Below are 230686 nucleotides of genomic sequence, written 5' to 3' on the forward strand. Positions count from 1 at the left end.
GAAGGGAATAATTATTTCTTAGCTACCAATTTAACAGCTAATTCGAAGTTATCATCAATTGCTTTGTCGCCAATGCTATCGAAGAATGATTTCGAACCATATTTAATATCATATTTAGTTCTGTCAACAACAATTTTACCAGCTAAAGCTGAAGCTGTACCATCTGCATTAACAGTTACAGTTGCAGGGAAGCTTAATGGCTTAGTAATGCCTTTGATGGTTAAATTACCAGTTACAGTTACGTTAGCACCTGAACCAGCAACTTTAGTGATTACGAAAGTTGAAGTAGGGAATTTAGTTGTACCGAAGAAATCGTCTGCTTTTAAGTGACCTTCTAATTTAGCACTGCCATCAGCATCTTTAATTGAAGTCATGTCGATAACGAAAGTACCGCCAGTTACACTTTTACCATTAACAGCTAAAGTACCTGACTGTAATGCGATTGTTCCGTTATGAGAACCTGTTACTTTTTTACCAACCCAAGTAATGGTAGATTTTGCTGCATCTACAGTAAAAGTTACTGGTTTAGTAGGGTTTTTAAAAGCTGACAATGCTACTACTGCCACTAATAAAAAAATTGAGCTAATTTTTAATTTCATTTTCTGGTTTTTTAAAATTTGATACAAATATAGATTAAAGCACGATCCCTTGTTATTGACCTATGTTAAGTTTTTCAAATTAATCGGATTTATTTAAAATCATTCTATTGACTGCATGATTACAGGAAAGGTTTAATTTGCTTGAAAAAAGAATGATAGAAAGGTAGATTTGTTTTATTGCCGATAGGAATCTGATTAAATGATAATTACCCAGGCATCATAATTAACAGAAAAAAAATATTCTATATTTAGTAAAAATCTTAGAACGCTCATGAAAAATAAATTTTACATTCCATATTACCTGTTATTGCTTCTATTTTCTTTAACGGGTTGCAATTTTAACAGCACCTACATAAACCGTGAAGAAGATAAAAAAGATGCCGAAAAGGTATCCGATCAATTTTACACCTTGCTTGAGCAAAAAGATTTTAACAAACTATCCCCATTACTCAGCAATCAATTTAAAGCGGTAACCAGCACAAAAAAATTAAATGAATATTTAACAGGCACAGCAATTAAGTTAGGCGAAATAAAAAGCAAAAAGCTAGATCACTGGGAAACAAAAGTGATCAAAGGTTCCAATTCATCTGCAAAATATGTACTCTATTATCTTGTAGAAAGAACAAAATTTCAAGCAAAAGAAACAGTCACCTTAGTTGCAGAAAACGATCAGATAAAAATATTAGGTTATAATGTTAATTCTGAAGGTTTGTTGTCAAGCAAAAACTTACCCGATCATTTAAAAAATGGCATTGAAGCACTTTCGGGCCATTCTATGGACGATGTTAAGGTTCATTATAATTCTGCTAAACCTGCGCAGTTAAATGCACAAGCCTATGCTCAAGGTACAGACATTCATTTAGCATCGGGCCAAGAGGAAAATTTACCACACGAAGCATGGCACGTTGTGCAACAAAAACAAGGCAGGGTTAAAGCAAGCACTCAGATCAAAGTTAATGCAGTTGTTAATGAATGACGCTAACTTAAAAAAAGAAGCTGACGAAATGGGCAAAATGAGCAGATCTTTAAGGATAGAATTGAATATTGATTCGCTCTCTCCACCTATTACTTTACACTCCAAACCCTTCCATTCTTAAACCTGAAAGGAGCGGAAATCCTTTTTGTTGGCATTTACAATAAAAGATTGCTTCGCAGTTCCTCCTCAGCAATGACGATATAACGAGAGCAGAAACCAAAAAAAGATAAAGCGAATGGCATGGCTACAGCTTCCGATGGAAAACTGCCAATATATTTCCAAAAAAAAATCTGCAAGCCTTATAAATGAATTATAAAACTTGCAGATGATTTATCTAAATAGATTCCCGCGTAGTTCCTCCTCACAATGACGAAAAGAGAAATTAAGACGATGAAAAGAAAACCTTAAACGCTCTACCTTCCCGCCTGCTACCTTGCTAAGGAACGATTTCTTCTAAATAACTCTCAACCGGAGGACATGCACAGATCAATGATCTATCGCCATGGCTATCATTTACACGACCAACTGATGGCCAGAACTTACGCTCCAACACATAAGGAAGTGGGAATGCAGCAGTTTGACGGCTATAGGCATGATCCCAGTCGTTTGCAGTGATTACTGATACGGTATGTGGTGCATTTTTTAAGGGATTATCAACTTTATCTAAAGTACCATTTTCTACTTCGCTAATTTCATTTTTAATCGCGATTAAAGCATCACAGAAACGGTCTAACTCATGTTTAGGCTCTGATTCTGTCGGCTCAACCATTAAAGTACCCGCAACCGGAAATGAAACCGTTGGTGCATGGAAACCATAATCCATTAAACGTTTTGCAATATCAGTTACTTCGATACCAAAAGCTTTAAATGAACGGCAATCCAAAATCATCTCATGTGCGCAACGCCCCTGAGCACCTGAATAAAGTACCGGGTAATGCTGCTCTAAACGGGCTTTCATATAATTTGCGTTTAAAATAGCATATTTAGTTGCGTTGGTTAAACCTTCAGCACCCATCATTGCAATATAAGCATGAGAGATAATTAAGATCGAAGCCGAGCCCCAAGGTGCAGATGATACTGCTGAAATTGACTTTCCTTTATCGATATCTACAACAGCATGACCCGGAACATAAGGAACCAAATGTTTTGCAACACCGATTGGGCCCATACCCGGCCCACCACCACCGTGAGGGATACAGAATGTTTTGTGTAAGTTTAAGTGGCAAACATCGGCACCAATATTGGCCGGACTGGTTAATCCAACCTGCGCATTCATGTTTGCACCATCCATATAAACCTGGCCACCATTAGCATGAATGGTTTCGCAGATTTCGATAATGCTTTCTTCGAAAACACCGTGTGTAGATGGATAAGTTACCATTAAACACGATAAATTATCTTTATGTAATTCTGCTTTAGCTTTTAAATCTTCAACATCGATATTACCGTTTTCTAAAGATTTAACCACAACAATTTTCATATCGGCCATTGCCGCAGAAGCGGGGTTTGTTCCGTGCGCTGAAGCTGGAATTAAAGCTACATTTCGGTGGAAATCACCTCTATCGTGGTGATAAGCACGGATAACCATTAAACCTGCGTATTCGCCTTGTGCACCAGCATTTGGTTGTAAGCTCATTGCCGCAAAACCGGTAATTTCACTTAACCATTTATCCAACTCATTAAAAACTGAGTAATAACCCAATACCTGATCGGCAGGGGCAAACGGGTGGATGCGACCGAAGTGAGACCAGGTAACCGGAATCATTTCTGCAGTAGCATTTAATTTCATGGTACAACTACCCAAGGCAATCATAGAGTGGCAAAGTGATAAATCTTTAGCCTCTAATGATTTGATATAACGCAACATTTCATGCTCCGAATGATGCGAATTAAAAACTGGGTGGGATAAATAAGTAGAAGTACGTTGTAACGTAGCCGGAATAACCGTTTCTACATTTTCTTCAACCTCAACCTGATCAGCTGCAATTGCTTTAACTTTAGCAAATATTTTAGCAATTAAGGCTACATCTTCGAAAGTGCTGGTTTCATCGAAAGATATGGTTGCAACATTACCAACATAATTTAAATTGATCTCGTTATCAATACAACCAGAATGAATACCGCCTTTTAAATCGCCTAAATCGAAACGGATGGTATCGAAATAAACTGAATTTAACTGCTCAAAACCCAAGCCTTTTAAAGTAGCAGCTAAGCTGATGGCCAAACCGTGCGTACGTTCTGCAATGGCTTTTAATCCTTTCGGACCATGGTAAGCTGCATAAAAACCAGCCATAATGGCTAGCAATGCCTGCGCAGTACAGATATTTGAAGTTGCTTTATCTCTACGGATGTGTTGCTCGCGGGTTTGCAAGGCCATACGTAAAGCATAATCGCCATGGCTATCAATGGTTACACCAATAATACGACCCGGGATATTACGTTTGTATTCTTCTTTTGTGGCAAAAAAAGCAGCGTGTGGCCCGCCAAAACCCATTGGAATACCTAAACGTTGTGTAGTACCAACTACCACATCTGCTCCCCACTCGCCTGGAGGCGTTAATAAGGTTAAGCTTAAAATATCAGCAACTACCGTTAATTTAATATTGAGATTGTGCAATTCAGCTGCAAAGTTTTTATAGTCGAAAACCTCACCATTTCCTGCCGGATACTGAACAATAGCACCAAAGAAATCTTCAGTGGCTACGAAATCTAAATGATTTCCGATAACCAGTTCTATACCGTAAGGGTTAGCACGGGTTTTTAAAATATCAATCGTTTGAGGGAAAACCAGTTCGGATACGAAGAACTTTTTAGCCGCCTGGTTTTTACGCAAGCTGTATTGCATAAACATTGCTTCGGCAGCAGCAGTACCTTCATCCAGTAAAGATGCATTGGCAATTTCCATTCCGGTTAAATCGATAACCATCGTTTGAAAATTCAGCAATGCCTGTAAACGGCCTTGCGCAATTTCTGCCTGATAGGGCGTATATTGAGTATACCATCCTGGGTTTTCGAATACGTTACGTAAAATTACACCTGGCGTAATCGTATCATAATAACCCTGACCGATAAAGCTTTTAAAAACTTTATTTAACAATGAAGTTTGTTTTAAAGCACCAAGATATTCAGTTTCTGATTTCGCTGCCGGCAAATTTAAAGGCTGTTTCAACCTAATTGCTGTTGGTACAGTTTGATCAATCAGCTCATCAATAGAATTTACGCCAACAGTTTGCAACATTTCGGCTGTATCTGCCTCATTTGGTGCGATATGGCGATTTTGAAAATCTTCCTTGTAGTGGATATTTAAGCTCATGCGGTATGAATAATAAATTTGCGTGCAAATGTAGCAAAAATGGCGTTGTATTCCACTATCAATCAGTGTAAAAAAGGTGTCTTATTTATGCTTAAAAGCGACAAAATAGGTAGATTTTATTCATTTACAGAAAGACAAACGTTTGTTCATTTTCGTTTAAGAATCCTATTATTTGGAAAGCAATATGTATGCTGAAATTTAAATCTGTTTAGGCTGCTATTATCAGTGTTTTTTAAACCTGCTTACGCTTAACTGATGCGGCCTGAAGTGTAAAATTGAAGCCAATTAAGGCAAGTAAAAAAATCCATTTTCTTACCTTTGAGCAACATTTATCTAAATGTGTTTATATTTATGCAAACAGCTAAAAATAAGGTTGCTCTTCTCGTTCATGCCTGCGATCGTTATGAATTTCTTTATAAAGGCTTTAATTTTACATTTACAGAAAACTGGGATTTTAATATTCCATGCAACTATTATTTTGCAACCGAGGTAAACAACGCAGCTATAAATGGCTTTACCAATATTAAATCGGGCAATGGCGAATGGGCCGACCGTTTAGCAACGCTATTAAACAATATGGAGGAGGAATATGTACTTTACTTCCAGGAGGATATGTGGCTAACTAAACCGGTAAATGCAAAGTTTTTTACCACACTCTTTGAGGAGGCAATTCAAAACAACTGGCGCCAGGTTAAACTGCACAGCATGAATGTTTACAAAACACGAGCAAGCAATAACGATATTGAAGGCTTTAATGTTGCTGAAATCGATAATGAAGCATCGCAATATTTAATGTCGCACCAAGTTACCCTTTGGAAAAAAGACTTTCTGCTCGCTCAACTTCATAAAAAAGAACATCCATGGAGAAATGAACGTAAAGGCACTAAAAGATTAAAAAAATTAAACCCTTTGATTCTTCATGCTGATTATTTTGCAGAGAACGGCGCAGCAGAAATAAACAATAATAAAAACCCATTATTAAGAAGCGAGTATTATGCCGTTTCATTTAACAGCACCTTAAATAATAACATTCTCCGCTTCATTGAATGGCTTAAAACGGGCAGTGCCGCTCAAAAAGAATATGCTGCAGAATTACAAAACCACTACGATAATAATTTAACCCACGATGGTAATGAGCGGCCTAAAAAAGTGGATATATTCAAAAAAATTAAAAATTTTATTCAGAAAAGAGCTGACAACTAATTTTTGCTTATAATTTGAATTTATTTCTGAACTTTCCAGCCTTCATCCTTACTCAGCTTTAATTTATACGTTTTTGTAATAAAACTGCTGTTTTTGTCTGCATCTTTATCAAACGGTTCAAAATCTGTAGTCGTCATTTTAAGTGATACCGTAACTTTTGCCGTGCTTGAGTTTACCTGTGCAAAATCTACTGGTTTCTCATCCGATAATACATACTCTACAACTTTAACGGTAGCTCTATCACCATCCTGCTTTAAAACCAACGGACTAGCCTTGTCAGTTAAAGTGATCTGATAAATGTAGCTGCTATCTTTTGAAAGGAACTTCTTTTTGGCTTCTTTTAAACTTAACGTAACTAATCCTTTACTGGCCAAAGATTTATATTTGCCCAATTCGAACATATCGTTTGTACTGTTAAATTTCATCTCCCCAAATTTAAAGCGGGTTGTTTTATATTCAGGATTAGCTTTTAAATAATCAATAATTACCTCTGATGCTTCATCCTGATTAATAGTTGTTTTGGTTTTACAAGCTGCTAGCCCAATAATAATAAATGAAAGAATATAGATAGTAAGTTTTTTCATGTGTGTATGCTTTATACTTTTTAAAGATATTTATTTTTAGTTTAACCGCAAAGCGCGCGAAGTTTATTAGTCTTTACGGTTGTAACCACAAAGGCGCAGAAAAACACGAAGAATATATTCAAGTCATGATATGAATGTATAAACCCTCCTTTGCACCCTCTGCGTTTTCACTTTGTGGGCTTTGCGGTAAAAGCAGACCTAAGTCCGTTTTAGGTATTTTAAATTCGGTAAAATCATCGCCGATAGAATCACCACAACACCAACCCATCTTAAAAATGATACCTGCTCTTGAAGCACAAAACCAGCCATCATAACGGCCACAGGCAATTCTGCCGCACTTAATATTGAGCTAATGACTGTCCCGATTCTAGGCACACCTTCTGCATAAAATAAAGGCGGAATTACTGTTCCAAAAACTGAAATTATTAATCCCCACTTCAATAGGCTCCCGCCCAAAGCGCCATTAAACAAAAACGCTGGTGGAAAAATAATGAAAATCAAAATGCAAGCTCCGGTAATCATTAAAGCACTTTTATGAAGCGCAGGATATTCATTTCCAATTCTTCCGCTAAGCAATAAAAAACCTGCGTAACATATTGCGGCCAACAAACCGAAGCCAATCCCCTTAATGTTCATACTCCCGATACTGCTTTCTACCATTCCGCTCGCTAAAACTGTTCCACCCAAAACCAAAACAATGGCCAAAAGCTGTAATGCTGTGGGTTTCTTTTTAAAAATGAGGAATTCCATTAAAATACTCATCCAGATAAACTGCATCAATAAGATAATGGCTACTGAATTTGGCACAAGTTTTACGCATTGGTAATAAAAAATACTGACTAAACCGGTGCACGTTCCTGCCAGCAACATTTTCCACCAGGGTGTTTTATTTGTAATTATTTTCGTTTTGTAACCAGCTGTTCTGCTTTGAAAAAAAAACAAGATCCATAAAATTACCGTTCCAAAAAAAGCCTGGGCACCAGTAACATCACCCAGCGTATAACCTTCATGATAAGCCAGTTTTACGAAAGTAGAGAGGATACCAAAGCTACAGGCACCAAAAAAAACAAGGAGAATTCCTTTTAACATAAATTATATATTTAACCGCAAAGGACAATAAGATTTTAGCGAAGCATCAGAAAGATTAATTAAATCGATATACCAGGCTTCGCGTTCTTTGCGCCCCTTTTCTTTGCAGTATTGCGGTTAAAAACTAAACCAATTGTTGTAAATATTTCTGAATGGTAGGTTCTAAACCTAGATATAGTGCATCGCTAATTAAAGCATGACCGATAGAAACTTCCAATAATCCGGGGATGCTTTGCGCAAAATAATGCAGATTATGTAAATCCAGATCATGACCAGCGTTAATACCCAAACCTAAAGTATTGGCATGATGCGCTGCAGCAATGTAATTTACAACTGCCTTTTCGCGGTCTGCATAATAATTGTGCGCATAAGCTTCGGTGTACAATTCAATACGATCTGTGCCGGTTTCTACTGCTCCTTCAACCATCTCTACCAAGGGATCTACAAAAATAGAAACGCGGATGCCTTCTTTTTGAAAAACAGCAACCATTTCTTTAAGGTAATCTTTATGTTTAATGGTATCCCAACCATGATTTGAAGTAATCTGACCTTCGGCGTCAGGCACCAAGGTAACCTGAGCAGGTTTATTGGCCAAAACCAAATCAACAAATTTATCCTCTTTACAATTGCCTTCAATATTAAATTCTGTAGCAATAACAGCTTTTAAATCGTAAACATCCTGATAACGGATATGGCGTTCATCAGGTCGTGGATGTACAGTAATTCCCTGTGCACCAAAACGCTCACAATCCAACGCAACTTTAACTAAATCAGGATTATTACCTCCGCGACTATTGCGAAGTGTAGCAATTTTATTGATATTAACCGATAACTTTGTCATAAAGCAAAGATAAGGCTTTGCCCTTGTTAATCTTAAACCTTAAAAAAATTTGACTTTTTTTTGCTCATATTTGCTTCTTGCAAATGAACATAAAAGATACAACGCTATATAAACTTCTGATCGTTTTACTCGCAATTGCAAGTATTCCGGCACTTTTTGGTGGCGTAATGGAACCCGATGGAGCATTATATGCTTCTATGTCAAAAAACATCATCTTATATAAAGATTGGCTTAACCTTTATGGCCGTGGTGCAGATTGGCTGGATAAACCTCACCTCACCTTTTGGATTTCAGCCGCGTTTTTTAAAATTTTTGGGATTTCGTCATTTGCTTATAAATTGCCTTCATTTTTATTCGGTTTACTTGGCGCAGGGTATTTATACCGGTTAGCTAAAGATATATATGATGAAAAAACAGGATTAATCAGCGCGTTGATTTTTATGAGTGCCTTACACATCATCACTTCTACTTTTGATGTAAGGGCCGAAATTTACATTACCACTTTTACCTTAGCTTCAATTTATCATTATTATAAAGCACACCAAAACTCTTTTTGGCACATTGTAGCAGGTTCATTTTTCGCAGCCTGCGCAATACTGATTAAAGGTATTTTTGTGCTGATTCCGGTTTTTGCAGGCTTTATAATTTACTGGCTTTTTACCAAACAATACAAGCAACTTATAAAACCGAAATGGTATATCGCCATCTTGCTGATTCTTGTTTTCATTACGCCAGAGCTATATTCGCTTTACACACAATTTGACCTTCATCCTGAAAAAGTTGTTTTTGAAAGAACTGGCGTTTCAGGTTTAAAATTCTTTTTCTGGGATAGTCAGTTTGGGCGTTTTTTTAACAATGGGCCAATTAAAGGAAAAGGAGATATTTCATTTTTTCTACACACTACGCTTTGGGCGTTTCTGCCCTGGTCTGTATTATTTTATACTGCTGTTGTAAATCTCTTCAATAAGAAGAACAGAATTGCCTTGGCTCCGGAAAGCATTATAATTTGGGCAAGTGCAGCAGTAACCTTCCTTATTTTTTCGTTATCCAAATTTCAACTGCCCCATTATATTCTGATCATTTTCCCACAATTTTCAATAATAACAGCACTTTACTTAAGGAAGCTTAGCAGCAAAGGCTTAAAAACCTTCTTCATTATCCAGAACATTATTTTTATTTTGGTTATTGCTTTGCTTTCTGCGCTGACATATATTTTTGGTTTCGAAAGTCCGTATTTAATCATAGGGATTCTGATTGTTATTTTAGCCTTGGCATTTTTGTTATTTAAAGGCGTACTATTAGAAACAATAATCGCCAGAAGTGCTTTTTTATCAGTTGGCTTAATGATCTTTCTGTTTGTTTTTTTCTATCCTGCGTTGTTAAAGTATCAATCGGGTATGCAGGCCGGCAATTGGTTAAAACAAAACTATCCTACCGCTAAGCCTGCAGTATTAAATTATATAGATGCATTTTCTTTTGATTTTTACGCACCCGGAGAAGTAAAGTATCTGCACAATTACAATGATCTCGACCAATCAAAGCACTTGAAAGATTTAGTGATATACATTTCAGAACAAGAATTGCCAAAGCTTAAAAAAGAGTACAATGCTGAAGTGCTTAAATCGTTTGAATACTTTCATACGACCAAACTGACGGGGAGATTTTTAAATAATAAAACCCGTTATGAGGTTTTAGAGCACTTTTATTTGGTTAAAATACATTAAAAATGGATTTATTCTTCCGGATCTTAAAATTTGGCCTGACAGGTTTCCTGGGAATGGCAATCGATTTCGGTGCCACCTGGTTATGCAAGGAGAAGATTAAAATAAATAAATACATTGCAAATGCAATAGGTTTCTCGCTCGCGGTAACCAATAATTACCTTATTAACCGGGTTTGGACATTCGAGAGCACCAATATCCACTGGGCAACTGAATTTAGTAAGTTTTTGGTAGTGAGTTTAATCGGTTTAGGATTAAATACTTTTATCATTTATCTTTTTCACCAGCGTAAAAACGGAACCAACTTTTATGTTGCCAAATTTTTCGCAATTGTGATTGTTTTCGTGTGGAATTTTTTAGCAAATATGCTCTTTACTTTTAAGTAACAGATTTTGAATTGACTATTCATGCTGACAATTTCAGAATGGCGACTTAATTTTAAAACTCGGACGGCTAAATGAGTCAATGACTAATAATCAAAGAACTATTTAAGTGACGTTTTTGCCGATAAAATAGAATACAACAAGCCATATTAATCCTTTAATCAGGAAAAAAAGAAACCCGACCAGGCCTACCCTTTTAAACCATAATTTTACTTTCTCTTTGTTCATGGGATACTTGTAAAGATAAATGATTTGCATTAAATTAGAAAGATTTTAAATAAGGAATTATGAAATTATCTAAATCACTGCTGCTCATCATCATATCAATTTGTTTTTTCGAGGTTAAAATTTTTGCACAAAACTTTAATCATATAAAACGCTATAAAGTAAATTTTGCTCTCGCCAACAGTGGTACAGAAAAACTGATCACATTCAGAAGCTTTACTGCAAACAGTCAAAAATATTTATTACTGGTAAATCCTGAAACTTTAGATACCAAAGTAGATCTGGCTAGTAATTACACCACAAACAGTTTGCAATACTCAAATGTGCTGGCAATTTTTAAAAATACAGCTTACATAAAGGCTATAGAAGCCGCTGCTGCCAAGGATATACAACTTCAAAATGCGGGAATTGATCATGCCATCCCAAACGAAAAAGGAATTACCTTAACCATCGACCTTTGTCCATCACATAAAGCGCTAGACAGAATCATTTTTCAATCTATTTTTGATGAATTTAAAAAGACCGAGCAACCTGCTCCCTTAGCTGTTTCAGTTTCTGGCAAGTGGATGTTAAAACACCAGGATGACCTGAACTGGTTAAAAAGCCTGGTAGAGAAAAAGGAACTTAACATTACCTGGGTAAACCATACCTATAATCATGAAGTGAATAAACTGCCTTTGGCCGAAAACTTTTTATTGGCACCAGGAACAAATTTAGATGTAGAGGTATTGGAGAATGAAAAACTGATGCTAAAAAATGGTTTGATACCCTCTGTTTTTTTTCGTTTCCCTGGCTTGGTGTCGGATAAAACAATTGTAGAAAAAATTGAAGCTTATGGTTTAATTCCTGTAGGAAGCGATGCCTGGCTTGCAAAAGGACAACAGCCTAATGCTGGTATTATTGTATTGATTCATGGCAATGGCAATGAAGAAATTGGCGTAAAAGATTTTATTCAGTTATTGAAAACCAAACAGGCTGATGTGAAAAGCAAACAATGGCTGCTTTTCGATTTGAGGCAGGGACTGGAAAAGGAATTTGAATAATTTATCGAATTTTTAACCGCAAAGGGCGCTAAGAAAGGCGCAGAGTTCACAAAGATAGCACAATAAATTGACCACAAACGCACAAAGAACACAAGGTTGGGTTCAGACCGTTTTTAAATCAGACTTAGCGGCTCTTTGCGAAAAACTTTGATTTCTTTGCGGTAAAACTACCTCTTAACCGGCAATAACTTTATTTCTTTTGCTTTAAATCGGTTATTCACAATTTCGCCGGAAACTTCTGCTTTACTTACGGCATTGCAAAAACCATGTTCACCATGTGCATCGCCAAAATCATCAATACCTTTACCATCAACAAAATAAGGTTTACCATCTATTTTCACGGCCAATTCACAATCTTTACCTTTCATTTTAAACTGGCATTCGCCACAGGCAATATCAACCACCTTTTTGGTTACCACTTTTGCAGTCGCAGCTTTTTGAGGATTGGTTTGGGCATTCGCAGAAAATGCAGATACAACAAGCACTAAAACAAACATTAACTTTTTCATTATAAATTCTTTTTTCAAATGTAAGTTTTCAACAGCAAAAGAACCAGATACCTGTGTAAAATAAACCTGATGGAAACGGACATCCCGATTCTTCCATCGGGATAAAGTGGACAGCAGGACTGAAACCCTCCGAAGAGAACAGGAACCAACCTTTTCTAATTTTCAATAAAAATCACTTGCCACATTAGAATACGCTGTCGTTCCAATACCCCTCTATGAGAAAGCAATAAAAAAAAGGGATATGCTATTTGCATATCCCTCTTATGTTATCAATCTTCAGTTAACTGCTAACTAAAAACTGTAAACTGAATTAGTACCTGTATGTATCTGCTTTGAAAGGACCTTCAACCGGTACGCCGATATAATCAGCCTGATGTTGATCTAAAACATCTAACTCTACACCAATTTTTTCTAAGTGCAAACGGGCAACTTTTTCATCTAAGTGTTTAGGTAAAGTATACACTTTGTTTTCGTAAGCTGCAGTGTTCGTCCAAAGTTCCAATTGAGCTAAAGTTTGGTTAGTGAATGAGTTACTCATTACGAAACTTGGGTGACCAGTTGCGCAACCTAAGTTTACCAAACGACCTTCAGCAAGCACAATTACATCTTTACCGTCGATAGTATATTTATCAACTTGTGGTTTAATTTCCACTTTGGTATCGCCATAATTGCCATTTAACCAAGCCATATCAATTTCATTATCAAAGTGACCGATGTTACAAACAATAGCTTTATCTTTTAATGCACGGAAATGTTTTTCGCGAACAATATCACAGTTACCCGTAGTTGTTACCACGATATCAGCTTCTTTAATTGCAGTATCTAAACGTTTAACTTCGTAACCTTCCATTGCAGCCTGCAAAGCACAGATTGGATCAATTTCGGTTACAATTACACGTACACCTTGTGAGCTTAATGATTCTGCAGATCCTTTACCCACATCACCATAACCACAAACAACAGCAACTTTACCAGCCATCATAACATCGGTAGCACGACGGATCGCATCAACCAATGATTCGCGACAGCCATATTTGTTATCGAATTTTGATTTAGTAACTGAATCGTTAACGTTAATTGCAGGCACGTGCAAGGTTCCGTTTTTCATTCTTTCGTACAAACGGTGAACACCAGTTGTAGTTTCTTCTGATAAACCTTTAATTGCTGCAATTAGCTCAGGATATTTATCAAAAACCATATTGGTTAAATCGCCACCATCATCTAAAATCATATTTAATGGCTGTTGCTCCGGACCGAAGTGTAAAGTTTGCTCAATACACCAGTCGAATTCTTCTTCGTTTAAGCCTTTCCAGGCGTAAACCTGAATACCAGCAGCAGCAATTGCAGCAGCAGCATGATCTTGTGTTGAAAAAATATTGCAAGATGACCAGGTAACCTCAGCACCTAGTGCAGTTAATGTTTCGATTAATACAGCCGTTTGGATGGTCATGTGCAGACAACCTGCAATGCGCGCACCTTTAAGCGGTTGTGTTGGACCGAATTCTTTACGTAAACTCATTAAACCTGGCATTTCTGCTTCGGCTAATTCGATTTCTTTACGGCCCCATTCTGCCAGTGAAATGTCCTTAACTTTGTAAGGGATATAAGTTGTCTCTACTGATGACATAATTATTTGTTTTTAAATGTAATGCAAAGTTACGGCATAGCTTTGTGAAAGCCAAATAATTAAAAGAGCAAGCGGGTTTACAGATTGTAAAATAGTAATTCTATTTTCTCTGCACAAGCTTCAAAACCTCATATCTTAGCTATTTTTTGAAAAGAAAATCCTGCTGTTGTGAGTTCTGCTCTGGTCCTGCCACACATTCTAGTTCCGATGAATCCCAATGTAAAATCGGGGCTGAGGCTGTAATTCTCGTTCCTTAGGTTTGTATGTACTTAAAAATATATGAGCTTTGAATATATAAAACCTTAATAGCAGTGCTGCACTATTACTCTGTTCCTTAGGTTTAGATTATAAAACTGTGCGTTGTTTGTAATGCTGAAAATAACCTAAAACAAAAATTGATTTACAACTAATTATGACAAATGGCAATCTAAAAAGAATCGGAAGAATCGATAATGAATTCCTAGTCAGCTTTGGATTAGCTAGTAATTTATGACTAATTTTGGTAGTGAAAAAAATAATAACGCCCCTCTTAGTTGCAGTTTCTCTATTCGGCTGCAAAAAATATCCGTACGAATCAAGTTATGTAACTATAGCTTACGAAGTTCAAGTTGGATACCTTGATGGACAAAACAACTGGGTACAACCAACAGCACTGCCTGAAAATTTCGAAGCTGAAATAAGTTTTACCAAACCAGACGGAACAACTCAAACCGAGAAAATTTCTGGTAGCGATCTTGGTGTTGGGGAACAATTAGATTTCGACAAAAATGGGTCTGTCAAAGATTTGAAGCTTACTTGGACCTCTAATTTTACAGCTTCAAGATTAAGATTTAATTGTGTTATCAGGAGAGCTTTCTCAGTTGGTAAAATTACAACAGGACTTCTAGCTTCAGCCAAGAATTCGTCCAACGGTTCTCTGCAAACTACTATAGATGCAAAACCACTTAAAAATTGATAAGTATTTATTATTAGTTGGATAAAATGTAATTTGAAAAGCAAGACCAGCAGCACTGATAGGGCTGTCCATCCATTATAACACCGATCAGGAAACGGAAGCTACCAATTTTGTAGGTTGAGATTAATCCGGTTCTACCGTATATGCCTCAAAGAAGTCAAGTTGACATGGCAAGGTGTACATCAAAAACTTGACTTCTTTTTAAGTCTCCAAAACATCAAAATAAAACTTTGATTTACAGGTAATTATTTCTTAAATTGTTATAACCAAAATAACTGTTATGAAGAGCGTAAAACATTTATTGGATACCAAACAGGTAAGGATTATCTCGGTATCAGAAAATATATCCGTTTTGGATGCTTTAAAAGTAATGACTGAAAAGAATATCAGTGCCGTATTGGTAATGAAAAATGACTTGCTTAAGGGCATTTTTACAGAACGCGATTATGCCAGAAAAATCATTCTTCAGGGCAAATCATCAAAAGATACATTGATTAAAGAAGCCATGACGGCCAGTCCGATTACCATAAATTTAAGCGATACAATTGATTATTGCATGGAGCTGATGACCGATAAACACATCCGTCATTTACCAGTAGTAGAAAATAACGAGGTAAAAGGAATGGTTTCAATCGGCGATGTGGTTAAATTCATCATCGCCGATCAAAAGCAAACCATTTCGCAATTGGAAAGCTATATTAGCGGATAGCACTGGTTGGTGAGATACCTGGTTTACTCAATCTTCTACTACTACTCTCCGCTACCGATGAAGTGTAATGAGCTTCAGTCGAAACGACGACTCTAGAATTATTTCCGTCATTTCGAGTGCAGCGCAGCGAAGTCGAGAAATCTTTTAAGGCAGTTCTCACAAAAATTTCTCCCCGAAGGAGTTCCTTTGGAACACCACGGTCGAAATGACGAATTATTTTATACCAATGAAGACTATAATCTGTGCATCTATCCCTAGGCTATTTCCATCTCCACTCACCGGCGATGGTTAAAGGTTCTTTAAGGTTTTGAGATTCTAAAAAAGTCTTCAATTCTTCTTCGCCCTGAACACCAACAGGAATTTTTGATGTATTGGCTAAAGCATATGTTAACATCGCACTATAACGCACCGTATTTTTAAGTTCCTGCTCATCAACCAGCTTAAAACTATCACCATCTGAATGGTAAAATGGGCCAGAATTGTTTGGCAATTTACCACCAAAACCACCACCTGTAGGAATGCCTTCCAACATAAATGGTTGATGATCGCTATGTAATCCTGCACCTGCATTAAACATGTTTTTAAAACCCGTATCAATTTTTACAATATCAGCACCCCAGGCGGTAAACAAATCTTTCATTTCTGCTCTTGAGGTAGAAAAACCCTTCGGGTCGTTAGTCATATCATAATTCAGCATAAATTTCACCTGATTTAAGGTTTTATCCTTTTTAGCCTGATCGATATACGCTTTAGAACCTAATAAACCCTGCTCCTCGCCCATAAAAAGAACGAATTCTACAGTACGCTTTGTTTTTAAATTCAGTTTTTTAAACGTACGTGCCATATCCATAATGGCAAAAGAACCGATTCCATTGTCAATTGCACCAGTTGCCAAGTCCCAGCTATCTAAATGCCCGCCAACTACAATTTTATCTTTGGGCAACTCGGTTCCCTTAAAAGTAGCCACTACGTTTCTCGCTTTAATTAAACCAGAGAAATTAGTCATGGCGATATGCGCAATCTGATTTTGTGATTTAATTTTCGTTTTCAACGCCATACCATCTTCCAAACCAATACAAATAGCCGGAATAGGAATTAATTTACCCGTTACAGAAGCGGTTCCTGTTAACAGTACTCCATCTTTTACAGTGTTAATTATAATAACTCCTATTGCACCATATTTAGTTGCAATGGCAGTTTTTTCTGAGCGATGCAGTGTTTTTGTTCCTGCCGGAGAACCTGGCAAAACACCAAGATAAATTAACGCAATTTTACCTTTAAACTTATCTGGATTGGCTTGATAATCTGCCTCTAATCCATTACCAGCATCAACAATTTCGCCAGTAACATCTGCACTCACTGGCGAATGCGCAAGTGTAACGGCTTTAACCTTAGTCAGATTATTTTTATCTGTACCAATTTCTACACTAATGGCTTTTCTAGCCCAGCTTTCCACTTCAAAAGGTTGAAACTTTACTTCACAGCCGTATGATTTTAATAAATCGAAAGCATATTGCTCAGCCTTTGCCCCATTTGTAGAGCCAGTTAAACGGTGGCCAATCGTTTCGGTTTCATATTTAAGCGTTTCGTAGGCTTTTGAATGCTGTTGTACATCTGTATTGATCTTGGCAAAAACATCGCCGAATTTATCCTGGGCATTTGCAACAAAAGCGGCACAAAGAAGTGCAGTGGAGAAAAAATATTTCATTAAGAATAGTAGTTTAGTTGCTGAAAGTACAAATTTTAGCCAGAGATTGCTAGCTGTAACGTATATTTTGCTTTGGATAAGGTGTTACGCTAATGGTTCGTTGTTTCGAAGTATCAATCCACTATTTTAAAGTATTACAGGTTTTAAAAGACACTGGAATAATTTCAAGGGGACGATAAAGACTGAATCATCCAATGCAAAAGATTATTTTGCAATATCTGCCTTTTTCTTAGGGAAAACCAATGAAGCCACAATACTGATTACGAGTATGCTTAAAATCACTATAAGTGAGTGTTCGGTAGTAAAACCCCATTTCTCCAAATACACGTGACCCAACATTTTAACGCCGATAAATGCCAGTAAAATAGCCAAACCAGTTTTTAAATAATGAAATTTATGAATAATATTCACCAGCAGGAAAAACATAGACCGCAAACCCATGATAGCGAAAATATTAGAGAAAAATACGATATAAGGATCTTTTGTTACTGCAAAAATAGCCGGAATGGAATCCACAGCGAATAGAAGATCGGTAAACTCGACAATCAACAACACTAAAAATAGTGGTGTAACCAATGTTTTATGGTCAATTTTTACAAAAAACTTCTTTCCTTCGTACTTAGGGTGAATTGAAAATATTTTTGATGCCCATTTTACAACAGGATGATTTTCAGGATCTATTTTATCATCTTCCTGCTTGCTGAAAAACATTTTAACACCAGTAAATACCAGAAAAGCACCGAAAATATAAAGTATCCAGGCAAATTTTGTAATCAGTGCTGCACCAACAAAAATAAAGATAAAGCGCATTACAATTGCACCCAAAATACCCCAGAATAATACACGATGATAATATTTTTCTTCTACAGCAAAAGCAGAAAAAACGAGAACAATTACAAAAATATTATCGACCGAGAGTGCATATTCAATTACATAACCGGTTAAAAACTCCAAACCAAGATTTTGTTTGTAAACGGCTAAACTGCCATCAAAATCGCCTGGGATTAATTTAATATGATGCTGATGTTTGGTTACAATTTCCTGAAGGTGTGCAAAATCTTTGATTCCGTGCAGTTGGTGCCCCTCAGTTAAAAGGATAAAGTAAAAGCCAATGGCCAGGGCCACCATAATCAAACTCATTACTCCAGCTTGTTTTAAACTTACTACATGCTCTTTCCTGCTAAAAAGACCAAGGTCTAAAGCAAGAACAAGTACAATAAATAGTAGAAAACCTAAGCTAAAAAGTAATTCGTTACCCATTATTTTTTACGTTCAGTGGTGTACAATACAAGCTGTTCTAAACCAGTGCGTGCCTCGCCTGCTTCAAAACTGTGCAAAATATCAAATGCATCTTTCTGGTATTCCAGCATTTTTTGATTGGCATAAAATACACCTTCATTAGCATTTACAAAATCAATAATCTGTTGAATTTTAACCGGGTCATCCTGATGGTTTTTCACCAGGTTGATGATCCGTTTCCGTTCTGTTTTATCAGATTTGTTTAATGCATATATTAAAGGCAATGTTACTTTTTTTTCTTTAATATCAATCCCCAAAGGCTTACCCACATCATCCGTTCCGAAATCGAAAGTATCATCTTTAATTTGAAAGGCAATTCCTACTTTTTCACCAAAAAGGCGCATTTTCTCAATTGTTTCATCATCAGCACCTGCCGAAGCGGCCCCTGCAGCACAACAGGAAGCAATTAAAGAAGCTGTTTTCTGCCGGATTACATCAAAGTATAAATCCTCCGAAATATCCATCCTTCGCACTTTTTCCACCTGCAACAATTCTCCCTCACTCATTTGTTTAACTGCTTCTGATACAATTTGTAACAATCTGTGCTCGTTATTGTTTACTGAAAGTAATAATCCTTTGGCCAGCAAATAATCGCCAACTAAAACTGCAATCTTATTTTTCCATAAGGCGTTAATGGAGAAAAAGCCACGACGCTCGTACGCATTGTCTACCACATCATCATGCACCAAGGTTGCCGTATGTAAAAGCTCTACCAAGGCTGCGCCACGATGCGTCGATTCTGTTATTCCACCGCATAGTTTAGCCGCAAAAAACACGAACATCGGTCGCATTTGCTTGCCTTTTTGCTTCACTATATAATGGGTAATCCTATCCAGCAACGGTGCGTCGCTATGCATAGACTCTTTAAAGGTTTTTTCAAACGCTTTAATATCAGCAGCAATAGGTGTTTTTATCTGTTCGATTCCCGGCATTAAGTCGAAAAATTTTGATTGCAAACTTAAGCTAATTTCCCATAAAAAGGTAATCTGGAAACTTAATATTAAGGATTTGAAGCGTCGAGACTACAATCTCTATAATCTTTTCGCTTCTGCTATTCCTTATTATATCAAAACTTAAGCTCCGGTTTTAGACGATCTGATGCATTAAGGATTGTCAGGCGAGATAAAAGCGGTTATAAAAATGAGCTTTATCACAATAAATCAATTAAAACATTAGCTTTATTTAATTTCAAATTTTACATTTAAACCAATATTAGCTGTGCTAAATGAAAAAACGCTACAAAGTAATTATCGGTCTTTCGGCATTAATTGTTGCAGGCTATTTGTTGGGGCCTAAGCCTAAAAAGCCCATTTACAATGAGGAATTAACTGAAATTCCAGAATTGGAAGATTTAGATAATTTTGTGGCGAGTTTGGAATCCATGCATAAAATAAAACCAGGTAATGAGGCAGAAATTATCTGGGCAGATAGCATCCACAAGCAAACCGAATATGCCATTGTTTACCTACATGGCTTTTCAGCATCGAAAACTGAAGGCAATCCGGTTTACCTCAACCTGGCAAAAGAGTTAAATGCCAATTTATATTTAGCTCGTTTGGCTGATCATGGGATCGATACCCTGGCCCCAATGCAATATTTTACCGCCGATCGCCTTTGGGAAACCAGCAAGCAGGCTTATGCCATAGGTAAAAAGTTAGGTAAAAAAGTAATCCTGGTAGGCACTTCTACCGGTGGAACTGTAGCATTAAAATTAGCGGCAACCTACCCAGAAATTAACAGTTTGATTTTATTATCGCCCAATGTGGCCATTAATGATAAAAATGCATGGTTGTTGAATAATCCATGGGGCTTGCAGATTGCCAGAAAAGTGGTTGGGGGCGATGAACGAAAAGTAGACGACCGCACCGATGAGTATAAAAAATACTGGTATACGAATTATCGCCTAGAATCGCTGGTAGAACTGGAAGAGTTTATAGAAAGCAGTATGGTAAAAACTACTTTCCAGAAAGTAAAACAGCCTGTTTTAATGCTTTATTATTATAAAAACGAACTGGAGCAAGATCCTGTGGTGCGGGTAGATGCCATGCTGAAAATGTTCGCTGAACTAGGTACACCAATTAACTTAAAAAGAAAGGTGGCAATACCAAATGCAGGCAACCATGTAATGGGATCGTACATTACCTCTAAAGATTTGTCAGGTGTTGAAACGGCTATAGGTAATTTTGTAGATAGTACGCTTAAGGTTCCTGTTAATTAGTTAATTTTATTAATCACTAGTCGTCACCCTGAATTTATTTCAGGGCCTACCTTGCAAGACTGATGCTGAAATAAATCTAACAGCTATCGGATCAGCAGGACGAGTAATGCTAATCTAAATCTCTCTCATCATGAAAAACCCTAAACCTATATTGATCGAAATAGCATGGCTTTTGGGCTGTACAATATTGTCATATTATATGTTCATTATATTATTGGGAACTTCAGGCCTGGACATAAATCTTCATGATACTTATTTTGTCGTTAAAACAGAACATGCATGGATATCTTTTTTTGTAATTATTTCCTTTTTTGTTTATTATTTTAAAGAATTAAAATATTCATACAACAGAAAAATTCAGCGTTCATTTATTTTCTTTTTGGGTTTTATTTTAATCCTTCTTGCATCATTAGCGTTGCAGATTTTACCTTTCTTAAATCCATACCGCAATAACAACGGATGGACAGTTTACCCCACGTTATCCATCCATCCGAAAATCGATCCATTTGAGCAAAACATCACTATATTGGCAATCGTATCTAAAGCTGTTCTCATATTTCAAATTATAGTCGTTTCTATGCTACTAGTTTTAGCCTATAAATGCGGAAAATCAAAAAATAAATGATGAAATTTTACTTCTTAGCGGCCTTTATACTTATTTTAACCACAGAATCTTTTTCTCAGACAAAACACGATTCTAAACCGTTTATTTTAGGGGAAACTCTGGAAATTAATTCCAATGAACTTAAAGAAATCCGGAAATTAAATATCTATTTACCAGAAGGTTATGCTGCAGATTCTGCTACCAAGTATCCGGTAATTTATTTGCTCGATGGATCTGCAAACGAAGATTATATTCACATTGTAGGCCTGGTTCAATTTTTAACTATGATTGAAAAAATGCCAAAAGCAATAGTTGTTGGCATCGCCAATGTAGACAGGAGACGAGATTTCACCTTCCCCACAACCATTAAACAAGATTTAATTGATTATCCAACAACTGGTAAATCGGAAGAGTTTATATCGTTTATCGAAAGAGAATTGCAGCCGTTTATCACAAAGAATTTTAAAACAAATGGTTCTAAAACCATTATTGGTCAATCTTTAGGTGGCTTATTGGCTACTGAAATTTTATTAAAAAAACCTCAATTGTTCGATAATTATATCATTATTAGTCCAAGTTTATGGTGGAACAATGAATCGCTTTTAACTGATGCTACCAAATTTATTCCTAACATTAAAACTGAAGCTAAAATCTATATTTCTGTTGGTAAGGAAGGAGAAAAAATGATAGCAGATGCCACAAAACTAGCTGAACTTGCTCAGGCAAATAAAAAACTAAACACAACATTTGTTCCGCTTATGCAGGAGAATCACCTTACTATTTTACACAATAGTGCGTATAAGGGCTTAGAAATTGTGTTTTCCAAAAAGAAATAATTTAATACCTTATTAAGGTTAAGGCACAAACTTTGCCGAAATTTAGCTAAGTATATTTTTAACAATAATTTCAGCATGTACCCTCGAATTTTCGATAAATAGCTTGTGGGTATCCAATCCGCCACAAACCACACCGGCCAGATATAAACCTTTTACATTGGTTTCCATGGTTTCTTCGTTATAGGCCGGGCAAAGTGTTTCTGGTAATTCGATGCCAAATTTTCTTAACATTCCGAAATCAGGCTGATAGCCCGTCATTGCAATTACGAAATCGTTCGGTATAGTTTGTATGCCTTCGGGTGTTTTTATATCAACCTCTCCTGCGCGGATTTCGACCAATTCAGAATTAAAATGCGCCTTAATTTCACCTTCTTTAATCCTGTTTTGTATATCTGGCCGCACCCAATATTTCACATGTGGACCAAGATCGCCGCTTCGAACCACCATAGTTACATTTGCGCCCTTTCGGTAGGTTTCTAAGGCCGCATCTACCCCAGAGTTGTTTGCACCAACCACTACTACATTTTGAAAAGCATATAAATGTGGATCTTTGTAATAATGGGTCACTTTTGGCAAATCTTCACCCGGTACATTCATCAATAAAGGAACATCATAAAAACCGGTAGCCACAACTACATTCTTTGCCGTGTAATTTGTTTTGGAAGTACTAATTTCAAAAACCTGATCTTCGTTTTTTACAACTTGTTTTACGCTTTCGAAAAGATGAATGTTTAAATCAAATTTTTCTGCTACCCGGCGGTAATATTCAACAGCTTCATTGCGATTAGGTTTTGGACTGATGGTTACAAAAGGCACACCCCCTATTTCTAACTTTTGAGAAGTAGAAAAGAAAGTCATAAATACCGGGTAGTTGAACAAACTGTTCACCAAAGCACCTTTTTCTACAACTAGGTAGCTTAAGTTTGCTTTTTTTGCTTCAATTGCGCAAGCCATCCCTATTGGTCCGGCACCGATAATTAATATGTCGTAATGATTTTGATTTGCCAAATGCTTTATATCTTATGTTGTCATTCTGAGCCTGTCGAAGAACCTCCAATGCATTTCGACAAGCTCAATGTGACATTTGCGCTTAATTATACTTTCATTGCTTTACTTGGGCATGCAAAATCGGTTCTTTTTAAACCGGTATTTTTAATTGCAGCGTAGCCCCCGGCAACATCGATTACATTTTCTACTCCACGCGATTTTAAAATTGAAGCGGCTATCATTGAGCGGTAACCACCAGCACAGTGGATGTAATATGTAGATTTTGGATCGATCTCACCCGTCCATTCGTTAATAAAATCCAATGGGCGGCTAAGTGTAAATTCCAGATGCTCTGATTCATATTCACCAGGTTTACGCACATCAAGCGCTGTAATTTCACCATTGGTATTTGCTTCTTCAAATGCTTCAGCTGAGATCGAATCGATAGTATCGATTTCCTTACCGGCATCCGTCCATCTTTCGAAACCACCATCTAAATAGCCAATCGTACTATCGTATCCCACCCGGGTTAGGCGCGTAATGGTTTCTTCCTCTTTGCCCTCATCTGTGATCAATAAAATCGGTTGCTGTAAATCGCTAATCAAAGCTCCGACCCAAGGTGCAAACTGCCCGTTTAGGCCAATATTGATCGAATTGGGGATAAAACCCTTGGCAAAAACCTGAGGATCGCGGGTATCAAGCATAATGGCACCCGTTTGGTTAGCGGTATCTTCAAATTGCTGAGGCGTTAAGGCGTTTAATCCTTTTTCATAAACCTCGTCAATACTTTCTACACCACCTTTATTAATCGCTGCATTTTTAGCAAAATATTGTGGTGGTGGCATAATGCCATCCGTTACTTCGGTTATAAACTGTTCTTTAGTTTGCGCTTTTAAGGCATAATTAACCTCTTTCTGGTGGCCTAAAGTATCAAATGTTTCTTTGCTCATGCTTTTACCACAGGCCGAACCAGCACCATGTGCAGGGTAAACAATTACATCATCAGCCAATGGCTTAATTTTCTCATTTAACGAATCGTAAAGCATACCTGCCAGGTCTTCCATCGTTAAATGCCCCTTTTGCGCTAAATCCGGGCGACCTACATCACCAATAAACAAGGTATCGCCACTAAAAATGCAGTGATCTTTCCCGTTTTCATCAGTTAACAAATAAGTGGTAGATTCTAACGTATGGCCAGGTGTATGTAACGCAGTTATGGTTACTCTGCCTACTTTAAACTGCTCACCATCTTGAGCAATATGTGCTTTAAATTCAGTTTTAGCAGTTGGTCCGTAAATAATTTCTGCACCAGATTTTTCAGCCAAATCTACATGTCCGGAAACAAAATCAGCATGAAAATGCGTTTCGAAAATATATTTGATGGTTGCTCCTGCTTTTTCAGCTTTCTTTAAATATGTTCCAACTTCTCTCAGTGGATCAATAATAGCAGCTTCACCATCACTTTCTATGTAATAGGCGGCTTCAGCGAGGCATCCTGTATATATCTGTTCTATTTTCATGTTTTTTTCACTACGTCAAACTGAATTTATTTCAGTTGCTTACTAAAAGATGCTGATCGCAAAGATTCGGGACAGCATGACGGATCTATAAAAGCAAAAATAGGGCTAAATACTTATAATCGAAATGATGTGGGTCATAATTGCAGAAGTTTTACTTAGCGGGGGCATAAAAACTGCAAACGGTGAACCAATTAGTTGTAAAACTGCCAACTATAAACCGTAAACTGCCAACTAATCTGGGCGTTACCAATCCCGATGAAAAATCGGGAAAGGGGCGGGCTTTGCAGGGCTGAGCTACGCTCCGGTACCGATGAAGGATCGTTACTGAACCCTTACAATCCCTAACGCGGTATTTATCACAATATCTATCCCGAAGTTAAAATTTGTAGCCATAAGCACCAGAATTGTTAAATAAACCTGATAAAACGGAAAGCCCGGAGCGAAGAATGAGTGAGGACTTGGAGAGATAGCAGGGCTTTCTTAACCTAAAAGAATTGTTAAATAAACCTGATAAAACGGAAAGCCCGGAGCGAAGAATGAGTGAGGACTTGGAGAGATAGCAGGGCTTTCTTAACCTAAAAGCACCGAACCCCGCTTTTCAAAATAATTCGTATATGGTTTTTCCAGGTTGTACTGCAAATTAAAAACTGCAAACGGTGAACCAATTAGCTGTAAAACTGCCAACTATAAACTGTAAACTGCCAACTAATCTGGGCGTTACCAATCCCGATGAAAAAATCGGGAAAGGGGCGGGCTTTGCAGGGCTGCGCTGCGCTCCGGTACCGATGAAGGATCGGCACTGAACCCTTACAATCCCTAACGCGGTATTTATCACAATATCTATCCCGGGGTTAAAATTTGTAGCCAAAAGCACCAGAATTGTTAAATAAACCTGATAAAACGGAAAGCCCGGAGCGAAGAATGAGTGAGGACTTGGAGAGATAGCAGGGCTTTCTTAACCTAAAANAAGCACCAGAATTGTTAAATAAACCTGATAAAACGGAAAGCCCGGAGCGAAGAATGAGTGAGGACTTGGAGAGATAGCAGGGCTTTCTTAACCTAAAAGCACCGAACTCCGCTTTTTAAATAATTTGTATATGTTTTTTTAGAAGGTTGTACTGCAAATTAAAAACTGTAAACGGTGAACCAATTAGCTGCTATTAATGGCATTACAAATCAAAGCTGGCAATTAATCTTTGCTCAACTCCCCTCTTAACGGTTCTTCCATCAACTTACGGCTTTCTTCAACTGATAAACCAAGGCCCATTACAAACATGAGTTTTGTAACAGTTGCCTCAAAAGTTAAATCGTAACCACTTAAAACGCCCATTTTTAGCAATTCTCTACTGGTTTCGTATCTGCCTAGCTGAACCGAACCTTTTTTACATTGAGAAATGTCGATAATGATTTTTCCATTCAAAATGGCCTGTCGTAAACTGTCTAAAAACCATTGGGCAGTTGTGGTATTGCCCGAGCCAAATGCTTCGAGTATTATGGCATCTACTTTTGAGTCTGTTATTGCCTGAACGGCTTGTGGCGTTATGCCCGGATACAATTTAAGTACCCCAATGTTCGCATTAAAATTGGTATGTAATTTCAGTTTGCCTTCTGGTGCTTTTAGAATATAATTCCGGTAAAATTGCAGGTGTACCCCTGCTTCGGCAAGTGTAGGATAATTTGGTGAGCGGAATGCCTCAAACTTTTCGCTATTGTATTTTATAGAGCGGTTACCCCTGAATAATTGCGCATCAAAATAAATGCAAACCTCAGGGAACAGTGCTTTCCCATCTTCTTTCGTAGCTGCAATCTCTAAAGCTGTAATTAAATTTTCTTTGGCATCCGTTCTAATTTCGCCAATAGGTAACTGCGATCCGGTTAAAACTACTGGTTTATCCAGGTTTTCGAGCATAAAGCTCAATGCCGATGCCGTAAAAGCCATGGTATCCGATCCATGGAGGATCACAAAACCATCATACTGATCATATTTATGGTAAACGAGTTCGGCTAATGTTTTCCATATCTCAGGATCCATGTTTGACGAATCCAAAACCGGATTAAAGGAGTGTACATCCAAATCATAATCTAAACGACTTAATTCTGGAACGTTTTCTTTTATCTGCTCGAAATTAAATGGAACTAACATCCCATTTATAGGATCGTTAACCATACCAATGGTACCACCGGTATAAATTATTAATATTTTGGTCATTTGGTTTAGTGAAGGTTGCTCAACGCAAAGAAACTAAAAAATTACAAATGATTGAGTGATATTTTCAAATTAGCAATAAAAAGAGATATTTCAACTCTAATATTACGAATTTCATAATTTAAATTGTAAATAATTATTAAATTAACAATTCAATTTATAACGTAGTCTCAAATCAATTATTGAATCCTACAAAACAGATTTCACTATCATGTTACACTTCGGTCGAAATGACAACCGGCTCAACCGGATTAACAACTTCAGACGGTGGACTTCGAACTCAATCCTAAACCCCGAAAATTTTCTTCGAATTCTCTGTGGTAACATCTGCAATTTCTTCAATAGAAACACTATAAATCTCAGCCAGTTTCTGAGCGATATAAATCAGATAACTACTTTCATTGGGTTTACCACGAAAAGGAACTGGTGCCAAATATGGCGAATCGGTTTCCAAAACAAGGTTTTGTAGAGCGATTTCAGATAATACCAAATCCAAACCTGCTTTTTTATAGGTAACCACACCTCCAATACCCAAATAAAAATTTAAATCGATAGCTTGTTTTGCCTGCGCTACATTGCCCGTAAAACAATGGAAAATGCCACGTAAATTTTCATCACGTTCGCTTTCTAAGACTTCGAAAACTTCATCGAAAGCTTCGCGACAATGAATTACAATTGGCAAACGCAGATCTTTTGCCCAGCCAATTTGTTTGCGGAAGGCATCTTGCTGAATGGCCAAAGTTGTTTTATCCCAATACAGATCGATGCCAATTTCACCTATGGCATAAATTTTCCGCCCAGAAATACTCTTGTAAATTTCGTCGAGCTGAGCAAGATAATCGTCCTTAACATCACAAGGATGTAAACCCGCCATAGCAAAACAATTTGCAGGGTATTTTGCCACCAAATCATTAATCATCGCTATTGACTTAACATCAACATTTGGCAAAAACAATCGGTTAACGTCGTTTTCAAAGCAACGATCAATCAACTGCGCTTGTTTCTCGGCATCTTGCTCGTAATATAAATGGGTATGGGTATCGGTGAAAATCATGTTTATAGGTGAAATGAATGATGAGTTAGGTTTTGAGTTAATAATTATGTCATGTTGACAAATCTATTTTTCAATTTTTGTCTTTCTGACCTCCGACCTGTGACTATTTTTTATTTCCAGCTTTGCTTTTCTTCAATACTTTGACTTTAGGCTCCGGACTTTCGACTTCAGACTTTCCGTTCTGCGGATTCCATTCCATTTCCTTTTTCAAAAATTTCCCTGTCAAACTAATCGGATTCTGGATTAAACCTTCTGGCGTACCTTCAAATAAAATTCTTCCGCCGCCAGCTCCTCCTTCTTCTCCAAGATCGATCACCCAATCGGCCACTTTAACCACATCCAAATTATGTTCAATTACCAAAATGGTATTTCCTTTATCAACCAACTCTTGCAAAACGCCTAAAAGCACATTAATATCTTCAAAATGGAGTCCGGTTGTAGGTTCATCTAAAATGTAAAAGGTTTTTCCGGTATCCTTTTTAGAAAGTTCTGTTGCCAGTTTAACCCGTTGCGCTTCTCCTCCGGATAGGGTTACGGATGATTGCCCTAAGGTGATATAACCCAACCCTACATCTTTCAGGGTTTTGATTTTTCTATAAATAATCGGAATATTTTCGAAGAAATTGCAAGCATCTTCAATACTCATATCCAATACATCACTGATCGATTTTCCACGGAAACGTACTTCCAAAGTTTCCCGGTTGTATCTTCTTCCGCCACACTCTTCACAAGGCACCTGAACGTCCGGAAGGAAATTCATTTCAATTACTTTTAAACCTGCACCCTGACAGGTTTCGCAACGGCCACCTTTAACATTAAAAGAAAAACGGCCAGGTTTATACCCACGGATTTTGGCTTCTGGCAGCTGAACGAAAAGATTTCTGATATCAGAAAAAACCCCGGTATAAGTTGAAGGATTTGAACGTGGCGTTCTGCCAATAGGTGCCTGGTCGATTTCAATTACCTTATCAATTTCCTTTAATCCGTTAATTTTTTCGTAAGGAAGCGGTATTTTTTTCGCCCTAAAGAAATGATGGTTTAAAATCGGGTATAAAGTTTCGGTAATCAAGCTGGATTTACCGCTACCAGAAACGCCGGTTACGGCAATAAATTTACCCAAAGGAAAATCTACCGATACTTCTTTTAGGTTATGCCCGGTTGCTTTTATGATTGATAATTTATGGCCATTTCCTTTCCTGCGGATTTTTGGCGTTTCAATCTGCTTTTTACCATTCAGGTAATCGGCAGTTAAGGTTTTCGATTTAAGAATTTGTGCCGCTGTTCCTTCAGCAACCACAGTACCGCCATGAATCCCTGCACCCGGGCCTACGTCGATTACCCAATCGGCCTCAAGTATCATATCTTTATCATGCTCTACCACCAAAACGGTATTGCCAAGATCACGGAGATTTTTAAGCGCATTGATTAAACGCTCATTATCGCGCTGATGCAAACCAATACTTGGCTCATCAAGAATATACATTACGTTCATTAACTGCGAACCAATCTGCGTAGCCAAACGGATCCGTTGCGCCTCGCCACCAGAAAGTGTACGGGCTGTACGATCTAAAGTTAAATACGTTAAACCAACATCTGTTAAAAATCCGATCCTGGCTTTAATTTCCTTTAAAATTTCTTTCGCTATAATATTCTGACGGTCGGTAAGGCGTTCATCAACTTTTTCGAACCATTGATGAAGGTTGTTAATGTCCATCGAAGAAAGTTCGAAAATATTTTTACCATCAACTTTAAAGTGCAGGCTCTCTTTTTTCAAACGGGCACCATGGCACTCCGGACAGGTTTTCAGTTTCCTGAATTCATCCATATCATCAGATGCAGATTCACTTCTTTTTTCGTTCTGCTCTTCAAGCATCTTAATAATACCGTCGAAAGTAATATTGTAATTCTGAACATTCCACTTATTATATTCTACCTCAACTTTAATCAGATCAGGTGAGCCGTTTAAAATGATGTTGATAATTTCGTCGCTTAACTTTTCAACAGGTGTAGAAAGGGAAAAGCTGTACTTTTTTGCCAGGGCTTTAAGCACCTGAAACATCCAGATATCCCTGTATTCTCCAAGCGGAGCCAGCGCACCGTTCAAAATGCTCAGTTTTTGGTTTGGAATCACCGATTCTTTATCCACCACAAAGATATACCCCAAACCATCGCAACGCTCGCAGGCACCATAAGGCGAATTGAACGAAAAACTGTTGGGTTGTCGTTCATCATAAGAAATACCGGTGGTTGGGCACATTAAAAACTTACTAAAATGCGCAACATTATTGTCTTTATCGCTTATCTTGATTACCCCTTTACCCATTTTCATTGCAATCTGCAATGAATCGAGCAGGCGTTTTTTATCTTTCACATCAATAATCAAGCGATCAATCACTACTTCAATATCGTGGATTTTATATCGATCTACCTGCATTTTTGCAGAAATATCTTTTATTTCGCCATCCACACGCACTTTTACATAGCCCTGCTTACGGATTTGCTCAAAAAGTTCGCGATAGTGTCCTTTTCTACCTTTAACAACGGGTGCAAGAATATTTACTGCAACGCCATCAAATTTATTGAAGATATTCTGCAAGATCTGATCTTCGCTCATGCGCTCCATCTTTTCGCCTGTATTGTACGAAAAGGCATCGGCAACACGTGCATAAAGCAAACGCATAAAATCGTAAATTTCGGTAATGGTACCTACTGTAGAGCGTGGGTTTTTGCTTGTGGTTTTTTGCTCAATGGCAATAACAGGACTTAACCCCGAAACTTTATCAACATCAGGCCGCTCCATCCCACCCATAAACTGGCGGCTGTAGGCACTAAATGTTTCCATATAGCGGCGCTGCCCTTCGGCATAAATGGTATCAAAAGCCAGCGATGATTTACCGCTTCCACTTAAACCTGTTATTACAACAAGTTGGTTGCGCGGAAAACTAACATCTATATTCTTTAAATTATGTACCCTCGCACCATATACTTCTACATCTTTTTGCTCACCGAGGTCGATAGATTTATTGCTCATATTTTATTTAAAGTTGGGGGAAAATCAAGCCATAAAAAAGACTGAATTTCAATCCGCAAAAATGCTAAAAATTTTATCAAAAAGAAAGTCGAAACCAATCTGTATTACCGATTAATTGTCATAATGTCGACTTCTATTTCGTAGGAAACCAGATGATAAGCCCAAGCGCACATAACCATAATGATCCTGAAAATAAATGTTGTAATTATCTTCTCCATAGTAACCTACTGCAGCCATCAAAAACACGTTATGCATAAAAGGGAAGCTATAATTAAAATTAATTTCAGCATTTAGCCTTTTCTGAATATCCATCAGATTTTTTGAAGGAATTTTATTCACTGCATAAGATAACTCGGTATTTAAACGCCAGGTTTCTTTTTCAGTTTTTGTTTTCGACTTGTTTTTTGCATTTTTTTCAATTTCATCATATTTGCGCCACGAGAAACCATATAATATGCGCGTAAAGCCGAAGCCTTCATTCAAAGCCGGCTCATACCTAAAAAACTTGTACCATTGTAAGCCTACCCGATGATTTAGCGAATAATAACTTTCGTTAACATTGGTTGGTGTAAGCTGCCCGAATCGATAAGAAAGTGTTAAATAATTGGCATTAAAATTTCCTGTGCGTGTGTTTATGGTACCATCTGGATTAAGCGCATCCTGATCTTGCCCGTTCGAATGGTGGGTAAAAGCCAGTTCACCATATTTATAATTATCAGGAGTGGTATTTAACCTTGCATAGGCAGCAAAACCTAAACGGTAGCTGGGGGTACGCACCGCTGCCGAAAACTCGTTGCGCACTCTAACGGTAAAATCGGGAATAATGGCAAATGCAACCGGCGATTTGTAACTACCTAAAAGCATGTATGTAGTGGTAAGCCGCCCATTAATTACATATTTTGCAGGTGCCCCCAGTTCTCCACCTGGTGCAGTATAGGCTAAATCAGCATTTTCTTTGTAGAGATGAATGTATTCCCTATTGGCAAATTCTCTTTTTACAGCAATAGAATCTTGAGCGGATGATTGTAAGTAGAAGAGGCAGATTATCATTGTAAAAAAAGATCTGATCATACCAGATAAACGCTGATAATGAAGCAACGGTTTTGTAATTGTAAAGAACTTTTGCAGTTTGTGAACTGTTTCTTCTTAACGCCATACTCCGCTCGAGTTCACAATACAAACAAATCACCAATGAACTATTTAACAAATGAACTAACTCACCACTCTATTGTAGTTCCGTTTTCAGTTGGATGCCCGGTACAAACCAAAACCCTGCCCCTTTCAATTTCATCATCGGTAAGCACTTCATTGTAATCCATCCGCACCCCGCCTTTGGTACAATTTGCTACGCAGGTACTACATACACCTCCGCGGCAACTATAAGGCAGCTTGATCTTATTTTCGAGTGCAACATCTAAGATCCGCTTTGGCCAGGGCACTTCGAGATTGTACAGTTTGCCTTGAAAATTTAAAATCACAGAATAGGTATTCTTGTCGACAACTTTTTCGGAGCTATCATCTTCATCCACCTCATCTTCAGGCAGCACAAAGGTTTCTCTCTTGATCTGTTTAATATCGAAACCCATGCCCAACAAGGTTATCCGGCATAAATCCATGTAAATTATCGGTCCGCAGCTATAAAACAGTGCATTATTACGGTTGAAATGTAAATGCTCTTTGAGCAATCTTTCAATATAAAATTTGTTTAACCTGGCCGTCATCAGGTTTTTGCTGTTGCTAAAAATCCAAATTATTTTTAACCTATCGGGATATTTTTGTTGCCATTCATTAAGTTCATTGTAAAAGAGCGCGTCTTCTTGTGACTTGTTGCTATATACCAATGTAATCAATGATTTTTTTTCACGCACCAAGGCTGTTTTCATAATCGAATACAAAGGTGTAATGCCAACCCCTGCCGCAAAAAGAAAAAGATCGCGTTCCAGGTTTTCTTCTGGCATATAACTGAACAATCCTTGCGGCTCTTGGGCGAACAGAATATCATTTACAGCTGTTTTATGATGAAGAAATCTTGAAATTTCTCCATTTTCTACCCTTTTCACCGTAATTGCCAAAGGCTCATCTACATCAGGCGAACTATTAAATGAATACGACCTTCTTACTTCTTTATGCTTCCCCTGAAAAACCAACGACAAAAACTGCCCAGCCAGGTATTTTGGATAGTGTTCATCCACTTCTTCAAACTGAAATGTAATGTTATCCCCCAGTTGATTGATTATTTTATTTATGCGCAGCTTAAACATAATGCAAAGTAAGGGTTTTGAGCGTAAAGCGAAAAGCGTTTGGCGTAAATTCAACGATCCTTTGTCGGTAAATCGGCTACTGTCCTAATTGATTAATTGATCACTAGTTTAGTCAGTAATTTACTACGCACATTCCATCGTCAACCTGATCCGCCGATAGCTATCGGATCAGGTTGACGGAACGGACGAAGATTTTCTAGGACCAAAAGCTCATTAATCCGCTAGTCATTGGTTCATTGCCTGTATGAGATATAAATTATTCCGTGTAAATCCGTTTCTCCGCGACTAACAACTTCCTTTCATTGATTAGCAGGGTGCAAAAGAATGTCAGTTTTTATCCGTGTAATCACCTCCAAAAAAAAAACGTCCTGATTTAAAATCAGGACGCCTTACCAAATGCTTGTCTTTATCTTAATTATACTATTCGGCGTTATAAGCCAATAATACCCTCGGTTTTTCGTAACCGTAACGTTTTGGATGTTCCATAATCTGTTTCATAGAAATCACCTTATAAACATAGCCTCCGGTTTCGCGGTTGAGCTTCATTTTGTAGTAATTGTCTTGATTTTGATTATCGATCTGCTTGCGTAAGCGTCCATCGCCAACATTGTAAGCCGCAGCTACCAATGTCCAGCTTTCCAAACCCTTATACATTTCCTTAATGTATTTGCAGGCCGCAATGGTAGATTTACGCAAATTGTAGCGCTCATCAACATTTCCGTTTACTCTTAATCCGTAGGTACGCGCTGTGCCGGGCATAAACTGCCAGATACCGGCTGCACCTTTTGGAGAAACTCCTTCAGCCATTCCAGATTCGACCAGGGCCAAATACTTAAAATCATTAGGGATTTTGTACGCGGCAAGAATAGGCTCAATTACAGGAAACCATTTTGCTGCTTTTGCATGCAGGCGGTTCGTTTGTGTGTTGCCATAACGATGTGCTGCAAGAATTTTTTTCATTTTGCGTTCTACTTTTTTATCGCCCAAAGGCAAAGTTTCTTTTGCAAAATTTAACTGTGCCATTAAAGATAGAGGGCTTTCCTCTTTTTCCACTTTAAGGCTATCAGATTTTGGTATTGTAGTGTTTAATTTTTCTTCTTTTAAAAGACTTTTTTGTGCTAAGGGCATTTGGTAAGCGAACACTTTTGCCAAGATAAATAGTGTTGCCACTACCGCAAATGGTACGATGTGTTTCTTTAACATTTTCCTCCTTTTTTTGGTGAACTTATATAAAAACGTTGGCAAAGCTAAAAAATAATAAGCACATTATCAAATAGTTACGAAATTAAGCCCCAAAATCAGCCCTTAAAGTGCTTTAAACGTGGATTTTAAATTTTGATTTTCAACTGATTTTTCCTATTTTAGAGGCTATTTTTTTAGCTAATTTTTCCGCTCTTAAAATTGTTATGTTCATCATTTTTTCATAAATTTGCAACCCGCATTTTTAATGTGGTTAAAAGCGTATCATGATAAATAAAAACAACAGGAACAGTCGGGATGACAAGTCCAAACCAGGCAGTCGGAAAACAGAAGGCAGGAGCAGTTCGGCCGGGTCTGACAGAAGAAGATCAGACGACAAAGACAGCAAATTCAAAAAATCATCCGATTCAAAAGACGGCTTCAAACCCAGAAGCTCAGACGGTAAAGATTTCAAATCAAAATCTTTCGGAGACAAAAAAGACTTCAGACCAAGAACAGGAGACCGCGATTTTAAATCAAAAGACGGAGAATCAAAGGGATTTAAATTTGGCGACCGTGAATTTAAATCAAAAGATAGCAATTCAAAATCAGAAGACCGTAGTTTTAAACCTAGAGAAGGCGGATCGAGAGATTATAAGCCAAGAACAGGCGATCGTGATTTCAAATCGAGAGAGGGCGGATCAAGAGATTACAAACCAAGAACAGGAGACAGGGATTTTAAACCAAGAGAAGGTGGTGCAAGAGATTATAAGCCAAGAACAGGAGAACGTGATTTCAAATCTAAGGATGGAGATTCGAGAGATTTTAAACCGAGAACTGGCGACCGCGACTTCAAGCCTAGAGAAGGCGGATCAAGAGATTACAAACCAAGAGAAGGTGGCTACAAAGATTTTAAATCAAGAGGCAAATCAGACGATTTTAAGCCAAGTGCTGGAAGTTCAAGAGATGTAAAACCTAGGGAACCAAAAGAAGGTGACACCCGTCCGTTTAGAAAACGCGAGGATGCGCAGCCTAGAGATACAGAATTTAACCGCCCGGAGCGTACTGTAATTGCTCAGGGCCGCAGAACTACGAATGAAGATAAAGGCTTAATCCGCCTGAACAGATATATTTCAAATGCAGGCATCTGCTCTCGTCGTAAAGCTGATGAGTTAATTGCTGCCGGCATTATTACCGTAAACGGTGAAGCCATTACCGAATTAGGGCATAAAGTTGATCCGGCTAAAGATTTGGTACGCTATAACGGCGAACTTTTAAAACGTGAGAAAAAAGTTTACGTGTTATTGAACAAACCAAAAGATTACATCACCACAACTGACGATCCACAGGAACGCCGTACAGTGATGCAACTGGTTGATAAAGCAAGCCGCGAGCGTATTTACCCGGTTGGCCGTTTAGATCGTAATACTACCGGTTTATTATTAATGACAAATGATGGTGATTTAGCGGATAAATTATCTCATCCTAAAAACGGAATTACCAAAATTTACAATGTTGAACTGGATAAATCTTTATCACAAGGTGATTTAAACAAAATTGCTTTTGGTTTAGAATTAGAAGATGGATTGATAAAACCGGATAACATTTCTTATGTTGCAGGTGGAACCAAAAAGGAAATCGGCATTCAGATTCACAGCGGTAAAAACAGAATTGTTCGTCGTATTTTCGAGCACCTGGGTTACAGCGTAGAAAAATTAGACCGTGTGGTTTATGGCAATTTAACCAAAAAAGATCTGCCCCGCGGTAGATGGCGTTATCTAGAAGATCATGAATTGATTCAGATTAAGCATTTAATTAAATAATACATGAGGCAGCCAATGGTTGCCTTTTTTTATACTGCTATTTTTTACCACAAAGCACACAGAGAAAGCACAGCGTTCACAGAGCTGGAGTCTATATCCAATCGCCCACGTTAGTAAGAGGATGCAAAAGAAAAACGATTATATCGTTAAATAGTAATAGTAAAGTGCATTACAAATGCAGCAGTCAATCAGCGTCATTACAAACACAGAAGAAAATGAGGAAACATCTTCCGTATTTTCTGTGCCTCCGTGGCCAACTTTATTTATATTTGTTAAAATCAAGATCATTCTACATGAAAAAATTCAGTTCATTATTTATACTTACCATATTGTCTACATTAACCTTTGCCCAAAAAAGCAGTTACAATCTTCTCGTTGGAACCTATACTGCACCGGGAAAGAGTGAAGGAATTTACACTTACGATTTTAATACTTTAACCGCTGTTACCAAGATAAAAAGCATTACCAAAAATACCGCTAATCCGAGTTACCTCGCCATATCTCCCGACCAAAAATTTATTTATGTGGTTAATGAAACCGGCACCACAAGTACTGTAAGTGCTTTTAAATACAATGCAAAAACTGGTGATTTAACGTTTTTAAACAAAGTTGATAGTCATGGTGCCGATCCTTGTTTTATTACCGTTGATACAAAAAATGTAATAGTTGCAAATTATAGCGGCGGCAGTTTAGCAGTATTTGCAAGAAAGGCCAATGGAGCTTTAACCGAAGCTTTGCAGATTATTAAGCATACGGGAAAGAGCATCGACCCAAAAGGCAGACAGGAAAGTGCCCATGTGCACATGACGGTATTCACGCCAGACCACAAATATTTAATAGTGAACGACTTGGGCGAAGATCAAACCTATATTTATACATACAAGCCTACAGCAAAAGAAAGCATACTAACGGTTAAATCGGTAATTAAAACCAATGCAGGTACCGGCCCCCGACATATAACTTTTAGTCCGAATGGAAAGTTTGCCTACCTGGCGCACGAATTTAACGGCACCATTACAGCTTTTGCTTATTCTGATGGAAGATTAACTAAAATACAGGAGATTGGCACTGCGCCAAAAGATTTTGCAGGCAAGATTGATGGTGCAGATATTCACGTCTCACCAGACGGAAAATTTCTTTATGAAACGAACCGTGGCGATGCCAATAGCATTTCTACTTTCTCAATCCTTTCAACGGGAAAACTTAAATTTATCGAAACCGTAAGCACCCTGGGTAAAGGCCCAAGGAATTTTGCCATCAATCCAACTGGAAAATTTTTACTTGTTGGACACCAGTATACCAACAACATCGTGATTTTTAACCGCAACAAAACAACCGGCAAATTGACCGATAGCGGGAAAAGAATTGATGTTGGCGCTCCTGTATGTTTGGTATTTAATTAAGATCTAAAACCAAACCAATGGAAAATTTCGATTGGACAAAATTTACCATCAGGATAGCGATTAAGGTTAATATGGCAGACCTATACAACGCGTGGACAAAACCAAGTGAAATTGAAAAGTGGTTTTTAAGCGAAGCAACGTTTTATGATGAGAATGATGTATTACTGAGCAAAACGCAAAATGCGCTAAAAGGCGATCGCTACAAATGGATCTGGTATTTGTATGATGATATCGAAAATGGAACCATAACCGAAGCGAACGGTAAAGATTATTTTCAGTTTACTTTTGCAGGCGATTGCTTGGTAGATATCAAACTGAGGGAAGAATTCGAATACATTGTTGTAGAACTTACGCAAAAAAATATTCCACTTGATGATAATTCCAAAAGGAATATCCGTTTAGGCTGCCATAACGGCTGGAGTTTTTATCTTTTGAATTTAAAATCAATTTATGAAGGTGGTTTGGATTTAAGAAATAAGGATAACCGTTTCAAACCCATGTTAAATAATTAAAGCTGCTATAATAGATGCTGAAATAAATTCAGCAGGACGCATGTTTAATACGCTTGCGTAAATTTAATTTATAGTACGATCTTCACCCTGGATTTATAATACGCTTATAACAGTCGACGATAGTTTTAACCACCTCATCTCGAAGGATCAACGCAAAAAAAATGGCCCCGATTTTCATCGCGACCATTCTTAACTATTTTAATTTTAGTAATTATGCTGGTTCTGCAACCCTTGCAACGTTACGGTATGGAAATTCATTAAAAATATGCCTGCGGGCGAAACGACCAGGAGAATCCGCATTCACCAATTTCACATAAATTGCTTTTGGCACATCGAAATATTCGTAAGCACTCCCATCAAAAAACTGGATATTTAAAACCTGTTGTTTGTATTCGAAATCCTGAATATTTGATAATGTTGTGGTTTGTGTATACGTTTCAATATTCTGCTCGCGTGTTTCTGGCGCAATACTTACCAGGAAATGGTAAGCTTCGATAATTTCTTTACTTCTTGCTTCTGCATCTAATTTCTCTTCTTCCTGCTGAAATTTATCAGGGTGACAATCTTTCATCAATGTACGGTACACCGATTTAAGCTCTTTTAACTCAGCATTTTTGTCTACGCTCAAAAGCTTTCTGTAATCAACTATTTTCTTCATGGGAACTAACCTCTTTTATAATTTTGCCGAAACGTTTTTTAATCACTAAAGCGTTTCAAGCCGCAAAGATACGATTTATAATCATTTGATTTTGAGAAAGTTTACTTTTTTCAAATATTGCCGATAGTAATGGTAAATTGTGCATTTAGAAGTATTTTAATACCCATTCAATACCTCAAAACTAAAAAAGTTTTGCTGCGTAAAAACGGCAAAACTTTGAATGAGTTAAATAAATAACTTGTAGTTAATATTTGGGCTGTAACGAATTCTCAATCACTTCCTTGTAATAATCGATATATATAGGCAAGATCTTTTTCAGATCGAAATCCTGAGCCCTTTTAAAAGCATTTTCTTTAAAACGGTTTAATGTTTCATCATCTTTCAAAATTTCGATTGCATGAGCTGCCATTGCATCAACATCGCCAACATTGCTCATATAACCACAAAATCCATCAACATTAAGCTCTGGCAAGCCACCAGCATTTGTAGTAATTGCAGGCACTTTACAAGCCATTGCTTCTAAAGCAGCCAAACCAAAACTTTCAGATTCTGAAGGCATCAGAAAAAGATCCGAAACCGATAAAATTTCTTCTACCGCATCTTGTTTGCCTAAAAACCTTACACTTTCGCAAATATTTAACGATCTGCAAAGTTGTTCATCATAAGCACGCTCAGGTCCATCGCCAACCATTAACAGCTTCGAAGGAATAACCGCCTGCACCTTTTCGAAAATCCGGATAACGTCTGAAGTGCGTTTCACTTTCCTGAAGTTGCTGGTATGAATTAAAATCCGTTCGTTATTTGGGGCAATTGCTTTTTTGAAATGGTCTTTAGCCTGTAAACTGAATCGCGAAAAATCGATAAAATTCGGAATTACCTTAATTTCTTTAGTTATTTCAAAGTGGTTATAGGTATCTTCTTTTAAATCTTCCGAAACTGTAGTTACACCATCACTCTGGTTGATTGAAAAAGTAACCACTGGTTTATATGTTGGATCTTTACCTACCAAAGTAATATCTGTACCGTGCAAAGTAGTTACCACTGGTATATGAATGCCATAACTCGCTAAAATCTGTTTCGCCATGAAAGCAGCGGAAGCATGTGGAATAGCATAATGAACATGCAATACATCCAATTGTTCGAAACGGACAACATCTACCAGTTTACTCGCCAATGCGGATTCGTATGGCGCATAATCAAAAAGTGGATAGTCTCTAACCGACACCTCATGATAAAACAGATTGGCAGAGAAGAAATCGAGCCTGGCCGGCTGACTATATGTGATAAAGTGAACCTGATGACCCTCGTTAGCAAGCGCTTTACCAAGTTCTGTTGCAACTACTCCACTACCGCCAAAAGTGGGGTAGCAAACAATTCCTATCTTCATTGTATGTGTATTGTTGTTACCGCAAATGTACCCGATTTTAATGTATAATGCGTGTCGGTCTATTGCAATAAAAAAGACGAGAAATTGAGTAGAGATTTTCTCAAGAAAATCGAAAAAAAATTAGAAGATTAGGATTTGAGGTTTCTCATTTCATCCTTAATTACCAGGAAGAGTTCATTTGGACGCTGCGTGCCGATAAAATATTCTAATCCATCACGATCGGTTAGCACAACCGCATCTTTACCTGATGAATAAAAACGAATTGTTCCTTTTGTGTGGAGGTTATATACCGGATTATTGAAAAAATAACGGCTGTAAGTAGCTTTACGCACATCAACAATGCTATTTAAATCTATTTTAACCCGTTTGGTTGTCCAAAGGCCATCCAAAATCATACTGCCATTATCTACAACAATTTTGTATTGGATCAAAAACAGCAAAAGCATGGAAACACCTATAATTCCAAATCCTACAACAAGGAACAAATCTTGGGTATTGTCGCGATCGCGCTCATAAACATATGCTGCAAAACAGAATGCAGCCATAATAAGCCTAATGAAAATGCGAACATAATCACGGCCGATGTACTGTTTTTCGATATAGGCGTATCTGCTTTCCACTTATTTAATTTTGAGTTCGAATATAGCAACTTTTTTTGTTGTGCCCGTTAATTTATATCGGTTATCCTGTCGCATGCCTGCAATCCAAACAATTTCACCATTTCCGTTTACTAATATCGGTGTAGTGTTTTTTAAATGAATGGGAACCTTTTCATCGATAAAGTAATCACTTACTTTTTTAGGGCTGCGCATGCCCAACGGAATGAATTTATCTCCGTTTTGCCAATTTCTCAGTACTAATGGAAAAATCAGTTTATCTGCATTTACAAAAGCCTTATTTACATTAATTTCGAATTTAATGTCATCGGTAAATTGCAATGAGATTTCCTCACTGGCAAAAGCAATACTTTCGGTTGTTGGGTGGATAAATTGATTGGATACCACAACAGTATCTTTTTCAACAATTACCAAATCACCCCTATTGATAATGGCCTGATGAGATGCACTAAAAAAATGTGTTCCACTTAGTGCCTTTAAACTATCTAAAATTTCCTGAACTAAATTTTCGCCAAAACCAAAAGGTTTAAGTAATTCATATAGCAGTAATTTTTGTGGATTTAGTTTAGCAATCTCATCCAAAGGAATATAAATCCCATCATTTTTCTTATTTAAAATCTTATTTTCAAGTTTGTAGACCTGTAGATTTAAAAAAGTTTCTAATTCTGCAAATCTTGCTATATTCTCTGCAAAGGTTTTTTCCAGGTTTGGATTAATCTCTTGAAGGTGAGGAACAATTTGTAACCTGATTTTATTCCGGGTATAATTTGTACTTGCGTTCGAGCTGTCTTCTACGAAATTAATATTGTTAGCAATTACAATATCGTCAATTTGCTGGCGGTTTAAGAAGAGTATCGGCCTGATTAGCCTTTCGCGTTTGGGCAAAATACCATGTAAACCACTTATTCCGGTTCCGCGGGTTAAGTTAATAAGCACGGTTTCAACAGCATCGTTCTGGTGTTGTGCCAATGCAATGTAATCGTATCTTTCTTTAATCCGTATTTCTTCAAACCAGTTGTAACGGAGATCGCGGGCTGCCATCTGAGTAGAAATTTTATTTTCTGTGGCATATTTTTTGGTATCAAAATGCGTTACATAGAAAGGTAACTCTAAATTTTTAGCCAGAAGCGCAACAAAACTTTCATCACGTTGTGCCTCATCGGCTCTTAGATTAAAATTACAATGTGCCACACCAACATCAACGCCTATTGCTTTAAACAAGTGCAACATTAATACCGAATCTTTGCCTCCGCTTACGGCCAAAAGAATCCTGTTACCCCGAACAAACAGCTGTTGCTGTTCAATAAAATCCTGAAATTGCTTAAGAGGTAACATCAATCAAAAATATTTAATTTTAACTGGTATTCCGAACGTTCGGAACAAAAAACTAACTTTGTAGTGTGCAAAAACTATTTGTCTTTTTATTTCTTCTAATCAGTCCAGTATTTTTATTCGGTCAGCAACCTGCTTCGAAGATTAAAATCGTTTCATTTGCAAAGATAACCGGAGATACCAAGAAAAAAATAAGTTACCTCCGTAACCCTGTTTTCCAGCAGGATAATGCAACATTAACTTGTGATAGTGCCATTTTTTACAGCGAGCGGAATTACTTTGAGGCTTTTAAGAATGTGCACATCAACCAGCTTACCACCGATATTTATTCTGATCAATTGGAGTATGATGGAAATAAAAAACATGCCCATTTGACCGGTAATGTAAAAATGATCGATCCCACATCGATCTTAACCACCAATATTTTAGATTATAATACACTCAGTAAAATTGGCACATATACCAGTGGCGGTAAAATTGTTAATAAGGAAGTAACGCTGACAAGTAAAAACGGCTATTATTTTAGCAATTCGAACGATGCCTATTTTAGATATGATGTAGTGGTAGTTACGCCGCAATCGGTTATCAAATCGGATACGATGAGTTACAATACGCAAAGCAAGTGGACTTTTTTCTATGGCCCGACCAACATCAAAGGAAAAGACGATAACCTGTATACTGAAAACGGACAGTACAATACACTGAGCGAAGATGCCTTTTTCGGAAAGAAAAATTTATACACTCAGGGTACCAGATCGTTAAAAGGAGATAGTTTATATTATTACGGCAAAAAAGGAATTGGCAAAGCTGTAAAGAATATTGTTTTTTCTGATACAAAAGATAAAATGAAAATGTTTGGCGATTTGGGTTATTATTATAAACTGGATCAGCGGACATTGGTTACCCGAAATGCCTACCTGGGGATAGGAACCGAAGATTCTATCATGGTGAAGAACAAAAAAAGGCCTGATAGTTTATGGATGGGTGCGGATACCTTGGAAACTCAAATGGTATTGCAAAAAACGTTAAAACTGATTCCTAAAATTTCTATAAAAGCCGACAATCAGGTTGGTGAAGATGATGAAGACACTGGAGAAAAGAAAGCAAAAGGTGAGGCAAAATATAAACCTGAGGCTGAATCTAGTCAAAAAGAAGATAAAAATAAGCGTAAAAACAGTAAAGCAGATAAAAAGAAAAAGAATAAAGACGACGAAAAAGATGATCCGCTTAACCTGAAAGATAAAAATATCGACAGTTTAAAATCAAAAATAGATTCGCTCGGAAAAGGATTGCCGAAAATTGCGCTGGATAGCCTACAAAAAAACAATGTTTTAAAAAACAAGGCAGATTCTATTGTTAAAAACTTACCGAAACTAAAAATAGATAGCCTGCAGAAAAAATTAACGGATAAAATTGGTCCGGCTATAAAAGTTATTTCAAAAACAAAGGTAGATAGTTTACAGAAAAAACTGACTGATAAAGCTACACCAATCGTTAAAGATTTATCGAAAACAAAAATTGATAGTCTGCAAAAAAAGGCAATTAAAACTGGTGTTAAAGATAGTTTGACAAAAGTTATAGCGAATTTGAAAACAGGCAAGCCAAACGATACTGCAAAATTTAATCCGGCAGATACCGTTCAAACCCGTATTATTAAGGCTTATCATGGTGTTAAAATTTTTAAAACTAACATACAAGCTAAAACTGATAGCCTTTTTTATACCAGTGCCGATTCTACTTTGCGCTGCTATAGTAACCCAATTATATGGTCGGAAGGCTCGCAACAGGTGGGTGATACCATTTTTGTTCAGTTTAAGAACAAAAAGCTGAATAATTTACAAGCCTTCAGAAATGCATTTTTAGTGAATACGCCAAAAGATTCATTAAGGTTTAACCAGATAAAAGGGAGGTTAATGACTGGTTTCTTTTATAATGGAAAACTTAAAAATCTATATGTTGATGGCAATGCTGAAAGTATATATTATACACAGGATGATAGCACGAAAGTGTATAAAGAGATGAACCAAACGCTGAGCAGCAGGATAAAATTCATTTTTAAGGATAAAGAAAATGCAATTGAAGACATTGTTTACATAAAAGGTGTAGAGGGAGCTTTAAATCCAGAAAATACCATTGCAAAAGACCATGTTTTAAAAGGATTTTCATGGAAACCAACAGAACGCCCAAAATCCAAAAAGGACGCGGTTGGCTCATCAGGAAAGGCTAAGCCCAAAGCAAAGGCTAAAACCGTTTCAGGTAAGCCTGCAGTAGCTATAAAGGCGACAAAGCCAGTCAAAACTGCACCAACTACTGTTGTTAAACCAAAAATTACCACAGGAAAAGACAGTTTAAATCTGGATAAAAAACTGCCTCAAACCAAACCGGCAGACACCAGTAATTTTGGTATCAAACCTATTTTGCCAAAAAGGGACTCTATGCAAACGAAAAAAGATTCAATACAGGTAAAAAAGGTAGCGGGCAAGATGTAGTTTTTTGCTATTCATTAAATTAATGGTTAAATTTATTTATGGATTTACAATCAGAAAAACTAAGTGTACTTCAACAGATTATTAATTCGGATGATGAAAGTTTAATCAGGGATATTAAATCATTAATTATTGCAAGGGATATTGATTGGTTTGATGAATTGAACGATAGTCAGAAAAATGATATTTTTGAAGGAATAAGCCAATTAGATCGTGGTGAAAGTTTTAGCCATGAAGAGGCGAAAAAAAGGTTTAGTATTTAATGACTATTATTTGGTCTGAAAAAGCAGGCGAGACCTTTCAAAAAAATATTGATTAACTAAAGGAAAACTGGACTGAAGTTGAAGTAAAAAAATTCATTATCACGGTATTTACATATCTTGAAACACTATCTGAAGAACCACTAATTTCTAGAAAAACCTATAAGACAAAAAATACGCACATAGGTTTTATCATCCCTCACATATCAGTTGTTTACCGAATTAAACCCAAAAAAGATATCTTAGAGATTGTAACTTTTATAGACAATCGACAAAGTGGCAAAAGGAAGAAAAGATTCTTATAATTGCCCTTTCAAAAACTCCATCATCTTTCTAAGTGCAATCGCCCTATGACTGATTTTATTTTTTTCCGCCAGATCCATTTCGGCAAAAGTTGATTCATAACCATCTGGCTCGAAAATCGGATCATATCCAAAGCCGTTTGAACCAGATAGCGTTGTCCGGATTGTGCCTTCAATTGTGCCTTCAAAAATATGATTTTCACCATTTTGCATTAAGGAAATTACGGTTTTAAACCGTGCTTTTCTATTGGCAATGCCTTCAAGTTTTTTTAAAACCAGCTGAATATTTTCTATATTATCACGGCTTCCTGAATACCTGGCAGAGTAAACCCCGGGCTCATTATTTAATGCCTCAATTTCCAAACCACTATCATCAGCAAAACAATCCAGGTTAAAATGCGCTACTACATAACTGCTTTTTAGGGTTGCGTTTCCTTCAAAAGTATCAGCCGTTTCAGGAATATCAACCAGGCAGCCAATATCTTCCAAATTCAGAATTTCATACTTACCTTCAAGTGCAGCACGTATTTCTTCAGTTTTATGTTGGTTATTTGTAGCAAAAACAAGTTTTTTCATTGAAATATTGGGCGTTTTTAAATTGGAATGTTTAGAAATTTTTGAGGTTGCTACAAAAATATTAATGCCTCCTCATTATTTACCATTATACAGGCTTATTTGATTTTCTGAAGATGCCCCCACAGCAATTTTTTTGCGGTTATATCACTTTCAAGATGATGAAGATTAGGGGCGAAAATTATTCTGGTGCTTTCGTGAACGATAATTTCATTTTGCCAGCTAAGGTTTAATTTAAGTTCGGCAACTTCCACTCCAAACGATAACATAATAAGGGGTTTAAAAAACCTGTGCAAAGTTTGATAATCAGTGCCGGTGTAATTTGCATAGTTTAAAATGGCAAAGTCTGGCGTACCCAAATCTACTGCTTTGACTATTTTCCTCAGCAGTTCCCTTCCCTGTTCGCTACTAACATCGTTCTGATTGTCGTTCACTAAAATCAATACCGATTTTTTATTTCCGCCTAAAAATTTAAACGTTTTTTCGGTAAGCGGTTCTGCCACAATCTGCGGAATTTCAGGTTCTTGCGTATTAACTTTCGGTATATTTGTAGCATTAATCTGAGGAATTTGCGCTATTTCCGGTTTTAAAACAGATTCTTTTACTTCGGTAACTGAAACATTTTCGTCAGCAAAAACTGGCTCAGGATTACCTAAAGGCAGAATTTCTACGCTTTCATCCTTAACCAAAAAAACCTCTTCAGTAAAAAATAAGCGTAAAGCATTCGCATTGTTGGTAACCTGGTTTTCCATTCGTATTTTTGTTGAATAATAATATCTGTTAAAATTAGTTAAATATCTTATAATAGCGCCGCTAATTGTTACTTTTATCCCTTAAAATTTATAGAGTGCTCTGCGTGAGGAAAGCTTATTGCCTATTTATTTTCAGCCTTATTTACAGCATTTCGTTTGCACAAAACGTTGCTGTGGTAAACGGTAAATCGATAAGTGCCAAGGAGTTTATGTGGGCCTACAAAAAAAGCCATAATGGCAACATTAGTGCGGCTTATGATACCTTACAAACGTATTTAAACTTGTATATAAATTTTAAACTTAAAGTTTTGGATGCCCGTGATATGGGTTTGGATAAAAATGCCAGTTATCAGGAAGAAATTAAAACTTATGAGGACGCATTAACCACGCATAAGAAAGTTGGGGGAAGTAATAAAGACCGCGATTTTTTATTGAACGAATATCGCGAGGGCGTTTTAATGTTCAATGTTTCGGAACAAAAAATTTGGAATAAGGCTCAGGAAGATGAACAGGCGATACTTGATTTTTACACTACGAACCAACAAAATTACAATAAACCTTTAAGTGAAGTTAGAGGAGAGGTGATTGCCGATTACCAGCTTAGCTTAGAAGATAAATGGCTTAAAAGCCTTAAACAAAAATATCAGGTCAAGATTAACGAAAACGAGCTTAAAAAACTCGCCAAATTGTAACCGATCTGATTTTAAAACCATTAGTATTAAATTTGCAAAATATAATAAATAGAATGAAGAAAGTTTTTTTAGTAGCAACCGCTTTAATTTGCCTGTTCTTAAACAGTTTCGCGCAAAAGCATACCGTTGATAAAGTTGCTGCTGTTGTAGGAAACAATATTATCCTGCTATCAGATTTAAACCAACAATACACACAATATCTTTACCAGGGAAACCAACCAAATAATGATATTAAATGCAAAATTTTACAACAAACCTTAACCCAAAAACTACTTAAACAACAAGCTGAAATCGATTCGGTAATGGTTGAAGATGGTGCAGTTGATGATGAGGTTAACAAACGCATGCGTTACAGTATGCAACGTGCCGGTGGACAGGAGCGTTTAGAGCAATTTTTAAACAAATCGGTTCTTCAGTATAAAGATGAGATCAGACCATCCGTAAAAGATGAGTTGATTGCGCAGAAAATGCAGCAAAAAATCACAGAAAACATCAATGTTACCCCAATGGAGGTTGAAAAATATTTCAAAACGCTGGGAGATAGCATTCCTGAATTTAATACAGAGGTAGAAGTTGGTGAGGTGGTTTTGAATCCTCAGTTAACAAGAGCAGAAAAACAAAAATTCCGCGATAAAATTGAAGCCCTTCGTTTAAGGGTTAAAAGCGGCGAAGATATGGGCGTTTTGGCTAAAACCTATTCTGAAGATCCAGGTTCTGCCGCCGATGGTGGTGATTATGGTTTTATCGACAGAAATACCATGGTTAAAGAATTTACAGCATGGGCTTTTAAATTAAAGGCCGGAGAAATTTCACCAGTGTTTGAAACTGATTATGGCTTCCACTTTTTGCAGGTGTTAGAGCGTAGAGGTGAACAAGTACACGTTAGGCATATTTTAATCATGCCTAAAACCACGCCAGAAAGTTTAACCCGTTTAAAACTGCATGCAGATAGTATTTACAACAATATTATTGGCAAAAAATTGAGCTTTGCAGCAGCAGCAAACCTTTATTCTGACAATAAAGAAAGTAAATATAATGGCGGTATGATGCTTAATGCGGAAAATGTACAGGCTAGAAGTACTTTTATCCCGGTTGATAAATTAGATCCAACAATATTTTTGGTAATTGACACAATGAAAATCGGTGGCATTTCTAAGCCAGATTTATTTACCGCAGCAGATGGAAAACAAGGTTACCGTATTTTATACTTAAAATCTAAAATACCTCCTCACAAAGCAAATCTTGCGCAAGATTTTCCAAAAATCAGAGATGCCGCACAAAGTGATAAAATTAATCGTACTTTAAGCGAATGGTTTGAAAAACGTCGCGAAAGTACTTACATTAAAATTGACGACGAATTTAATACCTGTGATGAATTAAAAATTTGGACTAAAACCACAGCCGCAAAATAACACCAATGCAGTATAAGAACGAAGTAGAAGCTGTTGATGCACTTCATCAATCTTTCAACAATATTAAAGCCGAAATAAGCAAGGTAGTAGTTGGACAGGATGACATCATAAAATCTGTTTTAATCGCCATTTTTAGCAACGGACATTGTTTGTTGGTTGGCGTACCGGGATTAGCCAAAACTTTACTTGTACAAACTGTAGCTTCTGTTTTAGATCTCGATTTCAATCGAATTCAGTTTACACCGGATTTAATGCCAAGCGACATTATTGGCGCAGAGATTTTAGGAGAAGACAGGCACTTTAAGTTTATAAAAGGGCCTGTTTTTTCTAATATTATCCTCGCTGATGAGATAAACCGTACCCCTCCAAAAACACAGGCCGCCTTGTTAGAAGCCATGCAAGAGAAATCGGTTACCGCAGCTGGGCAAACACATATTTTACCGAAACCTTTTTTCGTTTTGGCCACACAAAACCCAATTGAGCAGGAAGGAACTTATCCCCTACCCGAAGCGCAACTAGATCGTTTCATGTTCAATATTCAGTTAAACTATCCTGCTTTTGCTGATGAATTGAATATTGTTAAAAACACCACCAGTAATAAAACCATTCAACTGCAAAAAATTATTCATGCAGACGATATTCAATATTTTCAGAAACTGATCCGCGATATTCCCATTACAGATAATGTTTTGGAATATGCTGTAAAATTAGCTTCCAAAACCCGCCCGAACAGCGAATTTGCTACAGATGCGGTTAATAAATATATCAGCTGGGGTGCTGGCCCTCGTGCCTCTCAGTTTTTAGTACTGGGTGCAAAATGCCATGCCGCAGTAACTGGAAAATATTCTCCCGACATCGAAGATGTTAAAGCCGTTGCTGAACCTATTTTGCGCCACCGTATTGTGCGTAATTATCGCGCTGAAGCCGAAGGTTTGTCTATCGAAAAAATAATTAAAGACTTGTTGTAATCAGCGAAATTTATAATTCTTGCACTAAAGGATTATAAATCAACATTAAAGTAGTTAGTGGTTCCAAATGGTGACCAACTAAATTATTATATTTGTTTAAGATGGATACCAACAACCTCACCGGTGCAATTGCCGCACTAATGGACGAATATAAAAAGGCAGTTGATGAACTGATAATAGTTATCAGACCAATCAACCCGCAGCAACTGCTTAAAACCATTGAGCCAGTTAGTTCAAATACAGATTGCATTTCCATCCAAACCATTTTAACGCATGTAGCGGCTTCAATGTTCAGTTACGCAATATATATCGAAAACTCAGTCGGATTGCATACCATTAGACCAGAACGGCAAGAATTTGATGAAGTACTACCCTATATTTCCCTTATCCAGGAAGCACTTAACTATAATGAGGACTTTTTCAACCGAAATCCTAATATTACAATGGAAGAGCTAAATCCAGCCAGGAAAATAAATACACGATGGGGACAGCAGTATGACGTAGAACAAATGCTTGAGCATGCCATTGTTCATATATTACGGCACAGGCGGCAAATTAAGAATGCTTTAGCTCAATTTAATTCATAAAACGAATTGTTAACAGCACAATTATTAAAATTATATCTCTTGTCTTTTAATTTCTTGCGCTACCTAAAATACAATTGGTCAAATTACGCTTATTTTAATTTTGTTAGTATCTTTACCACTTAATTACAAAGCATAAATCTTTAAATCAAAAATATTCGATATGTCAGCTCACGATTCACACGCACCGGTTCATCAAACTAAAGGCATTTGGGCATTACCATTAACGGCTTGGATTATTGTTTTAATCCTTCTTTTAGCTTTTACAAGACCAATTTTCCACCATGAAAAAGAAACTTCTTCTCACGAGAAAACTGAGGTAAACCATACAGAAGCTCCTGAATCACACCACTAGGCATAGCTCAAGAGAAAAATAAAAAAAGCGCTGAAACCAGCGCTTTTTTTATTTTTATATATTTTGTTTACTCGTTCTTACCCCAACAACAGTTTATGTTTCATTGAAATCATTATCATGACCTTATAAACTACGATTTACTTCAGCTACTTAATTTGCCCCTTAATATTAGGAAAATCAGTAATTACCCCATCTACACCTAAATCCATAAAATATTTAAGCTCCTTAACAGTATTTACCGTCCACGGAATAATTTTAATACCCATATCGTGGCACCGATCTACCAAACCTTTACCAACCAGCACTGAATATGGACTATAAATGGTTGGTTTAAATCCTAATTTCTCTATATAATCTTCAAAAGGTTCTTTTTCATCAATCAACAACGAAGTTTGTATTTTAGGATATTTTTCGTGCAGGTATTGTAGGGTACGCATATCAAACGATTCGATAATTACCCTTTTGGCAATCTTTTTTTCATTGATCACTCCCATAATCAGCTCTACAAATTCTGCAGGCTCCGGATGAAATTCGTTATCACCGTTTTTAATGGTTTTTGTTTCAATGCTATAAACTGGTTTAGCCAATTTGTGTGCTTTAACATAATCCTCAACCGCATCTATTGTTTCAGAAAGTAAGGGTTTATATGCTTTAAATTTCATTTGACCAGGAAAACGACTATGAACTTTACTGCCTACATCAAACTTCTTTACCTCTTCATAATCCATCTTATAAATGTTGTATTTCTTCTGATCTTTCAAAGAAATCGCTTTTCCGTTAGGCTGAAGTGAGATTTCATTGTTAAAATAAGGCTCTTGAGAAAGTACAACCTGTTTATCTTTAGAAATCACAGCGTCCATTTCTAACGTGTTAACACCCAAATCCAAAGCTTTTAACATTCCTTCAATGGTATTTTCTGGCATAATGCCCCTTGCGCCCGCTTTACCCTGCAAATCGAACTTTCTTTTTTGTGCCGATACGTTTAAAAAAAGTAATAAGAGCGTGGAGAGTAGAAGTAATTTTTTATTCATGAATTTTAAACGTAAAATGAACATTTTTATTTGTGATAATCTTCCCTAAAGCGTAAAAATGCTGCATTTAGTTATATTATCGCGTTGCTGGATGGATATCGCTTCATCAAATTGTAATTCAACTGTGGCTAAACTTTAGCAAAGTTGCAGGAAGCAATAATTTAAGAAATAAAAAAAGGGCTTCTTTTTATGGATAGCCCTCTTTTAATTCACATTGTTATTTTATCTTTCTGCAGGTACGAATGCCTGTACAATTAAGTTCCAGCTCGCATCTGCTGCTTTTTCATAAACAAAAACATAGTTAAAGCTTTCACGCAGGTCGGCTTTATAATCGATGGTGGCAACACCGTAAGTGTAAGCCAAATCGCTACCTATTGCTTTATCTACACCTGTAGTTTTTAAATTGATCTTGCTGATCATGCTATTATAAAAAGCAACAATTTTTCCTTTTCCATCAATGGCTTCATTACCAGGGAAAAGCAAACGTGCATCATTGGTTAAAAAACCTCCAAAAGCAGCAATTCCATGTGTTTTTAATAAAGTATTAAGGGTTTTCTCAGTGGTTAAAATGATTTCTTTTCCGGCTTTAATTTCTCTTTCATTCAAAAATTTAGGTGCAACGTGGTCTTTAGGTTCAACAAACGAAGGTGTAAATTTAGTTAGCGGTTTGTTGCTCTCTGTCCCTAAATCAATCGCTAATTTCCATTTGCCATTTTCTGGTTTCCAGATAGAAAGGTACTGACCGTATTTTTTTTCTGAAGTTCCGATTTCATAAGGGCCGGTAGTAAAACCTAAATCACCACTACGCGATACTTTCGCCAAATTTGGTGTCCATGTTACATCATTTTCAGCATTAGCTTTACCAGCATAAAAAGTTTTAGCATTAACAGGGTTTGGTCTGAATACCAAAGTACTGGTAGATGAATAATCTATGTAAGCTTCTTTATCTCCATTTTTGGCAATCGACTTAGCGAAATCCTTTTCAGCATTTACTAAAGATTTGGTTGTTCCGTCACTTTTTTGTGCAAAAGCACTAAGGGCTAAAAGCGAAGCTATTGCGGTTGAAAATAATTGTTTCATTATTAATTAAGATAATATGTTTGGCGAATATAAAATTTTCTTTGATGGATGATTTCAAAAGTAATTAACAATTACACATTAAAGGGTTATTTTTCGCGATATATGGTAATAATGTATATCATTTCCACCCTTCAGCTGCCTCCAAGGGTATACAAACTAATGGGCGAGCTTAAAATGCATAAAATTTCCTTGCGCTTAACTCATCCCCCTTTGAAAGGCGCAGGGGATGGCAATGTAAACCGATATAATCTATTGTTGATACCCAGCTAATGCCCCCTACTAAACCAATTTTTCTCATCGTTTAAAACTATCGGCTCTTTACTCCAAACGCCCAACTCCAAACTCGTTAAGCCTTACTCCAGGTTGTTCCTTCTTTGCCATCTTTAAGCTGAATACCTAATTCCTGCAGCCCGATGCGGATACGATCAGAAGTTGCGTAATCTTTATTTGCTTTAGCCTCAGTTCTTAAATTTATTACCATATCCAAAACGCCGTTTAAGTCATTTCCTCCCGCATCCTCATCTTTAAGGCCTAAAATATCGAAAACAAAATCGTTAATCAGTTGCTTTAATTTTTCTAACGCTTCGGCAGAGATTTTCCCTTTACCATCATAAACGGTATTGATAATTCTTACTGCTTCAAAGAGTTCTGCAATTAAAATCGGACTGTTAAAATCGTCATTCATTGCATGGATACATTTTTCTTTTAAGGCATCAATGTCAAAATCATTCTGTTCTGCAACCTGAAGTTTATCCAACAAACCAACCGCCGACATTAAACGGCGAAAGCCTTTTTCTGAAGCATCCAGGGCATCATTAGAAAAATCCAAAGTACTACGGTAATGTGCCTGCAACATAAAAAACTTAACCGTCATCGGGCTGTAGCCTTTCTTCAGTAAGGGATGATCGCCCGTAAACAACTCTAACGGAAGGAAACCGTTCCCCGCCGATTTAGACATCCGCGTACCGTTTACCGTAAGCATATTGGTATGCATCCAATAACGGGCAGGTTGTTTATGGCTGCAAGCCTCAGATTGCGCAATTTCGTTGGTATGGTGCGTGGCCGCTAAATCCATTCCACCTCCGTGAATATCAAATTCGGCCCCCAGATATTTAGCACTCATTGCTGAACATTCGATATGCCAGCCCGGAAAACCCATGCCCCAGGGCGATTGCCATTGCATTAACGTTTCTGGCTTTGCTTTTATCCAAAGGGCAAAATCCAACCTCCCGTGTTTCTCATCCTGACCACCCAATTCGCGGGTATTGTTCAGCATATCTTCCAGGTTACGGTTGGTTAAAATCGTGTAATTGTATTCTTTGCTATATTTTTCTACATCGAAATACACATTGCCATCCACTTCGTAACCATAACCATTGGCTATAATTACTTTAATCATTTCAATTTGCTCAATAATGTGTCCGGTAGCAGTAGGCTCGATACTTGGCGGCAGTGTATTAAACATCCGCAATACATCATGGAAACCTAGAGTATACTTCTGTACAATTTCCATTGGCTCAAGCTGTTCTAATTTTGCACGTTTTGCAAATTTATCATCACCTTCATCCCTATCGCCCTCTAAATGGCCAGCATCGGTAATATTACGTACATAACGCACTTTATAACCCGCATATTTAAGGTACCTAAAAATTAAATCGAATGATATAAATGTGCGGCAATTGCCCAGGTGCACATCACTATAAACGGTAGGACCGCAAACATACATCCCAACATTAGGTGCATTTAAGGGTTGAAAAAGTTCTTTTTTGCGCGAAAGCGTATTATAAAGCTGTAAGCCAGTATTCATACTGCAAATGTAAGATTTAGTTAGAAAGTAAAAACGTTTAAAGTTGCAATGTTTAGGTTATGATTTTAAGCTAACATTTGAAAAGGCAATATCGGTCATCACTTGCAAATAGCAAATGCTCACAAATATTTTAATTATTATTTGGAAAGGTACTTTAGTGCTTATGAGTAATGGTAGTCCCTCTTTCCGCTATAGCTTTGCCGAAGGGGCTCAGGCTGCCGCTTCAATTGGGTTTTTGTGGCAGGGTTTGATGATTTTATGATCGTAAAATTACGAAGTTAGCCAGCGCTGGCCTCTGTGAGGAATGTCATTAAATTAAGGTTTTTAACCACAGATCCACACAGATAAACACTGATTTTTATATCTGTGTTCATCCTTTTTATCTGTGGTTAAATTATTTTCACCTGTGCCAATGGCTTAACTTACTAACATTATACCGATTAGCCAGCATCAGGTATCCGTTCCGTCAGATGTTACCATCTGACGTTAGAACAATTTTTTAATCTTAATTTAGTTTAACATAATAACCCTTTTAACAATGGTCGAAATTAGAGCGATAACCGAAAAAGATGCAGATATTGTAGCCAAGCTTTCTACACAATTGGGTTACAAAAGTGATGTAAAACAAACAACAGCCCGGATTAAACTCATCAATAACAGCATCGAAAATTGCGCATTTGTCGCATTAATTAATGGCAAAATAGTAGGCTGGATTCATGCATTTTACACTTTAAGAATAGAATCTGATGCTTTTGTAGAAATTGGAGGTTTGATTGTTGACGAAACTTACCGGAATCATCAAATTGGAAAACAATTGATTGAAAATATAACACTTTGGGCAAAAAAGCAAGAGCTCAAAAAATTAAAGGTTAGGTGCAATATAGTACGTATTGAAAGTCATAAATTTTATAAGCGAATTGGCTTCAAAGAGAATAAAACACAAATTGCATTTGAAAAGGATATAATTTAACCATTGCTATTCTTGCGAAGTCGATGGGCACCCGCTCAGCAGATTTTGCAAGTTGCCCTTACATTATTACAACCTACAAACATTTCATTATTGTAACATTTCAATCCTATTCGTTAACTTTGTAGCATGATTGATTTACCGGTAGTACCTGCTGTGACTGAAGTTAAACGTAAACCCGATTGGTTACGTGTAAAATTACCTGTTGGTAAGGAATATGCCCAAGTTCGCAGTTTAGTAGATACGCACAAGCTCCACACCATCTGCGAAAGTGGTAATTGCCCTAATATGGGCGAATGCTGGGGTGCAGGCACGGCAACTTTCATGATTTTAGGTAACATTTGTACCCGTAGCTGCTCTTTTTGTGCCGTTGCAACAGGCCGTCCTTTGGCTGTTGATGTAGATGAACCTAACCGCATAGCCGATTCTGTAAGGTTAATGGGCGTTAAACATTGCGTAATTACTTCGGTAGATCGTGATGACTTAAAGGATGGTGGTTCAATCATCTGGGCAGAAACATTACAAGCCATCCGCCGAGAAAGCCCTATTACCACTTTAGAAACATTAATTCCTGATTTTAAAGGACAGTGGGATAATTTATACCGCGTTTTAGAAGAAAGACCAGAAGTGGTTTCGCACAATATGGAAACAGTTAAGCGTTTAACCAAACAAGTGCGTATCCAGGCAAAATACGATAGAAGTTTAGAGGCCTTAAAAAGGATTTCAGAATTTGGTTTAAGAACTAAAACGGGCATTATGCTGGGTTTAGGTGAAACTGAAGAAGATATTTTTGAGGCAATGGACGATTTAGTTGCCAATGGTGTTCATATATTAACTTTAGGCCAATATTTACAACCTACACGTAATCACCATCCTGTGGTTGATTGGATCCATCCAGATACATTTGCTATGTATAAAGAGGCTGGTTTAGCAAAAGGTTTAAAATATGTAGAAAGCGGTCCTTTGGTTCGTTCATCTTACCATGCCGAAAAACACCTTTTTCCGATTGAAGGAATTGCCTAAATCTATTATTATAAGCGATTTAACCTCTTTTATTAAATCGCACTCCTTAAAGGAATGAATTTATAAAACATTTTTTTGGTTTTAATGTTCTGTATTGTATCTTAGTGACCGATAGTGACTGCATTAAAAAAATTAACTCTAACCGAGCCTGAACTTGTTCAAGCACTGCAATCGAAAGATCCAGCGGTACTAAAAACACTGTACAGCATGTATTCCTCAGCGCTTTACGGCGTTATTTCACGCATTATTACCCATACTGAACTTGCAGAAGATGTTTTACAAGAAACTTTCGTAAAAATCTGGCAGTCTGCTACACACTATGATCATACTAAAGGACGTTTGTTTACGTGGATGATGAATATTGCCCGCAATTTATCGATCGACAAACTTCGTTCTAAAGATTTTAAGAATTCACTCAAAAACCAAGATATAGAAAATAACGTAAGTTTCGTTGATGAACAAAACAAGGTTACGTTTAATCCGGATGTTCTTGGAGTTAAGCAACTTGTAGAAAACCTTAAACCGGATTTACAAGCAGTTCTTGATTTAGTTTATTACAAGGGTTTCACACATGTGGAAGCCGCAGAAAAGTTAGATCTGCCATTAGGTACGGTGAAAACCCGGATCCGGTTGGCTATTATTGAATTGAGAAGGAATTTTAATTGAGCGTGGAAAATTTAAAAGCATATATCGAATCTGGAGTACTTGAGCTGTACGTTTTAGGTGATTTATCACCTGAAGAAGCGTTGCAGGTTGAGGAAATGGCATCTCAAAACCTAGAGGTTAGAGATGAAATAGCTGCCATTGAGCAAGCTATGGAGCAATATGCTATGCAAAATGCTGTAGAGCCATCTGCAGATGTAGAAACAAGATTATTCGAGAAGTTGGGGTTAAGTGAAGTTGAAGAGAATGTGAATGTTCAACCCGAACCAGTTTATACAGAAGAACCAAGAATTATACGTTTGGATGGAAGTAGTGCAAAAGTGAGAACTTTGCGTTATGCCTTAGTTGCTTGTATAGCTTTATTGGTAGTAAGTACTGCAGCACTATTTATTACTTATAATAAACTTAATGCTGCGCACGACCAAATTGCAAGTTTAAACCTCGACAAACAGAAATTTGCCGGAGTAGTTAGTAAGCTTGAATTTGAAAACCAAGGTTTAGATAACATGGCTACTATGGCCGATAGTAAAGAATGGGCAACCATTCGTATGGCAGGACAGGCTTTTAGTCCATCTTCTAAAATGAAGGTTTATTGGAACAAAAAAGATAAAAGCGTGCTGATTAACTATGTGGCAATGGATTTACCTAAAACAGATGCCGAACATGAATATCAATTATGGGCACTTGTAAATGGAAAACCAGTAAGTTTAGGTGTATTCGGAAAAACCGATTCTACCAGTAACGAAGCCTTAGTAAAAATGCAGACTATCCAGGAAGCACAAGCTTTTGCCGTTACATTAGAGCCAACTGGTGGCAGTGTTAATCCAACAATGGATAAACTTACCGTTATGGGTGGTGTTTAAATAGAAATTATTTAATTAATATATTAAATCCCGACATTAAAAAGTGTCGGGATTTTTGTTTTATAACATTTTGATCGATGTTTCTTACCATTAATCGACATTGGGGGCAGGAAACTTACTTGATCAAATAAGAAAGGCAGGGAGGCATCTTTTTTGAAATAGATCTCTCCGCTGCGACCTGGTTGACGATTAAGATTTCGCCGCGTACTTCACTTCTTCATATGGTTGTACCAATACCCATCCTTCACCAAAAAACTCCAATTGGAATGATTCGCCACTTCCTCTTCCAATAAATGAGCCGAAAGTTAGATTTGTTTTAATGTTGGGTGTTAAATTTTCAGACCACGCCACTGTAGCATTTGGATCGGTATAAACTGGTTGGTTGCCTGTAACCCTTAACAAAATTGGTTCTCCATGTGTGGTAATGGCAATGTATCCGCTTCCCGAAAGTTTAACCTGAAATAAGCCTCCACTCATCATCCCGGCAATGCTTTTAAGCATTTTTATCTCATTTTTAATATTTTCTTCCAGCGCAAGTACGTCGTTGCCATTTACAAAAACTGATTCGTTTTGAAGTTTGATGATCTTTACTTTCTTGCCTTCATCTGCCAGATATAATTTACCTGTGCCAGTGGCATGCATTAGCGAAGTACCTTCACCTGATATCGCTTTTTTTAACAAACCACCTAAACCTTTACTCAATAAACCTTCTCTTTTAAAATCGATATTACCGATGTAAGCCACCATAGAACCTGCTTTAGCCAAAATCTTTTGATTTTTAAGGTTTACTTCCAGCATGGCTGGTTTTTCCAATTCAAAAAAGTCGTTCTCATTTGGGTTTTCAGCTGATTCCTGAATTAATTCATTCAGCGTGTATTCTTTTTGTGCCATAATAATTTGTTTTCCGTTTTTAGGTTTCTGATTTCTAAATATTCCCTTAAGCTATAGATTTTTAAACTAGAACCATAGTAGATTCAATTCATTTTTTTTCCACATAAGATTCTATTAACTAATTGGCCATGCAGATTTTAATTTCTTTAGAAATTCTGGCAGCAACCTGAGATGCGGTAACCACAAAACTTTCGCTTGCTAAATGATCTCCAGCTTTGCCATGTAAGTAACAGGCTAAAACAGCGGCATCACTGGCTGAATATTGCTGTGCAACTAAACCAGCAATAATACCTGTAAGAACATCGCCCATTCCTCCTTGTGCCATAGCTGGATTACCGGTTGAATTAATTAAAACGCGACCTGTTGGCAAGCAGATAAAAGTATATTGATTTTTAAGCACGATTACGATTTTGAGCTTTTCTGCTAGTTTTTTTGCAGTTCCTACCCGCTCCCACCAACTATCATGGTCGCCAAATAACCGATCAAACTCTTTCATATGGGGAGTAATGATGGTGTTAGGCGCCAGTTTTTTGATCAGATCTGGTCTTTTTCCAAGAATATTTAAAGCATCGGCATCGATAATTAAAGCCTGATTATTCAAAATTAAGTCTTCGAGCAGTTTTTCGTTGTTTTCATCAGTACCCAAGCCTGGGCCTATAGCTATCGCCTGGTACCTTTTCGGATCTTTAATCGTAACATCATCCGCTCTTGGCAGAGCCATAACTTCTGGCAAAGCAGTATTTAGTGCATTTAAACCGCTTGTTGGAATACATGCCGTTGTTAATCCCGCTCCGGCATGCAAACAGGCCATAGATGATAGTAATGCTGCTCCCATTGTATTTGCATCACCGGCAATAACAAGGGCATGACCATAAGTACCTTTATGACTAAATAATTTTCGCGGCTTTAGGATTTTATCTATATCACTTTTTTCTACAAGACAGAAATCAGCCTGTTGTTTTTGGATGAAGGCTTCATCCAGGCCAATATCAACCACCTCATACTTTTCAGTAGCCAGAACAGATTCCGGAAAGAAAAAATTGATTTTAGGTCTTTGAAAACAGATCGTTTTATATGCTTTTATACCATTATAATCTCTAGGCAATCTACCTTCCGCAAAAAAACCTGTGGGAACATCAACTGCATACACTTTTTTATTTAGCTTGTTAATTCCATAAGCGAGTTCCTCAAATGGTCCGCTTAAGGGTTTGTTTAATCCAGATCCTAAGATGGCGTCGATAATCAGGTCTGCTTTGATATTTTTTAAATCGGCAAGTTGATTAATGATGATTTTTTTACACCGCGTTTCTTCAATCCGTTGCAAATTGATTGCAAAATCGCCGCTTTGTTTATCGCTAAAATTTATGATGTAAACTTTTATATTTTCGTAACCATTCGCAATAAGCAAATGGGCTATTGCCAGTCCATCGCCGCCGTTGTTCCCCTTTCCACAAAATATGGCCACACTTTTATTGGTGTCAAATTCAGTTCTTAAAAAACTTTGAACGAAAGCGCGCGCAGCTTTTTCCATCAGATCGATCGATGCTATCGGTTTATTGGCAATGGTAAACTGATCGGCACTGCGCATTTGGGCAGAAGTAAGCAATATTTGCATATAACTAAGGTAATATTATACAGCTATAATGCAAAAGATAGGATTTTGTTTGATTTTTCCTTTATCAATGCAATTGAATAAGTTGATGAGTTTTAACCTCCAATGTAAAAAGATAAATACGGATTTTACTTCTATAAGCTTGTTTATCAAAATTGCTTGGTAAACTTATTATTTTCCAAAAATCTTATCAGGTTGTGCTGATATGAGTTTACTCATGCATAATGGCTTAAATCATCACATTCCCTTAGTAGCTCAGATTCCTTAAATAATTTAAAATACTATCTTTTAATTTTATACCTTTTGCGAATCTTTAGCGTTGACTATTGAATTAAATTAAATCTCAAAACAATGAATCAAAAACCATCAAATGCATTCGTGGCAGCTGCCTGGATGGCATTAGGTATCGGAATGATCGGCTTTATTGTAGGGCTATGGCGTTCTGATATGCTTCTTAATGAAAAAGGATATTATTTTACCGTATTGATGTTTGGCCTTTTCGCCGTAATCTCTTTACAAAAGGCTGTTCGCGATAAGCTGGAGGGTATTCCGGTTACTGAAATTTATTATGGCATCAGTTGGTTTTCTACGCTTTTAACCATCACCTTATTGGTAATCGGTTTGTGGAATGCAACTTTACTGCCCAGTGAAAAAGGATTTTATGCCTTTGCATTTTTACTCTCGCTTTTTGGTGCCATTACGGTGCAGAAAAACACTAGGGACAGTCAGATTGTAAATAAAAACCGTGATTTGGAATAGATTATTGGGTGCAGCAAGGATATACTGAATAATTGCATTGCCTTACTCATTAGTTTAGCCAATATTTCACAACGAGCAATCTAAATTAAATTATCTGCAGGTTTTACGAATTAATTTCATAAAACCTGCAGATTTTTTTTTTGCAGCAAACCTTTTAATCAACCTGTTACCAAGCCATTTACTTTGCCTACATCGGCAACTTCTAAATCTGCCTGAAAATCCAGTAACTTTTTTTTCGCTTTAAAACCCGCACCATTAGTAATTTTACTAAACAAATTAATACATTCAAAAAGATCATCCACCTGATCATCGAAATAACTACCGCCAGCAAAATATTTATAATTGGCTGCTATAAATTTTTCTATTTTATCTCTATCCTCAACTGATACTTCATCAGTATAAATAGGATCGGTAAGCAAAAATTTAAGCTGCTCTTTAAAAATCACTTCTTCATCTTTTACTAAAAACATTTTTTGCGATATTGTTTCAAAAGCAGTGCTGACGCGCATAAATGAAGTAATCTCTATAATTTTATTTAGTAAGGCCTGCTGGTTTTGCAGCAGAACGTTGATCTCTTTATTGCTATCATAAAGACATTTAAGATCGTTAACCATATTCTGCTTAAAAGCGACTGACAAAAAATATTCAAAGATCTGTTTATCCAATTGCTTTAATTTGCTTTCCAGTTCTTCATATTCAGCATTCAGCCGCACAATAAGCTCGGTACAATCTGTTTTAATATGGCGCTGTCCATCGTAATCAAAAGTATCAACGCTAAAAACTTCATCCTCAATTTGCTTTAGTGTATTTAAATCAGTCTTAATACCATCTTGCAGATAGATTAAACTTAAATTTTCATCATTAAACAAGTCGCCTATCTGGCCTTGTATAATTGGCAATCGCTTTTCGAAAGCATCTTCATTAAAGTCAATTAATGGATCTCTAAAATCAAAATATCCATTATACATATTATTAAGAGAATACTGTTTTTGATTTTCCCAAAAATCAAGTTCAAATTTGCCGGGATCTGATATAATTGGAGAATTGCCATAATCAATTGCATCAAAGAGCTTTTTAGTAATCTCCTCCAAAACCAGGTGTTTGTTTGTCAGTAAATCTGTTGCAATTCCTACACCATAACTTTTAAGTGGATAATCTAATTTTCTTAAATGCGCTACCCTATCTTTAGTGCTTGGGTGCGATGACCATTGATCTTTAAGCACAAGTTTACTTTTATTAAATTTATTATAGTGTTCTTCAGATACAATAGGTAAGTTATTTTCAACGGTGATATCTTGTAGATTAGCATAAAAATCCAAGACGAATTTTTGCTGAGGGAAAATATTAATGGTTTTCTCCTTCTCAATAATTTTAGCGTTATAATAATTAAACACGTTATTTAATGAATAATCAGCCAGTTGCAGGCGATGAAGTGCGGTAATTAATGCATCAGAACCCGCAACACTAGCAGCAACTGCATCGGCATGAAACTCCATTTCTCTTGATAAGGCCAAATGATTCAAATTAACTGAATCATAATTTTTCTTTAAAATAAATTGTATACCTGCAATGATTTTATTTGCCAAAACCACAAAAATCGCTAAATAATTACTGATACCAGCTAATTTTTGAGTGAAATTTCCATACCCATCATTATCATATAGGGTATTATAAATTACTTGGTTAACGTTATAAACATAACTCCCTGTACGCATACTTTTTTGGGAAAAATGGCCAAATTCGTGTGCGAGAATAGCTTTTAGTTCATTAATGGATATTGTATTCATTAGGCCCAAACCAATATGCAGATTCTTCTTTACTGGAAAAAACATACTCCAAAAACTAGAATCATAGAATACAGAAGCGTTAACCTCGGAGGATAAGTATACTTTTTTAGGTAAATCTGTCCCTACCTCTTCAACAATTTCATCAATCATTTTAAAAAGATCAGGGTGTTCGGCTTTTGTTATCCTGGTTAAATGAGAGCGGTCAACTTTATTAACCTTAAATATAAATTTCACTAAAAAAACCAATATTAAAACACCAAAACAGACCAACCCACCACCCAACATGAAGGTAAAAAACATCGGTTTAAGAGCAATTAGCATCAAACCTGCATATGCACAAAGGACAGTTAAGCATACAGCACCGAGAATTAATATAAGGTAGGTTACTATGAATAATAAAATTGCTTGAATAGATTTTCGTGCCATCTTCTTAAAATTTTCAGATGGCTGGAGAGCATTTTTGTTCATAAAATAATGTTTGGTAATGCAAGATAATAAAACACACAGGCAGGTTAAAGAACTTTTAAAAAAAACAGTAAATTATTATAACAAAACTTTTTATTAGTTAAATCACTGAAAAATAATTACTACTTTAACCATCAGATACCGAAGCCAATAATGATCATTTTCGAGCAGATTATATAAACTTATTTCAATCTTATACATCCTATCCATGGAACAAAAAGATGGCTTAAAAAAAACGCTTACTCCTTTTATGCTTTGGGGGCTCGGTGTTGGGTATGTAATTTCCGGAATGTATTTCGGCTGGAATTTAGGCCTGGAGAAGGGCGGTACGCTAGGTATGGCCATTGCCACAGTTGCCATTATGGTAATGTATGTTACCTTTAGTTTCAGCTATGCCGAACTGGCCTGCGCAATACCAAAGGCTGGTGGTGTTTTTGATTATGCAAATACCGCACTGGGCAAAAACATAGGTTTTATAGCAGGCATTGCACAAATGGTCGAATTTATATTTGCACCTCCAGCAATTGCGTTTGCCATAGGTGCTTATTTTAATGCTTTTTTTCCGCAGGTACCCGTTCTTACCAGTGCAATTGCAGTGTACTTTATATTTACAGCACTTAACGTTTATGGCGTAAAAGCGGCGGCATCATTCGAGGTAATAATTACCGTTTTAGCCGTTGGTGAGCTGTTGTTATTCTCTGGAATCACATTGCCTAAATTCCGATCCGAAAATCTGATTCAAAATAATTTTCCGAACGGCTGGAGTGGTGTTTTTGCCGCCATACCCTTTGCCATCTGGTTTTTCCTGGGTATAGAGGGTGTTGCCAATGTAGCAGAAGAAACTAAAAACCCACAGCGTGATATCAGCAAAGGTTTTGGATGGGGTATTTTTACGTTGGTTGTTTTATGTGTACTTGTTTTTATCGCTACCATTGGCATTGGCGGCTGGGAAGCCATTGTATACAAAAACGGAAAATCAGGAGAAACTTCTGATTCGCCATTACCGCTTGCCTTATCGATGATTACCGGCGATAACCACCTGATGTATCATGTACTCATCACCGTGGGGTTGTTTGGATTAATCGCCTCTTTCCATGGTTTGGTTTTGGCTGCTGGTCGCTCCACTTACGAAATGGGGCGTGTAAAAAGTATTCCGGCTATCCTTGGGGAAATTTCACCCAAATTTCAAACACCAGCAAATGCGCTAATTGGCAATATGGTAATCGGCATCATTGCGCTGTTATCGGGTAAAACCGCTGAAATTATTATTATTTCAGTATTCGGGGCCTTAACGTTATATATTATTTCAATGATTTCGGTAATGGTGCTGCGGAAAAGTCGGCCTGAGATGGCTAGGCCTTTCAAAACTCCGGTTTACCCACTGTTTCCCATCATTGCTTTAATTATTTCGTGCGTTTCTTTCATCGCAATGCTGATTTATAATCTTAAATTGGGTTTAATTTATTCGGGTATCGTTTTAGGCATATTTCTTTTATATAAAATATTCAAAAAGGCAGATTGATGAGTACAAGCAAAGAAATTCTGGATTACGTTAAAAATCATCCTTCTGGTAAAGTCAAATTGGCTGTTGCTGATATTGATGGTATTTTAAGGGGAAAATATGTTGCAGCCGAAAAGTTTGCTTCGCTGGTTGAAGGTCGTTTAGGCTTTTGTGATGTTACCTTTGGTTGGGATGCAGCTGATCTGGCTTACGAAAACGGAAAATACACTGGCTGGCATACCGGTTATCCGGATGCGCAGGTTAAAATTGATATTGATACTTTCCGGAAAATCCCTTGGGAAAATGAAGTTCCTTTCTTTTTAGGCGATTTCATTGATGATCAGGACCATGCAAATTTTGTTTGTCCAAGGCAGCTTTTAAAAAAAATAATTACTGAATGCGAGAATGAAGGTTTTTCGCCCCTTTTTGCACAAGAATTTGAGTGGTTTAATTTTTCGGAAACACCAGAAAGCATTTATGAGAAAGGTTTTGCCAACTTAAAACCCTTAAGTCCGGGTATGTTTGGTTATTCCATTTTAAGGAGTACTTATAGGAATGAATTTATGAGCGACCTGTTCGAACTGCTCAATAAATTTGATATTCCCATTGAGGGTTTGCATACCGAAACAGGGCCAGGGGTATACGAAGCGGCCATTAAATATGCACCAGCTTTACAAGCGGCCGACCAAGCCATTTTATTTAAAACCGCTGTTAAAGAAATTGCTTACAAACACGGTATAATGGCCACATTTATGGCAAAAGTAAGTGAAAACCTTCCAGGATGCAGCGGCCATGTGCATCAAAGTTTGTGGGATACAGATAAAAAAACAAACCATTTTTACGATGAAAAGGATCCGGCTAAAATGAGTGAAATAATGAAAAGTTATATCGCTGGTCAACTATACTGCCTGCCAGAGCTATTGCCGATGGTTGCTCCAACTATAAACAGTTACAAACGTTTGGTAGAAGGTGCATGGGCACCAACCACGATAACCTGGGGAATTGATAACCGCACAACCGCATTACGTGCATTGCCAGGAAGCAAAAAAGCATCGCGTTTGGAAACCCGGATTGTTGGTGCTGATACTAACCCATACCTGGCACTTTCGGCTTGTTTAGCTGCAGGAATGTATGGTGTTAAAAATAATTTAAAGCTCAATCAACCGGCTACAAAAGGGAATGGCTATACCGATTTATCAAATGGTATACTATCGCGTAATTTATTTGAAGCTACACAAAAGATGAAAAATTCTGATTTGGCCAAAACACTATTGAGCGAAGATTTCGTTGATCATTTTACCATGACCCGCGAGTGGGAATGTAAGCAATATGCCAAAGTGGTAACCGATTGGGAACTGAAAAGGTATTTAGAAATTATTTAATCTAAAGTCTCCATGCTGAAAAATCAAATTTTTAGAAAAAAAAAGGATTAAAGAAGAGAGAATACAGGTTATCGTCATTCCAAACCCAATAGCTATCGGGTTGATTGGGAATTTTAAGACTAGGGCAGGGTTTGTGAGCTGCATTAAGATTAGCGCCAGCGCGAGAATGACGACAATTTTTTAGAATCTGTGATTCGTAACTTGATTCAGAATCTTTTATAGATTAAATGCTGAAAAATTCAGCATAACACAAACTTAAGAAACACAAAAGGAACAAAAAACAATTGCCATGATATTTGATAAGATCCATCAGTTTAATTTCCCTACAACCATCCGTTTTGGTGCTGGTGCAGTAAAAGAATTACCCTTCTATTTAACCAAGCACAATTTAAAAGCACCATTAATTGTTACCGATGCCACCATTGCGCAACTTCCATTTTTTAAAAACATTGTAGAAGATTTGAGGGCAAAAAGTATTTCTGTCGAAGTTTTTAGCGATATCCATAAAAACCCGGTTAAAAGTGATGTTTACAAAGGTACTGACGTTTGGGATGCCACTAATCGTGATAGCATTATTGGTATTGGTGGTGGTGCGGCTCTTGATGTTGCCAGAGCAATTGTGCTCAGGGTGAATCACCGGGAAGACTTATTTAAATACGACGATTTAATTGGTGGTGATATTTATGTCACCAATGATGTTCCTCATTTTATTACCATTCCAACCACATCAGGTACCGGAAGTGAGGTTGGCCGTAGCGCAATTATTGCGGATGATGAAACCCACCAGAAAAAAATTCTGTTCTCCCCCAAATTAATGGCGCAGATAGTATTTGCAGATCCTCAGCTTACTATGGATTTACCACCATTTATTACTGCTGCAACAGGTATGGATGCACTTACACACAATATGGAAGCCTACCTGGCCAAAAATTTCCACCCGATGTGTGATGGTATTGCGCTTGAAGGCATTTCTTTGATAAAAGATTCGCTGGAAAGGGCAACCAACAATCCGGATTTAGAAAGCCGCAGTAAGATGTTAATGGCATCAATGATGGGTGCAATCGCCTTTCAAAAAGGTTTAGGTGTTGTACATTCGTTGGCGCATCCGCTATCTTCATTATTGGATACCCACCATGGTTTGGCCAACGCCGTTAATATTCCTTACGGTATGCAGTTCAATATTGCAGGTTTTGAAGATCGTTTTAAAAAAATTGCCCGTACTTTAGCACTTAAAGATGAAAATGGTGAGGCTGTTGTAAAATACTTGTTTGATTTAAACACAAAAGTGAATATTCCGCATAAATTGAGTGATATTGGTGTTAAAAATGAACATATCGAAACCCTTGCCGATTTAGCTTTTGCCGATTTTGCACATCCAAACAATCCAAAACCGGTAAGCAGAGCAGATTTTAAACAGCTATATTTAAATGCACTTTAAAGCAGTTATTAACCACAAATAAAGAGGATGAACACAGATAAAAGGCTGTATAAATTAAATAAAAAATTGCAGTCCAAATCTGTGTTCATCTGTAAAAATCTGTGCCAAAAACATAAAGGACTATGTCTGATAAAATAATTATTGGCGTTACCGATTGCAGCAAATACGCCATTTACCGGGATTGGGTATTATCTTACAATAAAAGTGTTGAGGTTATCCAGCTTGGCTATAAACTAAACAACTTTGATGAAATAAATAAATGCGACGGTATTGTTTTAACCGGTGGTGAAGATGTTCATCCCCGTTTTTATAACCAGCCCGAATACTATCATTATTGCTATGATGATGACATTGATGAAGAACGGGATAACTTTGAGTTTAAGGTTTTAACCTATACAGAAGCAAACTCAATTCCGGTTTTGGGTATTTGTCGTGGCATGCAAGTGGGCAATGTATTTTTTGGCGGTACTTTAATTCCTGATATTCCAACCTGGGGAAAGTTCGATCACGGTAAAATGCCAGATAAATCAGACCGTTACCACGAAATCATTGTAAATCCTTCCTCATGGTTAAATCAAATTGTAAATACAGATAAAGGCTTGGTTAACAGCAATCACCACCAAAGTACCGATAAAACCGGAAAAGGCCTTGTGGTAAGTGCAGTATCTCCTGATGGCGTTACTGAGGCAATGGAGCGGATGAAACCTGAAGGAAAACCTTTTTTGCTATTTGTACAATGGCATCCTGAACGGTTAAAAGATCAGCAGGGTCCTTTTAGCAAAAATATACACGAGGCTTTTATTCATGCGATAAACTCAAATATTAACCACAGATAAAAAGGATAAACACAGATCCTAATGATTATTACATTTTAAAATCTGTATTCATCTGTGAAAATCTGTGGTAAAAACAAAGAACATGCAAATCATCAACCCAGCAACAGAAGAAGTTATTGCGAATTTAGCGGAGGATACTCCATCTACGCTTCAAGCTAAATTTGAGACTTTAAAAGAATCGCAGCCGCTATGGGCAGGTAAAACACTTGGCGAAAGGATTAAGGTTATTACCCAGTTCAGTGATTTACTGGAAGCTAATATAGAAGAACTGGCTGCAGTGCTAACATCAGAAGTAGGCAAACCCTTACAACAATCGCGTAATGAAATTAACGGCGCAAGGGCACGCATTAAATGGATGCTCAATAATGCTGAAAAATATTTAAGTGATGAGGTAATGGTTGAGGAACCAGGTTTGAAAGAGGTTATTAAATATGAACCGTTGGGTGTGGTCTGCAACATTTCGGCATGGAACTATCCTTACCTGGTTGGCGTAAATGTTTTTATTCCTGCATTATTGAGTGGCAATGCGGTAATGTACAAACCATCAGAGTATGCAACTTTAACAGGAATTGAAATTGCAAAACTGTTAAAAAAAGCAGGGGTGCCTGATGAGGTGTTCCATATTGCTATAGGAGCAAAAGAAACAGGAAGTGCACTATTAGAAATAGGCTTTGATGGTTATTTCTTCACAGGGTCATACAAAACAGGAAAATTTATTTACGAAAAAGTAGCCCCTAAAATGGTTCCTTGTCAATTAGAATTAGGTGGAAAAGATCCTTTGTACATCGCCGATGACGTTACAGATGTAACGGCAGCTGCAATTGGTACAGCTGATGGTGCTTTTTACAATAACGGACAAAGCTGCTGTTCTGTAGAGCGCATTTATGTGCACGAAAAAAAATATGATGAATACTTAAATGCTTTTATTACTGAGGTTCGAAGCTGGAAAACAGGTCTTCCTACTGTTGATGGTATTTACATTAGTGCATTAACGCGGAAAGAACAGATTGCCGTGCTTGAAAACCAGGTAAATGATGCTTTAAGTAAAGGTGCAAAATTATTGACTGGCGGCAAGGCTGTTGATGGAAAAGGTTATTACTTTGAACCTACAGTGCTAACTGATGTAAGCAACGATATGCTAGTGATGCAGGAAGAAAGTTTCGGACCAATTATCGGCATTATGAAAGTAAAAGATGATATTGAAGCCGTTAATATGATGCAAGATACCGATTACGGGTTAACCGCTTCTGTTTATACAGCAGATCAGGCAAGGGCTGAAAAAATATTGTCTCAGCTTGACTCGGGTTCGGGTTATTGGAACTGTTGCGACAGGGTGAGTGCAGCCCTGCCCTGGAGCGGTAGAAAATATTCTGGCATCGGTGCTACTCTATCACACCAGGGCTTAAGGGCGTTTACCAAACCGAAGGGCTATCATTTAAGGGGATAATAAAATGGAAAACGACAGAGATAATCACATGATTGAAGGCGAAATTGCCGATTATTTATTAACCGACGATGGGATATTAATTTCTTATAGTAAAAGTATTTTACGTACGGTAGAAAATATTTCGGCTAATGTTAAATTGGTTAAGGAAATTACAAATCACAAGAAAGTTCCGTTGTTAATCTATTTAAAAAATTCTCCGGTTCCGGATAAAGAAACCCGCAAGTTTTCGACTGAGCAGTTGCCCCAAATTTATACGGCCATGGCGATGGTTTCGAAACCGGGTTTGGCGCAATTGATTATGAAAATTCTTTTTAAGTTTCAAATTCCTCCAATTCCCATGAAATCATTTACGGATGATGAAAAGGCGAGAGAATGGTTGACGAAGTTTTTGTAGTTTACGAGAAATCATCATTGCTGAGAAGGCTTTTTTTAAGCCGAAGAAGCAATCTTACAACGATCGCTACCAGCTTTAAGATTATTCATTTTTGCGTATGTTTTTAAAGGCATTCATGAACTCGCTTGGTTCGGTTATCTTCGTGTCTCACCAATGACGAGCGTTTTTTTTATCCGTCATTGGTAATGAAATGAAGTATCCGGAGTAGACGGATTTAGCAATTAAGTTTTCGACTACGCTCAGACTGACAAATCTTTAATAATAAAATAGATTAACTTTAACGTGAGTTTTGGGTCTTAATTTCGTCATAGCAAACCGAAGAAGGCGTTTTGCGTAGGCGTAAAGCAATCTTTTTAATAATAAATTAGATGATAGATTGCTTCGGCTCGCTCATATCCAGCCTCGCAATGACGAAATATTTTATAAAAAAATGATAATCAGACAAATAAACCAAATAATTCACGTCAACTTTATAAGTTTTTTTCAGCTCCAAACGCTATACGCTCAACGTTTTGCTCATTTCTCACTGCTCAAATTAAATCTTTTTTAATAAATTGCGAATTATACTTATCCGGATAACCCGTTTTAATTATTTTAATGAAAAAAATATTCCTTATTATCTCATGCTGTTTTTTTACAGCCAATATTTTCGCTCAATCTATCATTACAGAAACTGAAACCGGCGATGCCGAAAGTGCAGTTGTACAAACACCGATTGCCATTATTCCCGAACCGGTATCTTTAATGAAAAAGGCAGGAACTTTCATCTTACCCGAAAATATAACCATACAGGCCGTCAAAAGTGGAGAGTTAAAACAATCTATTGCATACCTTACTAACCGCATTACTACCGCCACAGGCAAATTTGTGAGTACAGTAAACGCATCAAACCATCCTACCATCAAACTGATTCTAAATGCACAAGAAGATGCACAGTTAGGTAAAGAAGGTTATAAATTAAATGTAAACCCAACTCAGGTTGTCATCACCGCAAATCAACCAGCGGGTATTTTTTATGGTGTTCAATCGTTGCTTCAGCTTTTTCCTGCCGAAATAGAGAGTAAAGAACTGGTAAACAATATCAAATGGAAAGCACCTTGTGTTGATGTGGTCGATTATCCTAAATTAGGTTGGAGAGGCCTTATGTTTGATGTTGCCCGTCATTTTTTCACCAAGCAGGAAGTAAAGCAGTTTATTGATGATATGGTGCGCTATAAATTTAATTTGTTGCACTTGCACCTTGCAGATGATGAAGGCTGGAGAATTGAAATTAAGGGTTTGCCGAAATTAACTGAAATTGGTGCATGGAGTGTTAAAAAAACCGGCACTTTTGGTGATTTTGTTCCTCCAACGGCTGATGAACCACGTACTTATGGTGGTTTTTATACGCAAGAAGATATTAAGGAACTGGTTCAATATGCACAAGAACGCTTTGTAAATATTTTACCAGAAATAGATGTTCCTGGCCATAGTTTGGCTATTATTGCTTCCTATCCCGAATTATCATGCACACCCGATGCCGTGAATTACAAAGTGCGTTCAGGCGAAAAAATTATGGATTGGAGTCGTGGTGCCCCTCCTATCGCTTTAGTAGATAATACGCTCTGCCCTGCTAATGAGAAAGTTTATGGCTTTTTAGATACAGTACTTACACAGGTTGCGCAGCTTTTTCCGTTCGAATATATCCATATGGGTGGCGATGAAGCTTCGCACAATTTCTGGGAGAAAAACGATCAGGTTAAAGCTTTAATGCAACGCGAAGGATTAAAAACGATTCCTCAGGTACAAGCCTATTTCGAAAAACGGGTAGAACAGATCGTAATTTCAAAAGGTAAAAAATTTATGGGCTGGGATGAAATTCTAGAAGGTGGGGTTTCACCTACGGCTGCGGTAATGAGCTGGCGTGGAATGAAATATGGCATTCAGGCAGCAAATGACAAACATAATGTGGTGATGAGTCCTACTGATTACGCTTATTTAGATTACATGCAGGCTGATCCCATCACCGAGCCTAAAGTATATGCCTCATTGAGGTTAAATAAAGTTTATCAGTTTAATCCGTTGCCTGCGGGCGTAAACCCACAATATGTAATTGGTGGACAGGCAAACTTGTGGACGGAGCAGGTTTTTACTTTCCGCCAGGTAGAATATATGCTTTGGCCGCGTGCTTTTGCCATTTCAGAGTCGATTTGGAGTCCGATTGAAAAGAAGAACTGGACAAATTTTGTTGACCGTACGGAACAGCATTTCAAACGTTTGGATTTGGCCGAAATCAAATATTCTCCTGCCATTTATGATCCGATTTTTACTGTAAAACGCAGTGCCGACAAACAGTTGATTATTGAATTAACACCTGAAATTGATGGTTTGGATATTTATTACAGTTTCGATAACTCTACTCCCGATCGCTTTTACCCTAAATACACAACTGCATTGCAGGTTCCGAAAGATGCCAGTATGTTGCGTGTAATTACTTATCGTGGCAAACAACCTATCGGAAGGCTGATTAGCATGCCAATAGCAGATTTGCAAAAAAGAGCGAGGTAATGGGAAAAGAAATAGAACGCAAATTTTTAGTCGATCAACAGAAGTGGAATAACCTTAATAAACCAAAGGGAAACCTATTTAGGCAAGGTTATTTGTTAACTGATAAAGACAAAACCATACGGGTAAGAGCAACAGAAACCAAAGGTTTTTTAACCATAAAAGGACAAACAATTGGCGCTACACGAATGGAATATGAATATGAAATTCCTGTAGCTGAAGCCGTAGAATTGTTAGATAACTTCTCAAAATCCGAGCTTTCTAAAATTCGTTACGAAATTCCTTTTAAAAATAAATTATGGGAAGTAGACGTGTTTTCGGGCGATAACAAAGGATTAACCGTTGCAGAAATTGAACTGGAAACCGAAGATGATTTTTTTGATATACCCGATTGGGTAAGTATTGAAGTTACAGAAGAAGAAAAGTATTATAATTCCAATTTAACAATAAATCCATTTAAGGATTGGGTTTAGCGATTATTTCCAGGAAATTGTATCATAATAGCATTTTTTTTGAAAAACATCCTATTAGAAAGATCGTCTTTTCTACCGAAACACCGCGTGAGATCTTTGAACCGGTTTAAGGATTTCTCTATCAAAAAAATTTCTGCCCAATAGATTGACCGTGAAAATTTTATAATTACGACACAGCACTTTTCCTCAAATAAGCTGATGCTCATGGGCAAAATTTAGCAAACCCACTATCGATTTTACACCAGTTTTACGCCAAATATTTTTACGGTGGGTTTCTACAGTATGCTCGGAAATGAAAAGCATTCTTCCAATATCTGCTGAGGTATGTTCTTTGGCAATCAACCGGATCACTTCAATTTCTCTTGCTGATAAAATATTAAGTTCCTCAATGTGATTTTCTCGTTGGTAACCATTTATAAACTTTGCGGTTATGGAATGTTGTATATAGGTTTGGCCTTGTAATACTTTATTTATTGCTTTATGCAATTCATGATATTTTACATTTTTTAAAAGATAACCCGTAGCACCAGATTTGATCATTGCTGAAATATCTGTAAAATCATCCTCCCAAGAAAGTACAATAATTTTAATCTTTTGAAACGCTCTTTTAAGTGTTTTAATTAAATCAGTACTACTTTTTGTACATAAACTGGCATCTACAATAACAACATCCGGTAATTTTTGTCGAATCAATTGAATTGCAACCAAACCAGAACTGGCTTTCCCTACAATGATAACACCTTCAATAGCACTCAGCATCAATTCAACACCGCCGAGCAGCTCATCAGGATCATTAAGTAAAAACACCTTAATCGTTTCCATAAGTTTAGTTTTAACGTTAAGCATTCTACCAGATTACGGGAAAAACAAAGCAGCCGATTGGAATAAGCTACGCTGAGAAACCTATATCGGGCATATTATTAAAAGCCAGAAAATTTATGTTTTTAACGAAGATAGATAGTATAGGGATTTCGAAAATTTGTAATCGGCTGATAATTAACTGATCAATGGGATAACCTTGGATAAATTTTGTAGCTACTGGGCATAACTGCGGAAAAGGCAGGATGAAAAACATGCCATTTAGCAAACTTTTAATACCCGGAAATGAAACGGTAAAGCTTGAGCGCATAATGACAATAAGGATAAAAGAATGTTTTGTTGATCTAATTTAAACAAATATTTGACTTACCAGCAATTTATTCCATCCTTATTGCCAAAAAAGCGCAAAAACCAGCAATCAATGCTGTTCTTTGCGCTTTTTTTTATACTGGTCTTAATTATTTTGCTAACGGAGAGCCTTCGCCCGGTTTAATGATCTTTTTCAGTTCCACATCAAAAACCAATGGCGTAAATGGATTAATTGGTCCACCACCGTTTTCGCCAAAACCAAGTTTAGATGGCAAAATCATTTTAATCTTACCGCCAACACCGATTAATTGAATGCCTTGGATAACACCTTGAGGCAATTGCCCTAATGGCAAACTACGCGGCGCGTATTGTACATTTTCAGAATATATACCAGCTTCTTTAGCCACTTTTGCATCTGAAGTATCAAAAACATTTAATGCTCCACTCGATTTTTTATTGGTAAACTGACCGGTATAATCCATCACCACCGTATCGGTTAAAGTTGCTCTTTCTGAATTTCCGGGAGAAGTAATTACATATTGCAGGCCCGATGGTGCGGTGGTTACCTTTAGCTTATTCTCTTCAACATATTTAGCTATTTTAGTAGGCTCTACAATCTTATTTTTCTCATTTAACGCTTTATATTCTGCTTCGAAGAACAATCTTTTCTTGGCATCAAAAATAGAATCAGGATCTTTTCCTTTATGCAATACTTTCTCTATTTTAATTGTAAAGGAAGCAATATTTGATTTTAAACCTTTTGGCTTCGGCTGACCGGAATATTTCTCCATCGAATCTAGATTCAATTTGAAAACCGCACTATCACCCTCACCAAGCAACTTTAACCCAGATGCCAAATCGCCCTTAAACATGGATTTACTAATGGCAAAAAAGGCAGGTCGCTCATTATCGTAAGTATTAACCATTACCGAATCAGGATTGGTATTGGTTTCGACTGTTTGAACTCCGTTTAGCTTTACATAATCGCCATCCTGAATTTTTGGCTTACCATCACTTTTATAGATCTTGTAAGTCATATCTCCTTCACCCTTTTCAAACTTGTTACAGGCAGATAGTCCTAATGCTGCCGCTAAGAGCATAATAATTGCTTTTTTCATTTAATTTTATTTATTAAAAACCACTTCAATTCCTCATAAAGAAGATTTAAGTTATTTTATTACATCACTACAAAGATAGACTATATTAAGTTTTTATAAATCTTTAGGATATTATATTTCTTGGCTCAGCGTCAAAAAAAAAGGCAAAAAAAATCCTGCTTAAATGAATAAGCAGGATTTGTATATCAGTTATCTGATTATTTTTTAACTACCGGAGCAGGGATTGTTACCGGAGCCGCTGCAGCTGGTTTTCCTTTGATAATATCTTTGATTTCTAAATCGAAAGCAATCGGACTGAAAGGCATGATACCAACTTGTGGTGCACCTTGCTCGCCATAACCTAAATTAGAAGGGATAATCACTTTGATTTTACCACCTTTACCAATCATTTGTAAAGCTTCAGTAAATCCAGGGATTGTACCGCCAACTGGCATTTTTTGAGGACCATATGGTTTACCTGGTTTAAGTTCATTTTCTGCTTTAGCAAGTTTCTCATCACTTGTATCGAAGATTTTGTATTTACCATCTTTACCTTTTTTAGTTACTCTACCTGTATAATCAATTAGTACGGTATCACCTAAAGCTGGTTTTTCAGCACTACCTGGTGCTTCAATAATGTAATGTAAACCACTTGCAGTAGTTTTGGTAGCCAATTTAGTATCGTCTAAATAAGCTTTTAATTTAGCAGGTTCAGCAGCTTTCTTTTTCTCTGAAGAAGCTTTGTAATCAGCCTGGAAAAATTCTGTTGCTCTTTTATTGAAAGTAGAATCAGCTTCGCCAGTTTTTTTCTTGAATACTTTTTCAATTTTAACAGTAAAAGTGATGTATTTATCATTTTTAAACTGCTCTGGTTTTGGTTGTTTGCTATGGAAAGCCATAGTATCCAAATTCACCTTAAAAGTTGCGCTATCGCCTTCTCCAAACAATGTTAAAACATCATTCATATCACCAGCATACATTTTTTTCTGTGCAGGAAATACTGCAGGGGTTTCGCTATCGAAAGTGCTTGATAAAACTGAATCTTTATCGTTTTTTTGAATAAAATTCATTTTAACGATATCACCTTCTTTAATTTTTTCGTTACCTGCCGAGTGGTGAATGGTATATAATAAGCCACCAGCTCCTTTTTTTTCTTGTTTACATGCCGCTAAGCCTAAAGTAGCTGCTGCTAGAATAATAATTCCCTTTTTCATTTATTAATTTGACTTTTTTAAGTTTTGTGTTTATTTATTGCCCTTAGGCGATTAATTGTTCTTTGTATTCTGCTAATATCGATTTAAATTCGTTAACCACATCAGCTAATGGTTTTTCTGCCGCTCCACCAGCTGCATTTCTATGTCCGCCACCGTTGAAATATTTTTTGCAGATTTCATTTGCGGGAAAATCACCTGTAGATCGAACAGATAATTTCACTTTATCGCTACGCTCAACAATTAAGGCGGCCAAGCGGATACCGTTAATCGATAATGCATAGTTTACTACACCTTCTGTATCGCCTGTGGCACTATGGTATTCTGCAAGTTCATCTTTTGTAACCGAAATGATGGCTGTATTGTATTCTCTTAATACTTCCAGTTTATTTGATAAACAATAACCTAAAAAGCGCAAACGGTTTTCACTGGCATTATCGTATACGAGTTGATGGATTTTCCAATGCTCTGCACCCAAATCTATTAAATTTGCTGCTATGCGATAAACTTCTGAGGTGGCAGATTGAAACCGGAAAGAACCTGAGTCGGTCATAATACCTGTATATAAACAGGCTGCCACATCTTTATTGATGCCCGCTTTATCTTCCAGCTGATTTACGATAAAATCGTAAACCAATTGTGCAGCAGCACAGGCATTGATATCCCAATGGCGGTAATCATCAAAATCTTCAGGTTCCAAATGGTGATCGATCATGATTTTTTTAGCACCTGCAACCCTAACCAATTCGCCGAGTTCGTTAATACGGCTTAAGGTATTAAAATCAAGGCAGAAAATGATCGTAGCTTCATCCACTAACTTCGCGGCTTCTTCTTGCTGCTCGGTAAAAATAATTACATCACCATTGTTTGGCATCCAATGTAAAAAAGTAGGATAATCAGTTGGAGTGATTACCTTAACGTGGTGGCCTTTTTGAATTAAATATCCATATAAACCTAAAGATGAACCCATCGCATCGCCATCAGGTTTGTGATGCGTAGTGATCACAATTCGTTGTGGCGTAGCCAATAATGTTTTTAATTCAGTTAATGTAAGCATATATTTTTTGCGCTGCAAAGCTAAGTATTTTTAATATAGAAATGCAGTTTAAAGTAACAATATCAGTCGCATTATAGCCAAAGCCTCTCCTAAACATGAACAATGGCTGTTGATTATTCATCAATTAAAACGTATTTTTGCAGAAAATTGATATCAAAAGCACAATGAGCACTAACAGAACTTTTACCATGATTAAGCCTGATGCAGTAGCAAACGGCCACATCGGATCGATCATTAACGACATTACCAATGCAGGTTTCAAAATCATTGCATTAAAATATACCAAACTTACAGATGAAACTGCCGGTCAGTTTTACGCTGTACATGCTGAGCGTCCTTTTTACAAAGATTTAGTAAGCTTTATGTCTTCAGGACCAATTGTTGCTGCTATTTTAGAAAAAGACAACGCAATTGAAGATTTCAGAAAATTGATCGGTGCTACCAACCCCGCTGAGGCTGCAGAAGGTACAATCCGTAAGAAATATGCTAAATCAATCGATGCTAATGCAGTTCACGGTTCAGATTCTGATGAGAATGCAGAAATTGAAGGTAACTTCTTTTTTAAAGCAGACGAACGTTTCTAGTTCGCTACACAAAAAATTTACAATAAAAGCCCGAATATTCGGGCTTTTATTGTTTTATCTATTTTGTATCTTTCGCCCATAAAATAATCCACAATAAACCTGTTGGAATTAGTTACAAATAAATAATCAATGAAGAGAATTTTTCTGGCGGTATGTTTATCAGGTATCGCCTTTGCATCTTATGCACAAACCAAAACAGCAGCAAAAAAGCCTGCCGCAAAGAAACCTACTACAGCAAGTAAAACTTCAACATTTACCGTGTTAAAATCTTCATTAGATTCTACCAGTTATGCTTTCGGTACTTCGATTGGTGCAGGCTTAAAAACTACCGGCCTATCTACCTTAAATTACGAAGTATTATTAAAGGGTTTGAAAGATGCATTTAGTGGCGGCAAGGTAGTACTTACGCAACAACAGGCTCAGCAGTGTATAAATGAGGCGATTTCTAAAGCCTCTGCAGTAAAAAACAAAGCAGAAACAGAAGCAAATAAAATTAAATACGCACCAATTATGAAAGAAGGACAGGATTTTTTAGAACAAAACAAAAAACGTGCAGGCGTGCAAACAACTGCAAGCGGTTTACAATATGAAGTTTTAACTCCAGGAACAGGAGTTAAACCGGTAGCAACAGATTCGGTATTGGTTCATTACAAAGGAACCCTATTAAACGGAAAACAGTTCGACAGCTCTTATGACAGAGGTGAGCCGATTTCTTTCCCACTTAACCGTGTAATACCGGGGTGGACAGAAGGTGTACAGTTAATGCCTGCTGGCTCTAAATACAAATTCTTTATTCCTTATAACCTGGCTTACGGCGAACGTGGCGCAGGTGCAGATATTCCGCCTTATAGCACTTTGATCTTCGAGGTTGAGTTGTTAAAAGTGAACGGAAAATAATTTTAAGGCAATTTAAGAACGGACATTTGCAGTTAACCGTCATAAATGGCTAAGAACCTGAAGGTTCACCGAAGTTAAATTTATTATTTGCGGTCAGATGTTCACATCTGGCCGTTTTTTATTTTAAATAATTTGTACTTGGAATTGCATGTTGCATTACTTTACCGGGTGGTTACATCCAACATCACTGATAAGCAATTGGAGGCAAATAAGTCATTTACTAAAACTTTCTTCAGCCTTCGATGTTAGCTATTACAAATTAACTGATATGAAAAAAGCATTTCCTTTAGTACTGATCGCATTTTTATGCACCACCTTAAGTAGTTGTGAACTGGTAGAAGGTATATTTAAAGCCGGCGTTTGGGTAGGCGTTATTGTGGTTGTGGTTGTTGTTGCAATCGTAATCTGGATTTTATCAAAGATTTTTGGCGGAGGCAGAAGTTAGTCTCTAGTGCACAGTCTTTATTCGGGAGCTTTATCTCCACTAAAATAAAAGGGCATAAATTTAAAACTAATGCCCTTTTATTTTTGCTTACAAAAAAACCATGTCATTGATGACCTCACTACCGGCATGTTCGTTAAGTTTCTGGATAATGCCCTGACGAACCATAACCAGTTCGTTTTTAATAACGGATGATTCTATCCGGAGAAAAAGTTTTTTATCGTGAATGTAGATCTGTTTGGTTCTATTTGCAATGGCAGTTCCCATTATCTCAGGCCAGATCGATAAAATTGAAGTTTCGTCAAACTTACGGCGTAAACGGTATACATCGAGCATTTTGCTAATCGCATCCTTTACTGTAACATCATTGGGTTTACGCATTTTGTATATTTCCGTTATCAACTTCAAACAAAGTTACATCAACTTCTATTTCTTCAAAAATTGATTTCACTCTTTCCCTTCCTGTATCTGTTATAAATATTTGCCCAAAATCATGGTGGGAAACCATTTGCATTAATTTTTGAACACGGTTATCATCCAGCTTATCAAAAATATCATCCAGCAAAAGCAAAGGTTTAAAACCCTTATTTTTGGCTAGGTAAGCGTATTGTGCCAGTTTTAAAGCAATTAAAAATGATTTTTGCTGACCTTGGGAACCAAACTTTTTTAAAGGCATACCGCTAATTACAAAAGCCAGTTCATCTTTATGTATGCCTGTGGTGGTACGCTCAAGGATGCGATCTTTCTCAACTGATTTTTTTAAAAGTTCTTCAAATGTTGTCTCATTCAATTGCGATTGATAGTTGAGCTCAACCGTTTCCTTGTTTTCGGTAAGGTAAGTATAATACTGGTTAAAAAGCGGAATAAACTCATCCATAAAGGCTTTACGGATGGCAAAGATTTTATTGCCGGCAAAAACCAATTGCTCATCTAAAATTTCGAGTAACGTTGGGTCGTATTTCCGGGTAATGGCAATCTGTTTTAACAGCGCATTCCGATTTAACAAGATGCGGTTATAGGTAATCAGCTGATCGAGATAATGGGCATCTGTTTGCGAAATCACATTATCGATAAATTTTCTCCGCTCCTCACTTCCTTCCATAATCAGGTTTACATCATAAGGAGAAACCATTACCACAGGAAACAGGCCTATATGATCGGCCAGTTTATCGTATTCTTTTTTATTGCGCTTAAACTGTTTTTTTTGATTCCGTTTAACGCCGCAAGAAATTTTTTCGTTTTTTGTACTGCGGTCGAAATCACCCTGAATCATGAACACTTCTTCACCGGTTTTAATCTGCTGACTATCGATTGGATTGAAGTAACTTTTGCACAAACACAGATAATGAATGGCATCGAGCATATTGGTTTTACCAGAGCCGTTATTACCCGTAAAAACGTTTACAGTTTCTGAGAAATGAAGATCTGCATCCGTATAGTTTTTGAAATTTAGAAGGGTAATTTTTTTTAACCACATAAATATGTCACAAATTTACCGTTTTTTAACCTCTTAACATTCATTGTTTAAAATAAACGTTAATAACATTTAAAAAAACTGTACTTTCATAGCAAGTAAAATTACATGGTTGCACAAAAAATGTTAGAGGGAAACGTTCTATGGTCTTACGATCATGAACTGACCAATGAAAAAAGTTCAAGCTGGATTAAAAAAATCGCTGGTTTATTTTCGTTTTTAAAGCCGATCCATAATCATGAAGGAAATATTCTATTGGCCTCCAACGGACTTTTTATTACCGGAGACGAGCAGCTGGAACTTCCATTATCACATATTGAAGAAGTTTATATGGGTTTCGATGATGTATTTCCTGCCTCATCAGCCAAAAATTTCGGAGCATTTTGGCAACCCATCCGAATTAAATCAACCATAAGCCGCTCAGAAAGCCAAACCGTATACCTGGTGATAAACCATACGGGCATTTTTAGCGATAACCAAACCTGGTTTAACACGCTAATTAGGTTATTGCGGTAATTGAGCTGTGCATTTTACAGTTCTGCATGCCTAAATAACTAATGTTTAATCAAATACTTCAAAATAAAGATTGATACTTTGATTGAAAAATGTATTTTTGCAATCTTAAATTTTTTAAACAAACATGTCTACAACAGATAACCAGACAATTCAACCATCTAAAAAAGGTTCATTTTTACAAGAGAATAACAAAAGCTTACTGTTTATTGCAGGTGCTGTAGTTTTATTAGTTTTAATATATCTTTGGTATCAAGGCGTGTATTTAAAAGGCCGTGCAGAAGAAGCTGCCAGCAAAATGTACAAAGCAGAACAATATGTTGGTGTAGATTCATTATCCAACAAAGCTGTTAAAGGTGAAGGTGGTTACCCGGGCCTGGAGCAAATTGCAAAAGAATATGACAACACAAAATCGGCAAATTTAGCAAATCTTTACTTAGGTGGCATTTATTTACGTAAAGGCGAATATAAACAAGCTATCGAATCGTTAAGCAAATACAGTGCTACTGGCAGCCCGGTTGCAGATCCATTGGCTTTAGGTTTATTAGGAGATGCTTACAGTGAGTTGAAAGACTACAAACAAGCCGCCACTTATTATAAAAAAGCAGCTGATAAAGCAAGCAAATTTACTTCACCAATGTTTTTAAAGAAATTAGGTTTGGTAAATGAAAATCAAAATGATTTTAAAGGTGCTGTTGATGCCTATACTAAGGTAAAAACGCAATATCCTGAAAGTGCTGAAGCGCAATTAATTGATGCTTATATTGCAAGAGCTCAAGAAAAAGTTAAATAATCATTAACTAAAAATATATTCATTAAAAAGATCATCGAAAGATGGTCTTTTTTTGTTTGAAAGTAGTCCTGATAAAGATTTAAATTCATGCAGAATAGTCTGTGAGGACACAGACCATGGATACGTAGAGGGAATCTATATAAAATTATGCTATTCAGCCCCTAATAGCATTAAAGACTTTGCTTTATAGACCTGATTGACGCGGTAGCTCCCGATTCCCTTCTAATCGGGACTACAAGCATAAAGCAGGGCGAACATTCAAAAGAGCTTCTGCAATTGCGCTTCAAATGATTTTTCTCCCCTACGAGTTAATTAAAAAATCCCATTAGCATCTTCATCAATTATGGCTCAACGAAATAGAGATATTCACTTCTGTATACTACCATATAAGGCATTTAAGGGACTTACAAGTTAAAATTATTATCTGTAGAAGGTTGAATATACTTTCTAACAAAAGATCCTCTGCTATGCTCAGGATGACAGCATGCATAGTTAAGCGATTTAAACAGTTACCGGATTAACCTCAAAATTTACTTATTAAAAGCTGTCATGGTGTGAGCAGGCCCAATGGTAACAAAACTTTTAATCAGTTCAACACTTTTATCAATCAATGCAGGGAGTTCTAATTGTTCATTTTTATCAAACAAGCCCAAAACAAAATCAATCTGTCTACCCTTTGGATAATCGCTGCCAATGCCAAAACGCAAGCGTGCATAGTTTTGTCCGCCACACATTTCTTCAATGCTTTTTAAACCATTATGGCCTGCACTGGAGCCTTGCAGCTTAAGTCTTAACTTTCCTAGAGGTAATGCCAGATCGTCAACTACAACCAAAACATTTTCAGGAGCTATTTTTAACTCCTTCATCCAATAGTTTACTGCCTTACCGCTAAGGTTCATAAAAGTAGTTGGCTTTATAACATGTAGTTTTTTGCCTTTATAGCTTACTTCCGAATAATAGGCCAAACGAATATTATCGAAACTACCTCCTAGGCCTTTAACCAGTTCATCGGCAATATCAAAGCCAATGTTGTGCCTGGTGTGTGCATAATCCGGTCCGATATTTCCTAAGCCAACGATGAGATACTTCATGGCGCAAAGATAATAAAAAGGTTGAGGGCGGGAAAGCTGGATGGTGGAAGATGAAAAAAGTTCGGAGTAGGAAGTTCGGAGTCTTTACCTTTGCAAGAGCATGGTATTTAGCGTATGAGGGTTATCTCACGTAAATAGAAAAAGCGGTACAAAATTGCTTTTGCACCGCTTTTAAAAACTGTGTAATCACATTATGTGATATCAGTGTACTATTTTTTACCTTTAGCAGCTTCAGTTTCTGCTTGTTTTAATGCTCTAGACATTGCAACAGAAACGATAGTATCTTCAGGAGTGTTAGTAATTACGTAGCTCTCGCCTTTAAGGTCGCGAACACGGAATAAACTTCCAACTTCTAATTTTTCTAAGCTTACTTCTACGTTTTGAGGCATGTTAGCTGGTAACGCTTTAACACGAAGTTTACGTAATTTCTGGATTAATTTACCTCCCATTTTTACACCTGGAGAAGTTCCTGTTAATTTAACCGGGATCTCCATAACAATTTCTTTCTCGTCGAATAACTGAAGAAAATCGATGTGCATTAATACGTCGGTAAGTGGGTGAAATTGAGTGTCTTTTACGATAGCTTTAGTTTTAGTACCGTTAACATCAATCTCCACAAAGTTTACATCCGGGGTATAAATAACATCTCTTAAATCTGCAATAACCACTGCGAAGTGTTGTTGCTCTTTTCCACCATACAATACCGCCGGAACTTTACCTTCGTAACGAAGTTCCTTGGCATCGCGTTTCCCTACGTTCTCTCTTGGAGAACCGCTAATTGCGATTGTTTTCATTTTTATATTTATTATTTAATTAAACTCTTTTTTATGGTTTCACGTTCTGCGGCTGGCGTTTTTAGCACTCTTCGCAATACGTTAAACATTTTGCATTATACTCTAAACAGATCGCTAATTGAGCCATGTTCGTTTACATTGGCAATTGCCCTTGCAAATAAACTTGCTGTACTTAGCACCCTAATTTTCGGACTTTCCTGTCTTAACGGAATGGTATCCGTAACAATCAGTTCGGTTAATACCGAATTTTCTACCGTTTCTATGGCTTTGCCCGATAATACTGCATGTGTACAAACTGCTCTTACACTTGCTGCTCCGTTTTCCATAATTAAAGCTGCTGCTTTAGAAAGGGTTCCGGCAGTATCGCAGATATCGTCAATCAATACTACATCTTGTCCGGTAACATCACCAATAATCGACATTGATTCGATTTCATTGGCGCGTTTACGGCGTTTATCGCAAATAATTACCTCAGCGTTAAAGAACTTTGCAAAAGTACGTGCCCTATATGAACCGCCCATATCCGGCGATGCAATAGTTAAGTTTTTTAAGCCCAAGCTTTTGATATATGGTACAAAAATTACCGATCCATCTAAGTGATCAACCGGAATATCAAAGAAACCCTGTATCTGTGCAGCATGCAAATCCATCGTCATGATGCGGTGAATACCTGCTGATTTTAATAAGTTTGCCACCAATTTGGCACCGATTGCTACACGGGGCTTGTCTTTTCTATCCTGACGGGCCAAACCATAATAAGGAACTACTGCAGTAATATAATGTGCCGATGCTCTTTTAGCAGCATCAACCATTAGCAAAAGTTCCATTAAATTATCGCTGGGCTGATAAGTAGACTGGATTAGAAAAACATCACTACCACGAATTGATTCATCAAAGGAAGGTTGAAACTCGCCATCGCTGAATTTGTGGATGGTTACGCTACCAAGCGGCTTACCGTAATGTTCGGCAATCTTAAGTGATAATCCCTTAGAACCTGTTCCGGAAAAAAGCTTTACCGGGTTAAACTGCAATGGCATGGGTTCGTGTAGTTTACGGTTAAAAAAAATCGGATCATGTCTATTTAAAACATGATCCGACATTAAATTTTAGTTGTCCGACCTGGATTCGAACCAAGACAAACGGTACCAAAAACCGTTGTACTACCCTTATACTATCGGACAAAAACTTCTCAAGGATATTCTCCTCGAAAGGGAATGCAAATGTAGGAACCTTATTTTAAATATGCAAGAGTGATTTTAAAATATTTTTAATTTCTTTCCTGCTGTTCCTGTTTGCGTTGCAAAGATAAAAAAATCATCATATCTGGTGCAACATTTTATTTTTTTCTACGACTTTTTTTACTGCGAACCACTTAAATCATTTATTATCAAAGACTAAAATTAAACTATGAATTACTCAAGGATCAACACCATTGGAGGCTGGCTCTGTTTTTTCGTTGCCACGCTCACGTACATCTTAACTTTAGATCAATCTGTAAGTTTTTGGGATTGCGGCGAATTTATTTCTGCAGCCTTCCGCATGGAGGTGGTACACCAGCCCGGCGCTCCTATTGTATCAATGATCCAGCGGTTATTTTCTGCGTTGGCTTTTGGCGATAAAACCAAAGTGGCTTATTTTGTGAATTTAGCATCGGCCCTTGCCAGTGCCGGAACTATACTTTTTTTATTCTGGACGATTACCGCACTGGCAAAAAAAACGGTAATTAAAAAAGGCGAAGAAATTACAAATCAGAAAATCATCAGCATTATGGGCGCAGGTCTAGTTGGTGCCCTGGCTTATGCTTTTTCTGATAGTTTTTGGTTTTCGGCAGTTGAGGCAGAAGTTTATGCCATGTCGTCGCTTTGTAGTGCCGTTGTGTTTTGGGGAATACTAAAATGGGAATCACTGGCCGATGAACCAAAATCAGACCGATGGCTGCTACTTGTAGCTTATATTATGGGGCTATCCATTGGCGTACACATTTTAAATTTACTTACCATCCCCGCGCTAATATTTGTTTATTATTTTAAAAAATATCCCTCACCTACCTGGCAAAGTATTTTAAAAGTATTTTTAATTTCAATTCTGGCATTAGCGGTGGTTCAATTTGGTATCATCCAGTATATCATATCTATTGCGGCAGGTTTCGATTACTTTTTTGTAAACACCATGGGGCTGGGCTTTGGATCGGGAATATTGTTCTTTGCTGTTCTTTTAGTCTCTGGTTTGGTTTATGGCATCCGCTACTCCATCCTAAAAAACAAAAGGGCCTTAAACCTCATCATGCTATTTACTGTGCTATTATTATTTGGCTATAGCTCTTATGCTTTACTGGTAATCAGGGCGCAAGCTAAACCGAATTTGAACAATTATAATGTAGATAACGTTTTTTCACTTTCGAGGTATCTGGGTCGCGATCAATATGGCGACAGACCTCTGCTTTATGGTGAGAATTACAATTCGCAAAAAACAGACATTAAAGAAACTGGTAAAGTTATCCGTAAGGGCGAGAAGAAATATGAACCTGCCGGAACTAAATCTGCTTATGTTTTTGCCGATGAAACATTATTGCCGCGCATGTACAGCGACAAACCCGAACACACCAGGTTTTATAAAAGTTATATGGGTTTTAACGACGAGCATAAACCAACCTTTATGGATAACCTAACGTACTTATTTTCCTTTCAGGCGGGGCAAATGTACATGCGTTATTTTATGTGGAATTTTGTTGGCAGGCAGGATAACGAGGATGGACAGTTTGGAGGAAAAGATGGCAACTGGCTTAGCGGCATTAAACCCCTGGATGCGATTAGGCTTGGTAACCAGAAAAACCTTCCACCTTCAATTGTAGAGAACAAAGCATATAACCGATTTTTCTTTTTACCGTTAATTATCGGACTGATTGGTGCGGTATGGCATTTTAAACGCAACCAAAAAGATGCCGGCATTATTGGTTTACTTTTTGTTTTTACCGGCATTGCCATTGTATTTTACCTAAATTCTGTACCAATTGAGCCTCGCGAGCGGGATTACGCTTATGTGGGTTCATTTTATGCTTTTGCCATATGGATCGGTTTAGGTGTATTTGGTTTAAAAGATTATGTTTTTCAAAAATTAACGCCAACAAGGGCAAGTATATTTGCATCACTTATAGCACTGTTTGGCGCTCCGGTTATAATGGCCAATCAAGGCTGGGATGATCACGACCGTTCGGATATCCATGTGGCGAGAGATATGTCGGTAAATTACCTAAAATCGTGCGCACCAAATGCCATCCTCTTCACCTATGGCGATAATGATACCTATCCCGTTTGGTATGCCCAGGAGGTTGAAAACATCCGTCCGGATGTGCGCATTGTAAACCTAAGTTTATTTACTGCTGATTGGTACATTGATGGGATGCGCAGAAAGCAAAATGAATCTGCTCCATTGCCAATTACGCTAAAACCTGAACAATACGTTGAGGGTACAAGGGATATTATGTATTACCAGGATTATAAAATAGCCCAGCATATCGAGTTAAAGCAGATTTTAGACGTGCTCCTATCCGACAGTGATGAAGATAAGGTAACCATGAATGATGGCACAAAGTATAATGTATTGCCAACCAAAAACCTTAAACTGGCAGTAAACCCGCAACAGGTTCTGGATACCGGAACCGTGCCTAAAGAAGATGCAGGTAAAATTGCCAGCAGCATGGAATGGACTTTTGGTTCGGAATATGTAACAAAAGGCACCCTTGCTTTATTTGATATTTTAACACATAACAACTGGGAAAGACCCATTTATTTTAGTGGCGCAATGCCGAATGAACAGTATTTGGGGCTAAACAAATACCTTTACTCGGAAGGGTTAAACAAAAGATTGCTGCCTTTAAAACCAGATACTGCAATAACCGAAGATTATGAACGTGTAAACTTAAAACCTTTATACAACAACCTGATGAATGTTTACGCTTTTGGCAATATTAAATACGCCAACCATTTAGACAGACAATCTGCTGATGATGTAACCATGTTAGCCAACATGTTTAACGGCCTTTTAAATGGTTTGATCAATGAAGGTAAAGTTGCTGAAAGTAAAAAAGTGGCCAACAAATACCTGGAAGTAATTCCTACTAAATTTTACAGCATGCGCCAGGTAATGAGCACCTACTATTTTACGGAAAGCCTATACCGATTAAACGATATAAACCATGCAAATGCAATGATCATAAAATCTGCTGATTATGTAGGTAAAGAGCTTACCCACCTGGCTGATGTTTCGGAAAGTAAAAATCAATTGTCATCAGAGCAGGATGTTCGTTTTTACCTAGGCTATTTAGGACAGATGGTAAAATTAACGGAGGTTTTTAAGCAGGATGCACTGAGTAAAAGTTTAGAAAAACAGTATAACGATCTGATTGTAAGATTTACTCCTTTTGCGGCAGGTTAACCAAAAACATTCTAAATTTTAACCGATAGGCAGATTTTACATTTCTGCTTATCGGTTTTTAATTTGTAAATAGATTAAAATCCTTTAAGATAATAGACTTAAGCCGTTAAAAATTGTTAAATCAATCCAAAAATTTACCTGTTTTATCGACTAGAATAGTTAATTTCGGCAGCATTTTTATGTGAAAACAATTTTTAATATCATTAAACAAACCAATGAATTATTCAAAAGTTAATAATATAGTAGGCTGGATCTGCTTTTTAATTGCTACACTAACTTACGTTTTAACCTTAGAACCATCTGCAAGCTTTTGGGATTGCGGTGAATTTATCGCATCAGCATTTAGAATGCAGGTTGTTCACCAACCGGGTGCGCCTTTATTCTTAATGATCCAACGTTTCTTCTCCATTTTTGCTACAGGCGATTTAACTAAAATTGCTTACTGGATGAACGTAGGTTCGGCTGTTTCAAGCGGGGCAACTATCTTATTCTTATTTTGGACAATTACCGCACTGGCTAAAAAAACAGTGCTAAAAGCTGGCGAAGAGCTTACAACAGGCAAACTGATCAGCATTATGGGTGCAGGAGCCGTTGGTGCACTGGCTTATACTTTTTCTGATAGTTTTTGGTTTTCTGCTGTAGAATCAGAAGTTTACGCGCAATCGTCGCTATTTACTGCGATTGTATTCTGGGCTATCCTTAAATGGGAAGCACATGCCGATGAGCCAAGGGCTGATAGGTGGTTATTGTTTATTGCATACATCATGGGTTTATCTATCGGTATTCACTTGTTAAACTTATTAACCATCCCAGCGCTAGCTTTTATTTATTACTTTAAAAGAACGGATAAGGCAACAACATCAGGAATTATCAAAACCCTTATTGTCGGTATCTTAATCCTTGCGGTAATCCAGTATGGTATTATCCAGTACCTGGTTTCATTCGGTGCATATTTCGATCTGTTTTTTGTAAATACATTGGGAATGGGCTTCGGAACAGGTGTTTTATTCTTTGCCGTTTTATTAATCGGTGCGTTGGTTTGGGGTATCCGTTATTCTATTCAGCACCAAAAGAAATTGTTAAACTTAGGTTTAATTTCTACCGTTTTAATCATTTTCGGCTATGCTTCTTTCTCGATGATCATCATCAGGGCCAAAGCAGACCCGAATTTAAATAACAGTGCACCAAAAGATGCTTTCTCTTTCTTAAGTTACTTAAACCGTGAACAATACGGCGATAGGCCGTTGGGTTACGGACCTAATTATAACTCTGAAAGAACAGGTGTTACTGAAGGAAAAACAATCTGGAGAAAAGGCAAAGACAAATATGAAGTAGCAGGTAAAAAAACCGACTATGAGTATAGCAACAACACTTTATTGCCACGTATGTATAGTGATGATCCTAAACATGCTGCTTTTTACAAAGAGTGGATGCATTTGGATGATTCTAAAAATCCTAATCTGGTTGATAACGTTGGCTTTTTAGCCAGTTACCAAATTGGTTATATGTATATGCGTTACTTTTTCTGGAATTTTGTTGGCCGCCAGAACGATGAACAAGGTCAGGGAAGTGGTTTTGAAGGCGAATGGATTAGCGGTATCAAACCAATTGATGCCATGCTGAGAGGCGATCAAAGCCATTTACCGCCATCAACAGTTGATAATAAAGCGTATAACCGTTTCTTCTTTTTACCTCTAATTTTAGGTATAATTGGCGCACTTTGGCATTTTAAACGCAACCAAAAAGATGCTGGTGTTGTGGGTTTATTATTCTTTTTTACCGGTATTGCAATTGTATTGTATCTAAATCAAAAACCTTTAGAGCCACGCGAAAGAGATTACGCCTATGTAGGGTCGTTTTATGCCTTTGCCATATGGATAGGGCTCGGGGCGCTCGCCATTAAAGAATGGGTATTTAAAAAAGTAAGTCCTACCGCTGGTGCTATTGGGGCAACTGTAATTGGTTTATTGGCTGCTCCGGTAATTATGGCTGAGCAGGGATGGGATGATCACGATCGTTCTACCAAATTGGTTCCTCACGATATTGCTTTGGATTACCTTCAATCCTGCGCACCAAATGCCATCTTATTTACCTATGGTGATAATGATACCTACCCGCTTTGGTATATTCAGGAGGTTGAAAATGTTCGTCCGGATGTGCGTATTGTAAACTTAAGTTTATTCGATACGGATTGGTATATTAATGGTTTAAGGCAAAAACAAAATGAATCGGCACCATTGCCAATCTCGATGAAACCTGAGCAATATGTGCAGGGTGAAAGAGATGTAATGCCATACGATGATTACAAAATTGCCGGTAGCGTTGAGCTTAAAAACGTTGTAGATTTATTATTATCGAATGATGAAAGCGATAAAGTACCAATGCAGGATGGAACAAAATCTAATTTCTTACCAACAAAAAACCTAAAAATTACAATCGATCCTAAACAGGTGGTGAGTACCGGTACTGTGCCTGCCGCTGATGCCGCGAAAATTGCCTCAGAAATGGACTGGAAATTTAACAAAGGTTATGTTACCAAAGGAACTTTAGCCATGTTTGATATTCTTGCGCACAACAATTGGAAGCGTCCTATTTATTTTGCTTCTACAGTACCTTCTGAGCAATATAACGGACTAGATAAGTATTTATACAGCGAAGGTTTAGCTTTGCGTTTATTGCCACTTAAGGCTGATACAACAGCATCTGAAGACAGACCTGAGCAGTTAAACACACCTGTTCTATATAACAACGTGATGAACAAATTTAAGTGGGGAAATATGAAAACCGCTAAATATTTGGATCCACAATCATCTGATGATACATTTATCTTCACCAACATCTTCAGCAGCCTAACAGGAAGCTTAATTAAAGATGGTAAAATTGATGAGGCTAAAAAAGTAATTGATAAATATTACGCTGTAATGCCTGATAAATTTTTCGGCATACGCACCGTGGTTGTAAAGTTCTACATGGCCGAAAACTTATACAAGCTTGGCGAAACAGCAAGAGCAAACGATATTTTAGATAAATCTGGCGATTACATCAACAAGGAACTAAACTACCTTGCAGATATTTCACAATCGAAAGGTTTAACGGGATCGCAGAATATTCAAACTGGTTTATATTATCTGGATAGAATGATTAAAACCAGTAAAGCTGCTGGCCAGGATAAATTGAGTGATAAATTACAGAAAACATTCAATAGCCTGGAAAGCCGTTTGTCAATGTTCTTCCCTCAGCAAGGTCCGCAGCAATAAGCGGATGCTTAAAACGGTTTACGAAGCAGCTACATTAATTTGTAGCTGCTTTTTTGTTTATTAGCTAATACAAAAGGGGTATTCGGTATTGTAACATCCTTCACCCTGAATTTATTTCAGGGTCTTTTTTCTATAGCATGATAGATGTTGAAACAAATTCAGCAGGACGAATCTCCATTGAGCATTGCCAAATAGGAAATAAATATCGTAACATACATCACCCTGAATTTATCTCAGGGTCTTTTATCTATAGCATGATAGATGCTGAAATAAATTCAGCAGGACGAATCTCCATATATCTTGTGTCTATCTTCACTGTTTAAAATAAAAAATCCTGTTCAGCATTGCCAAACAGGATTCAGATTATTTTATTATGTTATAATTATTCGTTAACTACTCCCATTGCACAGAATTTCTCAATTCGTTGTTCAATAAGTTTATCAGTTTTTAATTTGCCTAATGCAGCTAAATCTTTAATGATGTAATCTTTCAAAGTTTTTCCCATTAACTCCGGATCCTGGTGTGCACCACCAAGCGGCTCAGGAATTATTCCATCAATAAGCTTGTTGCCAAACATATCATCGGATGTCAGTTTTAAACATTCGGCAGCTTTTTCTTTAAAATCCCAGCTTCTCCACAAAATAGATGAGCAGGATTCAGGTGAAATTACCGAATACCAGGTATGCTCCAACATATACACTTTATCGCCAATACCAATACCTAAAGCACCTCCCGATGCACCTTCACCAACAACAACACAGATAATCGGCACCCGAAGAATAGACATTTCCAACAAATTTCTGGCAATTGCTTCACCCTGCCCGCGTTCCTCTGCCTCCAAACCAGGGTAAGCCCCCATGGTATCGATAAAAGAAATTACAGGTTTGTTAAATTTTTCGGCCAAGCGCATTAAACGTAAAGCTTTCCGGTAACCCTCAGGATTGGCCATACCGAAATTACGGAACTGACGCTCTTTAGTGTTTTTACCTTTCTGGTGACCGATAACCATTACGGTTTGACCATTTATAGTAGCAAAACCACCAATAATAGCCTTATCATCTTTAACCGTTCTATCGCCGTGCATTTCAATAAAATCATCGCAGATCATACTGATGTAATCGAGCGTTTGCGGACGATCAGGGTGGCGGCTCATTTGAACCTTGTTCCAACCGGTTAAATTTTTATATAAGTTGTTGGTAGTTTCATCTAATTTACCATCAAGCTCGTCTAAAGTGGCAGACATATCTACCTTGGTTTTATCGGCAACTTGCTTAACCTTTTCTATCTGCTGAACTAAATCGGCAATAGGTTTTTCAAAATCGAATGATGTTTTTATTTGCTGCATAATTGAACCACAAAAATAAGTAATTATTTTTAGTTTGAAGCGAACAGTTTTTTGTTTGCGTTTTTGGAGCGGAAAAATCGCTTAAAAAAGCTGGAAACTTTAATAGCAAGTAATAAAGCTAAAAGAGTTGACAACTTTAATGGCAGGGTGCATAAGAAAGTTATCAACTCTAAAAAATAAAGCTAAAAGAGTTGACAACTTTAATGGCAGGGTGCATAAGAAAGTTGTCAACTCTAAATCTCTAATTTAAAATTTATCGACGCTGTATTATCAGTTTTATAATTTGAAAAGCAATTGCAGTAATTCTTTTTTTAAAGCAGTCCTGCCATTTACTTTAGCCCAGATGAAAAATCTGGGGCTGTCGCGGCTGTCAGGTTTAGCTAACACGGGCTGTACTACTATGAGGGGTTTCCGTAACACCGCCTTAAACTAGCTAGTCATGATGAAAAGAGTTGACAACTTTAATAGCAAGGTGCATAAGAAAGTTGTCAACTCTAAAAAAATAAAGCTAAAAGAGTTGACAACTTTAATAGCAGGGTGCATAAGAAAGTTGTCAACTCTAATTTTAAAACTTAGCCGCCTCTCCTGCCTTTGGCAATGCTTTTTTGATAAACTCCCTGATATGGTTATTAGCGGTTTTAAGGTCATCTTTGCGCAGGTACATCATGTGCCCACTGCGGTAACCTTCCCAACTCATGCGATCTTGCAGTTTACCGGCGGCATCCAATTGCCACATGCTGTATTTAGCGTTAAAATAATCGCAGGCACCATCATAATAACCCGATTGCACCAACAAATGAAGATATGGATTTTGCGCCATCGCCTGGCGGAGGTTATCACCCGTTTGGTCGCCGGTTTTATCCCAAGGGTAAACCGAACCGAACATATTGTATTTTAAATCGGTTTTATAATTAAGTTCATTGCGGATGTACATGTTAATGGCTGGCGTAAAAGAGTGCAGCCATGAGGTTAATTCGGCATTATAATCAGGTCCTTCACCAGCACTCATTTTATCGATACCACGATAGCGCGAATCCAATCTGCCAACGGTAAAACCTTTATCTCTCAACAATTCTTTCCAAAAGAAATCGGTGGGCACGTTTAGGTTATAATCTAAAATCACCTTTTCCGAAAGGCCCGAATAACGCGCCATTTTAGCTGCGATTGCTTTTTTCTTATCTGCACCAAGAATTCCGCCTTGCGAAATTGCCGGAATTAATTCGTTGATGGTGAAATTTTCTACTTCGGGTAACATTGCCGTTAAATCTTTGCTTTGTAAATCGGCTGCCAGAGCTTTATGGTACCATGCAGTAGCAGCAAAATACGGTAAACGTAAAGCTGCATCAACAGGGCCGCTCCGCTCTATACCAAGCTCGGTAGGCGATACCAATACCACGCCATTTAAATACATCCACTGGCTATTCTGTAACTCTAAGGCAAGCCCCGAAACGCGGGTGGTGCCATAACTTTCGCCTATTAAAAACTTGGGTGATGCCCAGCGGTTATTGCGGGTTACAAAAGTATTAATCCACTCGGCCAGGTATTTTATATCAGCACGTACACCAAAAAATTTATTTGTCGGAATATCTTTACTTACTGCCCTTGAGTAACCTGTATTAACGGGATCGATGTAAACAATATCGGCAACATCTAAAATAGAATAAGGGTTTTCTTTATACCCGTAAGGCTGAACAGGGTAACCTTCATCATCGATATTTAGCACCACCGGACCAGTATAGGCAATGTGCATCCAAACTGAAGCAGAGCCCGGCCCACCATTGAAAGAAATTACCAGCGGTCTTTTATCGCGGTTTTGCACATCGCTGCGTTCGTAATAGGTATAAAACAAGCCGGCAATGGGTTTTCCTTCTTCATCCCAAACCGGAAGCGTACCTGTAGTGGCTTTATAGGGAACAGCTTTTCCATCGATGTTTACCGAATGGTTGGTAACCACAGCACTTTCTACTTTAATGGTTCTTTCGTTTGTTAGCGATTTTGGTTCGTCTTTTACGGTAACCTGTGTGGTGGTTACGGTTTCTTTTGACTGATTTTTTCTTGGTCCTTGTGCCTGCACATAAATGGCTGCACACAGTAATGTGGTGAGTAAAAATTTAAATTTCATCGAAAGTTTGGTTTGGTTGTTAAATATCAAACTAATGCAGCGTTAATCAAAAATCGCATTGGAAATGTTACCATAAAAGCGCCAAGCATATTTATTACTGCTGCTTTATGCCTTTAATTCCTCAATCATTGATTTTGCCGCAGCCTGCTCAAATTCTAAAGTTTTAATTTTGAGAGAAATTTTTGCCTGCTTATCAAGGCCGCATTTAGCTGTTTCTTCCAAACAGTCTATTTCCAAATTTCTAGATATGCCAATAATGGTAGGTTTTCAGGCATTTTTAATTTTAAATGAACCAAAACAGACCATAAATTCTTTGTTTTAAGATTAGTATCCTGCAATAACTGTAGCTTTCTTTTTAGCTTTAAAGATGCATAAGCAGCCCGATCAATCTGCTTATTTAATTTGGTTATAATCGCGCTTTTTGCATGGTCAGTTTTTGTATTGATTTCACTATGGATTATTTCAGGTACATTGTTGTTTAAAAATATCTCTATTTCTGAAAGCAGTAGCAGATTTTTTGTGGCTATACTTCGTGAACCATTTTCATACATTGCTGCCGAACTTCTGTTTATTCCAAGTAGGCCACTCATTTGATCTTGTGTAAGGCCTAGCTTCTCTCTGATGTTTTTCATTTACTATTCCTGTTACGGTAACCTTGTGACAATTTTTTCTGTCACATAAAATTCTGTCACACTTTTTAAAAATTTATTTTGCACAGCTATCGGATAATTGCAAAGTAAGCTAGCAATAAAAAGCCGACATTACATTTAGTAACGCCGGCGCTGCAAAAAACTACTTCAAAGAAGTGGTAAAATTTTTGTAAAGAATTTAGTTACTAAAACAGATTGCCACTTGATAAACAACAAAACTTAAATAAGCAACGTATAATTGAAGTTATTACTTTTACAAAAAGCTATTTGATCAATTACCGCACAAACGTTTGATTAATTTTGCATTCCGAAGCATAACGCATGTATAAGCAATACTTATATAATGATCACGTTGGCTTGTTATTGATTTTACAGCATCCGTTTATTTTAGTACCGAAATTTCTTCATCAGACAATACCTTATTCCAAATTTGCAGTTCATCTAACTTTCCTTTAAATCCACCGATAGTGTGCAAAGGAAAAAACAGTGTTTCAGATTTACGCATTTTTGTTTTGTCTTTATCTGTAAACTCGATCCAGTTATCGTACAATTTCTTTTGCAGCTTACCATTTACATAAAGGCTGGTACCCTTATTCGTACCTGTTATCACTACATGCGTCCAGTTATTTTCTGGCAAGCGATATCCAAAATCAATATTATAACCTTCTCTCGAAAAACCCAGATTACCCGTACCCGCCTGTTTTAGTTTTACCACGGCGTTAGGAGATTTAAACAGTATCGCATTATCTGCATTGTTACTAGCAGGGTTTACCCAAAATGAAACTGTGTAATTGTATCCAATTTCGGCATAAGGCAATTCGGCCAAACTATTTTCACCTGAAAATGCTAAGGCTTTTTTTAAATATCCTGGGGTGTATAGTGTATTTTGAAGTTTAACCTGATTATTCTTTTCATCAAAACTATAATGTGCTGTAAATGGTGCTTCCTTTTTGGATAACTTTCCACTAATATTTAGCGATGGTCCTTCTCCTATTTGTTTACTCAAAACGCTAAAATCATCGAATGTTAAAGGCGTATTGCTGCCACCCCACATTTTTTGCGCCAGTACCTGCATCGCCGGAAACACCCTATCGTGCACATCCTTTTCGGTAATGCCATTGCCTGCAATATCATTCCATACGGCGAAAGATCCTCCTAATATGGTAGGATCACCGGCAGGAAACTGAACATCACCGATCATAGAGGGAGTCCACTTACTGTAAAGGTTTTTTATATTCAGGTAATCGAAATAATAGCCCGCAGCGGGCACAATATAAAGCCATCCATCTGGCGTACTGATCTGTTTGTAGCCCAGTTTTTTCATCTCAACAGGATTTGCATATCCGTTGTACCAGGTATTCATCACTACATTTTCTATTTTAACAGGGGTAATGCCCTTGGCATGTGTTAATGCGCCCCAAAGCCTTACCTCTTTTCCAAAACCTTCAACATACCTGATCATATGATCGGTAAAAGCCCTAAAAACTTCTGCATCTTTTTTGGCGTATTCATCCGTGCCAATATGAACCGCTTTACCCATAAACACGGGGTTGCTTCCTGAAATGTATTCTTTAAACACATTTTCCATAAAAGTATAGGTTAATGGGTTATGGAGATCGAGGTGATCCATACCATATGCCTTACTACCAATTTCGGGAACCACTTTGGTAAAAGCCAGTGCATGGGCCGGGGCATCAATTTCAGGGATGATACGCACGGCATAATCATTTGCCAGCTGTTGCAAGGCGATAGATTCTTTTTTGGTATAAGAACCATCTTTTGCCGTTAAGCCAGGGTAGCTTGTATTTTCTAAACGGAAAGCAGAGTAGGTTTCAGACCAGTTATCGTTGAAATATTTTTTAAAACCGTTATCATTTAAATGAATCTGAAAATCGTTCAGTTTATAGTAAGACATAAATTTCACATAATCCCTCAAAAATTGGAGGCTAAAAAATTTACGGCCAACATCGAGTACAAAGCCGCGGACTTTAAACTCAGGGTAATCTCTGGCCAGGCCTTTTGGAATACTATTTTTCTGTTCCAGTAATTGCAACAAAGTTCTCGTTCCCCAAAATAATCCCTGGTATTTTTCGGCACTAATGGTTACATGCTCGTCAATATTAAAGTAATAACCCTCCTCTCCAATGCTTTTATCATTGGTATTTAAGGTTAAGAAAACGTCTCCTTTTTTAGGTTTTCCTTTTACAATCAACAGCATAAAACCCAGCTGATCTTTCAATTCCTGTTTTAAAATCCCGGCAGCATTTTTCAACGCTGATTCATCATTTGCATTTAAAACTATCCTGCTGGTTTTTGTGAGTATGAAATTACCTTTATCTCCATGCCATTCGCGTAAAGCCGGAATAACGAAGGGTTGTGGATTAACACCAGTGTCGGCATATTTTCCGGGAACAGTAATTTCTTTTGAAACATCGTACTTTATCGAATCAGTTGTTTGATTAATCAATTGAAAGTAGAGTTTCACTTTTGTTGCAACCAGTGGTGTGGTAATTTTGCCTGATGGATTTATAATGGGCTCGTGGTTGCTTCCTTTAAATACGAGGGAATATCCTCTCGGACTTTCAGGAAAGACGATTTTCTGGTCGCCTGCTTTTATTTCTTTTACATCAGCTACCGATTTTACAATTGTACTATCGGTTTGACCGAATAAAAACCCCGTGGTAATGATGATTAAACCAACGGTAATTAGCATATTTTTCATGTAGTGAATTGTATTTGGCGTTTAGTGGTAATTTCCCTTTGCTGAAGCCTTGACATTACAAACAGGCCCATTTAGTTTAAAGATATATTAAACTTTTTCCATATGCTTAAGCAAGTATTGCGCAAACGTTTGATGCCATGCTCATGCGAAGTATTAAATGCATTGAAACGCCATTCAAATACCCAAAAATAAAAAAGCCGACACTGCGCAATGCAATGTCGGCCAGTATAAAAACCGTGAAGCCTTGTTATTTATCCCACCAAACTTTTCCTACCAACTTATCGCCACCAGGTACGGCGGCTGATGCAGCTTTATAATTTACTGCATTGGTAACGCCTTCAAAAAGCGGATAAGGAAAACGGCGTGGAATTGTTCCATTGGTTGCGTTACCACTATAAATTACTGGAGTTAAAACAGGCATGCCTGTTCTCCGCCAGTTAGACCATGTTTCGTAAAAATCTAACATGGTAATGGTATGTGCCCAATATTGGGTAGCAATCATATCCAAACCATTTGCCGGTACATAAGGATGTGCCACCAGATATGCAGCAGCATCAGTAGCATTAACAGTCATTGATGGGTCGTACTGCGATAAATACGTCATTGCCGAAGTTACGCCTGCATTGTAATGTGTAGCTGCGCTACCACCAATATTGTAACGCTGTGCAGCCTCTGCCCAAAGCAGCTCTGTTTCTGCATAAGTTAAAATAAAGGTATTACCATCCTTTTTCAACATACCGGGATTGGGTGAGGAATAATCGGTAAAATCTGTATAAGAAGGATCCTGACGTACATCCCTGGCTGCAATACCGCTTAAATCTTTACCGTTTGGCATGCCCTTTTGTACTGCAGCAGTTGTAATGAAAGCAGGATTTTGATCCTTAGTTCCATCGGTTAGATATAGCTTGGTTACAGCAACCTTACCTAGACGCGGGTCGTTATTGGTTTTTAAATAATTGATAAAGGTGCTGCTCCAGCGGGTATAAAAATTCTCTTGACCACCATCTCCCAAAAGCACCTGCGAATTTCTGTTTTTAGTTACACGGTCACCATTGGCATCATGTTTAAAAAATGCATTATCAGCGTCGCTGGTCATGGTTTTGCCTACCGCTTTGTTAATATAGTTTTGTGCCAATGTTGCATCGGCTTTGGTTAGCCTCATGGCCATACGCAACATCAAACTATTGCCAAAGCGTTTCCATTTGGCAATGTCACCAGCGAAAATAAGGTCGCCTGTAACTTTATCACCGCTTGCATTTAATGCTATGCTGGCTTCATCAACCTCTTTTAACAGATCGGCATATATAGCCTGTTGTGCGTCATATTTAGGATACAAATTTGCGGTGTAATAACCTCTACCTGCATCAAAATAAGGTATATCGCCATATAAATCGGTTAATCTTTCAAAAATGAGTGCTTTCCAGATTCTACCCATTTGGTAAACGTTGTTATATTGAGGCTTTCCTTTGGTAAATTCAACCAGATCGGCAGCATATTTAACCTGATCGGGATAAGCTTTTTCCCAATAAGCCGCGGTGTAACCTTCGTTAAGCAAGTATTTATCTCCTGCCCAATAACTAATAACAGACGACATGCCCTGCATCATCGTAGAAGCATAAATTAAGTTGCCCCTCCAGGTTTCGTAAGCAAAATCGATGCTTCCTGTATAATTTAACTGAGCCGTAGATAATAGGAAGTTTGGATTATATTGCTCCTGACTGATAGCTGTTGGATCTGTATTAATTTTTTCAAAGTCTTTTGTACAACCAGTTATCATGGCTAATCCAGATAATAAAAGTGGTACGTATAATTTTATGATCGTTTTCATTTCAATTTTTTTTAAAGGATTATAACTTAACACTTAAATTTAAACCGTAGGTACGTACTGGTGGCACACCACCTAACTCCATACCAGGAATGGTTGCATTATAGCTCGATTCGGGATCAATGTTGTCTGTTTTCTTCATCAGAATGAATAAGTTACGACCAACAAAGCTTACGTTTAAACCTTTAATTTTATTATTGAACATTTTTGCAGGAAAATTATAGCCTAAAATCACCTGTCTGAACTTTATAAAGCTCGCATCCTGCACAAACTGTTTTGATACGTTATTAGCAAAATTGGTGTAATAAGTTGCCGCATTTGGTTTGGTAGGGTCAGCAGCAGCGGCAGCATCCAATGCATCACGGTTTTCGAGTGTTGACTGATGCAAACCAAACACATAACCATAATAATCAGTAGCTGAGAAAATTTTGCCACCCCATTTACCGTCGATTAAGAATGAAAGATTAATTCCTTTGTAAGTAAATTCGTTATTCCATCCGGCAGTCCATTTATTGTATGCCGAACCATAAGGTTTCAATTCTCCTCTTTCCGGAATCCCGTCGGCACCTTTAACAATATTGCCATTTGCATCATACTTATAATCGTAAGCCATAACCTGCGCAATAGCCAATCCTTCTAAATTTTGCAAAAAGCCTACATTACTTCTTGAGGTTGCTAATGGTTGCGAGGCGGTACCAGGTGCAAGGGTTAATACTTTATTATCATTGTATGAACCGTTTATGCTTGATGTCCAGTTAAAATCCTTATTCTTTAAAACAACTCCAGATACCAAGCCTTCTATCCCTTTGTTTTGCAAACGGCCAATATTTAAAATGGCAGCGTTATAACCTGTTGTGGTAGAAGCAGGAACAGCCAGGATTTCATCTTTCGATTTTTTATTGTACCAGGTTAAATCGAAGCTCAAACGATCGCCAAAGAACTTCATCTCCGTACCAATCTCTAATTCTGTAGCACTTGACGCTTTTAACGTAGCATTTGGAATTGCTGGATTAACAATATTACCCAATGAGCTTCCATTAACGGTTTCGCTACGTAAATTATAGTATAGTTGGGTTTGGAACGGATCTGTAGCCTGTCCAACCATTGCATAACCTGCCCTAAGTTTACCAAAACTTAAAAAAGATGGTTTCCATAACTCTGAGAAAACAAATGAACCGCTTACAGAGGGATAGATGCTATTGAGTTTATTATCTTTCCCTGGGGTTGCCAGTGTAGAAAACCAGTCATTGCGTAAACTTCCTGTTAAATATAAAATATCCTTATAGGCTAATTCCAAAGTACCATATACCGATTGAGTTTCTTGATCTGTTTGATAAATACCAACAGCTTTACCGCCGGTATTGGCTAAATTATACACGCCAAAAATCTGGAACGAACCACCTGTATTTGTGGTTCCGGCCCCTTTGGTACGACGATAACTGGCACCAAAATTCGGTGTGATTGAAAAATCATCAATTTTAAAAGATTTACCAATTAATGCATCAACGTTAAGGTCAGAAAATTTACTGATCTGCTCTGTATACCCCCCATCAGCATCGTAAGCTGTACCTGAAGGAGTAATACCTAAATAATTATCGTTGTACGAGTCTCTACCCGCACGTAATTGTAAAAACAGTCCGTTATCGAAAGTATATTTTGCGTTGATAGAACTCAATAAACGCTCTCTTTTGGTATTGTGGATAAAATTGTAAGCGGCAAACCAAGGGTTAGTAGCATAGGTATTGCCAGTGTTATACGAAAGCTCAGATCCATCGGGTTTTGTACCCGGCTTAAGTGTTTCAATATTTACGCTGGTTGGTAAAAACGCTGCGTTGTAATTGGCATTACCTGCACCATCTGAAACCATAGGGCGGTTATTTGCTTGTTCTAAAATGTAGTTGAAGCGTGCATCAATTACCAAATTTTTAATGGGATCGAAAGTACCTGATAGGGTAAAGTTTTGTCTGTTTAAGCCAGAGTTTGGCACAACAGAACGGTTAGTTAAATCACTTGCCGATAGGCGCATTACGCCACCGGTAAATGATTTGTTTAATGCCAGGGTATTGGTAAAGGTTCCCCCTGTTCTATAAAAATCCTCAATATTATTTTCCTGGGCCGAATAAGGTCTGCTCACCCCATCAAACTGAACTACGTTTGATCCATCTAATTTTGCTCCCCAGCTCGAACCGCCTACCTGGGCGGCTGCGGTTGCATCAGCAGGTTTTACCCCATTGGCACCCTGGCCGTAAACATATTGCCAATTGGTTCTATCCATTACCTGTTCGGCTACATAGTTACTGCTAAATTCGATGCTGTTCCCTTTTCCACTTTTGGTGGTTATTAAAATTACCCCAGCTTTTGCTCTGTTGCCATATAAAGCTGAAGCGGCAGCACCTTTTAAAACGGAAATGCTTTCAATATCATCGGGATTTAAATTGCTAATCGCATCGCCCAGATCGGGAGCGTTATCGTATTGACCGCCGTTGTTTCCAATACCTATTGTACTTCCAAAACCAACAGGGGCACTTTCCATCGGAATACCATTTACCACATATAGTGGTTGTTTTGATGGGCCCATGCTCGATACCCCACGAATGGTAACGTTGGTTGCTGCACCGGCACCGCCTGATGTGCCTGCAATATCCAAACCTGCTACCTTACCCACCAATGAGTTGGTAACGTTATTTTCGCGTGCCTGTGTTAAGGTTTCGCCACCAATTTGCGTAACTGAATAACCTAAAGCTCTTCTTTCTTTTTTGATGCCCAAAGCCGTAACCACTACATCGGTAAGCTGTTTGGTATCTTCTGAAAGCACTATATCGATACTGGTTTGAGCACCGATTGAAATTTCCTTTGTTTGAAAACCTGCAAATGAAACCACCAAAACCGCATTTTCTGGCGCATTTAAAGAAAATTTACCATTTACATCTGTTGAGGTACCAATACCTGTTCCTTTTACCCGAACAGTTGCTCCGGGTAGTGCACCTCCAAGTGCATCTTTAACCGTTCCGCCGATTGGTACTTCCTTATTTTTGCTAATTACAATTAAGCCACCTTCAGAGACAGAATATTTCAGGTTCGTTCTGTTTAAAATGGCTGCCAACACATCAGTAACCAAAGTATTGGTAACAGTAATACTTACATCCTTATTAACAGGAACATAAGAAGAACTGTAAACAAAATGGTAACTGCTTTGCTGTTCAATAATCTGTAATACCCTGGCCAGTTTTGTTTTCTTAACATCTAAAGAAATTTTTTCCTGAGAAAAAACCGATGCCGAAACATTAAGACAGGTAATGAAAACCATAATACAGGTTAGTTTCATTAGCATAATGAATTTTAAGAGCGCTTTATATTTTGGGCGCCCTTGCAGTAAGTAATAATAAATCATATTTTTGTTTTTTTGGTTGCATAAGTTCTTGGCAGCAATCTGTTTGCGCATAAACTGCCATTAATTAATCAAAAGAGAAATATTTAAGGGCGGTGCTCCAACACCGTCCTTTTTTTCTTCCTATTTTGAGATGATTACCTGTTTTCCCTTTATCTCATATTTAAAATTATTTTCAGTTGCTTTTAAGGCATTCAAAACCTGTTCAATAGTCTCATTTGTAATGGTTGCCGTAAAACGGTATTTTTCTATGGCGGGGTCTGTAAATTTGATTTCTACATTATACCATTTCTCTAAAACATTCTTAATTTCATCAAAATCCTGGTCGTAAATCTCAATCCGGTTTTGCGTCCACGCGGTTTCTACAATCGTGCTATCCTTAATTTTAGTGTAATGATTAATGGTAATTTCGGGCTGGGGAGCAGTTGGCTTTACCAGTTTGCTTTTTAATTGAGGAGCAACATTTTTATAAAAAGTAACTTTCTGACTTGGTTTAAGGGTAATGGTACCTCCATTTCCATTTACAGCTTCCATTGTAATTAACCCACGGATTAAGGTTGCCTCTGAAGTAATTTCATCAGGATAGGCTTTTACATTAAAAGCCGTGCCCAGCACATTGATATTAAAATCAGTAGTATGCACTTTAAACGGCTTATTTTTATTGTGTGCAACATCGAAAAAAGCCTCTCCGGTTAAGGTTACTTCCCTGGTTTGATCGTTAAAACCTTTGTTAACGGATAAAGAACTTTTCGCATTCAATAACACAGCGGTACCATCCTGAAGCCTGATTTTTTTGCGCTCGCCGTTTTTTGTAGTGAACGTATTCATCACCTGCGCAGCGTTTTTAACACTATTGTAATGATTATAGTTGTTATAAATAAGTACCGAACCAATAATGAAAATGATTGCCGCAGCAATTTTAAGCCATAAATAACGGTTAATCTTTACAACCTTTCCTACCGGGAATACACTTTCTTTAAATGTTTCTACTTGTTTGTTTAACGGACGTTTGTTACCGCTCAATATCACATACAGTTTTTTCGCCTCTGCAATTACCTCCGCCTGTTCTTGATGGGCATTAATATACTTCTCCCAATATCCAATGCAAAGCTTATCTGTTCCAGCGCAATATTGCTGGAAAGTGCTGTCGACTAAAAAGTCTTCTGCATTAAATTTACTTCTATCAACCATTATTGTTTGCCTTTTATATAGCAGTGCCTAAAAGCTTTACTTTTTCCTAAGGAAATTTTAACTTTTTTTTAACATTACCGAATATATGCATTGAATAGCGACAGAAGAAGGAAATTTAATTTGTAAAATCAAATTTAGACGGGTAAAAAAGAATTTTAACGGATAAAAGATCTGGTGATTTTTTCAATATAGGTTATGCCGTGATTTTTTTGGGCGTTTTAACACGCTATCCGCTGTATCTTTTGGTTATCCCTTCGCTTATTAAGCTTCAGGTATACCAAAAGGATGCCGCTGCTATCGTTAACGCAATTCAAGACCTTTTTTACTAAGCCTAGAAAAAATGATTTACGCGTTAAATTCCTTTCTCAGGATTTTAAGTGCATCGTAAATGGTATTGTAAGCAGTTTTAATGGTTTGATTGCTTTGTTCGGCAATTTGTTCGTAAGTTAATCCATCAAAAAATTTCAGATGGATGAGTTGTTTCTGCCTAAATGTCAACTTTTCCAACGCATTTTTGAGCTGATGTTTTACCAGCTCATCACTTTGTACTTTAACAATAAATTCTTCGTAACTCATTTCCATCCAATCGCCATCGGCTCCGGCATTAAAAAGGGCATCGTTAATTTTGCGTTTTCGTTCGAGAATTCTTAGTAATTTCCTCTTAAGGAAAGTACGCAGGTAAGCTTCAACATTATCAACGCGGGTTAAACTTTCATGTTTTTCCCATATAGTGGTAAAAACTAGGTCGGTAGCTTCGCTGGCCGTATCGGCATCGGCACAAACCCTGATTCCGAAATTTACCAATGGATAATAAAGCGCAGCATAGAGATCAAAAAACGCATCTTTATCACCAGTTCGTAATCGTTCCCATAATAAGTGATGCGCTAATTTGTTGTCCATTAATTTGTTAGTTGTTATCGCAATATTAACTAAAAACAACAAGATTATTACGTCCGGATTTTGATCAAAGTGAAAAAACTAAAACTCCACTATCCAAAACTTATCAGTTTATTTTACTTTAAAGCCGTTTTACTAAAAATATGGTATTCTCCTGGTGCCAATGTTTGTGTGTAAATGTTGCTGGCCAGGTTAATATTGCTCCCGAAAGCATCTGTCCAATTGCCTGCTGTACCAAAATCAATATTGGCTGTTTGGTTCACCACATCAAAGTTTCCAACCACTACAACGGTATTGTTTCCTTCAATTAACTTAATATATTTAATTCCGCCCGCTAAACTATACGTAGAATTTGCTGAATTAAAAATGCTGTTGTTTTTCTTTAGCCTGATCAATTTGGCATAAGCATCGTACAAAGCCTTACGGTTTGGATCGCTGTAATAATCCCACTTAATTGGTTTTTCACCTGTCCTGTTGTTATAATCAATGCTAATATCGTAACCCAATTCTCCAAACTGCCACACCATTTTTGGCCCCGGAATACTAAATAAAAATGCTGCGGCCAATTCTTCTCTTTTTAATGCTATTGCCAAATTCCCTTTAATTGTATAACTACCTGACCCGTTACCGTAACTGATGTTTTTAAAATTCAGCCTTTCTTCATCATGACTTTCGCCATAGGTAACCAGTCCATCCGATTTGGCAAAACCATGGTTACCATAAAAACCCCATTGAAAATTCGAGTTTCCCAGCCAGCCCATAGTGGCTTCGTTCATGTTTACATTTAGGTTGTTCCACAACATCATTCCATCATCAGCCAGCACCTTTTCTTCAGATTCTTCTGCAAAATGTTCTAAAATCACATAAAAATTATTGCCATCAACGCTTTTTATAAATGCATTATAATCTTTCCAAATGGCAATACGACTTGCGTCGAACAGCCTGAATTGTGCATCATCTGTTGATGTTTTCTGGGTAAATCCTTTAGAAAGATCGAAGCGGAAACCATCAATTTTATACTGCTGCATCCAAAACTTCATTACATCTTTGGAGAATTTTTTCGTTGCCTGGCTCTCATGGTTAAAATCGTAACCCACATTAAAAGGATGCTTGGCATCAACATTAAACCATGGGCTGGCAGTTGTTGGTTTTGAGCCATCGAAATACAATTGTACCATTGGCGATTGCCCAAATGAATGATTCAAAACCATATCCATAATTACGGCAATGCCACGGCCATGGCACTCATCAATAAAATTCTGCAAAGCCGTTTTGGTACCGTAATATTTATCGGGTGCAAAATAAAACGATGGATTATAACCCCAGCTTAAATTCCCTTCGAACTCATTTACGGGCATCAGTTCAATTGCATTTATACCCAAACCTACCAAATAATCGAGTTTGGTCAAGGTTGAAGCATAATTATGATCGGATGTAAAATCGCGGACGAGTAATTCGTAAATCACGAGGTTATCTTTTGCAGGGCGTGTAAAACTGGCATTTCTCCAGGTATAGTTTGGCTGATTGGCCTGCATTGTACTTACAATACCCGTGGTTTTACCCGTTGGATATGCTTTTAAATTTGGATAGGTTGCAGCAGTGATGTATTGATCGTTATCAGGATCGAGTACTTTTTCGCAATAAGGATCGGCAACTTTTAAATTCCCATCTACATAAAATTGATAAGCATATTCTGAATTCGGATTTAAATTATCGAGCTGAATCCACCAGTAATTTCCATCTGGTGTATTTTTCATCGGTGCAGCAGTTACCAACCAATTGTTAAATTCGCCAATCAATGAAACTGATTTTTTACCCGGGGCATAAAGTGTTACAATGGCTGATGTGCCATTATTGATAAATACTACTCCATCTTTTGCTCCAGAAGGTAAATCTGCCTTTTGATTGGTTGGCGTTAGCTCTATACCTCCGTCATTTGATGCTTTTTTACATCCGCTATTAAATACAGTTATCAATAAAAATAGATAAAGGATGTTTTTTTTCATTTGGTTAGGATTTTATTTTACTTCAATTCAGTGCACGAAATTGGTGGCCTGTGGGGACACAGGCCACGGAATAGCTTTCATTTTTATGCTCTGGTTCATGTATTCACGAACCTTAATTTATTTCCTTATGTAATCTCGAATAATGGCAGTGAATCCTATCGGGTTGTATGCCTACAAAATAAATGCTGTTAGTGGTCGGTGAGCACACATACCACGGGATCATTGATCATCTCCTCGGTCTGTGTCCTTGTGCCCTGATTCATGTCCCCGTGAACCAAACTTTATTTCCTTGTTTAATCTCAAATAATGGCAGTGAATCCTATCGGGTTGTATGCCTACAAATAAATGCTGTTAGTGGTCTGTGGGGACACAGACCACGGAATCTTTATACTGATCTTGCTCATCTCCCCGGTCTGTGTCCTCACAGACCGAATATAAATAATGGCAATTTATGCCCTATTTACATCGATCTATTTTCTTCTACTTCCAGTTTGGAAGTCAAAACTTCATCTGTTTTCTTTGGTTCACGAATAAATAAATAACAGATTATTGCCGCTAAAATCATCAATCCACCGCCTAGTTGTACCGCTAAAAGTCTATCATTATTCAGAACATTACGCATCAGCCAGCCAAAACCTAATGAGGCAATAATCTCTGGCAAAACAATAAAAAAGTTAAAAATCCCCATGTAGATCCCTATTTTATCTTTTGGTAACGATCCGCTTAACATGGCATAAGGCATAGAAAGGATACTGGCCCAGGCAATACCAACGCCTGTCATACATAAATACAACATATTTTTATCGTGCACCCAGGCTACACTGATTAAGCCAATGGCCCCGCAAATTAAACAGAGCGCGTGCGTGGTTTTTCTACCCAATGCATCGGCAATTTTTGGCAGCACCAATGCAAAAAGAAAAGTGATTACGCTATAATAGGCAAGTGTTAAGCTTCCAAAATCTGCACCTTGGGCATAAACCGGATCTGCGGCATCTTTCCCGCCAAAAACATTCACAGCAACAGCCGTGGTGTAATAAAACCACATTAAAAATAAGCCTGGCCAGGTAAAAAACTGCACCAAAGAAACAATCTGCATCCTTTTGGGCATATTTTTTAATGCACCAAAAATTTCGCGGGCACCACCACCAAAACCTTTGTTGCTTTCTTTAACTTTTTCTTTAAAATCCACTTCTTGTGGCGGGTATTCTTTAGTTGTAAAAACCGTCCATAATACAGCGGCTAAAAAGAAAAATGCGCCGATATAAAAAGAAAATTTAACATTTTCAGGAATATTGCCTTTTTCTGCTGTGTTGGTTAAATGAAAAACATTGTTCATAATCCATGGTAAAGCAGATGCCACACTCCCACCCAATCCAATCATCATGCTTTGCATAATAAAACCACGGTTAACCTGGCTATCAGGCAATTTATCGGTAACAAAAGCGCGGAAAGGTTCCATGGCAATGTTTCCAAAAACATCTAAAACCCAAAGCAGGCCGGCTGCCATCCACAATACGCTGCTATGTGGCATAAAAATTAAAGCGATACTGCTTACAATGGCACCAACCATAAAATATGGTCTTCTTCTGCCCCATTTTGGATGCCAGGTACGATCGCTCAGGTAACCAATAATCGGTTGTACCAATAAGCCTGTTAAAGGTGCTGCCAAAAACAATAACGGAACCTGATCGGGATTGGCCCCCAGGTTTTCGTAAATACGCCCCATGTTGGCACGCTGTAAATCCCAACCGAACTGGATGCCAAAAAAACCTACACTCATGTTAATGATTTGAACAAGTGTTAATTTTGGGTTTTCAAATATTGTTTTTAAGCTCATTTTGGTTTGTTTAAGCGCTTAGCGCGGGGCGCAGGGCGTTATATTGGTTATAAATAATGTTCAATCGCTACCCGAGTTACACTTAATGCATTGCTAATGATTAAAATTCTATCACCTGTGCGCTAACGGGTGTAACGGTTACGGGTATACTAGTTCCTGCCGGGATGTTTAATTTCCTTTCGGTTAACAAATCTGTAACCGGGGATGAATGTTTAACTTTTAAAATCTGATCTGGAATTTCGATATTGGCGTTTAAAGTTTGTGTTCTGTCGAAATTGGCCACAACCAATAAACGTTGTTTACCGGAGTACCGGATAAAAGCATACATGCGGTTATTCATATTCCCAGTAACAGGAACTTCATATATCTCTCCATTTACTACCGCATCGCTGGTTGTGGTAACTTTTAGCAAGTGTGTGTAATACGCTCGCAGGCTTTGTTGCGCCGCACTTAGTTTCTGACCATCGAATAAACCTCCGTTCATCCATTTCTGGTGATCGGGAACGCCCCAATAATCGAATATTGTTGTGCGGTTATCATCGCCCCCGAAACCTTCTTGTCCTTTGCCTTGCTCGCCAACTTCCTGCCCGGAATAAAGCATTACCGGACCTGAACCCAGGGTAGCCGAAATAACCATTGCAGGCAAAGCCAGTTCGGCTTTTCCTGCAAATCCTGCTGATGCAATGCGTTCTTCATCGTGATTTTCTAAAAAGCGCAACATATGTTTGCCAAAACCAGCACTTTCTACCTGCCACACCTGCTTAATTGCTGCTACATCTGCAGTTGGTTCATTTTTGATCAGTATTTTAAGGCCATCATATAAACCCACTTTATCATATAGGTAATCGAATTTACCCTCATCCAAATACTGCTTGTAAACTGTTGGATTGTAGGCCTCACCCAAGAAAATAAGATCGGGGTTAACTTGTTTTACTTGTGGTATAACCCAATTCCAAAAGGCAATGGGTACCATTTCGGCCATATCACACCTAAAGCCATCTACGCCTTTTTTAGTCCAGTATATTAAAATATCCCGCATTTTAAGCCAAACAGGTGGAATGGGATCGAAATATTGTCTTTCTCCATTCAGGTAGTCTACTCCATAATTTAATTTAATGGTTTCGTACCAATCATCATATTTGGGTTGGGCAGAAAATACGTTATTACCAGTTGCCTTTGCTGGGTTTTCTTCAAATTTCCCATCTTGCAAGGCGGAGATCGGGGTAGATTTTGATCCTGATGTGGGCACTGAAAATGGTTGCCCAGGGGTATAGTAAAAATCGTTGGTGGTACTAAAAGCTTTTGTAACATCGTCTTTTTCCCCAAAGTCGGTTACTCCACTTGGTTTTGTATAAGAATGATAGCTTCTGGCAACGTGATTGGGCACAAAATCGATAAGCATTTTCAGGTTATGATCATGTGTTCTCTTTACCAAAGCCTCAAATTCTTTCATCCGGTTTTTAACGTCAACAGCTAAATCAGGGTCAACATCATAATAATCTCGGATAGCGTACGGAGAACCTGCTCTGCCCTTTACTACATCGGCATCGTCTACTTTAATTCCGTAAGCACTATAATCAGTTAAACTTGCATGGGCCAGTACGCCGGTATACCAAACATAATTTACGTGGAGTTCTTTTATGCCTGCTAAAGCCTTATCGCTGATATCATTAAACTTACCAGAACCGTTCTGTTCAATGGTTCCGTAAGGGATATTGGTTGTATTTTTATTCCCAAATAAGCGGGGCAATAACTGGTAAATAACGATTTGTTTATCGTTCATTTTTGTACGCTTTTTTTGTGCAAAGGATGATAATGTAAGAATGGCAAAAGTAAAAAAAAGTGTTATGTACCTACCTTTACCTCCTCCAAAAGGGAACAGAGATAGGACTGAAAAGGTTTTTCTATTTACGGAAGATTGAAATTTTAACCCGCTATCCACAACCTTTAAACCCTTTACATTCCTCATACCAACGCTGCATTATTTACTTCGATTTCGGTATTTCCAGCTAATTTATAAACCTGGTTTCTAATGCCGATTTCTAAATCGATTGCTGCATTATTTTTTATACTGATACCGTTTTCGGTAATGTTAATTTTTAAGGTTGCGCCTCTAAAACCAATGGTAAAAGAAAATGATTTCCATTTATCAGGTAAGAAGGGATTAAATTGAAGTTTACCGTTTCTAACCCGCATACCCGCAAAACCTTCTACCACACTCATCCAGGTACCTGCCATTGAGGTAATGTGCAGGCCATCTTCGGTATCGTTGTTATAATCATCAAGATCTAAACGTGCCGTGCGCAGGTAAAATTCGTAAGCACGCGCTTCATCATTTAATTTTGCAGCCAATATACTGTGTACGCAAGGCGATAAAGAGCTTTCATGTACGGTGCGCGGCTCGTAAAAGTCGAAGTTTCGTTTTAAAGTATCGAGATCGTAGTCTTCTTCAAAAAAGTACAATCCTTGTAAAACATCGGCCTGTTTAATAAAGCACGACCTCAAAATCCTGTCCCAACTCCATTTCTGGTTAATTGGTCGTTCACTTGCAGGGAGATCACTAACCAAAGTCTGTTCTTTATCCAAATAACCATCCTGTTGTAAGAAAATGCCAAGTTTTTCATCATGAGGGTAATACATTTTCTCAATAATGTCGGCCCAATCAGCAAACTCTTGCTGATTAAAATTTATGCTTTTTAGTAAGCTGTTGTATTTTTCTGGTTGTTGTGTTTTTACAATTTCAGCGGCTTCGGTTGCATATTTCATGCACCATGTAGCTAAAATATTGGTGTACCAGTTATTGTTTACGTTGTTTTCGTATTCATTTGGCCCGGTTACGCCAAGCATTACATATTGTTGTTTATCGTTGCTCCAGTTAACACGTTGTTTCCAGAAACGGGCAATACCGATTAATACTTCTAAACCAAAATCTGATAAATAACTATCGTCGCCCGTATAACGGATGTAATTGAAAATGGCAAAGGCAATGGCACCGTTACGGTGAATTTCTTCAAAAGTAATTTCCCACTCGTTGTGGCATTCTTCGCCATTCATGGTAACCATTGGATATAATGCAGCACCATCTTTAAAACCTAATTTTGCTGCATTTTCAATTGCTTTACCCAATTGTTTATGGCGGTACACCAACAAGTTTTTGCTTACTTCCTGTGGGGCTGTAGCCAGGTAAAATGGTACACAATAAGCTTCAGTATCCCAATAGGTAGAGCCGCCGTATTTTTCGCCTGTAAAACCTTTCGGACCGATATTCAATCGATCATCTTTGCCGGTATACGTTTGGAAAAGCTGAAAAATATTGAAACGAATGGCTTGCTGGGCCGAAACATCTCCTTCAATTATGATATCACTTTCTTCCCATTTGGTTGCCCAGGTTTCGGTTTGTTCTTTTAATAAAGTATCAAATCCTTTAGCAGATGCTTTGGCAATAACTGCTTTTGTTTCTTTTAAAAGAGATTCTTTAGCATAATTCTCTGAAGATAAATTAGCAGCAATTTTAACCAGGGTAATCTCCTCGTTTGCTTTAACATCTAGAGAAAAAGTTTGTGCAACGAATTTTTCTTTACGTACCGCCTCTGGATTAATGTTTAGTTTTTCGGCGTTTTTATACAGTTCGATATTGCTACCGGTACAAACCTCAAACTCAGTTTTCTTTGTTCTTAATTTGATATAGGCTTCGGTTCCTGAAATTTCATCAGTTACCTTATCCCAAAATTTTTCATCGTAGTTACTGTCCTGGTTTTTAACATCGCCATCAATAAAAGGCGTTAAGGTTAATTTACTATCAAAATTTAAGGGTATAATGGTGTATTTAATGGCACCAACTTCATCATCGGCTATGCTGCAAAAACGGGTAGCTTTTACTTTCAGGGCTTTTCCGCTCTTTAATTTTGCGGTAAAAGTCCGCTCCAGGTAGCCGGCATGCATATTCAATACACGCTTGAAATCTTGTACTTCTGCTGTTGCCAGATCAAGAATTTCATCATCAAGCTTTACTTCAATACCAACCCAGTTTGCAGCATTTAATACTTTGGCAAAATATTCAGGATAGCCATTTTTCCACCATCCCACACGGGTTTTATCTGGATAATATACCCCTGCAACATAGTTACCAGATAGGGTTTCGCCGCTGTAAGTTTCTTCAAAATTTGCACGCTGCCCCATGCGACCATTGCCCAGGCTGAAAATACTCTCCGAAATTTTATTCAAATGTGGATCAAAGCCTTCTTCGATAATATTCCACTCATCTGCCTTAATGTAATTTTTCATAATTGAAAATTGAGTAGTGAGATGCAAAGATTGGAGGGCATCCCTCTAAACCTTGTACCGCACACTAAACTATAAATTCTCTAAATCTGTAACTGTTAATTTGTCTAATCCGCTTACTACTACATCGGCCTGCGTAAGCACACTTTTTTCGCCGATTCCGATTGCTTTCATCCCTCCTCTTTTTGCGGCTTCTACGCCTGCAACGGCATCTTCAAAAACCACACATTCTTCGGGTTTAAAGCCCAAAAGTTCGGCACCTTTTAAAAAAACCTCAGGGTCGGGTTTTGATTTTGTAACCATATTGCCATCTACAATCTCATCGAAGAAGTGGGCCAGGTGCGTTTTCTCCAAAATGATGCCTGAGTTTTTACTTGCCGAGCCTAAGGCCAATTTATAACCGGCTTTGTGAATGGCGGTTAAAAAATCAACTGTACCGGGTAATACTTCTGCCGGCGTCATCTTCGTGATCATATCTACATACCAGCTGTTTTTTAAACTGGCAAGTTCTTCCTTTTCACGATCAGTTTTTTCTACACCACCCCAGCTTAAAATTTTATTTAAACTTTCTACCCGGCTAACGCCTTTCAACTGCTCATTCTGCGCTTCGGTAAAATCAAAACCCATGGTATTGGCCAAACGTTTCCACGCTTTATAATGGTAAACCGCAGTATCAACCAGTACACCATCTAAATCGAAAAGGCAAGCCTTTATTGAGGCAGAAGGCTTAAGGTTGAGGTTAGAAGGTTCTATATGACTATTATTTTGCATCTTTATTTTATATTTTTTAATAAGTATCAGGTTTCAAGGCATAGCATTTATTTGGCAATAGGCAATTACCTTCCGCCTTAAACCCTCAACCTTCTACCTTAATTCGAGCACTAAAGTTGTTTTAGCGGGTACTTTGATGTTTTTAAATTCGACGTTTTCTCCGGTAATTACATTTTTTGCAGTGGTAATTCCTTTTGTTCTTTCGGCAAAACGATCGGTATTTAAAGTTTTTTCTTTTTCTGTATTGTTTACAATAACCATTACCGAGCCTTTTAGTTCGTTGGTATAACGGAAATAAACATAAATATCATCCTGAGGCACAAATTGCATCAACTTTCCGGTTTGTAAAGCTGCACTGGTTTTTCGGAAATTTGCCAATGTTTTAACAAAGTTGAAAGCTTCATTTTCTTTGTTTGTACGACCATCAGCAATGAATTTATCCTTTTTATCATTCTTCCAACCCCCAGGAAAATCAGAGCGGATTAACCCATCTGGATTGGAAAAATTTTTCATTAAAATTTCAGTACCATAATACATTTCAGGGATACCACGCATGGTAAGTAAAATGCTCATGCCCATTTTATATTTGTCGAAATCTTCGCCAACCATCGAATAGAAGCGGCTCATATCGTGGTTATCTAAAAAGATGCAATTGGTATTTGGGTTTTTATAAAGAAAATCGTGTGCCAGGGTGGCATATAAACGGTTAATTCCATCTACCCAGCCGTTTTTACCATTAATTCCTTCGTAAATGGCATCTTTTAAAGTGGCATCGGTTATGCCTTGCAAGTGGGTATCAAAACCGCGGTTAACCGTATTGCCACCTGTAAAAAAGGCCTGATTGGCTACAGCAGTTACCAATGTTTCGCCAAAAACGGACAAATGAGGAAATTCTGCCTGCACTTTAAGTGCCCAGTCTGCCATGTAAGCCGGATCGTTATAGCCATAAGTATCTAAACGCAAACCATCAATACCTGCATACTCAATCCACCAGATGTGGTTTTGGGTTAAGTAATTTTGTACATAAGGGTTAGTTTGGTTTAAATCGGGCATTGAAGGTACAAACCAGCCATCGAGCATTTGTTTCCGATCTGCCGCAGAGGCGTGTATATCCATTACAGTTTGATCGCGGTAACTGGTTTGCGTATATGTTGGCCACTGGTTCAGCCAGCTTTTCATTGGTAAATCCTTATAAAACCAATGTTGGGTACCAATGTGGTTGTGTACAATATCTTTAATTACTTTTAATCCTTTGGCATGGGCCAACTCTACATATTTTTTGTAAAGTGCATTTGTTCCATAACGGGGATCTATTTTGTAATGATCGGTTACCGCATAACCATGGTATGAAGCGTGTGGCATGTCGTTTTCTACCTCAGGGGTCATCCAAACAGTGGTTACGCCTAAATCTTTAAGGTAATCGAGGTGGTTCATTACCCCCTGGATATCTCCGCCATGGCGGTAATACATGCTATCGCGGTTGAGTGCGGTTTCTGTTAAACCCTGCACAATGTCGTTGCTTTCATCTCCGTTCGAAAAACGATCGGGCATAAGCAGGTAAATAAAATCTTTATTGGTTACGCCCTGAATTCTGCCCGCACTTTTATCGCGGCTTTTAAATTCGTAGGCATAACTGAATATCTTTTTGCCATTTACCGAAAAATTAATTGGAAAGCTTCCTGGTTTTACGGTTTGGGCAATATTTAAATCGAGAAAGAGGTAATTAGGGTTTTCAACTTTGTTTACTTTCACCAGTTTTACGCCCGGGTAAGTAAGGCTTACTGTAGCATTGGCAATGTTATCGCCATGCACAAGTAATTGTAATTTAGGGTTGTGCATGCCTGTAAACCAGAACATAGGTTCTACACGCTCCAGCTTTTGCGCAAACAGATTGTTTGTTAGCAAAACAACCAATAGGGTAAAAATGGATGTTACCCATTTAAAAAAAGAAGTATTAGTATGATTATGAATTGGAAACGGATAATTTGGATGGGTATGAGATCTGTTCATGCTAAAACTTTAAAGATTTTAAAAAAAGCCCTGCAGCATGTAACTGCAGGGCAGATAATAAGGATTAGTTTTTAACCATTGTAGCTTTTTTAGCGGCTACATCTAAAGTAATGGTATAAGTTCCGGGAACGGTTACGGCAATGTTATCGCCTCCATTGGTTAAAGCAGTTATGCTACCACCGAGATTAACTGTCCAATCATGTTTGAATCTGAATTTCAATGCACCAGTGGTTAAAGTGGTTTTAACGGAGTAATTATTTGACTTTCCATCATTTACCACTTTCATGTCGGTATCATTGTTCCAGCCACCCAAAGTTGCATCTCCAATAATCGACCATTCGTTCGGTGTTGTAAAAGCTATGGTTTTGGCATTTAAATCAACAGTTACCTGTTTCACTATGGCATCTGGTGATTTTAAGTTATCTCCTACGCTACTGCTGATTTTACCCGCACCTGCATCGCCATAGGCTACATCCCATTTTTTAGCAGGTGTAATTTTAAATTCCAGATTTCCTGCGGTATAAGCAATCATTCCGGTATAAATACCATTGCTTGATAGCGAAATTAAACTGTCTGCAGTAGTAGGATCCCAGCCCTGATAAGCTCCGGGAGCGTAAATCCATGCTGAAGCCAAATAAGGGGTTGCAGTAATCGTTATTACATTAGAATAGGTTATGGCATTTGCTGCAGCACCCGATTTTAATCTTACTTCTAATTGAGTTGGAGTATCAATTTTGCCACCCAAAGCCAACATCATATTATTAAAATCGTTTACAGTTGGCGAATATGAGGTGTTGCTGATTACATATTCTTTCGGCGCTGCGAAGTTTTTCCCTTTAAGATCGAACTGCAATGTAGAAGTTACCGGAATAGTATAACCTGTTACTGTTGGTGCCGGAAAAGTTAGCGTTAATGCAGGTTTTGCCCCATTTGCCTGTACCAGACTTAAAGTAGTTGCCGAAGCTGTAAGTGTGCCTGCCGCACTTACATTGGAAACGGTTTGCGTTTCTTCTTTTTTACAAGACAATAGCGATAAGGTTATCAGACTTAAAGCAAGGGATTTTAAAAATATTGTTTTCATCTCTTATAAATTTTAAGATTAATAACCTGGGTTTTGAACCAAATTCGGATTAACGATAATATCTGCCGATGGAATTGGATATAAATTGCGGTATGCAGGAACACTGGTTCCTGATTTTACACCACCTTTAAATGGCCATAAATAGGTGGCACCTGTAAATTTACCATAACGTACCAAATCTGTACGGCGGTGACCTTCCCAGTATAACTCGCGGCCACGCTCATCCAAATAGAAATCAACTGTAAGTGAAGCTGTGGTTAAATTCCCGTTATTATTTCCATAAGCTCTTTGACGTAATGCATTTACGTATGTTAAAGCCAGTGCAGCACTACCTCCTGAACCTCCACGGGCTACTGCTTCTCCATAAATTAAATATTGTTCAGCTAAGCGGAACAAAGCAAAATCAAGTGAGCTAAATGTTCCATTTAACGATGCAGGTGTAGAACCTGTTGAAGTAACATTCTTGAATTTTGTTACCCTTAAACCATCGGTAAAAGTTCCAATTTCATCAACCGTACTTTTTGCACCAAAGAAAACACCACGTTTATCCTGTGTTCCGTTTGGATCTGGAAATAGCGCAGGCAAATTCTGGCGGGTTCTGTTACCGCCCCAACCGCCGTTTGGCACACCGTAAGAAGCTGTACCCATATCGGCATTAATACCTGCATTAATCAAAAATGTTGTACCACCATAGTTGGTTCCGGTTACGCCATCGTAATTGATGGTTAAAATATTTTCGGTATTGTTAATGTTGTTATCAGCTTTGAAAAGATCCATATAATTGGCTTTTAAAGTGTAACCTGCATTAATTACCTTGCTTGAATAGGTAATGGCTTCTGTATATTTTGCAGTACCAGTATATACTTGTGCATTTAAATATAATCTTGCCAATAATGCCCAATCGGCACCTTTATCTGCACGGCCATATTCATTTGTACGAGCTTCAGCCAAATCGCCTTCTATAGCTTTCAATTCTGATTCTATATAAGTAAACAAAGCTGCTCTACTGGTTTGTTTAGGTGCAACTTTACCAATCTGATCATCTTCGGTAACAAATGGAGGATTACCAAAGGCATCCATTAACACCCAATATTGATAAGCACGTAAGAAACGGGCTTCTGCACGGTATCTCTGAATTGCAGTTACATCAGCACCTGTTATGTTGCGCGAGGCCAATTTATCCGGTGTGCTTTCGCGAAGAAATTCGTTACAAACAGTAATCTGTAAAATACTTCTTGAGTATAAGCCACGTAAAAACTGGTTATCAACAGCCCAGGTTGAATTGTCTAGTTCTGGAATACCGGTATCTCCCCAGGCGCAGATAGCTTCATCAGTGGTTAATTCCTGCGAAGTCCAGAATAACCTTAAAAAATCTGCAAAGCCAGAGTTTAAGCCACCCACATCACTGTTATCAGATCCGGTAGAACTGGTAAGTGCATAGGTTGCATACAATTTAACCAAACTTTGTTTGTAACCTGCCGGTGTTGCATAAACGGAAGCAGAAGTTACATCGTTTGTAGGCAATACATTTAAATTGTCCTTTTTGCATGAATTTAATGACAGCAGTAATACGCCTGATGCCAATATTATTTTAAATGAATTTTTCATTCTTTATCTCTTTATTAAAACCCTACGTTAAACCCTAATGTGTATGTACGTGGCCTTGGATATAAGTTATAATCAATACCGCTGCTCAGTTCAGGATCGATACCTCCGTAATTGGTTACGGTAAAAACATTCTGGCAGTTTGCCGAAATCCTTAAAGTAGCTGTTCCGTTTTTAGAAAGCTTACCTGCATTAAAAGCAATACCTGCATTGTCCATTTTTAAAAATGAAGCATTTTTAACATAGTAATCGCTTAAAAACTGGTTGTTCTGGAAATTTGTGTTTAAAAAATCGCTTGATGCATTGTTGATCACACCAGCCGAGCTTAAAATATTAGCCCTGATACCGAAATTTGAAGAAACGTTATCGTAAACATAATTGCCAAGATTAGCCCTTAATGTTGTGGTAAAACTCCATTTTTTATAGTTAAAAGTGGTGTTAAATCCGAAAGTAACATTAGGATCGGCAGATTTATAAAAGTATTGGTCGCTGGTGTTTACCACGCCATCACCGTTTAAATCTTCATACACACCTTCCAATGGTTTTCCTGATGGATCGTAAACCTGTTTGTAAACAAAATATGATCCTGGAATCTGGTTAACGGCGTTGTATTTTAAGTGGATACCCGTACCGCCGGTAATGTCTCCCGCATCAACCTTGAATCCCGAATTTGGGTTTAAAGTTAAATTGGTAACTTTTCTTTTGTTGTAAGCAACGTTCACACCAAAATCCCAACTGATGTTTTCGGTTTTAATGGCGGCAAAATTAATGCTGGCTTCGGCACCTCTAACATCCATATTACCAACATTGGTTGTTAATTCGTTATTGAAGTTGGTACCTACAGGGATATTGATTTTACTCAACAGATCAGAAGTTTTTTTGTAATACACATCAATACTTCCATATAAACGGCCTTTCATAAAACCATAATCCAAACCTGCGTTATAGGTGGTTGTGGTTTCCCATTTCAAATCCGGATCGTAAGCTGCCGGAGTATAATAGTTGTAATAAGTATTCCCAATCTGGTACTGGCCGGTATTGCTGTTGGCATAATATTTTGATAAATAATCGTAATAGCCGATACCATCTTTATTTCCCGTTTCACCATAACTTAAACGGAGCTTTAAGTCGGAAACAGATTGACTGTCTTTTAAGAAATTCTCACCCGAAATTCTCCAGGTAAACGCTGCTGAAGGGAAATAACCCCAACGGTTCTGCTCAGAAAATTTAGAAGAAGCATCTGCCCTTAATGTTCCTGATAAGATATATTTATCAGCCAGGGTGTATATAAACCTTCCGTAGTACGACAATAATTTATCGCGATCTGTAGAAAAAGGGAAAACCGGAACTACCAATTCTTCACCCGTTCCTTTGTATGAAGTAAAATTGAAACCCGTTTTCGAGTTATCGTAATAACCATAACCAGCAGTTACATCAAAACGGCTTCTGATGCTTGCCACAGTGTGCGCATAGTTTAAATAAAACTCCGAAAGTTTATTGGTTTCGGTATTTAATGAGCGTGTGTAAGAACCTGAAGTAGAAATACTTTGTGCTGCATAAACCGGAACACTAACCGATCCGTAACCTTTGGATAAATCGTAACCTAAATTTAAGTTGGCATGCAACTCAGGCAAAAAGTGAAAAGAATAATCGAAACGGGCATTACCGAAACTTCTTTCAGCATTACCATTGTTATCGTTTAATCTGATTAACCCTACCGGGTTACGTGGTGCATTTGGATTAACAGAACCATCGCTTCTTAACCATTCGAAATAATTTCCGAATTTGTTATTGGCCGTTACCTGTTGCGTTGGATCGAATTGAATGGCAGAACCTACAGCACCTGCATTGGCAAAATGCGATTCGGTTAATGCACCTTTTAAATTCAGATCGATTTTTAAGTGATCTTGAAATAAGCGTGGAGAAATGCTGATTGCCCCGGTACCGCGAGAAAATTTATCGGTAATTAACAAACCCTGCTGATCTAAATAGCCAGCAGAAACACGATAAGGAACACCCTTAAATGAACCTGCAATGCTTAAACTGTTATCTGTAGAAAATGCATTCTGGTAAATTTCATCCTGCCAGTCGGTATTTGCATTGCCCAATAATGCAGTATACTTTTTACCATCATCGTATGATGCATTGGGATTGGCGTTTACAAAATCGCGGATTTGGCCAGAAGATAAAATATTAACTTTTTTAGCTACGGTAGCGATTGAGTTGTTGGTACTGAAATTAAAAACCGGAGCACCTGATGCACCTTTTTTAGTGGTGATTAAAATTACCCCGTTAGATGCTCTTGATCCATAAATGGCCGTTGCATTGGCATCTTTTAACACAGTAAAGGTTTCAATATCATTAGGGTTTACCAATGATAACGGACTTGGCGCATTACCAATAGAGTTGCCACTGAATGGCACCCCATCAATTACGATAAGCGGATCGTTACTTGCATTTAAAGATGCACCACCACGGATACGGATGGTACTACCAACACCTGGTTGCCCGCTGTTTGAGATAATGTTTACCCCTGCTACCTTACCCTGAATTAATTGCTCGGGTGTAGTAATGGTACCTTTTTGAAAATCTTTCGAATTTACCGTAGTGATAGATCCCGTTAGGTTTTTCTTTTCGGCAGTACCATAACCGATTACCACAACTTCGTTCAGTTTTTGTGCATCTGGCACCAATTTAAAATCAACAGTTGCATTTGCCGAAACGCTAACTGCTTTATCAAGGGTTTGATAACCGATAAAACTTGCAGATAGGGTTACCGAGCCGCTCGATAGGCCTGCAAGTTTAAAATTACCGTTTCCATCAGTTGATGTACTTCTTGTTGTACCTTTTACAACTACAGAAGCACCGGGTAGTGGAAGGCCGGTTTCATCAAGCACCTTACCAGATACTGATCCGGTTTGTGCTTTTACCATTAATGCTGAAAAAACCAACAGCACCAAAAGCCCCTGTTTTAACAGGTAAAATACTCTCATATTTGAAGCTCGTTTAAGTATAAAAATTTGGTTAAATATTATAGTGATTTACACATAGGACTAATTTACAGCTGTTATGGAGATTTCAAAATTTATTTAAAAAATATATTTGGCGCAACAAAAGCTTAATAAAAACTAGTTCAAAAATCTGTTTTTTTGTACCCATAATAAGTCACATTAAATAATTGTTAAATATTTAATCATTTATAAATCAATTACTTATAAATGTTAAATTTTAAATTAAAGTGTAAATTCTACACTAAGCCATTTTTGAGGCTTTTTTCGGGAACGTTCCCGAAAAAATTAGATCAAAATTTAGTCATCTTTCGGGAACGTTCCCGAAAATCGGTCAGAATTCTGCGTATTTTACACTAAGTGAAGAAATTTTTTGAGAAATTGGGGTTCAAAACAGCCCCGTTTTTAAGGCCCTTTTTTAATCTTTTTTTGTCGAATTCCGCTTGATGATTTTCGACTCTAAAACCACCTCATTTGATTCGTTTTTATCAGCATGATCATCTAAAATGGTAAACAGTAATTTTGCGGCCTGCTCCCCTATTTCAGCTGCCGGCTGAGTGATGGTGGTAAGCGAAGGATTTAACAGCGGCGCAATTTCCAGACTGGAAAAGCTGATTACCTTTAAATCTTTGGGAATATTAAGGTTAAGGTCGTAACAGGCATAATATGTAGCAAAGGCCAAACGCTCTACCGAAGTGAAAATGCCATCTGGTTTTAATTGTGTTAAGGCATTTTTTATGATAGTGCTGTTTTCCTCATAACTATTGCTGCAATCTACAATCAGGTTTTCTTCAAAAGGAACCTGATGTTTCGCCAATGCATCAATATAACCCTGCATACGTGTTTTACCGATTGATAAACTTTTATTCACAACCAGGTAGGCAACACGTTTACAGCCCTGCTCTATCAAATGCTCGGTAGCCAAAAAACTGCTGTTATAATCGTTGGTAATTACCCTCGGCGTATCAATATCTTCGTAAATCCTATCGAAAAATACCAGGGGCAATCTTTTAGCACCAAATTTATTCAGGTAATTGTGGTCGTTTGCTTCACCAGAAACCGACATTACAATACCATCTGCTCTACCATTGTGTAAATGGCGTATAAAGTTGACTTCTTTTTTGTAATCATCATCCGTTACATAAATCAGAATGTGGTAGCCATTTTCACGCGCTACGCGCTCTATACCGTGAATAGCCTGCGAGAAATAATTATTGGCCAGTTCGGGCACAATAACCGCAATAGTTTTACTTTTCTGCTCCCTTAAATTACTGGCGTAATGGTTGGGCTGGTAGTTTAATTCTTTCGCTTTAGATAATATGCGTGCTTTGGTAACATCATTAATGTCACTATTATCTCTAAAAGCCCTCGAAATTGTAGAAGTAGATAAATTTAAAGCTTCTGCTAACTTCTTAATATTAATACTATCCATTTTTGGCTATTTAACTCAATTAATTTGAATTAATGCTGTAAATATAAACTATAAATGCACGAAATATTTGTTAAGAATCACAATTTATCAATTTATAGCTATTGCCCAATTGCAAGCAATGCCAACATTAAAAAAGTGACGACCGCCAAACCAATAAATTATTCAAATAAATATTCATTTTTTTTAAAACAAAAAGCATCTTTTCAGCTTTAATAGTAATACTATTAAACATTTTCGCACCTACCTACGCTAAACGAAACTGAATGAAAATAAAATTACAAAATGGCAAATAAAAAAATACTCATCGCAGATGATGATGAGGGCATTGTTGACGCTGTTACTATGATTTTGGAAGTGATGGGTTATGACGTAGAATATACGTATGATGGTGGTGCGGTAATTGATGCTGTAAAAAACAGACCAGATTTAATCCTACTTGATATTTGGATGAGTGGCCACGATGGCAGGGATATATGCAAGCAACTTAAAAACGACCCCGAATTTATGGCGATTCCCATTTTAATGATTTCGGCCAGCAGAGATATCAGGCAATCGGCAATGGACGCCGGCGCAAACGATTTTATGGAAAAACCATTCGAAATGGATTCATTGCTGAATAAAGTAGATATGTTGCTGAATTAGACTGATATCGTCTTAAAATTCTCATCCTTAATTCATTACAAAGGCAAAAATCGTTATTAATTGAATGTTGTCTAAAACTTAACAATAATTATCCCTTATAATTAACAAGGCAATAGAACCTAGATCATTACCTTAATTTCTTAATGGTCAAACTTAGTTTCTTGAGTACATCTTAGCAAAATACCTCGCTTTAACGCCTGCTTCTATATTTATAAATCTTCATATCTGATTGATTCATTGATCAGCCGTTTCTATCATTCACATTCCTGGTTTTCATTTGTGTAAAACGATTGCAACACGCCATATTGTGTAAAGAAAAAAATCTTATATTAAAATACTAAAAAAATAGCGAAATTTAGCTATTCTACATGCCCGATGAAACCTCAATAGCGTTAAGAAAGATAATCCACATTGATATGGATGCTTTTTATGCATCTGTAGAGCAGCGCGATTTCCCCGAATACCGAGGTAAACCACTCGTAGTTGGCGGTAAACCCGATAGTAGAGGAGTGGTATCTACAGCCAGTTATGAAGCCCGCCAATACGGAATCCGTTCAGCAATGCCATCAAGCAAGGCTTATCAGCTCTGTCCATCGGCCATTTTTGTATATCCGCGGTTTGATGCATATACTACTGCCTCTAAAGCCATTAGAGAAATTTTTAGTCGTTATACAGATCTTATCGAACCTTTATCACTAGATGAGGCCTACCTCGATGTTACCGTAGATAAATTGGGAATTGGCTCTGCAATCGACATTGCACAATCGATTAAAGATGCAATTAAAAATGAGTTAAATTTAACAGCTTCGGCAGGGGTATCTACCAATAAATTTGTGGCTAAAGTAGCGTCTGACATGAATAAACCCGATGGCTTAACGTTTATTGGTCCTTCGAAAATTAAGGCTTTTATGGAGAAACTCCCCGTTGAAAAGTTTTTCGGAGTAGGCAAGGTTACGGCAGCAAAAATGAAAGCCATGCAGATTAATACTGGAGCGGATTTAAAAAAATTAACGGAATCGCAACTGGTTGCTCAATTCGGAAAATCAGGGCGGTTTTATTATAAAATAGTGCGTGGCATTGATGAACGCCCGGTTAGGGCAAACCGCGAAGCCAAATCTGTAGGTGCCGAAGATACCTTTTCGGAAGATACCAACGAAGATTCGGTAATGCACGACCTATTGAAGCAAATTAGCGAAACGGTGGCCACCCGACTAGAAAAACACCAGCTGAGTGGCAAAACAGTTACCTTAAAAATTAAATTTGCTGATTTTAAGCTCATTACTCGCAGTCGCTCTTTTGCTACCCCAATAAATAAAGCAGAAGTGATTTACGCCGAAGCCATTAAACTTTTAGATGAAGCGGCAATTGGCACAACACAGGTAAGGCTTTTAGGAATAACTTTATCAAGGTTTTATGATGATGTAGTGATCGAAAAACCTGAAGATAATCAGCTGGAGTTTGAGTTTTAAAAATACTTTTTGCCATTGTATATCGGTGAGACACCAACCGATAGGTCAATCGAAAAACAGTGTCACCTTGAGCGTAGTAGAAGGGCATAGCCAAATGGACAGGAATAATTACACAATCTTTATTTTTTGGAGCGCAAGGCGTGTACATAATAATACGTTTCCTCCCGTTTTGCGCTTTTACGCTTCGCTGCCTCGTACCTCGTTGCTGCAGGGTAACGCTTCAACCGGGGCTAAATGGCCAGAATAGCATTCCATTTTGAGGGTTGCAGGGAGTAAAGCTATTGTTTAGCTTGGTTATTTCGGTCGGTGAGACACCGACCGATAGGTCAAATAATAAATATCTCCTGCTTTATACAACAACATTAATTTCGGAAGATGAGACTCCAAACAAGAGTATAGCCCAGCATTAATATATAGAATTATCTATGCGGTCTGTGGGGACACAGACCATGGGAACAAAAACAAAAAGGTTCTACAAATTAATGCAGAACCTTTGATTGTTAATTTATAGGTAATCTTATTTGCCAGCTAATTTATCGGCAAGCATTTTCATATAAAAACCGCCTACAACACTACGGGCTTTAAAATTATCACGTATACCGGTATTTGAATCATAAAAATCATTAAGCGGCACTCTCGAATCGGTTTCAATGGCATGTTTGTAAACTGGATGTACCAAGGCTTCGAATTCTTTTTGTGTTGGGGCGAAAGTAGCTGTCCACAAAATCCAATCGTTTTTTGTATATGCTTTTCTGCTATCCAACGGAATGCCATACCTGTTTTGTTTGGTTAGGTAATATTTGGTTTCGGTATCGTAGATTTTCTGAGGAAACAGATTTAAATTTAAAACCTTATCCCAAACCAGGTTATATTTTTGGCTCCAGGTATCTTTATTGTCGAAAGTTAAAGCATAGTGATCGCCTGCATCAGCCATATCAATCCATTTTGGCACCATACTTTCAGCAATTGCACGGTATTTTTTAGCCACATCATCATAACCCAATGTTTTAGCCATTTGTGCATAACAGGCAATACCCACAATCGCTTTTACCGATAAATTGGCATTACGGGCAAGGTGACCGGCAAAATCATCGGTACAAAGCTGCGTTTTCGGATCTAAACCTTCTTTTGTTAAATAATCAACCCAGGTGGTTAATGTTTTCCAGTGCGCTTTTGCATAATTAGCATTTCCTTGCGCTTTTGCAATGGCGGCAGTTAAAATAATCATGTTACCCGATTCTTCCACAGGCATTGGCTCGCCATAAGTTTGTCCGTTTGCCAATGGATATGTACCTAAATCATGAGCTGCCCATGGATGAGGATATTTCCCGCTTTCGCTGAAATAAAAAATTCCGTTCAACATGCCCTGTAACAATTCTGGCTTATATATCAGGTATAATGGTGCTGATGGGTAAGTTACATCAACAGTATTGATAAAACCACCACTGTTGTTTTCTTTTGATAACCATAAAATTTCACCTTGCTGACTTTTAACCAAAGTATGTGCTGCAATGCTCTGGCGATAGCCTAAAACACATAAATCTGCATATTCTTTGCCACCTGATTTTAATGCATCGGCATATAAAGTTTTGTTAAAAGCTTCGCATTTCTGAATCACATTTTTGTATTCATCTGCTGCAGCAGTTAATTGTGCTTCTATGGTTTCTTTACCTGAGGTGTTCCACCATGGCCTTAAATTTTTATTAAAATACTGAACTGAATAAATTTCATCGTAGCCCAATTCTACATATTTTTCTACAGGGGCCTTGCCTACCGCACCGAAAGGAACAATTGTATTTAGAGCCAGCATTTTGCCCTGCTTAGCTGTTGAAGCAGAATTGCCTTTTCTAAAAGCATCTGATGCATCTTTTTCTGCGGTTACAAATTGTATTGCATTACTTGCTTTTGGTGCAGCTACATAAAAGTAACCCCAATCAATACGCATATCATCACTTGCTTTTTGTAGAATCGGCTGTTCTACTGTACCTGTTTTTAGCACCGATAACTTGGCGGTACTGTATTTGCTTGCGGTAACTTCTTGCGTAGGACGGTAAACGGCAATATTTGATGATGCACTTAGCAAAACTTTTACCTGGTGCGTTTTACCATCATTGGCTTTTACCTGGTAAGAAACATAAGAAACCGGACGGGCAAACAAGCCCAAATCTTGCATTAATAATGGCGAAGTAAAGGTTAATTTAAGATCTATTTTACCACAAGTAAAGTTATAAATGGTTTGTGTAGCGTTAATATCGACACTTTTTTGCTTTGCAACCTGCACCTTTTCGGCATTATCTTTCAGTTTTTCAACCAAGCCAAAATCAAGAAAACGGCCTCCAGCGGTATTTAATAAGTGGATGGCGATTACGTTTGAACCTGCTTTTAATGTGCTTTTATCACCATTGCTTAAAGCGATATATTGGAAACTGTTTGTCCACCCTTCTTTGTTATAAATTTTTTTCCCGTTTAAGTAAACTTCAATGTTATCATCGTGGTTTATTTTTAGAAAAAGTTCATTTATAGATGCTGGATTGGCAACATTAAAGGTTCTTCGTACCCAGATATCATGAGATTTCCACAGGGTTTTAACATTCTTTGCATCATCGCCAATGGGTGCTGCACCGGTTTGCCAGTTGCTTGCAGTATATTGCTCAGCTTTCCAATCGCCCTGAGGTTCTGTTTCAGTATATTTTACTTCATATCCTTTTTCATCAGAAGCGGGTACAACAGTTTTGTAAGTAGTGGTTTCTTTACCTAAAAAACGATAAATATTACCATCAACGTTAATCATACCCAATAGAGAATGATCGGCACCTGTCCAGTGTTGCGTAGCAGATTCATTTAATTTTTCGGTGGTAGACCAGATACTGAAATAGGTATTGTGCGTGATTAAGGGATAAGCCGGGGCTTTTCGCTCCTGTGCCTTAAGCAAACTGCCAATAAACATGCAGCCCAGTATGCCTATGCGTTTAAAAGTGTTGATTTTGTTCATAATTTGTGTGTGTATTGAAATCTGATATTATATTCCGGTTAGATTTTAACTATAGTTAAACGTTTTACTAAAGTATAAAATATAATTAACTTTTGAGCGTAAACTGAAATTTTTAATTGTCACTTAGACAATTAAAAATAAACTTCAAAAAAATACATGAAGTTTTTAAGCTCCATGTATCTTTCAAATTGTGTATAAGTGCTAAAATGAATTAGGGTTGTTTTTTATTGATTGTCCACTCAGATAGTTGGAAAACTCTACTTCCTCTGTTGGCTTTAATGTATAAACGATAGAATTTATAGGCTACAAAATTGTCGAAATAATATCTTTTGGTTACATTTCTTTCGCCTTGATTTGGCCAAGGACAAGTGGTTACCGTATGTAAATCGGTATATTGGATGCCATCTAACGATCCTTGCAAAATCCAATACCTTGGGTCTCTATCTTCGGCATCATTTCCTGAAGTTAGCGTATAAGCACCAACAACCTGTGGCGTTGCGAGTTCGAAAGTACACCTCTGGGTACCATCAAAACCTGCTTGCAAAAATTTGGTTTTAATATCATTATCAACCAGTTTTTTCGATCCCTCATTAGAATCGGCACCTGCACCTGCTTCAAGGTTGACAGAATATTTACCGCCAATAGTTTGCATATAATTTTCGCCAATTTTGGTTGGATCGAAATTAGGATCTACAATATTTAACAAGACCTCTTTAGAAGCTGAATAACCTTGTCCGTTTCTGGTGGTTAAAGTAACCTTATATTTGCCTGGAAAACGATAAACATGTTTTGGATTAACTGCTACTGATGTACTATCATCGCCAAATTGCCAAAGCAATGTTTTATAATTGGTAGAGCTTCCGGTAAACTGATATTCTAAAAACTTGGTTGGGCTTGCTACCGCGTAATCAAAACCTGCTGTAGGTTTAGGTTCATCCACTACCGGGATCACCTCTTCTGCATCCTTCTTACACTTTACTGTTGTAATTACAATAAGTATTAAAAGAGATAGAATACTGAATAATCTTTTTGTGTTATTTTTCATATCTTATTAATATTTAAGGTGTTGGAAATAATTGAGATTTTGGTATTACTCTTTTCGACAAGATATCCGGTACTTCAATTTCTAAATAAGCTTGCTGCCCACCTACATTTTCACGGTGATGTGCCTCAATTGTATACCGTTTGCCGCGCTCTAAAAATATGGTGCCCTTACGTGTATCTTTATCCCATTGGGTGGTATAATCATTTACTAAGGCAACTCCGTTTACATATAATCTTGATCCATCATCCCAACGGGTTTGATAGAAGGTGTAAGTGCCACGTACCGGAGCCAAAAATTCACCTTTCCACCTGGTTGCAAAATTATCTCTGCTTAACTGCGTTCCGCTGGTATTTTTGACATTATCCGGCCATCCATCACCACTAAAGTTAATGGTTTCATCAACCCTTGTTACAAATGGTGCACGCCCGTCATCCGGATCCAATTGTGTATTGGTATAATATTTTGCAGTTAAACCAGTCCCGTTTCCGGTGATATAAGAATTGTTATCCAAATTTACATTCGGATCTATCACCACAATTAACTTGCTTTTTGTTGGATGAATTACGTGGTTTGTTGCATCGCTGATATTTAAAGCAAATGCAAATTTTTTATTTGCAACAATATTCGCATCAAATACAGGCCATGGGATCTGAAGCCTTACGGTTGCACTTGTTGCTCCTGTAGCAAATCGAACTAAAGTATCAAGTAAATAATCTTTCGCTGCCAGATGGATTGCATCCGCAGGTAAAGTTCCTCTTCCCACCAAAGTGGCAATGGTATCTATGTTCTCTTTGATTTTAACATTGAATGCTGTAGACGGCTGGTTTTCCAAACTTATTGTAAGCGGTATGGTTACTCCTGCCGGACCTATAATGTACTTGCCTTGATAAACCACGGTATAAGTACCACCCCCATTTAAGCTTAAATAATGGATATCAGTTGGTTTTAACAACTCGGCAGTATTAATTATCACTACAATAGTAGATTTACCCGCTGCAATTTTATTTCCTTTGCCCGGGGCCGAAAGTTTTAAGGCAAAAACAACCTTTTTACCATAATTACGTTCCAATACTGACCTGCGTACAATGGCAATACCCTCGCTGTTATCTGTTCCAAAGGCTACGTTGATTACGTTCGGATATTCTACTCCGGCTGATGGCATAAGTATGCCATTCGTAATTGAACCATTTTTTATTAACTGGGTAACGGTATCGTTATTTAAAGTTAAACCAACCTGAAATGCTTCTTCTGCAATTCCTGTTAGGGAAATCTTGAAAGGGACTTTAACAAATTCATTGTCGATAGAAACATTTCCGGCTACAATGCCATCTCCTGTAATACTCCTGGTATTGGGATCGGGGAGTTTCAAATCCTCTACCTGTGATTTGCGGCAAGAATAAACACCAATGATGCTTAGGCTTACCAATGCGATGTATATAATTTTTTTCATTTTATGATATGTTAATTATCGAATAATCCTTACTGATCTAACCAAACTCGGCCATCTAACCTCCAAGATTGCTTATTGGCAATTTTTAACCAGTTTATAACCTGTGCTGGTATATCTGAAGTTTGCGGAACAAATATGGCCAGTGTTTCTGGTGCTGGCGGGCAGATTAAATCGTTAAAATTTTCCCAGGTATAAATTCCCTGAAATTTGAAATCATGTGCCTGAGAACTCAAGTCGGCCATAATGTTACCGTTACCATCAGTTGCAGGCCAGTATCCTACCAAGAAATTAAAGTATGGATGGCTCTGATCAATAGAGGTTTGACAGGCATAATTACTGATCATTCCATCTGGAACAGAAAATTTAAAGAAACGGATATCACTTACATATACATCAGGCTCTCCATGGCCATTGCCGTTTAAATAACCTAATTTTAGGGAATTTGAGTTTGCTAATGAACCTGATCCGGTAATTTCTTCTTCATTATTAAAGCTACCGTTGGTATAGGTACGAACAAATCTTTGGCCATTACGCACCTCGATTTTAGCGGTTAAATTTGTCCATTTTCCTTTGCTAAAACTGCCTCCCCTACATTGATGGTAATCTCCATCCTTGGTACCTCTCCATTCGAAATACCAATAATCTTCTTCCAGATAAATTACCCAACCCACACTTGGGTGACCGCTAGACCACTCGTTACGTTTACCCAAAACACTTGGCCAGAAAAATTTTTCTTCATTCTTTTTAACCTTAAGCTCTATGGTTACTTTTGTGGTATCGTCTATATTGTAAACAGTCGCATCAACGCTATCAATTTGCGCCCTAACATCTTTCCCTTTAAAGCGGATTGTTTTACCTAGGTACCGGTTTCCGGTAAATGGCTTGGTAAGAATCCGTTTGCTATATGTTGGCGTATAATAAATAACAAATGAGTTGGCTTTAGGCTGGCTAAAAATGGTTTGATCATCGGCATTTGGGGGCAAGGTAAACTGGCCGCCTGCACTTGATGCAATAACAACCAACCATTGTTCATTATTGTAATTTGGTCGTTTTGTTAAAGCGGCCAAAATTTCACCTACCGAAGTATCGAATTTTTCGATAGCTGTTTTATAAGCCGGAAAAGAAATGTCGTACCCGGATGCTGCTCCTGCTGCATTAATCCCAGTAAAATGGCCCACAACAACAGTTGCTGTATCGCTGTTTAAGTTACTTATCAATCCTGCTTTTACGGCATCATCATTTGCCACCAGGCTACTTACATCAGCTCCTGTTGTTAATGATTTAAATACAGTTGATGAAGTGTAGGTAACAATTTTACTTTTTGCACTCGTTTCTTTAATTCTGTTAAAAATTATTGGATAATTCTGCAGGTCGTTATTGGTTAGCGCATCAGTTGTAACTTGATGTTTATCTTTTGAAACACCGGTTAACATATTGGCCCAATTGGTTGCATTTGCGGCTGCATCAAGGTCGCTTAACCCCACCCAACTGTAAATGGAGTGTGGTAAAATTGCATCGATATTTGGTGTATTGGCATCTAAAACAGATTGGCCCCTTGCCCCATCAACAATTAAATAGAGCACCTTACGGTTTCCGTATTTTACAGTTGTGGTATCGTTGGCATTCTTATCTCCAATTGTTCTGTCGAACTCCTTATTACAAGAAAATATAGCCGTAGTGATTATTGCTGCGATTAAGCCAATCAATAATTTATATTTTTTCATCATACTCATCCTAATTTATATTTTGGTTAGCTTAATCTATTATTCGATGGTTACCCTAATAATGTGATACAATGGTAAATTATCAAAACGATAAAATTCGCCGATTAACAATAATGCTTTTTTACCATCTGCAGATTTTGTTTCTATAACATCAGATAATTTTCCTGTAAACGGACCTGTTGCATTGTATCCTTTTGCCAATGTACCTGATGGCGTTAAAACCATAAAACCGTTTCTGGTAATAGCTCCATATTTTATAAAAGATCCGCTCACCACAATTAATCCGTTATTAAGCTGTTTCGCAAAACTAGGATAGCCTCCTTCAAATGATCTTGAAGAGAATGTTTCATCTAAAGTCCCGTTATCATTTAGTACGGCCAAACCAAATGCTGGTTTACCATTATATTGGCTAAAAATTCCGGTAATTACATATTTTTTTGTAGTTGCATTATATACACACGAAATTATGGAGTTATCTGCTCCTGAGCCAGGAGTAAAAGTAGGATCAATGTTTCCATCAGGGTTTAACCTCACAATGCGATTGGCCGGCTGACCATCAAACGTATTAAAATTACCGAATACAACCAGTTTTTCAAGCTTTTCTGCATCGGTATGCATATAAGTATACGAACGTCCGTTTGCACTTTCTTTTCCCTTATTGGTAACGGTGTTAAAACGGAATGTTTTATCAAGACTGCCATCTAAATTAAAGCGTAAAATCTGTCGAATTTCTGTACTGTCCAATATTACAGTATCCCTTGATAAATCGTAATTAAACTTATCGTAAGTTCTTTTTACGTAAAACCTAAAATCGCCGGTTGCTAAAATTTTTCCCTGGTGTTTGTATACACGGTCAATATAACCATTTGTACCACCGTTAAACTTCGGAAACCACTTTTGCGTAACAGTGTCGGTTGCTGTTGGTTTTCTTTTAGTCTGAATTTTTACAGTGTCAATTGCTCCGCTTGTAAACAAACTGGTAATGTTGCTGATGTTATCAGCACGCTGGTTAAATCCGCTAAAGCCACCTGCTACAATAAAACGGTTACCAATTTCTACAATACTGGATAAGCCTCCATTTGCACCTTTTCCGGTACGGAATGTACGGTCATATTCACCATCAATTGATGTTCTGGCGATTCGGTTAATTGGAACTACACCACCTTTATTATCGAAGTTGGTAAAATTACCAACAACAATTGCCCGTCCATCAAGCATTTCGTAAAACTGGCTTACATACCCATTAGTACCGGCCGTAGCTTTAAAAGTAGGGTCGACCTGGATAAGGCCGGTTACGGTAAATGTTGGGCCAATAAATAATTGATCGCCAATGGCGATAGACGTAACGCCTGTACTTCCAGTTTCAGGAACTTTAACTTTTATTTCAGTAGCGGTTACACTAAGTACTTCGCCTTTTTCGCCATTGAACATAAAGCTCAACTGATCTTTATATTTATCAAAGCCAGATGCTTTAATGGTTACTGTTGTACCCACCAGCCCTACTGCCGGAACAGGGATATCAGTTTGCGAAATGGCCACACCCAGGGGTGATTTTGCATCTGCATAAGGATCGGGGATCACTTCATCTGCTTTTTTACATCCTTGAAAGCTAAAAGCAATCAAAGTGATTATTGCGAGTATAAATTTAATATTTTTCATTGTTTTATATCTTGAGGTAAAACCTGTTATGACTTATTTTGTGGGATCAGACGGAGCTAAACCACTAAAATATACGTCGCTGTAAAAATCATCGCGGTTAAATCCAAAATAGGCGCCGTTCACTATATCATTAAAGGCTAAAGCATGTACTACACCATTGGTAGGTTTTATATCTGATGATGATACTTTATTTATACGCCAATCATCATTAGGCTTTGAAGCATCTGGTATATAAGTTAAATTTAGTTGGCGGTACCCGATGTATTTGATATTGTTTGCGGTGGCATAGGTTACGCCAATGTTGGCAATGTTGCCTGCAAGCGAATAGTATAAGCCACCCGGATAAACTGTCCTCACATCAAAATCTATCTGTTGATAGTCTTTTAACCTGTTTACCCCTTTAAACATATAGCGCATTAAATATTTTTTCCATATCGCCGGGCTAATCTGATCCAAAGTTTTAACGGTATCTTTTCCTGAGTAATAAAGAAAATTATTTAACCCATCAGTTCTAATTGTTCCAATTGTTCTTTTAATAACATCATCATCAAATGCAAAAAAAGTGAAGTCATCATTAGAAAACGTACTTTCCAAACCCGCCAGCTTTACAATTTTAGCTACAGTATCAAAAGGAACTTTTTTAGCCTGCAGGTACTGAAGCATGTTACCTTTAAAATTAGGATCAGCCAATCCTCCATCACGATAATATTCATCACGTTTACAAGCATTTAATATAAGCAGTACAGCAGCACAAGCAAAAATTAGCTTTTTCATATATCTTTTATTATAATAATTAATTACCACCATTAACCCAGTATTCATTCAGTTTCATAAATGGATTATTGTTCACAGCATCTGAGCTGATGGGCCAGGTCCAGGCACCACGACTAAATTTATCTGATGTAAGTACATTGTAAGAAAACTGACTGTTTAAAATTCTTTTGGTTCTAACCAGATCGAAGTAATGGTGGCCTTCGCCGATAAGCTCTCTAGATCTTTCGTAGAAGATAAAATCTTTCAGTTCTGAGCCTCCGCCACCACTGTATTTTGTTGCTTGTGCACGCTCTCTTACTTTATTCACCAATACAATGGCCGCTGCATCTTCTCCTAAATTGGCAAGGGCTTCTGCATAAAGCAGCAATTCGCCGCCGTACCTGAAAATCATAAAAGTATTATCAGGGTTGGCATCTTCCTCACCAACAATGAAGGAGTTTTTTGCATATTTCAACAACATGAACTTTCCGTTATCAGCAAAAATATCTTCGTTAAACCAGGTGGTTATTCTTTTATCACTACCATCCTGAAAAATTTTCTGCATATACTCTCCCCTGTAATAAGCAAAACTTACACGGTGGGTATACTCGGGCCTTTTATATGGGTAATGCAAAAACATATCGGCAATTGGCGCAACGTTCAATACTGCATCTCCATAATTGATACTTTGATAAAATTCAAACAAACTTTCTTCTGAACGACCTTTGATCACGGTTGACCATTCGCTAAGCGGCAATAACCGATAGGCATTACTGGCAACCAGTTCTTTACCTAAATCTGCGGTAGCCTCATAATATTTTTTTGCATTTGCATTGTCGAAACCGGCATTCCACATATTCATTTCCATCATTAAGGCAATAATGCTGCCTCTACTTGCCCGTACACCTTTTAAAGCAGGATCGCTATAAGTAAATGGAATTTCGTTTTTATGGCTATTTAAATCGGCGATGCATTTATTCAGTACAGAAACAAAATTTTCACGTGGTAATGAGGTAGAGTGAAATGCATCTGTATAGTAAACAACATCTCCAAATAACCGTACCATGGTGAAATAGCAAAGTGAGCGGATAAAAGCAGCCTCAGCTTTAAACTGTCCTTTTTCGGTATCGTTAACGCCTGGTACGCCCTCATCTAATTTTGCAATTAGGATGTTTGCACCTTGAATGGCCCTGTAATAACCTGTCCAATTTGTTATTCTATCAAAATTGTAGTAATCCCAGGGCTGCCCTCTTCTGATTAGATTTAATATATCGTTTCTGCCCAAATATTCTACATATTCTCGCGATGGGGCATTATCAGACTGGCTTTCGTGCAGCACTTCACCTGACCTATATTCTCCAACCGCACCAACATAGTGTGTTTCGTTTATTTTACTAAAAACAATCCTCGATAAATCGTAAATATTGGCAACAACATCTTCTTTAGACTGGAAATAGTTGTTACCCGTTAATTTATCCAAAGGCTGTACGTTTAAAAACTTTTTACATGAAGGCAAGCAAAAAGATGCCGCAATAACTAAAGTGTAAATGATAACTTTTTTCATAATAAATATTTTTAGTTGCCTGTATTAAGTTCTAAGTTTAAACCAATATTATAGGTACGTGGTACAGGATATCCATTTGAAATATCGCGCCCTAATGCGGTTACATTTTCTGGATTTGGACCACTATACTTAGAAAAGGTAATTAAGTTATTGGTTGAACCAAATATCCTTAAATTGGCAAGTCCGAATCTGCGTATCAACTTTTTATCGAACATATAAGAAAGCGTTAAATTGTTGATTTTCAGGTACGAACCACTTTCTTGCCATAAGGTTTGATCGGCTCTTAATGGCTGTATACTTCCGTAGCGGGCAAAATCATAAGGGTATGGGTACTTGGCTACATCACCAGGTGATTGCCAGATGTTTAAATCACCTAAAGGCACTACCGCATTTAATGCAAAAGGATCTTTCATAATGGCAATACGATCGGCAAGGGCATTATTCAAAATTGTTCTGTCTGCGGTATAACTTGCATACATATTTAAGCCCCAGTTTTTATACCTCATGGTAAATGATAAACCCCCTGTAAACAATGGCTGTGAGTTTCCGGTAATTTCGTAATCTCTTCCATCCAGGATGTAATCGCCATTTACATCTTTTAAAATCGGGTCTCCTCCATAAAAGAAGGTATTGTTGGTTTGGTACCTTTTTCCGGTAACCGGATCTACAGGTACATCACCATCCGTGCGGTAAACACCCTGGTTAATTCTTAAATAGTTGGAAAGAGTATTTCTACCCACACGGAAAACATTATGTTGCAGGTAACTGGAACCATCAAAGCGGATATATTGACCGTTATATTCTTCAGGCAATTTTAAAAGCACATCGCGGTTATAAGCGCCGTTTACTGAAAATGACAAATCAAAATCTTTACTGGTAATGGCTTTCACATTTAGACTGATCTCGGTACCATAATTTGCAATTCCTAAATCGTTGCTTGATAATTTGTTAAAACCTGTAGTATTGGATAAAATACGATCGAACAATAAATTATCTACTTTTTTGAAATAAGTATCAACAACGATCGAGAATCTGTTCAGGAAACCGATATCAAGCCCCAAATTGTATTGACTTGTTGTAGTTGGCTTTAATGCCGGGTTTGGAATTAAATCGTAATCTATACCAATGGTTTGGGTATTGTTGTAATTTCCATTAAGGTTGTAAATACCATAAATACTTTGAAGATTACCTGTTGGCACAATATTTTGCCCCCAGGTTAACCTTAAACTACCATAATCCAACCATTTTTTATCGGTTAACCAGTTTTCTTTGTTAAAGTTCCACCTTAAACCAACTGATGAGTTTTTAGAATATGGATTTTCTAAACCGCTTGATGATGTACCATCCAAACGGTAAGAAAATTCAGCAACATATTTTTTGTCGTAATCGTAGGATAATGAGCCTGCGAATGAGGCAATTGTAGCATTTCTATAGCTACTTAAAACCCCACCACCTCTTGAATAAAAACCATCAATACCAATTGGGCCCTGAAGCTGATCATTCGGAATTCTCTCCTGCCGACTTATTGACGATTGTGAGCCTTGTTTATAGATCTCATTAAACGTGTTGATAAAGAAATTATGTTTTTCGCCAATCGATGTTGCATAAGTAATGGCATTTCTATTGTACAACTGGAAATTTCTTCCATTATAATCATACAGTTTGGCAAACTGTCCGTTTGCCGCAGCAGGTGTAAATGTGGTTTCAGTATCTGATGTATAATCGTAACTCAAGGTTGATGAAGCTGCCAAACCCGGAATAAATTCATAGCGGGCATCAATATTTGCTCTTAAATTTCGAGAGTTATTATCATTTAAAGTTTGTAAGGCCGATAATACCCCACCAGATGCCTGATAAAATGATGGTGGCGGCAAAAGTGTTGAGGCCTGCCCGTTGGCAGCTACTCCCGATTGAAGTAAACCGGCACCGTTACCTTTATTTTGTTTACCAACTGAACCGTTAACAAAACCGAAAAATCTAAATTTATCATTCGGTTTAAACTCCATGTTCATGTTTAAATTATAGCGGTTGTAACCTGTGTTTTTAATAACACCTTTTTCGGAATAATAACCCATATTGGCTTTGTAATTAAACTTTTGATCACCGCCATCTAAAGCCAGGTTATGACTTTGGTTAAAGGTAGTTTGGTAAAATACATCCTGCCAATTGGTAGAATTATTCCAATAGGCATTTAAGCTATCGGCAAGAAAAGGTGTATTACTTATTCCCCTGATTTGATTAATGGTTTGAGCATTTAAAATGATCTGCTGAATTTTTAATGAACGCTCGGAATTACCACCTAAGGTTTCGCGTAATTTTGGTGGAGAATTAACGAAAAAGTTAGATACGTATTTAATACGTGGCACTTTAGAGTTACCTCTTTTTGTAGTGATAATAATTACACCATAAGCACCTCTCGATCCATACATGGAGGTTGCCTGTGCATCTTTCAGGATCTGGATATTTTCGATATCTTCCTGAGGGATTAATGAAAGCGGACTAACTCCCGGACCTTGTGTTTGAAAACCAAATTCAGCTGCTTTATCTGCATCCAAAGGCACACCATCAATAATATACAGTGGCGATGTAGGTTGCAGAAATGAATCGTTACCGCTACCGGATATACTTAAACTCGACAAACCACGAAGCTGTACCGATCCTCTAAAACCCGGAGCACCCGTATTGTTCTGGATATTTAATCCCGGTACTTTACCCTGTAATAAGGTTTCTATATTGGATACAGGTACATCTGCTACATCTTTATTGGTTAGCACGGTTACCGAACCGGCAGTAGTTTCTTTTGGCCTATTTTGATAAGCTACAATGATAACATCGTTCAGATCTTTACGGTCTTCGCTAATGGTAACTGTAATATTTGTTTGATTGGTAATTTTAACCGATGAGGTGTTGTAACCTAAAAATTTAAATAAAAGTGTGCCTCCAACAGGTACATTTACAGAAAACTTTCCATCGCCATTGGTTTGTGTTAGGCCTTTATTGGTGGCTTGTAAAACCACTGATACTCCTGGAACGCCTTGTTTTGTGTCTTTATCTAAAACCCTACCATTTATAATGATATTTTTTTCTTGCGAATAGGCATTCGTACAACATATTATACATACAATAAGTAATGTATATAAAAGTATATTTCTTTTCATAATATTAGCTTTATTGATCAACTATTCGTTAGCAAATTTTGGGTTTTCGTTTTTGAAATAAAATACGATCTCCCAGTCACCTGCCTTATAAATGGCGAAATCGATACCGAAATTGCCCACTGTACGTACACCTCCAAAACCTATTCTGGAGTAGCTCAGTTCCACTTTTGCTCTTGATCCTCCGGTTGCGTAAGATGTTGGAACCTCTACCAATGGAATGGGATAAGCAACATCGTATTGCACATATTTATCTGTTTTTTGAATATTAAATCCATGGATCATTTTGTCCCAAACGGTTTCATTAAATGCAGATGGATTAATTTCTACAGAATCTTTGTTCAAAACCTTAATTCTAAGCGAATGCCCGTTACCACCGGAAGTAAATGGACGGATGTAAACGATTGCGTCCTTTTTATCATTATTACTTACCAGCGGTAAGTTAGATGTAGCACCGATTACGTTGTTTAGATAAGGGCGGATATAATCCCGAAGAGTTTTATCTAACGGAAATTTTGGATCAGGCGCAGGCAAACCTGTATAGGCGTTAAAATCATTCGATGGCTCGTAAGGGCGCTCCCTGAACGGTCTGATCTGAAAATCCCTGATCAACCTTTCTCCACCTGTATTTTTCACTTTAACATCAAAAAAGCGCGTATCCTGAGCGAAATTGGTACTATCTGTCGGACGGGGCTTTAATATCTGATTGGTTGCCGAAGGCCATAAAATAAATTCGCCTGATGAACGCATTTCAAATATTGGATGCGTTTCTATTTTTCTCTTTGCTTCGATCTCGGCGAGGCTTTTTTCTAAACCTGTATAAGGTGCAATCCATACGTAAGTAGGTGCAGTTATAAAAAGATCTGTTACTGGTTTTCCATCGCCATATCTAACATTCAAAATTTCAAACGTAATCGGATTGGTTGAATTGTCGCTGTTAAAGCCACCGATCAGATTGGTTCTGCCAATTATAGGCTCGAGAATTTTATTGCTAAAATTCACATTATTACTCATATAATCCTTCTCGTCAGGCAGGTCGAAAATCTTTTTACAGCTACAAAAAACAGTGAGGGCAAGTAAAAGGAGCGCAAAATATTTATTTATGATAAATTTCATTGGAGTCTTTATTTTAATGTTTCTATTCCGCATCATTATTTCGTTTTGTTTATGGTAAACTCTGCCAACTGGAATAATCCGCTGTTTCGCAGTTCGGTAATATCAATGCGGTAAAATTTATAGGCAACAGTATTTGTGCACCTGAAAATCTTTTGCTGATACCTTTCTTCGAAGAAGAAGTTAGATCTTCTATCCAATTCTACCCAGTTTACACCGTCCATAGAGCCCTCATAAGTCCAGGCTTTTGGATCCCTTTCGTTGGCATCATTTGCAGAGGTTAAGGTATAAACCGATGACACTGCAGGGGTTTTAAGTTCAAACCTCATCCACAATTCACCCTGCAAATCAGCTAAGAACTTAGTATGGTCATCTCCATCAATCACTTTTCTCGAATTTTCGCCACTGGTTATACCTCCGCCATTTTCGCGGTTAGATGAAAACACACCACCTATTTCGAGGTATAGGTTTGGTGGTGGTGGTACAAAAGTTAACCTGGTAACGAACTCATTAAAACCGAATACGTGATCGGCACTGATTACGTGTACCACGCCATTTTTGGTTTTAATGTTGTTTGATGAGGTTGTACTTGTTGCCCAGTTGCGAACAAATTTGCTTTTTTTGGTATTATCAAAATTGATAACTGCCGGCCCTGCGCCAACCTGGCCTGAAGCAGAGATGTTGGTAATGCTGGCATGCATCGGGTAACCAATATGTACACTGGTTAAGTTTAAACCATCCTGAAGTTTTAAGGAATCAGTTGTTTTTTTACCTCTGATAATATAATAAGAGGTCATTGTATCTAACTGAACCGCATCAATATTGGCTAAAAAAAGTGGATCTTTATCTGATAGTTTTCTTAAAGTATTTAAGTTCCTTAAAGCCAGTTGAAAACTTGGATTTGTTACAGCAAATAAAGTAACATTACTATCGGTTAATGTTTTTTTCAAACCCATTCGATCAACTGCTACAATTAGCGAATCGAAAACGCCTGGTTTGCTTTTTAAATAATCGTAAGTACTACCGGCAAAGGTTACATCCTGTTCTGGAGCATCATAAAACCCTCCGTTTTTTTTGCAAGCTGCATTGACTAGAATTAGCAACGTTAAAATTGCTAAAGCGCTCATGTATTTTATTGAATTTTTCATATCCGTATAATTAGCGCCAGTAAGCATTTTGGGTTAATAAACTATTTTGAGAAATAAGTCTTCTTGATATTGGCCAGTAAATGCCGCCAGAGTTAATGAGGTTCATAAATTTGGCGTCATTTTGTTTAATCTTATTGTAGCGGATCAAATCGTACCATCTAGAACCTTCGCCCAACAATTCGCGGTGGCGCTCTTCGAAAATGACTTTGATAATATCATTGGTATTTAGTGAGTTAAGCAGTTCTATAGGGTCTTCAAATCTTCTGCTTTGTACAACAAGCAATTCATTTAAAGCACCATTTTGATCGCCTAAAACCGATAGAGCTTCTGCCCTTAAGAGTACAATATCTTCTAACCTGGTAAAAATTAAAGCACTGGTAAAATACCTGAAGTTCGGATCTGTTCCTCCGCCCTGAATCACTTTGATTTTGCTGAAAATGGGATACTTACCGTTTAAATTTGTAAAGTATCTGCCATCATATTTCGCTTGTCCTAAAGTATCAACGGCAAACCTTTGATCTTTAGCGATATTGAAATATTTTAAGATCGAATCTTTTGGCAGGTATATATCCGGTACTGATTTGGTCATAACCGGCTCAGCCAGGGTTAGCTCTTCAATGTGCCCTGTAGATGAGCCATCAACATGTCCGTAATCGGAGTTAAAACCAAACATTTGTCTGGTGTTTTTATTGTAAAAGAACCCGTTAGAATTTGATAGATCACCACTTGAAGTAAAACCACCTGCACTTCTGTTATAATTATCTTCAACAAATTTGGCATATTTAGCAACATTGGTGTAATCACCATTCCAGGCTGCTATATGGGCTAAAATGGCATAGGCTGTAACTTTGGTAGCCAAAGCACCACCCCATCTTCCTGATGTTTCATTATAATAATCAGTAGGCTGCTGCACATCACCACCACTATAAATGAATGGCATATCGGCTGCTGCTTTTAAAATTTCCTGTTCGGCCCATGCTAAAACCCTTGCCTGGCTTTCACGTGGTTTATCGGTAAACTTACCTTCATCCGAAGAGGTTATAAAAGGTACATCTCCCCAAATCCTAACCATATAGAAATAAGCAAAAGCCCTTAAAAATCTAGCTTGGGCAATATCAACAGTCATGTTATTGCTGGTGTAACGCTTATCTGTTTCTTTCACATGTGCTATATTTTCTAAAAAAACGTTGGCACCATTAACAATGGCGTAAAACCTTGTCCAATCGGATAACGACTCGAGTACCGGATATGATGCATTTAAATTATTACCGATAACTGCCTTTAAATCCTGCCTTTTAGGACTTAAAAACTCTCCTGTTCTTACATCACCATAAATCCAGTGACCGTTATTATCTGATAAAGCAGCCCTTGTTAAAGCATAAACCCCTAAAATTCCAGATCGGGCATCTTCTACTGTATTCCAGGCATTTTTTTCGCCAACAACTCTGGTAGAATCTGTTTCTAAAGCTTTATTACAGCTCGCTAAGGCCACTATAGAAATCAGAAGTATGTATAAAATATTTTTCATCTTGCTTGATGTTTCGTTAGTTCTTGTTTTCATCTTATAGCTCCATTTTAACACCTACAGTATATGTTCTTGGAATTGGCTGGCCATAGCCTGTATCAACGCCATCGTAGCTAACCAATTCAGGATCCTGACCGGTGTAAGGTGTGAGGGTGAAAATATTACTCACTGCACCGTACACGAAAAGTTTACTGATTTTGATGTTTTTCTTACTAAGCAGGTTGCCAAGATCGTAACCTAACGATACCTGCCTCAATTTCAAAAATGATGCATTTTCTAAGAAAAGATCCTGATCTGCGCGATAAGGAATTACCGTACTCCAAGGGTTATAAAGCGGGTATTTTGAGTAATCGCCGCGTTTTTCCCAAAAGGTAATTTCTTTTACAGAATTGATATCTGTATTGCCTTCGCGGTTAACGAAATCAAAACGGTTGGCCATCTCCTGGTTAATTAGCTTTCTACCTAAATTAAAATATAAGCTTGTGCCTAAACTCCAGTTGCCATATTTAAAGTTGTTATCAAAACCACCTGCAATAGTTGGTAAAGAGTGGCCTTTTAATACTTTATCATCATCATCAATGGTATTATCGCCATTTTGATCCTGCCAACGTGGATCGCCAGCTTTTAAAGCAATTCCTTTGTATTTTAATTTTTGTCCATTAACTACCGGCACATCCCCATCTGAAGTGTAAATACCATTATTAACCAATAACCAATATTGATCTACAGGCTGGCCAACCTTTAAAAACCTGTTACCTACAACAAGCTGGTCCAAACCTCTAGGCAGGGCTTTCAGTTCGTTCGAATTGTGATTAAAGTTTAAGGCAGAATTCCAGGAGAATTTACTTTTGGCAATTACCTGACCGCTGATGGTTACATCAACCCCCATATTATTAACTGACATCCCGCTTTCGATAGATTGCTTATAACCGTATTCGGCATAAGCAGGAATACCAATTAATTGGTTTTTATCGGTTTTGCTGTAAAGATCAACCGAAAGTTGGAGACGGTTTTTTAACAATGCAGCATCGGCACCGATATTAACCTGATCGGAATACGACCAAGGCACACCATAACCCACCCAGCCAAACTGATAAGAACGGGTTAACACACCAAAGGCGTTATAGCCGGGCACGGTTAAGTTACCTGTATACCCAACAGAAGCTGTATATTGTGGCCCTTGTGCATAATTATCGTAGCTAAATGTACGCCCCATTCTACCAACACTTACACGTAATACCAAATCATCAACCAATCTGTTATCTTTCAAAAATTCATTTTTGATATTCCAGGCAGCAGAAATAGTTGGTGAGTAAAACCAGCGGCTTGTTGGTTGTGCATTTGAAGAACCATCTAAACGTAATATAGCTGATAAGAAATATTTTTCGTTAAATGAATAATCGGCTTTGCCATAAAAAGACAGTAAATTATCTTCAGTTTTATCAATAAAGCGATAAGTTAATTCTCTAGGGAAAGCAACCGGGATTAAATAATTTCCGTTATCAGAACCATCATCATTTTTAGGTTTCGAATCGAGCAAGTTGATTTTAATGTAATCGTTAACACCTTTATAAGCATAAGCGTTACTGTATTTGTAAATATCCCATTGCATAGATTGGCCTATTGCAAAATGAAAATCATGAACCTGATTAAGATTTAAATCATAGGTTACTTTATTATCCATCATTAACCTTTGGCTAAAGCCGTAATAGTTAGAGGCATAACTGTTGCCCTGCAAAAGCGTTCTGGCATAAAAAACATCCCTGTAACCTTCACTGTAATCGGCATTAAAGGCCGATATAACTTTAAACTTACCAAAAGTGCCTTCTAATTTGGCATATCCCTGAATGCTGTTGGTTTTATTATCATCAAAGCCTTTTGCGTATTGCTGTATATAAGAGGCATAAAAATCTTTGTTGGGAGGAAGCGGGGCGCTTAAATCAGGAAAATAATTAAGTTGTGCAAACCGATCGCGCAGGTTCCTGTTTCTATCACGGTTTAGGCGGTTTGCATTAATCATGGTAGAAAAAAGCAACCACTTAGTGGGCTTCATATTAATATTAAAAGTGGCACTATAACGATCTATGCCGGCTTGATCGGCTACACTCTCGCTTTTAGTGTTACCCAATGCAAACCTGAAGTTAGCCCTGTCGGTACCCCCCGCAAGCGAGAAATTAATGCCATATACCAAGGCATTTTTATAGTACAAATCCGTCCAATCTGATTTACCGCTATATACGTTGTTTAATGAATCACTTAGATATACCGGATATTCTTCATCATCAGAGTACCTGCCGTTTGTGGTATAAATATCGTAAAACCGCTGTCTGAACTCATTTTCATATCTTCCATTAATGGTATTAACAGATGGTTTTTGCACCATACCGATATAAGAATTGAAGGAAATTGAACGGTATTTACCAACTGCTGTTTTAGAAGTTAGCACAATTACACCATTAACACCCCGTGGGCCATAAATGGAAGTAGAACCCAAATCTTTTAGTACTTCAACAGATGCAATATTATTCATATCGATACCTGCCAATAAATTAGTTGCAGGGCCGATTCTATTAAAGTCAAATTGTTGTATATCAAAAGCGAAAGGATGTTCCCTTACCAAAGGGATTCCATCAAGCACAACCAGAGGCTGTACATCATATAAATCCTTTTTAGACAATAGCGGCATTGCAGCCCCTCTGATAAACATATTTTGTATAGAGCCCGGTTCGCCTGATGGCTCCTGAACATACAAACCAGCAAAATTGCCCTTTAAATTTTGCTGTAATGAAATGGCTGGAAAAAGAGACAGATCTTTCGGATCTTTTTTTACACCTCCGGAAAGCTTGTTGTAAAGTGTTTTTTGCTTAATCTGGTCTAAACTGTCTTTTCGCAAGGAATCTTTCAGAGTTACGATCTTAATTTTTGTCGTATCCTGAAATGCCAGGTAATTAATTGTTAGGCCTTTATGAAGTTTTTTGCCCGCTGCAAAAGTCGGTAAAACGTTTAATGTAAACGCGGCAAAAAAGACAAGGCACGCCCATAAGTATCGCATAGTTAATGGATCTTTAATTGGTAAAAAAAATGATTTTTAAAACTTAGTTTTTCGGAAACGGCAAGATAGGTCTCGGGTTAGAAAGACAGGTACTTCGATAGTAATAGTTAGGGATTCTCATAAAATTTAGCATTTGGTTAAATCAAATATATATATACTAAATCGTTTTAACAACAAAATGTCATTTTTATGAAATTTTTATAAAACAACGTAATAATATTAAATTCTATTAAAATAAATGTCAAATCGAGACATAAAAAATTAAATATTATTAATATTTGTTAATATTTTAACATCCTATAAAACAGCAGATAGTGATATTTTTGAGTCTTAATTACAATAAATTGAACAATTTTCTGTTGTTAAGCCTGAATCTAGTTAAACGTTTTACTAAGCATTTAATAAAGAGTCCTATATCTCGCTGAACAATAGAGTGTGTCCGCTTTGCAACAGCACCATTGCTTGTTACAGTATTATTGCCACATCAGTATTCTTTTATGGTTTAAAATGACTTATAAGCGATCATTTTTCTGTAGCAACCCGGTAAACCGGATCTTCAATAATATTTACCTGGATAATTTCGCCGGCATTTTTAAGTAAACGTTTACAATCATTACTCAGGTGCTTCAATTGCAGCTTCTTATTTGCATGGCTATATTTTTCGGTAAGTTTATTTAAGGCATCAATGCCCGACATATCGTAAATTCTACTGTTTTTAAAATCTATAACAACAAAAGCAGGATCTTGAGCAACATCGAAAAGCTCATTAAAATTGGCCACCGATCCAAAAAACAATGGTCCGTATATCTCATAGTGCTTTACGCCATCGGCATCAATGTGCTTGCCCGCCCTTATCCTTTTAGAACTTTCCCATGCAAAAACCAGCGCAGAAATAATTACCCCGATTAATACGGCCAGTGCAAGGTTATGCAACCAGATGGTAATTACCGCAACCAAAATGCCGATCACAATATCTTGCCTGGGCATCTTATTAATTACCTTAAAACTCATCCATTCAAAGGTTCCGATGGCAACCATCATCATTACCCCTACTAATGCAGCCATAGGCACGCGATCGATTACAGGCGCACCTACCAATATAATGATCAGAATGGTAATGGCAGCAACAATACCCGATAACCTGGCCCTTGCCCCTGCCGAAAGGTTAACCAATGTTTGCGCAATCATTGGGCAGCCCCCCATGCCGGTAAAAAAGCCATTTGCAATATTTGCTATACCCTGTGCTATGCTTTCTCTGTTACGGTTCCCTTTCGTTTCTGTAATTTCATCAACCAGGTTTAAGGTAAGCAATCCTTCAGTTAAGCCTACACCTGCCATAATGAGTGCGTATGGAAAAATTATTTTAAGTGTATCCATGTTAAATGGAACTAGAGGAATATGAAATGGCGGAAAACCTCCTTTAACTGATGCAATATCTTTCACCAATTTGGTATCGATTCCGAAACCTAAAACAACAATAAAAACCAAAATAATGGCCACTAAAGATGCAGGAATAGCTTTGGTTATTTTTGGGAGGATAACTACAATTGCAACAGTAAGCAGCACTAAAGCCAACATGATATATAAAGGTGTGCCGCTTAACCATTCTACTTTACCATTAACCATGGTTTTAAACTGTTCTAACTGCGACATAAAAATAATTACCGCCAAACCGTTCACAAAGCCGAACATTACAGGCTGCGGAACGAGCCGCACAAATTTGCCAAGTTTAAATAAACCCACTAAAATCTGGATTGTACCGGCAAGCGCCACTGCGGCAAAAACGTATTCTATGCCTTGGGTTTTCATTAAAGCAATAAGCACAATTACAGTAGCACCCGCACCACCCGAAACCAAACCTGGCCTGCCACCCAAAACTGCAGTTACCAGGCCCATAATAAATGCAGCGTACAAACCTGTTAATGGCGGAAAACCAGCAAGAATAGCAAATGATAACGATTCGGGAATCATCGTCATGGCTACAGTTAAGCCTGCAAGTATTTCAGTTTTGTAATCTATTTTCTTCGAAAAATCGAAAAGTTGCAGGTAGGGTTTCATTAATGAATGATATTAGCAAATTGCAAATATCGAAATAATAAGCACAATAGCCTTATTATTGGCTACGCATTGTGGGTAAGTTCAGCAAGCTGCTCCTCATCCTTAAAAGTGTAACAGCTCTTGTCGTGATCAGCATTTCCTGAAATTGGATTTATACGATGCTGAAAATTGCTTCCCCAAATTTCCAATGCTTTAAAAACATCAGTCAGCCTTTTACCCGATTCGGTAAACGAATATTCCACCTTTGGCGGTACCACGGGATAAATTTTCCGCTCCACAATCTGATCTTCCTCCAACTCCCTCAATTGCTGGGTAAGCATTTTTTCCGTTATGCCTGCTACACTACGGTGAAGTTCTCCATATCTTTTCGGACCCGACAAAAGCCTATTCAAAATAGTTAGTTTCCATTTACCGCCAATTACATTCAGCGCCGCTTCCATTGAGCAGGAGTAATAGGCTTGTCTTTTCTTTGTCATATAAAAATTTCGATGCAGGTGTTTAAAGAATCTCGGACCATTTCGTACTAAAAAGTGCGTACCGAACCAAAAAGTACATACTTGATGGGTGGTATAATTAGCCGTCTCTTTGACCTATTAAAACATAAAGATAATGAAAAAATTAGCAGGAAAAACCGCAATCATCACAGGTGGAAATAGCGGTATAGGTTATTCAACAGCAGCAGAGTTTTTAGCTCAGGGTGCTAAAGTAATCATCACAGGCAGAAATGAAAAATCGGTAAAAGATGCCGTTGCTGCACTGGGAGAAAATGCATTCGGAATAGTTTCTGACAGCGCCTATATGGAAGAAATTACAAAATTGGCAGAACAGGTAAAAACGATAACAACCACATTAGATATTATTGTGGTAAACGCAGGTATTGGTAAATTTAATTCATTGGCAGATATGACAGAGCAAATGTTCGATGAAATTATGAATATCAACTTTAAAGGTGCCTATTTTAGCTTGCAGCAATTATTGCCTTTAGTTAACAACGGCGGTTCTATTATTTTAAATACTTCGATAAATGCACATATCGGCATGGCTGGTGCTACCGTTTATGCTGCAAGCAAATCGGCATTATTAACTTTAGCAAAAAATCTATCTGCAGAATTAACTTCCAGAAAAATAAGGGTAAATGCGGTTAGTCCTGGCCCTGTTGGCACACCCTTGCATACCAGCGAAAAACTTGGCTTAAGTGAAGAAGATTTGCAGCAAATGGGAGAGCATTTGGTAAAACAGATCCCCGTAGGCAGATTCGGACAAGCAGAAGAAATTGCTAAAACAATTGCTTTCTTTGCTTCTGATGACTCATCATTTATTTTGGGATCAGAACTCATCGCAGATGGTGGTATGTATAATTTATAATAAACAATTGAACCAGAGGATATTTCCCCTGGTTCAATTTTAATTAACCTGGAATAATACCATTACGTTTCAATTCATCAAACAAACTAAAAAACATTTTTTCGGTTTCCACATACTCATGAAAACCCATCCGCCGCGCTTTGGTTCCATCAGAAAAGAAATCATAATCCCATGAAAAAACAAAATCGCCAAACGGCCAAGAGGATACCGACGAATAATGGTGTTTAGCCAGGCCGTATTTTTCCTGCATCTGCGTCCATAAAGTCAATTTATCAGCCATAACTATTGTAAGAGGCATTTGGAGCGGTGGCGCGACTTCCATTTTAAAATAAGCGGCAATTTTTGGCCAGAGATCATTCCAGCGGATCAGATCGCCATTTGTAATGTTAAATGCCTGATTGGCGCATAAAGGATTTGTAGCTGCCCAAACTGTGGCCTTTGCCAATAAGCCAGCATCGGTAATATCCAAAAGTTTATCGTAGGCACCCAACTTACCAGGGAAACGAAGTGGCAAACCCAATTCTTTTGATATGGAGGCATAAATAGCAATTACCAGCACTAAATTCATCGGATTACCCAAAGCTGTACCTGCAACCACTGAAGGACGAATTGCCGACCAGCCCCATTTTTTTCCTTTTTGCTGCGCTTCAAGAAATTGCTGCTGATCTACATTAAACTCCGGTGGCATATGCCCGCCATCGTTTTCTTTGGCTGGCGTTTTAAACGGGCCATAATGCGCGCCATACACTTTATATCCCTGCATTAAACTAATATGCTGTAAATCCACAGCAACACTTTCTATTGCATTAACTACATTAACGAGCATAGCCAGATTAGGGGCTACCAGCTCAGCCCATGTTGGCTTATCCTGGTAGGCTGCATAAAAAATATGCGTTACGGCTGTTAATGTTGCTAATTTTAGCTTACTATCTTCACTATCCAGAAGATTAACCGATATATATTTAACGTTCCCATTATCAGTACCTCCACGGCGGGATAGGCCGATAATTTGCCAATCGCCATGGCTTTCCAAATGGCTGATGAGGTTGCTGCCGATAACGCCATTTGCGCCTACCACTACTGCTGTTTTTTTGCTTTTCATCTCTTAAAATTGAGTTGTAAAGTTCAGCTCAAAAAATAAATGTGTTTTTGTAAAATAGTATGATAGATTTGTACAATTCCATGATGAAACGATACATCCAATTTCAGCCCATTGTTATTTCGGATTTTGAAGCAAACGAATGGCAACATCCTGTGCACCAGCACAACCATTATGAACTGATTTACATTAAAAATGGATCCGGCAATCATATCATTAATAATATTCCTGTAGCCTATCAAAAGGGAAATGTATTCTTAATTGGCCCTGATGATGACCATCGTTTTGAGATTGATGAGAAAACGCATTTCGTTTACATTAAGTTTACTGATATTTATATCCATCAGCCAGAAATTAACTCAACTGGCTTACAACATTTAGAATACCTGATTAAAAGCAGGGAAACACATTTTTTAGGTTTCAGTTTTAATGAAGATGACCAGTTGGTGGTGGAAAATATTATTGCACTCATATCCTCACTCCATAAAAATATGTTGCAAAATGAAGCGCTAATCTGGATACAGATTTTAACATTATCGCATATTATGCAACGCAACATGCCAGAAATTAAAAGCAGTTTACAACGTTCTAAAGATATTCAGGCCATTTTCTGTTACTTGCATAAACACATTTACCATCCACAAAACTTAAAGGCCAGCATTATGGCTGCGCATTTTAATCTTTCAGAAGATTATATAGGTTCGTACTTTAAAAGAAATACAGGCATTACCCTTAGGCAGTATATTCAGGATTATCGACAAAACCTAATAAAAAAGCGCATGGAAAATGGCAGGTTTGGCCTAAAACAGATTGCCGCCGAATTTGGCCTAACCGACGAAAGCCATGTAAGTAAGGTATTGAAGAAAAGTATATAGTCAATCACCTGAAAAAAGTTTCAACGTGAAATAACGGACTGAATTGTTTATCCTTAACAAATATTAGGCTTATTTTCCATGTTTTTATAACGCTAAACTATTTCCTCATTTACAGGAGATTTGTACTACAGAAAAATAGCACTTATCTTTATCCTTACAAGCATGAACCACAAATTAAGAACCCACATAGAAGAAATTGTAACGTTAACGGATGATGAATTTGATTATGTACAGGAAAATTTCATCACCAAAAAGTTTAAAAAACATCAATTTTTAATCCAGGAGGGTGAACAGGTAAAATACTCTTATTTTGTGGTATCAGGGCTTTTAAAACTGGTGCATACGGATGATTCGGGAAAACAGCATATCGTTTCTTTTGCTATGGAAAACTGGTGGGAAAGCGACTACCTGGCCTATTTTAATCAGAGCTCTGCCACCATGAGTTTGGAGTGCCTGGAAGATACCGAAGTATGTTGCTTTACCCTTAAAAATTACCAAACCCTGTGTAAGGAATTTCAAAAAATGCAATATTTTTTTCTACAGAAAGCCAATTACGGACACATTGGATCTCAGCGCCGGATATTATCATTACTTACATCAAATGCTCAAGAGCGTTACGAACAGTTGCTAAAGGAATATCCAGCTTTATTTCAACGGGTACCCAAATCGCTTCTTGCAGCTTACCTGGGCGTTTCCCGCGAAACTTTAAGTCGGTTTTCTCAATAATAATGTGATAAACCTCACTCCAAATTCTTGCGGTTCATCACCGTTTAAACCCTAACATCGGTTGCAACTTTGTATCATTATAATTTAAATACAAAGTGATGGAAAAACAAATCATTAATCCCTGGCAGTGGCAAAATCAGCGCAGTTATGTACAAGCTGTAGAAGTTAAACAAGCAACAGGCACGCTTTACGTCTCGGGGCAAACAGCTACCAGTGCAGATGGCATATCAAGCACGGCCGACGTAAAAACCCAACTTATTGAAGCCATACAGCATTTGGAACAGGTAATTGCACAGGCTGGATATGAACCTAAAGGTATTGTCCGTTTAAATATTTACACCACCAAATCAGCTGAATTTTTCGAATGTTTCGATATTTTTCAGGCGTGGATAGCCAAACATGGTATTAAACAAGCCACTACCTTATTAGAAGTAAAAAGTTTGTACGAAACCTTAAGCGTAGAATTAGAAGCAACTGTAGTAAAGTAGATGCGAATCAATTAGCGCTTAGAAACTGTAAATTGTTAAACTAATGCTGTAAACGGCATATAAAATGCCATTAAATATAGCTTCGAGCAATAATTTTAAAAAAATCAGTCGGGTGACTGATTTTTTTTGCGCCATTTTATCGACTAAAACAAAACACTGATTATCCAGTTAGATTAATATTATTGGTTAGAAAGCATGGAGGAAAAGTATAAATGACGGCTTCAGCACAATTGGCAAAGTGGGTGGCAGAACAACATGCGGGGCAACTCGTAAGAAATACGAATAAGCCCTATTTTAATCATTTGGAAACTGTTGCAACGCTTGCAGGGCCTGTAACAAGATTGGGTTATGAAATTGGACTTTGTCATGATTTATTGGAAGATACTAATACCAATGGCGATGACCTGCAAAATGCATTAATCCGTTTTGGTTATGCTAAATCTGATGCATCTGAAATTATGAATTGTGTAATCGAATTAACAGATGTATACACTAAAAAAGCTTATCCTTACCTTCATAAAGTGAAGCGAAAAAAACTGGAAGCCGAGCGGCTTTTTAAGGTAAGTGCCGCTGCCCAGACCGTAAAATATGCCGATTTAATGGATAATATTGACTGGATGATGCAGCACGATCAAAAACATGCTACAAAATACCTAAATAAAAAACGCCTGCTAATTGCCAACCTAAACCAAGGCAATGCACAGCTTCGCCAACAAGTATTAAACCTAATTAATAAATGTTTATTGACACTTAAATATAATCATTAAGATTATGCACCACTTTTCTTTTGATCTGCATAGGCCACATTATAAAGGTGGTTTGGCTTTAAATAAATTACATCGTTTTGGAAATCGAAAACAGTATTGAATCTTTTCAGAATATCTGTCCCTAAATAATGAACGTTTACACCCGGCATTGGTTTATTTTGCTCCATTACCTGCGCCGGAACATCTTTAAGTTCAAAATTGCCGATTTTTAAACTTTGCAATTTTACTGTAGTTACGGGTACTTCATTACCCCTAGTGCCATGCATCATCACCTTTTTTATAACTTCCATCTTATCTGTCGGAAATTTCATTTCCCGCAGCAAATCATTATCCAGCATTACGGTACGCTGATAGCCTAAATCAAAGAAAAACAGACTTTTATTTTTCGTACCGCTTTGCAAAATCTCACTTTCAATAAAAGGTTTGTTTTTGATATAGGTGATTTTAAATTTAGTGTATTGTTTATCCAATAAAATCTGTTTTGGCATCACCGAATGCACCATTAGTTTATTTTTGTCGTAATCAAGGGCTACAATCATGCCGTCGAATATATCCCAGCCCAGCAGTCCATCCGTTTCATCACCAGCCAGTTCAATATCATAAATTTTGCTTTTATACGTTTGATTCCCAATTTTAATATCATAATCGGTATTATAAAGCTTTGGCTTAGATTTAACTTTTTGCTTCAAAGCAGCGGTTGTGAGGTCTACTTCGGTTGCGCCAGAATCGAAGTTCAACAAAAGGGAATCCGTTTTATTGAAAACCACTGGTAAAAAGTTAGTATTGTATTTATTTACGAAAAATGGAATAGAATCGTGTACTTCAGGCGATATTCTACTAAAATTCTTTAAAGGTGGGCACACAATCCTGGTGCGGCAGGAATCTTTGCCGTTTAATAATACGATAAATTCTTTTTCTGCCCCCGGGCCTATTCTGAATACAATAGAATCTATATCTGTTTTAAACTTTATGTTTATTGATTTGGTTATTTTCCCCGTTGTAAACACATCCACCTTTATTTTAGGATTGATGTACCAGTTTGAGGATGCCTTGTGCGCTTCGTAAAATTTTGCCTCACCAGCTCCGGCTTTAACAATTGGTAATTTCTTTTGGGCTAAAATAGATAAGGGAAGTAACACTGCTGCAATGAGTAATATTTGTTTCATAAGCGAATAATAGATTTAAGATTTTGCAAGGGACTGCATTTAATGGTTGCCAACGGAAACTAAAGATAAAAAAGAAATACAAATCATGATGTGCATGATGCATTTAAATTTTGAACGGTTGAAATGAGGTACTCAAACTAAATTGTTAGCGATAAAACAAGTCGCATATCACCCCTTAACTTGTCGTTTTTGCACATCTGCGCCTATATTATATTGCTGTATTTTTGAGTAAACTAAATAAGAAACAACATGGCAACTCAAATTTTCGTAAACCTGGCGGTAAGCGACCTTAACAAGTCGGTAGCGTTTTTCACCAAACTTGGTTATACTTTTAACCCAAAATTTACCGATGAAAAAGCAACCTGTATGATCATCAGCGATACCATTTACGTTATGCTGCTCACCAGAACTTTTTTCCAAACTTTTACCGAAAAAGAAATTGTTGATGCCCACAAAGCCATAGAAACATCCATTGCCATATCTGCCGATAGCAAAGATGCCGTTAACGAGATGGTAGATAAAGCTGTAGCTGCTGGCGCAACGATTCCAAACCCGGCTACGGATTATGGTTTTATGTATCAACACAGTTTTGATGATCTTGATGGTCACCATTGGGAATATGTTTGGATGGATCCGAACGGCATGCCAGAGCATCAGGGGTAAGATATTACAGGAATTAAAAAGGACAGATAAGGAAATTCCTTACCTGCTCTTTTTGCTTTTATCTGATTACAGCAACTTGGCTAAATTTTTTATTTTGAGAATTTGATCTTCTTTTTATAGGCTTTTTTAATTTCGATTAAGATTACACCATTTGCACCTTTGGCACCATACATTGCTGTTGTATTTGCATCTTTAAGTACTTCAATTCTTTCGATCCAATCCGGAGATATTTCACTTATTTTCGAAGGATCAATGATACAACTTTTATTACCGGCCATAACATAGTAAAGCGGCGTTTTATTTTTCGAAACTATTGAAATGCCACCCAACATAATCCTTTGCTCCGTGGCTAACTTTACAACAATTTTGTCATGTATATCCGTTTCAACATTCGCAAAACCATTTAAACTGAAAATAAATTTACTTAGCCTGTCTATATCCTTGATGTTGAATTCGAACTTACCAGTTGAGTCTGTTACGGCAAGAACCTGCTCATCTCCCTTTTTCCTGATCTTTACACCAACTAATGCATTTCCATTATTATTTTGCACTACCTTTCCGGTAATTATTGTATTTGGAGCAGGTAAATAATGTGATAATTCACTCGATATTGAAGAAGATTTAGGATGTTGCTCGCTCTGCAAAACTACAGGTTTTAAATTTTGTGCATCCGCCGGACTAATTATAAATGCACTTAGGGCAAAGGGCACTAACCATTGCCAGTTCAGCCTGGAAGAAGGCAATATAAGCGCTCTATTTAACTGACTGGCCAATACCCGCCCACACACATTTTCTTTTTTATTTTGAAAGAAAAGAAGCAATTCTTTATCCGATTTGCCAGAAAGATCAATAATGTTTTTTTCACACTTACTACAATGGTGATTTCCATCTGCGCTTTCGATGTGGCTCCACTGTTGTGTACAAGGTTTGGTTAATAGCAATTGCAGGTTTTTCATGCTTTGGGTTTTAGAGAAGATGCACTACAAACTATTATTCCATAAAATTACACATCTGATTTTACTGCTAAATGTATTTTTACATTGATTTATAACGAATAGAACTTCTCGCCCCGGTGTATACGGAAAAAGCCAACTCGAAAGTTGGCTTTTTGGCTCCCTCTGCTGGGCTCCCCGATCTAAAATCGGGATAAACTTCTCGCCCCGGCGTATACGAAAAAAGCCAACTCGAAAGTTGGCTTTTTGCTCCCTCTGCTGGGCTCCCCGATGTAAAATCGGGATAAACTTCTCGCCCCGGCGTATACGGAAAAAGCCAACTCGAAAGTTGGCTTTTTGCTCCCTCTGCTGGGCTCGAACCAGCGACCCTCTGATTAACAGTCAGATGCTCTAACCAGCTGAGCTAAGAAGGAGTGCTGGTTGTTTTCCTAAAACGTTGCTTAATGTACTTTGCAGCAAACTTAGCCTTGTTCGTTTTGGGAGTGCAATATTAGTGCTTTTAAATTATTTATGCAAGAATAAAATACAATAAAATGATCTTCTATTTTGAACAGAAGATCATTTTACAGATTTAAAACTGGATATCAGTTCATTAACAATTACTTCTTAACAATCCATGGTTCCTGATTTATATCATCGGCGCCGTTATATTGACGGCCTAATGCCTGTTTTAGGTTTTCTCCATTAGTTGCTCTTTCAATATCAGGGTATTGAAAACGCTTCGGAATCCTGTTACTGTTACCCACACCAGGGCCAGTATCAAAAGTTGGCACAAGTGTACGGCGGTATTGATAGTAAGCCTCTAAACCTGAATTACGGAAATAAGCCAGATATTTTTGGGTAAGAATCTGCTTTAAGCCATCGTCTGTATTTCCTGTATATTTTACAACCGGTTGTGCATAGTAATCTGATTCGAAATTGAAATTTACATTATACGTTTCAAAGTCGCCCAACTTTCCATCCTTCTTTAAAAAAGTAACTACATTATTGCCATCTTTAATGCCATAAAAGCCTATAGATGCCTGAATACCTTTTTTATACCAACTTTCGGCATCGCCGGTAGCCCAACCTCTGTTAATACCTTCAGCCTTAATAAAGCAAAGTTCTGGATAAGCAATAATAAAGGTATTTTCGGCCGTGTAACCACTGTAATAACGGTAGCGCCCAATGAGCGAATACAAACCTTTTTGTACTTTATCCAACATCACGCCCTGATCTTCTCCTGTAGGTGCACCAATGAAATTGCGGTAATCGGTAATGGCATAACCATTTTGTTCTGCAACACCGCGAGCTGGCTCGGCAACCATGTAAGCACGAGGATCTTTAAGTGCCGAAAGTGTATTTAAGTACGTGCCCGCCATATTGTACCGCAAGGCATCGTTACCAAAATTATCTTTATTGTTGGGATATTTGTTAAAACTCTCGTTATATACAAACTGTAGGTTATCAGCCATGCTCTCCATTACCGGATATTTTGAAGGGTTATCCAATACCGCAGCAAACTGTTGTTTTATATTTAAGTCTGCATCACCCGCCTTAATGCTCAGATTGATCAACGTTCTTAATTTAAAGGTGTTTACCACCTTTTGCCAGGCTACCAAATCATTTTTGAGGTAAATATCACCCTTTAACTCTTTGTTACCCGCAACAATTAAAGCGGCTAAGTCATTATTTGATTCTTCCAACCAGGTTAGCGATTGTTTAAAAATATCTTTTTGGGTATCGTACTTTGGGGTCAGGTTAGCAAAACCTTTTAAAGCTTCTACCATTGGTAAATCCCCAAGTTTTAAACTCATTTTTACAAAGTAGTATGCCTTAAAAAATTTGCCCAAAGCCAGGTAAGGTTTTGCTACAGCACCACCTAAACGATTGGCTTCCTCTTCCATTTTCACAACATTTTTTAAGGTCGTATAATCTAAGCTTAAAACACCACCTTCATTCCAATTATATTCATTTTTGGCATAGTAGGAGTAATTTGACGCTGTATATTGATTCCATCTTTCTGAACTCGAAAAAGGAGCTTCGTACATATCGAACAAAATGCCATTCAGCAATAAATTTGGCGGAACAGTTTCAGCCTGGTTAGGGTTTTTAAAGTTATCTTCAAATTCTTTCTTACATCCGCCGCAAAAAGCTACGATGATAAAAAGAAACAGGATTTTATATATTGATTTCATCTTTTTATTTTTATGTTCTGGGTATTAAAAAGTAACATTCAGGTTAAAACCTATACTTCTGGTTGTTGGGGTTTGCAGCGACGAAGTACCTTCTCTGCCCGAATATTGATCTACATCCACATCATTATAGGTAGAATTGATAAAGTACAGCAGGTTACGCCCTACTACAGAGAAATTGGCCGACTTGATGAAGCTGCGTTCCAACAATTTTTTAGGCAACTGATAACCAAAAGTTACCTCACGTAGTTTTGCATAGGTACGGCTCATCATTGTATTTTCTTTGGCACCATAAAAAACGCCCAAATAATCCTGCAACAATTGAGGGGTAGTGTTTGGCGCGAAAGAAAGCTCTCCATAATTGGTAATTACCCCTGTAACCGGATCGAAGTTAAGTTTGCCGCCATTGGCAACAACCACTCCATCCCCTACCCATGTACCTTTATAGTTTGGATCATTTACACGCAGGTAATCCTGATATCTGGCTTCGCCCATTTTACCCTGAACAGTTTCGATCTGACGGCCACCCTGAAACGATTTCAACCTCACATAATCTTGCATTACCCCACCAACTTTACCATCTAACTGGAAACTGAAAGAGAAATTCTCGTAGCGGAATTTATTGCCAATGCTCCATACCCAATTTGGATCGGCATGCCCCAACAATTGGCTAACCGGTAATGAAATCGGTGTACCGCTTAAAGTATGAATTACCTGTCCGCTTGGTGTTTTGGCTAACACAGAACCGTAAATATTATCGATACGGTCGCCGGTTTTAAAAAATTGATCAACCGATGTTTCACCTGGTGCAAGTTCTTTGTAAACCTGTTTATAGGTAGACCAGTTGATCATTACATCCCAACCAAACTTATCCGTCATAATTGGTGCGCCCGATAAACTTAACTCTAAACCGCTGTTTTGTGTTTTACGGCCATTAATGGTATTGGTTTGGTAACCTGTAGCTGCTGAAATATTTTGTTTGATAATTTTAGGACCGTCGATATACCTGAAATAAGTGGCTTCGAAACCCAATCTGTTTTTAAGAAACTTTAAATCGATACCTCCTTCATAATTGGTTCTGCTCTGCGCTTTTACAGCATTGAGGTCAATCAGGTTATTGGTATAATAGGCACCTGTTTGGTTATTATAAGTCGGCCTGATGCTATATGGCGAAGATAAACCATAACCCGGGCCACCGTATGATGATGAGTATTCTGCACCATAACCGACAGGATAAGATTGCAATGGCGTGGCACCAATAAAATCCTGCGTACCTAAACCAGGGTCTTTAACGTTGGCATACGATGCCCTTACTTTAGCAAAAGAAATAAAAGCAGGCATTTTTATATAATCAGAAATCACCGAACTTAATGAAACTGAAGGATAGAATGCCGCATTATTGCCAGGAGGAAGAGCAGAATTCTTATCAACACGGCCAGTGGTATTGATATTAAGGTATTTTTTAAAACTTAAATCAACCGAGTAAAAAGCACTTAATACCAACATTTTCGAATTAAAATCGAATGCCTTTACCGGATTTTTAGAGTTTGAGAAGTTGTATACGTTAGGAACATTTAAATAATCGGTAGTGGTAAAGCTTGAGTTATAACTGAAGTTACGGGCATTACCTCCACCAAAAGCGCTGATTTCGAATAAATCGCCAACATTTTTGTTGTATTTTAAAATCAACTGTGTATTGTTTTCGAACATGCTGCGACGGTCTTCCCTGTAATCACCCAAACCTTCTTCACGTCCATAAGGATGAGCAGAAAATGGCATTTTTTCGGTTCGTAACTGATCGTAAGTCGATATTTGTGTTTTTAACAACACATCCAATCCTTTGGTTACATTGTAGTTAAGGGATGCATAACCATTGATATCATTCTTTTTATGGCCGCGTAACCACTCATACGACATAAAATAAGGATTGTGGTAACGCTGGTATTCTGCATAAACAGACTGGATGCCTTCTTTACCCGGCTGCCAATAGTTTTTCATGTCATCTATATTCCAATCGGCACCGCCCCAAAGCGTCATGTTATAAATCACACTGTTTGGGCCATAGTTAACATCAGGAATATTATCAGAAAACTGGCGGCTGTAGTTAATGTATGCTTCGGCCTTTAATTTTGGACTGATGTTATAAGAACCGCTCAGATTAAAGCTATTGATATTTAATTTGGTATTCGGTATAATTCCTTTCTGGTAGTTATTAGAGATGGAAACCCTCAAATTGTATTTATCCGTTGCAGATGATAGCGCAATGTTATTGGCAGATAGCAATCCGGTTTCGATAAAACGCTTTAAGTTGTCTTTACCGCGGGCCACCCATGGAGTACCCTGGCGCACGCCATTTATAACAGGACTATCGTATTGAGGAATTAACTGACCTTCGAATTTTGGCCCCCAGATATCGTAATCTCCATCATTTAAGCCACCGCCTTTTCCATCGCCAAAAGCATAGGCACTGTGTTCACCAGGACCATACTCATCCTGACTTTTTGGTAAAGCAATAAATCCTTTGTTAAATTGCGTGCTCGAATTTAGTTCTACAGTAAAGCCTTTATCGCTGAGCTTACCTCTTTTGGTGGTAATTAATAATGCACCGTTGTAAGCCTGATAACCATAAAGTGCCGCTGCAGCAGGGCCTTTAAGCACAGTATAGGTATCAATATCATCAGGATTGATGTTCCAGGTATCCGAATTGATCGGCACCCCATCTACCACTACCAGGTTTACATCATTACCTCGCAGGTAAAGCGATGAGCGCCCCAAAAGTTCTGAAGATACACCTACAGTTAAACCAGCAACTTTACCAACCAATCCATTTACGGGGTTGGCTTCCCTGGCTTTTACCAGATCGGCACCTTTAACTTCCTGAATGGCATAACCCAGGTTACGCTTTTCTTTGCGGATACCGAGCGCGGTAACCACTACATCATTAAGATTTTTTGAATCTGTTTTTAAGGTTATAGTAAGGTTTGCACTTGTAACCTGCACCTCTTGCGGAAGAAAGCCGATAGAACTTACCACTAGAGTTGAACCAGTTTGGGCATCTAATGTAAAACGGCCAGACTGATCGGTAGAAATTGCTTTTTTGGTTCCTTTAACCGTTACGCTTACGCCAGGAATTGGCTGCTGTGCATCATCTTTTACCTGACCGGTAATTTTTGTTTGTGCCCATGTAAAATAGGGCGTGAGGCATAAAAGCAATAAAGCTAACATGCACATCTTCATCTTGTAGAGATGTTTCATTTATCTATAAGTTTTTTTAGGTTTTATAGATGCAATGATAAGGTATGCATGTTAGCCTAATGCCAACTTTTAGTTAACAAATAACACTATTTTTGTTTAGTATTTGTTAACTAAGTATTTTCTTAATGCTTTCAGCAGCGTAACCTGCACTAGCCGTCATTCCTTTACCGCCAATAGCGGTGCGAATGTGGATGCGGTCGTCGATATCATAAGTTACAATGTGCTTTGTGGGGTGTTGGGGGTAAAATCCTGCCCAGGTGGTTTGGAGCTTCCGCACATCAAAATCAACAATACGCGCCGCTTCTTCCAACATGAGCTCATTTATGTAATGGCTTAAATCAAAACCAAGATCATCAAAATGGTTTACATCTGCATATACATGTGAATCGCCAATGATAATGGTATTATCAGCTGCTTTTTTAAACAACATATGGATGCCCCATTTTTTCAGTTCTTCGTAATGCTCAGGAGTTTTAATGCTTTTAAAAGAAGGGCAATAGTGCTCGAAACTTTCGTAACGCCTGGTGGTGAGCCCTGTTAAAATATTACCTTCCAAAGCTACACTAGCCATAGGGATGCTGCGCATCATCTGTAATTTACTCACCACAATTCCACTTTCGCTAAATAACTCAGGGTAAAGGAGTTTAAATTCATAACCATTGCAAATAATGGCCTTTTCTGCTGTAAAAAGTGCTGTTTTATTTCTTAAACCAACCTCTACACCGGTTCCTTTGCTTTCGCAGGCTGTAACTGGGCTATTGTATTGAAGTGTGTAGTTTTTAAACTTGGTTTGCATATAGGTATGCAGTCGGTAAATCATTTGATCTGGCGCAACACTAATTTCCTGAGGAAAAAAAATGGCTTCTTTAGCATAGGAAGCTTTTATAGCAGGATATTTTTTTAAAACAGCTTCCTGACTAAGCAGCTCTGTTTCGTAACCTATCGTATCGTAATGTGCTTTAAGCTCATGGATCAGTGTCTGTTCATCAGGATCGGAAGCGATATATACACTTCCATTTTGCTGCACAGAGATATCAAATTCTTTTTGAATGGATTTATAAATTTCCAGGCCTGCAACACCATACTCAAACCATTCGGCTTCCATACCTGATGGCACTACCTGGCCGAAGTTGCGTACTGTAGCACCTACCGGAAAATTATCTTTTTCGAGCTGCAATACCGTTTTGCCAGAAAGTAAAGCATGGTAAGCATGAAATGTTCCTAAAATTCCTCCTCCAATTACAATAAGATCGAAATGTTTATTCATTTTTTGTTTATGTTTTTGTGCGAGATGCTTTAAATAGCATCTTCATCGATGTTAAAATATTTTAAAAATTATTCGCCATTCCCGCTCAGGCGGGAATCTTAAGCCTATTACGTTACGATTCCCAATCGACCGATAGCTATCGGGTTAGGAATGACGATACTGTTTATAAAAGCCGCCTCAACTTCGTTGCGCTCAGTTACCATTAACAAACTCCAAATAGAAAAGCCGTTATTGCTGGTGGAACAACGAAGCAATCTTTCATGCTTTACGGCCACTATAAAGATTGCTCCGTCGGCTGAAAAAGCCTTCTCGAAATGACGATAAATGGCAAAAAGCAGTCAAAACTTTTTTTATTTCCCCGTTAAAACCACGCTTCCTGCAGCTTGCATCTTTTTATTGGTAGCCAATGTTTTCCTTCTAAAATAAATCAATGAAAGTACGCTGCATACCCCACCAATTAGCGGCACAGCAAACAAACACTGTTTAAAGAAATGCATCCAGCTGGTATTGGTTCCTCCAAATTCATGTAACATCAGCACCGAAAAGCTTCCTACATAACCAATAGAATCAGCCACATACATAATGAAACCGATATTGCTTTTGTAATGAAAATTGGCGATCATCCGCTCAAAAAAAATGGCATTATAAGGTATATAAGCCATATAAAGCCCCATACCAAGCAAAGCCATCCAACTTACCGGACCAATATATCCACGGTCAAAAAAGAATGTACTTACCCCAATTAATAAGCAACCTGCAATAATCATGATGTGTATTACGGTAAAGGCTTTAAGGTTATCTTTAATGAGAATTAAAAGTCCCATCATTACCAATACCACAACCGATATTAAGGTATCTATCTGCGTATAAATGTGGTTGTTGTGTATACCCAAACCATTCCATATCTCAACTTCAAAATTATCGCGCATGTCGCGGATGCAGGTAAGCAGTACATAAATGATAATGGTTAAAATAATACCCGGCAAAAAAGCGGTGATAAAAGCTTTCCGTTGTTTTGCATCCATCGGTACCCGCTTTGTACGCAAAGCCTGATCTTCTGCTGAAGGCGGTGGAATAACCTCCAAACAAAATACAAAAAGGAACAAGGGAAGCAAAAAAACCAAACCGGTAAGGAAAGGCATCCAATAATCACTTACGGCTGCAAAACTCATTAATGTACGTGCCACAGTTTTTACAAAACCTGAGGCAAAGATTAAACTGATCGACATTAACGCTCCCATAAACTCAGTGGTTTTTCTACCTTCGAGGTAACTGAATACCAGGCCCCAGATCATCCCGAGCGGGAAACCATTTAGGAAAAGAAATACAATATTGTAAGGTGCAGGTACAAGGGCAAAGCCAAGCAGTGCAAGCCACGAAAAAACAATTAAAAAAATAATGCTTCTGGCGCGGTTGCTTTTCCCGGATTCGGAAATAAAACGGATCCCATAAAATTTACTGAGGGTATAACCTACCATCTGCGCAATAACAAGCCACACCTTGTAATCAATATGCAAAAATTCCTGGTGCTCAAAAGTGGCTGATGCGAATGCTTTTCTGAAAGCATACATACTGGTATAACAGCCAAAGGCTGCAACGCCACCAAGCACTGTAATTAACCAATATGGCCAGTTTAATGCTTTTTTGCGGGCAATTTGAAGTAAATTCATCTTTAGCTTAACGATTTCCAATATTGCACACTTATATACTTGTCAGCTGTATTTGCTGCACCGAAGGTTTTGCCCATGCTATAAAACTTTACAAACTTAATTAACATAGCTATTATAATTTAAACAATAGTAAACAATGTTTATTATTTGTAAACAAAGTCAAAGTTATTAAATTGTTAAGTTTAAAAACGTTGGCAAAAATTATTTACCAAAAGCTACCAACACTGGTTTTCCCCTCCAACTTTGCGGCGCAGTTAACCCCATTAGCCAGGCTAATGTAGCGGCAGTATCATAGGTAATAATGGCATCTTTTAACTCGTGGTTTTTTTGTACGCCAGGCCCTGTAATAATCCATGGAATCTGCACTTCATCAAGTGATTTTCCGCCATGTCCTTTACCTGTACCACCATGATCTGCGGTAACTAAGATAACAGTTTCTCCGGCAATACCAGCATCATTAACTGCCTTAACAATTTTTCCAATACGCTGATCTACCAGTTCGAGCTGTTTGTAATAGGCTGGTGTACGATGACCGATAGAATGGCCGGTTTCATCAGGCTCATCAAAATGTAGGAAAGTAAAATAGGGTTTTTCTCTTTTGATAATGGCCGCAGCAGTGTCTGCGCAGAAATCGTCCTTTTCCTTCCCATCTACGATAATATTTACAGCTTCTTTTTCAAACAGGTAACCGATCCCATTCCAACTGTAAATTATAGCTGTTTTAGCCTGCTTTTTCTGATCCCTGATTACGCTGAATATTCCGGGAAATAAACCATAAGAAGTTTTGGTTATGGAAGGAATTTCTGGCACTTTACTATTCCATTCAGTGTAGCCATGCTCAGTAGGCCCTGCGCCCATTAATAAAGAAGCCCAGTTTACCGCACTTGATGATGGCAATACACAACGTGCCTTATCTGTCCACGAGCCATTTGCCATTAGTGCTTTAAGGTTGGGCATATTTGCTTCCTGCAGGGCATAACCCCCAAAGCCATCGCAACCGATTAATACAACATGTTTAACTTTTTTTGGCTGAGCCTGTGCCAAAACGGCTACGCAGAGCAACAAAACAATACTTTTTAAAATTTTTTTCATATTCATAATTTTACCACCCAAAACTAGGAATGGTTTATGAACATGAAGGTAAATATTTGTTAAGTATTTATAAACATTGTTTACTAAATTGCTACTCGAAGAAATATACCACGAGCATTAAAGCTTTGGTATCGCCAACATTTACAGGAGTATGCGAAAGCCTTCCATCAAAAAGCATTGAATCACCCTTTTCTAAAACGATTTTCTTTTTTGCAAATTGATATTCAACCCTGCCTTCAATCATATATTTAAATTCGAAAGCTTCAGTTTTAACCATTGGGCGTTGGGCGTTTACCTCAAGCTCAAGCAATACAAAATCTGCTGTAGAAAATTTAATGTTCTTGGTTAAGATACGCGAATAGTTAAAGCCAACGGCTTGTTCTTTTTCAAATTTCTGATATTGTTCTTTTCGCTTTACCAGTACAGGGGCATCTTTTTTATGGAAGTTGATATCCTTAAAAAAACTGTTCAAATCAATTTGCAAGCTTTTGATTATATCCATCAAAACCATTAAAGATGGGATGGTTCTGCTATTTTCGATCTGAGAAATAAGGCCTTTACTTACTTCTGCCTTATCTGCAAGTTCCTGAACGGTAATGCCAAGTTCTTTGCGTCTTTCCTTAATTTTAACGCTTATTTGTAAAAGAATTTCTTCCTGCATGTTAAAAGTGTATTAATGACGCTAATGTATTATTTTATTCCTACAATCTGATTCCAACCATCGCATTAGTTACGTTTAAACACATTTTTTTTGAGGGCGAAGCGTCAAATTTAGATTTATCACCATGAGCCTGCCGATGGAAATACTTAAAATTATTTAAATTGTTTCGACAGGCTCAATGTGACAGGTGCAAACCAAATTGATCTGATTAATTTACTTATTATCGGTAATGGCCCTTTACCCAATGACGGCCACCATAAGGGCCAACAATATAATGGCCGGGTACCCAATGGGCGCGTGGTGCACGTGCACTTACCACGCATGCACTAAAATTAACTGCCATAACCAATAAGAGCAATGCATTTACAATCTTTTTCATAACCTAACCTTTTTAGTGAAAAAATAATTCGAGCTTTATGCTGTGTGTATCATTTTGACGGGCCGAGCACGGGAAAGGTTTAATTGTCTTTAACTAAAAACATAAGTTATGTATCCGATAGCTATCGGATTTATTCATCTTCTTTGCATGACAGACCCTGAAATAAATTCAGGGTGACGAGCGACCACTGACAAAAAAAACGGCCTGACCTTTTGGAGGCCAGACCGCTATATATTAGTTAAAAAAAGATTAGAAGCTATATCTCAATCCCAATTGCATCTGGTAACGTGATGCAAAGAAATCTTTCGAATAAGAGGTTACATCTTTTTGAGCGAAGGTATATACCGGATAGGCCGTTGGTGTACCTGCCGTTTGAACCTTAATACCCATACTGGCCATAGAGTTATACGTATTAGGAGAAAAATATTGAATTCCCCAATCCTTGTTTACCAAATTGGTTAGGTTAACAATATCATAAGTTAAAGTAAGTACATGCGGGTGTTTTCCTTTAGCCACCTCAATATCCTGAGAGAAACGGAAATCAGCCTGAACATTCCAAGGGGTACGTGCACCGTTACGCTCGGTAAAATCACCTCGGCGGCTACTTAAATATTTATCACCATTAATGTAGTTATCGAACGCCGAAGCTTGTGCAATACCATCAGGTGTATTGGCAAAGAATTTCTGTGTTTGGCCTACAGCTGGCACATACATTAAACTTACCGTTTGTCCGGTTCCATTGATTCTCGTATTCACTAAGCCCAATGAATATGGTGAACCCGATTGACCACTAAAAAATAACGAGAAGTTAGATACATATTTACCATTTTTAGCCCAATCTAACCTGTAGTTGATGGTAGAGATAATTCTGTTGCGGATATCGAAGTTAGAATAAGCCAAACCTGGATTATTTGGACTAAGGGCCTGGTTTAACTGCCAGTTAGATTCCATAGAGTTACGGATACCATTCGCAATATCTTTCGATCTTCCGTAGGTATAAGCCACCATCATATCCAAACCAATAGGAAGCGATTTACTTACCTGAGCGGTTAAACTGTATTTATATCCTTTATCGGTATTAGATAAAAGATAGGCATTGGTGTACAATGGATTAATTTTGGTACCTGAGTAAATTGGCTGTTGTTTTTGCGTATCGTAAACCATGTAAGTAGGGTTATCTACATAGTTGATCTGTTGAAACTGCACATCTTTGATTACCTGGCTAAAAATTCCTTCAACGGTAAATTTCCACTGATCGTCAGTTTTATAATCGAAAGCTAAATTACTTCTCCATGCTTTTGGCATTTTAAAGTTATTATCAACCAAATCTACCTGTGTTGCACCTTTGGCATCTTTAACATTAACACCTTGGTTGGTTACATAACCTGCTTCGCCATTACCAGTTAAAGCATCTTTAATCGGGTCTGAACCTGCTGCAGGTTTCACAATTTTGGTTGGATCTGAATTGGTATAAACATACGATTTATCAAATGCACCATAGTTTACACCATTGTTGTAATATGCATAACCAATCCATGCAAAAGGAACACGGCTGGTAAATAAACCTGTACCACCGCGCATTACCAAACTTTGGTTACCCAATACATCGAAATTAAAACCTACACGCGGAGAAATCTGAATTTTATTTAAAAATTTTCCAGTAATTGACGAGGGTTGTGTATACGTATAAGTTGTTCCGTAATTGGCATCAACCGGAGAGTTTGTGGTTTTTGAACTTAACGAAGGCATATCTGGTAAGTTTGCCATATCGAAACGTAAACCTGGAGTTAATTTAAAACGGTCGCCTATGCGGATTTCATCCTGACCATAAACGCTGTACATGTTCACATTAAATTCTGCAGTTGGGTTGGCAATAATGTTATCGCGGGTATTGTCATCATAATTATAACTTGTACGTACCCTGTTTGGCTGATTGGCCAGAAAATCTGCAACACTGCTATAAGCTACACGGCCGTTCCATGAGTTTACAAAACCATAGTTAATTTTATAGAACTCGTTGTGTGTACCTACGGTAAAAGTATGGTTACCGCTGCTGTAAGTATAGTTATCGGTAAACTCGAAAGTGTTTTGTTTCATGTTAAAGATACTGGCCTCACGGTCGGTACCTAGAAACAACGTTCCACCGTTGGAAGCAATTTCGATTTGCGGTACAGCTGGGTTAGATAGTGGATCACGGTAATCGTGAACGGTAGAATAACCTACAATTAAGTTATTTGTAGCTGAATTTCCGAAACGTGTTTTAAGGTCGGCAACTGTTGAAGTTTGATTGTTGTTCTGCCTAAAATCGATACCACCAAACCTAAAGTTAGACTGATCTCTTTCTAAGTTTGTGGCTTTCGAAATGATGGTATTGTTTCTAATGGTCAACTGCGTGCTTTCGCTGATATTCCAATCTAAACGGTTAAAGAATTTGTTCGATTGTGAATAGATATTGTAGTTGCCAAACGAACCTGCATCAATGCCGTAAGCGGTTTTCATACGGTCAGAAATCTGCTGCGCCTCAGTTAAGGTAAGCAATTTCATATCCGATGATCCTGCACCTAAAATTACCGGATCCTGACGGCGGGTAATCTCCTCATTGGTGAAGAAAAACAATTTATCTTTAATGATTGGAAAGCCTACACGGAAACCAGTTTGATAATCGTGGAAAGCAGAAGGCTCTTTGCTGTTATCGCCAATTTTATTCCTGCCGATTAACGAAGCATTACGGCCATAGCCATAAACCGATCCTACCACTTCATTTGTACCGCCACGCGTTACCGCATTAATACTACCGCCTAAAAAGTTACCCACTTTAACATCGTAAGGAGAAAGCAAAACGGTAACATCCTGAATGGCATCAAGCGAAACGGGATTGGTACGTGTACTGCTTCCAGGCATGCCCGAACTTCCGCTCTGCCCACCCAATGAGGGACTAAAACCGATGGCATCATTATTAATCGCACCATCAATGGTTACGTTATTGTACCTAAAATTGGTACCGCCAAAGGTATTGTCTTTACTGCCTTGAGGGGTAACTCTTGTTACATCCTGCAAACTGCGGTTCATGGTTGGTAAGGTTTTTATCTGCCCTTCGCCAATACTGGTACCTGCGCCAGATTTTGTTCCGCCTTTTTGACCTTTAACACTTACCTCTGCCAATTGGTTGCCTTGCTCCTGAAGATCGATATCCAATTTAACATCAGCACCCAGGGTTAAGTATATATTTTCTTTAACAACCGGACTATAACCAACAAAGGTTACCGTGATTTTGTATGGTCCGCCGGGATTTAAATTGCCGATGCGGTATAGGCCGTTTTCGTTCGACGAACCTTTTGATACTGTACCTGTTGGAACGTGCACCATAACGATGGTTGCCCCAGGGATGATGCCTTTGTTATCCTTAATCTTTCCGTTAATGCTGGATGTTGTAACCTGCGCCTGAGCAAATGTGACCAGTAGCACAAGAATACTTACCAGGGATAGTATACGTGATTTCATTTTCTGTTATTTTATTTTGGTACAAAACAACAGCCTTAATGTTAATTCAATATTAACATCAGATTAAGTTTAACCTTGTGTTAACAATATAAAAACGGAAAATAAATAATAGGAAAACAATTCCTTAACAGCCCGGTTTCGGGCAGGAATAAGATTTAGAGCAATATGCTCAAATATCAAAGTCAAAGATGAAGATTTGATGAAGTTTGCAGTTTTCAGTTGGCGGTTTTCTGTTACCAGTTAACTGATTTTAAAAAAATTAACTGTTCCACTCAGATAAGCAACTCGCTATTGAACCAATAAACCTTATGTATTACCTTTGCAATAATGACAATTAGATTAGCTAAAAAACAAGATATACCACAAATAATGCAGTTGGTAAGCAAGGTTGTGCCGTTGATGCAGGCTGCCGGAAATTTTCAATGGGGAAATGATTATCCGAATCCTGAAGTATTTACCGCCGATATTACCATAAATCAGTTATGGGTTGCCGAGCTGGAAGAGCAGATTGTTGGGGTTTCGGCCATTACAACAGATCAGGATCCGGAATATGCCGATGCGGGATGGAATATTAATGATAAAGCCATTGTTACGCACCGTTTAGCAGTAAATCCCGATTGCCAGGGAATGGGCATTGCCAAAGCGTTAATGATGCAGGCCGAAGTTGTGGCTAAATCATCAGATATTACCATTTTAAGGGTTGATACGAATAGCGAAAACAAAGCCACTCAAGCACTTTTTCCTAAACTTGGCTATCAGTTTAGCGGCGAAATCAGTCTTGCCAAACGCCCAGGACTACGATTTTTTTGCTATGAAAAGCTTTTGTAATTAAACCCTTAACGAACCGCGGAAACCTCTGGCGGCATAGTATGATTGCGCACCATTGTGGTATACAAAAACATGATTATAACGTCGGTCGGCAAATAACGCTCCGCCGAGTTTTCTAATTTCAGGAGGGGTAACAATCCAGCTTGATGTTTTCACATCAAACGCTCCCAATTGCTGCAAAGCCCTGTACTGCTCTTCATTTAAAAGTTCAATACCCATAGCCGCGGCCATATCAATTGCATTATCAGCCGGCTGATGTTCTTTTCTGGATTCTAAACCTTCCAAATCGTAGCAAACACTCCTGCGGCCTTTGGGACTTTCTGCAGCACAATCGAAAAAAACATATTCGCCTGTGGCGTTATCATAAGCGACTACATCAGGTTCACCTCCAGTTATTTCCATATCATCAAGTACCCACAACTTTTGCGGATTGGCTTCGAGTTTTTGCTGCACATTGCTCCATTGCATACCTTTATGCCTGTTCATATTTTTTTCAAAACGGTTTTTTAAGGTTTGCATGAGCGCTTCGGTCTGTTCGAACGATAACTCTTTTTTATTGGTCTTTATTTCATTCATAACTTGGGTAAAAAATTGTGTAATCACCAGAGTTAGTCATTCAGCCCTTTTCCATTTAAAATATGCGGCAGGTATTTCTCAACTCTGTTCTCGCGGGTTTTGGCTTGTTTAGGTGCACAAAAATGTAATAGGTAAGCCCTTTGCCGTCCGGGTGTTAATGCCTCAAATGCAGTTTTTAAATCTGGCATACTGTTTAATTTACTTTGAAACTCTACCGGAATTTCATATTCTGTAGTTTTTTTCAATTCTACCTTTAATCCAGCCTTTTCTACTTCAATTGCTTCATAGATATAGGTTTTTAAAACAGGTTTTAACTCGATTATTTCCAATGTACTGGTAAACCTAATTTGCCTTGCCGATTGCACATTCTCCGTCTGCTGGATCAATATGCCATTTTCATCCTTCAATAAAGCACCTTTAAAAAACAAAAAAGCACAGTATTCTTTAAAATCGTGTATTAAAACAATATTGCTTCCTTCGAACGTGTAACATGGACAGCCCCACTTTAATTCTTCGTTAAGTCCGCAATCAAGGGCAATTGTTCTTAATATAATAACCGCCTCTTGCCATTTTTTGGCTTTGTTAAAATAAAAATCAACTTTAGCATTCATCGGGTTATAATTAGCAGGAACAATCTTTTATATATGCTGGTCTAAAATAACAGGATATTATATGCCCATTCTATTAGTTAATTTAAATTTAGGAATTACTACAGCAATTCAAAAAACTTTCTAAAGATATAAGAAAGGTTATATGAGCTTATATTTTTCTATCGTGCCCTGATATTATCAAAGCTGCGGTTATTTTATAATACGCGATGGCTTAATTGATAATTGTCAGTCTGAGCGGAGTCGAAGAACTTCTCGCCAGCCTTAAATGAAAAAAGCCAACTCGAAAGTTGGCTTTTTGGCTCCCTCTGCTGGGCTCGAACCAGCGACCCTCTGATTAACAGACGGACGCCGCCCATTGCTAACAATATGTTTGCCAATTAGTTACAACCTATCAAAGAAATTTTGTAATGTATTTGTAACGGTTTTTTTTATGAAGATAAGAATTTCTTTTTGCACATAATTTCCCAATTCCTTAACTTTTACCATAATTAAATTTTGGTTCTAAGCCTCGCTACTTGCGATTTGATATTGCTTTGACTACTCTTTCAGGAAAGATGATAGCAAACGATTAGCAGTGATGCAGATTTAGACTTTTAAATAGCTGATCAATGACATAGATCACTATACCCTTTTCAAATGATTAGTAATTTGATACCTTGAATTTTACCGTTTTACTTTGAAAGGTTGTGTACACCATACTACATCTTAAATTACTTTAAGTTACGGGAAAAGCCTCTCTACGGGCAGCAAGCATTTTCTCATATAGCTCTTGAATAGTTTTCTTTTTGCTGGCTTCGATCTTCTTCATCCAGTATGCTGATCCGCCTTTTGGATTGTATTTACATCCGAACTCCATCAGTTCTACCATCAGCGGTATCAGGTCAAGCCCTTTATCCGTCAAATAATAAAGAAACTTGGAAGCATTGCTTTCAGAAACCTTTTTGATCAAATAATTCTCATCCAATAGTAAACTGACTCTGTCTGATAAAACCGAGGGCGCAATGTGTTCGTCAGAAGCCCTCCATTCGAGCCAGGAATTTTTGTCTCCAAAAATCATATCTCTCAATAATAACAAAGTCCATTTATCTCCAAAAACGTCCAGTGTGTAGCCTACAGGACATGTCGATCTGCTTCCAATTGTTTTCATAATGTCATTAAATTAAGTAGTACATTTTTAATACTACTTTGTGTTTATGTTTGTGGTATCGAAATAATACCACAAATGTACACATAAATGTTGCCAATAAAAAAGTTGCAGTATCTGCATTCGCTAATATGTAACATCATTTTATCAAGTGACAAATTATGACTTTGTAATGAACTCAATTATTATTAATTAAAAAATCATGAAAGCAATTCACCTAACAGCTATTGGAAATCCGATAGAAAATTTGAAACTAGTAGAAATCCCTACACCCACTGCACCCAATTCAGGTGAGGTGATCATTAAAATGGAATATAGCCCAGTTAACTTTAGCGACCTGATGGTGGCTAAGGGTGTTTACTTTGTGCAGCCTGAATTGCCTGCCGTGATCGGTGGTGAAGGTGTAGGCGTAATCACTGAGATCGGCCCAGATGTAGATCATCTTAAAGTTGGCGATAGGGTTGTATTACCTTTTGGTACATATGCCTGGGCAGAATTTGTTAAAGCTCCAGCTGAAAAATTGTTTGCATTATCTTTGACATCTGATCCCAAACAAGCTGCAATGGCATCAATCAATCCACCTACAGCTATACTATTACTTGATGAATATGCCAAGCTAGAACAAGGTGATTGGATAGTTTTAAATGCAGGAAACTCAAGTATAGCTAATGTAATTTTCACATTCGCTAAGGCACGGGGTATTAAATGCGTTGCAATTGTTAGGCGACCTGAGGCTGTTGAGGCTGCCCGTCAGGCAGGTGCGGATGTTGTTGCAGTAGAAAGTGAAACTGTTGTACAAGAAGTAAAAGAGGCTACTGGCGGTGCTAATATTAAGCTGGGTCTTGATGGGGTAGGCGGAAAATCCTCTGCAATATTAGCCCAAATTCTTGGACAGGGAGGTCATCTGGTAGCTTATGCTGTCTTAAGCGGACAACCTTTAGTGGTAAGCCAGGTAGATCTTATTGTTAAACGTTTAAAAATCCATGGTTTCTGGATGTATTTGTCTGAATTTCTTCCAAAGCTAGATGCCGCTGCCCGGGAAACCGATTCATTAATGGCATCCGGCTCCATCAATGTGCCTATAGCAGCTTGCTATCCGCTAAGTGCCTTTAGCGAAGCTGTAGAACATTCTATCAAAGGCGAAAAAGTCTTGCTTGACTTTACTTTATAATCAGAATCAAAAAAACAATAGTTTGGGAACAGGTTATTTATTAACGAATTAATTAGCTGTGAAAAATAAATGTTTAAGATTGACATTCAGCAAAGTGTAGTCGTAATATTGATCTGAAACTGGCATGCGCGAATATTTCTTTAGCACAGGACGGATTTTGCCGCAAAAGGGAAATGATGCTATTGGTGTGTAGAATCCTCGGAGTTTTATTATAATGTCTGAATGAATTCTCGCTGAAGACTGATATTACAAGCTTAGTAATTTGAAAACGCTTTTAGTTTTCGACAAACTCTTCCATTATTCTCTAACCAGGCAGAGAGATACCGTCGAGGTAGGGCCAGTTATGACTAATAATTTAATTAAAAGAGAGGAGGCTTTATTAATCCTTCTCTCTTAAAAATCAAAATGAAAAATAATAACAGATGTCCGTTAGGGATAAATGAAAAAGTTTTTCGGGTCTTAGACCAAAAAGTTGCTATAAATTTTGCTATAGTCGCTGAGCTAGATTGTAATGAACCGGAAGAAGCCTGGAGACAGGCTATGGATAGTGCGCAGTTAAGGCACCCAAATCTTTCTGTAGAGATCATTGGCAGCCATTATTCGAATTTAGCATTGAACTTGTAGCAAATTGCCCTATTCCACTTACTACTGAAAGAAGAACTTAAAACTATCAATCAAATAAAACGAAATGGTAAAAATTATATTAATAACCGGGGCCTCAAGAGGATTCGGTAAATTATGGGCAAAGGCTCTTCTACAGCGTGGTGATAAAGTTGCTGTAACAGCGAGAAAGCTTCAGGATTTAAATGACCTGGTGACGGAATTTGGAAGTGCAGTGTTTCCAATTGAACTTAACGTGGATGATCGGAAAGCGTGTTTTGCCGCTGTTCAACAAGTTAAAGATCATTTTGGACGTATTGATGTTGTGGTCAATAATGCGGGTTTTGGTTTGTTCGGAGCTGTTGAAGAAACTACGGAGCAGCAGGCACGCAACCAAATGCAAACTAATTTTTTTGGTCTACTTTGGATTACGCAGGCAGTTTTACCAATAATGAGAGCCCAGCAAAGTGGACACATTGTCCAGGTTTCCAGCTTCCTGGGTTTAATTACTATTCCATTTCTTGGTTTGTATAATGCTTCAAAATATGCAGTTAATGGTTTGAGTGAAACCCTTGCTAGCGAAACTAAAGCTTTTGGAATAAAAGTCAGCATAATAGAGCCAAATGGCTATTCAACTGATTGGGCTACTATATCTTCAGTTCACACAGAGCCTCAAGAAATTTATTCTCTGGGTAAAAAAGAATTTGAAGATTCACTAACTCCTGATACCTATGGGACACCTGAAAACACTGTGTCAGCTTTTCTACAGCTCATTGACAGCGATAACCCACCTTTACATTTTTTATTGGGGAAAAATGCCTACGCGGCAGTAAAAGATGTTTATTCGGCACGTATTGCTGAGTTTGAAGACTGGAAAGAAGTTGCCATAAGGGCCCACGGTTTTCATTAATACTGCAGCATCATTCTGTTTTTATCAATATTACTTTGGTTTCATTTATGGCTGCTTGCCTAATTACTGCACTTAACTTTTCCTGATGGGCGTCTCCCCATTGCCCAAGGGCATTAATTATTGGCATTAAACTTTCACCCATGGTCGTTAAAGAATATTCAACTTTAGGAGGTAACTGAGGGAAAATCTTCTTGGTCACCAATTCATGTGCCTCCAGCTCATTCAGTTGCATATTTAAGACTCGCCTTGATGCATCTAGGATTTGGCGCTGTAATTCGCCTGGCCGTTTATGACCCTGATTAATAAAGTATAGAAGACGTATTTTCCATTTCCCGTAAAGAACCTCTCCCAATACGTCCAGACCGCAGTTAAGTGATGGTTGTATTTTTTTCTTATATGCCATATTGCAAAGGTAAAACATATCTTCAAGAATGTCTATACGGATAAATTTGTCCCTATTGAATCGTTTTTCCGTACTTGTTTCACCCGCGCTTATCCTCCAATTTTGCCTTATAAAAACAAGAAAATGGAAAATTATAATCATAACAACGAATTAGCAGGAAAAATCGCTTTGGTTACAGGTGGTACAAAAGGTGCGGGACAGGCAATCGCAGAGCGACTTGTCAAGGCGGGAGCAAAAGTTATCGTCACGGCGCGTAATCATCCCGAAAAGATAAATGATGCCTTCACATTTATCGCCGCGGATCTTAGTACAGTAGTTGGTACAAACCAAGTATTAGAAAAAATTAAATCACTGTTTGGAGGGGTAGATATTCTAATTAACAATATGGGCGGTTCTGAAACACCCGGGGGCGGATTTAGCGTATTAACAGATGAGCATTGGGAGCAAACGCTGCAAACTAATTTTTTTGCACCTGTTAGACTTGATAGGGGCCTTTTACCTTCAATGCTGAAAAAAGCGTCAGGTTGCATCATTCATATTGCTTCTATACAAGGGAAGCTGCCATTATATGATTCAACTTTGCCATATGCTGCCGCAAAAGCAGCATTAATAAATTACAGTAAGGGCTTGTCTAATGAACTCGCATCTAAAGGAGTAAGAGTACTTACAGTGTCTCCGGGATGGATTAAAACCACTTCTGCAATTAGAATGATGGAACGCTTAGCAGAAAGTTCAGGTGTAACAATAGAAGAAGCAACACAAGGGGTGATGGATTCTTTAGGTGGAATTCCCATGGGCAGACCTGCCGAGCCAGAAGAAGTGGCAGAGTTGGTTGGATTCCTCGTTTCCCCCAGAGCGTCTTACCTTACCGGGACAGAGTTTGTCATCGACGGAGGTACATTACCAACAATTTAATTTCAATTAAAAAAATAATAAAATATGGAAATCAAGAATTTAGAATTGCCACCAATAATTACCGCATTGATCAACAGTCAGAATGAGCATGACAGCACAGCGTTTGTAGCCTGTTTCATGGATCAGGCAGAGGTGTTTGATGAAGGAAAACACCATAAAGGATCCCAAGAAATTAAAGCATGGAATGAACAAACCAATAGCGAATACAATACGCAAAACGAGCCAATAAGCTTTGAGCATACAGATGCTGGGGATGTTCTTACACTAAAGGTATCTGGAAATTTCAAAGGAAGCCCAATTCAATTAAAATATAATATTATAATTCAGGATAATCTTATCTCTTATCTATCGATAGCATCATAATAGGTAGATCGGTTTGATCTTTCTGTAACTGTGATTTATAACATAATCACGAGTTATAAAGTTGGTTATCGACGTAATATTCAACCACTCTATACTGTTATCAACTGTATTTGTACAAGCAATGTCATTTGCAAAAGTAGTATTATAATAATACTTCTTATTTAATATATTTGGATATGCAGGTGCATGTCCTGTGACAATACAGTCAGAGGATTTTTACAAAAAAAAGATGCCATTAGTAACAGTAACTTTAACAAAAGGAAAACCTCAACAATATATTGAGCAGGTTTCCGGTAGTATCAATAACGCATTACTTGAATCCTATATGTTGCCGCCGAATGATTTGTTCCAGAGATTTTTGCAGTTAGAACCAGGGGCATTTATCTATGACAGACATTATCGTGGAGGCCCGAGATCTGATGATTTTATACTTGTGGAAGTTAAATCGAATGCAAGGAGAACCGAAGAAAAAGATGCAGCTTTTAAATCGATAGTGGAACATTTGTCAAAATCTCCAGGTGTTCGTCCTGAAGATGTGATGATCATTTTTGATTCTCATTCAACTGCCGAGGATTATTCTTTCGGTAGCGGAATCTCAGCCAATAAAAATTGATATTGCCGTTATTGTTTGAATCTTTTAATTAATGAAGAGGCTGTATCCAATTAGATGATGCAGCCTCTTTGTATTTAGTAGGTTTATACCATTCGATGTTTGTCTCTACATTCCTTCTTCCTGTTCGTTTTCTCCATGCTTTGCTTATGACGAATTAGGTTTTCATTGATTTCAATATTGTGGTTTCGTTTGATTTATGGCAAAATCCTTTCATCGGGCAGTTTTGACCTTTTGCCACTACCGTTTTTTTGTATCTGAAATGGATACATCTGTATAAGTCGAAAAGGCCACGACTGATGCAACTTTGAATCATAAAATAAATAAACAGATGAGTAAAGTAATCTTAATCACCGGAGCCTCCAGAGGCTTCGGGAAACTCTGGGCAAAAGCGTTCCTGGAAGCGGGTAACAAGGTAGTGGCAACCGCAAGAAATTTGGCCGACCTAGAGGACCTCGTGTTAGAATTTGGCAATATGGTATTGCCGCTTCAGTTGGACGTCAAAAACAGGACGCAATGTATCGAAGTGGTAAACTTTGCTAAAGAAACTTTTGGACAACTGGATGTAGTGATCAACAATGCCGGATTCGGCCTTTTTGGTGCGGTAGAAGAAGTGAATGAAGTTGATGTAAAGAATCAGTTCGAAACAAATGTATATGGCTCACTTTGGATTATACAAGCTGCGCTACCGATTATGCGAGCACAGCGGAGCGGTCACATTATACAATTATCCAGCTTACTGGGAATTGTTAGCATTCCTACTATGAGCATCTATAATGCAACGAAGTTTGCCTTGGAAGCCATCATAGAAGCATTGTCTGGGGAAGTGAATCACCTGGGCATCAACACTACCCTTATTGAGCCTAACGCCTACACAACTGATTTTGGGGGTGATTCGGCTCTGCACAGTGGGTCTATCGACATTTATGATGATGTAAAAAATGCAGTCCTTGCAGGTTTTAACGAAGACACGATGGGTGATCCATTAGCGACCATACCTGCTATTTTAGAGATCGTGAATACGAAAAATCCTCCGCTTCGTGTATTTTTTGGTAAAGTAGGTTATACCTTTGCATCAGAGGTTTATGCCAAACGCCTTGCGGAATGGGAAGCTTGGAAGGAATTTTCCATTGCTGCCCAAAAGTAACCGGTTTTTGTAACGAAAGACCAAATGACATTCGTTTGGCTTTCGTCATTTTATAACATGCATATGAAGCACTATACAACATTGAACGCCTTACATGATGACAGCGGAATTCAGCGGCCTGAAAACCCTTTGTTAAGCATCATGACCTGCCAGGATTATAGGAGCAGTTCGCTGGGAAAAAACAAGTTTAGTGGGGATTTTTATCTGATCAGTTTCAAAAAATTCGTTTCCGGCAATTTTCGGTACGGACGCAGAAAGTATGATAATGATAATGGTTCGATGATCTATGTAAGACCTAGGCAAATCATTGAGTTTGCGGATTTGGTATTATCAGAGAAAGGTTTTCTAATATTAATACATGAAGATTATTTGTTGAACACAAAATTACATTCTGAAATAAGCAAGTATAGTTTCTTTGATTATGAAGTTAGTGAGGCCCTACACTTATCGGTAGCTGAAGAAAAAAACATCTGGGAACTTTATGGTAAAATCCAGTCGGAATACCATAATAACCAGGACGAATTCAGCAAAGAGATCATCATAACGCACATCGATTCTATTTTAAAATACTCTCAGCGATTCTATAAACGTCAGTTCATTAATCGGGCGGATTATGAGGGAAGTCTGATCACCAGATTTAACTTGATTATGAGGGAATATCAGGAAAGCGGTAAACTGATCACAGAAGGCTTACCCACGGTTGGGTACATGGCATCGCGACTGGCCATATCTACACGTTACCTAACCGATCAACTGAAAGTGGAGACGGGTAAGACAGCCCTTGACCATATTCATATATTTTTGATAGACAAAGCTAAAAACATCTTGTTAGCTACTAATAATTCTATATCAGAAACGGCTTACCAACTAGGCTTTGAAAACCCACCATATTTCTCCCGATTATTTAAAAAGAAAAGCGGTATTACACCGGTCCAGTTCAAAGAAGGAAAGTTTGGGCTTAATTAATATTATCAGGCAAGTATTTTGAAAAAAAAGCCTTCTTTTTCTGATAATCGATTGTGAGCAAATGCCGATGCCTTTAAGGAAAGTAAACCGTTCCAGATAAGCATTCAATATCTCTTTTTCTTTTTGCCGATTATCATAAACCCATTCCATTATTCAAACCAAAATTTTAGGTTTTGATGATGAATTTTTGATAATTTGGATTACAAAAAAACGAAGGTTTAATTGTAATCTCAAAAAATTAGAATAGATGGATAGTCTAGGCATTCGTATGACCTTGAAGACATAATGGATACACAATATGGTGAGCAAAGAAAATGATGATAGGAACTTAATCATTCTTGTTTTAGAACACTGCGACCGATTTGATGCGATAAGAGGTCGTGCTATGTTAATCACAGTTGCCTGAGATAAGCCATATTACTCCAGAGAAAGAAATGAAAGTGTGGACAATGATTACAAGGCAATGCAAGAGTGGGGATTTCGCTAAAAGTGTGCACCAGTTTTCATTCCAAACTGTACACCCCGCTTTTTACCATCCGGTCTTGATGGAATCGTAAAGACTGAGCCAAATATATCCAATCTTCCCAGATTCCTTACCTTCATTTCCCAATCTATCTTTCCTACATCTGTTCTCTCAATCCTCCACAGAAGATGGTTTTGCAAGAAAAACGGCCTTCCAGGACAGAATTTGAGACAAATCAGCCCATGTTTAAAAACACATCAGAATAAGAAATGTAATTTTGGATTTTAAGGCCATTAGAACATCTCCATTTCGGTTTCTCTAGGCGAAACAATCATTGAGCCCAGCCCCGCTTTTCAGAAGCTTAAAACCGCTTAAAATGAGCCGAGTGGCCACTTTCGAGCGAAATCTAGTGAACAATATAGGCCGAAAAAGATGGCCGCGATGGATGAAAACCAGTGGCCACTTTTAGCGGAACCCCCATGTAAATTGACTCGTCCTGATTTTACTTGTCGTTTTTGAGTTATAATACTAGAATTAGTTTACATCTTCTGGGTGGTAATACTGGAATTAGTTTACACCACTTTTGTGTTAATTCTGATATTACTTTACAATTGTACAATTTGTAATTTATTAATAAAAGAATTGCTGTGGGTTTTTTCTGATTGTATTTTCAGACGGTCTCCTGCGACTCCTCTTGCATGCCCTTTTTTTTATAAGGATAGTGTTTCCAACGCTTGCTTATCTCACCAGACATATCATGGGCTTTGCTAGGTGTAAGATAGTCCAGACTACCGTGGGGCCTTTTATCGTTATAGTTTTTGATAATGATTTCAATGCTCTTTTTAGCTTCTTTATGATCCTTATATATCTTTTTTGGGAAGAACTCATTTTTCACTATTCCATTAACACGTTCGGCTAAAGCATTATCATAGGGACTACCACTTTCAGTCATACTTATTGCAATTCTGTCACTGTTAAGAAGCTCAGTATAGCTTTTAGAACAATATTGTATCCCCCGGTCCGAATGATGAACCAATATGAACGGTGAGTCTTTTTTCCTCCCGTTGATAGCCATCTCCAGAGCGATAATACAGCCGGTAGCTTCAAGGTTCGGATGGAGTGCAAACCCTACAATCTTTCTGGAATAGGCATCTGTGATCAGGCTTAGATAGCTAAAGCCATCCTGCGTACGAATATAGGTTATGTCACTTACCCATAGTTGTTCCGGGGCAGAGAGCATCATATGTTTTATGAGATTCGGGTATCTTTTTAGAGAGTGGTTAGAGTCAGTAGTCCTTACGGAACGTTTCCTCCGCCGTATAAGTAGTCCATGAAATCTCAAAAGATCATAAAGCTGGTCTCTCCCCATCTTTATATTATGCTTTTCCATTTCCGGAGAAAGCATGTATAGCAGTTTCCTTGTTCCCAAAAATGGAACTGCTGTACGGAATTCAGCCACCAAGGCCAATACCACCATGTGGGAAATATCAGTTTTGATCGCTGTTTTCTGCGCCAGATAATAAGCCTGGCGGCTTACACCAAACAGTGCACAAAGTTCAACCAGACGCTTATCCGGTAGTTTTTGCCGCATCCTTAAGACCGTTTGGTACCACGCTTTTTTCTAATATTGATCTTAAGTTCGCTTTCCGCAACCTCAATCATAGTCTCTAATCCAACATTTCTCAGCTGGGCATCAGCCAAAGCTTTTGTTAGCTCATCGATCTTTTTCTTAAGAAGTTTTGTCTCTTGGTTTTTGTCCATAATTGGAGTGCTATACGCTAATTTAATCATATGGAAAATAAANCTCAATCATAGTCTCTAATCCAACATTTCTCAGCTGGGCATCAGCCAAAGCTTTTGTTAGCTCATCGATCTTTTTCTTAAGAAGTTTTGTCTCTTGGTTTTCGTCCATCGCTGAAAGTTCATAAGATGTTTTAGAATGGACTAAGATAGCCAAATTATGTTTCTCCATCCATTTGCCAATGGTACTTGAAGGTAAGCCATATTTGCGTCCAGCTGCTCGCTGACTGAGCATACCGGATTTGATCTCGCAAATGATTTTCTCTTTCAGATCATCGCTTAACCGTCCCCAAGGTTTTCTAGTTGCAATTTTTGTTTTGTCTTTGCTTTTTGTTGCCATTTTTCAGTTTTTAATGACAAGCTATAGCAGGACGAGACAAAAGGTTTTTCGAAAAGTTTGACATTTATTAGTGTAAAACTTGACGAATAACAGTAATTGAGAAAGTGTTCGAGTGGGTAGAAGAATTCCTATATGCAAACAAAAACCCCATCCTATTGCTAGAAATGGGGTTTTTTGCGATTTTCGGACTTGAAAATCTGAGCTCCCTCTGCTGGGCTCGAACCAGCGACCCTCTGATTAACAGTCAGATGCTCTAACCAGCTGAGCTAAGAAGGAGTGCTGGTTGTTTCCTAAAAACGAGGTTTTTTACACTAATAGCGCACATAGCCTTGTTCGTTTTGGGAATGCAATATTAGGGCTTTTAAATTATTTATGCAATATTTGCAGTGAAAAATTTTAAAAAAAAATTAACACATAGATATGAGCCTGATAATCATAGGTACTGTAGCTTTTGATGCTATTGAAACTCCTTTCGGAAAAACGGATAAAATTGTAGGTGGAGCAGCAACTTACGCAAGTTTAGCCGCATCTTACTTTTATAATAAAGCAAAAATCGTAGCAGTTGTTGGTGATGATTTTCATCAAGCAGATATTGATACCTTTACTTCGCATGGGATTGATACCGAAGGATTACAGATTAAAACAGGCGAAAAATCTTTCTTCTGGTCGGGGAAATACCATAACGACATGAACAGCCGCGATACTTTGATTACAGAGTTGAACGTATTGGAAAACTTCGATCCGGTTATACCAGAAAGCTATCAGGATTGTGAATATTTGATGCTGGGAAACCTTACTCCACAAGTACAACAAACGGTAATTAAACGCCTTAAAAACCGTCCGAAATTAATTGTAATGGATACCATGAATTTCTGGATGGATATTATGATGGACGATTTACTGGAAACCATTAAACTGGTAGATGTATTAACCATTAACGACGCAGAAGCCCGTCAGCTATCTGGCGAATACTCTTTAGTTAAAGCGGCAAAGAAAATCCTTGCCATGGGGCCAAAATACCTGATTATTAAAAAAGGAGAACATGGTGCTTTATTGTTCCATGAAGATCAGATTTTCTCTGCTCCGGCATTGCCTTTGGCTGAAGTATTCGACCCAACTGGTGCCGGTGATACTTTTGCGGGTGGTTTTATTGGTTATTTGGCAAAAGTAGGCACAATTAGCTTTAATAATATGAAAAATGCAATCATATATGGTTCAGCATTGGCATCGTTCTGCGTAGAAAAATTTGGAACTGAAAAGCTATTAAATTTAACAGATGAAGAAGTTGCAGCCAGAATTCAGGAATTTGTAAGTTTAAGTGCTTTTACAATAGAAGCATAGTCAGTTTACAGTTGACAGTTTTCAGTTAACAGTTTACAGTTGATTGCAGATAAACGAACCGCAGATTTAGAGATAAATTTCTTTTAAATCTGCGGTTTTTTTCATTACAACTTATTTAACCAGATTGATGTGCTGAGTTTATTTTAGTATTTTGTTATGGCAAAATTTCCTGATCAGAGGTTAAAAGATTTATTACATGCAGCCATCGCTTTAAGATTACGTATTGCCCAAAATGAGGGTTTTTGCTAATGGTTACTTAAAATCCTGCCGCTGCAGGTTGTTTGTTTCTCAAATTAATCACCGTTTTGCTAATTACCGGCTGCAATGTTATCAGGATGATAGATAAAAAACAAAGGGCTGCAATCCATTCATAATAGCTTACACAAAACTGTAGGAATGTTTGTTTTTGCAGGGCTTTGTTCAGCAAACCCACAGCTACTTTACCCGCTTCATCGTGAGGCAAACCCTTGCCAATTAAAGCAGATTGATACATTTTTAATCTTTCCGGCAGGTTAAAATCCAACAAGGTGATACCGCTACGCAGATCATCGCTCTGTTCTCCTTTAAAATAAAGCTGATAGAAATTAATTAAAGCCAAACTGAGACTAAAAGTAGAAAAACGCACAAATACACCAACAGATGATGCAGATTGGCTTAAATTTTCGGGAACAGATGACATAATGAACATCACAATTGGCGACATCACCATCCCAGCGCCCACACCTTGCAAAAAAAGCGGTACGTAAAAGTTTTCTGTTCCTGCTTCACTGGCAAACAGTTGGCACATCCATAAAAAAAACACAAAAAGCAATACAAAACCACTTATCCACAACACCCTTAAATGTTTTTTACGGATCAAAAATCGAATCGCAACTACTGAGCCCACTACAACCCCTGCAATATTGAAGATCATAATCTCGTTGGCATGCAAAGAATCCATCCCCAAAACATTAATAAAATATGAAGATGTTAAACTGAAAGCACCACGAACAATATAAAGAATAACCAGGAAAACAATTCCGATGGCAAAATTCCTCGATCTGAAAATACTGAGGTCAACTGCCGGCCTTTTTAGGGTAAGCTGCCGGCTAATAGAAACCACAAACAAAAATAAAATCGCTAAAATAGCGTAACGGATACTTGTATCATCCAGCCAATCGTATTGCTGACCATAAACCAGAACATAGGCAATAAGTACAAGCATGGCAGAAAAAAGCACAAAACTCAGCCAATCAATTTTATAAAGTGGTGTTTTGCGTAACAAATGTACCCTGTTCATTACACTAAAAAGCAATATTGCACTAGGTAAAAAACAGAATATAATGGCTTTATATAAAACATTATATTCATAATTTTCAACAATTGGAACAGAAAAAAGTGCCGTAACCGGAGATACACAGAGAATCATTCCATAAAAAATGGTATAACCAGTTTCTTTTGCGTGTTCGGATTTTAACCTGCTAAAAAGTAAATTTAGTGATATACTGGTAAGGCCGCAATTCACAATTCCTTGTAGAAACCTCAATGTAAAAACCAACCAGATTTCGCGGGTATGGTAACACCAGTACGCAATAAGAATTTCAAGAATGATGCAGATCAATAAATAATCTTTAGTAACTACCCTGGCAAAAAAACGGCGTTCTACAACGGCAAAACTGGCAACTGCGGCATAAAACATCAATAATGAAAACTGAACATCCGATGCACTTGCACCATAATAGCCAGCCGCAGCGGTCCCATCAGCGGTAGAGAGTGCAAAAAGCAATACCGACGATAAAAGTACCGCAAAAATGCTCAGAATTATCACCCATTCGGGTACTTTAACTTTAAATATAAGCAAATGATCAGTCATTTTTTTTCACTTTAACACTAGCACTCATTCCCGCACTTAAAAGCTCAATGCCCTGGTCATTTTTACCCAAACGGATGCGAACCGGGATACGCTGTGCAATTTTTACAAAGTTTCCGGTAGCATTATCTGGGGGCAATAGCGAAAACCTTGAGCCTGTAGCACCAGATAGGGATTCAATTTCTCCAATAAACTGTCGACCAGGAAAAGCATCAACCTCAACATTTACTTTTTCGCCAACATGCATTTTAGCAATCTGGGTTTCTTTAAAATTAGCCACCACCCATTTTCCAGCTGTCCGATCAACCAGATAAGCAATAGTTTGGCCGATTTGAACCAATTGACCTGCCTGGATGGTTCTTCTACCCATTTTACCATCATAAGGCGCAACAATTACCGTATAGGAAGTATTCAGGTTGTTTCTTTTTACAACGGCCTGTCTTCGCTTTATTTCAGATTCCAGCACATCACTTTGGGCCTTAATATCATTCGTTTTGGAGATAGCAGTTAAATAATCTTCTCTTGATGCCTGATATTCTGCCTGTGCAACCTGCAATAAACTCTCAACCGTTTCCAACTGTTGGCGGGTAGCCGATTCAGCATCAAAAAGTTTTTTATAGCGGGCATATTCCGCCTGCTGTTTCCAGAGCTTTGCCTTTGCAGCAGCAATTTTAGCTTCCGCAACCAAGGCCGTACTTTGGGCTGTTTTAATATTACTTTGTTGTACCGAAACCTGTGCCTTCGCATTTAGCAAAGAAGCCGCTGCCTCATCTTGTTGAACGGTATAATCATCATCATCTATTAAAACCAGGGTATCACCCTTTTTCACTTCCTGGTTCTCTTCAAATTTCACTTCTTTAATGTAACCACTCACTCGTGCAGTTACCGGATTGATGTATTCATCCACCTGTGCATCGTTTGTTTCTTCAAATTTCATATAGCCGATGAGCGTTTTTCCACCCCATATCATCAATATCACTAAAACGATGAGTGCTATTATTGTGGTAATTCTACTGATGATTTTATCGGCTTTGCTTTGTTTCTGTGTGTTCATTTTTATAAGTTTCCTACGGCTTTTTGTAATTGATAGTATTGTATTTTAGCATTCACCTTTGCAGTGGTGAGTTCGAACCGCGATTGCAATAATTGCGTTTCTGCATCCAGCAAGTCGGTTAAAAGCGACAGTTGGTTGAAATAGGTATTTTGTACAATCCGATAACTTTCTGTGGCCTGCTTAATGTTTTCTTCTGCAAGTGCAATGCGTTGTACCGATTCTTTATAGCGGATATAATTTTCCTGCACTTCCTGGCGGATCTGATCTTTCACATCTTCATCTTCAACTTCCTGCTGATGCACCTTAATCTCCGCCTCCTTAACTTTGTGTTGATTGGTATACCAAGATGAAATCGGAATTTTAAGTTTTAATCCAACCATACCATTACTATAAAGCGATAACGCATAAGGATAAAACTGAATTTGCGGGTATGCAAAGGCATATTCCCCAAAAAAACCCAAAGAGGGCATAACATTGGATTTTACATTCTTTAGTTTCAATTTTGCGAGGGCCTGTTCTTTCTCCGAAATTTTTATTTTGTAAGAAGTTGTTTCGGCATCATTAAAATATTCGTCAATCTGCTTTAGTGCAATGGCGTCTGTTTCATTGTCAGATATTTGAGGATTCAGAGGCGCATCATCTGCCCTGCCAATTAAAATATTAAGTTTCTGTTTAGCGATTTTGATGCTATTGTTAATTTCTGTTAACAACATGCGCTGCTTAGAAAGGCGCAATTCTGCCCTCAATACATCACTTTTTAATATCGTTCCGTTTTTATATAACTGGTTAATTTCTGCCAATTGCTTTTCGCGGTCGCGGATGTCTTGTTCCAATAAATCCTGGTAAGAAATATTACGGAATACATCGTAAAAATAAACCGCAACTGTATAATGGATTTCCTGTGTACTTTGTCCTTTTTGTACCCTGCTCAATTCGCTTTCCACTTTCGAGGCATTAATTTCAGTACTGGTTTTTCCTCCATTATAAATATTGAAATAAGCATCAGCACCTGCTTTATAATAAGTTGGTGCAACCGGAAACTGGCTAGGGGTATGAAAAAGTCCGTTTTCGTAAATAGGTAAGGGTAAAACATGAGCATAAACTCCTTCGGCAGCAATTTCGGGTAACCTTTCGGCCTTGCTTACCTTTACATGCGCATCAGCAGCCTGCACATTGAGGCCCTGCATTTGTATTTTTTTATTGTTACTATCTGCAAGTGCCCAAACCTGGTTAATGGTAAAATTATCCTGATGCGGAATGGCTTGTGGATGAACAAAAATTGATGATAAAAGAAGTGCGATGCACAACCAAAACGATCTTTTATTTCTGTTAAAATTCATATTCGTTAATTAATGATGCAAATTTCGTTACAGATTTGTTACTTTGTTTTATCTAAACTGACAGATATTTATTCAAACCAGCCAAATGATAAAAGTTAGCAACGAAGACCTTTTATTTGCAATAGACGAAAAACCAGAAACCATGTACGTTTGGCATAGCCGGTTTGAAGACCGGTTTCAAGACCACAGCCATTTAAAAGGACAACTCACTTATGTAGAGGGAGGCATTATTTTTTTGTATACAAAAGAGAAATCCTACTTTTTGCCTGCACGGCACTATGTTTGGATTCCGGCCGGAGTAGAACATCATTTACAACACCGGTACCATGCCGCAATTGTTCGGAATATTTATTTTGATACCGCTACGGATGATGAAAATCCGTTTTATAAACAAATCGGAATATATCCTGTAAATAACCTCTTGTTAGAAATGTTCCTTTTTTCTGAGCGTTGGAATGGAAATATTGTTCCAAAAACGAAAGAATACGATTTTTTAAATACACTTAAGAATATTTTGCCTGTGGTGAGCGAACACCCCCTCCCTATTGCGTTGCCAACTACAGAAAACCAGCGTTTAAGACCTGTGTTACAACATATTGTAAATGGACTTGCAGATGATGGCATGAGTTTGGAAAGTGTGGGCAAAGCGATGGGTTTTAGCGAACGTACCCTATCAAGATTATTTCAATCGGCTTTGGATACTTCCTTTTTTCAATACCTAAAACTGGCCCGGATGATAAAGGCAATGGAAAAATTATTGGAAAGCGATGCCACAATCAGCGAGGTTGCCTACCAGGTGGGCTACAATAGCATTTCTTCTTTCAGTAATACTTTTTATAAGATGGTGGGTAAAAGACCCTCAGAATTTAAAGAATTAAAACAATCAACTCTTACTAAAATTAACCTGGTTTAACCAGCATCGCAATAGGTACAAATTTTTCAAAAACAGCATCAGTATGGGGTGCATCGGGCAATTCATCAGTTAAATCCTGCCCTGCCCAATGCTCATAATGTTTACCGTTTCTCCAAAGCCTGCTCTCAGTCATATCGTAGATAAGCCCCTTATAAGCCACCCAGATCTGAGGTTTATCCTGTCCGTTGCGTAAGGCGAGCTGTTGCTTGGTATAAGCTGGTAAATCCATTTAAATCAATTTCGGGTTGAAGATAATCAAAAGGTTTTTAAACATATATAAAATAGAAAGCAGTGAGCTTATATGATTTTACATGCCTTGTATAGTCAAAGCTTCGATTCATTATTAAAGAGAAAAAATTTTAATCACAGATATACACAGAGATCAGTTTTTGCCACGGAAGCACGGAAATTCATAGATGATCATACTACATCGTCCTCGTTTGCAACGAGGATGTACGAGAAAAGCGATTTTATCGCTCTTAAAGGAATTATTTTCGCATTGCAAATGCGTACCTCAAAAATCCTCGTTACAAACGAGGACTATTTAAGACTTTAACCACAGATTTACACAGAGATCAGTTTTTGCCACGGAAACACAGAAAGCACGGAGAATTCATAGATGATCATACAACATCGTCCTCGTTTGCAACGAGGATGTACGAGTAAAGCGATTTTATCGCTCTTAAAGGAATTAATTTTGCATTGCAAATGCGTACCTCAAAAATCCTCGTTACAAACGAGGACTATTTAAGGAGAAATAATTTTAACCACATATCGACACAGAGATCAGTTTTTGCCACGGAAGCACGGAAATTCATAGATGATCATCCCTTAGTTGTGTCATCCTGAGGGATAATTTATTTATAAAAATCAAAATAAATTACAGGGCACTTAAAAAACAAATCTCTTCAGATTATCGTCGCTTGTTTTTAAAAACCTCGTACAGGTAAATATTCATCAACAACAAACTCATTAAATAAAAATGATCCTCAAAAGGAATCGTGCCCACTCTGAAACCCAGGTTCTGCTTATCGTTATACATCACTATCGGAATGGAAGTCAAAAATCCATTAACAACATAAAAAGGTATTAAAGAAACCAAATAAGCCCTGTAAAACCTGTACATAAACCTATACTCAACATTGATGTATTCTACATAAGCCAATACTACAAACAAAAAGCCGAAATTAATTAGCGTATACCACCTGCTGTAACCAAAAAAAAGAATGGCCACACAAAGACCAAGAAATAAATTACTTAGTGCCAGACTATATTTCTGCAAATCATTTTTCGGGAAATAGGCATTTAAACATTCATAAATAAATACACACGCGTACGGAACCGTTAAAAAGAAGAGCATTTCTTCCAGGGGCAATCCTAAAAGATTTATTCCAACCAGGTAATCGGGGTTAAACGACCATACATTTAGTTTGGTAAAAAGGATATCCCATACTAAAAACACAATTCCGGTAATCAGTATTGCAGGAAATATAAATTTCCACTTGCTAAAAAAATGAACCTTTTTATCGAAGGATAAAACCAGCGGAAAGAAAATTACGGCAAGGTTTATGAATAAATAGGTATAATGCATTTATAGGTGTTTCTTTAAAATTTTAACTTCTGCCGGCGTACACTTTTTACTATCAATCATAAATTTGGCAACGTTTTTAACCAAGTCTTGGTCGGCAAGGCCAAAATTTTCATTTTGATAATGCTTAACAATTTCCTTTTTATCAACAGCCAAATCTTTACTGAAACCCAAAAATGAAGGCGTATAAAATTCGATAGAAAAGCGCATAAAACGAATTTCCATATTTTCTTTATCCATATCAATAGCCTTTTGCAGGGTTTTAAGCGAGCTGCCAACATATTTGATCTTGTTATATGGATTCCAGGAATGTTTTGCCTTCAAAGCTTCCAATGTTCCGGTATAGCCCGTAATCAGTGCTGTTTTATTAGGCAATTTATTCAATTGCGTAAAAAGAGAATCAGTTAGCTTTGAATTTTCTACCGCTTTTACCATATTGGCTTTTAATACCGCAATTTCTTGAGTAGATAACTGGGCATAAGTAATATTGCTTGCCGCTAGGAGCAGAAAACATATAAGGCTTAGTTTAATCATGTTTAGCCGCAAAGGTAATAAATCTATCAAGAGTTCTCTCGGCAGATATCCACTCTTTAATATAACTATATTGATAACGTTAAGAAAACTCGCTCAACCTCCTTAAACCCTTAAAAATAAAAGAGATAACCTGGAGTAATCACCTAGATTCGACATCCTCTACAAATTCCCCATTGCATTTAAAATAACCGATGCCCTGAATGACAAAAAAACAAAACAAAACAAGATAAATTTCCTTTATTTACACCATGGAGAAAAAACTTCAGGTTACTATAATTGGTGCCGGTTTTGCAGGTTTGGCCGCGTCAGCACTGTTGGCTAAAGATGGTTACGAGGTTACCGTAATCGAAAAAAATGGAATGGCAGGCGGCCGGGCCAGAACCTGGGAAAAAGACGGTTTTACTTTTGATATGGGGCCAAGCTGGTACTGGATGCCAGATGTTTTTGAAAACTATTACAATATTTTTAATAAAACAGCATCCGATTTTTACGAACTCAAAAGATTAAGCCCTTCCTATCGTATTTATTTTGACAAAGATGAACGCATTGATGTGCCTGCTACACTGGATGAACTATATGCATTATTTGAAAAGCTAGAGCCTGGCAGCACTAAAAACCTTCAATCTTTTCTCGATCAGGCCAAATATAAATATGATGTTGGCATGAATGAATATGTTTTTAAACCTTCACACAGCGTAATGGAATATTTTGATCCGCGATTGGCCATTAGCGGAGTAAAACTGCAGTTACTGGGCAACATGCGGAAACATGTACATCAATTGTTTAAAAATGAGCAATTGAGGAAACTTCTGGAATTTCCGGTTTTATTTTTAGGTGCCACACCGCAAAATACTCCTGCTTTATACAGCCTGATGAACTATGCAGATCTTGTTTTAGGTACCTGGTACCCCATGGGCGGGATGCATAAAATTGTGGCTGCCATGCAAAACATAGCTGAAGCTGAAGGCGTAAAATTTATTTTTGATACAGAAGTAACCAAAATTGAAGTTCAAAATAACATTGCTGAAGAAGTGATTACTGATAAGGGCACATTTAAAAGTGACTTTGTAGTGGGCAATGCTGATTATCAACATATAGATCAGCATTTATTTGAAAAACCATACCGCAATTACAGCGAAAAATATTGGAACAGTAGAACAATGGCTCCCTCATGCCTTTTATTTTATATTGGGCTTAACACAAAGCTAAAAAACGTTTTACACCACAATTTATTTTTCGATGAAAATTTCGATCAACATGCAGAAGAAATCTACACGGATCCGAAATGGCCGGCTAAGCCCTTATTTTATGCCTGCTGCCCTTCAGTTACCGATCCAAGCGTTGCACCTCAAGGTTGCGAGAACCTATTTTTTTTAGTTCCGCTTGCACCTGGTTTAAAAGACAGTGAAAGCAAAAGGGAAGAATACTTTAATTTATTACTTAAACGCTTCAAAGATTTAACAGGAAACGACATTACTGATCATATTTTATTTAAACGCAGTTACGCTATGGATGATTTTGTTGCAGACTATCATGCCTTTAAAGGAAATGCGTATGGACTAGCAAACACTTTGAAACAGACCGCTTTCCTAAAACCTAAAATGAAAAGTAAGGTAACAAATTTTTTATATACCGGACAATTAACCGTTCCAGGCCCTGGAGTGCCACCTGCAATCATATCTGGACAAGTGGTAGCAAAAGAAATAAAAAAAAAGTTAAAAAAAGCTTGACAAATTTAAAATTTCCCTTATCTTTATAACCACAAAACAAAAACACTGCAATAAAGCTTTAAAACACATAATTGTTCGAGGTTTGCATTTGTTTCGAAATAAGAGAGAAGGCGAATTGTTGAAAGCAAAAATAAGAATCAACTAACCAAATATATGATAAGCAAAAAGGCCTGATAATTCAGGCCTTTTGCTTTTTACAGAAAACTTCAAATATCCAGTTCAATAGCTGATCGTCATTTAGGCCGGGCAACCAGGCAGAGGTAAATCAATACCATTATCGAAAGCCGTGATTGGCAATTCAATTCATGATCCTTAAAAAAGATGCTTAGATAATTTTGTCAACCAAATATTAAGATCCGGCAAATAGATTTCTTAACTGCATTGCAATACGCCAGAAATCAAGGATCATGTATATAAGGGAACAAAAAAAGGGCCCAGATAAAATCTGAGCCCCAAGTTTTTCAATCGATGTATCTTAAGCCATTTCGCTAACGGCAACTTCTTTAGAGTACGTTTTAAGGTATTTTTTCAAAATTCCTCTTGCAACGTGAATACGGGTTTTAACTGTTCCGATTGGAATTTCCAACATATCAGCAATTTCGTGGTATTTATAGCCTTCAAAATAACGGATAAACGGCACATAATATTCTTCAGGTAATTGTGATAATGCTTTATCAATATCACCTAATACAAATTTACTTTCAGCCTGATTTTTTGTAGCACTATATGAAAGGTTAGCAGAAGAAATATCCTCGCTTTGTGTAATTAATGTATTCGTTTTCACTAAACGGCGGTAGTTATTGATAAAAGTGTTTTTCATGATGGTAAATAACCAACCTTTTAAATTCGTACCCTCTTTAAACTTATTATAATAAGTGATCGCTTTCAGCATGGTATCCTGAACCAAATCATTAGCGTCTTCTGCGTCTTTTGTAAAATTTAAAGCATAAGATCTAAGTGATACCGAGTGATGATTAACCAGATGATTGAATTCAAATTTTGTCATGATGTTTAGCTTTAGGGGATTTAAAAAAAACAAATGAATTTATGCTCATTCCCTTATTTGTAAACAAACTTAGTACCAAAAATTTTTGGCATGGTGCCAAAGGCGTACAACTACGCTAAGGCATGGTTTCGTCACAGAATATTTACTTCTCTTTCTAAAGTGACTCCAAAAGTGGACTTTACACTGTCTATAATCTGTTCAGAAAAAGCATACACTTCCGTGCCAGTTGCACCACCATGATTAACTAAAACCAAAGCCTGATTTTTCCAGGTGCCTGTTTGCCCAACAATTTTACCTTTCCAGCCACATTGTTCAATCAACCAGCCTGCAGCCAATTTAATTTTATTGTCAGCTGTAGCGTAATGAACCACATCGGGGTGTTTTGCTACAATATCTGCAAACTCATACTTTTCAATCACAGGATTTTTGAAGAAACTCCCGGCGTTTCCAATGGTTGATGGATCTGGCAATTTGCTTACGCGGATATGTGATACAGCCGCCGATACATCTGCAATAGTTGGATTTTCGATCCCTCTATTATGCAATTCTGTTTCGATTGCACCATAAGAAGTATTTATTTTCGCTTCGGAAGAAAGGCGGAACGTAACAGATGTAATAATATATTGGCCTTTTAATTCGCCTTTAAAAATACTTTCACGGTAGCCGAAGTGGCAATCTTCATAATTAAAAGTTTTAATTTGCCCGGTGCTGATCTCAAATGCAGTACAGCTTTCAAAAACATCTTTAAGCTCTACCCCATATGCACCAATATTTTGTATGGGCGATGCGCCTACCGTGCCTGGAATCAAACTTAAATTTTCTACACCAGCAAAATGATGCTGAACACAGTAGTTTACAAAATCATTCCAAACTTCTCCGGCACCTGCAGTTACGAGGACCTTATCTGCAAGAACCACTGATTCTATGCCCATAATACTGATTTTGATTACCAAACCATCGTAATCTTGGGTAAACAACACATTGCTGCCTCCACCTACAATCAGAAGTTTTTGAGATTTTACCAGCTCATTTTCAAATAATTTAACCAGGTCTTTTTCAGCAAATACCTCTGCGAAATATTTAGCTTTAACATCGATACCAAATGAATTGTATGGTTTTAGCGAAATATTTTCCTGAATCTGAAGCATAGTGATTTTATGTTATGCTGCAAAAGTAAAATAAAAATTAATTAAGGAACGATTTTGGTAATCTCCTTATCAAAATTAAAACTCAACCCCTTCGCTTTCGCATCTTCTGATTTTACCCCAGAAAGTTTCCAGCCAATAAATTCTGGTTTGGTTTTGGCCAGATCCAGCAGGCGGTACCGCTCTTTAGTCAATTGCGCGCTGATCAATCCTACACTATCAGATTCTTCCTGACTTAAATGTTCTATTTCACTTTCAAGCAAAGCCAAAGTTGTATCCAATTTATTTCCTTTTTTTAAGCTATCGGTATAAGCTTTAGGAGAAATAGTATAGAGACTATCTAAACTTGCTTGATCAAAATCCAGGTCTTCATCACGGTTATCATAGCGGGCTTCTACAAGTGCAATGGCGCGATCTTTATTGGTTTTAGTTTTCTTACCACATGAATACAATAACAATGAAGCAGTACAAATAAGAATGATCAGAGAATAATTTTTCATATTGTAATTTAGCTTTTTAAAACATCTTTCCTCACAAAAAGCAGCCCAAAAGCTTTCCCTTTTTCTTTAGCCCTATTTTTATGATGAATTTTATGTGCTTTCCGAACGGCCTGCAAATAGGTGTTGTTGCTCTTAAAAGTTTTAAACCGACGGTGCACAAACCAATCGTGTACCACAAAATAAATAATACCATATAAAGTAATACCCAGGCCGATAAAAAACTTATAGCTTAAGTGATCGCGATCTATATACATTAAATACAATGACAGTGCAGCAAATAAAACCGCAAAAACATCATTCCACTCAAAGAATGATTTCGCTTTTTGATGGTGGCTTTTATGCATAAACCATAGCGGGCCATGGAATAAATATTTATGTATAAACCAGGAGAAACACTCCATTATTATAATGGTAAATAGTACCGTTAGGAAATTGATAATAACTGACAAGTTTTATAAATGATTGGTTTGTAAAGATATATAAACACGCTAAGATTAAAAATTATGTCATCCCATTGTAAGCTTAATCTACTTTTCAATAAACCATTCCTGACAAATCATTTTTTAGCACTATTTTTGACTAAAATATTAAAAAAGTCAGAAAGTAGAAAAGTAAAATGATTGTAGCCGATAAAAAGAGAGAGCAAATTATTGATGGTGCTATAAAACGCTTTATCCATTTTGGGATTGGTAAAACAACGATGAATGATATTGCTGAAGACCTGTCAGTTTCCAAACCATCACTCTATTATTATTTTCCGGATAAAAAGCATTTAATCATTGGTGTAATTGAACGGGTATTTCACGATTTTTTTGAGTTGATAAAAAAGAAATACAATCCGGACCAACCCCTGGATGAAATACTTTTTAACACCATAGATGTAAGAAATACATTTTTTCAAAAATATTACATGTTAAGAATTACAGAAGGTATTCCTGATTTATTAAATGATGATGTAATTAAAGGCAAGTTACAAACACTTAAAAGATCTGAAAAAGATTTTTTTGCAGAAATATTCAGTCAGGCAAAAGCCAAGGGAGAAATAGAACATGATGATACGGCCCACGTTGCCGAACTCTACCTGGAAAGTTTGATGGGCCTTTGTACCATGTGCATTATGGAAACCGGAAAAGATCTGTTCCCTGATAAAAAAGCTTTCAACAGGATGACCCTTAAACAAAAAAACCTCACCAGCATTTTTGTTAGGGGTTTAAGGTGTGCAGACTAACAGAAAATAAAATCTTCGGCTATTACAGAAGAACTTAAATAAGAACCCAAAAACAAAAAAACAATACATTATGCTTAGAGTAAAAATGGTAAAATTAATGCTCATACTCCTTATCGGTTCGGTTTTGCCGCAACTGGTGGTTGCTCAGCAGCAAATTACCTTAAAAGATGCGCTAACCTTTGCGCTCCAAAACAACACCAAGGTTCGGAATGCGAAACTGGATATTGAAGGCGGACGTTATAAGGTAGAGGAAGTTAGGGCTCAGGCCTTACCTCAGCTTACAGGAAACGTAGGCTTAACCTATAACCCAATTATCGGCCAGTTGGTTGCTAACTTTGGCGGACAAACACAGGCGATTAAATTAGGCCAAAACTGGAATTCGACTGCAGGTGTTCAGCTTTCGCAACAGCTGTTTAACCAACAGGTTTTTACTGGTTTACAGGCGGCTAAATCAAGCGAGGAATATTATAACCTTACTTCTCAATACACAGAAGAGCAGATTATCGAATTGGTTGCCAACAATTATTACCAGGTTTTGGTAAACAGACAGCAGCTAAACGTAATTGATACAAACATTAAAAATGTAAAGATTGTAGAAAAAATTGTTTCCAATCAGTATAAAAACGGTTTGGCAAGAAAAATCGATGTAGATCGTATTACTGTAAATTTAACCAACCTGAACACACAACGCGAACAGGTAATTAACGCGATTACCCAACTGGAAAATCAGTTAAAATTTTCAATGGGGATGCCGGTTTCTACACCAATCAGTTTACCTGCCACCGAATTAACTGAAGTAACTACTTTACCTGTTTTTACAGATTCTATTGATTTGGCGAACAGAACTGAGGTAAAACTTTTGGATAACCAGGATAAACTCTTATCGCTGCAAAGAAAAGCATATGTTGCCGAATATTATCCATCGTTGGCTTTAACGGGTAATTATACTTACTCCAGTCAGAGCGATAGTTTCGACTTTTTAAAATCCAATGCGGCAGCAATTGGTTACGGGGCATCAGCAATTGGCTTAACCCTGAGAATCCCTATTTTCAATGGCTTTTTAACACGCTCTAAAATCCGCCAGGCAGATGTTGATATCAGAAAAGCAAAAGAAAGCCGAAAGGAATCGGTAAACTCTTTAAATCTTGCTTATGAAAATGCAAAGATTCAATTGCGCAATAACATCAATACCATAAAATCGCAGCGTAAAAATGCTGATTTAGCTCAGGAAATTTACAAAAGCACCCAAAATAACTACAACAATGGTTTAGCTTCATTAACCGATCTTTTGGATACGGAAAATGCACTTACCTCGGCACAAAACAGCTATACACAGGCTTTATTAAATTATAAAATAGCCGAAATACAATTAATCAAATCAAACGGAAATATTAAATCGCTAGTTAAATAGAAATGAAAAGAGTAATTATCATAATTGTCGTAATTGTTGTTGCCATTGGCGCAATAGCTTATGTTTTAAGCAACAATAAAAAGAAGAACGAAGAAAAAACTGCTTTCATTGCTAAAGGCGGTGGCGCTGTTGCTGTTCGTATTGCTGAGGTAGAGAAAAAAGCAGTGAATTTAGATTTCAGTGCAAATGGAAACTTTATTCCTAAGCAGGAACTTAATTTCTTATCAGAAAATGCTGGTCGAGTTACTGCCATTTATGTGGATGAAGGTGACCGCGTAAGCAAAGGACAGGTTTTGGCACGCGTTGATGCTGAAATTATCAATACCGACAGGGAAACTGCAGAGGCTAATTACCAAAATGCGGTTAAAGATGAAGCGAGGTATCAAAGTTCTTTCTCAACAGGTGGTGTAACCCAACAACAGTTGGATCAGGCTAAATTGGCTACCAGAAATGCAAAATTGCGTTTACAGGCTTCGCAACGTAAATTAAGTGATGCCAATATTAAATCGCCAATTAATGGAATTGTTAACAAAAGATACATCGAAGTTGGTGCTTTTGTAAATACCCAGGGTACACAATTATTTGAACTGGTTGATGTTTCCAAATTAAAACTAAAGGTTAATGTGAACGAATCGCAGGTGGCCAACCTTAAAGTTGGAGATCAGATTGAAATTAAATCGTCGGTTTTCCCAACTGATAATTTCTCAGGAAAAATAACTTTCATCGCTGCTAAAGCTGATGCAACTTTAAACTTCCCGATTGAAATTGAGGTAGATAACAGCCATAAAAATACGCTTAAAGCAGGTATGTATGGAACTGCGGTATTTAAATTCCCTAAACAGGCACCGAGCATCCTAATTCCACGTACCTCATTTGTTGGTAGTGTAAGCAGCAACCAGGTTTTTGTATTGGATAAATCGAACAACACAGCCAAAACCCGCACAGTTGTAGCTGGCCGTATTTTGGGAGATAATGTTGAAATTCTTGATGGCTTAAAAGAAGGTGAAACAGTAATTACCAGCGGGCAGATTAACTTAACTGAAGGTACTGCAGTGAGTATCGTAAAATAAGTTAGGGGATTTTTTGGCTTTAAAACGCGGTACGCCAATCGCAAAACGCAATACTAATTAAAATGAAGATAACAGATATATCTATAAAAAGGCCTTCGCTGGTAATTGTGGTATTTACCGCATTAACCTTGCTTGGGCTACTAAGTTACTTTTCGTTGGGTTATGAATTACTTCCAAAATTCTCTAACAACGTAGTATCTATTTCGACCATCTACCCTGGTGCTTCACCAAATGAGGTAGAAAATACCGTAACCAAAAAGATTGAGGATGCGGTATCATCGATGGAAAACATTAAAAAGATCAACTCGGTATCGTTTGAGAGTTTATCAACTGTTACCATCACCTTAACTGATGCAGCAAACATTGATATTTCCTTAAATGATGCACAAAGAAAGGTAAATGCCATTCTTTCTGATCTGCCTGAGGATGTAAAAACGCCATCATTAAGTAAATTCTCTCTGGATGATTTACCGGTAATTACCATGTCTGCTTCGGCAAATATGGACGATATTACCTTTTACGATTTAATCGATAAACGTATTGCCCCGGTAATTTCGAGGGTAAGCGGTATTGCACAGGTAAACTTGGTTGGTGGTTCGGAACGCGAAATCCAGGTTTCGTTAGATGCTGATAAATTACAGGGTTATAACCTCTCTGTTCCACAGGTGCAGCAATTAATTCTGAGTTCTAACTTAGATTTCCCTACAGGAAGTGTTAAAACGCAAAACCAGGATGTACTGATCCGTTTATCGGGTAAGTACAGAAGTATGGAAGAGTTGAGAAACCTTGTTTTAACAACAACTAAAGATGGCGCACAAATTCGTTTAGGTGATGTTGCTGATGTTCAGGATTCACAAAAAGAAACTGAAAAACTGGCGCGTATCGACCGTAAAGCTTCTATTGCAATCCAGATTATTAAACAAAGTGATGCAAACGCGGTAGAAGTAAGTAAAGGTGTGCATGCTATTATTGCTAAGCTTAAAAATGAATATGCTGCAAATAAGTTGGATATCAGAATTGTTAACGATAGTTCAATTTTCACCTTAGAATCTGCTGATGCGGTAATTCACGATTTAATACTTGCAGTTATCTTGGTGGCTTTCGTAATGCTTTTCTTCCTACACAGTTTACGTAACGCGTTAATTGTAATGGTATCAATTCCGGTTTCATTAATTGCTACGTTTATCGGAATCAGCTTATTTGGCTTTACCTTAAACTTAATGTCGTTATTGGGGCTATCACTCGTGGTGGGTATCCTGGTGGATGATGCGATTGTGGTACTGGAAAATATCCAGCGACACATGGAGATGGGTAAAAATAAAGTAAGGGCAGCATCTGATGCAACAAGAGAAATTGGTTTTACCGTAGTATCCATTACTTTCGTAATTGTGGTGGTATTCTTCCCGATTGCGGTAAGTACAGGTTTGGTATCGAACATTCTTCGCCAGTTCTGTATTGTGGTAATTATTGCAACTTTGCTATCATTGGTAGCCTCATTCACCATTGTACCACTTATTTTCTCACGTTTTGGTAAGTTAGAACGTATTGAAGGTAAAAACCTATTTGGCCGTTTCATCCTTTGGTTCGAAAAACAGTTAAAGAAATTTACACTTTGGATCACCAGCATCTTAACATGGTCATTAAACCATAAAGCACTAACATTGGTTGCCGTAGTAGTAATGTTTTTAAGTTCATGTGGTTTATTAGTTGGCGGCTTTATTGGATCAGAATTTTTCCCTAAATCAGATAAAGGAGAGTTCTTGGTGCAGTTGGAATTACCAAAAGATGCATCTTTAGAACAAACCAACTTTTTAACCCAAAAAGCTGAAGCTTATTTAGATAAACAACCAGAAATTACTCAGTTAATTACTACAGTTGGACAATCAACCGGTGATTTTGGTGGTACGCAAGCTACGGCATATAAATCGGAGATTAACGTAAAATTAGTTGAACGCGATCAGCGTGAAGGCGTTTCTTCGGATATTTTCGCTACAAAAATGAGTCGTGCATTGGCTAAAGAGCTTGTTGGTGCCAAAGTTAAAACTGTGCCGATTAGTATTTTGGGTATTGCAGAAAATGCACCGATCCAGTTGGTGGTAATGGGATCTGATTTAGATAGTGCATTGAAATATGCTGAAGGTGCACAAAAAGTACTTGCTTCTATTCCCGGCGCAACTGAGATAAAATTATCAGTAGAAAAAGGTACACCAGAGATTAATGTTCAGGTAGATCGTGATAAGATGTCGGCTGTTGGCTTAACGTTACAAACGGTTGGATCTACCATGCAAACCGCCTTTGCCGGTAATACCGATGGTAAATACCGTAAAGGTGAGTACGAATACGACATCAATATCCAATATCAAAACTTTAACCGTCAGAATATCGACGACGTAAGGAACCTGATTTTTGTAAACAGCGATAATAAACAGATTAAGTTATCACAGTTTGCAACCATTACAGAAGGTTCAGGACCAAGCCAGTTAGAACGTTTAAATAAATCTACTTCAGTATCTGTTAAAGCCCAATCAATTGGTAGGCCAACAGGAACCGTGGTTGCAGAATTCCAGGCAAAACTGGAAGATATGCAGAAAAACGGCAAATTAAAGGCACCGGTTGGCGTAAGTTATAGCTGGGCAGGTGATCAGGAGAATCAGAGCGAAGGTTTTGGTACTCTGGGTATCGCTTTATTGGCTTCGATTATTTTGGTTTACCTGATTATGGTTGCACTTTATGATAGTTTCATCTATCCTTTGGTGGTAATGTTCTCGCTTCCTTTGGCAGTAATCGGCGCATTGTTAGCCTTAGCATTAACCAATAACTCAATCGGTATCTTCACCATTTTAGGTTTAATTATGCTAATGGGTCTGGTAGCGAAAAATGCGATTATCCTTGTCGATTTTACCAACCACTTAAAAGCAGAAGGTAAAGAAACCAAAGAAGCGCTTGTTTTAGCCAACCACGCACGTTTACGCCCAATTTTAATGACCACCATTGCCATGGTATTCGGTATGCTTCCTATTGCATTGGCAAGCGGCGCAGGTGCCGAGTGGAAAAATGGTTTGGCCTGGGTTATTGTAGGCGGTTTAACCAGTTCGTTATTTTTAACCCTGATTGTTGTACCTGTAGTATACTTAATATTCGATAGAATGTTAGAACGTTTAGGCTTCAATAAAAAAGGCAAAACAATTGATGAACTGATGGAAGAACCATACGATCATAAAGATGTAAATGAATACGATCTAGATCACGGACATTAATAAACATCCAGATTAACAATCAATTTAGCCCCGACCCCAAATCGGGGCTTTTTTGTGGATTTAAAAATCAGGAACAGTGGTTTAGCGAGCGATGAATGCTCTTGATGCACTATTAGGGCAAAAACAAATCATCCATGGTAACTGCATTCTGCACCAGCCCAATAGAATACATATTATTTTTAACACCATAAGTTGTAACCATGGCTAGAAATAATGCTTTTTTTGTTTTGCTCTGCCCACGGAATATCTCAAGTTTGTATTTTAACGCTGCAGCATAGGCTTTATCTATTGCGAATTCAGTATTCGAAAATTTCATTTCACATACACTGATCACATTATCTTGCCTGTCTAACAACAGATCCACCTGTGCGCCGTTTCCATCTTTTGGCGCATATCGCCAAGCTGATGTTTCAGTAAACACTCCAGAGATGCCCAGTGCCTGTTTAATATTAACTGTATGTTTCATGCAAATCCCTTCAAATGCATAACCACTCCAGCTCCTCCAGGAAGACGTTGATGATTTTTTAAGCCACGTACCTGCACCAGTGGCGCGGGAGTGTTCGATAAATTTAAGATAGAAAAAGCTGTATTCGTCGCTGAGTTTGTAAATGCTCTGATTTGCATTTTTCTGAAAAGGCAGGTGCGGAGTAATGAAGCCAGATTCCACTAGTTCCTCAAGTAAAAGACTGGTAGTTCCCCCACTCTGTAGGTTACACACCGCAATGATTTCGTTTCTTGTTAAGCCCGAGGGTTTTTCTGCAAGTGCTTTGACTACCGAAATGTGCCTGTCTGCGTTTTCGAACAGCGAACGGTAAAGGTTAGCGAATTCTGTTGAAAGGAGGCCGTCCTTGGTGAAGCAAAGCCTGTCGATGGCCTGAGTAGCACTTTCCCCTTTTTTGATTTCTTTCAGGTAATGTGGCACACCGCCCATCGCCATAAAAATGGTCAGCATCTGGTAACGGTCAAGTTGGATATTATTGCTTTTTAAGTACTGTTCTGTTTCATGCAAGGTGAAAGGCAACAAGCGTATTTTTCGCGTTAACCGATTGTGCAGGCCACCTTTGTTGTTTACAACTTTTTTAATCATCCAGGTGGCAGCAGATCCACATATCGCAACAATCAGATTCGGCTGTTGTGAGGCCCACTGGTTCCAAAAATATTCAAATGCAGAAAGAAAGCCTGATTTATGTGAACTTAACCATGGAAATTCGTCAAAGAAAATTACAGCTTTTCTTTTTTTAATTATTGGCGTTGCGAATTCTCTAAGTTGCCAAAAGGCTTCTGTCCAGTTTTTAGGCACTGCAGGAGTTAATGGCGAACCTAATGCTTCTGCAATAGCTTTGCTAAAATTAAGGAGTTGTTCGGCAGCATTTGCATCATGAACGCCCGAAAGTTCGAAAATGAGCTGTTTCTGGAAAACTGAGCGGATCAGGAAAGTTTTTCCTACCCTTCTCCTGCCAAACACCGCCAATAGTTCTGATGAAGATGAGGTAAGTGCCTCTAATAATATTTTTTTCTCAGCTATTCTTCCAATAAGCAATTCCATTTTTTATCCCTTTTAACGTTAACGATTGAAAACAATTTTATCCGCAGCCAAAATACGCTTCAAATATATAGTTTTGGCTGTGGATAAAAAAACATCCGCAGCCAAAACATGCTTAAAATTTATAATTTTGGCTGCGGATAATGAATTATATTTAAATCCTGCATTTTTTGATATAATCGGAACCAATTATTTATTAAATCCGTGAACACTGAAATTACTTTTAAATTAAGTGTACTGAACCCTGCGCGGATAATTCTACAATATTGTATCCAAACAAATTATAACGCAATATTGTATATTAGGGATTATGTTTAAATTCATTTTTAGCCTGTTAATAGTCTGCTCGGTTCTCATAGTAAAAGCTCAACACCCTCCCGTATTTGCGGCAATGACTACTGATTCCAGTTTCATTAAACTTTCCAATCTTGATATTACCCTGGTAAAATACAGTTACAAACCCAATGGAATTAAATTTTTAGTGGTACATGATAATGAAGATACTGGCGTAAAAGCAGGCTTTGATTACATCCGTTGGAGTGGTGGCGAATTAATTGATAGTCAGTACGGTAGTGTTAGGGATTATTATTTCAGTTATATGGATGATCAATACCGCATAGATCCGAATGCAATTTACACAGAGGTGGGTGTTAATACCCGATTAAAAAAGGATCTATTCAGTTCGAACGAAGTAGAAAAGGCAATCCTAAAGGCAGGTAAACAGATAGTTGATTTTTACGACCCAAAAGCTACCGGTTACTTTTTAACGCTACACAATAATGCAGATGGCGGCTTTGGAATTTCTTCTTATTTACCAGGTTATGATTTGGCCAGCACTGCAGATTCCGTTTACATCAACTTCCAGATGGACGGCGATGACCTTATATATGTAACTGAACCCAGATTATTTTCAAGTTTGAAAAAAGCCAATGTGAATGTAATCCTGCAATCTAAATTCGCTTCTAATGATGGTTCACTTTCCATTTACGCCATGCAAAATAACATTCCCTACATCAATGTTGAAGTGCAGCACGGGCATCAAGATGAAAATTTGCGCCTTATTGAATTAGCCGTTGCCACACTAAAAGAACATGGCTTGGTAAAGAAGGAGTAAAATCTGCTTTCGTTATGGTAACGTTGAAAAGTAAACCAAAAAGGCGTACAGCCAATGCCTTTAAGATGAGCACATAATAATCTATTGAATTTTCTTTTGAAAGCAAATCAGGTTCTATCAATAAAAAAAAATTATTTGGTAAGTTTAGTTGGAACTGGATATACCACACCATTAGGCAATAAGATAACCTGTTGCAGCGAAGTGATTTTCCCTTTATCATCGCGGATCACATAAAGCCTTGTACTATTTTCACCATAGCTTGCATTATAGCCTTTAATTGTTAGCATATCCTTACTCACTTCCCTTATCTTATAATCTTCGGATGGTTTACCAGCATCAGCCCTTCTCCAGATAAGGCCTTCCTTTGTTGCAATTATATACCGGTTATTGTTGTATTTACCAATGATGCCAGCATATCTTTTTTCCCAGCCAATGTTCATTTTATCTCCTGCCTTGCTATCTTCCAACTGCCATTTAACACTTGCTATTAAATCCGAATCTTTAGAGTTTTTAATGATGTCTTCAAAGATTATTTGACGCGTTTTGGATAAGGACAGTTGACTTTTCACAACTGAATCGGGGATAACGCCTGTACCCTCCCAACCCACCTGTGAGTTTGGTGCAACTACCATTTTAACTGATAAAAAAAGCGACAAGATTGTTTTTCAACGGAATGTAAGAGCCAGCAATTCCTGCTCCAGCTGAGGCTTCACCTATTATGGTTGCCCGGTGCATTTTCTGCATGGCATAAGCAAACCCTTCTGCAGCCGAACCTGTATTCGGACTTATCAATATAAATACTTTGCCGTTAACATTCCGCCTGCCAGGTACAAATGAATAGGTCCATTCCTGTTCATCATGGGTACGATCTTTATAAAATCCGTTTAAATAAAACTTTTCATCCCCGGCTGCGAAAAAATAAGAGGCCAGAAATCTTCCCATTTGTAAAATGCCGCCACCGTTCGCCCTTACATCTATAATTACATATTGGCTATAAGCTGCGGTATTCATTACTGCGGCGGCTGTTTCAAACGCTTCTTGAGTGGCGTAAAAAAGGGCCTGGGATGTTAATATACGCTGTTGAAGATGAGGGATCGATATCTACACCGCGGAATCCGTAATTTTGTTTACGTAAAATGGTAGTTCAATGATAGGCTTAAACAGATCAGTTTTATTATATACCGGAAAAATTATCTAGTTTATACTCTTAATCTTAGTAACCAAAAAAGTAATCAGCAATCCAAACACGGAAATGATCCCGAAAGAATAACGCAAACTTGATAGCTGCGAAACATAGCCAATTAATGGCGGACCGAACAAAAACGCAAAATAACCAATGCTCGAAACCATTGTAATGGCCTTACCTGATGGCACTTTTTTATTGTTACCTGCAATACTGTAAACCATCGGTACAATACTGGAAACACCTAGCCCAATAAGCATAAAACCTAAAATGGCCACAATAATATGAGGGAATATTACAGCAAGGGCCATACCTACCGATATAATTGCACCACTGATTTGCAACAGGTTTTTACGCCCGAACCTATTGATCAGATAAACACCTAAAAACCTACCGCTGGCCATCATAAACATAAATGATGCATAGCCGATTATGGCCTTGTTGTGCGGCAGTTTAACCACATCTTCAAAGTAAATTGCACTCCAATCGAACATTGTTCCTTCGGTTGCCATACTGCAAAAAGCAACAACGCCCAATAACACTAATATACCTTGTGGCCGGGTAAAAAATTTTGCTTTCTCCATCAGCACATCGGGCTTACTGTAGTTCAATAATTTTTTCCCGTTAAATGCTACATTGGTTAAAGAGAATAAAGCAATTACCCAAAAATGGGTATACATGCCCAACTTTAAGTTTACCAAACCGAGTGCAATTAATGCCCCGGTTAAATTGCCTATGCTCCATGCACCATGAAAAGAACTCATAATGGGTTTACCATAAAAGTTTTCGCCTGCTACACCCTGTGTATTTAAGGCAATATTGCATAGATTACCTGTGATACCGAACAGCACTAAAAAAGCGGCCAGTTGTAAACCTGTGGTAGCCAGGGCTAAAAATGTTAATGCAATTGCATAGAGTGGTGCGGTTGCCCTTAACATTTTCTTGCTTCCAAAATGTGTGGTCAATTTTGCAGAAAAAAACATCGTAATAATCTGTCCTGCCGGCAATGCAAAAAGAATGGAACCTAATTCTGCATCATTAAGCCCCATAGATGCTTTGAAAGTTGGTATTCTACTTGCCCAACTGGCAAAACAAACGCCTTGCATAAAGTAAAATGCGGAAATAGCGAAACGTACTTGTTTTGGAGAGCTTTGTGCTGTTACAGGTGTATTTTCTTGTTTTATTAGAATTTCCTTTTCTTGCTTGCTTTCTTCCAAAATGATGTTTTAATTATAGATTGAGCTACAAAGTTCTTTAAATCTATTGTAAAAACCGACAATTTTTTAACATTTATCCGAATTTCTGTCTGCAAACTGGTTAAAATCTTAAATTTTCCATTTTTCAAGTTGATAAGCACTATCCCAAAACATCCACTCCAATCGTGTAGCCATTTCAAAAGCCTCAAACATTTTCTGCCGGGTTTCGGTATTGGCAACAGCCGCCAGTTGATCTGCAATGGTAATCGCTTTTTCCACTGCGGTTGCAAATTCTGCTCCTGCATACATATCGATCCACCTTTTATATGGATTTTGATCTCCGCTTTGCTGTGAAAAAATATAATCGCCAACTGCTTTGTAAATCCAGAAACATGGTAAAACCGCGGCAACTGCAATTTCTACATTGGCGTAAGCAGCCTGACTAAGGATATAATTTGTATACAATAAGGTAGATGGTGTAGGCTGAATATTTGTTGCTAAGCCAAATTCTACAAAATAACTTTCATGTAAACTCCGCTCTGCGAAAATTGCTCCTGTAGAAAATCCGGCAAAAGCCATTACCAGGTCGGCATGCTGCATCCGGCTGCTAATTGTACTTAATGTCCGCCCGAATTCCAACAAATAATAGGCATCCTGCGCCAGGTAAAAAAGGAATTTTTCTTGCGGTAAGGTACCATTGCTAAGTTCGGCATTAAAAGGCATTGTTAATATTTTGGCATAAATGGGTGCTACCTTTTCCCATGCCTGTTGGCTCCACATCATTGAATAATTAGTTTTAGCGGATTAAAAAAATGATTTAACGGGCCATTGCCCTTACCAGTTGTTACATTACTTCCACTTTGTAGTGCCTCGCTGATATATTTTTTTGCAAGTTTTATAGCCGTTAATAGATCATAACCTTTTGCCATCTCGGCAGCTATGGCTGATGATAAAGTACACCCCGTTCCATGCAGGTTTTTTGAAGCAATAAATGCACTTTCGAGTATAACTGGTGCATCTTTTCCATTTATGAAAACATCGTAAATAATTGGTCCGGCCAAGTGCCCGCCTTTCAGTAATATAGCGTTTGCGCCTTTTTGGATAATTTTGTACCCTGCCGCGATCATATCTTCAAGGTTGTGGATCGGTTGCCCGGAAAGTATAACGGCTTCATCAATATTTGGGGTTACTAAACTAACAATAGGAAACAATTTTTCAATCAGCAGGTTCACGGTATCGGGTTCTATTAAACGATGACCGCTGGTAGCCACCATCACAGGATCTAAAATTATCGGAGCAGGATTACTATAACTGCTTAATGCCTTTACAATTACCTGTACCACTTCTGCACGGTTAATCATCCCGATTTTAATTGCAACAGGTGCAATATCATCCATCACGGCCTGCAATTGATCTTTGATGATTTCTGTCGGAATGCCGTGTACCGACTTTACACCCATTGTATTTTGTGCCGTTACTGCTGTAATTACAGAGGTACCAAAGCAGCCCAGTGCCGAAAAAGTTTTTAAATCGGCTTGTATACCAGCACCTCCTCCACTATCGGAGCCAGCTATTGTTAATACATTAATGTAATTCATTGCTTAAAGACTTCATTTTGTTTAAACAACTTCAGGAGTCTTCAAATGCAGTATGCATTTTACACAATATGTGCAGACAAACTAATTTTCCTACGCCGGCATTATCCGGATCAGGTTCCTTTGAGGTTGATGGAGGAAATATTTATGGATAAAGGACATTACCTTTTACCTCTATAACTTTTACCATTAAACTCAAAATGGGTATGTTCTCAGCCAACTTGTTTTTTGAAGGCACCCCTAAAGTTTCGTACCGCAATATAGGGCTTAGATTTTATTCTTTATTTATAAAAATTAATTAAAGAGCTGATATTTAATATTTCAAGGATTTCTTTAATTCGCTAATGATGAAAAATCGTCATTTCTAGTATGATTGAGTATCTTAATGTCTCTAAAAATGTGTGGTAAGATCCCCGCCTGCGCTAGGATAACGGTACGGAGTAAAATACTTGTTAAATCGTCATTCCCAAATTAATTGAGCAACCTAATGTTTCTAAAATTGTGTGGTAAGATCCCCGCCTGCGCGAGGATGACGGCACGGAGTATAATATTTGTTCAATCGTCATTTCGACCGTAGTGGAGAAATCTTTGAACTTGGTTTTTAATAAATTTAAAAGATTTCTCGGCTGCGCTGTGCTTCGCTCGAAATGACGGTCTGGGTGTCCATCATCATTCCTAAATTAATTGAGTATTTTAATGTCTAAAAATGTGTGGTAAGATCCCCACCTGCGCGAGGATGACGTCAGAAAGACTTTTGAGATCAACCGTAAAGCGAATCATTATTAAAGAGTTGTCAACTCTAATTGCCAATTTGCTAGGAAGTTGACAACTCTAAATTCAAATCAACTAATCAAACGTATAAAATTCAATGTTGAAGAGTTGTCAACTTTAATTGCCAACTTGTTAGAAAGTTGACAACTCTGAATTCAAATCAACCAATCAACCGTAAAGCAAATCAATGTTAAAGAGTTGTCAATTTTAATTGCCAACTTGCTAGGAAATTGACAACTCTGAAATGAAAAAAGCCGACAATTTCTTATCGGCTTTTATTTTTGCATGATTAAACTTTATTAATCGACAGTAATACCGCCCAATCAATTAAATATGTATCGCTCTGTTATCAGTTGCAGCAAGTGCAGCTTCTTTTAAAGCTTCTGTATAGGTTGGGTGAGCATGGCAGGTACGTGCAATATCTTCTGCAGATGCACGGAATTCCATAGCAATAACCGCTTCCGCAATCATATCGGCAGCACGAGGACCAATCATGTGTACACCTAAAACTTCGTCGGTAGCAGCATCGGCCAAAACTTTAATAAAACCATCGGTATCCATGCTTGCTTTTGCACGTCCGCTGGCTTTGAAAGGGAATGAACCTGCTTTATATTTAACGCCTTTTTCTTTTAATTGCTCTTCGGTTAAACCTACAGAAGCCACTTCTGGCCAAGTGTAAACCACACCAGGAATTAAGTTATAGTTGATATGCGGTTTTTGCCCGGCAATGGTTTCGGCAACATAAGTACCTTCATCTTCTGCTTTGTGGGCCAACATGGCACCGGTAATTACATCGCCAATGGCATATACTCCTTTAACCGAAGTTTCTAAATGTTCGTTAACCGGAATTTTTTTACCTCTTTCTTCAATAGTGATTCCAATTTTATCTAAGCCCAAACCTTCGCTATAAGCGGTACGGCCAACGGCTACGATACAATAATCGGCATCAAATGATATGGTTTCGCCTTTTGGTGTTTCGGCAGTAACTGTTACAGTTTTACCTTTGTTGGTAGCGCCGGTAACTTTATGCCCCATATAAAACTCCATGCCTAAGTTTTTCTTCAACACGCGTTGCAGCTCTTTACCTAAACCAGCATCCATTGTGTTAATAATTGATGGTAAAAACTCTACTACAGAAACTTTTGTACCTAAACGGGCATATACAGAACCCAACTCTAAACCGATTACACCGCCACCGATTACAACCATCGTTTTAGGTACTTCTTTAATATTTAAAGCCTCGGTAGAGGTAATGATGCGTTTTTTATCGATTGGCAAAAACGGTAAAGCTGTTGGTTTAGAACCAGTAGCAATAATTACGTTTTTAGCTGATAGGGTTTCGGTAGAGCCATCGGCTTTGGTAACGAGTATGGTATTTTTATCAACGAAAGAGCCAACTCCTTCGAAAGAATCGATTTTGTTCTTTTTAAATAAATAAGTAATACCAGCAGTATTTTGTGCAACAACATCATCTTTACGGGCGATCATCTGTGGCATATCAACCTTTAAATCTTTTATGTTGATACCGTGGGTAGTAAATGTGTGGGCAGCGTTGTGGTAGTGTTCTGATGAATCCAACAAAGCTTTAGACGGGATACAGCCTACGTTTAAGCAGGTACCTCCAAAAGTTTTATATTTTTCAATAACTGCAGTTTTTAAACCTAACTGAGCACAACGGATTGCGCCTACATAACCGCCCGGCCCTGAACCGATAACAACGACATCGTATTGCATAATTTCTTGATAATTTTGATTAGTCAAATGTAGGGAAAAAAGGCCGAAAGCTGAAAGCGCATCAGGCAATAGAAGCACTTTCTTAGTCATTGTTTTATCAGTTATTTGCACTTCATCAATCGGCTATAGCCAATACATGTTTAGCTTAAGCGTAATTTTTTAGAAAAACAATCGATTAATCAATTGATACGCTTTGCCCAGTATGATTTTAAAATTTACTGGGGTAAGCGCTTATATCAATTCTTTTTGAAGCATAAATTCTTTCGCGTTTGCAAAACTTAAAAACAATTCATCAGCAATTTTTAATTTTTGATGTGCGCGCACATTATTTTGGATGGCATAACAGGTAATGCCCGCAGCCAAGGCAGATTTAACACCGTTTAATGTATCTTCAAAAACTATGCATTCGTCTTTTTGTAAGCCCAAACGCTCTACACAAAGGTTATAACTTTCGGGGTGAGGCTTAGAGTTGCTTACATCGGTACGGGTAATAAACAATTTAAAGTACTTGGCCAATCCGTTGCGCTCAAAAACAGCTTCGACATCAATTTTAGGGCTTGCAGTAACCACAGCCAGCATTAATCCCCTTGCGTATGCAAACTGGATAAAATCCAACGCAAAAGGCATTAGTTCAATATCGGTTGTTCTAAAACCATCGAAAGTAATCTTCTCCCTCCTGTTGATGAAACCTTCAAGCTCTTCGTTAATTTTATACCTGTCTATTATCGTTTTGGCATTTTTAGGCAATGGGATGCCTGCATAATTGCTTAGCCAATCTTTAAAATCGATAGCCACTCCATAATCGCATAAAAAGGTGTTCCAACAATCGAAATGAAACTTTTCCGAATCAATTAATGTGCCGTCTAAATCGAACAGCAATGCTTTTATTTTACTCATTATAATTTATAAAGGAATGATTTATGGGATGATCTCGAAGAGAAAAAATTGTTGTACCTGCGATTTCCCAAAGTTATTATCAACACAAAAGATTAGAGATTGATGTCCGTTAGCCAATTTTGGACCAAAAGTTACGCCTTCAAAGTTGTCGATATGCCTGTTTAAAGTATCAAAATCGAAAAGCAGTTTTTTAGTTAACGGTTTTGGCGGATTTTTCACGAACGATGGGTTATCAATTTCATTTTCTGCCCCGTTTAAATCAACCAGGTAAAGTTTTACAAAGCTATGGTCATCATGGCCTTTTGCCCAGGCCCTTTCCATAACCAAAAGCGTATGGTTATTTACCGCCAGTATTTCTGAAATGCCGTTTACATTCCAGTCGTTTTCTACAGTTGGCTTAACTGGTAAAGCGCCAAGGTTATAAGCATATTGCGCAGTATTCTTTTTGCTTGCCACATCAAATTTCAGAATACGTGTTAAAGCTTTATCATATTCAAAAGCTGCCTGTAAACCATCTTCATATCTTGGCTCCTCTAAACTGGCATATAATGTTTTATAACCATCGGCATAAGTTAGGCCTTCAAACAGTGCATTTTTGCGTGGCCCGTTTTCGGTTTTGGTAAAATGAAAACCTTTGGGCAGTGGGATGGTATCCAAAAACTTCCCATCAGTAGAAATAAAAGTTAAACCAGGTTGAACGATTGTTGTATCACCATTTTTAAATAACCTTTCGCCTTCACTACTCCAAATTAATTGCTTGCTTAATGGGTTATACCTTACCGATTCGCCATCTGGTTTAACGCTCTTATCAGTACCAAATTTAGGATATTGTTTCCCACTTTCCTGGAGCATATAAGTTACGCCCGTTATGCGAACAGTATCTATTTTATTTTCATTGATCTCAATTTGCGCGGTATAAATCCTCGCCGGACTAAATTGCGAAGGATCATCGCTGATCATATAATATTGGTTTTGTTTTACATCATAATCAATACCTGATAATCCGCCTACTACCGAATTTTGGAAATTTGGATTTAAAGGCATAATGTACTCATCCAAAAACTTAATGGCTGATACACTGCTTTCATTTTGCTTTACCGCAGCATACTTGGTTGCAGAACAAGATGAAAGAACGATGGAAAGAATAGAATAAACAAGGAAGAGCTGTGATACAGATTTCAAATCGTGATGTTTAGGCTGTAAAAATATGGTTTTTTGATGGCACAAGGTACGTCACCCTTAATTTATTTCAGGGCCTTAACAGTGATGATTGTTGTTTACGTTTAACTAAAATAAATTTCTAATTTCATAACGATTAACGGAACAGTCGGATTCTACCATTTAACTGCACACTTAATAACTCGATATGCTTAACTTCTTACAACATTATGAAAACCTGATTTTTCTCTATAAAAAGAAACAGTCGAACGTTACCATCCGACTGCACAGTTATTGTATAATGTAGTGTCAGATGTTGTTATCTGACACTGATAAAATTTAAGATTTAAAACAACTTACCAATAACACGGTAAGTAACATTGTTTCCATCTACAATCTCCTCATAATATACATCATCAGGAGAAACAAAATATTTTTCATTTTTAATAGTCACTTCCCTGCATCCTTCTGGCAACTCGTTAATTACATCACCTATATTGTGCGAATCAACACTTCCTCCATCAGTATTTAGAACCCCATCTTTACCTGCAACAACATATACTGCTTTACCATCGGCATTTTCTTTTTGGGTGTAATAAACGCCCTTATATTCGTAATAATCTACCCCGTTAATGGTAACCTGGGTGGCATCAGAAGGTAAATTCGGAACTTCGGCACCAACAGGTGGAGTTACCACTTCATATTGTTCGTTATTTTGTTGATAGAATAATCCACCTGAGTAATAAAACTGATTGGCACCATAGTAAAACGGATAATAACCATAAGGCAATACACCAATTCTGATACCTAAAAACGGACGGTAATAATTGTAATAGCTATAATACGGACGGTAATAAGGTCTGCCATATCCAGGGCGATATGCATAACCTGGTCGGCTATACCCTGGTCTGCCATAACCTGGTCGGTAACCCGGTCTGTTATAACTGTAATTTGGTCTGGCTACACGCCCTCCATAACTTGGGCTATAACTTCCTCTGCCTGGTGCACGCATTGATGGCTGCCTGGAAATAGAACCTCCACCTCTTGATGAACTTATCGAACCAGATCTTCCTCCTCCAGAAAATCCTCCTCCACCCCTACTTGCCCTTTGTGCAGAAACACTTTCGATGTTTAAGGTTGCAATCATCGCTGCTGCAGCGAAAACAACCAATCCTTTATTTAATAACCTATTCATTTTATTGTGTTTAACTTGATTACGAATATGACGATGAAAACGGTTAAAAGATTATCCCTTAACAAGATTTAACTAAATTTTGATACAGCAATGACGAATGTAGCCTTTGGAATTACCTGCTCATGCATGGAAATTGTAAAACACCTTTCCCATCAATCCCATCCATGCTAACAAACCTTTTACGGGTTGTTTTTTTTTATCAATCGTTAATCACCTATATTTAAATTTTATTCCTTAAAACTAGCTTAAATGAACCTTACCAGAATTTTTAGCCTTTTATTTTGCCTGCTTATTGCTAACCAATTAATGGCCCAGCAAACCGATTCGGCTTATGTGAGAGAAAACTACACTAAAATAGAGCGCCAAATACCCATGCGCGATGGGGTTAAACTATTCACTTCCATTTATATACCCAAAAATCAATCCAAAAAATATCCATTTTTAATTAACCGCACACCATACACTGTTGCACCCTATGGCGAAGACAAATACAAGCTTAGTTTAGGTAACTTTCCGGCAATGATGCGCGAAGGATTTATTTTCGTTTATCAGGATGTACGTGGCCGTTGGATGAGTGAAGGCACCTTTGCCGATATCCGCCCGCAACAAACTGGCAAAAAGAGCAAAAATGCCATTGATGAAAGCACCGATACCTACGATACTATTGACTGGCTGGTTAAAAATGTGAAAGGCAACAATGGTAATGCCGGAATTTATGGAATATCCTATCCTGGTTTTTATTCTACCACATCACTACCAAACGCGCACCCGGCCTTAAAAGCTGTTTCGCCGCAGGCACCTGTTACCGATTGGTTTATGGGCGACGATTTTCACCACCGTGGAACTTTATTTTTAATGGATGCCTTTAGCTTTATGGGAAGTTTCGGTGTTCCGCGTCCTAAACCCATCACACCAGATAAAGGCCCTAAGGGTTTTCAATTCCCGATAGAAGACAATTACCGTTTTTACTTAGAAGCCGGATCGGTTAAAAGCCTTAAAGACAAATATTTTGCCGATAGCATTAAATTTTGGAATGATTTATTTAAACACCCAAACCTTGATACGTTTTGGAAAGCACGCTTAATTACGCCGCATTTAACCAATGTAAAACCTGCCGTAATGGTGGTAGGCGGTTTTTTTGATGCTGAAGATGCTTACGGAACCTTTGCAACTTATAAAGCAATTGAGAAGCAAAATCCCGGAGCCAATAATATACTGGTTGCAGGTCCTTGGTTCCATGGCGGCTGGGTACGTAGCGATGGATCTTCTTTTGGAGATATTCCTTTTGGTAAAACCACCAGTATTGATTATCAGGAGCAATATGAACTGCCATTTTTTAAACACTATTTAAAGGGTGAGGGAGATTTTAATGCCGCAGAGGCAAATATTTTTGTAACCGGCAGCAACGAATGGAAAAAGTTTAAAACATGGCCACCACAGGGTGTAGAAAGCAAAAACCTGTATTTACAGCCTAACGGAAAACTGGCCTTCGAAAAAGTTGGCAGAACCGACAGTTGGGATGAATATGTGAGCGATCCGAATAACCCTGTGCCTTATCAGGATGGCATTCAATCCAAACGTACCCGCGAGTATATGATAGACGACCAACGCTTTGCAGCCCGCAGGCCAGATGTAAAATCTTACCAAACTGATGCCTTAACAGAAGACATTACCCTAACCGGACCTGTTTTAGCCAACCTTGTAGTTTCTACCACCGGAACCGATGCCGATTACGTAGTGAAATTGATTGACGTTTACCCGGAAGATGCACCAAACCCTGAACCTAACCCTAAAAATTTAATTATGGGTGGTTACGAAATGTTGGTACGCGGAGAGATTATGCGCGGCAAGTACCGCAACAGTTTCGAAAAACCCGAAGCTTTTATTCCAGGCACCATTACCAAAGTAAATTATCCATTGCCTGATGTGGCCCACACCTTTAAAAAAGGACACAAAATCATGATTCAGATTCAAAATTCATGGTTCCCTTTGGCCGATCGCAATCCGCAGAAATTTATGGATATTTATCAGGCAGAACCACAGGATTTTCAGAAAGCAACACATAAAATTTACCATGATGTACACAACAGTTCATATATAACCGTTTCAGTATTGAAATAAAGCGAAAAAATGCCCTCACACTCGTTTCTACGAGTGTGTAAATAGTCAATCGTTTTCAACGATGCAAAAACATTACCCGGTTCGTGCCCCCACGAACCGGAAGCTTATTAAATATCCGCTTAACCACCTAACTTATCCAAATGAAATACTTTAAACTAATCATCATTCTGCTTTCAGCATCATCAGCATTTGCGCAAGGCGATGCCGGATACCCTAAAGCAAACTACACCAAAAAGGAAGTATACATCCCTATGCGTGATGGAACAAAACTTTTTACGGCAATTTACTCTCCTAAAAATGCCTCGAAAGATAAAAAATACCCGATGATTATGCAGCGTACCTGCTATAGTGTAGCCCCATACGGAGAAGATAAATTTCCTGCCCGCTTGGGTCCATCAGAACTCATGATGAAAGAAGGCTATATTGTGGTAATGCAGGATGTGAGGGGCCGTTGGAAAAGTGAAGGTACCTGGACCAACATGACACCTGTAATTGATAATAAAAAGAGCAAAAAGGATGTTGATGAAGGATCAGATACTTACGATACCATCGACTGGCTGGTTAAAAACGTAGCCAACAATAATGGTAAAGTTGGTCAATGGGGAATTTCCTATCCGGGTTTTTATACCGCAGCAGGAATTCTGAGTAATCATCCAGCATTGAAAGCATCATCCCCACAAGCACCAATTTCCGATTTCTTTTTTGATGATTTTCACCATAATGGGTCATTCTTACAAAGTTATTTCTTCACCTTCCCGGTATTTGGGGTACAAAAAACCGATACCACATCTAAACCCTGGTACAATAACCAGATAATTTTGCCAAAAACAAAAGATGGTTACCAGTTTGCTTTAGATCTTGGCCCTTTAACCAATGCAGATAAATATTATAAGAATAACTTTTTTTGGCAGGAAACTGTAAACCATCCAAACTACGATGAGTTTTGGCAAAAACGCGGTTTATTAAAACATTACAATACTGTAAAACCTGCGGTAATGTTGGTTGGCGGCTGGTATGATGCTGAAGATTTATCAGGCCCCTTAAACATTTATAAAACTATAGAAAAGAAAAATCCTAATGCTTACAATACAATAGTGATGGGGCCGTTTGGCCATGGAAGATGGAGCCGCGAAACTGGCCATACCATGCACAGCAATGTATATTTTGGCGATAGCATCGCTACCTTTTACCAAAAAGAAATCGAATCTAAATTTTTTAATCACTTTTTAAAAGGCAGTGGCGACAAAAACTCTGGTTTACCAGAAGCCTACATGTTTGATACCGGCAAAAAAGAATGGGAAACTTTTACCAAATGGCCAACAGAGAAAGCTGCTAAACAGAAATTGTATTTAGCTGCCGATGGTAAACTCAGCATGACTGCCCCTGCTGCCGCTGGTTCCTTAAACTACATCAGCGACCCTTTAAAGCCTGTTCCTTATACAGAAGATTTAACCACAACATTGGGTTTTACGCCACATAATTACATGAGCGAAGACCAACGTTTTGCCGGAAGAAGACCAGATGTATTGGTTTATCAAACCGAAGTGTTGGATAACGACATTACATTGGGTGGTGAAATTATGTCGCACCTTAAAATTGCAACCACAGGTACTGATGCCGATTTTATTGTAAAACTGATCGATGTTTATCCTGCCGATGAACCCAACAATGCTTATATGCCCAATAAAAACATTACCCTTAGCAATTACTGGCAAATGGTACGCTCGGAAATAATGCCTGCACGTTTCCGTAACAGTTTCGAAAAACCTGAAGCTTTGGTTGCCAATAAAAAAACCGATGTAAACTTTCAGTTGCAGGATGTATTGCACACCTTTAAAAAAGGACATAGAATCATGATCCAGGTACAAAGCACTGCATTTCCGCTGTTTGCACGCAATCCACAAAAATTTGTAGAAAATCCTTATAAAGCAACAGAAGCAGACTACATTAAAGCCACTCAAACGGTATTTAACGATAGCTTTATCGAAGTTGATATTATAAAATAGCGCGCCCGTAAATAGCCCCGATTCGTGTCCCCACAAACAGGAAAATTGATCAACACTGAAAAAAAATGAAAAAATTACTCTTAATCCTTGCAACCGCCCTAAGTATTTCAACGGCTCAGGCGCAGCTGCTTGGAAAAAACCAGGTAAACTCCCGCGCCGATAGTCTTCGCGGAACCCTTACCCCATTGCGCACCTGTTACGATATCAATTACTACCACTTAGATGTGAAGATTGATATTGATCAGAAATCGGTAAGCGGAAACAATGAATTTGCCTTTACTGCCACTCAGGATTTCACTAAACTACAATTCGATCTTTTCGACAACTTAAAAGTTGATAAAGTGGTTTATCAAGGCAATAATTTACCTTTTACACGCGAGTATAATGCTGTTTTTGTTACTTTCCCCAAAGCGGTAAAAAAAGGAAGTAAAGATAAATTCACGGTATTTTACTCTGGCAACCCTACCGTAGCAAAAACACCACCATGGGATGGCGGTTTCATCTTTAAAAAAGATGCTGCAGGCAATCCTTTTGTATCTGTGGCCTGCCAGGGGCTTGGTGCCAGCGTATGGTGGCCAAATAAAGATCACCAAAGTGATGAGGTAGACAGCATGTTGATTAGCATTACCATACCAAACACCTTACAGGAAATATCAAACGGAAGGTTAAGAAACACAGTAGATAAACCCGATGGTTACAAACAATACAATTGGTTTGTGAGCAACCCCATTAATAACTATGATGTTACTTTTTACATTGGAAAATATGCACACTGGCAAGACAGTTACGATGGTGAAAACGGGAAACTGAGCATCGATTATTGGGCTTTACAAACGGATAGTGCAAAAGCGCGCCCACACTGGGATGCAGATGTTAAGCCCATGCTAAAATGTTTTGAATATTGGTTTGGTCCATACCCATGGTACAAAGACGGTTATAAACTGGTTGAGGCACCACACCTGGGTATGGAACATCAGAGTGCGGTAGCCTATGGCAATCAATTTAAGAAAGGTTATTTGGGTAGAGATTTGAGCGGAACCGGCCATGGCCTAAAATTTGATTTTATTACCGTACACGAAAGCGGCCACGAATGGTTTGGCAACAACATTACCGCAAAAGATATTGCCGACATGTGGATACATGAAGGTTTTACCAATTACTCAGAAGTATTGTTTACAGAATGTACAGAAAATAAAGCAGCTGCAGATGAATATGTAATCGGACTGCAAAAAATAATCAGCAACGACATTCCCGTAATCGGCCCTTATGGTGTTAATAAAGAAGGATCAGGCGATATGTACCCAAAAGGAGCAAACCTGATTAGCACCATACGCCAGTTAATTAATAACGATGAAAAATTCAGACAGATTCTTCGTGGATTAAACAAAACATTTTATCACCAAACCGTAACTACTGCACAAATCGAAAATTACATTGCTAAGCAGAGTGGTTTAAAATTAGATAAGGTGTTCGATCAGTATTTACGCTATACCAATATCCCTGTACTTGAATATAAAATAGATAACGGAACCTTGTCTTATCGCTGGTTAACCGATGTAAAAGGCTTCGATATGCCTGTACGCGTTACCTTAAAAACTGGTGCTTATACATTAATCAAACCATCAAATGATTGGAAAACGGTTAAAGTAGACGCCAGTATTAGTGCTGATAATTTTAAACAAGATCCATTATTTTACATCAAAACAAAGAAAGGATAATGGTTGATTTTTCTTTACCCCAGACTGGAATTTAAAGAAATTTTCACTTTGTGCAACTTTTCTGCAAAACAACCGTCTTATTAGAAAAACGACATTATTCCATTTAAAAATAAAATCTATAACCATGAAAAAAGTATTTGCAATATTATTGGCATCATTAACATTAACTGCTGGCGTTAACGCAATTGCAAAAAATGGCAGCAACACAAATGAATTCCGTACCAAAAGCGACGATCGCCAGGTTAAAAACTTTAATGGCGTAGCATCTGCAGGACCAATTAACGTAATTGTAACACTAGGCAATACCGAGAGCTGCCGTTTAGAAGGCGATTCAGAAGCAATTGCTTCAATTATTACGGAGGTAAAAGGCAACGTGTTGGTTATCCGCCCACAAACAAGTATCACCAGCTGGTCTAGAAAATACGAAGGCAAAAAAATCACAGCATACGTAACCGCAAAAGAGTTGGCAAGCTTAACAGTAAGTGGCGATGGAAACTTAACTGTTAGCGGCAAAATCAGCACCGGTAGCCTAACCACAACGGTGAGCGGTTCGGGCAGCATTAAAGCAACAGCAGATGTAGATGATTACAGCGGTGTGATTAGCGGATCGGGCGCAATTAACATCACTGGTGGCGCAGATCATGCAAAAGTAGTTATCAGCAGTTCTGGTACATTTTCAGGTAAATCATTTTCTACAAAAACCTTAAACAGTACCATCAGTGGTTCAGGAACTGTAAATATTGCGGTTAGCGAAAGCATTAAAGCAGTAATCAGTGGTTCAGGAAATGTAAATTATTCTGGCAACCCAAGTGTTGATAAAACCGTTATTGGCTCAGGTGGTGTAAGAAAAGTTTAAATAAAAACCATTTAATAGCGAACACCTGTAAGAAATTACAGGTGTTTTTTTGTTGGTAAGGAATAAATTTTTAGTTCCATTCCCCAACACAATCGTTATGATGAACTTGTTATAGCATCTTTTTGTAAAACACCCTGATCCAGAAAGCTCTTTGGACAAGACTCGGTATTCAAACTAAAAAATTATCTTCGCTTAACAACATCCCTAGCTAATGAAAAAAACCTTATTTGCACTCCTTTTACTATTTAATATCAGCTTTGGTTACAGTCAAACACTCGATAAAAAGTATCTGCCAGTGGTAAATGCTTTTATCGCAACAGTAAAAAGTGGTTCGATAGAAAAATTGAGCGCCAAAATCAAATATCCTTTAACCCGTACTTATCCCATCCCGCCAATTAAAAATAAGCAGGAATTTATAAAAAGATATAAAGAGGTTTTTGATGACCAACTCATCAAAAAAATTATCAACTCCAAACCCACAACGAATTGGAGCGATGTGGGCTGGAGGGGTATTATGCTTTTAAACGGCAATTTATGGCTCGATACCGATGGCAAAATCATTGCAGTAAACCAGCAATCAAAGCTCGAAGCCAAAGAACAAACTAAGCTAATTAATGCCGACAAAAACAAACTTTATTCATCTCTCGCTAATTTTACACAACCGGTTCTGGTTCTCGAAACTGCCCAATACCGGATCAGAATTGACGACCTTGGAAACAACAATTACAGATACGCCTCCTGGTCGCTAAAAAGTAACATGAGCGAAAAGCCTTCATTGGTATTAACCAAAGGTAGGTTGACGGCCGATGGCAGCGGCGGAAACCACAACTATCAATTTAAAAGTGGACAATATACCTATACCTGTTATATTACAGTACTTGGAGAAGAAGATTCGCCTCCCGCCCAACTCACGATCACTAAATCAGGTAAAGAAATTTTATCTCTAGAAGCAAAAAGACTCACTTTATAATAATGCAAGCATATGCTTATCGAAACTTTAAAAGCACTTTTTAACCGTGATTTAAACAAGCTCAAATCCGAAATCGAATCCTATAATAATGAAACTAATTTATGGATTATAGACAGAAACATTGCCAACTCAGCAGGTAACCTTTGCCTTCATTTAATAGGAAACCTGAATACATATATCGGTGCAACCTTAGGTGGTAGTAATTACATCCGCAATAGGGAACTGGAGTTTTCTTTAAAAAATATCCCAAAGCAAGAACTGATCAACATGATCCAAGCAACTCTGATAACAGTTACGCAAACCCTCGAAAAAATAACCGAAGAACAGCTTAATATTGAATATCCGATGTTAGTTCTTCAGGAGAAAACCTCAACCGGATTCTTTATGGTTCACCTTACCACACACTTAGCCTATCATTTAGGGCAGATCAATTACCATAGAAGGTTGTTGGATGTTTAAAATTATGTTGTTATAAATAGAAGCCAGGTTGGGCATCCAGTAATGCAATCTACGTGCTAAATCATGAATTGCGAGGAGGATTTCAGCGACAAAGCATTCAATCAAGAGAATGCAATTAATACTTAGAATTACCCATCATGCAACAACCCTTGCTCAAAATGCAATTGTAGTTACCAAAAAAAAATTAAGCGTTACACTATTTAGAAAAACAAGAGCCAATCGCTCAAAATAAAATAATATCCTCCGTGCCTTTATTTTTCTGTGGCTTTCTACATCCAAAACAAAAAAGGAGGCTTAAACCTCCTGCCATATCTTTTTAAAACTGAACCCCAATCAGCCACATATTTTCAATGTAGTTAATCTTCTGACTGGCATGATCGTACTCATCCCATCCAGTGGTATGCACATTTGTTAAATTGGTAGCACCAAACTTAGTGGTGTTCTGCAAATAAACATTTTTCCAAACGTAAAACTTAAGTCCGATTTTAGCCGACACCCCATAGCCTGAAATATTCCAGTGGTTGTTGCGGCCAAGTCCGAATAAGCGAACATCAGAACGAGGAACCATAATTCCTCCGCCTAAGCCAGTTTCTAATGTTAATGAAGTATTTCCACCTGGTGCAACCCAAATATCATCGTAACGTTCAACCTCTATATTGGCATAGTTAAAACCATCAGTATGTTCATAAGTAAGCATACTTTCTTTAACATTAATATTTTGCCCGTTATAATCACCAGCTAAAGACCCTGTTGCAACATTTTCGGGCGTAATATTGGCACCAATGTGCCCAGTAATGGCAACAGTTTGCGGAATATCCATCACATATTTCATGTGGTCCCATCCGATTGAAATGCTGTAGTTATCTTTAATAAAATAACCTACGCGAATATTATATTGTGGAACAGTGATTAAGCCCGGGTTTAAATAAGCCCAGCTCAATTTAGACTGCCTATCATGTGCAACAACATCTTTAAGTGTAAAATCGTAATTTGGGCCCTGAAACCTGATATCGCTTTTGCCATACCATGAACTGTTATAACCCCAGTGAAAAAAGAAATCGCCCTTGCGCGAAAAATTTCTTTTATGCTCAGGATTAAATAAACTTTTAGATGTTGGTGTATGGTCAGTTGAAGAGGTTTGAATCTCCTGAGCCTGCATACGCTTGCCGAACAAGAGTGCTAAAAATAGAATGGTAAGTCTTTTCACGCGGCAAATTGAGCAAAAAGACCAGTCAATTACAACAGCTTTAACATTTTGTAGGACTTATTGTACAAAAAATGACTTTGAAACATTAAAACCTGGTATAAACGGCCAGTTGAATGATATTATTAACTGTATTATTCGTCATGCCCTTACTCGCCTGGTTCATGTAACCTGCTTCAAGATCAAATTTCTTCGAAAATCGATAACCCGCAGCCACGTACAACCTGTTTTGATCGAAAACGCTATTGTTAATTTGATCTTTATTTTGGAGATTTAAAAAAACCTCGTTTTGCAAGGCCACAAACGGCCCTTTAGTAAAGGTAGGCTGTGTTTTTTGTAACGGTTGGATGAGCCTTAAAAAATAACGGAAACGCTGCGAAAAAACATCCTCGCCAGAGCGGCCAATAAAACGTTGCTCTAACCTAACCCTATGACTGGCAAATACTGATTTTATTTTATGAGTGTAAATATATTGCTCGAAAATACGGTGTTCGTGAAAAAGATTTTTACTGGTACCGATCAGATTCATATCAGTGGTTTGCCACAAATAACCCAAAGCCACATTATGTTTATCGTTAATAAAATATTGTACCGCAGGCCGTACCAAGGTATTCCTTAAATGACTCCAATCGTCACCAGAACGCAGCTGAACATCAAACTGAAGTCCCCATTTTTCGTTAAACTTGGTATTGTTTAAAAACATAAACCAACCCGAATTTTGCTTTTGGGTTTGCGCATAAAGCTTTCCAGATGCCACAATGATCAGCACCATGGCAGAGAATAATATTTTTTTCATAAAAAGATAAACCGGTTTTATCTGTGTGCTGCTAAATTAAAAGAAATATGGCAAAGTGAAAAGAGAGTTGTTAATTAGTTAGAAAATCAGGAGATCGGAGTCCGCCATTTATTGCCTGCAACAACGTTCCAACCTGGCGTATTTAGCGTTGTTATGGTTGTTGATAAGGTCGCAACCAACTACCTGTTCCTGGCCTTAGTGTTAAAAACCTCCAAATCCATTACCTAAACCAGTACGAATCCTTGTGTTAAAAACCCTTATTATTTAAAATTCATTTAACGTTAAACGATTAAAAATTTATCTTCGTTAAAGATTTGGGCATTATGGCATCTTTAACTTGCCTTAAATTGCGCTTATTTTAATATTACAAAACGTAAAATAGAACAAAAATGATTATCGAACCTAGAATGAGGGGCTTTATCTGTTTAACCGCACATCCTGATGGCTGCGCACAAAACGTAAAGAATCAAATTGAATATGTAAAATCAAAAGGAGCTATAGATGGTCCTAAAAAAGTATTGGTAATTGGTGCATCAACCGGTTTTGGTTTGGCATCACGCATTACTGCTGCTTATGGATCTGGGGCGGCTACAATTGGCGTATTTTTCGAAAAGGCACCTTCTGAAGGTAAAACAGCATCACCAGGCTGGTACAACAGTGCAGCTTTCGAAAAAGAAGCACATGCAGCTGGTTTATACGCAAAAAGCATAAATGGCGATGCGTTTTCTAAAGAAATTAAAGAAAAAACTTTAGCAACAATTAAAGCCGATTTAGGTCAGGTAGATTTAGTAATTTATAGCCTTGCATCTCCGGTACGAAAACATCCTGATACAGAGGTATTACACCGCTCTACTTTAAAACCTATCGGAGGAACTTACACCAATAAAACTGTAGATTTCCATACAGGCAATGTAACCGAAATTTCTATCGAACCTGCTACAGAAGAAGATATAGTGAACACTGTGGCCGTAATGGGCGGCGAAGACTGGTCGATGTGGATTGATGCTTTAAAAGCAGAAAACCTGCTTGCCGAAGGTGCCACAACAGTAGCATATTCGTACATAGGCCCAGCTTTAACCGAGCCGGTATACCGTAAAGGAACCATTGGCCGTGCTAAAGATGATTTAGAAGCAACTGCATTTACCATAGCCGATAAATTAAAAGATATTAATGGAAAAGCTTATGTATCAGTTAATAAAGCATTGGTTACACAGGCAAGCTCTGCAATTCCGGTAATTCCGCTTTACATTTCATTGTTGTATAAAGTAATGAAAGCTGAAGGTATACATGAAGGTACAATTGAGCAGATTCAACGTTTATATGCAGAACGCTTATACACCGGCAATCCTGTTCCTGTTGATGAAAAAGGAAGAATCAGAATTGATGATTGGGAAATGCGCGAAGATATTCAGGATAAAGTTGCCAAACTATGGAACGAAGCAACAACCGAAACACTACCTGCAATAGGCGATTTACCAGGTTACAGATCTGATTTCTTAAGTTTGTTCGGTTTCGAAATTGATAAAGTAGATTATCAAAAAGATGCACAGGAAGTGGTAGAAATAGAAGGTTTAGTAAATTAATTATTCAAATCCATTATCCTCAACCGCTATAGTTATTTCGACTTGAGCAACGCGGAATGGAAAAATCTTATAATAAACGGCTGGCCATATAGCCAGCCGTTTTTATACCCAAACACATGAATTTCGATTTACAGCAAACTTTAGAAAACGATTTAATCAAAGCCGTGCCATTAAAACAGGAAGATTTTGAAGTCCTTTTTGCCGTAGCCTCCGATCCATTAATTTGGGAGCAACACCCCAACAAAGACCGTTATAAACGGGAAGTTTTTGAAAATTTCTTTAAAGGTGCCATCGAATCGCAAGGTGCTTTTATTGTTTATGAAAAAGGTACCGATAAAGTAGTGGGCAGTTCGAGGTATTACGAACTGGATGAGGCAGATCGATCAGTTGCAGTGGGTTATACCTTTATTGCGCGCGAGTTTTGGGGCAAAGGGCATAACAGGGCATTAAAAACACTGATGTTCGATTATGCTTTTCAATTTGTGGATAAAGTGATTTTGCATATTGGTGCAACGAATTTCCGATCGCAAAAAGCTGCTGAAAAATTAGGGGCTGTTAAAATTGCCGATCTCGAAGTAGCCTATTACGGTGAGCCTGTTAAATGGAATTTTGTTTACCAGGTGGATAAAGATAAATGGATAAACAGGTCTTCATAAAAATTAACCACAGATCAACACAGAAGTTTTTTAAATCTATCGTCATAGTTTGTAAAGAAGATGACTGGAATTTGCATTTTTAATGCAATAAGCAGCTAATTATTAGCAGTTTTTAACCACAGATTAACACAGATGTTTTTAAAGCTATCGTCATCGTTTGTAAAGAAGATGACTGAAATTTGCATTTAATACAATAAGAAGCTAATTATTAGCAGTTTTTAACCACAGATCAACGCAATTCAAGTTATCCTATCTGTGTTCATCCTTTTCATCTGTGGTTAATTATATTGCCACCTATACAAGTTACCTTCCATGTTCCCGTAACCAACGTTATTGATAATGACAAGAGCATAACCGAATAAAATCGTATTTATGCTTTAGTATTGTTATCTTTGTTTAATTCTCCATTCCACTCACCCTTCAAAACAAAAACAATTAAATAATATATGGCTAAATCTCAGGCAACATACAGTAAAAAAGAGAACGAAAAAAAACGATTAAAAAAGAAAAACGACAAACAAGAGAAAAAAGAAGAACGCCAGGCAAATGCTAAAAAAGGCTTATCTCTTGAAGACATGATGGCTTACGTTGACGAAAACGGAAACATCTCCTCTACTCCACCAGATCCGAAGAAAAAGAAAGTGATCAACACTGAAGATATTCAGATCGGTATTTCAAGACAAGAAGACATCATCGACGAAAATCCTGTAAAAAAAGGAACAGTTACTTTCTTTAACGACAGTAAAGGTTACGGTTTTATTAAAAACACCGAAACACAGGATAGTATTTTCGTTCATGCAAACGGTTTAATCACCCAGATTAAAGAAGGTGATAAAGTTACGTTTGAAGTAGAAATGGGCCAAAAAGGACCAACTGCTGTTAAAGTATCAAAGGTATAATACCTTGATCCAAATTCTTTTTGCAGTTCTCTAACTGCAAAACATGATTAAAATTCTGCAGAAAACT

The 230686-nt window shown here is 37.8% G+C and carries 184 protein-coding genes and 2 tRNA genes; 74 read left to right on the forward strand and 112 right to left on the reverse strand.

Annotated elements, in window-relative coordinates:
- Positions 1–11: 11 nt before the first annotated feature.
- Positions 12–599 carry a YceI family protein gene (locus ASE74_RS10035; RefSeq protein WP_055908034.1) on the reverse strand — a complete coding sequence of 196 codons (588 nt, stop codon included), beginning with the start codon at positions 597–599 and terminating at the stop codon, positions 12–14.
- A gap of 271 nt (positions 600–870) precedes the next feature.
- On the opposite strand from ASE74_RS10035, the gene ASE74_RS10040 reads away from it, so the two are divergent.
- Positions 871–1575, forward strand: coding sequence for a DUF4157 domain-containing protein (locus ASE74_RS10040; protein WP_055908037.1), 705 nt, complete (start codon positions 871–873; stop codon positions 1573–1575).
- A gap of 436 nt (positions 1576–2011) precedes the next feature.
- Here the strand turns inward: ASE74_RS10040 and gcvP are convergent, their stop codons facing one another.
- Complete coding sequence (gene gcvP, locus ASE74_RS10045) at positions 2012–4888, reverse strand: aminomethyl-transferring glycine dehydrogenase (RefSeq protein WP_055908041.1); 2877 nt, start codon at positions 4886–4888, stop codon at positions 2012–2014.
- A 351-nt stretch (positions 4889–5239) separates the two neighbouring features.
- Here gcvP and ASE74_RS10050 point away from each other — a divergent pair, with 351 nt between their 5' ends.
- Complete coding sequence (locus tag ASE74_RS10050) at positions 5240–6091, forward strand: hypothetical protein (RefSeq protein WP_055908043.1); 852 nt, start codon at positions 5240–5242, stop codon at positions 6089–6091.
- Between the two features lie 20 nt (positions 6092–6111).
- Here the strand turns inward: ASE74_RS10050 and ASE74_RS10055 are convergent, their stop codons facing one another.
- The 3 genes from ASE74_RS10055 to ASE74_RS10065 all read right to left on the reverse strand — a co-directional run bounded on the left by ASE74_RS10055 (position 6112) and on the right by ASE74_RS10065 (position 8605).
- Positions 6112–6675: a hypothetical protein gene (locus ASE74_RS10055; protein WP_055908045.1), complete on the reverse strand. Its 564-nt coding sequence runs from the start codon at positions 6673–6675 to the stop codon at positions 6112–6114.
- Positions 6676–6873: 198 nt separating this feature from the next.
- Positions 6874–7764 (reverse strand): DMT family transporter, encoded by an 891-nt coding sequence (locus ASE74_RS10060; protein ID WP_055908048.1) that lies wholly within the window; start codon positions 7762–7764, stop codon positions 6874–6876.
- A gap of 124 nt (positions 7765–7888) precedes the next feature.
- On the reverse strand, positions 7889–8605 hold the full coding sequence (locus tag ASE74_RS10065; protein WP_055908051.1) for a pyridoxine 5'-phosphate synthase: 717 nt from the start codon (positions 8603–8605) through the stop codon (positions 7889–7891).
- An 83-nt stretch (positions 8606–8688) separates the two neighbouring features.
- Here ASE74_RS10065 and ASE74_RS10070 point away from each other — a divergent pair, with 83 nt between their 5' ends.
- The 3 genes from ASE74_RS10070 to ASE74_RS10080 all read left to right on the forward strand — a co-directional run bounded on the left by ASE74_RS10070 (position 8689) and on the right by ASE74_RS10080 (position 11977).
- Positions 8689–10329, forward strand: coding sequence for a glycosyltransferase family 39 protein (locus ASE74_RS10070; protein WP_055908052.1), 1641 nt, complete (start codon positions 8689–8691; stop codon positions 10327–10329).
- A 2-nt stretch (positions 10330–10331) separates the two neighbouring features.
- Positions 10332–10712 carry a GtrA family protein gene (locus tag ASE74_RS10075; protein ID WP_055908055.1) on the forward strand — a complete coding sequence of 127 codons (381 nt, stop codon included), beginning with the start codon at positions 10332–10334 and terminating at the stop codon, positions 10710–10712.
- 284 nt (positions 10713–10996) lie between these two features.
- The gene (locus ASE74_RS10080; protein WP_055908058.1) at positions 10997–11977 is read left to right on the forward strand and encodes a hypothetical protein; all 981 of its coding nucleotides are present in this window, start codon (positions 10997–10999) and stop codon (positions 11975–11977) included.
- Positions 11978–12144: 167 nt separating this feature from the next.
- On the opposite strand, the gene ASE74_RS10085 is transcribed toward ASE74_RS10080, so the two are convergent.
- Positions 12145–12486, reverse strand: coding sequence for a DUF6370 family protein (locus ASE74_RS10085; RefSeq protein ID WP_055908060.1), 342 nt, complete (start codon positions 12484–12486; stop codon positions 12145–12147).
- Between the two features lie 310 nt (positions 12487–12796).
- The gene (gene ahcY, locus ASE74_RS10090; RefSeq protein WP_055908063.1) at positions 12797–14113 is read right to left on the reverse strand and encodes an adenosylhomocysteinase; all 1317 of its coding nucleotides are present in this window, start codon (positions 14111–14113) and stop codon (positions 12797–12799) included.
- Between the two features lie 505 nt (positions 14114–14618).
- On the opposite strand from ahcY, the gene ASE74_RS10095 reads away from it, so the two are divergent.
- On the forward strand, positions 14619–15068 hold the full coding sequence (locus ASE74_RS10095; protein ID WP_157255398.1) for a hypothetical protein: 450 nt from the start codon (positions 14619–14621) through the stop codon (positions 15066–15068).
- A 280-nt stretch (positions 15069–15348) separates the two neighbouring features.
- A complete protein-coding gene (locus ASE74_RS10100; RefSeq protein ID WP_055908068.1) occupies positions 15349–15777 on the forward strand; it encodes a CBS domain-containing protein in 429 nt (142 codons plus the stop codon).
- 259 nt (positions 15778–16036) lie between these two features.
- Here the strand turns inward: ASE74_RS10100 and ASE74_RS10105 are convergent, their stop codons facing one another.
- The 3 genes from ASE74_RS10105 to ASE74_RS10115 form a co-directional block, all read right to left on the reverse strand.
- On the reverse strand, positions 16037–17485 hold the full coding sequence (locus ASE74_RS10105) for a M20/M25/M40 family metallo-hydrolase (RefSeq protein ID WP_055908071.1): 1449 nt from the start codon (positions 17483–17485) through the stop codon (positions 16037–16039).
- A 204-nt stretch (positions 17486–17689) separates the two neighbouring features.
- Positions 17690–18745: a TerC family protein gene (locus tag ASE74_RS10110; protein WP_055908074.1), complete on the reverse strand. Its 1056-nt coding sequence runs from the start codon at positions 18743–18745 to the stop codon at positions 17690–17692.
- Complete coding sequence (locus ASE74_RS10115) at positions 18745–19716, reverse strand: polyprenyl synthetase family protein (protein ID WP_055908076.1); 972 nt, start codon at positions 19714–19716, stop codon at positions 18745–18747. Before ASE74_RS10115 ends, ASE74_RS10110 begins: the two co-directional genes overlap by 1 nt.
- Before the next feature lie 293 nt (positions 19717–20009).
- Between ASE74_RS10115 and ASE74_RS10120 the strand changes: the two genes are divergently transcribed.
- The 3 genes from ASE74_RS10120 to ASE74_RS10130 all read left to right on the forward strand — a co-directional run bounded on the left by ASE74_RS10120 (position 20010) and on the right by ASE74_RS10130 (position 22442).
- Positions 20010–21002, forward strand: a complete 993-nt coding sequence (locus tag ASE74_RS10120; RefSeq protein ID WP_055908079.1) for a carboxylesterase — start codon at positions 20010–20012, stop codon at positions 21000–21002.
- 130 nt (positions 21003–21132) lie between these two features.
- Positions 21133–21627 (forward strand): hypothetical protein, encoded by a 495-nt coding sequence (locus ASE74_RS10125; RefSeq protein ID WP_157255399.1) that lies wholly within the window; start codon positions 21133–21135, stop codon positions 21625–21627.
- Positions 21624–22442 (forward strand): alpha/beta hydrolase, encoded by an 819-nt coding sequence (locus tag ASE74_RS10130; protein ID WP_235526051.1) that lies wholly within the window; start codon positions 21624–21626, stop codon positions 22440–22442. The genes ASE74_RS10125 and ASE74_RS10130 overlap by 4 nt, the downstream gene beginning before the upstream one ends.
- Before the next feature lie 42 nt (positions 22443–22484).
- Here ASE74_RS10130 and ASE74_RS10135 read toward each other — a convergent pair whose 3' ends face one another.
- The 8 genes from ASE74_RS10135 to ASE74_RS10175 all read right to left on the reverse strand — a co-directional run bounded on the left by ASE74_RS10135 (position 22485) and on the right by ASE74_RS10175 (position 34704).
- On the reverse strand, positions 22485–23450 hold the full coding sequence (locus tag ASE74_RS10135; protein WP_082458730.1) for a YpdA family putative bacillithiol disulfide reductase: 966 nt from the start codon (positions 23448–23450) through the stop codon (positions 22485–22487).
- 86 nt (positions 23451–23536) lie between these two features.
- Positions 23537–24949 carry a rhodanese-like domain-containing protein gene (locus tag ASE74_RS10140; protein WP_055908091.1) on the reverse strand — a complete coding sequence of 471 codons (1413 nt, stop codon included), beginning with the start codon at positions 24947–24949 and terminating at the stop codon, positions 23537–23539.
- Positions 24950–26138: 1189 nt separating this feature from the next.
- Positions 26139–27158, reverse strand: a complete 1020-nt coding sequence (locus ASE74_RS10150) for an asparaginase (RefSeq protein ID WP_055908097.1) — start codon at positions 27156–27158, stop codon at positions 26139–26141.
- Between the two features lie 283 nt (positions 27159–27441).
- Complete coding sequence (locus ASE74_RS10155) at positions 27442–28209, reverse strand: TatD family hydrolase (RefSeq protein ID WP_055908099.1); 768 nt, start codon at positions 28207–28209, stop codon at positions 27442–27444.
- A gap of 103 nt (positions 28210–28312) precedes the next feature.
- Positions 28313–31240 (reverse strand): excinuclease ABC subunit UvrA, encoded by a 2928-nt coding sequence (gene uvrA / locus ASE74_RS10160; protein WP_082458731.1) that lies wholly within the window; start codon positions 31238–31240, stop codon positions 28313–28315.
- A gap of 111 nt (positions 31241–31351) precedes the next feature.
- Complete coding sequence (locus ASE74_RS10165) at positions 31352–32290, reverse strand: hypothetical protein (protein WP_235526052.1); 939 nt, start codon at positions 32288–32290, stop codon at positions 31352–31354.
- A gap of 167 nt (positions 32291–32457) precedes the next feature.
- Positions 32458–33501 carry a 2Fe-2S iron-sulfur cluster-binding protein gene (locus tag ASE74_RS10170; protein WP_055908104.1) on the reverse strand — a complete coding sequence of 348 codons (1044 nt, stop codon included), beginning with the start codon at positions 33499–33501 and terminating at the stop codon, positions 32458–32460.
- A gap of 420 nt (positions 33502–33921) precedes the next feature.
- The gene (locus ASE74_RS10175; protein ID WP_055908105.1) at positions 33922–34704 is read right to left on the reverse strand and encodes a lytic transglycosylase domain-containing protein; all 783 of its coding nucleotides are present in this window, start codon (positions 34702–34704) and stop codon (positions 33922–33924) included.
- A gap of 263 nt (positions 34705–34967) precedes the next feature.
- On the opposite strand from ASE74_RS10175, the gene ASE74_RS10180 reads away from it, so the two are divergent.
- The 3 genes from ASE74_RS10180 (at position 34968) to ASE74_RS10190 (ending at position 38418) form a co-directional block, all read left to right on the forward strand.
- Positions 34968–36503 carry a pseudouridine synthase gene (locus tag ASE74_RS10180; protein WP_055908110.1) on the forward strand — a complete coding sequence of 512 codons (1536 nt, stop codon included), beginning with the start codon at positions 34968–34970 and terminating at the stop codon, positions 36501–36503.
- 293 nt (positions 36504–36796) lie between these two features.
- Positions 36797–37906: a lactonase family protein gene (locus tag ASE74_RS10185; RefSeq protein WP_055908112.1), complete on the forward strand. Its 1110-nt coding sequence runs from the start codon at positions 36797–36799 to the stop codon at positions 37904–37906.
- 17 nt (positions 37907–37923) lie between these two features.
- Positions 37924–38418, forward strand: a complete 495-nt coding sequence (locus tag ASE74_RS10190) for an SRPBCC domain-containing protein (RefSeq protein WP_055908116.1) — start codon at positions 37924–37926, stop codon at positions 38416–38418.
- 211 nt (positions 38419–38629) lie between these two features.
- Here ASE74_RS10190 and ASE74_RS10195 read toward each other — a convergent pair whose 3' ends face one another.
- The 4 genes from ASE74_RS10195 to tilS form a co-directional block, all read right to left on the reverse strand.
- The gene (locus ASE74_RS10195) at positions 38630–39076 is read right to left on the reverse strand and encodes a KTSC domain-containing protein (RefSeq protein ID WP_029279950.1); all 447 of its coding nucleotides are present in this window, start codon (positions 39074–39076) and stop codon (positions 38630–38632) included.
- Positions 39077–39320: 244 nt separating this feature from the next.
- A complete protein-coding gene (gene bshA, locus ASE74_RS10200; protein ID WP_055908118.1) occupies positions 39321–40463 on the reverse strand; it encodes an N-acetyl-alpha-D-glucosaminyl L-malate synthase BshA in 1143 nt (380 codons plus the stop codon).
- Positions 40464–40591: 128 nt separating this feature from the next.
- A complete protein-coding gene (locus ASE74_RS10205) occupies positions 40592–41083 on the reverse strand; it encodes a hypothetical protein (protein ID WP_055908121.1) in 492 nt (163 codons plus the stop codon).
- Entirely contained in the window at positions 41084–42415 is a 1332-nt protein-coding gene (gene tilS / locus ASE74_RS10210) for a tRNA lysidine(34) synthetase TilS (protein WP_055908123.1), read from the reverse strand. It abuts the gene before it with no gap.
- Between the two features lie 65 nt (positions 42416–42480).
- Here tilS and ASE74_RS10215 point away from each other — a divergent pair, with 65 nt between their 5' ends.
- Entirely contained in the window at positions 42481–44901 is a 2421-nt protein-coding gene (locus ASE74_RS10215) for an OstA-like protein (protein WP_055908125.1), read from the forward strand.
- Between the two features lie 38 nt (positions 44902–44939).
- Complete coding sequence (locus ASE74_RS10220; protein WP_055908130.1) at positions 44940–45161, forward strand: hypothetical protein; 222 nt, start codon at positions 44940–44942, stop codon at positions 45159–45161.
- Positions 45162–45457: 296 nt separating this feature from the next.
- Here ASE74_RS10220 and ASE74_RS10225 read toward each other — a convergent pair whose 3' ends face one another.
- Positions 45458–46036 carry a non-canonical purine NTP diphosphatase gene (locus ASE74_RS10225; RefSeq protein WP_055908132.1) on the reverse strand — a complete coding sequence of 193 codons (579 nt, stop codon included), beginning with the start codon at positions 46034–46036 and terminating at the stop codon, positions 45458–45460.
- Between the two features lie 95 nt (positions 46037–46131).
- Positions 46132–46785, reverse strand: coding sequence for a hypothetical protein (locus ASE74_RS10230; protein WP_055908135.1), 654 nt, complete (start codon positions 46783–46785; stop codon positions 46132–46134).
- A gap of 104 nt (positions 46786–46889) precedes the next feature.
- On the opposite strand from ASE74_RS10230, the gene ASE74_RS10235 reads away from it, so the two are divergent.
- The 5 genes from ASE74_RS10235 to ASE74_RS10255 all read left to right on the forward strand — a co-directional run bounded on the left by ASE74_RS10235 (position 46890) and on the right by ASE74_RS10255 (position 50796).
- Positions 46890–47477, forward strand: coding sequence for a hypothetical protein (locus ASE74_RS10235; RefSeq protein WP_235526053.1), 588 nt, complete (start codon positions 46890–46892; stop codon positions 47475–47477).
- 53 nt (positions 47478–47530) lie between these two features.
- Complete coding sequence (locus ASE74_RS10240; RefSeq protein ID WP_055908141.1) at positions 47531–48889, forward strand: peptidylprolyl isomerase; 1359 nt, start codon at positions 47531–47533, stop codon at positions 48887–48889.
- A gap of 5 nt (positions 48890–48894) precedes the next feature.
- Positions 48895–49857 carry a MoxR family ATPase gene (locus tag ASE74_RS10245; protein ID WP_055908143.1) on the forward strand — a complete coding sequence of 321 codons (963 nt, stop codon included), beginning with the start codon at positions 48895–48897 and terminating at the stop codon, positions 49855–49857.
- Positions 49858–49958: 101 nt separating this feature from the next.
- Positions 49959–50444 carry a hypothetical protein gene (locus ASE74_RS24900; RefSeq protein ID WP_055908147.1) on the forward strand — a complete coding sequence of 162 codons (486 nt, stop codon included), beginning with the start codon at positions 49959–49961 and terminating at the stop codon, positions 50442–50444.
- A gap of 160 nt (positions 50445–50604) precedes the next feature.
- Complete coding sequence (locus tag ASE74_RS10255) at positions 50605–50796, forward strand: hypothetical protein (RefSeq protein WP_055908150.1); 192 nt, start codon at positions 50605–50607, stop codon at positions 50794–50796.
- Positions 50797–50942: 146 nt separating this feature from the next.
- On the opposite strand, the gene ASE74_RS10260 is transcribed toward ASE74_RS10255, so the two are convergent.
- From ASE74_RS10260 to cysS, 3 genes are all read right to left on the reverse strand, one after another.
- Entirely contained in the window at positions 50943–51827 is an 885-nt protein-coding gene (locus ASE74_RS10260; protein ID WP_055909444.1) for a glycerophosphodiester phosphodiesterase family protein, read from the reverse strand.
- A 222-nt stretch (positions 51828–52049) separates the two neighbouring features.
- Positions 52050–52907 carry a nuclear transport factor 2 family protein gene (locus tag ASE74_RS10265; RefSeq protein ID WP_055908153.1) on the reverse strand — a complete coding sequence of 286 codons (858 nt, stop codon included), beginning with the start codon at positions 52905–52907 and terminating at the stop codon, positions 52050–52052.
- 346 nt (positions 52908–53253) lie between these two features.
- Positions 53254–54714 carry a cysteine--tRNA ligase gene (gene cysS / locus ASE74_RS10275; RefSeq protein WP_055908160.1) on the reverse strand — a complete coding sequence of 487 codons (1461 nt, stop codon included), beginning with the start codon at positions 54712–54714 and terminating at the stop codon, positions 53254–53256.
- A gap of 538 nt (positions 54715–55252) precedes the next feature.
- Here cysS and ASE74_RS10280 point away from each other — a divergent pair.
- The 4 genes from ASE74_RS10280 to ASE74_RS10295 all read left to right on the forward strand — a co-directional run bounded on the left by ASE74_RS10280 (position 55253) and on the right by ASE74_RS10295 (position 58230).
- Entirely contained in the window at positions 55253–55684 is a 432-nt protein-coding gene (locus ASE74_RS10280; protein ID WP_055908163.1) for a GNAT family N-acetyltransferase, read from the forward strand.
- Between the two features lie 126 nt (positions 55685–55810).
- Positions 55811–56704 carry a lipoyl synthase gene (gene lipA, locus ASE74_RS10285; protein WP_029278501.1) on the forward strand — a complete coding sequence of 298 codons (894 nt, stop codon included), beginning with the start codon at positions 55811–55813 and terminating at the stop codon, positions 56702–56704.
- Positions 56705–56818: 114 nt separating this feature from the next.
- Entirely contained in the window at positions 56819–57370 is a 552-nt protein-coding gene (locus tag ASE74_RS10290) for an RNA polymerase sigma factor (RefSeq protein WP_025144171.1), read from the forward strand.
- A 2-nt stretch (positions 57371–57372) separates the two neighbouring features.
- Complete coding sequence (locus ASE74_RS10295; protein WP_055908166.1) at positions 57373–58230, forward strand: anti-sigma factor domain-containing protein; 858 nt, start codon at positions 57373–57375, stop codon at positions 58228–58230.
- Positions 58231–58419: 189 nt separating this feature from the next.
- Here ASE74_RS10295 and ASE74_RS10300 read toward each other — a convergent pair whose 3' ends face one another.
- The gene (locus ASE74_RS10300) at positions 58420–59121 is read right to left on the reverse strand and encodes an AIM24 family protein (RefSeq protein ID WP_055908167.1); all 702 of its coding nucleotides are present in this window, start codon (positions 59119–59121) and stop codon (positions 58420–58422) included.
- 118 nt (positions 59122–59239) lie between these two features.
- Positions 59240–60736 (reverse strand): bifunctional ADP-dependent NAD(P)H-hydrate dehydratase/NAD(P)H-hydrate epimerase, encoded by a 1497-nt coding sequence (locus tag ASE74_RS10305; protein ID WP_055908170.1) that lies wholly within the window; start codon positions 60734–60736, stop codon positions 59240–59242.
- Positions 60737–61084: 348 nt separating this feature from the next.
- Here ASE74_RS10305 and yiaA point away from each other — a divergent pair, with 348 nt between their 5' ends.
- Positions 61085–61492: an inner membrane protein YiaA gene (yiaA, locus tag ASE74_RS10310; RefSeq protein ID WP_055908174.1), complete on the forward strand. Its 408-nt coding sequence runs from the start codon at positions 61085–61087 to the stop codon at positions 61490–61492.
- Positions 61493–61650: 158 nt separating this feature from the next.
- Here yiaA and ASE74_RS10315 read toward each other — a convergent pair whose 3' ends face one another.
- Complete coding sequence (locus ASE74_RS10315) at positions 61651–63747, reverse strand: M48 family metalloprotease (protein WP_055908177.1); 2097 nt, start codon at positions 63745–63747, stop codon at positions 61651–61653.
- Positions 63748–63952: 205 nt separating this feature from the next.
- On the opposite strand from ASE74_RS10315, the gene eat reads away from it, so the two are divergent.
- The 8 genes from eat to ASE74_RS10355 all read left to right on the forward strand — a co-directional run bounded on the left by eat (position 63953) and on the right by ASE74_RS10355 (position 73759).
- Positions 63953–65266, forward strand: coding sequence for an ethanolamine permease (eat, locus tag ASE74_RS10320; protein ID WP_082458733.1), 1314 nt, complete (start codon positions 63953–63955; stop codon positions 65264–65266).
- Positions 65266–66627 (forward strand): glutamine synthetase family protein, encoded by a 1362-nt coding sequence (locus tag ASE74_RS10325; protein WP_055908179.1) that lies wholly within the window; start codon positions 65266–65268, stop codon positions 66625–66627. Before eat ends, ASE74_RS10325 begins: the two co-directional genes overlap by 1 nt.
- Before the next feature lie 289 nt (positions 66628–66916).
- On the forward strand, positions 66917–68065 hold the full coding sequence (locus ASE74_RS10330; RefSeq protein WP_055908182.1) for an iron-containing alcohol dehydrogenase: 1149 nt from the start codon (positions 66917–66919) through the stop codon (positions 68063–68065).
- Between the two features lie 122 nt (positions 68066–68187).
- Positions 68188–68901, forward strand: a complete 714-nt coding sequence (locus ASE74_RS10335) for a gamma-glutamyl-gamma-aminobutyrate hydrolase family protein (RefSeq protein ID WP_055908185.1) — start codon at positions 68188–68190, stop codon at positions 68899–68901.
- 82 nt (positions 68902–68983) lie between these two features.
- Positions 68984–70348, forward strand: a complete 1365-nt coding sequence (locus tag ASE74_RS10340) for an aldehyde dehydrogenase family protein (protein WP_055909452.1) — start codon at positions 68984–68986, stop codon at positions 70346–70348.
- 4 nt (positions 70349–70352) lie between these two features.
- A complete protein-coding gene (locus tag ASE74_RS10345; protein ID WP_055908188.1) occupies positions 70353–70742 on the forward strand; it encodes an STAS/SEC14 domain-containing protein in 390 nt (129 codons plus the stop codon).
- 597 nt (positions 70743–71339) lie between these two features.
- Positions 71340–73289, forward strand: a complete 1950-nt coding sequence (locus tag ASE74_RS10350; protein ID WP_055908190.1) for a beta-N-acetylhexosaminidase — start codon at positions 71340–71342, stop codon at positions 73287–73289.
- The gene (locus ASE74_RS10355; RefSeq protein WP_055908194.1) at positions 73289–73759 is read left to right on the forward strand and encodes a CYTH domain-containing protein; all 471 of its coding nucleotides are present in this window, start codon (positions 73289–73291) and stop codon (positions 73757–73759) included. The genes ASE74_RS10350 and ASE74_RS10355 overlap by 1 nt, the downstream gene beginning before the upstream one ends.
- 186 nt (positions 73760–73945) lie before the next feature.
- Here the strand turns inward: ASE74_RS10355 and ASE74_RS10365 are convergent, their stop codons facing one another.
- The 4 genes from ASE74_RS10365 to ASE74_RS10385 all read right to left on the reverse strand — a co-directional run bounded on the left by ASE74_RS10365 (position 73946) and on the right by ASE74_RS10385 (position 78252).
- Positions 73946–74581: a response regulator transcription factor gene (locus ASE74_RS10365; RefSeq protein ID WP_162235806.1), complete on the reverse strand. Its 636-nt coding sequence runs from the start codon at positions 74579–74581 to the stop codon at positions 73946–73948.
- A gap of 455 nt (positions 74582–75036) precedes the next feature.
- Positions 75037–76005 (reverse strand): FKBP-type peptidyl-prolyl cis-trans isomerase, encoded by a 969-nt coding sequence (locus tag ASE74_RS10375; protein ID WP_055908206.1) that lies wholly within the window; start codon positions 76003–76005, stop codon positions 75037–75039.
- Between the two features lie 197 nt (positions 76006–76202).
- Positions 76203–77198 carry an FKBP-type peptidyl-prolyl cis-trans isomerase gene (locus ASE74_RS10380; RefSeq protein ID WP_055908210.1) on the reverse strand — a complete coding sequence of 332 codons (996 nt, stop codon included), beginning with the start codon at positions 77196–77198 and terminating at the stop codon, positions 76203–76205.
- Positions 77199–77241: 43 nt separating this feature from the next.
- A complete protein-coding gene (locus tag ASE74_RS10385; RefSeq protein ID WP_055908215.1) occupies positions 77242–78252 on the reverse strand; it encodes a bifunctional oligoribonuclease/PAP phosphatase NrnA in 1011 nt (336 codons plus the stop codon).
- A gap of 164 nt (positions 78253–78416) precedes the next feature.
- On the opposite strand from ASE74_RS10385, the gene ASE74_RS10390 reads away from it, so the two are divergent.
- From ASE74_RS10390 to ASE74_RS24995, 3 genes are all read left to right on the forward strand, one after another.
- Positions 78417–78836, forward strand: coding sequence for a nucleoside-diphosphate kinase (locus tag ASE74_RS10390; protein ID WP_055908217.1), 420 nt, complete (start codon positions 78417–78419; stop codon positions 78834–78836).
- Between the two features lie 129 nt (positions 78837–78965).
- Positions 78966–79733: an FKBP-type peptidyl-prolyl cis-trans isomerase gene (locus tag ASE74_RS10395; protein ID WP_055908220.1), complete on the forward strand. Its 768-nt coding sequence runs from the start codon at positions 78966–78968 to the stop codon at positions 79731–79733.
- Positions 79734–80001: 268 nt separating this feature from the next.
- On the forward strand, positions 80002–80178 hold the full coding sequence (locus tag ASE74_RS24995) for a hypothetical protein (RefSeq protein WP_200912294.1): 177 nt from the start codon (positions 80002–80004) through the stop codon (positions 80176–80178).
- Positions 80179–80265: 87 nt separating this feature from the next.
- On the opposite strand, the gene ASE74_RS10405 is transcribed toward ASE74_RS24995, so the two are convergent.
- On the reverse strand, positions 80266–80556 hold the full coding sequence (locus tag ASE74_RS10405) for a DUF721 domain-containing protein (protein ID WP_055908226.1): 291 nt from the start codon (positions 80554–80556) through the stop codon (positions 80266–80268).
- Positions 80549–81652, reverse strand: coding sequence for a DNA replication/repair protein RecF (locus ASE74_RS10410; RefSeq protein WP_055908230.1), 1104 nt, complete (start codon positions 81650–81652; stop codon positions 80549–80551). Before ASE74_RS10410 ends, ASE74_RS10405 begins: the two co-directional genes overlap by 8 nt.
- Positions 81653–81757: 105 nt before the next feature.
- On the opposite strand from ASE74_RS10410, the gene ASE74_RS10415 reads away from it, so the two are divergent.
- Complete coding sequence (locus ASE74_RS10415) at positions 81758–82165, forward strand: hypothetical protein (RefSeq protein WP_055908234.1); 408 nt, start codon at positions 81758–81760, stop codon at positions 82163–82165.
- A gap of 124 nt (positions 82166–82289) precedes the next feature.
- Positions 82290–82955, forward strand: a complete 666-nt coding sequence (locus ASE74_RS10420; RefSeq protein WP_055908237.1) for a tetratricopeptide repeat protein — start codon at positions 82290–82292, stop codon at positions 82953–82955.
- 530 nt (positions 82956–83485) lie between these two features.
- Here ASE74_RS10420 and pth read toward each other — a convergent pair.
- From pth to ASE74_RS10435, 3 genes are all read right to left on the reverse strand, one after another.
- Positions 83486–84046: an aminoacyl-tRNA hydrolase gene (gene pth, locus ASE74_RS10425; RefSeq protein ID WP_055908240.1), complete on the reverse strand. Its 561-nt coding sequence runs from the start codon at positions 84044–84046 to the stop codon at positions 83486–83488.
- Positions 84047–84255: 209 nt separating this feature from the next.
- Positions 84256–84840, reverse strand: a complete 585-nt coding sequence (locus ASE74_RS10430; protein ID WP_055908243.1) for a 50S ribosomal protein L25/general stress protein Ctc — start codon at positions 84838–84840, stop codon at positions 84256–84258.
- 95 nt (positions 84841–84935) lie between these two features.
- Positions 84936–85877, reverse strand: a complete 942-nt coding sequence (locus tag ASE74_RS10435; protein WP_055909454.1) for a ribose-phosphate pyrophosphokinase — start codon at positions 85875–85877, stop codon at positions 84936–84938.
- 370 nt (positions 85878–86247) lie between these two features.
- Between ASE74_RS10435 and ASE74_RS10445 the strand changes: the two genes are divergently transcribed.
- Both ASE74_RS10445 and ASE74_RS10450 read left to right on the forward strand, forming a co-directional pair.
- On the forward strand, positions 86248–89274 hold the full coding sequence (locus ASE74_RS10445; RefSeq protein WP_055908246.1) for a DUF2723 domain-containing protein: 3027 nt from the start codon (positions 86248–86250) through the stop codon (positions 89272–89274).
- 215 nt (positions 89275–89489) lie between these two features.
- On the forward strand, positions 89490–92531 hold the full coding sequence (locus ASE74_RS10450) for a DUF2723 domain-containing protein (protein ID WP_055908248.1): 3042 nt from the start codon (positions 89490–89492) through the stop codon (positions 92529–92531).
- Between the two features lie 382 nt (positions 92532–92913).
- Here the strand turns inward: ASE74_RS10450 and ASE74_RS10455 are convergent, their stop codons facing one another.
- The 18 genes from ASE74_RS10455 to ASE74_RS10540 form a co-directional block, all read right to left on the reverse strand.
- Complete coding sequence (locus tag ASE74_RS10455; protein ID WP_055908250.1) at positions 92914–93876, reverse strand: acetyl-CoA carboxylase carboxyltransferase subunit alpha; 963 nt, start codon at positions 93874–93876, stop codon at positions 92914–92916.
- 565 nt (positions 93877–94441) lie between these two features.
- Positions 94442–95998 carry a S10 family peptidase gene (locus ASE74_RS10460; protein WP_055908253.1) on the reverse strand — a complete coding sequence of 519 codons (1557 nt, stop codon included), beginning with the start codon at positions 95996–95998 and terminating at the stop codon, positions 94442–94444.
- A 227-nt stretch (positions 95999–96225) separates the two neighbouring features.
- Complete coding sequence (locus ASE74_RS10465) at positions 96226–96630, reverse strand: helix-turn-helix transcriptional regulator (RefSeq protein WP_055908256.1); 405 nt, start codon at positions 96628–96630, stop codon at positions 96226–96228.
- Between the two features lie 400 nt (positions 96631–97030).
- Complete coding sequence (locus ASE74_RS10470; RefSeq protein WP_055908259.1) at positions 97031–99370, reverse strand: family 20 glycosylhydrolase; 2340 nt, start codon at positions 99368–99370, stop codon at positions 97031–97033.
- A gap of 247 nt (positions 99371–99617) precedes the next feature.
- Positions 99618–101198: a SusD/RagB family nutrient-binding outer membrane lipoprotein gene (locus ASE74_RS10475; protein WP_055909457.1), complete on the reverse strand. Its 1581-nt coding sequence runs from the start codon at positions 101196–101198 to the stop codon at positions 99618–99620.
- Positions 101199–101217: 19 nt separating this feature from the next.
- Positions 101218–104520, reverse strand: coding sequence for a SusC/RagA family TonB-linked outer membrane protein (locus ASE74_RS10480; protein WP_235526054.1), 3303 nt, complete (start codon positions 104518–104520; stop codon positions 101218–101220).
- A gap of 186 nt (positions 104521–104706) precedes the next feature.
- Positions 104707–105774, reverse strand: coding sequence for a FecR family protein (locus ASE74_RS10485; RefSeq protein WP_055908262.1), 1068 nt, complete (start codon positions 105772–105774; stop codon positions 104707–104709).
- 345 nt (positions 105775–106119) lie between these two features.
- Positions 106120–106674, reverse strand: coding sequence for an RNA polymerase sigma factor (locus tag ASE74_RS10490; RefSeq protein WP_055908266.1), 555 nt, complete (start codon positions 106672–106674; stop codon positions 106120–106122).
- A gap of 113 nt (positions 106675–106787) precedes the next feature.
- The gene (locus ASE74_RS10495; protein WP_055908270.1) at positions 106788–108677 is read right to left on the reverse strand and encodes an alpha-amylase family glycosyl hydrolase; all 1890 of its coding nucleotides are present in this window, start codon (positions 108675–108677) and stop codon (positions 106788–106790) included.
- A gap of 460 nt (positions 108678–109137) precedes the next feature.
- Complete coding sequence (locus tag ASE74_RS10500) at positions 109138–110514, reverse strand: MFS transporter (RefSeq protein ID WP_055908274.1); 1377 nt, start codon at positions 110512–110514, stop codon at positions 109138–109140.
- A 100-nt stretch (positions 110515–110614) separates the two neighbouring features.
- The gene (locus ASE74_RS10505) at positions 110615–112297 is read right to left on the reverse strand and encodes an alpha-amylase family protein (RefSeq protein WP_055909463.1); all 1683 of its coding nucleotides are present in this window, start codon (positions 112295–112297) and stop codon (positions 110615–110617) included.
- A gap of 182 nt (positions 112298–112479) precedes the next feature.
- Positions 112480–114798 carry a glycoside hydrolase family 65 protein gene (locus tag ASE74_RS10510; RefSeq protein ID WP_055908277.1) on the reverse strand — a complete coding sequence of 773 codons (2319 nt, stop codon included), beginning with the start codon at positions 114796–114798 and terminating at the stop codon, positions 112480–112482.
- Between the two features lie 69 nt (positions 114799–114867).
- Positions 114868–115566: a beta-phosphoglucomutase gene (gene pgmB / locus ASE74_RS10515; RefSeq protein WP_055908280.1), complete on the reverse strand. Its 699-nt coding sequence runs from the start codon at positions 115564–115566 to the stop codon at positions 114868–114870.
- Between the two features lie 93 nt (positions 115567–115659).
- Entirely contained in the window at positions 115660–117576 is a 1917-nt protein-coding gene (locus ASE74_RS10520) for a glycoside hydrolase family 13 protein (protein WP_082458734.1), read from the reverse strand.
- Between the two features lie 64 nt (positions 117577–117640).
- On the reverse strand, positions 117641–118657 hold the full coding sequence (locus ASE74_RS10525; RefSeq protein ID WP_055908283.1) for a SusE domain-containing protein: 1017 nt from the start codon (positions 118655–118657) through the stop codon (positions 117641–117643).
- 18 nt (positions 118658–118675) lie between these two features.
- A complete protein-coding gene (locus ASE74_RS10530) occupies positions 118676–120265 on the reverse strand; it encodes a RagB/SusD family nutrient uptake outer membrane protein (protein WP_055908286.1) in 1590 nt (529 codons plus the stop codon).
- Positions 120266–120279: 14 nt separating this feature from the next.
- The gene (locus tag ASE74_RS10535) at positions 120280–123255 is read right to left on the reverse strand and encodes a SusC/RagA family TonB-linked outer membrane protein (RefSeq protein ID WP_055908288.1); all 2976 of its coding nucleotides are present in this window, start codon (positions 123253–123255) and stop codon (positions 120280–120282) included.
- A gap of 433 nt (positions 123256–123688) precedes the next feature.
- The gene (locus ASE74_RS10540) at positions 123689–124702 is read right to left on the reverse strand and encodes a LacI family DNA-binding transcriptional regulator (protein WP_055908291.1); all 1014 of its coding nucleotides are present in this window, start codon (positions 124700–124702) and stop codon (positions 123689–123691) included.
- Positions 124703–124984: 282 nt separating this feature from the next.
- Here ASE74_RS10540 and ASE74_RS10545 point away from each other — a divergent pair, with 282 nt between their 5' ends.
- Together ASE74_RS10545 and dinB are read left to right on the forward strand one after the other, a co-directional pair.
- Positions 124985–125344, forward strand: a complete 360-nt coding sequence (locus tag ASE74_RS10545; RefSeq protein ID WP_055908293.1) for a PleD family two-component system response regulator — start codon at positions 124985–124987, stop codon at positions 125342–125344.
- 368 nt (positions 125345–125712) lie between these two features.
- Positions 125713–126813, forward strand: a complete 1101-nt coding sequence (gene dinB / locus ASE74_RS10550) for a DNA polymerase IV (protein ID WP_055908296.1) — start codon at positions 125713–125715, stop codon at positions 126811–126813.
- A gap of 517 nt (positions 126814–127330) precedes the next feature.
- On the opposite strand, the gene ASE74_RS10555 is transcribed toward dinB, so the two are convergent.
- From ASE74_RS10555 to ASE74_RS10620, 14 genes are all read right to left on the reverse strand, one after another.
- Positions 127331–129805, reverse strand: a complete 2475-nt coding sequence (locus ASE74_RS10555; RefSeq protein ID WP_055908299.1) for a glutaminase family protein — start codon at positions 129803–129805, stop codon at positions 127331–127333.
- Between the two features lie 211 nt (positions 129806–130016).
- The gene (locus ASE74_RS10560) at positions 130017–130850 is read right to left on the reverse strand and encodes a PKD domain-containing protein (RefSeq protein ID WP_055908302.1); all 834 of its coding nucleotides are present in this window, start codon (positions 130848–130850) and stop codon (positions 130017–130019) included.
- A gap of 13 nt (positions 130851–130863) precedes the next feature.
- Positions 130864–132300 (reverse strand): PA14 domain-containing protein, encoded by a 1437-nt coding sequence (locus ASE74_RS10565; RefSeq protein ID WP_055908305.1) that lies wholly within the window; start codon positions 132298–132300, stop codon positions 130864–130866.
- Between the two features lie 29 nt (positions 132301–132329).
- Complete coding sequence (locus tag ASE74_RS10570; protein ID WP_162235807.1) at positions 132330–134027, reverse strand: DUF4983 domain-containing protein; 1698 nt, start codon at positions 134025–134027, stop codon at positions 132330–132332.
- Between the two features lie 36 nt (positions 134028–134063).
- Positions 134064–135683, reverse strand: coding sequence for a DUF5008 domain-containing protein (locus tag ASE74_RS10575; protein WP_055908312.1), 1620 nt, complete (start codon positions 135681–135683; stop codon positions 134064–134066).
- Positions 135684–135716: 33 nt separating this feature from the next.
- The gene (locus tag ASE74_RS10580) at positions 135717–136457 is read right to left on the reverse strand and encodes a hypothetical protein (protein ID WP_157255400.1); all 741 of its coding nucleotides are present in this window, start codon (positions 136455–136457) and stop codon (positions 135717–135719) included.
- Positions 136458–136476: 19 nt separating this feature from the next.
- Positions 136477–138000: a RagB/SusD family nutrient uptake outer membrane protein gene (locus ASE74_RS10585; protein WP_055908318.1), complete on the reverse strand. Its 1524-nt coding sequence runs from the start codon at positions 137998–138000 to the stop codon at positions 136477–136479.
- An 11-nt stretch (positions 138001–138011) separates the two neighbouring features.
- Complete coding sequence (locus ASE74_RS10590; protein WP_055908321.1) at positions 138012–141158, reverse strand: SusC/RagA family TonB-linked outer membrane protein; 3147 nt, start codon at positions 141156–141158, stop codon at positions 138012–138014.
- A 21-nt stretch (positions 141159–141179) separates the two neighbouring features.
- Positions 141180–142271, reverse strand: coding sequence for a DUF5007 domain-containing protein (locus tag ASE74_RS10595; RefSeq protein WP_157255401.1), 1092 nt, complete (start codon positions 142269–142271; stop codon positions 141180–141182).
- Between the two features lie 35 nt (positions 142272–142306).
- A complete protein-coding gene (locus ASE74_RS10600) occupies positions 142307–143416 on the reverse strand; it encodes a fasciclin domain-containing protein (RefSeq protein WP_235526055.1) in 1110 nt (369 codons plus the stop codon).
- A 10-nt stretch (positions 143417–143426) separates the two neighbouring features.
- Positions 143427–144944 (reverse strand): RagB/SusD family nutrient uptake outer membrane protein, encoded by a 1518-nt coding sequence (locus ASE74_RS10605; protein WP_235526056.1) that lies wholly within the window; start codon positions 144942–144944, stop codon positions 143427–143429.
- A 34-nt stretch (positions 144945–144978) separates the two neighbouring features.
- On the reverse strand, positions 144979–147993 hold the full coding sequence (locus tag ASE74_RS10610; protein WP_082458737.1) for a SusC/RagA family TonB-linked outer membrane protein: 3015 nt from the start codon (positions 147991–147993) through the stop codon (positions 144979–144981).
- 522 nt (positions 147994–148515) lie between these two features.
- Positions 148516–150051 (reverse strand): SulP family inorganic anion transporter, encoded by a 1536-nt coding sequence (locus ASE74_RS10615; RefSeq protein WP_055908327.1) that lies wholly within the window; start codon positions 150049–150051, stop codon positions 148516–148518.
- Between the two features lie 62 nt (positions 150052–150113).
- Positions 150114–150527 carry a helix-turn-helix domain-containing protein gene (locus ASE74_RS10620; RefSeq protein ID WP_082458738.1) on the reverse strand — a complete coding sequence of 138 codons (414 nt, stop codon included), beginning with the start codon at positions 150525–150527 and terminating at the stop codon, positions 150114–150116.
- 133 nt (positions 150528–150660) lie between these two features.
- Between ASE74_RS10620 and ASE74_RS10625 the strand changes: the two genes are divergently transcribed.
- Positions 150661–151416, forward strand: coding sequence for an SDR family oxidoreductase (locus ASE74_RS10625; RefSeq protein WP_055908330.1), 756 nt, complete (start codon positions 150661–150663; stop codon positions 151414–151416).
- A gap of 43 nt (positions 151417–151459) precedes the next feature.
- Here the strand turns inward: ASE74_RS10625 and ASE74_RS10630 are convergent, their stop codons facing one another.
- The gene (locus ASE74_RS10630) at positions 151460–152518 is read right to left on the reverse strand and encodes an SDR family oxidoreductase (RefSeq protein ID WP_055908334.1); all 1059 of its coding nucleotides are present in this window, start codon (positions 152516–152518) and stop codon (positions 151460–151462) included.
- A gap of 80 nt (positions 152519–152598) precedes the next feature.
- On the opposite strand from ASE74_RS10630, the gene ASE74_RS10635 reads away from it, so the two are divergent.
- From ASE74_RS10635 to ASE74_RS10650, 4 genes are all read left to right on the forward strand, one after another.
- Positions 152599–153390 (forward strand): helix-turn-helix transcriptional regulator, encoded by a 792-nt coding sequence (locus ASE74_RS10635; RefSeq protein ID WP_235526057.1) that lies wholly within the window; start codon positions 152599–152601, stop codon positions 153388–153390.
- 162 nt (positions 153391–153552) lie between these two features.
- Positions 153553–154116 (forward strand): Crp/Fnr family transcriptional regulator, encoded by a 564-nt coding sequence (locus ASE74_RS10640; protein ID WP_055908340.1) that lies wholly within the window; start codon positions 153553–153555, stop codon positions 154114–154116.
- Between the two features lie 98 nt (positions 154117–154214).
- Complete coding sequence (locus ASE74_RS10645; protein ID WP_055908343.1) at positions 154215–154604, forward strand: RidA family protein; 390 nt, start codon at positions 154215–154217, stop codon at positions 154602–154604.
- A 212-nt stretch (positions 154605–154816) separates the two neighbouring features.
- The gene (locus tag ASE74_RS10650) at positions 154817–155371 is read left to right on the forward strand and encodes a hypothetical protein (protein WP_055908346.1); all 555 of its coding nucleotides are present in this window, start codon (positions 154817–154819) and stop codon (positions 155369–155371) included.
- Positions 155372–155373: 2 nt separating this feature from the next.
- Here ASE74_RS10650 and ASE74_RS10655 read toward each other — a convergent pair whose 3' ends face one another.
- Entirely contained in the window at positions 155374–156537 is a 1164-nt protein-coding gene (locus tag ASE74_RS10655) for an aspartyl protease family protein (protein WP_055908349.1), read from the reverse strand.
- A 249-nt stretch (positions 156538–156786) separates the two neighbouring features.
- Here ASE74_RS10655 and ASE74_RS10660 point away from each other — a divergent pair, with 249 nt between their 5' ends.
- Positions 156787–157200: a VOC family protein gene (locus ASE74_RS10660; protein WP_055908352.1), complete on the forward strand. Its 414-nt coding sequence runs from the start codon at positions 156787–156789 to the stop codon at positions 157198–157200.
- Between the two features lie 89 nt (positions 157201–157289).
- Here the strand turns inward: ASE74_RS10660 and ASE74_RS25120 are convergent, their stop codons facing one another.
- From ASE74_RS25120 to ASE74_RS10705, 10 genes are all read right to left on the reverse strand, one after another.
- Positions 157290–158156 carry a TonB-dependent receptor plug domain-containing protein gene (locus ASE74_RS25120; protein WP_055908355.1) on the reverse strand — a complete coding sequence of 289 codons (867 nt, stop codon included), beginning with the start codon at positions 158154–158156 and terminating at the stop codon, positions 157290–157292.
- A gap of 336 nt (positions 158157–158492) precedes the next feature.
- A tRNA-Asn gene (locus ASE74_RS10670) sits at positions 158493–158566 on the reverse strand.
- A gap of 186 nt (positions 158567–158752) precedes the next feature.
- Positions 158753–160330, reverse strand: a complete 1578-nt coding sequence (locus ASE74_RS10675) for a SusD/RagB family nutrient-binding outer membrane lipoprotein (protein ID WP_055908357.1) — start codon at positions 160328–160330, stop codon at positions 158753–158755.
- Between the two features lie 24 nt (positions 160331–160354).
- Positions 160355–163582, reverse strand: coding sequence for a SusC/RagA family TonB-linked outer membrane protein (locus ASE74_RS10680; RefSeq protein ID WP_082458740.1), 3228 nt, complete (start codon positions 163580–163582; stop codon positions 160355–160357).
- A gap of 106 nt (positions 163583–163688) precedes the next feature.
- Positions 163689–164849 carry a TIGR03364 family FAD-dependent oxidoreductase gene (locus tag ASE74_RS10685; RefSeq protein ID WP_055908363.1) on the reverse strand — a complete coding sequence of 387 codons (1161 nt, stop codon included), beginning with the start codon at positions 164847–164849 and terminating at the stop codon, positions 163689–163691.
- Between the two features lie 350 nt (positions 164850–165199).
- A complete protein-coding gene (locus ASE74_RS10690; protein ID WP_055908367.1) occupies positions 165200–166519 on the reverse strand; it encodes a DUF5690 family protein in 1320 nt (439 codons plus the stop codon).
- A 201-nt stretch (positions 166520–166720) separates the two neighbouring features.
- A complete protein-coding gene (locus ASE74_RS10695; RefSeq protein ID WP_055908370.1) occupies positions 166721–167611 on the reverse strand; it encodes an alkaline phosphatase in 891 nt (296 codons plus the stop codon).
- Between the two features lie 91 nt (positions 167612–167702).
- On the reverse strand, positions 167703–168272 hold the full coding sequence (locus tag ASE74_RS10700; protein ID WP_055908373.1) for a helix-turn-helix domain-containing protein: 570 nt from the start codon (positions 168270–168272) through the stop codon (positions 167703–167705).
- A 220-nt stretch (positions 168273–168492) separates the two neighbouring features.
- The gene (locus ASE74_RS25000; RefSeq protein ID WP_200912295.1) at positions 168493–168651 is read right to left on the reverse strand and encodes a hypothetical protein; all 159 of its coding nucleotides are present in this window, start codon (positions 168649–168651) and stop codon (positions 168493–168495) included.
- 249 nt (positions 168652–168900) lie between these two features.
- Positions 168901–172152, reverse strand: a complete 3252-nt coding sequence (locus ASE74_RS10705) for a TonB-dependent receptor (protein ID WP_055908376.1) — start codon at positions 172150–172152, stop codon at positions 168901–168903.
- Between the two features lie 327 nt (positions 172153–172479).
- Here ASE74_RS10705 and ASE74_RS10710 point away from each other — a divergent pair, with 327 nt between their 5' ends.
- A complete protein-coding gene (locus ASE74_RS10710) occupies positions 172480–172980 on the forward strand; it encodes a GNAT family N-acetyltransferase (protein WP_055908379.1) in 501 nt (166 codons plus the stop codon).
- Here ASE74_RS10710 and ASE74_RS10715 read toward each other — a convergent pair whose 3' ends face one another.
- From ASE74_RS10715 to ASE74_RS10730, 3 genes are all read right to left on the reverse strand, one after another.
- On the reverse strand, positions 172981–173556 hold the full coding sequence (locus ASE74_RS10715; protein WP_055908390.1) for a DUF4256 domain-containing protein: 576 nt from the start codon (positions 173554–173556) through the stop codon (positions 172981–172983). It lies immediately after the preceding gene.
- Between the two features lie 32 nt (positions 173557–173588).
- Entirely contained in the window at positions 173589–174167 is a 579-nt protein-coding gene (locus ASE74_RS10720) for a YdeI family protein (RefSeq protein ID WP_055908393.1), read from the reverse strand.
- Between the two features lie 715 nt (positions 174168–174882).
- The gene (locus ASE74_RS10730; RefSeq protein WP_055908394.1) at positions 174883–175314 is read right to left on the reverse strand and encodes a helix-turn-helix domain-containing protein; all 432 of its coding nucleotides are present in this window, start codon (positions 175312–175314) and stop codon (positions 174883–174885) included.
- Positions 175315–175513: 199 nt separating this feature from the next.
- On the opposite strand from ASE74_RS10730, the gene ASE74_RS10735 reads away from it, so the two are divergent.
- The 3 genes from ASE74_RS10735 to ASE74_RS10745 all read left to right on the forward strand — a co-directional run bounded on the left by ASE74_RS10735 (position 175514) and on the right by ASE74_RS10745 (position 177992).
- Positions 175514–176482 (forward strand): zinc-dependent alcohol dehydrogenase family protein, encoded by a 969-nt coding sequence (locus ASE74_RS10735; protein ID WP_055908397.1) that lies wholly within the window; start codon positions 175514–175516, stop codon positions 176480–176482.
- A 405-nt stretch (positions 176483–176887) separates the two neighbouring features.
- The gene (locus ASE74_RS10740) at positions 176888–177106 is read left to right on the forward strand and encodes a hypothetical protein (RefSeq protein ID WP_055908400.1); all 219 of its coding nucleotides are present in this window, start codon (positions 176888–176890) and stop codon (positions 177104–177106) included.
- Positions 177107–177170: 64 nt separating this feature from the next.
- Entirely contained in the window at positions 177171–177992 is an 822-nt protein-coding gene (locus ASE74_RS10745; RefSeq protein WP_055908404.1) for an SDR family NAD(P)-dependent oxidoreductase, read from the forward strand.
- Positions 177993–178002: 10 nt separating this feature from the next.
- On the opposite strand, the gene ASE74_RS10750 is transcribed toward ASE74_RS10745, so the two are convergent.
- Positions 178003–178395, reverse strand: a complete 393-nt coding sequence (locus tag ASE74_RS10750) for a helix-turn-helix domain-containing protein (RefSeq protein ID WP_055908407.1) — start codon at positions 178393–178395, stop codon at positions 178003–178005.
- Between the two features lie 123 nt (positions 178396–178518).
- Here ASE74_RS10750 and ASE74_RS10755 point away from each other — a divergent pair, with 123 nt between their 5' ends.
- The 5 genes from ASE74_RS10755 to ASE74_RS10775 all read left to right on the forward strand — a co-directional run bounded on the left by ASE74_RS10755 (position 178519) and on the right by ASE74_RS10775 (position 182396).
- Complete coding sequence (locus tag ASE74_RS10755) at positions 178519–179310, forward strand: SDR family oxidoreductase (RefSeq protein ID WP_055908410.1); 792 nt, start codon at positions 178519–178521, stop codon at positions 179308–179310.
- A 24-nt stretch (positions 179311–179334) separates the two neighbouring features.
- Positions 179335–179673 (forward strand): hypothetical protein, encoded by a 339-nt coding sequence (locus ASE74_RS10760; protein WP_055908413.1) that lies wholly within the window; start codon positions 179335–179337, stop codon positions 179671–179673.
- Positions 179674–179902: 229 nt separating this feature from the next.
- Positions 179903–180286: a tautomerase family protein gene (locus ASE74_RS10765; protein ID WP_055908416.1), complete on the forward strand. Its 384-nt coding sequence runs from the start codon at positions 179903–179905 to the stop codon at positions 180284–180286.
- Positions 180287–180614: 328 nt separating this feature from the next.
- The gene (locus tag ASE74_RS10770) at positions 180615–181430 is read left to right on the forward strand and encodes an SDR family NAD(P)-dependent oxidoreductase (protein WP_055908419.1); all 816 of its coding nucleotides are present in this window, start codon (positions 180615–180617) and stop codon (positions 181428–181430) included.
- Positions 181431–181493: 63 nt separating this feature from the next.
- Positions 181494–182396 carry an AraC family transcriptional regulator gene (locus ASE74_RS10775; protein ID WP_055908422.1) on the forward strand — a complete coding sequence of 301 codons (903 nt, stop codon included), beginning with the start codon at positions 181494–181496 and terminating at the stop codon, positions 182394–182396.
- A gap of 1133 nt (positions 182397–183529) precedes the next feature.
- Here ASE74_RS10775 and ASE74_RS10785 read toward each other — a convergent pair.
- From ASE74_RS10785 to ASE74_RS10800, 3 genes are all read right to left on the reverse strand, one after another.
- Positions 183530–184450, reverse strand: a complete 921-nt coding sequence (locus ASE74_RS10785; protein ID WP_055908427.1) for an IS3 family transposase — start codon at positions 184448–184450, stop codon at positions 183530–183532.
- Between the two features lie 2 nt (positions 184451–184452).
- Positions 184453–184662 (reverse strand): hypothetical protein (locus tag ASE74_RS10790; RefSeq protein WP_235526058.1); only part of this gene is annotated, 210 nt, incomplete at its 5' end.
- Positions 184663–185201: 539 nt separating this feature from the next.
- A tRNA-Asn gene (locus tag ASE74_RS10800) sits at positions 185202–185275 on the reverse strand.
- Between the two features lie 144 nt (positions 185276–185419).
- On the opposite strand from ASE74_RS10800, the gene ASE74_RS10805 reads away from it, so the two are divergent.
- Entirely contained in the window at positions 185420–186340 is a 921-nt protein-coding gene (locus ASE74_RS10805; RefSeq protein ID WP_055908435.1) for a PfkB family carbohydrate kinase, read from the forward strand.
- Positions 186341–186596: 256 nt separating this feature from the next.
- Here the strand turns inward: ASE74_RS10805 and ASE74_RS10810 are convergent, their stop codons facing one another.
- Genes ASE74_RS10810 through ASE74_RS10820 form a run of 3 tightly spaced genes read right to left on the reverse strand, consistent with a single transcriptional unit; the run spans position 186597 to position 190583 of the window.
- Positions 186597–188192, reverse strand: a complete 1596-nt coding sequence (locus ASE74_RS10810; RefSeq protein WP_055908438.1) for an MFS transporter — start codon at positions 188190–188192, stop codon at positions 186597–186599.
- Positions 188185–189243: an HlyD family secretion protein gene (locus ASE74_RS10815; protein ID WP_055908439.1), complete on the reverse strand. Its 1059-nt coding sequence runs from the start codon at positions 189241–189243 to the stop codon at positions 188185–188187. The genes ASE74_RS10810 and ASE74_RS10815 overlap by 8 nt, the downstream gene beginning before the upstream one ends.
- Positions 189244–189245: 2 nt before the next feature.
- Complete coding sequence (locus ASE74_RS10820; protein ID WP_055908442.1) at positions 189246–190583, reverse strand: TolC family protein; 1338 nt, start codon at positions 190581–190583, stop codon at positions 189246–189248.
- 85 nt (positions 190584–190668) lie between these two features.
- Between ASE74_RS10820 and ASE74_RS10825 the strand changes: the two genes are divergently transcribed.
- Entirely contained in the window at positions 190669–191496 is an 828-nt protein-coding gene (locus ASE74_RS10825) for an AraC family transcriptional regulator (RefSeq protein ID WP_055908445.1), read from the forward strand.
- Here ASE74_RS10825 and ASE74_RS10830 read toward each other — a convergent pair.
- From ASE74_RS10830 to ASE74_RS10840, 3 genes are all read right to left on the reverse strand, one after another.
- Positions 191483–191725: a cytochrome b5 domain-containing protein gene (locus ASE74_RS10830; RefSeq protein ID WP_055908448.1), complete on the reverse strand. Its 243-nt coding sequence runs from the start codon at positions 191723–191725 to the stop codon at positions 191483–191485. The genes ASE74_RS10825 and ASE74_RS10830 overlap by 14 nt on opposite strands.
- A gap of 684 nt (positions 191726–192409) precedes the next feature.
- Complete coding sequence (locus ASE74_RS10835; protein ID WP_055908451.1) at positions 192410–193087, reverse strand: lycopene cyclase domain-containing protein; 678 nt, start codon at positions 193085–193087, stop codon at positions 192410–192412.
- Positions 193088–193618 (reverse strand): hypothetical protein, encoded by a 531-nt coding sequence (locus ASE74_RS10840; RefSeq protein WP_055908454.1) that lies wholly within the window; start codon positions 193616–193618, stop codon positions 193088–193090.
- Between the two features lie 248 nt (positions 193619–193866).
- Here ASE74_RS10840 and ASE74_RS10845 point away from each other — a divergent pair, with 248 nt between their 5' ends.
- Positions 193867–195348 carry an NAD(P)/FAD-dependent oxidoreductase gene (locus ASE74_RS10845; protein WP_055908457.1) on the forward strand — a complete coding sequence of 494 codons (1482 nt, stop codon included), beginning with the start codon at positions 193867–193869 and terminating at the stop codon, positions 195346–195348.
- A gap of 475 nt (positions 195349–195823) precedes the next feature.
- Here the strand turns inward: ASE74_RS10845 and ASE74_RS10850 are convergent, their stop codons facing one another.
- The 4 genes from ASE74_RS10850 to ASE74_RS10865 form a co-directional block, all read right to left on the reverse strand.
- Positions 195824–196354 (reverse strand): RNA polymerase sigma factor, encoded by a 531-nt coding sequence (locus ASE74_RS10850; protein WP_055908459.1) that lies wholly within the window; start codon positions 196352–196354, stop codon positions 195824–195826.
- Positions 196355–196485: 131 nt separating this feature from the next.
- Positions 196486–197502, reverse strand: coding sequence for a UDP-N-acetylmuramate dehydrogenase (gene murB, locus ASE74_RS10855; RefSeq protein ID WP_055908461.1), 1017 nt, complete (start codon positions 197500–197502; stop codon positions 196486–196488).
- Positions 197503–197543: 41 nt separating this feature from the next.
- Entirely contained in the window at positions 197544–197999 is a 456-nt protein-coding gene (locus tag ASE74_RS10860; protein ID WP_055908464.1) for a hypothetical protein, read from the reverse strand.
- 8 nt (positions 198000–198007) lie between these two features.
- Positions 198008–198448, reverse strand: coding sequence for a sterol desaturase family protein (locus ASE74_RS10865; protein WP_200912296.1), 441 nt, complete (start codon positions 198446–198448; stop codon positions 198008–198010).
- A 167-nt stretch (positions 198449–198615) separates the two neighbouring features.
- On the opposite strand from ASE74_RS10865, the gene ASE74_RS10870 reads away from it, so the two are divergent.
- The 4 genes from ASE74_RS10870 to ASE74_RS10885 all read left to right on the forward strand — a co-directional run bounded on the left by ASE74_RS10870 (position 198616) and on the right by ASE74_RS10885 (position 204965).
- Positions 198616–199227, forward strand: a complete 612-nt coding sequence (locus tag ASE74_RS10870) for a TetR/AcrR family transcriptional regulator (RefSeq protein ID WP_055908467.1) — start codon at positions 198616–198618, stop codon at positions 199225–199227.
- Positions 199228–199297: 70 nt separating this feature from the next.
- Entirely contained in the window at positions 199298–200638 is a 1341-nt protein-coding gene (locus ASE74_RS10875; RefSeq protein WP_055908471.1) for a TolC family protein, read from the forward strand.
- A gap of 2 nt (positions 200639–200640) precedes the next feature.
- The gene (locus ASE74_RS10880) at positions 200641–201708 is read left to right on the forward strand and encodes an efflux RND transporter periplasmic adaptor subunit (RefSeq protein ID WP_055908473.1); all 1068 of its coding nucleotides are present in this window, start codon (positions 200641–200643) and stop codon (positions 201706–201708) included.
- Between the two features lie 62 nt (positions 201709–201770).
- A complete protein-coding gene (locus ASE74_RS10885; RefSeq protein WP_055908477.1) occupies positions 201771–204965 on the forward strand; it encodes an efflux RND transporter permease subunit in 3195 nt (1064 codons plus the stop codon).
- Positions 204966–205077: 112 nt separating this feature from the next.
- On the opposite strand, the gene ASE74_RS10890 is transcribed toward ASE74_RS10885, so the two are convergent.
- On the reverse strand, positions 205078–206511 hold the full coding sequence (locus tag ASE74_RS10890; RefSeq protein ID WP_055908480.1) for an ATP-binding protein: 1434 nt from the start codon (positions 206509–206511) through the stop codon (positions 205078–205080).
- A 388-nt stretch (positions 206512–206899) separates the two neighbouring features.
- Between ASE74_RS10890 and ASE74_RS10900 the strand changes: the two genes are divergently transcribed.
- Positions 206900–207622 (forward strand): hypothetical protein, encoded by a 723-nt coding sequence (locus ASE74_RS10900; RefSeq protein ID WP_235526061.1) that lies wholly within the window; start codon positions 206900–206902, stop codon positions 207620–207622.
- Between the two features lie 131 nt (positions 207623–207753).
- Here ASE74_RS10900 and ASE74_RS10905 read toward each other — a convergent pair whose 3' ends face one another.
- From ASE74_RS10905 to ASE74_RS10945, 9 genes are all read right to left on the reverse strand, one after another.
- Positions 207754–208254, reverse strand: a complete 501-nt coding sequence (locus ASE74_RS10905) for a hypothetical protein (protein WP_055908489.1) — start codon at positions 208252–208254, stop codon at positions 207754–207756.
- A 1-nt stretch (position 208255) separates the two neighbouring features.
- Positions 208256–208633: a S41 family peptidase gene (locus tag ASE74_RS10910; protein ID WP_055908491.1), complete on the reverse strand. Its 378-nt coding sequence runs from the start codon at positions 208631–208633 to the stop codon at positions 208256–208258.
- A 183-nt stretch (positions 208634–208816) separates the two neighbouring features.
- Positions 208817–210022 carry an MFS transporter gene (locus ASE74_RS10915; RefSeq protein ID WP_055908493.1) on the reverse strand — a complete coding sequence of 402 codons (1206 nt, stop codon included), beginning with the start codon at positions 210020–210022 and terminating at the stop codon, positions 208817–208819.
- A 108-nt stretch (positions 210023–210130) separates the two neighbouring features.
- Positions 210131–210784, reverse strand: coding sequence for a TenA family protein (locus tag ASE74_RS10920; RefSeq protein ID WP_055908494.1), 654 nt, complete (start codon positions 210782–210784; stop codon positions 210131–210133).
- Positions 210781–211599 carry a bifunctional hydroxymethylpyrimidine kinase/phosphomethylpyrimidine kinase gene (thiD, locus tag ASE74_RS10925; RefSeq protein ID WP_055908497.1) on the reverse strand — a complete coding sequence of 273 codons (819 nt, stop codon included), beginning with the start codon at positions 211597–211599 and terminating at the stop codon, positions 210781–210783. The genes ASE74_RS10920 and thiD overlap by 4 nt, the downstream gene beginning before the upstream one ends.
- Before the next feature lie 1095 nt (positions 211600–212694).
- The gene (lpdA, locus tag ASE74_RS10930; protein ID WP_055908499.1) at positions 212695–214101 is read right to left on the reverse strand and encodes a dihydrolipoyl dehydrogenase; all 1407 of its coding nucleotides are present in this window, start codon (positions 214099–214101) and stop codon (positions 212695–212697) included.
- 231 nt (positions 214102–214332) lie between these two features.
- Entirely contained in the window at positions 214333–214998 is a 666-nt protein-coding gene (locus ASE74_RS10935; RefSeq protein ID WP_055908502.1) for an HAD family phosphatase, read from the reverse strand.
- A 21-nt stretch (positions 214999–215019) separates the two neighbouring features.
- Positions 215020–216180: an esterase-like activity of phytase family protein gene (locus tag ASE74_RS10940; RefSeq protein ID WP_055908505.1), complete on the reverse strand. Its 1161-nt coding sequence runs from the start codon at positions 216178–216180 to the stop codon at positions 215020–215022.
- A gap of 322 nt (positions 216181–216502) precedes the next feature.
- On the reverse strand, positions 216503–217351 hold the full coding sequence (locus tag ASE74_RS10945; protein WP_055908508.1) for a DUF6515 family protein: 849 nt from the start codon (positions 217349–217351) through the stop codon (positions 216503–216505).
- 249 nt (positions 217352–217600) lie between these two features.
- Here ASE74_RS10945 and ASE74_RS10950 point away from each other — a divergent pair, with 249 nt between their 5' ends.
- From ASE74_RS10950 to ASE74_RS10975, 6 genes are all read left to right on the forward strand, one after another.
- On the forward strand, positions 217601–219472 hold the full coding sequence (locus tag ASE74_RS10950) for a CocE/NonD family hydrolase (protein ID WP_055908511.1): 1872 nt from the start codon (positions 217601–217603) through the stop codon (positions 219470–219472).
- 140 nt (positions 219473–219612) lie between these two features.
- The gene (locus ASE74_RS10955; protein WP_055908515.1) at positions 219613–221478 is read left to right on the forward strand and encodes a CocE/NonD family hydrolase; all 1866 of its coding nucleotides are present in this window, start codon (positions 219613–219615) and stop codon (positions 221476–221478) included.
- Positions 221479–221543: 65 nt separating this feature from the next.
- Positions 221544–223196, forward strand: coding sequence for a M1 family metallopeptidase (locus ASE74_RS10960; protein WP_055908518.1), 1653 nt, complete (start codon positions 221544–221546; stop codon positions 223194–223196).
- 124 nt (positions 223197–223320) lie between these two features.
- Positions 223321–224052: a head GIN domain-containing protein gene (locus tag ASE74_RS10965; RefSeq protein ID WP_055908523.1), complete on the forward strand. Its 732-nt coding sequence runs from the start codon at positions 223321–223323 to the stop codon at positions 224050–224052.
- Positions 224053–224263: 211 nt separating this feature from the next.
- Entirely contained in the window at positions 224264–225022 is a 759-nt protein-coding gene (locus ASE74_RS10970) for a hypothetical protein (RefSeq protein ID WP_055908525.1), read from the forward strand.
- Between the two features lie 12 nt (positions 225023–225034).
- The gene (locus tag ASE74_RS10975; protein WP_055908528.1) at positions 225035–225481 is read left to right on the forward strand and encodes a DUF1572 family protein; all 447 of its coding nucleotides are present in this window, start codon (positions 225035–225037) and stop codon (positions 225479–225481) included.
- Between the two features lie 316 nt (positions 225482–225797).
- On the opposite strand, the gene ASE74_RS10980 is transcribed toward ASE74_RS10975, so the two are convergent.
- Positions 225798–226688 (reverse strand): hypothetical protein, encoded by an 891-nt coding sequence (locus ASE74_RS10980; RefSeq protein WP_235526063.1) that lies wholly within the window; start codon positions 226686–226688, stop codon positions 225798–225800.
- Between the two features lie 85 nt (positions 226689–226773).
- Positions 226774–227481 carry a DUF2490 domain-containing protein gene (locus ASE74_RS10985; protein ID WP_055908534.1) on the reverse strand — a complete coding sequence of 236 codons (708 nt, stop codon included), beginning with the start codon at positions 227479–227481 and terminating at the stop codon, positions 226774–226776.
- 389 nt (positions 227482–227870) lie between these two features.
- Here ASE74_RS10985 and fabV point away from each other — a divergent pair, with 389 nt between their 5' ends.
- The 3 genes from fabV (at position 227871) to ASE74_RS11000 (ending at position 230619) form a co-directional block, all read left to right on the forward strand.
- A complete protein-coding gene (gene fabV / locus ASE74_RS10990) occupies positions 227871–229064 on the forward strand; it encodes an enoyl-ACP reductase FabV (protein WP_055908538.1) in 1194 nt (397 codons plus the stop codon).
- A gap of 116 nt (positions 229065–229180) precedes the next feature.
- Positions 229181–229720, forward strand: coding sequence for a GNAT family N-acetyltransferase (locus ASE74_RS10995; RefSeq protein ID WP_055908541.1), 540 nt, complete (start codon positions 229181–229183; stop codon positions 229718–229720).
- Between the two features lie 446 nt (positions 229721–230166).
- Complete coding sequence (locus ASE74_RS11000; RefSeq protein WP_025142069.1) at positions 230167–230619, forward strand: cold-shock protein; 453 nt, start codon at positions 230167–230169, stop codon at positions 230617–230619.
- Positions 230620–230686: the final 67 nt, after the last annotated feature.

The sequence above is a fragment of the Pedobacter sp. Leaf216 genome (assembly GCF_001421515.1).
Lineage (GTDB): Bacteria > Bacteroidota > Bacteroidia > Sphingobacteriales > Sphingobacteriaceae > Pedobacter.

Excerpts from the sequence above, each read along its gene's own strand:
- ASE74_RS10035 (WP_055908034.1), bottom strand. The coding sequence starts at position 599 with ATGAAATTAAAAATTAGCTCAATTTTTTTATTAGTGGCAGTAGTAGCA.
- ASE74_RS10040 (WP_055908037.1), top strand. The coding sequence starts at position 871 with ATGAAAAATAAATTTTACATTCCATATTACCTGTTATTGCTTCTATTT.
- gcvP (WP_055908041.1), bottom strand. The coding sequence starts at position 4,888 with ATGAGCTTAAATATCCACTACAAGGAAGATTTTCAAAATCGCCATATC.
- ASE74_RS10050 (WP_055908043.1), top strand. The coding sequence starts at position 5,240 with ATGCAAACAGCTAAAAATAAGGTTGCTCTTCTCGTTCATGCCTGCGAT.
- ASE74_RS10055 (WP_055908045.1), bottom strand. The coding sequence starts at position 6,675 with ATGAAAAAACTTACTATCTATATTCTTTCATTTATTATTATTGGGCTA.
- ASE74_RS10060 (WP_055908048.1), bottom strand. The coding sequence starts at position 7,764 with ATGTTAAAAGGAATTCTCCTTGTTTTTTTTGGTGCCTGTAGCTTTGGT.
- ASE74_RS10065 (WP_055908051.1), bottom strand. The coding sequence starts at position 8,605 with ATGACAAAGTTATCGGTTAATATCAATAAAATTGCTACACTTCGCAAT.
- ASE74_RS10070 (WP_055908052.1), top strand. The coding sequence starts at position 8,689 with ATGAACATAAAAGATACAACGCTATATAAACTTCTGATCGTTTTACTC.
- ASE74_RS10075 (WP_055908055.1), top strand. The coding sequence starts at position 10,332 with ATGGATTTATTCTTCCGGATCTTAAAATTTGGCCTGACAGGTTTCCTG.
- ASE74_RS10080 (WP_055908058.1), top strand. The coding sequence starts at position 10,997 with ATGAAATTATCTAAATCACTGCTGCTCATCATCATATCAATTTGTTTT.
- ASE74_RS10085 (WP_055908060.1), bottom strand. The coding sequence starts at position 12,486 with ATGAAAAAGTTAATGTTTGTTTTAGTGCTTGTTGTATCTGCATTTTCT.
- ahcY (WP_055908063.1), bottom strand. The coding sequence starts at position 14,113 with ATGTCATCAGTAGAGACAACTTATATCCCTTACAAAGTTAAGGACATT.
- ASE74_RS10100 (WP_055908068.1), top strand. The coding sequence starts at position 15,349 with ATGAAGAGCGTAAAACATTTATTGGATACCAAACAGGTAAGGATTATC.
- ASE74_RS10105 (WP_055908071.1), bottom strand. The coding sequence starts at position 17,485 with ATGAAATATTTTTTCTCCACTGCACTTCTTTGTGCCGCTTTTGTTGCA.
- ASE74_RS10110 (WP_055908074.1), bottom strand. The coding sequence starts at position 18,745 with ATGGGTAACGAATTACTTTTTAGCTTAGGTTTTCTACTATTTATTGTA.
- ASE74_RS10115 (WP_055908076.1), bottom strand. The coding sequence starts at position 19,716 with ATGCCGGGAATCGAACAGATAAAAACACCTATTGCTGCTGATATTAAA.
- ASE74_RS10120 (WP_055908079.1), top strand. The coding sequence starts at position 20,010 with ATGAAAAAACGCTACAAAGTAATTATCGGTCTTTCGGCATTAATTGTT.
- ASE74_RS10125 (WP_157255399.1), top strand. The coding sequence starts at position 21,133 with ATGAAAAACCCTAAACCTATATTGATCGAAATAGCATGGCTTTTGGGC.
- ASE74_RS10130 (WP_235526051.1), top strand. The coding sequence starts at position 21,624 with ATGATGAAATTTTACTTCTTAGCGGCCTTTATACTTATTTTAACCACA.
- ASE74_RS10140 (WP_055908091.1), bottom strand. The coding sequence starts at position 24,949 with ATGAAAATAGAACAGATATATACAGGATGCCTCGCTGAAGCCGCCTAT.
- ASE74_RS10150 (WP_055908097.1), bottom strand. The coding sequence starts at position 27,158 with ATGACCAAAATATTAATAATTTATACCGGTGGTACCATTGGTATGGTT.
- ASE74_RS10155 (WP_055908099.1), bottom strand. The coding sequence starts at position 28,209 with ATGATTTTCACCGATACCCATACCCATTTATATTACGAGCAAGATGCC.
- uvrA (WP_082458731.1), bottom strand. The coding sequence starts at position 31,240 with ATGAGCAATAAATCTATCGACCTCGGTGAGCAAAAAGATGTAGAAGTA.
- ASE74_RS10165 (WP_235526052.1), bottom strand. The coding sequence starts at position 32,290 with ATGATAATCTGCCTCTTCTACTTACAATCATCCGCTCAAGATTCTATT.
- ASE74_RS10170 (WP_055908104.1), bottom strand. The coding sequence starts at position 33,501 with ATGTTTAAGCTGCGCATAAATAAAATAATCAATCAACTGGGGGATAAC.
- ASE74_RS10175 (WP_055908105.1), bottom strand. The coding sequence starts at position 34,704 with ATGTTAAAGAAACACATCGTACCATTTGCGGTAGTGGCAACACTATTT.
- ASE74_RS10180 (WP_055908110.1), top strand. The coding sequence starts at position 34,968 with ATGATAAATAAAAACAACAGGAACAGTCGGGATGACAAGTCCAAACCA.
- ASE74_RS10185 (WP_055908112.1), top strand. The coding sequence starts at position 36,797 with ATGAAAAAATTCAGTTCATTATTTATACTTACCATATTGTCTACATTA.
- ASE74_RS10190 (WP_055908116.1), top strand. The coding sequence starts at position 37,924 with ATGGAAAATTTCGATTGGACAAAATTTACCATCAGGATAGCGATTAAG.
- ASE74_RS10195 (WP_029279950.1), bottom strand. The coding sequence starts at position 39,076 with ATGAAGAAAATAGTTGATTACAGAAAGCTTTTGAGCGTAGACAAAAAT.
- bshA (WP_055908118.1), bottom strand. The coding sequence starts at position 40,463 with ATGAAGATAGGAATTGTTTGCTACCCCACTTTTGGCGGTAGTGGAGTA.
- tilS (WP_055908123.1), bottom strand. The coding sequence starts at position 42,415 with ATGTTACCTCTTAAGCAATTTCAGGATTTTATTGAACAGCAACAGCTG.
- ASE74_RS10220 (WP_055908130.1), top strand. The coding sequence starts at position 44,940 with ATGGATTTACAATCAGAAAAACTAAGTGTACTTCAACAGATTATTAAT.
- ASE74_RS10225 (WP_055908132.1), bottom strand. The coding sequence starts at position 46,036 with ATGAAAAAACTTGTTTTTGCTACAAATAACCAACATAAAACTGAAGAA.
- ASE74_RS10230 (WP_055908135.1), bottom strand. The coding sequence starts at position 46,785 with ATGGAAAACCAGGTTACCAACAATGCGAATGCTTTACGCTTATTTTTT.
- ASE74_RS10240 (WP_055908141.1), top strand. The coding sequence starts at position 47,531 with ATGAAGAAAGTTTTTTTAGTAGCAACCGCTTTAATTTGCCTGTTCTTA.
- ASE74_RS10245 (WP_055908143.1), top strand. The coding sequence starts at position 48,895 with ATGCAGTATAAGAACGAAGTAGAAGCTGTTGATGCACTTCATCAATCT.
- ASE74_RS24900 (WP_055908147.1), top strand. The coding sequence starts at position 49,959 with ATGGATACCAACAACCTCACCGGTGCAATTGCCGCACTAATGGACGAA.
- ASE74_RS10255 (WP_055908150.1), top strand. The coding sequence starts at position 50,605 with ATGTCAGCTCACGATTCACACGCACCGGTTCATCAAACTAAAGGCATT.
- ASE74_RS10260 (WP_055909444.1), bottom strand. The coding sequence starts at position 51,827 with ATGAATAAAAAATTACTTCTACTCTCCACGCTCTTATTACTTTTTTTA.
- ASE74_RS10265 (WP_055908153.1), bottom strand. The coding sequence starts at position 52,907 with ATGAAACAATTATTTTCAACCGCAATAGCTTCGCTTTTAGCCCTTAGT.
- cysS (WP_055908160.1), bottom strand. The coding sequence starts at position 54,714 with ATGAATACTGGCTTACAGCTTTATAATACGCTTTCGCGCAAAAAAGAA.
- ASE74_RS10280 (WP_055908163.1), top strand. The coding sequence starts at position 55,253 with ATGGTCGAAATTAGAGCGATAACCGAAAAAGATGCAGATATTGTAGCC.
- lipA (WP_029278501.1), top strand. The coding sequence starts at position 55,811 with ATGATTGATTTACCGGTAGTACCTGCTGTGACTGAAGTTAAACGTAAA.
- ASE74_RS10300 (WP_055908167.1), bottom strand. The coding sequence starts at position 59,121 with ATGGCACAAAAAGAATACACGCTGAATGAATTAATTCAGGAATCAGCT.
- ASE74_RS10305 (WP_055908170.1), bottom strand. The coding sequence starts at position 60,736 with ATGCAAATATTGCTTACTTCTGCCCAAATGCGCAGTGCCGATCAGTTT.
- yiaA (WP_055908174.1), top strand. The coding sequence starts at position 61,085 with ATGAATCAAAAACCATCAAATGCATTCGTGGCAGCTGCCTGGATGGCA.
- ASE74_RS10315 (WP_055908177.1), bottom strand. The coding sequence starts at position 63,747 with ATGAACAAAAATGCTCTCCAGCCATCTGAAAATTTTAAGAAGATGGCA.
- eat (WP_082458733.1), top strand. The coding sequence starts at position 63,953 with ATGGAACAAAAAGATGGCTTAAAAAAAACGCTTACTCCTTTTATGCTT.
- ASE74_RS10325 (WP_055908179.1), top strand. The coding sequence starts at position 65,266 with ATGAGTACAAGCAAAGAAATTCTGGATTACGTTAAAAATCATCCTTCT.
- ASE74_RS10330 (WP_055908182.1), top strand. The coding sequence starts at position 66,917 with ATGATATTTGATAAGATCCATCAGTTTAATTTCCCTACAACCATCCGT.
- ASE74_RS10335 (WP_055908185.1), top strand. The coding sequence starts at position 68,188 with ATGTCTGATAAAATAATTATTGGCGTTACCGATTGCAGCAAATACGCC.
- ASE74_RS10340 (WP_055909452.1), top strand. The coding sequence starts at position 68,984 with ATGCAAATCATCAACCCAGCAACAGAAGAAGTTATTGCGAATTTAGCG.
- ASE74_RS10345 (WP_055908188.1), top strand. The coding sequence starts at position 70,353 with ATGGAAAACGACAGAGATAATCACATGATTGAAGGCGAAATTGCCGAT.
- ASE74_RS10350 (WP_055908190.1), top strand. The coding sequence starts at position 71,340 with ATGAAAAAAATATTCCTTATTATCTCATGCTGTTTTTTTACAGCCAAT.
- ASE74_RS10355 (WP_055908194.1), top strand. The coding sequence starts at position 73,289 with ATGGGAAAAGAAATAGAACGCAAATTTTTAGTCGATCAACAGAAGTGG.
- ASE74_RS10365 (WP_162235806.1), bottom strand. The coding sequence starts at position 74,581 with ATGGAAACGATTAAGGTGTTTTTACTTAATGATCCTGATGAGCTGCTC.
- ASE74_RS10375 (WP_055908206.1), bottom strand. The coding sequence starts at position 76,005 with ATGAAAAAAGCAATTATTATGCTCTTAGCGGCAGCATTAGGACTATCT.
- ASE74_RS10380 (WP_055908210.1), bottom strand. The coding sequence starts at position 77,198 with ATGAAAAAGGGAATTATTATTCTAGCAGCAGCTACTTTAGGCTTAGCG.
- ASE74_RS10385 (WP_055908215.1), bottom strand. The coding sequence starts at position 78,252 with ATGCTTACATTAACTGAATTAAAAACATTATTGGCTACGCCACAACGA.
- ASE74_RS10390 (WP_055908217.1), top strand. The coding sequence starts at position 78,417 with ATGAGCACTAACAGAACTTTTACCATGATTAAGCCTGATGCAGTAGCA.
- ASE74_RS10395 (WP_055908220.1), top strand. The coding sequence starts at position 78,966 with ATGAAGAGAATTTTTCTGGCGGTATGTTTATCAGGTATCGCCTTTGCA.
- ASE74_RS24995 (WP_200912294.1), top strand. The coding sequence starts at position 80,002 with ATGAAAAAAGCATTTCCTTTAGTACTGATCGCATTTTTATGCACCACC.
- ASE74_RS10405 (WP_055908226.1), bottom strand. The coding sequence starts at position 80,556 with ATGCGTAAACCCAATGATGTTACAGTAAAGGATGCGATTAGCAAAATG.
- ASE74_RS10410 (WP_055908230.1), bottom strand. The coding sequence starts at position 81,652 with ATGTGGTTAAAAAAAATTACCCTTCTAAATTTCAAAAACTATACGGAT.
- ASE74_RS10415 (WP_055908234.1), top strand. The coding sequence starts at position 81,758 with ATGGTTGCACAAAAAATGTTAGAGGGAAACGTTCTATGGTCTTACGAT.
- ASE74_RS10420 (WP_055908237.1), top strand. The coding sequence starts at position 82,290 with ATGTCTACAACAGATAACCAGACAATTCAACCATCTAAAAAAGGTTCA.
- pth (WP_055908240.1), bottom strand. The coding sequence starts at position 84,046 with ATGAAGTATCTCATCGTTGGCTTAGGAAATATCGGACCGGATTATGCA.
- ASE74_RS10430 (WP_055908243.1), bottom strand. The coding sequence starts at position 84,840 with ATGAAAACAATCGCAATTAGCGGTTCTCCAAGAGAGAACGTAGGGAAA.
- ASE74_RS10435 (WP_055909454.1), bottom strand. The coding sequence starts at position 85,877 with ATGCCATTGCAGTTTAACCCGGTAAAGCTTTTTTCCGGAACAGGTTCT.
- ASE74_RS10445 (WP_055908246.1), top strand. The coding sequence starts at position 86,248 with ATGAATTACTCAAGGATCAACACCATTGGAGGCTGGCTCTGTTTTTTC.
- ASE74_RS10450 (WP_055908248.1), top strand. The coding sequence starts at position 89,490 with ATGAATTATTCAAAAGTTAATAATATAGTAGGCTGGATCTGCTTTTTA.
- ASE74_RS10455 (WP_055908250.1), bottom strand. The coding sequence starts at position 93,876 with ATGCAGCAAATAAAAACATCATTCGATTTTGAAAAACCTATTGCCGAT.
- ASE74_RS10460 (WP_055908253.1), bottom strand. The coding sequence starts at position 95,998 with ATGAAATTTAAATTTTTACTCACCACATTACTGTGTGCAGCCATTTAT.
- ASE74_RS10465 (WP_055908256.1), bottom strand. The coding sequence starts at position 96,630 with ATGAAAAACATCAGAGAGAAGCTAGGCCTTACACAAGATCAAATGAGT.
- ASE74_RS10470 (WP_055908259.1), bottom strand. The coding sequence starts at position 99,370 with ATGAAAAATATGCTAATTACCGTTGGTTTAATCATCATTACCACGGGG.
- ASE74_RS10475 (WP_055909457.1), bottom strand. The coding sequence starts at position 101,198 with ATGAAAACGATCATAAAATTATACGTACCACTTTTATTATCTGGATTA.
- ASE74_RS10480 (WP_235526054.1), bottom strand. The coding sequence starts at position 104,520 with ATGAAACTAACCTGTATTATGGTTTTCATTACCTGTCTTAATGTTTCG.
- ASE74_RS10485 (WP_055908262.1), bottom strand. The coding sequence starts at position 105,774 with ATGGTTGATAGAAGTAAATTTAATGCAGAAGACTTTTTAGTCGACAGC.
- ASE74_RS10490 (WP_055908266.1), bottom strand. The coding sequence starts at position 106,674 with ATGGACAACAAATTAGCGCATCACTTATTATGGGAACGATTACGAACT.
- ASE74_RS10495 (WP_055908270.1), bottom strand. The coding sequence starts at position 108,677 with ATGAAAAAAAACATCCTTTATCTATTTTTATTGATAACTGTATTTAAT.
- ASE74_RS10500 (WP_055908274.1), bottom strand. The coding sequence starts at position 110,514 with ATGAGCTTAAAAACAATATTTGAAAACCCAAAATTAACACTTGTTCAA.
- ASE74_RS10505 (WP_055909463.1), bottom strand. The coding sequence starts at position 112,297 with ATGAACGATAAACAAATCGTTATTTACCAGTTATTGCCCCGCTTATTT.
- ASE74_RS10510 (WP_055908277.1), bottom strand. The coding sequence starts at position 114,798 with ATGAAAAATTACATTAAGGCAGATGAGTGGAATATTATCGAAGAAGGC.
- pgmB (WP_055908280.1), bottom strand. The coding sequence starts at position 115,566 with ATGCAAAATAATAGTCATATAGAACCTTCTAACCTCAACCTTAAGCCT.
- ASE74_RS10520 (WP_082458734.1), bottom strand. The coding sequence starts at position 117,576 with ATGAACAGATCTCATACCCATCCAAATTATCCGTTTCCAATTCATAAT.
- ASE74_RS10525 (WP_055908283.1), bottom strand. The coding sequence starts at position 118,657 with ATGAAAACAATATTTTTAAAATCCCTTGCTTTAAGTCTGATAACCTTA.
- ASE74_RS10530 (WP_055908286.1), bottom strand. The coding sequence starts at position 120,265 with ATGAAAAATTCATTTAAAATAATATTGGCATCAGGCGTATTACTGCTG.
- ASE74_RS10535 (WP_055908288.1), bottom strand. The coding sequence starts at position 123,255 with ATGAGAGTATTTTACCTGTTAAAACAGGGGCTTTTGGTGCTGTTGGTT.
- ASE74_RS10540 (WP_055908291.1), bottom strand. The coding sequence starts at position 124,702 with ATGGATAGTATTAATATTAAGAAGTTAGCAGAAGCTTTAAATTTATCT.
- ASE74_RS10545 (WP_055908293.1), top strand. The coding sequence starts at position 124,985 with ATGGCAAATAAAAAAATACTCATCGCAGATGATGATGAGGGCATTGTT.
- dinB (WP_055908296.1), top strand. The coding sequence starts at position 125,713 with ATGCCCGATGAAACCTCAATAGCGTTAAGAAAGATAATCCACATTGAT.
- ASE74_RS10555 (WP_055908299.1), bottom strand. The coding sequence starts at position 129,805 with ATGAACAAAATCAACACTTTTAAACGCATAGGCATACTGGGCTGCATG.
- ASE74_RS10560 (WP_055908302.1), bottom strand. The coding sequence starts at position 130,850 with ATGAAAAATAACACAAAAAGATTATTCAGTATTCTATCTCTTTTAATA.
- ASE74_RS10565 (WP_055908305.1), bottom strand. The coding sequence starts at position 132,300 with ATGAAAAAAATTATATACATCGCATTGGTAAGCCTAAGCATCATTGGT.
- ASE74_RS10570 (WP_162235807.1), bottom strand. The coding sequence starts at position 134,027 with ATGATGAAAAAATATAAATTATTGATTGGCTTAATCGCAGCAATAATC.
- ASE74_RS10575 (WP_055908312.1), bottom strand. The coding sequence starts at position 135,683 with ATGAAAAATATTAAATTTATACTCGCAATAATCACTTTGATTGCTTTT.
- ASE74_RS10580 (WP_157255400.1), bottom strand. The coding sequence starts at position 136,457 with ATGAAAAAGCTAATTTTTGCTTGTGCTGCTGTACTGCTTATATTAAAT.
- ASE74_RS10585 (WP_055908318.1), bottom strand. The coding sequence starts at position 138,000 with ATGAAAAAAGTTATCATTTACACTTTAGTTATTGCGGCATCTTTTTGC.
- ASE74_RS10590 (WP_055908321.1), bottom strand. The coding sequence starts at position 141,158 with ATGAAAAGAAATATACTTTTATATACATTACTTATTGTATGTATAATA.
- ASE74_RS10595 (WP_157255401.1), bottom strand. The coding sequence starts at position 142,271 with ATGAAATTTATCATAAATAAATATTTTGCGCTCCTTTTACTTGCCCTC.
- ASE74_RS10600 (WP_235526055.1), bottom strand. The coding sequence starts at position 143,416 with ATGAAAAATTCAATAAAATACATGAGCGCTTTAGCAATTTTAACGTTG.
- ASE74_RS10605 (WP_235526056.1), bottom strand. The coding sequence starts at position 144,944 with ATGAAAAATATTTTATACATACTTCTGATTTCTATAGTGGCCTTAGCG.
- ASE74_RS10610 (WP_082458737.1), bottom strand. The coding sequence starts at position 147,993 with ATGCGATACTTATGGGCGTGCCTTGTCTTTTTTGCCGCGTTTACATTA.
- ASE74_RS10615 (WP_055908327.1), bottom strand. The coding sequence starts at position 150,051 with ATGAAACCCTACCTGCAACTTTTCGATTTTTCGAAGAAAATAGATTAC.
- ASE74_RS10620 (WP_082458738.1), bottom strand. The coding sequence starts at position 150,527 with ATGACAAAGAAAAGACAAGCCTATTACTCCTGCTCAATGGAAGCGGCG.
- ASE74_RS10625 (WP_055908330.1), top strand. The coding sequence starts at position 150,661 with ATGAAAAAATTAGCAGGAAAAACCGCAATCATCACAGGTGGAAATAGC.
- ASE74_RS10630 (WP_055908334.1), bottom strand. The coding sequence starts at position 152,518 with ATGAAAAGCAAAAAAACAGCAGTAGTGGTAGGCGCAAATGGCGTTATC.
- ASE74_RS10635 (WP_235526057.1), top strand. The coding sequence starts at position 152,599 with ATGATGAAACGATACATCCAATTTCAGCCCATTGTTATTTCGGATTTT.
- ASE74_RS10640 (WP_055908340.1), top strand. The coding sequence starts at position 153,553 with ATGAACCACAAATTAAGAACCCACATAGAAGAAATTGTAACGTTAACG.
- ASE74_RS10645 (WP_055908343.1), top strand. The coding sequence starts at position 154,215 with ATGGAAAAACAAATCATTAATCCCTGGCAGTGGCAAAATCAGCGCAGT.
- ASE74_RS10650 (WP_055908346.1), top strand. The coding sequence starts at position 154,817 with ATGACGGCTTCAGCACAATTGGCAAAGTGGGTGGCAGAACAACATGCG.
- ASE74_RS10655 (WP_055908349.1), bottom strand. The coding sequence starts at position 156,537 with ATGAAACAAATATTACTCATTGCAGCAGTGTTACTTCCCTTATCTATT.
- ASE74_RS10660 (WP_055908352.1), top strand. The coding sequence starts at position 156,787 with ATGGCAACTCAAATTTTCGTAAACCTGGCGGTAAGCGACCTTAACAAG.
- ASE74_RS25120 (WP_055908355.1), bottom strand. The coding sequence starts at position 158,156 with ATGAAAAACCTGCAATTGCTATTAACCAAACCTTGTACACAACAGTGG.
- ASE74_RS10675 (WP_055908357.1), bottom strand. The coding sequence starts at position 160,330 with ATGAAATCAATATATAAAATCCTGTTTCTTTTTATCATCGTAGCTTTT.
- ASE74_RS10680 (WP_082458740.1), bottom strand. The coding sequence starts at position 163,582 with ATGAAACATCTCTACAAGATGAAGATGTGCATGTTAGCTTTATTGCTT.
- ASE74_RS10685 (WP_055908363.1), bottom strand. The coding sequence starts at position 164,849 with ATGAATAAACATTTCGATCTTATTGTAATTGGAGGAGGAATTTTAGGA.
- ASE74_RS10690 (WP_055908367.1), bottom strand. The coding sequence starts at position 166,519 with ATGAATTTACTTCAAATTGCCCGCAAAAAAGCATTAAACTGGCCATAT.
- ASE74_RS10695 (WP_055908370.1), bottom strand. The coding sequence starts at position 167,611 with ATGAAAAAAATTTTAAAAAGTATTGTTTTGTTGCTCTGCGTAGCCGTT.
- ASE74_RS10700 (WP_055908373.1), bottom strand. The coding sequence starts at position 168,272 with ATGCAGGAAGAAATTCTTTTACAAATAAGCGTTAAAATTAAGGAAAGA.
- ASE74_RS25000 (WP_200912295.1), bottom strand. The coding sequence starts at position 168,651 with ATGAAAAAGATTGTAAATGCATTGCTCTTATTGGTTATGGCAGTTAAT.
- ASE74_RS10705 (WP_055908376.1), bottom strand. The coding sequence starts at position 172,152 with ATGAAATCACGTATACTATCCCTGGTAAGTATTCTTGTGCTACTGGTC.
- ASE74_RS10710 (WP_055908379.1), top strand. The coding sequence starts at position 172,480 with ATGACAATTAGATTAGCTAAAAAACAAGATATACCACAAATAATGCAG.
- ASE74_RS10715 (WP_055908390.1), bottom strand. The coding sequence starts at position 173,556 with ATGAATGAAATAAAGACCAATAAAAAAGAGTTATCGTTCGAACAGACC.
- ASE74_RS10720 (WP_055908393.1), bottom strand. The coding sequence starts at position 174,167 with ATGAATGCTAAAGTTGATTTTTATTTTAACAAAGCCAAAAAATGGCAA.
- ASE74_RS10730 (WP_055908394.1), bottom strand. The coding sequence starts at position 175,314 with ATGAAAACAATTGGAAGCAGATCGACATGTCCTGTAGGCTACACACTG.
- ASE74_RS10735 (WP_055908397.1), top strand. The coding sequence starts at position 175,514 with ATGAAAGCAATTCACCTAACAGCTATTGGAAATCCGATAGAAAATTTG.
- ASE74_RS10740 (WP_055908400.1), top strand. The coding sequence starts at position 176,888 with ATGAAAAATAATAACAGATGTCCGTTAGGGATAAATGAAAAAGTTTTT.
- ASE74_RS10745 (WP_055908404.1), top strand. The coding sequence starts at position 177,171 with ATGGTAAAAATTATATTAATAACCGGGGCCTCAAGAGGATTCGGTAAA.
- ASE74_RS10750 (WP_055908407.1), bottom strand. The coding sequence starts at position 178,395 with ATGGCATATAAGAAAAAAATACAACCATCACTTAACTGCGGTCTGGAC.
- ASE74_RS10755 (WP_055908410.1), top strand. The coding sequence starts at position 178,519 with ATGGAAAATTATAATCATAACAACGAATTAGCAGGAAAAATCGCTTTG.
- ASE74_RS10760 (WP_055908413.1), top strand. The coding sequence starts at position 179,335 with ATGGAAATCAAGAATTTAGAATTGCCACCAATAATTACCGCATTGATC.
- ASE74_RS10765 (WP_055908416.1), top strand. The coding sequence starts at position 179,903 with ATGCCATTAGTAACAGTAACTTTAACAAAAGGAAAACCTCAACAATAT.
- ASE74_RS10770 (WP_055908419.1), top strand. The coding sequence starts at position 180,615 with ATGAGTAAAGTAATCTTAATCACCGGAGCCTCCAGAGGCTTCGGGAAA.
- ASE74_RS10775 (WP_055908422.1), top strand. The coding sequence starts at position 181,494 with ATGAAGCACTATACAACATTGAACGCCTTACATGATGACAGCGGAATT.
- ASE74_RS10785 (WP_055908427.1), bottom strand. The coding sequence starts at position 184,450 with ATGCGGCAAAAACTACCGGATAAGCGTCTGGTTGAACTTTGTGCACTG.
- ASE74_RS10805 (WP_055908435.1), top strand. The coding sequence starts at position 185,420 with ATGAGCCTGATAATCATAGGTACTGTAGCTTTTGATGCTATTGAAACT.
- ASE74_RS10810 (WP_055908438.1), bottom strand. The coding sequence starts at position 188,192 with ATGACTGATCATTTGCTTATATTTAAAGTTAAAGTACCCGAATGGGTG.
- ASE74_RS10815 (WP_055908439.1), bottom strand. The coding sequence starts at position 189,243 with ATGAACACACAGAAACAAAGCAAAGCCGATAAAATCATCAGTAGAATT.
- ASE74_RS10820 (WP_055908442.1), bottom strand. The coding sequence starts at position 190,583 with ATGAATTTTAACAGAAATAAAAGATCGTTTTGGTTGTGCATCGCACTT.
- ASE74_RS10825 (WP_055908445.1), top strand. The coding sequence starts at position 190,669 with ATGATAAAAGTTAGCAACGAAGACCTTTTATTTGCAATAGACGAAAAA.
- ASE74_RS10830 (WP_055908448.1), bottom strand. The coding sequence starts at position 191,725 with ATGGATTTACCAGCTTATACCAAGCAACAGCTCGCCTTACGCAACGGA.
- ASE74_RS10835 (WP_055908451.1), bottom strand. The coding sequence starts at position 193,087 with ATGCATTATACCTATTTATTCATAAACCTTGCCGTAATTTTCTTTCCG.
- ASE74_RS10840 (WP_055908454.1), bottom strand. The coding sequence starts at position 193,618 with ATGATTAAACTAAGCCTTATATGTTTTCTGCTCCTAGCGGCAAGCAAT.
- ASE74_RS10845 (WP_055908457.1), top strand. The coding sequence starts at position 193,867 with ATGGAGAAAAAACTTCAGGTTACTATAATTGGTGCCGGTTTTGCAGGT.
- ASE74_RS10850 (WP_055908459.1), bottom strand. The coding sequence starts at position 196,354 with ATGACAAAATTTGAATTCAATCATCTGGTTAATCATCACTCGGTATCA.
- murB (WP_055908461.1), bottom strand. The coding sequence starts at position 197,502 with ATGCTTCAGATTCAGGAAAATATTTCGCTAAAACCATACAATTCATTT.
- ASE74_RS10860 (WP_055908464.1), bottom strand. The coding sequence starts at position 197,999 with ATGAAAAATTATTCTCTGATCATTCTTATTTGTACTGCTTCATTGTTA.
- ASE74_RS10870 (WP_055908467.1), top strand. The coding sequence starts at position 198,616 with ATGATTGTAGCCGATAAAAAGAGAGAGCAAATTATTGATGGTGCTATA.
- ASE74_RS10875 (WP_055908471.1), top strand. The coding sequence starts at position 199,298 with ATGCTTAGAGTAAAAATGGTAAAATTAATGCTCATACTCCTTATCGGT.
- ASE74_RS10880 (WP_055908473.1), top strand. The coding sequence starts at position 200,641 with ATGAAAAGAGTAATTATCATAATTGTCGTAATTGTTGTTGCCATTGGC.
- ASE74_RS10885 (WP_055908477.1), top strand. The coding sequence starts at position 201,771 with ATGAAGATAACAGATATATCTATAAAAAGGCCTTCGCTGGTAATTGTG.
- ASE74_RS10890 (WP_055908480.1), bottom strand. The coding sequence starts at position 206,511 with ATGGAATTGCTTATTGGAAGAATAGCTGAGAAAAAAATATTATTAGAG.
- ASE74_RS10900 (WP_235526061.1), top strand. The coding sequence starts at position 206,900 with ATGACTACTGATTCCAGTTTCATTAAACTTTCCAATCTTGATATTACC.
- ASE74_RS10905 (WP_055908489.1), bottom strand. The coding sequence starts at position 208,254 with ATGGTAGTTGCACCAAACTCACAGGTGGGTTGGGAGGGTACAGGCGTT.
- ASE74_RS10910 (WP_055908491.1), bottom strand. The coding sequence starts at position 208,633 with ATGAATACCGCAGCTTATAGCCAATATGTAATTATAGATGTAAGGGCG.
- ASE74_RS10920 (WP_055908494.1), bottom strand. The coding sequence starts at position 210,784 with ATGATGTGGAGCCAACAGGCATGGGAAAAGGTAGCACCCATTTATGCC.
- thiD (WP_055908497.1), bottom strand. The coding sequence starts at position 211,599 with ATGAATTACATTAATGTATTAACAATAGCTGGCTCCGATAGTGGAGGA.
- lpdA (WP_055908499.1), bottom strand. The coding sequence starts at position 214,101 with ATGCAATACGATGTCGTTGTTATCGGTTCAGGGCCGGGCGGTTATGTA.
- ASE74_RS10935 (WP_055908502.1), bottom strand. The coding sequence starts at position 214,998 with ATGAGTAAAATAAAAGCATTGCTGTTCGATTTAGACGGCACATTAATT.
- ASE74_RS10945 (WP_055908508.1), bottom strand. The coding sequence starts at position 217,351 with ATGAATAGGTTATTAAATAAAGGATTGGTTGTTTTCGCTGCAGCAGCG.
- ASE74_RS10950 (WP_055908511.1), top strand. The coding sequence starts at position 217,601 with ATGAACCTTACCAGAATTTTTAGCCTTTTATTTTGCCTGCTTATTGCT.
- ASE74_RS10955 (WP_055908515.1), top strand. The coding sequence starts at position 219,613 with ATGAAATACTTTAAACTAATCATCATTCTGCTTTCAGCATCATCAGCA.
- ASE74_RS10960 (WP_055908518.1), top strand. The coding sequence starts at position 221,544 with ATGAAAAAATTACTCTTAATCCTTGCAACCGCCCTAAGTATTTCAACG.
- ASE74_RS10965 (WP_055908523.1), top strand. The coding sequence starts at position 223,321 with ATGAAAAAAGTATTTGCAATATTATTGGCATCATTAACATTAACTGCT.
- ASE74_RS10970 (WP_055908525.1), top strand. The coding sequence starts at position 224,264 with ATGAAAAAAACCTTATTTGCACTCCTTTTACTATTTAATATCAGCTTT.
- ASE74_RS10975 (WP_055908528.1), top strand. The coding sequence starts at position 225,035 with ATGCTTATCGAAACTTTAAAAGCACTTTTTAACCGTGATTTAAACAAG.
- ASE74_RS10985 (WP_055908534.1), bottom strand. The coding sequence starts at position 227,481 with ATGAAAAAAATATTATTCTCTGCCATGGTGCTGATCATTGTGGCATCT.
- fabV (WP_055908538.1), top strand. The coding sequence starts at position 227,871 with ATGATTATCGAACCTAGAATGAGGGGCTTTATCTGTTTAACCGCACAT.
- ASE74_RS10995 (WP_055908541.1), top strand. The coding sequence starts at position 229,181 with ATGAATTTCGATTTACAGCAAACTTTAGAAAACGATTTAATCAAAGCC.
- ASE74_RS11000 (WP_025142069.1), top strand. The coding sequence starts at position 230,167 with ATGGCTAAATCTCAGGCAACATACAGTAAAAAAGAGAACGAAAAAAAA.